Source organism: Streptomyces sp. NPDC026246 (assembly GCF_055567995.1).
Genome location: NZ_JBVHPJ010000001.1, coordinates 442,160 through 668,066, shown reverse-complemented (window position 1 = coordinate 668,066; position 225,907 = coordinate 442,160). Strand labels below are relative to the sequence as shown.

197 protein-coding genes, 4 tRNA genes, 4 pseudogenes and 1 riboswitch are annotated in these 225,907 nt (G+C 73.2%); of the genes and pseudogenes, 81 read left to right on the top strand and 124 right to left on the bottom strand.

Features of this window, described 5'->3' with window-relative positions; all coding sequences use genetic code 11:
• Nucleotides 1-169: 169 nt before the first annotated feature.
• Nucleotides 170-1,879, bottom strand: a complete 1,710-nt coding sequence (locus tag ACZ4M5_RS02930; RefSeq protein WP_467732393.1) for a LuxR family transcriptional regulator AbsR2 — start codon at nt 1,877-1,879, stop codon at nt 170-172.
• A gap of 422 nt (nt 1,880-2,301) precedes the next feature.
• Here ACZ4M5_RS02930 and ACZ4M5_RS02925 point away from each other — a divergent pair, with 422 nt between their 5' ends.
• Nucleotides 2,302-4,005, top strand: coding sequence for an FAD-dependent monooxygenase (locus tag ACZ4M5_RS02925; RefSeq protein ID WP_467732391.1), 1,704 nt, complete (start codon nt 2,302-2,304; stop codon nt 4,003-4,005).
• 88 nt (nt 4,006-4,093) lie between these two features.
• Here ACZ4M5_RS02925 and ACZ4M5_RS02920 read toward each other — a convergent pair.
• Together ACZ4M5_RS02920 and ACZ4M5_RS02915 are read right to left on the bottom strand one after the other, a co-directional pair.
• A tRNA-Pro gene (locus ACZ4M5_RS02920) sits at nt 4,094-4,167 on the bottom strand.
• Nucleotides 4,168-4,209: 42 nt separating this feature from the next.
• Complete coding sequence (locus ACZ4M5_RS02915; protein WP_467732389.1) at nt 4,210-4,512, bottom strand: hypothetical protein; 303 nt, start codon at nt 4,510-4,512, stop codon at nt 4,210-4,212.
• Nucleotides 4,513-4,770: 258 nt separating this feature from the next.
• On the opposite strand from ACZ4M5_RS02915, the gene ACZ4M5_RS02910 reads away from it, so the two are divergent.
• Nucleotides 4,771-5,115, top strand: coding sequence for a cupin domain-containing protein (locus ACZ4M5_RS02910; RefSeq protein ID WP_467732387.1), 345 nt, complete (start codon nt 4,771-4,773; stop codon nt 5,113-5,115).
• 15 nt (nt 5,116-5,130) lie between these two features.
• Here the strand turns inward: ACZ4M5_RS02910 and ACZ4M5_RS02905 are convergent, their stop codons facing one another.
• Complete coding sequence (locus tag ACZ4M5_RS02905; protein WP_467732385.1) at nt 5,131-6,177, bottom strand: LacI family DNA-binding transcriptional regulator; 1,047 nt, start codon at nt 6,175-6,177, stop codon at nt 5,131-5,133.
• A gap of 111 nt (nt 6,178-6,288) precedes the next feature.
• On the opposite strand from ACZ4M5_RS02905, the gene ACZ4M5_RS02900 reads away from it, so the two are divergent.
• Entirely contained in the window at nt 6,289-7,452 is a 1,164-nt protein-coding gene (locus ACZ4M5_RS02900) for a Gfo/Idh/MocA family protein (RefSeq protein ID WP_467732383.1), read from the top strand.
• A gap of 228 nt (nt 7,453-7,680) precedes the next feature.
• Here ACZ4M5_RS02900 and ACZ4M5_RS02895 read toward each other — a convergent pair whose 3' ends face one another.
• Both ACZ4M5_RS02895 and ACZ4M5_RS02890 read right to left on the bottom strand, forming a co-directional pair.
• Nucleotides 7,681-8,292 (bottom strand): TMEM175 family protein, encoded by a 612-nt coding sequence (locus ACZ4M5_RS02895; protein WP_467732381.1) that lies wholly within the window; start codon nt 8,290-8,292, stop codon nt 7,681-7,683.
• 64 nt (nt 8,293-8,356) lie between these two features.
• Nucleotides 8,357-9,385 carry a LacI family DNA-binding transcriptional regulator gene (locus tag ACZ4M5_RS02890; protein ID WP_467732379.1) on the bottom strand — a complete coding sequence of 343 codons (1,029 nt, stop codon included), beginning with the start codon at nt 9,383-9,385 and terminating at the stop codon, nt 8,357-8,359.
• A gap of 108 nt (nt 9,386-9,493) precedes the next feature.
• Here ACZ4M5_RS02890 and ACZ4M5_RS02885 point away from each other — a divergent pair, with 108 nt between their 5' ends.
• From ACZ4M5_RS02885 to ACZ4M5_RS02875, 3 genes are read left to right on the top strand one after another with little or no spacing between them, the layout of a single operon-like run.
• Entirely contained in the window at nt 9,494-10,651 is a 1,158-nt protein-coding gene (locus tag ACZ4M5_RS02885; RefSeq protein ID WP_467732377.1) for a phytanoyl-CoA dioxygenase family protein, read from the top strand.
• 8 nt (nt 10,652-10,659) lie between these two features.
• Nucleotides 10,660-11,436: an SDR family oxidoreductase gene (locus ACZ4M5_RS02880; RefSeq protein ID WP_467732375.1), complete on the top strand. Its 777-nt coding sequence runs from the start codon at nt 10,660-10,662 to the stop codon at nt 11,434-11,436.
• A 45-nt stretch (nt 11,437-11,481) separates the two neighbouring features.
• Complete coding sequence (locus tag ACZ4M5_RS02875) at nt 11,482-12,486, top strand: Gfo/Idh/MocA family protein (protein WP_467732373.1); 1,005 nt, start codon at nt 11,482-11,484, stop codon at nt 12,484-12,486.
• Nucleotides 12,487-12,585: 99 nt separating this feature from the next.
• Here ACZ4M5_RS02875 and ACZ4M5_RS02870 read toward each other — a convergent pair whose 3' ends face one another.
• From ACZ4M5_RS02870 to ACZ4M5_RS02850, 5 genes are read right to left on the bottom strand one after another with little or no spacing between them, the layout of a single operon-like run.
• Entirely contained in the window at nt 12,586-13,605 is a 1,020-nt protein-coding gene (locus ACZ4M5_RS02870; RefSeq protein WP_467732371.1) for a Gfo/Idh/MocA family protein, read from the bottom strand.
• An 18-nt stretch (nt 13,606-13,623) separates the two neighbouring features.
• On the bottom strand, nt 13,624-14,526 hold the full coding sequence (locus tag ACZ4M5_RS02865; RefSeq protein WP_467732369.1) for a sugar phosphate isomerase/epimerase family protein: 903 nt from the start codon (nt 14,524-14,526) through the stop codon (nt 13,624-13,626).
• A 1-nt stretch (nt 14,527) separates the two neighbouring features.
• Nucleotides 14,528-15,442 carry an ATP-binding cassette domain-containing protein gene (locus ACZ4M5_RS02860; protein ID WP_467732367.1) on the bottom strand — a complete coding sequence of 305 codons (915 nt, stop codon included), beginning with the start codon at nt 15,440-15,442 and terminating at the stop codon, nt 14,528-14,530.
• A 5-nt stretch (nt 15,443-15,447) separates the two neighbouring features.
• Entirely contained in the window at nt 15,448-16,524 is a 1,077-nt protein-coding gene (locus ACZ4M5_RS02855; protein WP_467732365.1) for an ABC transporter permease, read from the bottom strand.
• A complete protein-coding gene (locus ACZ4M5_RS02850; protein WP_467732363.1) occupies nt 16,524-17,543 on the bottom strand; it encodes a sugar ABC transporter substrate-binding protein in 1,020 nt (339 codons plus the stop codon). The genes ACZ4M5_RS02855 and ACZ4M5_RS02850 overlap by 1 nt, the downstream gene beginning before the upstream one ends.
• Before the next feature lie 322 nt (nt 17,544-17,865).
• Between ACZ4M5_RS02850 and iolC the strand changes: the two genes are divergently transcribed.
• From iolC to galE (ACZ4M5_RS02820), 6 genes are all read left to right on the top strand, one after another.
• Nucleotides 17,866-18,843, top strand: a complete 978-nt coding sequence (gene iolC / locus ACZ4M5_RS02845; protein ID WP_467732361.1) for a 5-dehydro-2-deoxygluconokinase — start codon at nt 17,866-17,868, stop codon at nt 18,841-18,843.
• A gap of 13 nt (nt 18,844-18,856) precedes the next feature.
• A complete protein-coding gene (locus ACZ4M5_RS02840; protein WP_467732359.1) occupies nt 18,857-19,735 on the top strand; it encodes a Cgl0159 family (beta/alpha)8-fold protein in 879 nt (292 codons plus the stop codon).
• Between the two features lie 55 nt (nt 19,736-19,790).
• Complete coding sequence (gene iolB, locus ACZ4M5_RS02835) at nt 19,791-20,684, top strand: 5-deoxy-glucuronate isomerase (protein WP_467732357.1); 894 nt, start codon at nt 19,791-19,793, stop codon at nt 20,682-20,684.
• Nucleotides 20,681-22,552 (top strand): 3D-(3,5/4)-trihydroxycyclohexane-1,2-dione acylhydrolase (decyclizing), encoded by a 1,872-nt coding sequence (iolD, locus tag ACZ4M5_RS02830; protein WP_467732355.1) that lies wholly within the window; start codon nt 20,681-20,683, stop codon nt 22,550-22,552. Before iolB ends, iolD begins: the two co-directional genes overlap by 4 nt.
• Nucleotides 22,553-22,649: 97 nt before the next feature.
• Entirely contained in the window at nt 22,650-23,435 is a 786-nt protein-coding gene (locus ACZ4M5_RS02825; protein ID WP_467732353.1) for a GntR family transcriptional regulator, read from the top strand.
• A gap of 82 nt (nt 23,436-23,517) precedes the next feature.
• Complete coding sequence (gene galE / locus ACZ4M5_RS02820; protein ID WP_467732351.1) at nt 23,518-24,618, top strand: UDP-glucose 4-epimerase GalE; 1,101 nt, start codon at nt 23,518-23,520, stop codon at nt 24,616-24,618.
• A gap of 46 nt (nt 24,619-24,664) precedes the next feature.
• Here galE (ACZ4M5_RS02820) and ACZ4M5_RS02815 read toward each other — a convergent pair whose 3' ends face one another.
• Nucleotides 24,665-26,479, bottom strand: coding sequence for a glycoside hydrolase family 15 protein (locus ACZ4M5_RS02815; protein ID WP_467732349.1), 1,815 nt, complete (start codon nt 26,477-26,479; stop codon nt 24,665-24,667).
• Nucleotides 26,480-26,682: 203 nt separating this feature from the next.
• Between ACZ4M5_RS02815 and ACZ4M5_RS02810 the strand changes: the two genes are divergently transcribed.
• Genes ACZ4M5_RS02810 through ACZ4M5_RS02790 form a run of 5 tightly spaced genes read left to right on the top strand, consistent with a single transcriptional unit; the run spans nt 26,683 to nt 31,923 of the window.
• The gene (locus ACZ4M5_RS02810; protein WP_467732347.1) at nt 26,683-27,504 is read left to right on the top strand and encodes a glycosyltransferase family 2 protein; all 822 of its coding nucleotides are present in this window, start codon (nt 26,683-26,685) and stop codon (nt 27,502-27,504) included.
• The gene (locus tag ACZ4M5_RS02805; protein WP_467732345.1) at nt 27,501-28,754 is read left to right on the top strand and encodes a glycosyltransferase family 2 protein; all 1,254 of its coding nucleotides are present in this window, start codon (nt 27,501-27,503) and stop codon (nt 28,752-28,754) included. The genes ACZ4M5_RS02810 and ACZ4M5_RS02805 overlap by 4 nt, the downstream gene beginning before the upstream one ends.
• Before the next feature lie 10 nt (nt 28,755-28,764).
• Nucleotides 28,765-30,114: a lipopolysaccharide biosynthesis protein gene (locus ACZ4M5_RS02800; RefSeq protein WP_467732343.1), complete on the top strand. Its 1,350-nt coding sequence runs from the start codon at nt 28,765-28,767 to the stop codon at nt 30,112-30,114.
• Between the two features lie 16 nt (nt 30,115-30,130).
• Nucleotides 30,131-31,102: a glycosyltransferase family 2 protein gene (locus tag ACZ4M5_RS02795; protein WP_467732341.1), complete on the top strand. Its 972-nt coding sequence runs from the start codon at nt 30,131-30,133 to the stop codon at nt 31,100-31,102.
• On the top strand, nt 31,099-31,923 hold the full coding sequence (locus ACZ4M5_RS02790) for a polysaccharide deacetylase family protein (RefSeq protein ID WP_467732339.1): 825 nt from the start codon (nt 31,099-31,101) through the stop codon (nt 31,921-31,923). The genes ACZ4M5_RS02795 and ACZ4M5_RS02790 overlap by 4 nt, the downstream gene beginning before the upstream one ends.
• A 7-nt stretch (nt 31,924-31,930) precedes the next feature.
• Here the strand turns inward: ACZ4M5_RS02790 and ACZ4M5_RS02785 are convergent, their stop codons facing one another.
• The 3 genes from ACZ4M5_RS02785 to ACZ4M5_RS02775 are packed head-to-tail and all read right to left on the bottom strand — an operon-like array spanning nt 31,931 to nt 35,051.
• Entirely contained in the window at nt 31,931-32,755 is an 825-nt protein-coding gene (locus tag ACZ4M5_RS02785) for a glycoside hydrolase family 16 protein (RefSeq protein ID WP_467732337.1), read from the bottom strand.
• A 5-nt stretch (nt 32,756-32,760) separates the two neighbouring features.
• Nucleotides 32,761-33,228, bottom strand: coding sequence for a hypothetical protein (locus tag ACZ4M5_RS02780; protein ID WP_467732335.1), 468 nt, complete (start codon nt 33,226-33,228; stop codon nt 32,761-32,763).
• Nucleotides 33,225-35,051, bottom strand: a complete 1,827-nt coding sequence (locus ACZ4M5_RS02775; protein ID WP_467732333.1) for a glycosyltransferase — start codon at nt 35,049-35,051, stop codon at nt 33,225-33,227. The genes ACZ4M5_RS02780 and ACZ4M5_RS02775 overlap by 4 nt, the downstream gene beginning before the upstream one ends.
• A 180-nt stretch (nt 35,052-35,231) precedes the next feature.
• Between ACZ4M5_RS02775 and ACZ4M5_RS02770 the strand changes: the two genes are divergently transcribed.
• The gene (locus ACZ4M5_RS02770; RefSeq protein WP_467732331.1) at nt 35,232-36,116 is read left to right on the top strand and encodes an alkaline phosphatase family protein; all 885 of its coding nucleotides are present in this window, start codon (nt 35,232-35,234) and stop codon (nt 36,114-36,116) included.
• A gap of 9 nt (nt 36,117-36,125) precedes the next feature.
• Here the strand turns inward: ACZ4M5_RS02770 and ACZ4M5_RS02765 are convergent, their stop codons facing one another.
• Together ACZ4M5_RS02765 and ACZ4M5_RS02760 are read right to left on the bottom strand one after the other, a co-directional pair.
• Complete coding sequence (locus ACZ4M5_RS02765; protein WP_467732329.1) at nt 36,126-37,208, bottom strand: GNAT family N-acetyltransferase; 1,083 nt, start codon at nt 37,206-37,208, stop codon at nt 36,126-36,128.
• Nucleotides 37,205-38,290, bottom strand: coding sequence for an aminoglycoside phosphotransferase family protein (locus ACZ4M5_RS02760; RefSeq protein WP_467732327.1), 1,086 nt, complete (start codon nt 38,288-38,290; stop codon nt 37,205-37,207). The genes ACZ4M5_RS02765 and ACZ4M5_RS02760 overlap by 4 nt, the downstream gene beginning before the upstream one ends.
• A 165-nt stretch (nt 38,291-38,455) precedes the next feature.
• Here ACZ4M5_RS02760 and ACZ4M5_RS02755 point away from each other — a divergent pair, with 165 nt between their 5' ends.
• Complete coding sequence (locus ACZ4M5_RS02755) at nt 38,456-39,244, top strand: TetR/AcrR family transcriptional regulator (protein ID WP_467732325.1); 789 nt, start codon at nt 38,456-38,458, stop codon at nt 39,242-39,244.
• Here the strand turns inward: ACZ4M5_RS02755 and ACZ4M5_RS02750 are convergent.
• Together ACZ4M5_RS02750 and ACZ4M5_RS02745 are read right to left on the bottom strand one after the other, a co-directional pair.
• Nucleotides 39,198-40,034: a DUF427 domain-containing protein gene (locus tag ACZ4M5_RS02750; protein ID WP_467732323.1), complete on the bottom strand. Its 837-nt coding sequence runs from the start codon at nt 40,032-40,034 to the stop codon at nt 39,198-39,200. The genes ACZ4M5_RS02755 and ACZ4M5_RS02750 overlap by 47 nt on opposite strands.
• A 274-nt stretch (nt 40,035-40,308) precedes the next feature.
• A tRNA-Pro gene (locus tag ACZ4M5_RS02745) sits at nt 40,309-40,382 on the bottom strand.
• 98 nt (nt 40,383-40,480) lie between these two features.
• On the opposite strand from ACZ4M5_RS02745, the gene ACZ4M5_RS02740 reads away from it, so the two are divergent.
• A complete protein-coding gene (locus tag ACZ4M5_RS02740; protein WP_467732321.1) occupies nt 40,481-41,020 on the top strand; it encodes a DUF309 domain-containing protein in 540 nt (179 codons plus the stop codon).
• A gap of 58 nt (nt 41,021-41,078) precedes the next feature.
• On the opposite strand, the gene ACZ4M5_RS02735 is transcribed toward ACZ4M5_RS02740, so the two are convergent.
• Nucleotides 41,079-41,852 carry a sulfite exporter TauE/SafE family protein gene (locus tag ACZ4M5_RS02735; protein ID WP_467732319.1) on the bottom strand — a complete coding sequence of 258 codons (774 nt, stop codon included), beginning with the start codon at nt 41,850-41,852 and terminating at the stop codon, nt 41,079-41,081.
• Nucleotides 41,853-41,974: 122 nt separating this feature from the next.
• Nucleotides 41,975-43,162: a thiolase family protein gene (locus ACZ4M5_RS02730; protein ID WP_467732317.1), complete on the bottom strand. Its 1,188-nt coding sequence runs from the start codon at nt 43,160-43,162 to the stop codon at nt 41,975-41,977.
• Between the two features lie 340 nt (nt 43,163-43,502).
• Here ACZ4M5_RS02730 and ACZ4M5_RS02725 point away from each other — a divergent pair, with 340 nt between their 5' ends.
• The 6 genes from ACZ4M5_RS02725 to ACZ4M5_RS02700 all read left to right on the top strand — a co-directional run bounded on the left by ACZ4M5_RS02725 (nt 43,503) and on the right by ACZ4M5_RS02700 (nt 47,662).
• Nucleotides 43,503-43,985 carry a Dps family protein gene (locus ACZ4M5_RS02725; protein WP_467732315.1) on the top strand — a complete coding sequence of 161 codons (483 nt, stop codon included), beginning with the start codon at nt 43,503-43,505 and terminating at the stop codon, nt 43,983-43,985.
• A 51-nt stretch (nt 43,986-44,036) separates the two neighbouring features.
• Complete coding sequence (locus ACZ4M5_RS02720; RefSeq protein ID WP_467732313.1) at nt 44,037-44,378, top strand: DUF3140 domain-containing protein; 342 nt, start codon at nt 44,037-44,039, stop codon at nt 44,376-44,378.
• A 3-nt stretch (nt 44,379-44,381) separates the two neighbouring features.
• Nucleotides 44,382-45,023 (top strand): HhH-GDP family DNA glycosylase, encoded by a 642-nt coding sequence (locus tag ACZ4M5_RS02715; protein ID WP_467732311.1) that lies wholly within the window; start codon nt 44,382-44,384, stop codon nt 45,021-45,023.
• Between the two features lie 211 nt (nt 45,024-45,234).
• Nucleotides 45,235-46,062: a hypothetical protein gene (locus tag ACZ4M5_RS02710; RefSeq protein WP_467732309.1), complete on the top strand. Its 828-nt coding sequence runs from the start codon at nt 45,235-45,237 to the stop codon at nt 46,060-46,062.
• A gap of 116 nt (nt 46,063-46,178) precedes the next feature.
• On the top strand, nt 46,179-46,991 hold the full coding sequence (locus ACZ4M5_RS02705) for an SAM-dependent methyltransferase (protein ID WP_467732307.1): 813 nt from the start codon (nt 46,179-46,181) through the stop codon (nt 46,989-46,991).
• A gap of 143 nt (nt 46,992-47,134) precedes the next feature.
• Nucleotides 47,135-47,662, top strand: coding sequence for an NUDIX hydrolase family protein (locus tag ACZ4M5_RS02700; protein ID WP_467732841.1), 528 nt, complete (start codon nt 47,135-47,137; stop codon nt 47,660-47,662).
• Between the two features lie 89 nt (nt 47,663-47,751).
• Here the strand turns inward: ACZ4M5_RS02700 and ACZ4M5_RS02695 are convergent.
• A tRNA-Pro gene (locus tag ACZ4M5_RS02695) sits at nt 47,752-47,825 on the bottom strand.
• 169 nt (nt 47,826-47,994) lie between these two features.
• Between ACZ4M5_RS02695 and ACZ4M5_RS02690 the strand changes: the two are divergent.
• A pseudogene (locus ACZ4M5_RS02690) lies at nt 47,995-48,108 on the top strand (transketolase); the annotation flags it as partial.
• An 11-nt stretch (nt 48,109-48,119) separates the two neighbouring features.
• On the opposite strand, the gene ACZ4M5_RS02685 reads toward ACZ4M5_RS02690, so the two are convergent.
• From ACZ4M5_RS02685 to ACZ4M5_RS02630, 12 genes are all read right to left on the bottom strand, one after another.
• Entirely contained in the window at nt 48,120-48,479 is a 360-nt protein-coding gene (locus ACZ4M5_RS02685) for an MmcQ/YjbR family DNA-binding protein (RefSeq protein WP_369194818.1), read from the bottom strand.
• 30 nt (nt 48,480-48,509) lie between these two features.
• Entirely contained in the window at nt 48,510-49,037 is a 528-nt protein-coding gene (locus ACZ4M5_RS02680; RefSeq protein ID WP_467732305.1) for a GNAT family N-acetyltransferase, read from the bottom strand.
• Nucleotides 49,034-49,609: a helix-turn-helix domain-containing protein gene (locus tag ACZ4M5_RS02675; RefSeq protein WP_467732303.1), complete on the bottom strand. Its 576-nt coding sequence runs from the start codon at nt 49,607-49,609 to the stop codon at nt 49,034-49,036. The genes ACZ4M5_RS02680 and ACZ4M5_RS02675 overlap by 4 nt, the downstream gene beginning before the upstream one ends.
• 46 nt (nt 49,610-49,655) lie before the next feature.
• Nucleotides 49,656-50,573: a LysR family transcriptional regulator gene (locus ACZ4M5_RS02670; RefSeq protein WP_467732301.1), complete on the bottom strand. Its 918-nt coding sequence runs from the start codon at nt 50,571-50,573 to the stop codon at nt 49,656-49,658.
• Between the two features lie 18 nt (nt 50,574-50,591).
• Entirely contained in the window at nt 50,592-51,797 is a 1,206-nt protein-coding gene (locus tag ACZ4M5_RS02665) for a glycine C-acetyltransferase (protein WP_467732299.1), read from the bottom strand.
• A 36-nt stretch (nt 51,798-51,833) separates the two neighbouring features.
• Nucleotides 51,834-52,862 (bottom strand): L-threonine 3-dehydrogenase, encoded by a 1,029-nt coding sequence (tdh, locus tag ACZ4M5_RS02660; protein ID WP_467732297.1) that lies wholly within the window; start codon nt 52,860-52,862, stop codon nt 51,834-51,836.
• A gap of 177 nt (nt 52,863-53,039) precedes the next feature.
• Complete coding sequence (locus ACZ4M5_RS02655) at nt 53,040-53,612, bottom strand: GAF domain-containing protein (protein WP_467732295.1); 573 nt, start codon at nt 53,610-53,612, stop codon at nt 53,040-53,042.
• 60 nt (nt 53,613-53,672) lie between these two features.
• A complete protein-coding gene (locus ACZ4M5_RS02650) occupies nt 53,673-54,302 on the bottom strand; it encodes a GTP-binding protein (protein WP_398107805.1) in 630 nt (209 codons plus the stop codon).
• On the bottom strand, nt 54,280-54,651 hold the full coding sequence (locus ACZ4M5_RS02645; protein ID WP_333935161.1) for a DUF742 domain-containing protein: 372 nt from the start codon (nt 54,649-54,651) through the stop codon (nt 54,280-54,282). Before ACZ4M5_RS02645 ends, ACZ4M5_RS02650 begins: the two co-directional genes overlap by 23 nt.
• A 2-nt stretch (nt 54,652-54,653) precedes the next feature.
• On the bottom strand, nt 54,654-55,088 hold the full coding sequence (locus tag ACZ4M5_RS02640) for a roadblock/LC7 domain-containing protein (protein WP_086564018.1): 435 nt from the start codon (nt 55,086-55,088) through the stop codon (nt 54,654-54,656).
• 68 nt (nt 55,089-55,156) lie between these two features.
• Nucleotides 55,157-57,373, bottom strand: a complete 2,217-nt coding sequence (locus tag ACZ4M5_RS02635) for a sensor histidine kinase (protein WP_467732292.1) — start codon at nt 57,371-57,373, stop codon at nt 55,157-55,159.
• 641 nt (nt 57,374-58,014) lie between these two features.
• Nucleotides 58,015-59,283, bottom strand: a complete 1,269-nt coding sequence (locus ACZ4M5_RS02630; protein ID WP_467732290.1) for an MBL fold metallo-hydrolase — start codon at nt 59,281-59,283, stop codon at nt 58,015-58,017.
• Between the two features lie 128 nt (nt 59,284-59,411).
• Here ACZ4M5_RS02630 and ACZ4M5_RS02625 point away from each other — a divergent pair, with 128 nt between their 5' ends.
• Both ACZ4M5_RS02625 and ACZ4M5_RS02620 read left to right on the top strand, forming a co-directional pair.
• Entirely contained in the window at nt 59,412-60,590 is a 1,179-nt protein-coding gene (locus ACZ4M5_RS02625; RefSeq protein WP_467732288.1) for a glutamate dehydrogenase, read from the top strand.
• 61 nt (nt 60,591-60,651) lie between these two features.
• Nucleotides 60,652-61,293: a TetR/AcrR family transcriptional regulator gene (locus ACZ4M5_RS02620; RefSeq protein ID WP_467732286.1), complete on the top strand. Its 642-nt coding sequence runs from the start codon at nt 60,652-60,654 to the stop codon at nt 61,291-61,293.
• A gap of 26 nt (nt 61,294-61,319) precedes the next feature.
• On the opposite strand, the gene ACZ4M5_RS02615 is transcribed toward ACZ4M5_RS02620, so the two are convergent.
• Nucleotides 61,320-62,105, bottom strand: a complete 786-nt coding sequence (locus ACZ4M5_RS02615) for an SGNH/GDSL hydrolase family protein (RefSeq protein ID WP_467732838.1) — start codon at nt 62,103-62,105, stop codon at nt 61,320-61,322.
• A 244-nt stretch (nt 62,106-62,349) separates the two neighbouring features.
• Nucleotides 62,350-63,282 carry a M23 family metallopeptidase gene (locus ACZ4M5_RS02610; protein ID WP_467732284.1) on the bottom strand — a complete coding sequence of 311 codons (933 nt, stop codon included), beginning with the start codon at nt 63,280-63,282 and terminating at the stop codon, nt 62,350-62,352.
• Nucleotides 63,283-63,286: 4 nt separating this feature from the next.
• Nucleotides 63,287-63,441, bottom strand: a riboswitch (cyclic di-AMP (ydaO/yuaA leader).
• 480 nt (nt 63,442-63,921) lie between these two features.
• Here ACZ4M5_RS02610 and ACZ4M5_RS02605 point away from each other — a divergent pair.
• The gene (locus ACZ4M5_RS02605) at nt 63,922-64,719 is read left to right on the top strand and encodes a tyrosine-protein phosphatase (protein ID WP_467732282.1); all 798 of its coding nucleotides are present in this window, start codon (nt 63,922-63,924) and stop codon (nt 64,717-64,719) included.
• Between the two features lie 31 nt (nt 64,720-64,750).
• Here ACZ4M5_RS02605 and ACZ4M5_RS02600 read toward each other — a convergent pair whose 3' ends face one another.
• From ACZ4M5_RS02600 to ACZ4M5_RS02505, 20 genes are all read right to left on the bottom strand, one after another.
• Complete coding sequence (locus ACZ4M5_RS02600) at nt 64,751-64,870, bottom strand: DUF6126 family protein (RefSeq protein WP_467732280.1); 120 nt, start codon at nt 64,868-64,870, stop codon at nt 64,751-64,753.
• Entirely contained in the window at nt 64,867-65,514 is a 648-nt protein-coding gene (locus ACZ4M5_RS02595) for a helix-turn-helix domain-containing protein (RefSeq protein WP_467732278.1), read from the bottom strand. The genes ACZ4M5_RS02600 and ACZ4M5_RS02595 overlap by 4 nt, the downstream gene beginning before the upstream one ends.
• A gap of 62 nt (nt 65,515-65,576) precedes the next feature.
• Nucleotides 65,577-66,992, bottom strand: a complete 1,416-nt coding sequence (locus ACZ4M5_RS02590; RefSeq protein WP_467732276.1) for an aspartate aminotransferase family protein — start codon at nt 66,990-66,992, stop codon at nt 65,577-65,579.
• Nucleotides 66,989-68,884, bottom strand: coding sequence for a 1-deoxy-D-xylulose-5-phosphate synthase (dxs, locus tag ACZ4M5_RS02585; protein WP_467732274.1), 1,896 nt, complete (start codon nt 68,882-68,884; stop codon nt 66,989-66,991). Before dxs ends, ACZ4M5_RS02590 begins: the two co-directional genes overlap by 4 nt.
• 28 nt (nt 68,885-68,912) lie before the next feature.
• The gene (gene ispG / locus ACZ4M5_RS02580; RefSeq protein WP_467732272.1) at nt 68,913-70,070 is read right to left on the bottom strand and encodes a flavodoxin-dependent (E)-4-hydroxy-3-methylbut-2-enyl-diphosphate synthase; all 1,158 of its coding nucleotides are present in this window, start codon (nt 70,068-70,070) and stop codon (nt 68,913-68,915) included.
• 4 nt (nt 70,071-70,074) lie between these two features.
• Entirely contained in the window at nt 70,075-71,097 is a 1,023-nt protein-coding gene (hpnH, locus tag ACZ4M5_RS02575; protein WP_467732270.1) for an adenosyl-hopene transferase HpnH, read from the bottom strand.
• Nucleotides 71,098-71,102: 5 nt separating this feature from the next.
• Entirely contained in the window at nt 71,103-71,744 is a 642-nt protein-coding gene (locus ACZ4M5_RS02570; protein WP_467732268.1) for a phosphorylase family protein, read from the bottom strand.
• A complete protein-coding gene (gene shc / locus ACZ4M5_RS02565; RefSeq protein ID WP_467732266.1) occupies nt 71,744-73,789 on the bottom strand; it encodes a squalene--hopene cyclase in 2,046 nt (681 codons plus the stop codon). Before shc ends, ACZ4M5_RS02570 begins: the two co-directional genes overlap by 1 nt.
• A gap of 122 nt (nt 73,790-73,911) precedes the next feature.
• The gene (locus ACZ4M5_RS02560; RefSeq protein ID WP_467732265.1) at nt 73,912-74,979 is read right to left on the bottom strand and encodes a polyprenyl synthetase family protein; all 1,068 of its coding nucleotides are present in this window, start codon (nt 74,977-74,979) and stop codon (nt 73,912-73,914) included.
• A gap of 65 nt (nt 74,980-75,044) precedes the next feature.
• Nucleotides 75,045-76,457, bottom strand: a complete 1,413-nt coding sequence (hpnE, locus tag ACZ4M5_RS02555; protein ID WP_467732264.1) for a hydroxysqualene dehydroxylase HpnE — start codon at nt 76,455-76,457, stop codon at nt 75,045-75,047.
• Nucleotides 76,454-76,588: a DUF6380 family protein gene (locus tag ACZ4M5_RS02550; RefSeq protein WP_467732262.1), complete on the bottom strand. Its 135-nt coding sequence runs from the start codon at nt 76,586-76,588 to the stop codon at nt 76,454-76,456. The genes hpnE and ACZ4M5_RS02550 overlap by 4 nt, the downstream gene beginning before the upstream one ends.
• Entirely contained in the window at nt 76,585-77,535 is a 951-nt protein-coding gene (hpnD, locus tag ACZ4M5_RS02545) for a presqualene diphosphate synthase HpnD (RefSeq protein ID WP_467732260.1), read from the bottom strand. Before hpnD ends, ACZ4M5_RS02550 begins: the two co-directional genes overlap by 4 nt.
• On the bottom strand, nt 77,532-78,434 hold the full coding sequence (hpnC, locus tag ACZ4M5_RS02540; protein ID WP_467732258.1) for a squalene synthase HpnC: 903 nt from the start codon (nt 78,432-78,434) through the stop codon (nt 77,532-77,534). The genes hpnD and hpnC overlap by 4 nt, the downstream gene beginning before the upstream one ends.
• Nucleotides 78,435-78,793: 359 nt before the next feature.
• Entirely contained in the window at nt 78,794-79,579 is a 786-nt protein-coding gene (locus ACZ4M5_RS02535) for an ABC transporter ATP-binding protein (protein ID WP_467732256.1), read from the bottom strand.
• Nucleotides 79,572-80,501, bottom strand: a complete 930-nt coding sequence (locus ACZ4M5_RS02530) for an ABC transporter permease (protein WP_467732254.1) — start codon at nt 80,499-80,501, stop codon at nt 79,572-79,574. The genes ACZ4M5_RS02535 and ACZ4M5_RS02530 overlap by 8 nt, the downstream gene beginning before the upstream one ends.
• Before the next feature lie 96 nt (nt 80,502-80,597).
• Nucleotides 80,598-81,470, bottom strand: a complete 873-nt coding sequence (locus ACZ4M5_RS02525; protein WP_467732252.1) for a glycosyltransferase family 2 protein — start codon at nt 81,468-81,470, stop codon at nt 80,598-80,600.
• A 5-nt stretch (nt 81,471-81,475) separates the two neighbouring features.
• A complete protein-coding gene (locus ACZ4M5_RS02520) occupies nt 81,476-82,255 on the bottom strand; it encodes a CDP-alcohol phosphatidyltransferase family protein (protein ID WP_467732250.1) in 780 nt (259 codons plus the stop codon).
• Nucleotides 82,233-83,294 carry an iron-containing alcohol dehydrogenase family protein gene (locus ACZ4M5_RS02515; protein WP_451876980.1) on the bottom strand — a complete coding sequence of 354 codons (1,062 nt, stop codon included), beginning with the start codon at nt 83,292-83,294 and terminating at the stop codon, nt 82,233-82,235. Before ACZ4M5_RS02515 ends, ACZ4M5_RS02520 begins: the two co-directional genes overlap by 23 nt.
• Nucleotides 83,282-84,034, bottom strand: a complete 753-nt coding sequence (locus ACZ4M5_RS02510; RefSeq protein WP_467732247.1) for a phosphocholine cytidylyltransferase family protein — start codon at nt 84,032-84,034, stop codon at nt 83,282-83,284. Before ACZ4M5_RS02510 ends, ACZ4M5_RS02515 begins: the two co-directional genes overlap by 13 nt.
• On the bottom strand, nt 84,031-85,854 hold the full coding sequence (locus tag ACZ4M5_RS02505) for a DUF5941 domain-containing protein (protein WP_467732245.1): 1,824 nt from the start codon (nt 85,852-85,854) through the stop codon (nt 84,031-84,033). The genes ACZ4M5_RS02510 and ACZ4M5_RS02505 overlap by 4 nt, the downstream gene beginning before the upstream one ends.
• 277 nt (nt 85,855-86,131) lie before the next feature.
• Here ACZ4M5_RS02505 and galE (ACZ4M5_RS02500) point away from each other — a divergent pair, with 277 nt between their 5' ends.
• The 3 genes from galE (ACZ4M5_RS02500) to idi all read left to right on the top strand — a co-directional run bounded on the left by galE (ACZ4M5_RS02500) (nt 86,132) and on the right by idi (nt 89,125).
• On the top strand, nt 86,132-87,103 hold the full coding sequence (gene galE / locus ACZ4M5_RS02500) for a UDP-glucose 4-epimerase GalE (RefSeq protein ID WP_467732243.1): 972 nt from the start codon (nt 86,132-86,134) through the stop codon (nt 87,101-87,103).
• 178 nt (nt 87,104-87,281) lie between these two features.
• Nucleotides 87,282-88,217, top strand: a complete 936-nt coding sequence (locus ACZ4M5_RS02495) for a cation diffusion facilitator family transporter (RefSeq protein ID WP_467732241.1) — start codon at nt 87,282-87,284, stop codon at nt 88,215-88,217.
• Between the two features lie 314 nt (nt 88,218-88,531).
• Entirely contained in the window at nt 88,532-89,125 is a 594-nt protein-coding gene (idi, locus tag ACZ4M5_RS02490; protein WP_467732239.1) for an isopentenyl-diphosphate Delta-isomerase, read from the top strand.
• Nucleotides 89,126-89,141: 16 nt separating this feature from the next.
• Here idi and ACZ4M5_RS02485 read toward each other — a convergent pair whose 3' ends face one another.
• On the bottom strand, nt 89,142-89,648 hold the full coding sequence (locus tag ACZ4M5_RS02485) for an ATP-binding protein (RefSeq protein ID WP_467732836.1): 507 nt from the start codon (nt 89,646-89,648) through the stop codon (nt 89,142-89,144).
• A 218-nt stretch (nt 89,649-89,866) separates the two neighbouring features.
• Between ACZ4M5_RS02485 and ACZ4M5_RS02480 the strand changes: the two genes are divergently transcribed.
• Nucleotides 89,867-90,622 (top strand): enoyl-CoA hydratase/isomerase family protein, encoded by a 756-nt coding sequence (locus tag ACZ4M5_RS02480; RefSeq protein WP_467732237.1) that lies wholly within the window; start codon nt 89,867-89,869, stop codon nt 90,620-90,622.
• Here the strand turns inward: ACZ4M5_RS02480 and ACZ4M5_RS02475 are convergent.
• Nucleotides 90,609-91,244, bottom strand: a complete 636-nt coding sequence (locus ACZ4M5_RS02475; RefSeq protein ID WP_467732235.1) for a DJ-1/PfpI family protein — start codon at nt 91,242-91,244, stop codon at nt 90,609-90,611. The genes ACZ4M5_RS02480 and ACZ4M5_RS02475 overlap by 14 nt on opposite strands.
• A 51-nt stretch (nt 91,245-91,295) precedes the next feature.
• The gene (locus tag ACZ4M5_RS02470; RefSeq protein WP_467732233.1) at nt 91,296-92,255 is read right to left on the bottom strand and encodes a GlxA family transcriptional regulator; all 960 of its coding nucleotides are present in this window, start codon (nt 92,253-92,255) and stop codon (nt 91,296-91,298) included.
• A gap of 113 nt (nt 92,256-92,368) precedes the next feature.
• On the opposite strand from ACZ4M5_RS02470, the gene ACZ4M5_RS02465 reads away from it, so the two are divergent.
• From ACZ4M5_RS02465 to ACZ4M5_RS02450, 4 genes are all read left to right on the top strand, one after another.
• Nucleotides 92,369-93,238, top strand: a complete 870-nt coding sequence (locus ACZ4M5_RS02465) for an SCO6745 family protein (RefSeq protein ID WP_467732231.1) — start codon at nt 92,369-92,371, stop codon at nt 93,236-93,238.
• Nucleotides 93,239-93,408: 170 nt separating this feature from the next.
• Nucleotides 93,409-93,534, top strand: coding sequence for an LPFR motif small protein (locus ACZ4M5_RS02460; RefSeq protein WP_267889763.1), 126 nt, complete (start codon nt 93,409-93,411; stop codon nt 93,532-93,534).
• Nucleotides 93,535-93,634: 100 nt separating this feature from the next.
• A complete protein-coding gene (locus tag ACZ4M5_RS02455; RefSeq protein WP_467732229.1) occupies nt 93,635-96,073 on the top strand; it encodes a Tex family protein in 2,439 nt (812 codons plus the stop codon).
• 98 nt (nt 96,074-96,171) lie between these two features.
• On the top strand, nt 96,172-96,729 hold the full coding sequence (locus ACZ4M5_RS02450) for a putative glycolipid-binding domain-containing protein (RefSeq protein ID WP_467732227.1): 558 nt from the start codon (nt 96,172-96,174) through the stop codon (nt 96,727-96,729).
• On the opposite strand, the gene ACZ4M5_RS02445 is transcribed toward ACZ4M5_RS02450, so the two are convergent.
• On the bottom strand, nt 96,726-98,366 hold the full coding sequence (locus tag ACZ4M5_RS02445) for an ABC-F family ATP-binding cassette domain-containing protein (protein ID WP_467732225.1): 1,641 nt from the start codon (nt 98,364-98,366) through the stop codon (nt 96,726-96,728). The two genes, ACZ4M5_RS02450 and ACZ4M5_RS02445, sit on opposite strands and share 4 nt — an antisense overlap.
• A 233-nt stretch (nt 98,367-98,599) precedes the next feature.
• On the opposite strand from ACZ4M5_RS02445, the gene ACZ4M5_RS02440 reads away from it, so the two are divergent.
• Together ACZ4M5_RS02440 and ACZ4M5_RS02435 are read left to right on the top strand one after the other, a co-directional pair.
• Complete coding sequence (locus ACZ4M5_RS02440) at nt 98,600-98,740, top strand: hypothetical protein (RefSeq protein ID WP_467732223.1); 141 nt, start codon at nt 98,600-98,602, stop codon at nt 98,738-98,740.
• Between the two features lie 59 nt (nt 98,741-98,799).
• Complete coding sequence (locus ACZ4M5_RS02435; RefSeq protein WP_467732221.1) at nt 98,800-99,750, top strand: NAD(P)/FAD-dependent oxidoreductase; 951 nt, start codon at nt 98,800-98,802, stop codon at nt 99,748-99,750.
• A gap of 75 nt (nt 99,751-99,825) precedes the next feature.
• Here the strand turns inward: ACZ4M5_RS02435 and ACZ4M5_RS02430 are convergent, their stop codons facing one another.
• The 3 genes from ACZ4M5_RS02430 to ACZ4M5_RS02420 all read right to left on the bottom strand — a co-directional run bounded on the left by ACZ4M5_RS02430 (nt 99,826) and on the right by ACZ4M5_RS02420 (nt 104,872).
• Nucleotides 99,826-101,550 (bottom strand): BCCT family transporter, encoded by a 1,725-nt coding sequence (locus ACZ4M5_RS02430; protein ID WP_467732219.1) that lies wholly within the window; start codon nt 101,548-101,550, stop codon nt 99,826-99,828.
• Nucleotides 101,551-101,633: 83 nt separating this feature from the next.
• A complete protein-coding gene (locus tag ACZ4M5_RS02425) occupies nt 101,634-102,920 on the bottom strand; it encodes a M14 family metallopeptidase (RefSeq protein WP_467732217.1) in 1,287 nt (428 codons plus the stop codon).
• Nucleotides 102,917-104,872, bottom strand: a complete 1,956-nt coding sequence (locus tag ACZ4M5_RS02420; protein ID WP_467732215.1) for a Xaa-Pro dipeptidyl-peptidase — start codon at nt 104,870-104,872, stop codon at nt 102,917-102,919. Before ACZ4M5_RS02420 ends, ACZ4M5_RS02425 begins: the two co-directional genes overlap by 4 nt.
• A 202-nt stretch (nt 104,873-105,074) precedes the next feature.
• On the opposite strand from ACZ4M5_RS02420, the gene ACZ4M5_RS02415 reads away from it, so the two are divergent.
• Both ACZ4M5_RS02415 and ACZ4M5_RS02410 read left to right on the top strand, forming a co-directional pair.
• Nucleotides 105,075-106,583 (top strand): M1 family metallopeptidase, encoded by a 1,509-nt coding sequence (locus ACZ4M5_RS02415; RefSeq protein ID WP_467732213.1) that lies wholly within the window; start codon nt 105,075-105,077, stop codon nt 106,581-106,583.
• A gap of 177 nt (nt 106,584-106,760) precedes the next feature.
• Nucleotides 106,761-107,648, top strand: a complete 888-nt coding sequence (locus ACZ4M5_RS02410; RefSeq protein WP_467732211.1) for an arginase family protein — start codon at nt 106,761-106,763, stop codon at nt 107,646-107,648.
• Between the two features lie 70 nt (nt 107,649-107,718).
• Here ACZ4M5_RS02410 and ACZ4M5_RS02405 read toward each other — a convergent pair whose 3' ends face one another.
• The gene (locus tag ACZ4M5_RS02405; RefSeq protein ID WP_467732210.1) at nt 107,719-109,185 is read right to left on the bottom strand and encodes an amino acid permease; all 1,467 of its coding nucleotides are present in this window, start codon (nt 109,183-109,185) and stop codon (nt 107,719-107,721) included.
• Nucleotides 109,186-109,409: 224 nt separating this feature from the next.
• On the opposite strand from ACZ4M5_RS02405, the gene ACZ4M5_RS02400 reads away from it, so the two are divergent.
• Complete coding sequence (locus ACZ4M5_RS02400) at nt 109,410-110,126, top strand: MerR family transcriptional regulator (protein WP_467732208.1); 717 nt, start codon at nt 109,410-109,412, stop codon at nt 110,124-110,126.
• Here the strand turns inward: ACZ4M5_RS02400 and ACZ4M5_RS02395 are convergent.
• From ACZ4M5_RS02395 to ACZ4M5_RS02380, 4 genes are all read right to left on the bottom strand, one after another.
• The gene (locus tag ACZ4M5_RS02395) at nt 110,112-112,298 is read right to left on the bottom strand and encodes a 3-hydroxyacyl-CoA dehydrogenase NAD-binding domain-containing protein (protein WP_467732206.1); all 2,187 of its coding nucleotides are present in this window, start codon (nt 112,296-112,298) and stop codon (nt 110,112-110,114) included. The two genes, ACZ4M5_RS02400 and ACZ4M5_RS02395, sit on opposite strands and share 15 nt — an antisense overlap.
• A gap of 34 nt (nt 112,299-112,332) precedes the next feature.
• On the bottom strand, nt 112,333-113,547 hold the full coding sequence (locus ACZ4M5_RS02390; RefSeq protein WP_467732204.1) for an acetyl-CoA C-acetyltransferase: 1,215 nt from the start codon (nt 113,545-113,547) through the stop codon (nt 112,333-112,335).
• Nucleotides 113,548-113,558: 11 nt separating this feature from the next.
• Nucleotides 113,559-114,704 (bottom strand): CaiB/BaiF CoA transferase family protein, encoded by a 1,146-nt coding sequence (locus ACZ4M5_RS02385; RefSeq protein ID WP_467732202.1) that lies wholly within the window; start codon nt 114,702-114,704, stop codon nt 113,559-113,561.
• Between the two features lie 108 nt (nt 114,705-114,812).
• Entirely contained in the window at nt 114,813-115,193 is a 381-nt protein-coding gene (locus ACZ4M5_RS02380; RefSeq protein WP_467732200.1) for an MmcQ/YjbR family DNA-binding protein, read from the bottom strand.
• 91 nt (nt 115,194-115,284) lie between these two features.
• On the opposite strand from ACZ4M5_RS02380, the gene ACZ4M5_RS02375 reads away from it, so the two are divergent.
• Entirely contained in the window at nt 115,285-116,457 is a 1,173-nt protein-coding gene (locus tag ACZ4M5_RS02375) for a saccharopine dehydrogenase family protein (RefSeq protein WP_467732198.1), read from the top strand.
• Nucleotides 116,458-116,470: 13 nt separating this feature from the next.
• Here the strand turns inward: ACZ4M5_RS02375 and mmpA are convergent, their stop codons facing one another.
• Nucleotides 116,471-116,617, bottom strand: coding sequence for a morphogenic membrane protein MmpA (mmpA, locus tag ACZ4M5_RS02370; RefSeq protein WP_467732196.1), 147 nt, complete (start codon nt 116,615-116,617; stop codon nt 116,471-116,473).
• 174 nt (nt 116,618-116,791) lie between these two features.
• Between mmpA and ACZ4M5_RS02365 the strand changes: the two genes are divergently transcribed.
• Complete coding sequence (locus ACZ4M5_RS02365) at nt 116,792-116,986, top strand: hypothetical protein (protein ID WP_398107854.1); 195 nt, start codon at nt 116,792-116,794, stop codon at nt 116,984-116,986.
• Here ACZ4M5_RS02365 and ACZ4M5_RS02360 read toward each other — a convergent pair.
• The 3 genes from ACZ4M5_RS02360 to ACZ4M5_RS02350 all read right to left on the bottom strand — a co-directional run bounded on the left by ACZ4M5_RS02360 (nt 116,974) and on the right by ACZ4M5_RS02350 (nt 119,239).
• Complete coding sequence (locus ACZ4M5_RS02360; protein ID WP_467732193.1) at nt 116,974-117,666, bottom strand: endonuclease V; 693 nt, start codon at nt 117,664-117,666, stop codon at nt 116,974-116,976. The two genes, ACZ4M5_RS02365 and ACZ4M5_RS02360, sit on opposite strands and share 13 nt — an antisense overlap.
• Before the next feature lie 75 nt (nt 117,667-117,741).
• Nucleotides 117,742-118,065 (bottom strand): plasmid stabilization protein, encoded by a 324-nt coding sequence (locus tag ACZ4M5_RS02355; protein ID WP_333935029.1) that lies wholly within the window; start codon nt 118,063-118,065, stop codon nt 117,742-117,744.
• Nucleotides 118,066-118,135: 70 nt separating this feature from the next.
• Nucleotides 118,136-119,239: a WD40/YVTN/BNR-like repeat-containing protein gene (locus tag ACZ4M5_RS02350; protein ID WP_467732191.1), complete on the bottom strand. Its 1,104-nt coding sequence runs from the start codon at nt 119,237-119,239 to the stop codon at nt 118,136-118,138.
• 255 nt (nt 119,240-119,494) lie between these two features.
• Between ACZ4M5_RS02350 and ssgD the strand changes: the two genes are divergently transcribed.
• Nucleotides 119,495-119,911, top strand: a complete 417-nt coding sequence (gene ssgD, locus ACZ4M5_RS02345; protein WP_467732189.1) for a spore wall synthesis regulator SsgD — start codon at nt 119,495-119,497, stop codon at nt 119,909-119,911.
• 387 nt (nt 119,912-120,298) lie between these two features.
• On the opposite strand, the gene ACZ4M5_RS02340 is transcribed toward ssgD, so the two are convergent.
• Nucleotides 120,299-120,955: a GOLPH3/VPS74 family protein gene (locus ACZ4M5_RS02340; protein ID WP_467732187.1), complete on the bottom strand. Its 657-nt coding sequence runs from the start codon at nt 120,953-120,955 to the stop codon at nt 120,299-120,301.
• A gap of 312 nt (nt 120,956-121,267) precedes the next feature.
• Here ACZ4M5_RS02340 and ACZ4M5_RS02335 point away from each other — a divergent pair, with 312 nt between their 5' ends.
• From ACZ4M5_RS02335 to ACZ4M5_RS02315, 5 genes are all read left to right on the top strand, one after another.
• Nucleotides 121,268-122,890 carry an ABC-F family ATP-binding cassette domain-containing protein gene (locus ACZ4M5_RS02335; RefSeq protein ID WP_467732185.1) on the top strand — a complete coding sequence of 541 codons (1,623 nt, stop codon included), beginning with the start codon at nt 121,268-121,270 and terminating at the stop codon, nt 122,888-122,890.
• A 10-nt stretch (nt 122,891-122,900) separates the two neighbouring features.
• Nucleotides 122,901-125,174 carry an ATP-binding cassette domain-containing protein gene (locus ACZ4M5_RS02330; protein ID WP_467732183.1) on the top strand — a complete coding sequence of 758 codons (2,274 nt, stop codon included), beginning with the start codon at nt 122,901-122,903 and terminating at the stop codon, nt 125,172-125,174.
• A 132-nt stretch (nt 125,175-125,306) separates the two neighbouring features.
• Entirely contained in the window at nt 125,307-127,679 is a 2,373-nt protein-coding gene (locus tag ACZ4M5_RS02325; RefSeq protein WP_467732181.1) for an Orn/Lys/Arg family decarboxylase, read from the top strand.
• A gap of 143 nt (nt 127,680-127,822) precedes the next feature.
• On the top strand, nt 127,823-128,599 hold the full coding sequence (gene ddaH / locus ACZ4M5_RS02320; protein ID WP_467732179.1) for a dimethylargininase: 777 nt from the start codon (nt 127,823-127,825) through the stop codon (nt 128,597-128,599).
• 196 nt (nt 128,600-128,795) lie between these two features.
• Nucleotides 128,796-129,773 carry an acyl-ACP desaturase gene (locus ACZ4M5_RS02315; RefSeq protein ID WP_467732177.1) on the top strand — a complete coding sequence of 326 codons (978 nt, stop codon included), beginning with the start codon at nt 128,796-128,798 and terminating at the stop codon, nt 129,771-129,773.
• A 115-nt stretch (nt 129,774-129,888) separates the two neighbouring features.
• Here the strand turns inward: ACZ4M5_RS02315 and ACZ4M5_RS02310 are convergent, their stop codons facing one another.
• Nucleotides 129,889-130,134, bottom strand: coding sequence for a WhiB family transcriptional regulator (locus ACZ4M5_RS02310; RefSeq protein WP_467732175.1), 246 nt, complete (start codon nt 130,132-130,134; stop codon nt 129,889-129,891).
• 252 nt (nt 130,135-130,386) lie between these two features.
• On the opposite strand from ACZ4M5_RS02310, the gene ACZ4M5_RS02305 reads away from it, so the two are divergent.
• Nucleotides 130,387-131,172, top strand: a complete 786-nt coding sequence (locus ACZ4M5_RS02305) for a VOC family protein (protein WP_467732173.1) — start codon at nt 130,387-130,389, stop codon at nt 131,170-131,172.
• A gap of 10 nt (nt 131,173-131,182) precedes the next feature.
• On the opposite strand, the gene ACZ4M5_RS02300 is transcribed toward ACZ4M5_RS02305, so the two are convergent.
• Complete coding sequence (locus ACZ4M5_RS02300) at nt 131,183-132,217, bottom strand: LacI family DNA-binding transcriptional regulator (protein ID WP_467732171.1); 1,035 nt, start codon at nt 132,215-132,217, stop codon at nt 131,183-131,185.
• Between the two features lie 316 nt (nt 132,218-132,533).
• Nucleotides 132,534-133,544 carry a multicopper oxidase domain-containing protein gene (locus ACZ4M5_RS02295; protein ID WP_369194888.1) on the bottom strand — a complete coding sequence of 337 codons (1,011 nt, stop codon included), beginning with the start codon at nt 133,542-133,544 and terminating at the stop codon, nt 132,534-132,536.
• A gap of 189 nt (nt 133,545-133,733) precedes the next feature.
• Here ACZ4M5_RS02295 and ACZ4M5_RS02290 point away from each other — a divergent pair, with 189 nt between their 5' ends.
• Entirely contained in the window at nt 133,734-136,214 is a 2,481-nt protein-coding gene (locus tag ACZ4M5_RS02290) for a ThuA domain-containing protein (RefSeq protein WP_467732169.1), read from the top strand.
• Nucleotides 136,211-138,403: an OmpL47-type beta-barrel domain-containing protein gene (locus ACZ4M5_RS02285; protein WP_467732167.1), complete on the top strand. Its 2,193-nt coding sequence runs from the start codon at nt 136,211-136,213 to the stop codon at nt 138,401-138,403. Before ACZ4M5_RS02290 ends, ACZ4M5_RS02285 begins: the two co-directional genes overlap by 4 nt.
• Here the strand turns inward: ACZ4M5_RS02285 and ligD are convergent.
• Nucleotides 138,390-139,421: a non-homologous end-joining DNA ligase gene (gene ligD / locus ACZ4M5_RS02280; RefSeq protein WP_467732165.1), complete on the bottom strand. Its 1,032-nt coding sequence runs from the start codon at nt 139,419-139,421 to the stop codon at nt 138,390-138,392. The genes ACZ4M5_RS02285 and ligD overlap by 14 nt on opposite strands.
• Nucleotides 139,422-139,495: 74 nt before the next feature.
• Here ligD and ACZ4M5_RS02275 point away from each other — a divergent pair, with 74 nt between their 5' ends.
• Complete coding sequence (locus ACZ4M5_RS02275; protein WP_467732163.1) at nt 139,496-140,560, top strand: ATP-dependent DNA ligase; 1,065 nt, start codon at nt 139,496-139,498, stop codon at nt 140,558-140,560.
• A 22-nt stretch (nt 140,561-140,582) separates the two neighbouring features.
• On the opposite strand, the gene ACZ4M5_RS02270 is transcribed toward ACZ4M5_RS02275, so the two are convergent.
• Nucleotides 140,583-141,773 (bottom strand): zinc-dependent alcohol dehydrogenase, encoded by a 1,191-nt coding sequence (locus tag ACZ4M5_RS02270; RefSeq protein ID WP_467732161.1) that lies wholly within the window; start codon nt 141,771-141,773, stop codon nt 140,583-140,585.
• Between the two features lie 176 nt (nt 141,774-141,949).
• Between ACZ4M5_RS02270 and ACZ4M5_RS02265 the strand changes: the two genes are divergently transcribed.
• The gene (locus ACZ4M5_RS02265) at nt 141,950-142,942 is read left to right on the top strand and encodes a DUF3048 domain-containing protein (RefSeq protein ID WP_467732159.1); all 993 of its coding nucleotides are present in this window, start codon (nt 141,950-141,952) and stop codon (nt 142,940-142,942) included.
• Nucleotides 142,943-142,972: 30 nt separating this feature from the next.
• Here the strand turns inward: ACZ4M5_RS02265 and ACZ4M5_RS02260 are convergent, their stop codons facing one another.
• Nucleotides 142,973-145,651, bottom strand: coding sequence for an ATP-binding protein (locus tag ACZ4M5_RS02260; protein ID WP_467732157.1), 2,679 nt, complete (start codon nt 145,649-145,651; stop codon nt 142,973-142,975).
• Nucleotides 145,652-145,831: 180 nt separating this feature from the next.
• Between ACZ4M5_RS02260 and ACZ4M5_RS02255 the strand changes: the two genes are divergently transcribed.
• From ACZ4M5_RS02255 to ACZ4M5_RS02240, 4 genes and pseudogenes are all read left to right on the top strand, one after another.
• A complete protein-coding gene (locus ACZ4M5_RS02255) occupies nt 145,832-147,133 on the top strand; it encodes an MFS transporter (protein WP_467732155.1) in 1,302 nt (433 codons plus the stop codon).
• A gap of 70 nt (nt 147,134-147,203) precedes the next feature.
• A complete protein-coding gene (locus ACZ4M5_RS02250; RefSeq protein ID WP_467732153.1) occupies nt 147,204-148,358 on the top strand; it encodes an anhydro-N-acetylmuramic acid kinase in 1,155 nt (384 codons plus the stop codon).
• Between the two features lie 53 nt (nt 148,359-148,411).
• Nucleotides 148,412-148,495 (top strand): annotated as a pseudogene (locus tag ACZ4M5_RS02245) (DUF2510 domain-containing protein); the annotation flags it as partial.
• A gap of 525 nt (nt 148,496-149,020) precedes the next feature.
• Nucleotides 149,021-150,028: a hypothetical protein gene (locus ACZ4M5_RS02240; RefSeq protein WP_467732834.1), complete on the top strand. Its 1,008-nt coding sequence runs from the start codon at nt 149,021-149,023 to the stop codon at nt 150,026-150,028.
• A gap of 156 nt (nt 150,029-150,184) precedes the next feature.
• Here ACZ4M5_RS02240 and ACZ4M5_RS02235 read toward each other — a convergent pair whose 3' ends face one another.
• Nucleotides 150,185-150,793, bottom strand: coding sequence for a TetR/AcrR family transcriptional regulator (locus ACZ4M5_RS02235; protein WP_467732151.1), 609 nt, complete (start codon nt 150,791-150,793; stop codon nt 150,185-150,187).
• A gap of 166 nt (nt 150,794-150,959) precedes the next feature.
• Here ACZ4M5_RS02235 and ACZ4M5_RS02230 point away from each other — a divergent pair, with 166 nt between their 5' ends.
• Both ACZ4M5_RS02230 and ACZ4M5_RS02225 read left to right on the top strand, forming a co-directional pair.
• A complete protein-coding gene (locus ACZ4M5_RS02230; RefSeq protein ID WP_467732149.1) occupies nt 150,960-151,817 on the top strand; it encodes a phosphatase PAP2 family protein in 858 nt (285 codons plus the stop codon).
• Nucleotides 151,814-152,791 (top strand): hypothetical protein, encoded by a 978-nt coding sequence (locus ACZ4M5_RS02225; RefSeq protein ID WP_467732147.1) that lies wholly within the window; start codon nt 151,814-151,816, stop codon nt 152,789-152,791. The genes ACZ4M5_RS02230 and ACZ4M5_RS02225 overlap by 4 nt, the downstream gene beginning before the upstream one ends.
• Here ACZ4M5_RS02225 and ACZ4M5_RS02220 read toward each other — a convergent pair.
• Nucleotides 152,781-154,832: a phosphocholine-specific phospholipase C gene (locus ACZ4M5_RS02220; protein WP_467732145.1), complete on the bottom strand. Its 2,052-nt coding sequence runs from the start codon at nt 154,830-154,832 to the stop codon at nt 152,781-152,783. The genes ACZ4M5_RS02225 and ACZ4M5_RS02220 overlap by 11 nt on opposite strands.
• A gap of 169 nt (nt 154,833-155,001) precedes the next feature.
• Here ACZ4M5_RS02220 and ACZ4M5_RS02215 point away from each other — a divergent pair, with 169 nt between their 5' ends.
• A complete protein-coding gene (locus ACZ4M5_RS02215; RefSeq protein WP_467732143.1) occupies nt 155,002-156,285 on the top strand; it encodes an MFS transporter in 1,284 nt (427 codons plus the stop codon).
• Between the two features lie 80 nt (nt 156,286-156,365).
• On the opposite strand, the gene ACZ4M5_RS02210 is transcribed toward ACZ4M5_RS02215, so the two are convergent.
• From ACZ4M5_RS02210 to ACZ4M5_RS02150, 13 genes are all read right to left on the bottom strand, one after another.
• Nucleotides 156,366-158,510 carry a discoidin domain-containing protein gene (locus tag ACZ4M5_RS02210; protein WP_467732142.1) on the bottom strand — a complete coding sequence of 715 codons (2,145 nt, stop codon included), beginning with the start codon at nt 158,508-158,510 and terminating at the stop codon, nt 156,366-156,368.
• A gap of 78 nt (nt 158,511-158,588) precedes the next feature.
• Nucleotides 158,589-160,181 (bottom strand): glycoside hydrolase family 13 protein, encoded by a 1,593-nt coding sequence (locus tag ACZ4M5_RS02205; protein ID WP_467732140.1) that lies wholly within the window; start codon nt 160,179-160,181, stop codon nt 158,589-158,591.
• Between the two features lie 36 nt (nt 160,182-160,217).
• On the bottom strand, nt 160,218-161,081 hold the full coding sequence (locus ACZ4M5_RS02200) for a carbohydrate ABC transporter permease (protein ID WP_467732138.1): 864 nt from the start codon (nt 161,079-161,081) through the stop codon (nt 160,218-160,220).
• Nucleotides 161,078-162,028: a carbohydrate ABC transporter permease gene (locus ACZ4M5_RS02195; RefSeq protein ID WP_467732136.1), complete on the bottom strand. Its 951-nt coding sequence runs from the start codon at nt 162,026-162,028 to the stop codon at nt 161,078-161,080. The genes ACZ4M5_RS02200 and ACZ4M5_RS02195 overlap by 4 nt, the downstream gene beginning before the upstream one ends.
• Nucleotides 162,029-162,030: 2 nt before the next feature.
• Nucleotides 162,031-163,374 carry an ABC transporter substrate-binding protein gene (locus ACZ4M5_RS02190; RefSeq protein WP_467732134.1) on the bottom strand — a complete coding sequence of 448 codons (1,344 nt, stop codon included), beginning with the start codon at nt 163,372-163,374 and terminating at the stop codon, nt 162,031-162,033.
• Nucleotides 163,375-163,507: 133 nt separating this feature from the next.
• A complete protein-coding gene (locus tag ACZ4M5_RS02185) occupies nt 163,508-164,503 on the bottom strand; it encodes a LacI family DNA-binding transcriptional regulator (RefSeq protein WP_467732132.1) in 996 nt (331 codons plus the stop codon).
• A 57-nt stretch (nt 164,504-164,560) separates the two neighbouring features.
• On the bottom strand, nt 164,561-165,232 hold the full coding sequence (locus ACZ4M5_RS02180) for a GntR family transcriptional regulator (protein WP_467732130.1): 672 nt from the start codon (nt 165,230-165,232) through the stop codon (nt 164,561-164,563).
• A 41-nt stretch (nt 165,233-165,273) separates the two neighbouring features.
• A complete protein-coding gene (locus ACZ4M5_RS02175; protein WP_467732128.1) occupies nt 165,274-166,275 on the bottom strand; it encodes a proline racemase family protein in 1,002 nt (333 codons plus the stop codon).
• Nucleotides 166,276-166,279: 4 nt separating this feature from the next.
• A complete protein-coding gene (locus ACZ4M5_RS02170) occupies nt 166,280-167,170 on the bottom strand; it encodes a dihydrodipicolinate synthase family protein (protein WP_467732126.1) in 891 nt (296 codons plus the stop codon).
• Nucleotides 167,167-168,531, bottom strand: coding sequence for an FAD-dependent oxidoreductase (locus ACZ4M5_RS02165; protein ID WP_467732124.1), 1,365 nt, complete (start codon nt 168,529-168,531; stop codon nt 167,167-167,169). The genes ACZ4M5_RS02170 and ACZ4M5_RS02165 overlap by 4 nt, the downstream gene beginning before the upstream one ends.
• Nucleotides 168,532-168,857: 326 nt before the next feature.
• Entirely contained in the window at nt 168,858-169,172 is a 315-nt protein-coding gene (locus ACZ4M5_RS02160; protein ID WP_467732122.1) for a (2Fe-2S)-binding protein, read from the bottom strand.
• Nucleotides 169,169-170,323 carry an NAD(P)/FAD-dependent oxidoreductase gene (locus tag ACZ4M5_RS02155; RefSeq protein ID WP_467732120.1) on the bottom strand — a complete coding sequence of 385 codons (1,155 nt, stop codon included), beginning with the start codon at nt 170,321-170,323 and terminating at the stop codon, nt 169,169-169,171. The genes ACZ4M5_RS02160 and ACZ4M5_RS02155 overlap by 4 nt, the downstream gene beginning before the upstream one ends.
• 97 nt (nt 170,324-170,420) lie before the next feature.
• Entirely contained in the window at nt 170,421-171,080 is a 660-nt protein-coding gene (locus tag ACZ4M5_RS02150) for an MmyB family transcriptional regulator (protein WP_467732118.1), read from the bottom strand.
• 238 nt (nt 171,081-171,318) lie between these two features.
• On the opposite strand from ACZ4M5_RS02150, the gene ACZ4M5_RS02145 reads away from it, so the two are divergent.
• From ACZ4M5_RS02145 to ACZ4M5_RS02135, 3 genes are all read left to right on the top strand, one after another.
• Nucleotides 171,319-171,978, top strand: a complete 660-nt coding sequence (locus ACZ4M5_RS02145) for a helix-turn-helix domain-containing protein (protein WP_467732116.1) — start codon at nt 171,319-171,321, stop codon at nt 171,976-171,978.
• 32 nt (nt 171,979-172,010) lie between these two features.
• On the top strand, nt 172,011-172,541 hold the full coding sequence (locus ACZ4M5_RS02140) for a toxin-antitoxin system, toxin component (RefSeq protein ID WP_467732832.1): 531 nt from the start codon (nt 172,011-172,013) through the stop codon (nt 172,539-172,541).
• 176 nt (nt 172,542-172,717) lie between these two features.
• Nucleotides 172,718-172,942, top strand: coding sequence for a hypothetical protein (locus ACZ4M5_RS02135; protein ID WP_398107895.1), 225 nt, complete (start codon nt 172,718-172,720; stop codon nt 172,940-172,942).
• Between the two features lie 100 nt (nt 172,943-173,042).
• Here the strand turns inward: ACZ4M5_RS02135 and ACZ4M5_RS02130 are convergent, their stop codons facing one another.
• Nucleotides 173,043-173,702: a 4'-phosphopantetheinyl transferase family protein gene (locus ACZ4M5_RS02130; protein WP_467732113.1), complete on the bottom strand. Its 660-nt coding sequence runs from the start codon at nt 173,700-173,702 to the stop codon at nt 173,043-173,045.
• 412 nt (nt 173,703-174,114) lie between these two features.
• Here ACZ4M5_RS02130 and ACZ4M5_RS02125 point away from each other — a divergent pair, with 412 nt between their 5' ends.
• Nucleotides 174,115-175,284 carry an ATP-grasp domain-containing protein gene (locus ACZ4M5_RS02125; RefSeq protein WP_467732111.1) on the top strand — a complete coding sequence of 390 codons (1,170 nt, stop codon included), beginning with the start codon at nt 174,115-174,117 and terminating at the stop codon, nt 175,282-175,284.
• Here the strand turns inward: ACZ4M5_RS02125 and ACZ4M5_RS02120 are convergent.
• The 7 genes and pseudogenes from ACZ4M5_RS02120 to ACZ4M5_RS02090 all read right to left on the bottom strand — a co-directional run bounded on the left by ACZ4M5_RS02120 (nt 175,236) and on the right by ACZ4M5_RS02090 (nt 181,715).
• On the bottom strand, nt 175,236-175,754 hold the full coding sequence (locus tag ACZ4M5_RS02120; RefSeq protein WP_467732109.1) for a cupin domain-containing protein: 519 nt from the start codon (nt 175,752-175,754) through the stop codon (nt 175,236-175,238). The genes ACZ4M5_RS02125 and ACZ4M5_RS02120 overlap by 49 nt on opposite strands.
• A 145-nt stretch (nt 175,755-175,899) precedes the next feature.
• The gene (locus ACZ4M5_RS02115; protein WP_467732107.1) at nt 175,900-177,240 is read right to left on the bottom strand and encodes a 6-phospho-beta-glucosidase; all 1,341 of its coding nucleotides are present in this window, start codon (nt 177,238-177,240) and stop codon (nt 175,900-175,902) included.
• Nucleotides 177,241-177,434: 194 nt separating this feature from the next.
• A pseudogene (locus tag ACZ4M5_RS02110) lies at nt 177,435-177,647 on the bottom strand (ArsR family transcriptional regulator); the annotation flags it as partial.
• Nucleotides 177,648-177,740: 93 nt separating this feature from the next.
• Nucleotides 177,741-178,595, bottom strand: coding sequence for an oxygenase MpaB family protein (locus tag ACZ4M5_RS02105; protein WP_467732105.1), 855 nt, complete (start codon nt 178,593-178,595; stop codon nt 177,741-177,743).
• A 73-nt stretch (nt 178,596-178,668) separates the two neighbouring features.
• Entirely contained in the window at nt 178,669-179,550 is an 882-nt protein-coding gene (locus ACZ4M5_RS02100; protein ID WP_467732103.1) for an SDR family oxidoreductase, read from the bottom strand.
• Between the two features lie 37 nt (nt 179,551-179,587).
• Nucleotides 179,588-181,207, bottom strand: a complete 1,620-nt coding sequence (locus ACZ4M5_RS02095; RefSeq protein WP_467732101.1) for a phytoene desaturase family protein — start codon at nt 181,205-181,207, stop codon at nt 179,588-179,590.
• Complete coding sequence (locus ACZ4M5_RS02090) at nt 181,200-181,715, bottom strand: SRPBCC family protein (protein WP_467732099.1); 516 nt, start codon at nt 181,713-181,715, stop codon at nt 181,200-181,202. Before ACZ4M5_RS02090 ends, ACZ4M5_RS02095 begins: the two co-directional genes overlap by 8 nt.
• Nucleotides 181,716-182,027: 312 nt before the next feature.
• Here ACZ4M5_RS02090 and ACZ4M5_RS02085 point away from each other — a divergent pair, with 312 nt between their 5' ends.
• Nucleotides 182,028-183,422 carry a glycoside hydrolase family 16 protein gene (locus ACZ4M5_RS02085; protein WP_467732097.1) on the top strand — a complete coding sequence of 465 codons (1,395 nt, stop codon included), beginning with the start codon at nt 182,028-182,030 and terminating at the stop codon, nt 183,420-183,422.
• Between the two features lie 50 nt (nt 183,423-183,472).
• Here the strand turns inward: ACZ4M5_RS02085 and ACZ4M5_RS02080 are convergent, their stop codons facing one another.
• Entirely contained in the window at nt 183,473-184,354 is an 882-nt protein-coding gene (locus ACZ4M5_RS02080; protein WP_467732095.1) for a helix-turn-helix domain-containing protein, read from the bottom strand.
• 156 nt (nt 184,355-184,510) lie between these two features.
• Here ACZ4M5_RS02080 and tkt point away from each other — a divergent pair, with 156 nt between their 5' ends.
• The 8 genes from tkt to ACZ4M5_RS02040 all read left to right on the top strand — a co-directional run bounded on the left by tkt (nt 184,511) and on the right by ACZ4M5_RS02040 (nt 194,819).
• Nucleotides 184,511-186,586: a transketolase gene (gene tkt / locus ACZ4M5_RS02075; RefSeq protein WP_467732093.1), complete on the top strand. Its 2,076-nt coding sequence runs from the start codon at nt 184,511-184,513 to the stop codon at nt 186,584-186,586.
• 19 nt (nt 186,587-186,605) lie between these two features.
• Nucleotides 186,606-187,751 (top strand): transaldolase, encoded by a 1,146-nt coding sequence (tal, locus tag ACZ4M5_RS02070; RefSeq protein WP_467732091.1) that lies wholly within the window; start codon nt 186,606-186,608, stop codon nt 187,749-187,751.
• Nucleotides 187,748-189,421, top strand: coding sequence for a glucose-6-phosphate dehydrogenase (zwf, locus tag ACZ4M5_RS02065; RefSeq protein ID WP_467732089.1), 1,674 nt, complete (start codon nt 187,748-187,750; stop codon nt 189,419-189,421). Before tal ends, zwf begins: the two co-directional genes overlap by 4 nt.
• Nucleotides 189,418-190,353, top strand: a complete 936-nt coding sequence (gene opcA, locus ACZ4M5_RS02060; protein WP_398107910.1) for a glucose-6-phosphate dehydrogenase assembly protein OpcA — start codon at nt 189,418-189,420, stop codon at nt 190,351-190,353. The genes zwf and opcA overlap by 4 nt, the downstream gene beginning before the upstream one ends.
• Nucleotides 190,346-192,007: a glucose-6-phosphate isomerase gene (gene pgi, locus ACZ4M5_RS02055; protein WP_467732086.1), complete on the top strand. Its 1,662-nt coding sequence runs from the start codon at nt 190,346-190,348 to the stop codon at nt 192,005-192,007. The genes opcA and pgi overlap by 8 nt, the downstream gene beginning before the upstream one ends.
• Before the next feature lies 1 nt (nt 192,008).
• On the top strand, nt 192,009-192,893 hold the full coding sequence (gene gnd, locus ACZ4M5_RS02050) for a phosphogluconate dehydrogenase (NAD(+)-dependent, decarboxylating) (protein ID WP_467732084.1): 885 nt from the start codon (nt 192,009-192,011) through the stop codon (nt 192,891-192,893).
• Between the two features lie 2 nt (nt 192,894-192,895).
• Nucleotides 192,896-193,483, top strand: a complete 588-nt coding sequence (locus ACZ4M5_RS02045; protein ID WP_467732082.1) for a histidine phosphatase family protein — start codon at nt 192,896-192,898, stop codon at nt 193,481-193,483.
• A 106-nt stretch (nt 193,484-193,589) separates the two neighbouring features.
• Nucleotides 193,590-194,819 (top strand): serine hydrolase domain-containing protein, encoded by a 1,230-nt coding sequence (locus ACZ4M5_RS02040; RefSeq protein WP_467732080.1) that lies wholly within the window; start codon nt 193,590-193,592, stop codon nt 194,817-194,819.
• A gap of 62 nt (nt 194,820-194,881) precedes the next feature.
• Here the strand turns inward: ACZ4M5_RS02040 and ACZ4M5_RS02035 are convergent, their stop codons facing one another.
• Together ACZ4M5_RS02035 and ribA are read right to left on the bottom strand one after the other, a co-directional pair.
• Nucleotides 194,882-195,931, bottom strand: coding sequence for a saccharopine dehydrogenase (locus ACZ4M5_RS02035; RefSeq protein WP_467732078.1), 1,050 nt, complete (start codon nt 195,929-195,931; stop codon nt 194,882-194,884).
• Between the two features lie 148 nt (nt 195,932-196,079).
• Entirely contained in the window at nt 196,080-196,739 is a 660-nt protein-coding gene (gene ribA / locus ACZ4M5_RS02030) for a GTP cyclohydrolase II (RefSeq protein ID WP_451879528.1), read from the bottom strand.
• Nucleotides 196,740-196,780: 41 nt separating this feature from the next.
• Between ribA and ACZ4M5_RS02025 the strand changes: the two genes are divergently transcribed.
• Nucleotides 196,781-197,509 carry a creatininase family protein gene (locus tag ACZ4M5_RS02025; RefSeq protein WP_467732075.1) on the top strand — a complete coding sequence of 243 codons (729 nt, stop codon included), beginning with the start codon at nt 196,781-196,783 and terminating at the stop codon, nt 197,507-197,509.
• Nucleotides 197,510-197,673: 164 nt separating this feature from the next.
• Here ACZ4M5_RS02025 and ACZ4M5_RS02020 read toward each other — a convergent pair.
• The 5 genes and pseudogenes from ACZ4M5_RS02020 to ACZ4M5_RS02000 all read right to left on the bottom strand — a co-directional run.
• Nucleotides 197,674-198,627: pseudogene (locus ACZ4M5_RS02020) on the bottom strand (lysylphosphatidylglycerol synthase transmembrane domain-containing protein); the annotation flags it as partial.
• Nucleotides 198,624-199,700: a class I SAM-dependent methyltransferase gene (locus tag ACZ4M5_RS02015; protein ID WP_467732073.1), complete on the bottom strand. Its 1,077-nt coding sequence runs from the start codon at nt 199,698-199,700 to the stop codon at nt 198,624-198,626. The pseudogene ACZ4M5_RS02020 and the gene ACZ4M5_RS02015, both read right to left, overlap by 4 nt.
• Nucleotides 199,697-200,902 carry a glycosyltransferase family 4 protein gene (locus ACZ4M5_RS02010; protein ID WP_467732071.1) on the bottom strand — a complete coding sequence of 402 codons (1,206 nt, stop codon included), beginning with the start codon at nt 200,900-200,902 and terminating at the stop codon, nt 199,697-199,699. Before ACZ4M5_RS02010 ends, ACZ4M5_RS02015 begins: the two co-directional genes overlap by 4 nt.
• Nucleotides 200,899-201,297: a 6-carboxytetrahydropterin synthase gene (locus ACZ4M5_RS02005; protein WP_086842069.1), complete on the bottom strand. Its 399-nt coding sequence runs from the start codon at nt 201,295-201,297 to the stop codon at nt 200,899-200,901. The genes ACZ4M5_RS02010 and ACZ4M5_RS02005 overlap by 4 nt, the downstream gene beginning before the upstream one ends.
• Nucleotides 201,298-201,502: 205 nt before the next feature.
• Entirely contained in the window at nt 201,503-202,483 is a 981-nt protein-coding gene (locus tag ACZ4M5_RS02000; RefSeq protein ID WP_467732069.1) for a zinc-dependent alcohol dehydrogenase, read from the bottom strand.
• 108 nt (nt 202,484-202,591) lie between these two features.
• Between ACZ4M5_RS02000 and ACZ4M5_RS01995 the strand changes: the two genes are divergently transcribed.
• Entirely contained in the window at nt 202,592-203,368 is a 777-nt protein-coding gene (locus ACZ4M5_RS01995) for a CDP-alcohol phosphatidyltransferase family protein (protein WP_467732067.1), read from the top strand.
• Between the two features lie 97 nt (nt 203,369-203,465).
• Entirely contained in the window at nt 203,466-204,425 is a 960-nt protein-coding gene (locus ACZ4M5_RS01990) for an ATP-binding protein (RefSeq protein WP_467732065.1), read from the top strand.
• A gap of 8 nt (nt 204,426-204,433) precedes the next feature.
• Here the strand turns inward: ACZ4M5_RS01990 and ACZ4M5_RS01985 are convergent, their stop codons facing one another.
• The 6 genes from ACZ4M5_RS01985 to ACZ4M5_RS01960 all read right to left on the bottom strand — a co-directional run bounded on the left by ACZ4M5_RS01985 (nt 204,434) and on the right by ACZ4M5_RS01960 (nt 211,659).
• The gene (locus ACZ4M5_RS01985; RefSeq protein WP_467732063.1) at nt 204,434-204,976 is read right to left on the bottom strand and encodes a hypothetical protein; all 543 of its coding nucleotides are present in this window, start codon (nt 204,974-204,976) and stop codon (nt 204,434-204,436) included.
• A gap of 133 nt (nt 204,977-205,109) precedes the next feature.
• Nucleotides 205,110-206,987 (bottom strand): discoidin domain-containing protein, encoded by a 1,878-nt coding sequence (locus tag ACZ4M5_RS01980; protein ID WP_467732061.1) that lies wholly within the window; start codon nt 206,985-206,987, stop codon nt 205,110-205,112.
• A 124-nt stretch (nt 206,988-207,111) separates the two neighbouring features.
• Nucleotides 207,112-208,470: a GH1 family beta-glucosidase gene (locus ACZ4M5_RS01975; RefSeq protein WP_467732059.1), complete on the bottom strand. Its 1,359-nt coding sequence runs from the start codon at nt 208,468-208,470 to the stop codon at nt 207,112-207,114.
• Between the two features lie 29 nt (nt 208,471-208,499).
• A complete protein-coding gene (locus ACZ4M5_RS01970; protein ID WP_467732830.1) occupies nt 208,500-209,339 on the bottom strand; it encodes a carbohydrate ABC transporter permease in 840 nt (279 codons plus the stop codon).
• Between the two features lie 8 nt (nt 209,340-209,347).
• Entirely contained in the window at nt 209,348-210,337 is a 990-nt protein-coding gene (locus tag ACZ4M5_RS01965) for a carbohydrate ABC transporter permease (RefSeq protein WP_467732057.1), read from the bottom strand.
• Nucleotides 210,338-210,342: 5 nt separating this feature from the next.
• Nucleotides 210,343-211,659 carry an ABC transporter substrate-binding protein gene (locus ACZ4M5_RS01960; RefSeq protein ID WP_467732055.1) on the bottom strand — a complete coding sequence of 439 codons (1,317 nt, stop codon included), beginning with the start codon at nt 211,657-211,659 and terminating at the stop codon, nt 210,343-210,345.
• A gap of 256 nt (nt 211,660-211,915) precedes the next feature.
• On the opposite strand from ACZ4M5_RS01960, the gene ACZ4M5_RS01955 reads away from it, so the two are divergent.
• Nucleotides 211,916-213,718 carry a coagulation factor 5/8 type domain-containing protein gene (locus ACZ4M5_RS01955; protein ID WP_467732053.1) on the top strand — a complete coding sequence of 601 codons (1,803 nt, stop codon included), beginning with the start codon at nt 211,916-211,918 and terminating at the stop codon, nt 213,716-213,718.
• Nucleotides 213,719-213,764: 46 nt separating this feature from the next.
• On the opposite strand, the gene fusA is transcribed toward ACZ4M5_RS01955, so the two are convergent.
• The 5 genes from fusA to ACZ4M5_RS01930 form a co-directional block, all read right to left on the bottom strand.
• Nucleotides 213,765-215,804, bottom strand: a complete 2,040-nt coding sequence (fusA, locus tag ACZ4M5_RS01950; RefSeq protein WP_467732051.1) for an elongation factor G — start codon at nt 215,802-215,804, stop codon at nt 213,765-213,767.
• Between the two features lie 395 nt (nt 215,805-216,199).
• A complete protein-coding gene (locus tag ACZ4M5_RS01945) occupies nt 216,200-217,480 on the bottom strand; it encodes a patatin-like phospholipase family protein (RefSeq protein ID WP_467732049.1) in 1,281 nt (426 codons plus the stop codon).
• A complete protein-coding gene (locus ACZ4M5_RS01940; RefSeq protein WP_467732047.1) occupies nt 217,477-218,541 on the bottom strand; it encodes a ComEC/Rec2 family competence protein in 1,065 nt (354 codons plus the stop codon). The genes ACZ4M5_RS01945 and ACZ4M5_RS01940 overlap by 4 nt, the downstream gene beginning before the upstream one ends.
• Nucleotides 218,542-218,569: 28 nt before the next feature.
• Complete coding sequence (locus ACZ4M5_RS01935; RefSeq protein ID WP_467732045.1) at nt 218,570-220,396, bottom strand: S8 family serine peptidase; 1,827 nt, start codon at nt 220,394-220,396, stop codon at nt 218,570-218,572.
• Nucleotides 220,397-220,574: 178 nt separating this feature from the next.
• Nucleotides 220,575-220,659: transfer RNA gene (locus ACZ4M5_RS01930), tRNA-Leu, on the bottom strand.
• A 141-nt stretch (nt 220,660-220,800) separates the two neighbouring features.
• Between ACZ4M5_RS01930 and ACZ4M5_RS01925 the strand changes: the two genes are divergently transcribed.
• Nucleotides 220,801-222,132: a DUF2254 domain-containing protein gene (locus ACZ4M5_RS01925; RefSeq protein ID WP_467732043.1), complete on the top strand. Its 1,332-nt coding sequence runs from the start codon at nt 220,801-220,803 to the stop codon at nt 222,130-222,132.
• A gap of 48 nt (nt 222,133-222,180) precedes the next feature.
• Here the strand turns inward: ACZ4M5_RS01925 and ACZ4M5_RS01920 are convergent, their stop codons facing one another.
• The 3 genes from ACZ4M5_RS01920 to sucC all read right to left on the bottom strand — a co-directional run bounded on the left by ACZ4M5_RS01920 (nt 222,181) and on the right by sucC (nt 225,877).
• Entirely contained in the window at nt 222,181-223,722 is a 1,542-nt protein-coding gene (locus ACZ4M5_RS01920) for an aldehyde dehydrogenase family protein (protein ID WP_467732041.1), read from the bottom strand.
• 83 nt (nt 223,723-223,805) lie between these two features.
• Nucleotides 223,806-224,732: a succinate--CoA ligase subunit alpha gene (gene sucD / locus ACZ4M5_RS01915; RefSeq protein ID WP_467732039.1), complete on the bottom strand. Its 927-nt coding sequence runs from the start codon at nt 224,730-224,732 to the stop codon at nt 223,806-223,808.
• 14 nt (nt 224,733-224,746) lie between these two features.
• Complete coding sequence (gene sucC / locus ACZ4M5_RS01910) at nt 224,747-225,877, bottom strand: ADP-forming succinate--CoA ligase subunit beta (protein WP_467732037.1); 1,131 nt, start codon at nt 225,875-225,877, stop codon at nt 224,747-224,749.
• Nucleotides 225,878-225,907 lie beyond the last annotated feature (30 nt).

The following is a 225,907-nucleotide window of genomic DNA, read 5'->3' as shown; positions in this document are numbered from 1 at the left end:
ACAGCACGGCGAGCACCGACGCAACCCGAGCCCACGCAGCCGAGCCAGGGCCGATCCGGGCCGTATCAGGCCCCGGCCGAACTCCCGGTCTTCGGGCGGCCCGACCCGTCCCCTGCGCGGGTCAGACCGCCGGTCGGTGGGCGGCCGGCCGGGGCCCGGGGTGGCGGCGTCAGGCCGGTTGCGCCTTCAGGGGTTCCGCCAGGCGCGGCAGGGCCGTGCGGTCGCCGGCGCCGAGGCGGCTGTAGGCGCCGTACAGGTGGTTGCCGACGGTGCGGATCGACAGGGTGAGGCGTTCGGCGATCTGCCGGTTGCTCAGTCCCGCCGCGGCGAGGGTGACGATCTGCCGTTGCCGGGCGGTGAGTTCGCCTAGGACCAGTCCGGACAGCGCGGGTGTCCGGGCGTCCTGGCAGCGCCGGGCAAGGGCGACGGCCCGGGTCCGGGCGTGCCGGGCGGCGCGCGGTTCGCGGTGCACCGCCACCGCCTGGGCGTACGCCTCGGCGGCGAACAGCGTGAAGCCCCGCTCCGCCAGTTCCTCCGCCGCCGCGTCCAGCGCGGGGCCGTCGGCGCGGGCGAGCGCGTCGGCGTGCCGGGCGAACACCCCTCTCAGCCGCCCGGCCGCCTCCCCCGGAGTGCCGAGCCGGACGGCGTCGTAGGGCTCCCGGGGCGTGGCGTGGAGGGACCCGAGCCCGGTGGCACGGGCGAGTTCGTCCCGGCAGGCCGCATGCCCCGGGTCGGCCCGCAGCCCCTCCCCGGCCCAGGCGGCCGCGGTCCTCGACTCCCCCCGCAGCCGGGCGAACCGGGCCCGTAGGGCGGCGTACGCCCCCGTCAGGGGCCGGCCCTCGGCGACCAGGAAGTCACCCACGGGGGTGGACATCGCCGTGACGTCGGCCCCGTCGATCCGGCGGGCCAGTGCGGACGCCTCGGCGTCGAGGGCGGCGGCGTACGCCTCCGGGCCGGGTGACAGCCTGCGCGCCCGCAGTCTGCCCGCCGCGGCCCTCAGGACGGGGGCGTGGAGGGGGTGGGTGAAGCGGACGCCGCCCCGCGGCCCGACCTCGATCACCCCCTCGGCCTCGAGCACTTCGAGGGCGGCGAGGTCGAGGCCGTCCACGGTGGGTGCCAGGGGCTCGGCGAAGGCGAGGCGGTCGAGGGTCTCGCGTTCGCGCGGGCAGTCGCGGCCGAGGACGGGGGCGGCGTACGCCCGGACGGCCGCGGTCAGCGGGAGGGGCCCCCGCCACGCGCGCTCACCGCTGTCCGGGTCGGCGGCGAGCAAGTGCGCAACGGCTTGCAGCAGTTCGCGCAGCAACCGCAGGTCGCCCCGGCTGAGCCGCAGCAGCCGGCCGGCGGTCAGCGGGTCGAGAGGTCCGGCGCCCGCCGTGAGGAGCCGCGCGGTCTCCTCCTCGGGCAGTGGCTCCAGCGTCAGCCGCGGCAGGAGTTCCCCGGTCCACAGCCGGCTGATCGCCCCGGGTGTCGCGGAGCCGTCCGGGACGGCCACCAGCAGGCGGGTGCGGCCGTGCACGGCGAGCTGGTGGACGAGGGCGGCCGAGGCGTCGTCGAGCAGATGCGCGTCGTCGACGACCACGGTGCCCGCCCCGGACAGCAGGTGGACCGCGCGGGGCAGAGTGACCGCTTCGGGCAGCACATGGGCGAAGGCGGCGAAGGGCATCGCCCGGCTCTCGGGTGTACCGGCCGCCCGTACGCAGCGGCCACCGCGGACCGCCTCGGCGAGCAGCCGTGTCCTTCCGCAGCCCGCCGGGCCGGTCACCACGGTCCCGCGCCGGTCGCCGGTCAGGGACCGCCGTACCAGGTCCAGTTCGTCCTCCCGCCCGGTGAACGGCCAGGGCGGCACCGGCGTCGTCATGTCCCTCTCATAGGTCGTCACATCCTCATGAGCACGACTGCTCACGTTTGATACAGGGCGAGTTGAGCAGACCCCGACTCATGCGCCCGGGGAGGGCGGCGGGCAGGATGGGGCACCGTCGGCGTCGCCGGCGTGGTGGTGCTCCTCGGGGAGCGGGGCGACGGGGGACCCCGCTGCCTCGCCGTCGCACCGTCGGCGTCCGCCCGCCTTCGCCCGGGTTCCGGGGGGCGGCGGTCACGTGCGATCAGGGCGCGCGACACCGCCGCGCGGGCACCCGAGCCACAGGTCCGGCGCCGGGGGAACGGCCGGGTACGTCATCCATGGGGGTGGGTGACGTACCCGGCCGCGCCGTGCCCGGGGTCCGGGCGTCCGACTCGCAGGCCGTCCCCGGGCGGTGGACGATGGAGGCAAAGCCGCAGGGGGGCTCTCGGCGGGAGACCTCCGTGGTGGACACAGACGTGCTGATCGTGGGCGCCGGACCGGTCGGGCTGACGGCTGCCGGGGAGTTGCGGCGGCAGGGCGTGACCTGCCGCCTCGTCGACCGGCTGCCGGCCCGGCTGCCGTACGCGAAGGCGGTGGGGGTGCAGCCGCGCACCCTGGAGATGTGGGACCGGATGGGCCTGGTGCGCGCCGTGCTGGAGGCCGCCGTGCCGTTGCGGGGGCAGGTGGCGTACTCCGACGGCGTGGAGCAGGGCCGCCTCGACCTGCGGCTTCCGCCCGAGGTCCCCTACGCCTTCGCGGCGCTGCCGCAGTACGAGACGGAACGGATCCTGGAGGAGCACCTGGCCCGCTTCGGCACGGGGATCGAGCGGGAGACGGAGCTGGTGGACTTCACGCAGGACGCGGACGGGGTGGTCAGCCGCCTGGTCACCGCGTCGGGCGAGGAGCAGGCGGTGCGCTCGCGCTTCCTGGTCGGCTGCGACGGGGCGCACAGCACGGTCCGCAAGAAGCTGGGCCTCGCCTTCGAAGGGGGCAGGTTCCCCGAGGAGTACATGCTCGCCGACGTGGAGGTCGACTGGAGCCTGCCGCAGGGCTACAGCGTGCGGGCCTCCCACCACGACGGCGAGGGCCGCGTCGACGACCTGCTGGTCTGCATCCCGCTGCCCGGGGACCGCCGCTACCGCATGACGATGCTGGTGCCGCCCGAGCTGTCCGCCGCCCCCGAGGGCGGGGCGCCGGACGCGGTGGCGCACGGGCTGGAGAGCGGACGCGCGCCGGGGCTCGGACACGTCCAGGCGGTGCTCGACCGGATGTCGCCCGAGCCCACGACGGCGTCGGCGCTGCGCTGGTCGTCGGTCTTCCGCATCAGCCACCGTCTGGTCGACCGGTACGCCGACGGCCGGGTCCTCGTCGCCGGGGACGCCGCGCACATCCACCCCCCGACCGGGGCCCAGGGCATGAACACCGGCATCCAGGACGCCTGCAACCTGGCGTGGAAGCTGGCCCTCGCACTGGACGGCGGGACCTCTCCACGGCTCCTGACCAGCTATCACGCCGAGCGCCACCCCGTCGGGGAGGAGGTGGTGGGGCGCACCGTGCGCAACGCGGCCCAGGACGGTGTCCGGGCCGCACCCGGCGACCTCACGACGGTCCTGCTGCGGGAGGCCCAGTTGCTGGTCGCCTACCCGGACAGTCCCCTGGTCGCGCCGGACGGGGCCGCCGCGGACCGTGCCGGGGTGCCGGGGCCGCTGCCCGGGGAGCGGGTTCCCGACTGCCGCGGGCTGACCGCGCGCCTGGCCGTGACACCGCTGCGCCTGTACGACCTGCTGCGCGAGCGCGGGCACGTCCTCGTCCTCCACGCCGACCGTGCCGAGGCGCTCCCCGGGTGCGGCGAGGCGGCCGCCGGGGTCCACCGGCTGACCGGCGGCAGGGTGCCGGCCTTCGTCGTCGCCGGGCGCGGCGTGGACGGCCCGGAGGTGGCCCGAGGGCAGCTCGACGGATACGGGGCCGGGGAAGGCGGGGGCGGCCGGGCCCTGCCGGTCTTCCGGGACGACGACGGCGACTTCGCCCGGCAGTACGGCGGGGACGCCGCGGCCTTCCTGGTGCGCCCGGACGGCTACCTCGCGGCCCGGCAGTCCCCGCCCGCCGCGCCGGGTGCGGGGTCGGCGGCTCTGGCGGACGCCCTGGAGCGGGTGTTCGGCGGGTGAGGCGGTGGCACCTGCCGCAGCGGCGCCGGAACGCGCCGGAGGCCGGCCCGGATCGCTCCGGCCGGCCTCCGACCTGCTGCCTCTTACGTCGGGACGACAGGATTTGAACCTGCGACCCCTTGACCCCCAGTCAAGTGCGCTACCAAGCTGCGCCACGTCCCGATGCGCACCACCCGGATGAACGGGTGATCGCGCAGGTCAACCCTACCGCATACGGAGCGGCGCCCCGGTGTCGCGGCAGCGGGGGCCGGGCGGACGCAGCGGGTCGGGGACGGGCATGTGGGCGCCGGAACCGAAGAGTTCGTCCCGGGGGGCGGGCCTGCGGCCCATGCGGGCCCCGGTCCAGCCCGCCAGGCCGGCCGTGGAGACCACGACGGCGACGACGGCCCACCAGGGCAGACCCGTGTTGGTCGCGTGCCCGGCACAGGCCGCGACGGCCAGGAGTGCCGTGACGGCGCCTCCCGCCGGCCCGGCGCGCCGGGCGGACCGGTGCCGTGTCTCGTCCACGTCCTGCTCCCCCGTTCTCCCGTGCGTGTACGCCCCGTTCGACGGGCGCGGTCACACCCGGACCGCATCGCTCCGCACGGGCATATGCCGCAAACAATACGCCAAATGGCGGGAACTCCCGACCAGCGCATAGGGGTTGAGACGGACATCGCCCCCCGGCGCTCCGCAGCCGGACAGGACGGAGTGTCCGCCCCGCACCGCGGACACCCCACACTGTGTCCAGACCGCCGCCCGCTCCGCCGCGGCTAGGGTCGCCGCATGACGCACAGCTTCGCACTGCACATCCCCGACGCCGAGCTCGTACCCGAGCCCCTCGCGCCCGAGCAGATCCTGGCCGGGGAACCCGAGGTGACCGGGAAGGTGGTCTGGGAGTCGGAGGACGGCCGGCAGGTGCGGGGCATCTGGCAGATCACGCCCGGCGTGGTCACCGACACCGAGGCCGACGAAGTGTTCGTCGTGGTCGGCGGGTCGGCGACGATCGAGGTGGAGGGCGGGCCCACGCTCACGGTCGGCCCCGGCGACATGGCCGTGCTGCGCGAGGGCGACCGTACGACGTGGACGGTGCACGAGACCCTGCGCAAGGCGTACGCGATCAACCTGTGAGCGGGCGGGACGCCGTCAGCGGGCGGGCGGTGCGGCCGTCGTTCCCCTGATCTCCAGGGCGGGCGTGACCAGTTGCTCGCGACCCGGGGCCGCGGGGTCGTCGAAGCGGTCCAGCAGGCAGCGGGCCGCACGGCGGCCGACCTCGTGGCCGGCGTGGTCGACCGTGGTCAGCCACACGTGCCGCAGCCTGGCGATGCTGGTGTTGTCGTAGCCCACGACGGACAGGTCGCGCGGGACGCGGAGCCCCAGTTCCTCGGCCGCCGAGAGCACGCCGACGGCGGTGATGTCGTTCACGGCCAGGACGGCCGTCGGCCGGTCGGGGCGGCTGAGCAGCCGGACGGTGGTGCGGTAGCCGCCCTCCTCGGTCATGTCGCCCGGTTCCACCAGCGCCAGGTCCGCGAGGCCGTGCCGGCGCATGGTCGCCTCGAAGCTCCGGCTGCGCAGCCCGCCCACCGCGCCGTACCCCGCGAGGTGCGCGATGCGGCGGTGGCCGAGGCCGATCAGGTGCTCGGTGGCCAGCCGGGCGCCCTGCTCGTCGTCGCCCGCCACGACGTCGGCGCCCGGCGGCGCCGGCTCGCGGGAGCCGGCCAGGACGACCGGGATGCGCCCGGCCGCCTCCTCGAGCGCTGCCGCGTGGGGCAGGGTCCCGACCACGACCAGTCCGTCGACCCGCAGGTCCAGCAGCGGGTCGGCCGGGTCCTGGCCGGTACGGCGGTTGAGTCGGGCGTCGGCGAGCAGCATGCGCAGGCCGTTCGCGTGCAGCAGGGGGTTCAGGCCGTCCAGGAGGTCGACGAACCAAGGGTTGCGCAGGTCGTTCAGCAGGACGCCGACGATGGGGGTCCCCCCTGCTCTAGCGGAGCCGAGAGCTTGGGGGAGCGTGCGCTGTTCGCTCAGGCTGCGGGCGGCCGCGTTGGGCCGGTAGCCCAGCTCGCGTGCGGCCCGCAGGACGGCTTCCCGCTTCTCGGGGCGGACCTGGTGGGAGCCGCGCAGCACCAGGGAGACCAGGGACTTGGAGACACCGGCCCGCTCGGCCACGTCCCGGATCGTCGGCGGTCTCGTCATGCCGTGGACCGTTCCACGCGGGCCGAGCACTTGTCAAAGGGTTGACACGGTGCTCAGAGCCCGCCCAGGGTGACTTGGACAGGTTCTAGAACGGTCCAAAGAAGGGCTCTCATGGTGGACACGCTCGGCGTCGCCGTCATCGGATTCGGCTGGATGGGGCGGGTGCACACCCAGGCGTACGCGCGGGTGCGCCACCACTATCCGCAGCTGCCCCTCGCCCCGGAGCTGGTGACCGTCGCCGAGGAGGTGCCCGGGCGGGCGGAGGAGGCGGCCGCGCAGTTCGGCTTCGCCTCGACGACCCGTGACTGGCGTGAGGTGGCCGCCGACCCGCGGGTGCGGGCGGTGAGCATCACCGCGCCGAACTTCCTGCACCGCGAGATCGGCATCGCCATGGCCGAGGCGGGCAAGCACATCTGGATCGAGAAGCCGGTGGGCCTGACCGCCGGGGACGCCCGCGCGGTGGCGGACGCGGTCACCGCGGCGGGTGTGCAGGGCACGGTGGGCTTCAACTACCGCAACGCGCCCGCCGTCGAGGCGGCCCGCGAGCTGATCGCCTCGGGGGAACTGGGCACGGTCACCCATGTCCGCGTCCGGCTGTTCAGCGACTACGCCGCCCACCCCGAGGGGGCGCTGACCTGGCGCTACGAGCGGCAGCGCGGCGGCAGCGGGGTGCTGGGCGACCTGGCCTCGCACGGCGTCGACCTGGCCCGGTTCCTGCTCGGCGACATCGCGTCCCTCACCGCCGACACGGCGATCTTCCTGCCCGAGCGGGCCCGTCCCACCGCCGCGACGGCGGGCCACGGCCGTGCCGCGGGCGGGGAGCCGGGACCGGTCGAGAACGAGGACTACGTCAGCTGCCTGCTGCGCTTCACCTCCGGGGCGCGCGGCGTGCTGGAGGCCTGCCGGGTCTCGGTCGGCGAGCAGAACAACTACGGCTTCGAGGTGCACGGCACGAAGGGCGCGGTCTTCTGGGACTTCCGGCGCATGAACGAGCTGGGTGTCAGCCGGGGCACGACGTACCAGGACCAGTCCGTCACCACGGTGTACGCGGGTCCCGCGCACGGGGAGTTCGCCGCGTTCCAGCCCGGCGCGGCGAACGCCATGGGCTACGACGACCTGAAGGTCGTCGAGGCGTACCGCTTCCTGCGGTCGGTCGCCGAGGGCACTCCGTACGGGGCGACACTGCGGGACGCCGTGCACAGTGCGGCGGCCCTGGACGCGATGGCCCGGTCGGCGGGCAGCGGCGTGTGGGAGGACGTGTCCGGGCCGCGGTGAGCACCGCCGCCGAAGGTGAGCGGGCATGCCCCCGGGCTGGGTCCGCGGGCGCGCGGGCGTACCCGCGGGCTCGCTCGGCGGCCGCGCGACCGCGCACGGCCCGGGGCCGTGCGATCCGGCGCACCCGAGGACCCGCAGCCCGGCTCGCTCCCCGGCCCCCTGCCCGGCAGGGCCCGGCGCCACCTGGGGTCACGCAGCCCGATGCGCACCGGGGCACGTCACGCGGCCTCAGCCCGGCGTGTGGAGTCTGCGGCCCAGGTAGACCTTCACCGGTACGAGGAGCAGCCACACCCACATGATCCGTGGGCCGACCGCCAGGGCGAGCGGGACGGTGGCGGAGAAGACCACCACCGACGTGGCGCTGTCGAGGAGGTAGAGCGGGGTGGCCGCCTCGGAGAGGCGGCCGTGGCGCAGCCGGGGGCGTCTGGCCAGGACGGCGGCGACGGCGAGGTGGGCCGCGGCGAGCGCGGCGACCGCGCCGGAGTAGATCGCCACCGACACGGGCTGAGCTCCGTACTCGGCGAGCAGTCGGGTCGGGAAGGGGACCAGCGCCGCGACCCCGAGGCCCGCCATGGAGATGCCGATGACCTGCCCGTCGATCTCCCGGACGTCCTGGAAGATGCGGCGGTGGTCGCGCCAGAAGCTCCCCAGCACCGCGACGCTGAGCGCGTAGGCCCCGAGGTCGGGCAGCAGGTCGCGCAGGGCGGCGCGGTAGGCGGCCGGATCGAGTTCCCGGGGCACGGAGAGGTCCAGCACGAGCAGGGTGATGGCGATGGCGAACACGCCGTCGACCAGGGTCACCAGCCGCTCGGGGCCGCCCTCCGGGCGCGAGGTCCACATGGTGCCCGACGGTAGGGCGCGCGCCGCGTGCTCAACCGGACCCACGCCCGGGCCGGCGAGCGGATCACACGGTCGCCTGCGCGGGCATGTTGTACGGCGTCACCACCTGGATCGGCGACGGCAGCGTGGGGCCCGCGGGCGGCAGGGCGCCGTGCGCGCGCATGACGGTGTGGCAGGCCTCGCGCACGTCCTGGCGCAGGTCGTGGTGGAGCACGGCGGACAGGCGGTGCTCGCGCAGCAGGCGGGTGTTGTCGTGGTCGAGGTCGTGCGCGACGAACACGGCGCACTCGCGCCCCAGGTCGTCGAAGGCCCGCAGGGTGGCGATGTTGCCGCCGCCGATGGAGTACACCGCGCGGATGTCCGGGTCGCGTTCCAGCGCGGCGCGCACCAGGTCGTACTGGGTGGCGTCCAGGCCCTGCCCCTCGGCGATCTCGACCAGCGTGCGTTCCGGGTGGCGGGCGCGCATGACGCTGCGGAAGCCCATCTCCCGCTCCTCCTCGTTGCGGAAGGAGCCGCTGCTGAGGCTGGTGAGGACGTTGCCCGGCCGCTGGCCCAGCCACTGGCCGGTCAGGTAGGCGGCGGTCGCGCCCGCCGCCCGGTCGTCGATGCCGACGAAGGCGCGGCGGGCGCTGGCGGGCAGGTCGGTCACCAGCGTCACCACGGGGATGCCGGCGGCTTCGAGGCGGCCGACCGCGGCGGTGACCTCGGGAACGTCCGGGGCCTTCAGGACGACGCCCTGCGAGCCGCGCCGGGCGATGCGGTCGAGGATCCGCACCAGGTCCGCCGCGCCGGTCTCGCGGAAGTGGAAGCGCGAGCGCAGCACCGCCGGGTGCAGGGACGGCAGTTCGGCCTCCAGTGCGGCGCGGACCGCCGTGGTGAAGCGTTCGGGCGCCTGCATGACGATGTCGACCATGAACGTCCGGCCGACGAGCCGGACCTGGGTGCGCTGCCGGTCGAGGTCGGCGATGGCCTGGTGGACCTCCCGCGCGGTGCTCTCGCGCACGCCTCCCCTGCCGTTCAGGACCCGGTCGACGGTGGCCTCGCTCAGTCCCGCCTGACGTGCGATCTCGCGGATCGGGAAGGGGTGGCCCATGCGCCGGCTCCTTGAGGGGTTTTTGATGGCTCGCTGCTGGTTGTTCGAGGGGTTTGTACTGACAAGAATGGCAGGGCTGCGTCGCTCCGTGACCCCGAAGGGACGACGATGTCCTTCACTTCCGTCCATCACCGCACCTGGCTGTCCGAACAGGACTGCGACCTCGACGCGTTCCGCGACCTGGTCGAGCAGGCCACGGATCCCACCCACCACCCGCACGCCTCCACCGTGGAGCGGGGCGTGCCCGTGTACGACTGCGCGCTGCTCGAGGGCGACCGCGTGGTGCAGGCCGAGCTGGTGCGGGCCCTCGCCGACGGCCCCGGCATCGTCGTCTTCCGCGGGGCCTTTCCCGATCCGGGGGTCGTGGACCGGGCCACCGCCGTCTTCGAGGCGCTGATCGCCGAGCAGCGCGCCTCGGGCGCGGCGGCCGGTGACCACTTCGCCGCCCCGGGCGCCAACGACCGCGTGTGGAACGCGCTGGAGAAGACGGCCCTCCACGACGCGGAGGTGTTCGCCGACTACTACGCCAACGACGTCCTCGCCCTGGTGGCCACCGCCTGGCTGGGTCCCGGCTACCAGGTCACCTCCCAGCTGAACGTGGTCAACCCGGGCGGGGCCGCGCAGAGCGCCCACCGCGACTACCACCTGGGCTTCCTGACGAACGAGGCCGCCGCCGCCTACCCGGCGCACGTGCACCGCCTCTCCCCCGTGCTGACCCTCCAGGGCGCGGTCGCGCACTGCGACATGCCGGTGGAGTCCGGGCCGACGATGTACCTGCCGCACTCGCAGAAATACGAGCCGGGCTACCTCGCCTGGCGGCGCCCGGAGTTCCGGGCCTACTTCGAGGCGCACCAGGTGCAGTTGCCGCTGGCCAAGGGGGACGCGGTGTTCTTCAACCCGGCCCTCTTCCACGCCGCCGGCACCAACCGCTCCACCGGCATCCGGCGCATGGCGAACCTGCTGCAGGTGTCGTCGGCGTTCGGGCGGGCCATGGAGACGGTGGACCGGGAGGCCGTCGTCGACGCGGTGTACCCGGTGCTGCTCAGGCGTCAGGCCGAGGGCGCCGACCGGGCGTGGCTGGACCACGTCATCGCGGCGAGCGCCGAGGGCTACCCCTTCCCCACCAACCTCGACAGCGACCCGCCGCTGGACGGACTGGCCCCGCCCTCGCAGGCGGACCTGGTGCGGCGGGCGCTCGGACAGCGGTGGGAACCGGATGTGCTGCGGGCGGAGCTGCGGGCCGCCGCGCGGCGGCGAGAGAGCTGAGGAACTGCATGGGACTTCTCGACGACAAGGTCGTCCTGGTCAACGGCGGCAGCCAGGGGGTCGGCGCGGCGATCACGCGGGCCGCGGTCCGTGAGGGGGCGGTCGTCGTCGTCACGGGCCGGCGCACCGAGCCGGGCGAGGCGCTGGTCGCGGAACTGACCGCCGCGGGCGGCAAGGCCCGTTTCGTGCGGGCCGACCTCGCCGACGCCGAGCAGGCCAGGGGCGCCGTCGCCGAGACCGTCGGCGCCCACGGGCGGATCGACTGCCTGGTCAACTCCGCGGGGCTGACGTCCCGGGGCACGCTGCTGGACACCACGCCGGAGCTGTTCGACCAGCACATCGCGATCAATCTGAAGGCGCCGTTCTTCGCCATGCAGGCGGCGGTCGCCGACATGGTGGCGCGCGGGGCGCCCGGCACGGTCGTCAACATCATCACGTCGTCGGCCCACGGCGGCCAGCCGTTCCTCGCCCCGTACGTCGCCGCGAAGGCCGGCCTGATCGGCCTGACCCGCAACGCCGCACACGCACACCGCTGGGACCGGATCCGGATCAACGGGCTGAACATCGGCTGGACGGCGACCGAGGGCGAGGACGCCACGCAGCGGGCCTTCCACGGGGCCGGGGACGACTGGCGCGAGGAAGCCGCCGCGAGGCTGCCCATGGGCAAGCTGGGCCAACCGGACGAGATCGCCGACTTCGTCGTCCTGCTGCTGTCCGACCGGTCCGGGGTGGTCACCGGGTCGGTGATCGACTGGGACCAGAACGTCCTCGGCGGACTCGACTGAACACCCCCCGCACGCCCCACTCACCCTCTCCAGGAGCACCACCCCATGCGTATCGGAATCCTCGGCCTCGGCCGCATCGGCGCCTTCCACGCCCAGACCCTCTCCGGACTCGACGCCGTCGACTCCCTCGTCGTGACCGACCCGTTCGCGGGTGCGGCCAAGGCCGCCGCGGAGCGGTTCGGGGCCGAGGTCGTGGACTCGCCGGAGGCCCTGCTGGCCGCCGGGGTGGACGGCATCGTCGTCGCGGCCGCCACGGACGCCCACCCGGCGCTGATCCTGGCCGGGGTGGAGGCCGGCGTGCCGGTGTTCTGCGAGAAGCCCGTGGCCCGCACCATGAGCGAGGGCGTCGAGGTGCTCAGGGCCCTGCGGGGTTCGGACGTGCCGGTCCAGATCGGCTACAACCGCCGCTTCGACGCCGGGTTCGTCAACGCCCGCGCCGCCGTGCTGGGCGGTGAACTCGGCACGCTGCACACGGTCCGCTCGACCACGCTCGACCCGGCGCCCCCGCCGGCCGCGTACATCGCCGCGTCGGGCGGCATCTTCCGCGACTGCTCCGTGCACGACTTCGACATCATCCGCTGGGTGACCGGCCGCGAGGTGAGCGAGGTCTACGCGGTGGGCGGCAACCGCGGTGCGGACTACATCAAGGAAGCCGGTGACGCCGACACCACCGGCGCGATCCTCACCCTGGACGACGGCACCCTCGCGGTCGTGTCCAACTCCCGGCACAACGCCCGTGGTTACGACGTCCGCATGGAGATCCACGGCTTCGCGGACTCCATCGCGGTCGGGCTGGAGGACAAACTGCCGCTGCGCTCGGTCGAGCCGGGCGTGAGCTTCCCGGCGGGCACCCCGCACGACTTCTTCATGGACCGCTTCACCGACGCCTACCGCGCCGAACTGACCGCTTTCACCGAGGTCGTGGCCGGGAACCGACCCTCGCCCTGCACGATCGAGGACGCCCTGGAGGCGGGCTGGATCGCCGACGCGTGCACCCTGTCGCTGCACGAGCACCGGCCGGTGACGATCGAGGAGGTGCGGCAGGCCTGAGCGGCCGCCGCGCGTGCGGCCCGCGCGGGAGCGCGCGGCAGACCCGCGGGGGGAAGGGCCCGGTACCGGTACCGGGCCCTTCCCCCCGCGGGCGGCTCCTCAGGTGTACAGCGCGGGTCGGTCCACCAGCGCGACCTCCACCCGCCCGCCGTCCCGCAGCGCCCGTACGCCCGCCTCGCACACCGCCGCCGCGGCGTAGCCGTCCCAGACGCTCGGGCCCGTCACCTCGCCGCGGCGGGTGGCGTCGACCCACGTCTGGATCTCGCGGTCGTAGGCGTCCTCGAAGCGCTCGGTCCAGTCCTGGGCGATGGTGCCGCCCCAGCGGCCGGCCATGCTGGTGACCAGGGCGTGCCCGTCGCCGATGCGGGCGGTGCCGCGCTCGCAGACCAGCTCGGCCTGGACCTGGTAGCCGAAGCCGCAGTTGACGAAGATCTCGACGTCGCTGAGGGCGCCGCCGTCGGTCTCGAAGACGACGAACTGGGGGTCCTGCAGGCCGTCCGGGGCGCCGGCCGAAGGGGTGGGGCGCAGCACGGTGACGGCGGTGATCTCGTGGCCGAGCAGCCAGCGGGTCGCGTCGGCCTCGTGGGCGACGGAGTCGGTGACGAGCATGGAGCTGGTGAAGGAGGGCGGGCTGGCGACGTTGCGGTGCCGGTTGTGCAGCATCAGCGCGCGGCCCAGCTGTCCCGTGGCGAGCAGGCTCTTCAGCCTGGCGTACTCGGGGTCGTAGCGGCGCATGAAGCCGACCTGGACCCGGCGGTGGCCGAGGCGCTGTTCGGCTTCGAGGACGCGCAGGGCGGAGGCCGCGTCAGGGGTGAGGGGCTTCTCGCACAGCACGGGCAGGTCGCGTGCGAACGCCGCGAGCAGCGCGGCCTCGTGGGCCGGGCCCGGGGAGGCGATCAGGACGGCGTCGACGCCGTCCGCCTCCATCGCGGAAACCGGGTCGGTGTGGACGGAGCAGCCGCCGACGCGGGCGGCGACGGCCTTCGCCCGTTCCGCGTCGACGTCCGCGACGGCGGCCACCCGTGCTCCGCTGGTGACCTCGTGGATGCGGCGGGCGTGGTCGGCGCCCATCCGCCCGGTCCCGATGACCGCGACTCCGAGAGGGGCACGCTCGGTCATGGCCGTCCTTTCGGGTCGTCAGGCGCCGCAGGACCTCAGGAACCTGCGGGTGCGCACGGCGATCGGCAGCGGCTTGTCCGGCTCGCAGGGGTACATGTCCTGCTCGACGATGGCGAACAGGTCGACGCCGAGCTTCTGCGCCGCGGTGAGCACGGGACCCAGCTCCGGCACACCGGCGGGCGGTTCGCACATCACACCGCGTGCGACGGCCGGCCCGAAGGGGACCTCGTTCTTGACGACGTCGGCGAGGATCTCGGGGTCGACCTGCTTCAGGTGCAGGTAGCCGATGCGCTCGCCGTAGGTCTCGATCAGCTTGACGCTGTCGCCCCCGCAGTAGGCGTAGTGCCCGGTGTCCAGGCAGAGGTTGACGTGCCGGGAGTCGGTCGAGTCGAGGAAGCGCTCGACGTGCTCCTCGGTGTCGATGTGGGTGTCGGCGTGCGGGTGCACCACGATGTCCAGGCCGTAGGTGTCCTTGACCTCCCGGCCGAGGCGCTCCATGCCGGTGGTGAGGTGGCGCCACTGCTCGGTCGTCAGCTCCGGGGGCTCCAGGATCTCGGCGGTCTTGTCGTCGCGCCAGAAGGACGGGATGACGACCAGGTGCCCGGCGTCCATGGCCTGGGTGAGGGCGGCGACCCGGCTGACCTGCTCCCAGGTGGAGTCCCACTCGGAGGGGCCGCGGTGCAGTCCGCAGAAGATCGTGCCGGCCGAGACCTTCAGGCCGCGGCGGGTCACCTCGTCGGTGAGCCGGGCCGGGTCGGTGGGCAGGTAGCCGTAGGGGCCCAGTTCGATCCAGGAGTAGCCGGCCTCGGCGACCTCGTCGAGGAACCGTTCCCAGGGCACCTGCCGGGGGTCGTCGGGGAACCAGACGCCCCAGGAGTCGGGGGCGGAACCGACCCGGATGCGGTCGAGCGCGTGGGCCATGTCAGGACTTTCCTTCCGACGACGACGCGGCTGCGGGAGCACCGATCTCCCCCTCCTCGGGGAGCCCCTGGACGTCGACGCCGCGAACCTGCGCCAACTCGTGCTTCAGGGAGGCGAGTTCGGCGCCGCCGGCCATGTGGTTGGTGAGCTCTTCGAGGCTGACCTCGCTGCGGTCCGCGGACATCTCCAGGGTGCCCAGGCGCAGCACGCTGAAGTGGTCGCCGACCATGTAGGCGTGGTGGGGGTTGTGGGTGATGAAGATGACGCCGAGGCCCTTCTCCCGGGCGGCGGCGATGTACTTCAGCACCACTCCGGACTGCTTGACGCCGAGGGCCGCGGTCGGCTCGTCCAGGATGAGGACGCGGGCGCCGAAGTAGACGGCGCGGGCGATGGCGACGCACTGGCGCTGGCCGCCGGAGAGCGTGCCGATGGGCTGCTCCAGGTCGTCCAGGACGATGCCCATGTTGCGCAGTTCCTCGTCGGCGGTCTTCTTCATCTTGTCGATGTCGAGGCGCCGCACGGGCCAGGGGCCCTTGGTCAGCTCGGAGCCGAGGAAGAAGTTGCGCCACACCGGCATCAGCGGGACGACCGCGAGGTCCTGGTAGACGGTGGCGATGCCCCGGTCGAGGGCTTCGCGCGGGGTGGAGAAGCGTACCGGCTCGCCGTCGACGAGGAACTCGCCCTCGGTGTGCTGGTGCAGACCCGAAATGATCTTGATGAGGGTGGACTTGCCGGCGCCGTTGTCGCCGAGGACGCAGGTCACCTTGCCGGGGTGGACGGCGAGGTCGACGCCGTGCAGGGCGCGGACGTTGCCGTAGGACTTGCCCGCGTCGCGCAGTTCGACGAGGGGGCGGTCTCCGGCCGGCGGCTCGTCCTCGAGGACGGCGCCGTGGGCGCCGGGTGTATTGCTGGTCATCGCGGTCACCTCCGGGTCGCCGTGCGCTGGACCCACAGATTGATGAGGACGGCGCCGAGGAGCATGACGCCGAGGAAGGCCTTGAACCAGTCCGGGTTCCAGCCGGCGTAGACGATGCCCTGCTGCACCATGCCGAACATGAAGGCGCCGAAGACCGGGCCGATCGCGGAGCCGTAGCCGCCGGTGAGCAGGCAGCCGCCGATGACGGCCGCGGCGATGTAGATGAGCTCCTGGCCCACGCCCTCGCCGGACTGGACGGTGTTGAAGGAGAACAGCTGGTGCATGCCGACGAACCAGGCGCCGAAGCCGACCAGCATGAACAGGGAGATCTTGGTGAAGGTCACGGGCACGCCGACGGCCCGCGCGGAGTCCTTGTTGCCGCCGACGGCGAAGATCCAGTTGCCGTACTTGGTGCGCAGCAGCACCCAGGTGGCCAGGGCGGCGAAGACCAGCCACCACACCACCGTGATCTTGACGTTGACCCCGCCGACCTCGAAGCTCGAGGCGAAGATCTTCTGCGCCTGCGCGAAGCCGTCCATGTCGCTGATGTCGTCGGTGGCGACGTTGCCGGTGACCAGCTTGGTCACCGCGAGGTTCACGCCCTGCAGGATCAGGAACGTGCCGAGGGTGACCAGGAAGCTGGGCAGGCCGGTCCTGACCAGCATCCAGCCGTTGAAGGCGCCGATGCCGAGGGACACCAGGAGGGCGACGATCACGCCGACCCAGACGTTCAGGGTCAGCTGGTAGCTGAGCATCGACGCGGTCAGCGCCGAGGTGACCACGGCGACGCCGGCGGACAGGTCGAACTCGCCGCCGATCATCAGCAGGGCCACGGGCAGCGCCATGATCCCGATGGTCGACGACTGGTACAGGATGTTCGCCATGGAACTGCCGTCGCGCACCGGCGGCGCGGCGAACAGGAAGAACACGAGGACGGCGACGGCGCCGAGGAAGACCCCGACCTCGGGGCGGGCGAGCAGCCGCAGGGCGAGGGGCCGCTGCCGCGTCCGCCCGTCCGACTGCCGGGGGCCGGGGGCCGGCGGTGTGTCCACCGCCGGCGTGGCCTGCTGGGTCATGCTCATCACCGGGTGCCCTTCGCGGCGAACTCCCCGATCCGGTCGACGTTGGACTTGTCGACGAAGGCCGGGCCGGTCAGCACGGGCTGCTCGCCGCCGCCGCTGTAGTTGCCGTTGTTCTTGTAGAGCCACAGGCCGTCGACGGCCAGGTAGCCCTGGAGGTAGGGCTGCTGGTCGACGGCGAACTTGATGTCGTCGGCCTTGATGGCCTTGATCAGGTCCTTGTTCAGGTCGAAGGTGGCGATCTCGGCCTTGCTGCCGGCGTCGTCGACGGACTGGACGGCCGTCAGGGCGAAGGGGGCGCCGAGGGTGACGACGTAGTCGATCGACGGGTCCTGCTTCAGCTTGGCGGTGATCGTCGACTTCACGGACGGCATGTCGGTGCCGTTGACGTTCTGGGTGTCGAGCTTGCCGTCGAAGGTCTTCTCCACGCCGTTGCAGCGCTGGGTCAGGCCGACGTTGCCCTGCTCCTGCACCACGCACAGCGCGTGCTTGGCGCCGACCTCGTTGAGCTTCTTGCCGAAGGCCTCACCGGCGACGGACTCGTCCTGGCCGAAGAACTCCAGCAGGTCGAGGTCCTTCCAGTCGCTGAGGCCGCTGTTGAGGCCCACCACGGGTATGCCGGCCTTCTCGGCCTTGCCTATGACGCCCTTGAGCGCGTCCGGCTTGGCGAGGGTGACGGCGATCCCGTCGACCTTCTGGTCGATCGCGTTCTGCACCAGGTTGGCCTGGTTGCCCGCGTTCGGGTCGGCGGAATAGACGAGCTTGATGTTGTCCTTGGCGGCGGCGGCCTCGGCGCCCTTGCGGACGGTGTCCCAGAAGGTGTCGCCGGGTGCCTGGTGGGTGACCAGGGCGACGGTCATGCGGGGCGTGTTCGCCTTGCCGGCGGAGGCGTTCGCGCCGCCTTCCTCGGACTTCTTGCCCCCGGAACTGCTGGAGCAGCCGGCGAGGGTCAGGGCCGCCGCGGCGGCGACGGCGACGACGGGCGCGAGCCTGCGAGAGCGGGGGTGAGAAGAGCGGTCCATCTTTCCTGGCACCTCACTGTGCTACTGCGGGGGAAAGGGAGGGATCACGAAGGGATCCGTGGTCCCGGAGCCTTACGGAGTCCGGATCATGATGCCGCAAACCGACTGTTGCGATGGCACGGGATACAAGTCCCTGCCGCGCCCGCTGTCAATACTTTGTTAAGACATCATTTCACGAGCAGGTCCGAATGTAAGAACAAAGTATTGACAGCACCGCCTTCCGCGACCTACACCTGGGAGGCGGCAGGTCCCGCGGATCCCCGCCCCCACCGTGTCAGGGGCCCCTCGGGGCCGCATCCCCAGCTTCCCGAGGAGGTCGCCCATGACCGGGCCAGCCCAGTATTTCGATGTGATCACGATGGGCCGCATCGGGGTCGACCTCTATCCCCTGCAGACGGGCGTGCCCCTGCCCGACGTGGAGACCTTCGGGAAGTTCCTGGGAGGTTCCGCGGCGAACGTGGCGGTGGCCGCCGCTCGCCTGGGCCGCCGCACCGCCCTGATCAGCCGGACCGGCGACGACCCCTTCGGCGCCTACCTGCACAAGGAGCTGACGGGCTTCGGCGTCGACGACCGCTGGGTCACCCCGGTCGCCGCGTACCCGACGCCCGTCACGTTCTGCGAGATCTTCCCGCCGGACGACTTCCCGCTGTACTTCTACCGCCGCCCCAAGGCGCCCGACCTGGAGATCCACACCGGCGAACTGGACCTCTCCGCGATCCGCGGGGCCCGGATCTTCTGGATCACCGGCACCGGCCTGAGCGAGGAGCCGAGCCGCTCCGCCACGCTCGCCGCCCTGGAGGCACGCGACCGGGCCGGCGTCACGGTCTTCGACCTCGACTGGCGTCCGATGTTCTGGCGCGACCCCGAGGAGGCACGCCCGTACTACCGCGAGGCCCTGCGCAACGCCACGGTCGCCGTCGGCAACCTCGACGAGTGCGAGATCGCCACCGGGGTGCGCGAGCCGCACGCCTGCGCCGACGCCCTGCTGGAGGCGGGCGTGGAGCTGGCCGTGGTCAAGCAGGGGCCGAAGGGCGTGCTGGCCGTGCACCGCGACGGCAGCCGGGCCGAGGTGCCGCCGGTGCCGGTCGAGGTGGTCAACGGCCTGGGGGCGGGCGACGCCTTCGGCGGAGCCCTCTGCCACGGTCTGCTCGCCGGCTGGGACCTGGAGCGGACCATGCGCCACGCCAACGCCGCCGGCGCCCTCGTCGCCTCCCGCCTCGCCTGCTCCTCCGCGATGCCCACCGCGTCCGAGGTCGAGGACCTCCTCGCCGGCGTGCCGTCGCCGGGCACGAGCCACTGAAACGGAGCCTTCCTTGAACATCGGCATTCCCGAGCTGACCACGATCCGGGCCCGCCATCCCGAGGCGGTCGCCGAGGCCGCGGCCCGCCGGACGCGGCGTCCGCTGCTCGGCGACAGCGGCCGGTTGATGATCGTGGCCGCCGACCACCCGGCGCGCGGCGCGCTCGCGGTCGGCGACCGCCGCCTGGCCATGGCCCACCGCGCGGACCTGCTGGAGCGGCTGTGCACCGCGCTGTCGCGGCCCGGCGTCGACGGGGTGCTCGCCACCGCCGACATCCTGGACGACCTGCTCCTGCTCGGCGTGCTGGAGAACAAGGTCGTCATGGGCTCGATGAACCGCGGCGGTCTGGCCGGGGCCTCCTTCGAGATGGACGACCGCTTCACCGGCCACCGGGCCGAGGACATCGACCGCCTCCGCTTCGACGCGGGCAAGCTCCTGCTGCGCATCGACTACGACGACCCGGGCTCGCTGACCACCCTGGAGTCCTCCGCCCGGGCGGTCGACGCCATGGCCGCCCGGCGGCTGCCGCTGTTCGTCGAGCCGTTCATCTCCCGCAGGGTCGACGGCAGGGTCCGCAACGACCTGTCCGCCGAGGCCGTCACCAGGTCGATCGCCATCGCCTCGGGCCTGGGCGGCACCTCCGCCTACACCTGGCTGAAGCTGCCCGTCACCGACGACCCCGACGACATGGGGGCGGTGCTGGAGGCCTCCACCCTGCCGGTCGTGCTGCTGGGGGGCGAGGTCGGCGGCGACCAGGAGGGCGCCTACGAACGCTGGCGCAAGGCCCTGCGGCTGCCGACCGTCCAGGGGATGGTCGTCGGACGCTCGCTGCTCTACCCGGCCGGAGGCAGTGTGGAAGAGGCGGTGGACACCGCCGTCGGCCTGCTGTGAGCCCGTCCGTGAACCGGTTCGTGAGTCGATTCCGCCGTGATCCGAAAGGCACACGATGACGTATCACCTTCCCGCGGGCAAGGCCCGGGGCGGCCCCTACACCGTCGACGTCACGCCCGGGTCGGCCGGCTGGGGATTCTCCAGTCTGCGGGTCCTGGAGCTGCCGCCGGGCGGCACGCACACCTTCGACACGGGCGACAGCGAGTGGATCGTCGTCCCGCTCTCCGGCGGCTGCACGGTCGCCGCGGCGGACGACTTCGGCCAGGACACCTTCGACCTCACCGGCCGCCCCGACGTCTTCAGCGGCGTCACCGACTTCGCCTACCTCCCGCGCGAAGCCCGGGCCACCGTGACCTCCGCCGCCGGCGGCCGGTTCGCGCTGACCGGGGCGCGCTGCACGCGCCGGCTGCCCGCCCGCTACGGCCCCGCCTCCGAGGTCCCCGTGGAGCTGCGCGGCACCGGCACCTGCTCCCGGCAGGTCAACAACTTCGGCGCGGCCGGGGTCTTCGAGTGCGACAAGCTCATCGCGGTCGAGGTGATCACCCCCGGCGGCAACTGGTCGTCGTTCCCGCCGCACAAGCACGACGAGCACCGGCCGGGCGAGGAGTCGGTGCTGGAGGAGATCTACTACTTCGAGTTCGCCGGCCACGACGGCGTCCCCGGCCTCGGCTACCAGCGCGTCTCCCCCTCCGGCCCCGGCCGGGACACCGACGTGCTGGCCGAGGTCCGCGACGGTGACGTGGTCCTCATCCCGGACGGCTGGCACGGCCCGTCGATGGCCACCCCCGGCCACCACATGTACTACCTCAACGTCATGGCGGGCCCGGAGGCCGAGCGCGCCTGGCTGATCTGCGACCACCCCGACCACGCCTGGATCCGCGGCACCTGGCCGGACCAGCCGGTCGACCCCCGCCTCCCCCTCTACACCGCCCCGGAGACGAGCCGATGAGCGCCCGCACCTGCCGACTGACCACCGCCCAGGCCCTGGTGCGGTTCCTGTCCGCCCAGTACACCGAGCGCGACGGGGTGCGCCGCCGGCTGATCGCCGGGACCTGGGGCATCTTCGGCCACGGCAACGTCGCCGGGATCGGCCAGGCGCTGGTCGAGTACGCCGATGTGATGCCCTACCACCAGGGCCGCAACGAGCAGTCCATGGTGCACGCGGCGGTCGGCCACGCCCGCCAGCTCAACCGCCTGTCCGCCCAGGCGGTGACCACCTCCATCGGCCCGGGCGCCACCAACCTGGTCACCGGGGCGGCGCTCGCGACGATCAACCGGCTGCCCGTGCTGCTCCTGCCCGGGGACTACTTCGCCTCGCACGCGGCCGACCCGCTGCTGCAGCAACTGGAGCACCCGGTCGAGGCCGACGTGTCGGTCAACGACACCCTGCGCCCGGTGTCGCGGTACTTCGACCGCATCACCCGCCCCGAGGCGCTGATCCCCTCGGCGCTGCAGGCGATGCGCGTGCTGGCCGACCCGGCCGAGACCGGCGCCGTCACCCTCGCCCTGCCGCAGGACGTGCAGGCGGAGGCGTACGACTGGCCGGAGGAGTTCTTCGCCGAGCGCGTCTGGTACGTGCGACGGCCCGCGCCGGACCCGGTGGAGCTGGCCGCCGCCGCCGAGGCGGTCCGGGCGGCGCGGCGGCCGCTGCTCGTGGCGGGCGGCGGGGTCCACCACAGCGAGGCCGAGGGCGCCCTGAAGGCGTTCGCGGAGGCCACCGGCATCCCCGTGGCGTCGACGCAGGCCGGCAAGGGCTCCCTGCGCCACGACCACCCCGCCGACCTCGGCGGCATCGGCCACACCGGCACGGCCGTCAGCGACGACCTCGCCCGCGCCGCCGACCTCGTCATCGGCGTCGGCACCCGCTACACGGACTTCACCACCGCCTCCGGCACGCTCTTCCAGAACCCGGACGTGCGGTTCGTCAACGTGAACATCACCGGGTTCGACGCCCACAAGCTGGCGGCGCGCACCCTGGTCTGCGACGCCCGCGCCGGTTTGGAGAAGCTGACCGAGGCACTGGCCGGGCACCGCGTTCCCGAGGCGTACGAGGCCGAGTACCGCGCCGGCAAGGAGCGCTGGGAGGAGGTCGTCGAGTCCGCCTTCCGGGCGGCCGACGACAGCGCGGTGCCGACCCAGACGCAGGTGCTGGGGGCGCTGGACGCCGTCGTGGGCGACGAGGACGTGGTCGTCAACGCCGCCGGTTCGCTCCCCGGCGACCTGCACAAGCTGTGGCGCGCGCGCAGCCCGCGCCAGTACCACCTGGAGTACGGCTACTCCTGCATGGGCTACGAGATCCCGGCCGCCATCGGCGTCCAGCAGGCCGCCCCGGGGACGCCGGTGTGGGCGCTGGTCGGCGACGGCACCTACCTGATGATGCCGACGGAGATCGTCACGGCCGTCCAGGAGGGCCTGCCGCTCACCGTCGTCCTGCTGCAGAACCACGGCTACGCCTCCATCGGCGGCCTGTCGGAGGAGACCGGCGGTGAGCGCTTCGGCACCGCCTACCGGTTCCGGGCCGCCGACGGCACCTTCACCGGTGCCCCGCTGCCCGTCGACCTCGCGGCCAACGCCGCGAGCCTCGGCATGGACGTGCTGCGCGCCAAGACCGTTCGGGAGCTGCGCGAGGCCCTGGCCGCGGCCCGCGCCGCGGACCGGCCGACGTGCGTGTACGTGGAGACGGATCCCGCCCCCACCGCTCCGCCGGCCGAGGCCTGGTGGGACGTGCCCGTCGCGGAGACCGCCTCCCGGCCGGCCGCGGTCGAGGCCCGTGGACGGTACGACCGGGGGGCCGCCGGACGCCGCCGCCACCTCTGACGTCACCGCCGCCACCTCTGACGTCGCCGCCGCGACCTCCGAGTCGCCGCCACCACGCGCCGGCTGCTCGACCCGACCCTTGGAAGGGGCATCGTCCATGGCGAAGACCGGTGACCGGACCCGCACCGCAGCCGCCCCCGCCCTCGCCTCGCTGGCCTTCGCCCCGGACCGGGTCAGTCCCGTGCCGCTGTACCACCAGCTCGCACAGCAGCTGGAGCGGGCGATCGGGCAGGGGCTCCTCGCCCCGGGGGACCTCCTGGGCAACGAGGTGGACCTGTCGGTCCGCCTCGGCTTGTCCCGCCCCACCGTCCGCCAGGCCATCCAGTCCCTGGTCGACAAGGGCCTGCTGGTCCGCCGGCGCGGAGTGGGCACGCAGGTGGTGCACAGCAAGGTCAGGCGCCCGCTGGAACTGAGCAGCCTGTACGACGACCTGGAGGCGGCCGGGCAGGGTCCGGCCACCCGGGTCGTGCGCCACGAGGCGGTCCCGGCGGCCTGCGACGTGGCGGCCGCCCTCGGTGTGCCCGAGGGCAGCGAGGTCGTCCTGCTGGAGCGGCTGCGCAGCACCCACGGCACGCCGGTGGCCCTGATGCGCAACCACCTCCCGTCCGGACTGCTCGACCTGGACGGCGGGCGCCTGGAGTCGACGGGCCTGTACCGGATGATGCGCGCGGCGGGCATCACCCTGCACAGCGCCCGCCAGCGGGTGGGCGCCCGTGCGGCCACGGCGCGGGAGGCGGCGCGCCTGGACGAGGCGGAGGGCGCGGCGTTGCTCACCATGCAGCGCACCGCCTTCGACGACTCCGGCCGCGCGGTCGAGTACGGCACGCACCTGTACCGCGCCTCGCGGTACTCGTTCGACTTCCAGTTGCTGGTGAGGCCTTGACCCGCCCCCCACCCCGGGTGCAAAGTCGTACATATACACCGTAAACATACGGTGCCGACGCACCTGACGCGGGAGTCCTGGCATGGTCCGCAGGAACCAGTTGCCGACCACCCGGCAAGCCGGCTCCTCCTGGGCGCCCTCGACCGTCCTGGTCACCGGCGGGGCGGGGTTCATCGGCAGCCACACCTGCGTGGAGCTGCTCGACCACGGCTACGAGGTGATCGTGGTCGACGACTACTCCAACAGCACACCGCAGGTCCTCACACGGGTCGAACGGATCGCCGGCCGGTTCGTCGGCGCCGTCTACGAACTGGACATCCGTGATCGGCACGCCCTCTCGGCCGTCTTCGACCGACACTCCGTGGACGCCGTCGTGCACTTCGCCGCGCACAAGGCGGGGGGCCTGTCGACACGGATGCCCGCCGCGTACTACGACACCAACGTCGGCGGCACGACCGCCCTGCTGCACACCATGCAGGAGCACGGCGTGCACCGGCTGGTGTTCCCCTCCTCCTGCTGGATCTACGGCGACGCCGGGAGCGGTCCGCTCGACGAGGCGACCCCGGTCCGGCCCGGGACCCCCTACGCGACCTCGAAGTGGATGTGCGAGCAGATCCTCGGCGACGTCTGCCGGAGCCATCCCGAGTTCACGGTGCTCTGCCTGCGCTACCCCGTGCCGGCCGGGGCCCATCCGAGCGGGCTCCTCGGGGAGGACCCGCGCGGCGCACCCGAGAACCTGCTGCCCCGCCTCGCCCAGGTGGCCGTCGGCCGGAGCGAGCTGCTCAGCGTCTTCGGCGACGACTACCCGACCCCCGACGGCACCGGCGTACGGGACTACCTGCACGTCATGGACGCCGTCGAGGCACACCGGGTCGCACTGGACCACCTGGCCGACGTGCCGGGCATGCGGGTGTACAACCTCGGCGTGGGAACGGGCCGTTCGGTCCTCGACGTGGTCGGGGCGTTCTCCCACGCCTGCGGCCGGCCCCTCCCGTACGCCGTCGCCCCGCGCCGCCCCGGGGACGTCGCCGAGCTGGTCGTGGACGCGTCGGCCGTGACCCGCGCCTGGGGCTGGCGCCCCACCCGGGACCTGGCCGACGTGTGCCGGGACGCCTGGCGTTTCCAGCGGCTCAATCCGCACGGGTACACCGGCACCGCGCGGGCGACGGACAGCGGTCGGTAGGACCGCCGCCGCGGGCGGGTGCCCGGGCGGCGAGGATCCGCCCGCCTCACCGCCCGGGCGTCCCGGGGCCGCGCCCGCCCCACGCCGTGGCCGGCGAGAGCGCGAAGGCCGTCTCCACCAGGGCGATGTGACTGAACGCCTTGGGGGCGTTGCCCAGCTGGCGGCCGCCGCGGGGGTCCCACTGCTCGGCCAGCAGGCCGACGTCGTTGCGGACGGCCAGGACTCTTTCGAAGACCTCGCGGGCCCGCCGGCGCTGCCCGGTGGCCGCGAGGGCCTCGGCGTACCAGAGCGTGCAGGAGACGAACGCGCCCTCGGCGTCCGCCTGGTGCCGCGGCGGGCCGCCGTACGTCCCGTTCCTCCGGAGGAACCCTTCGTGGCCCAGCCCGCTCGCGGCGCGCACGGTGGCGCGGACCCGTTCGTCGTCGTCCGGCAGGAACCCGACCCGGGGCAGGAGCAGCGCCGAGGCGTCCAGGCCGGGCGCGCCGTAGACCTGCACGAAGGACCGCCGGGCGGGGTCCCACCCCTGACGGCAGACCTGGCGGTGGATCTCGTCGCGCATGACGCGCCACTGCTCGCAGGGGCCGTCGTGACCGAGGAGCCGGGCCATGCGCACGGCACGGTCGGCCGCGACCCACGCCATGACCTTGGAGTGGACGAACTGCCGTCTCGGGCCGTCCACCTGCCACATCCCCTGGTCCGGTTCCCTCCAGTGCCGCAGCAGGAAGCCCATGAGCGACTCGACCAGGTCCCACACATGGGCGGGCAGGGCGATGCCCGCCCGCAGGGACAGCCACAGCGTGTCCATGACCTCGCCGTACACGTCCAGCTGGAAGCAGTCCACGGCCGAGGTGCCGAACCGCACAGGCCGGGATCCCTCGTAGCCGGGCAGCCAGGGCGCCTCGGTCTGCGGGAGCAGCCGCTGACCCTTGACGCCGTAGACGGACTGCAGGTCGGCGGGGTCTCCGGCGACGGCCCGCATCAGCCAGTCGAGCCAGGCCGTGGCCTCGTCGTGGTATCCGCTGCGCAGCAGGCAGGACAGGGTGCGGGTGGAGTCGCGCAGCCAGCAGAACCGGTAGTCCCAGTTGTACGTGCCGCCGATGGACCCGGGCAGGGAGGTGGTGGGCGCGGCGACGATGGCGCCGGTGGGGGCGTAGGTGAGGGCCTTGAGGGTGATGAGGGAGCGCACGACGGCCTCCCGCCAGGGCCCCCGATAGCGGCACCGGCCGGCCCAGCTCCGCCAGAAGCCGGTGGTCTCCTTCACGGCGGTCTCCGCCGGGACGGACAGCGGTGAGGGCGGTCCGGGCCGGTGCGAGGGCGTCCAGCCCAGGGTGAGGGCCAGCCGGCGTCCGGCCGTGACGGTGAACTCCCAGACCGTGGCGTCCTCGTCGCCCCGGTCGTGGACGGGTCCCTCGGCCCCGAGCCAGACGGCGTCCGGGCCCGCGACCGCGACGGTGCAGTGGCCCGCGTCCCGCACCCACGGCACGACGCGCCCCTGATGGAAGCGGAGCCGCAGCTCGCTGCGCAGATCCACGGTGCCGGTGAGGCCCTCGACCACGCGGACCAGGCACGGGACGTCGGCGCGGGGCGGCATGAGGTCGGTGACGCGGACGGTCCCGGTGGAGGTCTCCCAGACGGAGTCCAGGACCAGGGTGTCGGGCCGGTAGGAGCGGCGCGCGCAGGTGCCGCCGGAGACCGGGGCGAGGCGCCAGCGTCCGTTGTCCGGGGTGCCCAGCAGGGCGGCGAGGCAGGCCGGGGAATCGAAGCGGGGCAGGCAGAGCCAGTCGACCGACCCGTCGCGGCCGACCATGGCGGCCGTCTCCAGATCGCTGATGAGGGCGTAATCCTCGATGCGTGCGTTCATGATCGGGACCACGCCGTCGTGTACTTCGCCGCCTTCGAGCCTACTCCGCACCGGGCGCTCCGGCACGGGTGTGCGCGAGGAGGGCGCCGATCGGCGCGGGCACCCTCTTGACCTGCGGGACAATTCGGGCAAGATGTACGTATACGGCGTAAATATATGGCGTCCGCACCGCAGGGACGCTTCACCGGGGAGACACCGGCATCATGAACCACTCGCAGCACCTGACCGAGCACCCCACCTGGACGTCCCAGGCCACCGGCAACGGCAGCGCGCGGCCGGACCGTGCGGCCCACCCGCTGCGCCGGTCCGGGGACCGTCCCCCGCCCCGTGCCACCGTGAGCCTGGTCGTCCCCGCCCGCAACGAGGCGCGCAACATCCCCTGGGTCTTCGAGCAGATACCGGACTGCGTCGACGAGGTCATCCTGGTCGACGGCGACTCCGCCGACGCCACGGTGCACATGGCGACCCGGTGCCTGCCGACCGTCCGCCACGTCGAGCAGAGCGGTCCGGGCAAGGGCAACGCCCTGCGCACCGGCTTCCTCGCCGCGACCGGCGACCACATCGTCATGATGGACGCGGACGGCAGCATGCTGCCCGGGGAGATCCCGCACTACCTGCACTTCCTCGACAACGGCTTCGACTTCGTCAAGGGCTCGCGGTTCATCGCGGGCGGCGGCTCCCTGGACATCACGCGCATCCGGCGCCTGGGCAACCAGGTCCTGCTCGCCGCCGTCAACCGCCTCTACGACGCGAAGCTGACGGACCTGTGCTACGGCTTCTGCGCCTTCCGCCGGGACTTCCTCGACGACCTCGACCTGCACTCCTCGGGCTTCGAGATCGAGACGGAGATGATCGCCCACGCCCTGCGCTCGGGCCTGCGCATCGCCGAGGTCCCGAGCCTCGAACTCCCCCGCCGCAGCGGACGCTCCAACCTGCACGCCGTCTCGGACGGCCGGCGGGTCCTGCGCACCCTGCTGTCGGAGCGGCCCGGGGCCCGCAACGCAGCGCGCGGGAACCCGGCGTGACCGTCACCGGGCCCGCGGCTCCGGACATCCGCCTCCCGGCGAGCACTCCGGCCCAGGTCGTCGACGTCGACCTGGAGCGGCCGCACGAGTTCCGCCCGCCCGGACGGCCCGGGCTGATCCGCCCGGCACCCCCGGTGCTCGCCCTGGTGCGGCTGCGCGGCCGGCCGCTGGGCATGGTCCACGCCACCGGGGAGCGGGAGGACACCGCCGAGGAGCTGTGGCACTCGCTGGCCGACACCGCCCGGCGGCGCTTCGTGCCGCCCGAGACCGATCCCCCCGCCCCGAGCACGTCCGCCCCGCCGTACGTCAGTGTCGTCGTCGCGACGCACGACCGGCCCGGCATGCTCCGGGACTGCCTCGACTCCCTGCTCCGGCAGGACTACCCCTGCTTCGAGGTGATCGTCGTGGACAACGCCCCGGCGGACGACGCGGCCGAGCGCCTGGTCCGCGGACCCTATGCGGGCCGAGTCCGCTACCTGCGGGAACCCGTGCCGGGTCTGGCCCACGCGCACAACCGTGGCCTGGCCGGCGCCCACGGCGAGATCGCCGCCTTCACCGACGACGACACCCTGGCCGACCCGGGCTGGCTGGCCGCGCTCACCGGCGCCTTCGCCGCCGATGACCGGATCGCCTGCGTCACCGGGCTCATCGTCCCGGCCGAGCTGGACACCGCGGCCCAGGTGGCCCTGGAGCGCCACGGCGGCTTCGCGAAGGGCTGGACACCCCGCACCTGGTCGCTGCGCCACCCCCCGGACGATCCCCTGTTCCCCTTCACCGCGGGGCGCTTCGGCTCCGGCACCGACATGGCCTTCCGCGTCACCGCGCTGCGCGCGCTGGGCGGCTTCGACCCGGCGACCGGCACCGGCACCCCGGCCCGCGGCGGCGACGACCTGCTCGCCTTCTTCCGGATCCTCACCGCCGGCCACACCCTGGCCTACCGGCCGGACGCCATCGTCTGGCACCGCCACCGGCGCACCCACGACGCCCTGGACGCCCAGGCGTTCGGCTACGGTGCCGGGCTCGGTGCCTACCTCACCGGCGCCCTGGCCGACGAGCCCCGCATGATCCCGGCCCTGTTGCGCAGGCTCCCCCGGGGCGTGCGGTACGCCCTGGCCCAGGCACGCCACAAGGCCCGGGCGGACACCGCGCGTTCGCGCCGGCTCGCGCTGCTGGAGCTGCGGGGGCTGCTCTACGGGCCGGTCGGCTACCTGCGCAGCCGCCACCGCAACCGCGCCCACCGACCGCTCTGAGGAGACAGCCGTGTACGCGTCCCAGCAGACGGCCGACCCGCCCGGGACCGCCGGCGCGGCGGGCCGGGCGCGGTCGCTGACCGCCGTGGTGCGCACCGGCGTCGCCCGCGTCCTGCCCAGCGAACCGCTCGTGCGCAACGGCCACCTGCTCGCCGTCGGTTCGCTGGTGAACGCCGGAGTCGGCGCGGTCTTCTGGCTGTTCGCCACACACTGGTACGACGACGAGGTCGTGGGCGTGAGCTACTCCGCCCTGTCCGCCTCCCTGCTCCTGGCCAACATCGGCCAGCTCAACCTCAACGACTTCCTGATCCGGTTCCTGCCCTGCTCCGGCCGGCAGACCCGCAGACTGCTGCTCACCTGCTACGCGGTGACCGCCTCCTGGAGCGCCGTGGTCTGCCTCGTCTTCGTCCTCCTGGTGCCCGCCCTCGCGCCCGACCTGGCCTTCCTGCGCGACCCCCTGGTCGCCCTGTGGTTCGTGGCCGCGACCGCCGCGTACACCGTCTTCGTGCTGCAGGACGGCGCGCTGACGGCGATGCGCCGCCCCGGCTGGGTGGTCGCGGAGAACATGGTCTTCGCCGTCACCAAGATCGCCCTGCTGGCCGGCGGAGCCGTCCTCGCCTTCACGAGCGGCATCCTGATGTCGTGGGCGGGAGGACTGCTGGTCTCGCTGATCGTGGCCAACTACCTCCTGCTGCGGCGGGCCGTACCGCGCCACGAACGCGAGAACCCCCAGGCCGTGCGCCCGCCGCGGCTGCTCAGCTACGCGGCCGCCGACTACACGGGCTCCCTGTTCCGCATGGCCGCCTACACCCTGGTGCCGCTGATGGTGCTCAACGCGCTCGGAGCCGAGCAGAGCGCCTACTTCTCGCTCGCCTGGATCATCGGCTACGTCCTGTTCCTGGTGGTCCGCAACATGGGCAGCTCCCTGGTCGTGGAGGTGGTGCGCCGCCCGGAGCGGCTCGCGGAGCACGGACTGCGCGTGCTGCGCCACTCCGGGACGCTGCTGGCCGCCGGGGTGGCCGTCATCGTCGCCGGAGCCCCGTGGATCCTGCGGCTGTTCGGCCCCGGCTACGCCGAGCACGGCACCACCCTGCTGCGCCTGCTGGCCCTGTCCGCGCTGCCCAACCTGGTCTTCAGCGTGGCCGTGGACGTCCTGCGCGCCCGGCGCCGGATGCGGCTGGTGGTGGGGCTGCAGGTCGCCCTGTGCGTGCTGGTGCTGGGACTGGTGCGGCTGCTGCTGCCGGTGTTCGGCGTGACGGGGGCCGGCCTCGCCTGGCTGGCGGCCGAGTGCCTGATCGCGGCGCCGCTGCTGGTCCTGCGGTCCCGCTGGCTGGTCACCGCCTCCGCGAGCACGCCCTGACCCCCGGGAGGACCCCATGGACACCGCACCGACCCTGTCGGTCGTCGTGTGCGCGTACACACTCGACCGCTGGGAGGACCTCCGGGCCGCCATCGCCTCGGTCCATGCCCAGCGCCGCCCCCCGGAGGACGTCGTCCTGGTCGTGGACCACTGCCCGAGGCTCCAGCGGCTGGCCGGGCGCATGCTGCACGGCGTCCGCGTGTTGCCCAACGAGCAGCGCAAGGGCCTGTCCGGTGCCCGCAACACCGGCGTGGCGGCGGCCGTCGGGGACGTGGTGGCGTTCCTCGACGACGACGCGACGGCCCATCCCGCCTGGGCCGAGCGCCTCCTGGCCGCCTACCGCGATCCGCGGGTCGCCGGCGTGGGCGGGCTCGTCGTCCCCTGGTGGGAGACGGACCGGCCGCCCTGGTTCCCGCCGGAGTTCGACTGGGTGGTGGGCTGCTCGTACCGCGGGCTGCCCGAGGACCGGGCACCGGTCCGCAACTTCATCGGGGCCAACATGTCCTTCCGCAGGGACGAACTCCTCGCGGCCGGCGGTTTCCGCACGGACCTGGGGCGGGTGGGCACCCGGCCCCTGGGCTGCGAGGAGACCGAGCTGTGCCTGCGCGTGACCGCCCGCCGTCCGGAGGCCGTACTGCTGCACGACCCCTCGGCGGCCGTCCGCCACCGTGTCCCCGCGGCTCGGGCCACGTGGTCCTACTTCCGGTCGCGCTGCTACGCCGAGGGCCTGTCCAAGGCGCTGGTGGCCCGGTACGGCACCGGTTCCGCCGCCCTGTCCAGCGAGCGCGCGTACCTGGCCCGGACCCTTCCGCGCGCCGTGCGCGAAGCCGTGCGGCCGGGCCGGCCCCCGGCGGCGCGCACGGTCCTGGCCCTGGCCCTCGGCACCGGCGCCACCGTCCTCGGGTACGCCGTGGGTACCGTGCGCGCCCGGCTCCCGGCCGGCCGCACCGCGGCCCCTCCCGTGCCCGTGCGCCGGAGCCCCGCATGAGGTTCCGGCCCGTCCCCGTCCTGCTGTACCACTCGGTGTGCACCGATCCGCCCGCCTGGATCGCCCCGTTCACCGTGACCCCCCGCGTCTTCGCCGAACAGCTCGACCTGCTGGCGGACCACGGCCGGGAGGTCGTCCCGCTGCGGCGGCTGCTCGACGCGGTGGGGGGCGGCCCGCCCCTGCCGCCCCGGCCGGCGGTGCTGACCTTCGACGACGGGTTCGCCGACTTCCACACCACCGTGGCGCCCCTGCTCACGGCCCGCGGCCTGCCGGCGACGCTCTACGTCACCACCGGCGCCCTCGGCGGCCCCTCGCGGCCCGCGGGGCACGGCAGTCTGCTCCCGCCGGCGCCGATGCTGACCTGGCCGCAACTGCGCGAGCTGGACGGGCACTTCGAGATCGGCGGCCACACCGTCACCCACCCGCAGCTGGACACCCTGCCCCGGAGCGCGGCGCGGCGGGAGATCGCCGGGTGCAGGGCCCGGCTGGAGGACGGGCTCGGCCACCGCGTGGACGCCTTCGCCTACCCCCACGGCTACTCCAGCCGCCCGGTCCGCCGGCTGGTGGGCGAGGCGGGCTGGACCTCGGCGGCGGCGGTCCGCGACGGGTTCAGCTCCCGCGCGGACGAACCGCTGCGCCTGGCGCGGCTCATGGTGCGCGCCGACACCCCGCGGGACCGGTTCCTGGACTGGGTGCGCGGTGCGGGCGCTCCGGTCGCGCCGTTCCCCGAGGGGACCCGCACCCGGATGTGGCGCGGCTACCGCAGGCTGCGGGCGGGCCTCGGCCGCCCCCACCCGTCCCTGCCGTCGACGACGGGCTGACGGTCCGTCACCGCTGCCAGACGCGCACCCAGTCCACCGTCATGCGGGCGGAGTCCACCGACCGTGGAGGCGGTCCGGGCACGCCGACGGCGAGGTTGATCAGGACCTCCATGGGCACGTGCGGGATGCGCTCGGGCTCCGTCACCCGGAACCTGCGCACGCCGTCGACGTACCAGCTCACCTCGTCCGGGGTCCACAGCATGGCGAAGACGTGGTGCTTTTCCGGGAACGCGACGGGTCCGTACCCCGCCCGTGCCCGCTGGTCGCCGTCCGGGCCGCGCCAGTGCACGTACATCATGACCCGGTCGGTGCGCTCCAGGAACTCCATGATGTCCAGTTCCGGCGGGGTGAACCTGGACGCCGGCATCATCCAGAACGCGGGGAACATGCCGGCCTCGGCGGGGATGCGGATGGACGCCTCGAAGTACCCGTAGGTGAAGACGTGCCGGGGTTCGGCGTACCAGTCGTCGCGGCCGGTCGAGATCATGCCCGAGCGCCAGGGGTAGGTCCGGTCGTCGCTGCCGCGGGTGGAGCGCCGCTCGGCGTTCAGGCTGAGCTGCCCGTCGCCGACGGAGACCTGTCCGGGCAGGTACCACTGCTCCTCGTCGTTGCCGCTGTTGGTGCACCCGTCCCGGTTCCAGTCGTAACAGGTCGCCCAGCGGTCCGTGTCGAGGGCCGAGCCGTCGAACTCGTCACGGAACGTCAGTTTCCAGTCGCCCGGCACCGGCGCGGGCCTGGGGGGCTGCTCCCGGTCGGCGGCTCCGCAGCCGACGGTGAGCACGAGAGCCGCCGCCAGGGCGGCCAGGGCGGTGCGCAGCCGTCGCGCCGGCATGAGGGCTACCGCCCCTTCCCGGCCGGTACGGCGTCACCGGCGCGGCCGTCCGGCGGGTCGTCGCCGGGTCCGGCCTCCCGCTCCGCCCTGCGGCGCCGGCCCGGGGCGGGCAGCAGGGCCAGGAGGGTGGTGACGGCCGCCAGGGTGCTCAGGACCGCCGTCGTGCCGTAGGCCTCGCCGAGGTAGAACGGCACCACCACGAAGACGTCCAGGCACAGGCTGAGCACCACCGGCAGGAACGCGCTCTCGACGGCGAACGGCCGTCCCCCGGCGGGCCAGGGCGAGGGTCCGCACCAGCGCGTGGCCGCGACCCCGGGGCACAGGAACAGGAAGGCGCACACGACGATCAGGCGCAGGACGCTCGCGTCCGGCAGGAGGTGCGCTGCGGCCAGGGCGATCCAGCCGGACAGGGCCAGCCCGATACGCAACGCCCGTGTCCGGCGCGGGGAGGAGCCGGTGAGGAGCGTGGTCATGACGACTCCGCGCGGTCGGGATTCTGGTAGCGGTAGACCACCGCGTCCTTGTTGCGGAACACCGGCACGAAGCCCCAGGTGCCGGCCATGGCCGTGTCCATCCGCCGCATGGTGTCGGCGGGCAGGGTGCCGTTGAGGTAGCACTCCGCGGCCTGGGCGCGGCTGAGCACGATGTAGGCCGGTTCGCGCTCGGTGGCACCGTCGATGAACGGCTCCAGCCCCTCGATCGGATCCCGCACCAGCCGCCGGCGGACCGCGAGGTCCTGTTCGTTGAGCTGGACGCGCGGGTGCTGGTCGTAGTTCATCTCCAGTCCGGGCACGTCGGAGGTGAGCGAGACGATGAGGGATCCCGGGGGCGTGGTGGCCGTGACGAAGCGGGTGGCGGCCACCTCGTCCTTCGTGAAGTAGTTGGCCGACTCCTTGCCGTAGTAGCCGAAGAGCAGCCCGCCGAGCATCGCCAGCAGCACCGGGACGACGGCGAACACGCGCAGCCGCGGACGTCGTCGTGGCTCGAAGAGCAGCGCCGAGATGAGCAGGACGGCGGCCGGCAGTGCGAACAGATAGGCCCGGAAGATCATCTCGCCGCCGTAGGCGTTCGCGACGAGGACCGGCAGGGGAGCCAGGACGAGCAGCGGCAACCCGGTGCGGCGGGTCCAGCGGCGCCGGAGGAAGGCGATCGCCGCCAGCAGGAACACCGCGGCGGACAGACCCCGGTCGATCCAGGAGACCTGCACCTGCCCGGGCGCGGCGGTGCCGAGGGCGGCGAGCCCGGAGACCACGTTGGAGTCCGGTTCCAGCAGCGCGCCCACGAACTCCCCGAGGTTGGCCGAGACGAAGGGCCGGGCCACGGTGGCGTCCCAGACGAGGGTGAGCAGCACCCCGGCGCCCAGGACGGGCAGCAGCACGCGTCTGTTGCGCCGGGGCAGCGACAGGGCGACCAGCGCGCTGATCATCATGAGCGGGGTCAGCGGGTGCGAGCAGACGATCACCGCCATGATCAGCACGACGGCCAGGAACCTGCCGGGGGGCCAGGCCCTGGCCGTGCTGCCCGGGGGGCGCTCCGCCGAGGCCCGCAACTGGCTCATCAGCAGGGCGACGAGCGTGACGAAGAGCAGGAAGGCGAAAGCCTGGGGGGCGAAGTAGTCCTGCCCCACCCAGGAGCAGGAGTAGTAGATCCAGACGGCCCCCCAGATCAGCCTCCGGTCGGTGGTGACGGACCGGTAGATCAGGAGCAGCGGCGCGATCAGCAGGGCGTTGGTCACGGGCGGCGCCCAGACCGCGTAGCCGAGTGCCGACTCCAGGCCGGTGGCCTGCAGCACCAGGGCGTTGAGGTGGAAGAAGCCGGGCCACTGGTCGTACACGTCCAGCTTCTCCGCACCGGGGACGCTGCCGCCGTTGCGGATCATGGCGTCGACGACCGCGACGTGCTTCCACGCCCAGCCGTAGCGCAGGGTCGGGTAGAGCAGGGCCGGTGTGGCGTGCAGGATCGCGATCAGCGCGAGGACGTGGGCGAGGAACCAGCCGCCGTGGGTCCGGCGGTCCGACAGGGCCGCGCAGAAGCCGAGGACGAGCAGTGCGAGGGCGACCCAGAAGAGCACGGGCAGTACCTGCAGCAGGCCCAGGTCGGTCATGGCGCCGAGGTTCACGTGGCGCAGCGACAGCAGCCACAGGACGAGGGCGACGGGCAGGGCGGCCCGCGCCGCCCACTGAAATGCCGCGGGCCGCCGCGCGGGCGGTCCGGCCGCCGTGTCGTGGGGCCGCCGCGTCTCCGGGACGGCACGCGGCGCCCACTGACCGGCCGTCAGCGGCGAACGCTTGCCCATGGAGATGCCTCCCGCACAGCGGGTGCGACGACCGGGCCGGGGAAGCGCCCGCGCGGCGCTTCCTTCATCGGCACACACCAGCGATCCATGCCGACCGATACGCGGCATAAATGCTAAAAATTACGTTACTGCCCTTCAGTGCGAGTGGCAGCGCGAACGGGCGAGCGTCGAAGGAGCACCGTGACACCACGAGTGAGGCCCCCGTCCCGGCCCCTGCACCGCCTGCGCAGACACCTCGCGGCCGTCGCGGCCGCGGCCCTCCTCGTGCCGGCGGCGGGCTGCGGGTCCTCGGGCGGGGACGACGGTGTCCCGCGGCCGGACCACGTCGTGGTGGTAGTGGAGGAGAACCGCGGCTACGAGGACGTCATCGGCTCCCCCGAGGCCCCGTTCATCAACGAACTGGCCCGCAAGGGCGCCAATCTCACCGAGTTCTTCGCCATCACCCACCCCAGCCAGCCCAACTACCTGGCCCTGTTCTCCGGCTCCACCCAGGGCGTGGACGACGACTGCCCGAACGACTTCTCGTCCCGCAACCTCGCCTCCCGGCTGCTGCAGGCCGACCTCACCTTCGCCGGCTACGCCGAGAGCCTGCCCAGGACCGGCTTCCGGGGGTGCACCAGCGGCCCCTACGTCCGCCGGCACGCGCCGTGGGTCAACTTCACGAACCTGCCCGCCTCGGTCAACCGCCCCTGGACCGATTTCCCCGAGGACTACTCGAAACTGCCGGACGTCTCGTTCGTCGTGCCGAACCTGGACAACGACATGCACGACGGCGGGGTCGAGCGCGCCGACGCCTGGCTGCGCGAGAACCTCGGGGACTACGCGGAGTGGGCCATGACCAACAACAGTCTGCTGGTGGTCACCTGGGACGAGGACGAGGGCGGCGAGGACGAGGACAACCACATCCCGACCGTCGTCGTCGGCGAACGGGTCGAGCCCGGCGACCACGACCAGCCCAACAACCTGTACGGACTGCTGCGCACTCTCCTGGACGCCTTCGGCCTCGATGCGCTCGGCCACAGCGCGGAGGCCGAGCCGCTGGACATCTGGAAGGGCGACGGCTGAACGGGGCCGTCAGGCGTCCTGGAAACGGATCGCCCGCTTGACGGCGGTACGCAGCGCCCGCTCCGCCGCGGACACCGGCAGCCGCTCCCGCCAGTAGCGGGGGGAGGGCCGGCTCACCGCGCCGAACCCGGCCTTGAAGTGCTCCAGCGAGGAACCCGGGGCCGACTCCCCCAGGTCGAAGACCCGGCACCCCTGCGCACACGCGTCCTCGACGGCCAGGCGGTACAGCAGCGGGGTGGCCCGGACCGGGTGCGCCACGTCCCGGTCCATGGCCGCCCGCCAGAACTTGGCGTGCGGGCCGTGCCGCAGCACCACCAGGGCGGCGGCGGGCTCACCGCGGTCCCAGGCCGCCCACAGGGAGCACGCCGTGCCGAAGCGGGCGGCGACGGCGGCCAGCCGCTCCTCCGGGAACTCCCGTCGCCTGCGCCAGCGGGCCAGCGCCCGGGGCTCGTGCTGCTGCACGGCCCAGCGCTCGATGGACCGGTCGTACAGCTCCTGGAAGACCGGCACGAGCCGGCCGGACCGGTCCACCTCCACGTCGAGGTGCGCCTTCTCGGCGCGTTTGACGTCCCGCCGGACCCGCTGGTGGAAGCGGTCACGCCAGACCGTGCCGAACCCGCCGTCGAGGTCGATCGCCTGGGTGGTGTGGGGTTCGAGCCGGAAGAGGCCGCGGGCGGCCCTACCCCACAGCTCGGCGCCCTGCGGGCGCAGCCGGACACCGACCCGCAGGGCGGGGCGGCGGGCCAGGTCCTCGCACAGCACCCGTACGTCGTCGGGCCCCACGCCCGCCGAGGCCACCGGCCCGCCGATCCCCCAGCCGGCCGGCCAGGACTCCTCCGCGTCCAGCCGGCCCGGCCGCCTGCCCCGGCTGACGAGCGGCAGCACGACCCGGCCCCCGCCGGGGAACGTGTAGAGGCGGCTGGCGTCCCGGTGGGGTCCGGTCGCGCACAGGCAGTCGAGCCAGGTCGGCGTCTGGGTGACGGCGAGGTCCGGGTCCCGCCCGGCCAGGTCCCACCAGACCTCCCGGGGCGCCGGGGTCGTCACCTGCGCGGGGCCGGCCGGGGTGGCGACGGGCAGCTCGGACGGGTTCACGGCGTCCTCCCGGAGGGCCGCGGACGCGACGCCGCGAACCGGCCCGGCGCTGCGCCGCCGGGTGCCGGCACTTCGGCGAGGACGGCCACGACGTTGTCGGCGACCCAGCGGTGGCTGCGCCCGTACCGCTGGGACTTGTCCAGGTTCCCGGCCACGTGCCACAGCCACGTCAGCAGCGCGACGGCCGTCTGCGTCCGGGGTTCCGGCGGCAGCGCCCGCACCCCGGCGAGCAGCCGCCGGTCCGCGGGCCTGAGGCAGGCGCGCCGCAGGACGTCGGCGACGACCGCGCCGAACTCCCGGCCGGCGAGCTGGTGCCGCAGGGTCAGCACGAACGTGTGGCAGTCCAGCAGGGCCGGGCCGTCCGGGACGGCTCCCGCCCAGTCGATCACCCCGGACGGCGTCCCGTGGTCCGGCCGGAGCAGCAGGTTGCCGGGATGGAAGTCCCCGTGGGTCCACCCCACCAGCAGGCGGCGGCCGCGCAGTTCCCGCTCCAGCAGGTCGCGCACGGCCTCCAGGGCCCGCGCGCCCTCGCCGCTGCGGCACCAGCGCACCTCCCGGGCCAGGACGTCGAGGCGTGGTTCGACCCACGTGGCGGCCCGCCGTGTGACGTCCTCCGTGCGTCCGGTGGCCTGGTGCAGTGCGCTGATCGCCGCGAGGGCGGACTCGGCGACCCGGCGGGCCTGCCGCGGTGCGTGCCTCAGATACGCGTCGGCGCCGGTCCCGGGCAGGCAGGACTCCACGACCAGGGGCAGCGGACCGTCCGGACGCTGTTCCTCCACGACCGGGAGCAGCCGCCGCCACGGCCCCAGGCGCTCGTCCTCGGCCAGGCACCGCACGACCTCGCACTCGTGGGCCAGTGACGCGGACGCGCGTGCGCTGCGGGGGTGTTTCACCACGGCCGTCCGGTCCGGGCCGTCGAGCCGGAAGACGAGGAGGTCGGAGAAGGTCCGCCGGGGAAGGCGCGGGTCGCCGGCGCCCAGCGAGTCCGCCAGCCTGCGGGCCGTCAGGGCATCGGCGGGCCGCGTCACCACGGGGGCGGGGCGCAGGGGCAGCAGCCCCCGCAGTCCCTCGGTCAGCGTCACCCGGCACTCCCTTCCGCCAGATGCCCGCGCATGCCCCATGCCGCTTGTTCTCATCATCGGCGCAGCTCGGTCGAGGTGCGACTCGGCCGCGATCGTGTATGTGTACGTCGTAGGAGTCGTCCCTCGTCCGCGCGGGACGTGGCGTCCGCACACCGAGGAGGCAGCATGGCGAACGGCCGTGGGTCACGGGAGGCCCGGCGCGCCAGCGACCGTGGCCGCTACGGCCGGCTCAACCGGGAGCGTGTGCTGGCCAGCGCCCTGGAGCTGGTCGACCGCGAGGGCCTGTCCGCGCTCAGCATGCGGCGCCTGGGCACCGAGCTCGGCGTGGAGGCCATGGCCCTGTACCGGTACGCCCCCAGCAAGGACTCCCTGCTCGACGGCCTGGTCGAGGCGCTCTACCTGGAGCTGGAGGAACAGCTCGCCGCGGACGGGGGCGCGGACGAGGACTGGCGGGCCGGTCTGCACCGCATCGCCCGCGCGACCTACGACGTGTGCCTCACCCACCCGCAGGCGGTCCCACTGCTGTCCACACGCCTGCTGGCCGTGCCGCTGGTGCGGCGGCCCCCCGCGGTGCTGCGGGACCACGAGCGCGTGCTGGCGCTGCTGCGCGGCGCAGGGTTCGGGCAGGAGGCCGCGGCTGGCCTGTTCCGCGCCTTCACCGCCTGGCTGCTGGGCTACGTCTCCGTGGAACTGCGCCCCGTGGTGGACAACCCCGACGAGACCGAACCGGCGTTCCGGCTCGGTCTGCACCGGCTGTCGCCCCGGGAACTGCCCACCTTGCGGGAGACCGCGGCGGCGCTCGCCGAGCCCGGCGGGCCCGAGGGGCTCGCCGCAGGTCTCGACGCCCTGCTCGACGGCCTCAAGGACGGTCTGGAGGACGGCCCTGACGACGGCCTCAGGGACGGCCTCAGGGACGGCCTCGAGGACGGTTCGCCTCCCGCAGCATCCGGCTGAACGGCGTCGTGGGCCGCTCCAGTGGCTCGCCGTCCAGCACGATGTCCACGACCTCGTTGAAGAAGGCCATCCGCCCGCGGACCACCGCCACCGCGGGCAGCGGCTCGGCGTAGCTCCAGAGCACGTTCGGCGGTACGTCGCCCGCGCCGCGCCAGGACCAGTAGGAGGCGGTGCCCTTGTAGGGGCAGCCGGTGCTGTGGTCCGTGGGTGCGAAGAGGTCGAGCCGGACGTCCTCGGGCGGCAGGTAGTAGCGGGTGGGCAGGGACGTCTCGAAGAGCAGGACCGGCGCGCGGCTGTCGGCGACGGTCCGCCCGTCCACCTCGACGCGCACGTGCCGGCTGCTCGGCAGGGCGTCGACGCGTTTGTGCGGGTCACGCGGGTGGACGAAGATCTCCTCGTCCTCCTCGTACCAGTGGTCGAGGCCGGTGTCGGTGCGCCGGAACCACTCGAAGGCGATGTGCCCGGACAGGTCGCGGGCGGGGAACGTCCAGGCCGCGCTCGCACGCACCCCGCCGCCGGCGTGCAGGTCGTAGAAGACGTGGGAGCCGGTGTGGCTCCCCGTGGGCGGGTGCCGGGCCGGGTGCAGGAGGTCGGTGCGGACGTCCTCGCGCGGAAACGCGTACTGCGGCACGGGCAGGTGGGGCTCCCAGACGAGCACCGGGCGCCGGCTGTCGACGACGGTGATGTCGCCCACGCGTCCGCGCACCCAGCGCTCGCTGGGCTCCCACAGCAGGCCCTCGGGGGTGGTCCTCATCGAGCGGGCGGCGGGGTGGGCCGGGTGCAGGGTCATGGCCGGTGCTCCTTCCGGAGGTCCGGGCCCGGATTCCCCGCTGCTCTCCCGGAGCACGGGCCCGCCTGTCTCCACGGTCCCATGCCGCGTCCCCGCTTTCACGGTGCACCGCTTCCCCGCCTTCACGGTGCACCGCGTCCGGCGGACGCCCGCTGCTCCGGGCACGCTCGAGTCGAGGGCGTGTGCGCCCCCGCGCGGGGCCGGCCTCGGGTCCGGCACCGGGCGCACGGAAAAGGCCCTCGCGGACATCCGCCCGCGAGGGCCTTCCACACCGTCGGGACGACAGGATTTGAACCTGCGACCCCTTGACCCCCAGTCAAGTGCGCTACCAAGCTGCGCCACGTCCCGGTGCGCGCCACCCGCCGAGACCGGCGTGATCGCGCGGACAGCACTTTACCCCACACCCCTGGCCGCGCCGAAAACGGGCCGCGCGGGACAATCGCCCTATGGGCAGCACAGGAGAGACGCACTCGGGCCTGACCGACGGCGCACGGGACCGCGACAGCGAGGGGCGGGCCCGCAACGCCCGGCCCCGGGACGGTCTCGGGCGGCCCCTGCCGTACGGCAGCGAGGGGGTGCCCCGGCAGCCCGAGGGCGTGGTCCGCACGCCCGAGGAGACCCTCCGCGAGGCGCAGCGGCTGCTCGACGAGGGCAAGCCGTTCCACGCGCACGAGGTCTTCGAGGACGCCTGGAAGGCGGGGCCCGAAGAGGAGCGCGAGCTGTGGCGGGGGCTGGCCCAGCTGGCCGTGGGGCTCACGCACGCCGCACGAGGCAACCTCACGGGCGGGGCCCGGCTGCTGCGCCGCGGGGCGGGCGCGGCCGGGGCGTGGGTGTCCGGCTCGGGACGGCCACGGCCGCACGGCATCGACGTCGAGGGGGTCGCCGCGTGGGCGCGGGAGCTGGCCGGCGAGGTGGAGCGCGAGGGCCGTTCCGTGGACGCGGCGGCCCGCGCGCCGCGGCTGCGGGGAGCGGACGGGGGTCGCTGACCCGCGGGGCGGGTCCGGTCCCGCCGTGCGGCGGCGGGCGGCGGGGCCGCCCGCGGCGTCAGCGCAGCAGCAGCTGCAGGCCGCCCACCACCGTCGCCGCGATGACCAGTTTCTCGAACAGCCGCTGGTCGATCCGGTGCACCGCCCACGTGCCCAGCAGCGCGCCCGGCACGACGAACAGCACGAGTGCCAGGTCCAGGAGCAGGGAGCGGCCGTCGATCAGGCCGAGGCCGGCGCTGAAGGGCAGCTTGGAGACGTTGACGATGAGGAAGAAGAACGCGGAGGTGCCGAGGAAGCCGAGCTTGCGGAAGCCGGCGGACAGCAGGTACAGCGACATCACCGGGCCGCCCGCGTTGGCGACCATGGTGGTGAAGCCGCCCATGACCCCGTAGGAGCGGGCCTTCAGGCGACCGGCCCGGGTGGTGACCGGCTCCGGCTCCGCCCCGGCCTCGGCGGTGCGCCGGCGCCAGAGGGTCACGGCCGCCATCAGCAGCAGGATCGCGCCGATGGAGGTCCGTACCACCGCGTCGTCCGCCCACACCAGGAAGACGGTGCCGACGATGACACCCGCCGCGACCGCGGGGAACAGCCGCCACAGCGTGGGCCAGTGCGCGTGCCGCCGGTAGGTGGCGACGGCGAGGAGGTCCCCGGCGATCAGGACCGGCAGCAGCACCCCGGTGGAGGCGCGGGCGGGCAGCACGGCGGCGAAGATCGCGAGGCTGACCGTGTTGGCCCCGCTGACGGCGGTCTTGGAGAAACCGACGAGCAGGGCCGCGAAGGCGAGGGCGGCGAACTCCCAGCCGGTGAGGTGCCAGAGCGTCATGGTGTTCATGCGAACACCGATGCTATGTGCACGGAGTCGAGGGGGTCAGAGCCGTCTCGTCTGACGAACCCGCCGGCCGGGCCGTCGCGGCGCGACCAGCGGCACGGCCAGTGGCGCGACCAACGGCGCGGTCAGTGGCGCTCGACCAGGACCGCGCTGCCCTGCCCCACGCCGACGCACATCGTCGCCAGCCCCCGCTCCGCGCCGGTGCGCCGCATCCGGTGCAGCAGGGTCGTCAGGATGCGGGCGCCCGAGCAGCCCAGGGGGTGGCCGAGGGCGATCGCGCCGCCGCTGGGGTTGACCAGCCCCGGGTCGATGCCGAGCTGGTCGACGCAGGCCAGGGCCTGGGCGGCGAAGGCCTCGTTGAACTCGGCCTCCTGCAGGTCGCCGATGTCCCAGCCCGCGCGGGCGAGCACCTTGCGGGTGGCGGGGACCGGCCCGATGCCCATCACGTCGGGGTGGACCCCGGCGGAGGCGCCGGCGACGTAGCGGCCCAGGGACTCCAGGCCCAGATCGTTCAGGGCCTCCTCGCTGACCAGGAGGAGGCCGGCGGCGCCGTCGTTCATGGGCGAGGCGTTGCCCGCGGTGACCGTGCCGCCCTCGCGGAAGACCGGCTTCAGCCGGGCCAGCTTCTCCGGAGAGGTGTCCTCGCGCACGCTCTCGTCGGCGTCGACGACCACCCCGTCGGGCCGTTCCACGGGGAGCAGTTCGTCGTCGAAGTGGCCGTTCTTGCGGGCCAGGGCGGCCAGCCGGTGGCTGCGCAGGGCGAAGTCGTCCTGGCGTTCACGGGTGATGCCGTACCGGGTGGCGACCTCCTCGGCCGTCTCACCCATGGCGAGCAGGCCGTGCAGGTCGCGCATCGCGGGGTTGACCAGGCGCCAGCCGAGGCGGGTGTCGGCGGTCTCCATGCGGTGCGGCAGGGCCTCGTCGGGGCGGGGCAGCACGAAGGGGGCGCGGCTCATCGACTCGGAGCCGCCCGCCACGACGATGTCGGCCTCGCCGGCGGCGATGGTGCGGGCGGCCGTGGTCACGGCCTCCAGACCGGAGGCGCACAGGCGGTTGACGGTGGCGCCGGGCACCGACTCGGGCAGGCCGGCGAGCAGGACGGCCATGCGGGCGACGTTGCGGTTGTCCTCGCCGGCCTGGTTGGCCGCGCCCCAGTAGACGTCGTCGATCCGGGCCGGGTCCAGCGCGGGGACGTCGGCGACCAGGGCCCGCACGACGCTCGCGGCGAGGTCGTCGGGCCGGACCGCGGACAGGGAGCCGCGCAGCTTGCCGATGGGGGTGCGGCGGGCGGCCGCGAAGTGGACGGGACGCACGGGAGGACTCCTCACACCGCCGGTTAATTAGCACCGCTAGTTTCGGACTATAGCTCCTCGGTGACCCCCTGTGAAGGATTCGGGGGTGAAGGGGCGTCGACGCGGCGGTATTCGCAGGCCGCTCTCCCGGTACCCGGCCTTCCGTATCCGAGTTTGCACCGGTGTGCCCGGGGCACCCGCGCGTCCGTGGAGTGGTTGCCGAGCGCCGCCTGCGCGGACGAGGACCCCGAGTCGTTCTTCCCCGTGGGCACCGCCGGACCCGCCCTCCAGAGGCGGGACGCACTGCTCCGGACGACGAGCACGAGCCCGACGCGAACGACGTGAGAAGGAGAAGCACCCCATGAGCGCTGTCAGGAGCACCCTGCCCGACGAGGCCCGACGGGTCTCCTGCGAAGCCCTCCAGGACACCCTGGTGGATCTGCTCGGTCTGTCACTGACCGGGAAGCAGGCGCACTGGAACATCGTCGGACCGCGGTTCCGGTCCGTCCACCTCCAGCTCGACGAACTGGTCGCGGCCACGCGGAACTTCGCCGACACGGTGGCCGAACGCTCCGCCGCCCTCGGCGTGCCGCCGGACGGCCGCCCGGAGACGGTCGCGAAGGCGTTCACGCTGCCCGCCCCGCAGGAGGGCTGGGTGCGCGACGCGGACGCCGTGCAGGTCATGGTCGACGCGCTGCAGGACGCCGTCACCCGGCTGCGCGAGCGCATCGACACGACCGAGAAGGCGGACCCGGTCACCCAGGACCTGCTCATCGCCGTCACCGCGGAACTGGAGAAGCAGCGCTGGATGTTCGTCGCGGAGAACGTCCCGGGCGAGAGCTGAGCCCGCCCGGGCGCGCACAGGGCACCGACGCAGGCACGGAAGGGGCAGACGATGACCGACGCCCTCGAACTCGACGCGCTGTGGGAGGACTTCCACCGCGCGGTCAACATGACCTCGCAGGAACTCGCCGCCTGGCTGCGGGTCCGGGACGCCGGCGAGGACACCGAACCGCTGCCCGACCAGGCGGGCACCGGCACCGGGCAGCACGTCCTGGCGATCCTGCAGAAGCGGCGCACGGACCTGACCGAGGACGACCTGCGCGTCATGTGGAAGGTCGTCGACACGGTCGACGAGCAGACCGATCCGGAGAACGAGCCCGAGCCCGAGGCCACGGACGGCGACACCCGCCGCCACCGGCTGATGACGCTCGGCCACGACCCGTTGAAGGTGTGAGCCGTGGAGCGGCAGGAGCGCGTCCTGCGCAGGCTGCTCGACGCCCACGGCCGGACCTACGCCGACGAGGCGGGGATCCGGCTGCGGGACACGCCCCAGCCGCTGTACCGGCTGCTGGTGCTGTCCCACCTGCTCAGCGCCCGCATCCGCGCGTCGGTCGCGTCGGCCACCGCCCGTGCCCTGCACGAGGCGGGGCTGCGCGACCCGCGGCGGATGGCCGCGGCCTCCTGGCAGCAGCGCGTGGACGCGCTCGGCCGGGGCGGCTACCGGCGCTACGACGAGCGCACCGCCACCCAACTCGGCGACGCCGCCCGGCTGTTGACCGACCGATGGGGCGGGGACCTGCGGAAGCTGCGCCGGGAGGCGGACGGCGAGGTCGCCGAACTGCGCCGCCTGCTGCAGGAGTTCCCCGGCATGGGACCGGCCGGGGCGGACATCTTCCTGCGTGAGGCACAGGGCGTCTGGCCGGAACTCGCCCCCTTCCTGGACGCCAAGGCACTCCAGGGTGCCGAACGGCTGGGCCTGCCGCGGGAGTCCGAGCGCCTCGTCGCCCTGGCCGGGAACACCGGCCCGGACGTCCTGGCCGCCGCGCTGGTCCGCGCGGCGGTCGGCAAGGACGTGGCCGCGGACGCCCTCGGCGACTGACCGTCCGCCCCCGCCTCGAAGCACTCCCCCCGAAGCACCCCCTCGAAGCACCCCTTGCGCACGGGCAGTTCCCGGTCCGCTCCCGACGCGGGCGGCCGCCGCGGCGAGGGCCCGGCCGTCCCGCTCACCCGAACGGTCCGGCGCCGGTGGTGGGCCGCCGGTGCCGGTGGTGCGCTGGGGACACGCGCCACGTCCCCAGGAGGCACTTCCCATGACCCGTCGATCGTCCCGGCTCGTCCGCACCCTCGCCACCACCCTGACGGCAGGCACACTGCTGGGCACCGCCGCCTGCTCGGACGGCGGGGAGACGGACGGCGGCACACGTGTCACGGGGGTCCGGGCGTCGCAGGTCGCCGGGGAGCGGCAGACCCCCTCCCCCTCCCCCAGCGCCACGCTCAGCACCGAGGGCGCCCGGACCGCGCTGATCACCGAGGCGGACATCGAGGACGACTGGACCCAGGTCAAGGACACCGAGGCGGAGAACTGGCACGACAACCTGCTCATCGGCAAGGTCGACGTCAACGACTTCATCAGCGGCGAGAACCAGGCAGCCGACTGCCAGCGCCTGATGGACTCCCTCTTCGACGACGACCTGCTCGGCCGGCCCTCGGGCGCCTCCGCCCTGCGCGGCTTCACACAGGGCGACTCCCGCCTGCTGTACCAGGTCGCCTCCTACGACCGCACCGACCCGCAGGACTCCCTGACGTGGATGTCGACCCTGCCGGACAAGTGCGACCAGTTCACCGTCACCGACGGCGGCGACAAGCGCACCGTCCAGGTCGTCGAGACCTCCCTGCCCGACGTCGGCGACGCCCGGGAGGGCCTGCGCGTGACCGTGCAGGGCGACAGCGGGGGCGAGCCCGCCACCCTCACCCTGGACGTCGCCGCCGTACGCGTGGGCGACGACGCGATCACCGTCACCGCGGGCGGTCTCGACGGGGACGAGAACGACTCCACCAAGCAGGCCGTCGAGCAGGGCACCCAGCGCCTCGAGGACGTCCTGGCCGGCAAGTCTCCCGCCGCGAGCCCCACGGACTAGCCCCGCGCCGGCCCCTCCCTCCCTCCGTCGTGCCGATTCGCGGGACACCGTGATCATCGGAGCGGCACAATGGCGGCCATGACCGATCGGTCGTTCGTGCGAGGAGAGGACGAGTCGTGAGTGATGGCCACACCCCTTCGGGAGGATCGGCGCGGCTGAACACCGGTGTGGCGCACAACGCGCGCGTGTGGAACTACTGGATCGGCGGCAAGGACAACTACGAGGTCGACCAGCAGGTCGGCGAGCACGTCGCCGGCATGTTCCCGATCATCCGGGACATCGCCCGGGCGGACCGGGACTTCCTGGGCCGCGCCGTGTCGTTCCTGGCCGGTGAGGGCGGGGTACGGCAGTACCTCGACATCGGCACGGGCCTGCCGACCGCGGACAACACCCATGAGATCGCCCAGCGGATCGCGCCGGACTCCCGCATCGTCTACGTCGACAACGACCCGATCGTGCTGGTGCACGCCCGGACGCTGCTCACCGGCACGCAGGAGGGCGTCACCGCGTACATCGACGCCGATGTGCACGACCCGCAGGCCATCGTCGAACGGGCGGCGGACACCCTCGACTTCACGCGACCCGTCGCCGTGATGATGCTGGGGATCCTCAACTTCGTCCTGGACGTCGACAAGGCCCGCGAGATCGTGCGCCGCGTGATGGCCGCCGTGCCCTCCGGCAGTTTCCTGGTCCTGACCCACCCGACGTTCGACGACGAGCTCGGCGGCGCCGGCCAGATCCCGGCGATGACGTTCTGGAACGAGAACGCCACCCCGCCGATCACCGCGCGCAGCGGCTCGGACATCGCCGCGTTCTTCGAGGGCCTGGAACTGCTGGAGCCGGGACTGGTGTCGTGCGGCCAGTGGCGGGCCGACCCCGGCACGGCCGTCCTGGTGCCGCAGTACGGCGCGGTGGCCGTGAAACCCTGACGCCCGTGGCGGGCCGCCACGCGGCCGGCGGATCCGCCGACAGCCGAAGGACGATTGAACGGGCGTGTGGACGGTCACAGTTCTCTGGGAGCTGCTACCCAGGAAGTCCGAACGGCTGAAAGTATGATCAAGCGATGTCTGACATGACCGAAACCACGCCCGGCTGGCTGTCCTCCGACGAGCTGGAGATGGCGCGCGCCCGCATGCCGATCCTGTACGTCGAGGCCGTGCCCGTGCGTGTCGACGACAGCGGCGAAGTGACCAGTGTCGGCCTGCTGCTGCGCATAGGGCCCGACGGAACGGTCAGCCGGACGCTGGTGTCCGGGCGCGTGCTGCACCACGAGCGAGTCCGCGACGCGCTGCTGCGGCACCTGGAGAAGGACCTCGGTCCGGTCGCCCTGCCCCGCGTTCCGGCCTCGCTCCAGCCGTTCACGGTCGCGGAGTACTTCCCGACGCACGGCGTCACGCCGTACCACGACCCGCGTCAGCACGCGGTGTCCCTCGCGTACATCGTGCCGGTGACGGGCGACTGCCGGCCCCGGCAGGACGCGCTGGACCTGGTGTGGTTCAGCCCGCAGGAGGCCCTGTCGCCGGCGGTGCAGAGCGAGATGCCGGGCGGCCACGGGGTGCTGCTGAAGCAGGCGCTGTCCCACGCGGGCTGCGTGATCTGACCTCGCGTGCGGCCGCCGCGGTCTTCCGGCGGCCCCCGCACGACGACCAGCGGGTCAGCCGATGCCGGCTGACCCGCTGGTCGATTCTGTCGGGACGACAGGATTTGAACCTGCGACCCCTTGACCCCCAGTCAAGTGCGCTACCAAGCTGCGCCACGTCCCGTTGCCCGTCTGACCTGGGGTTTCCCCCGGCCGAACGCGCAGGGAAACCATACCGCACTCGCGCCGGTGATCGCGCACCCGTTTTCGACGCCCCCCGTCGCTTGACCTCGACTTTGCTTGAGGTTGCCCGCTCGAGGACATGACGGACGCGACACGGGCCGATGGCGTGCCTCGACGTCACCGTCCTGTACGCGACCACCGTCCGCCCCTTCGACGCGGCCGCCCAGCGCCGGGCCACGGAGGCGGCCGGGACGGACGTGGTCCTGGTGGAGCCCTGCCTGGCGCCCCCGGGCGGTCATCCTCCCGCCGGGAGACCGAGCCGGGGGTGGGCCTCCAGCAGCCGGGTGGGGGCGGCCTGGCGCCAGGAGTCGGCCAGGATGTCCCGCAGTTCCTCCTCACCCTCCAGCGCGTCGAGCCGGGCGCGCACCCAGGCGAACTGGGACTCGTGGTCGGCGATCCAGAACTTGTCCGGCTCGGCGAGCACCAGCTCGTCCCGCTCCTCCTTGGGGCAGCGCACGGCGATCGAGGTCTCCTCCTCGGGCAGGGTGGCGAACATCTTGCCCGCGACCCGGAACGTGGGCATGTTCCAGGCGACCTTCTCCGTCGTGTCCGGCAGGGACAGGGCGATCCGTCGTACGTCTTCGGCATCCGGCATGGCAGGCACCGTAGCGGCTCGCACTGACAATCAGCTGGTGGGAGCTGGGGGCGTGAGCCGCTTGTAGTAGATCGTCGTCGGCCGCAGCACGCCCTCGGGGTCCGCCGCGTAGTCGGGGACGGTGCCGGCCGGGGTCCAGCCCGCGGAGCGGTACAGGTGCTCGGCGGGGCTGCCGGTCTCGGTGTCCAGGTGCAGGAGCGTGACTCCGGCGGCGACGGCCGCGGTCTCAGCGGTGGCCAGGAGCCCGCGCCCCAGCCCTTGTCCGCGCGCCTCGCGGTGCACCATCAGCTTCACGAGTTCGGCCCGGTGGCGGCTGTTGGGCTTGGCGGCGAAGGCGAGGCTCACGGTGCCGAGCACCCGGCCGCCGTCCTGCGCCGCCCAGACGGCGAGCCGGCCCGACGCCACGTCGGCGGCCCGCTCGCCCCACCAGGCGAGGGCCTCGGCGTGGCCGAGCGGGGCGAGGAACCCGATCGACGCTCCGCCGCGCACGGTGTCCGCCAGCAGGTCCGCCAGCCCTCCGGCGTGCCGGCGCACCCCGGCCGCGTCCAGACGCCTCACGGCCGCACCACCGCCAGCAGGTAGCGCACCCCGCCGGGGGCGCCGCACCGGAACCTGGTCGGCCCCCACACCCGCATCCGCAGGCAGTCACCGGTGGCCAGGTGGTGCTCGGTGCCCTCCGCGGTGACGTCCAGGGTGCCGTCCAGGACCCAGATGTGCTGCTCCAGCCCCGCCACGGGCGGACGGTCGTAGGCGAGGTCGGCGCCGGCGGCGAGACGGCCCTCGACGAGTTCGCCGCGCAGTGCCGCGTGCGGGGGCGAGACGGACCGCCGGACGAAGCCGGAGGCCCGGTCCTGCCAGAGAGGCTGGGACCCGGCCCGGACCACGGGTGCGGGTTCGGCCTCGACCTCGCTGAGCAGCTGCGACATGGTCCGCCCGTAGACGGCGCACAGCCGGTTGAGCAGGGCGGCCGTGGGGCTGGTCTCGGCGCGCTCGGCCCGGGACAGGGTGGAGCGGCTCACGCCGCTGCGCTCGGCCAGTTCACCCAGGGACCAGCCGTGTGCGGCCCTCAGCTCGGCCAGACGCGCGCCCAGCCGCACATCCACGGGGTCCGCTTCGCCGTCGCTTCTCATATCCGGGACGCTATCCCTGAAGTGAGACAACCGGGTTACGGAGTTCTCACACCGGCAGCGGCTGCGCCTGGGCCGCCGCGCTCAGCGCGTCCAGCACCGGGCGGATCAGCGGGTGCTCCTCGGCTCCGCGGCGTACGGCGGCGAAGACCCGGCGGGTCGGGGCGGTGCCGTCGACGGGACGGACGACCACCCCGGTGAGGTCCATGCCGCGCAGCGCCGAGCGCGGCACGAGAGCCACCCCCACGTCGGCCGAGGCGAGCGCGACGACCGCGCGGAAGTCGTCCGAGGAGTGCTCCATACGAGGCTGGAATCCGGCGTTCTCGCAGGCCAGAACCACCACGTCATGGCAGGGGTTGCCCGGGTAGGGGCCGATCCAGGGGTCCTTGCCCAGGTCGGCGAGAGGCACCTCCGCCGCCCCGGCGAGCCGGTGGCTGACCGGCACGACCGCGTCGAAGGGCTCCGCGTACAGCGGTACGTGCGTCAGGCGCGGGTCGTCGGCGGGCGGGGCGCCCCGGTACTCGACGGCCACGGCCACGTCCACCTGCCGGTCCAGCACCATGGGCAGGCTGGCGTCGCCCTCCGCGTCCTGGACGCGGATGCGGATGCCCGGCGCCGACTCCGCGAGCCGGGCCACCGCGGGCGCCACGACCAGGGCGATGCCGGTGGCGAAGGCGGCGACGGTGACCGTCCCCGCCTCGCCCGAGCCGTAGGCGGCGAGTTCGGCCTCGGCCCGCTCCAGCTGGGCGAGGACCACGTTGGTGTGGCTGAGCAGGATCTCGCCGGCCGGGGTGAGCCGTACGCCCTTGGCGCCGCGTTCGACCAGCCGGTGGCCGGTCTCCTGCTCCAGCGCGGCGAGCTGCTGGGACACGGCCGAGGGCGTGAGGTACAACGCGGCGGCAGCCGCCGTCACGGTGCGGTGGTCGGCCACCGCACGGAGGATGTGGAGCCGCCGCGCCTCGATCATGCGACCGATTCTCTCAGGTCACCGGCTGTTTTCGGCCTCCAGCTTCGCCCGGGCCGCCACGAAGGCGTCCACGGCGCGGTTCACGTCGTCGGTGGAGTGCGCCGCCGACAGCTGGACGCGGATCCGGGCCTGGCCCTGCGGCACGACCGGGTACGAGAAGCCGATCACGTACACGCCGCGCTCCAGCAGCAGTTCCGCCATGCGTCCGGCGACCGCCGCGTCGCCGATCATCACCGGTGCGATGGCGTGGTCGCCGGGCAGGACGTCGAAGCCCTCCTCGGTCATCCGGCCGCGGAAGAGGGCCGTGTTCTCCGCCAGCCGGACGCGCAGGTCGTCCGCGGACTCCAGCAGGTCCAGCACCTTCAGGGAGGCGGCCGCGATCACCGGGGCGAGGGTGTTGGAGAACAGGTACGGCCGCGAGCGCTGGCGCAGCAGGGCGACGATCTCGGCGCGGGCGGCGACATAGCCGCCGGAGGCGCCGCCGAGGGCCTTGCCGAGGGTGCCGGTGATGATGTCGACGCGGTCCATGACGCCGTGCAGCTCGGGCGTGCCGCGGCCGCCGGGGCCGACGAAGCCGACCGCGTGGGAGTCGTCGACCATGACCATCGCGTCGTAGCGGTCGGCCAGGTCGCAGATCTCGCGCAGCGGGGCGACGTAGCCGTCCATGGAGAAGACGCCGTCGGTGACGATCAGGCGGCGGCGCGCGTCGGAGGCCTCTTTCAGGCGGGCCTCCAGTTCGGCCAGGTCGCGGTTGGCGTAGCGCAGGCGACGGGCCTTGGACAGCCGGATGCCGTCGATGATCGACGCGTGGTTCAGCGCGTCGGAGATGACCGCGTCCTCCGGGCCGAGCAGCGTCTCGAAGACACCGCCGTTGGCGTCGAAGCAGGAGGAGTACAGGATCGTGTCCTCCTGGCCGAGGAACGCCGACAGCCTCGCCTCCAGCTCCTTGTGGACCTCCTGCGTGCCGCAGATGAAGCGGACGGAGGCCATGCCGTAGCCCCAGCGGTCCAGGGCCTCGTGGGCGGCGGCGACGACCTCGGGGTGGTCGGCCAGACCGAGGTAGTTGTTGGCGCAGAAGTTGAGGACCTCGCCGGGACGGCCGCCCGCGGTGACGTGCACGGTGGCGGACTGCGGGGTGCCGATGACGCGCTCGGGCTTGTGCAGTCCGGCGGCACGGATCTCGTCGAGGGTGGCGCGCAGGTCGTCGCGCACGGAGTCGAACATCGGGGAAGCTCCTAAGGTGCTCGCGGAGGAGGGGGGTTACGCGGTCCAGTCGAGGATGACCTTGCCGCCGCGGCCGCTCGCCGCGTCCTCGAACGCCGCTTCGTAGTCGCGGTGGCTGTAGCGGCCGGTGATGACGGGCGCGAGGTCCAGGCCGGCTTCGAGCAGGACGGACATGGCGTACCAGGTCTCGAACATCTCGCGGCCGTAGATGCCCTTGATGGTGATCATCGAGGTGACGACGCGGGCCCAGTCGACGGGGAACTCCTGGGCGGGCAGGCCCAGCATCGCGATCCGGCCGCCGTGCGTCATGTTGGCGATCATGTCGCGCATCGCCTCGGGGCGGCCGGACATCTCCAGGCCGATGTCGAAGCCCTCGCGCAGGCCGAGCGTGCGCTGCCCGTCGGCGATGGTGGCCCCGGAGACGTTGAGCGCGAGGCTGACGCCGATCTTGCGGGCGAGTTCCAGCCGCTCCTCGCTGACGTCGGTGATCACGACGTTGCGGGCGCCGGCGTGCCTGGCCACGGCGGCGGCCATCAGGCCGATCGGGCCCGCGCCGGTGACCAGGACGTCCTCGCCGACGAGCGGGAAGGACAGCGCGGTGTGCACGGCGTTGCCGAAGGGGTCGAAGATGGCGGCCACGTCGAGGTCGACGGGCACCCGGTGCACCCAGACGTTCCCGGCGGGCAGGGCCACGTACTCGGCGAACGCGCCGTCCCGGCCGACGCCCAGTCCCACGGTGGCCCGGCACAGGTGGCGGCGGCCCGCCAGGCAGTTGCGGCACTTGCCGCACACCAGGTGGCCCTCGCCGCTGACCCGGTCGCCGACGGAGACGTCGGTGACGTCGCGGCCGGTCTCGACGACCTCGCCGACGAACTCGTGCCCGACCACGAGCGGGGTGCTGATGGCCTGCTGGGCCCAGCCGTCCCAGGCACGGATGTGCAGGTCGGTGCCGCAGATACCGGTGCGCAGCACCTTGATCAGGACGTCCCCGGGGCCGATGACCGGCTCGGGTACGTCCGCCAGCCACAGGCCGGGCTCCGCCTTCTGTTTGACCAGCGCCTTCACCGCTACGGCTCCAGGGGGTGAGTCCCGGCTCCGGGCATGCCGAAGGAACCCCTGGGCCGGGAGAGGAGTGGGATCGCACAGCAATCTGCCGTACGACGGCGCACCCGGTCCATCGAGGATTTCTTAAGCGCCGCCGCAGCTTTGCTTCACGCCGCGGGGCGGCGGGTGCCGGCGGGCTCAGTGGGGCGGCAGCCCCTCGCGGCGCTCCAGCTCGGCGGAGAGCAGCGCGGCGTGTTCCTTGATCGCCGTCAGGCCGGGTCTGCCCCACGGCCGCGGCCGGACGTCGGCGACGCTGACGGTGCCCAGCACCACGCCGGAGCCGTCCAGGAGCGGCGCCCCGAGGTAGGAGCGGATGCCGAACTCGTCGACCACCGGGTTGCCGGCGAAGCGCGGGTAGTCGCGGACGTCCTCCAGGGCCAGCGCTTTGCGGCGGGCCACCACATGGGGGCAGAAGCCGTGGTCACGGGGCAGCACACGGCCCAGGCGCGGACCGGTGCCGTCGCTCCGCACGGCCGGCGGGACGGCCGGGACGTACAGGCCCGCGTAGAACTGCCCGTGCTCGCCGGGGAAGTTGACCATGGCGTACGGCGCCCCCGTGGCGTCGGCGAGGCGCTGGGCGAACGCGTCGAGGGCGGGTTCGGGGTGGTCCCCCAGGCCCATCCCGCGCAGTCGGCGAGCGCGGGCGGGGGCCTCCTTGTCCTCGGGTGTGAGCAGGAGACGACCGGCCGGGCGCGGCGGGTCGTAGGTCATGGGCGTGCTCCGGGGCTGTGGGCAGGCGTCATAGAGGCACTCCGTGGCAGTGTCGGACGGTCACATGTGGGCGCTGTACCCCGTGGTGGGGGCGGGTGTGTGGGCGATGAGGTGGCGCACCAGGGTCAGCAGGGTCTGCACCCCGGAGCTGGAGATCCGGGCGTCGCAGCGGACGACCGGGATGTCCGCGGGCAGGTCGAGGGCGCCCCGGACCTCCTCGGGGTCGTAGCGGTGGGCGCCGTCGAACTCGTTGACGGCGACGATGAAGCCGAGCCCGCGCTGTTCGAAGAAGTCGACGGCGGCGAAGCACTCCTGGAGGCGGCGGGTGTCGGCGAGGATCACCGCGCCGAGCGCGCCCTCGCACAACTCGTCCCACATGAACCAGAAGCGCTCCTGGCCCGGGGTGCCGAACAGGTACAGCACGTGCTCCGCGTCGAGCGTGATGCGGCCGAAGTCCATCGCCACGGTCGTCTCGAGCTTGTTCTCGATGCCGTCGAGGTTGTCGGTGGTGGCGCTGACGGTGGTGAGCAGCTCCTCGGTGCTGAGCGGCGCGATCTCGCTGACCGCGCCGACGAAGGTGGTCTTGCCCACGCCGAACCCGCCCGCCACCAGGATCTTCAGCGCGGTGGGGAAGGGGTCGGCGCCGTGGCCGGGTCCGCCGGCGTAGTCAGAGCTGTCGTCGTAGTCCATCGAGCACTGCCTCCAGAAGAGCCCGGTCCGTCGGGTTGTGGTGGAACGCGGGGGGCTTGGTCGTCAACGCCCCGCAGTCGACGAGGTCGGCCAGCAGCACCTTGGTGACGGCCACCGGCAGTTTCAGGTGGGCGGCCACCTCGGCGACCGCGACGGGCACCCGGCAGCGTTCCAGCGCCTGGGTGTGCTCGGGGCCGAGGTAGCCGAGGGGGGTCGCCCCGGTGGCCATCACCTGGGACACGAGGTCGAGCGCGACGGTGGGACGGGTCCGGCCGTTGCTGACCGTGAACGGGCGCACCAGGCGCCCGGCCGCGTCGTCGAGCCAGGGCCCGTCACCGGCCGCCGTCACGCTCAAGGCCTCATCGCCGGGGATTCGACGGACTGCTGCCGGGGCGCGGTCACCAGGTAGGGGCGGACGCTCTTGACCAGCATGGCCATCTCGTAGCCGAGCACGGCCGCGTCGGCCTCGCGGCCGGCGAGCACGGCGAGGCAGGTGCCGGAGCCGGCGGTGGTCACGAACAGCAGGGTCGAGGCCAGTTCGACGACGACCTGCCGGACGTCGCCGCCGTCGCCGAAGCGGACCCCGGCGCTGCGGCCCAGCGAGTACAGGCCGGAGGCCAGGGCCGCCATGTGGTCGGCGCTGTCCGGGTCCAGGCCGTGGACGGATTTCACGAGCCCGTCGCAGGACAGCAGCACCGCGGCGCTCGTGTGCGGTACGCGCTGCACGAGGCCGCTCATCAGCCAGTCGAGGTCGGATACATGGGCGGTCGGCGCGTCGCTCGCCATGGTGGATCGACTCCTTGGGGTGCGAAGGTCTGCGGGAGCGCTGGGGGTGGGGGTGGGAAGGGGGGTGGTCATCCGGCGGGGGCGCTCCCGTCCTGCCGGTCGGTGGTCGTGCGGGTCGTGCGGTCGGGCCGCGGCCCGGGGGCCGGGGCGGCCGGGGACACCTCGCTGGGGAGCGGCTGGGGACGCACCGGCCGCAGAGGACTGAGCCCTCTGAGCGCGGAGTCCCCGGGTGCCGAGTCCCTGTGCGTCGCAGCCATGTGCGCCGGGTCCATGTCGGCCGGGGCTGTATGCGGCGGGTCCATGTGCGCCGGGGCTGTGTGGGGCGGGGCTGTATGCGGCGGGTCCATGTGCGCCGGGGCGCTGTGGGCCGGGGCCGTGTGCGCGGACTCCATGTGGGCCGGCGCCGTGTCCCCCCACATCATGTCCCCTGCCTCCAGGCTCTGTTGGGACTCGGCGAGGCTGATGCCGCGCTGGAACGCGGCCATCAGGCCCGGGTCGTGGCCCACGAGGCACTCGGGGTCCTGCCGCGGCACCGGACCGTCGCGCAACTGCGGTGCGATGTGCTCCTGGGCGCGGCGGCGCGGCAGTTGGGGCTTGCCCATGGTGCCGCGCACGGCGCCGCCGCGGGGGACGGGGGGTGCGGACCCGTGCGCGGCCAGCACGGGCCGGGCCTCCGGGCTGATACCGGGTGCCGCCTCGGCCGGGGTGGGCCGCTCGCGGCGGGCGCCCCGTACGGGCAGGGGTGCAGGGGTGCCTGCGGGCGAACCGGCCGACCGGCCGCCTCTGTCGGGGGCGGCGTCGGCACCGCTGGCCGCCCCGGCACCAGCGCCGGCACCTGTCTGGACCGGAGAGGATGCCACGGGCCGGCCGTCCGCCCCGTGCCCCTCCCGCTGCCCGCTGTCCCCGCTTCGCCCGCTCCGGCCGACCTGCCTGAACTGCCCGGCCTGCCCTGCCTGCCCGGCCTGCCCGGCCTGTGGCAGCTGCGGGAGCGGGGAGGGCTGCCCGCCCGTCGCCACCGCGCCCGTCACCGCCCCGCCCTGCGGCTCCGCACCGACCGCCGGCGCCCCGGCCGCCGCCCCGAGCAGCGCCTGCGGTACCACGAGCACGGCCTGGACGCCGCCGTAGATGTTGGACTGCAGGCGGACGGTGATGCCGTGCCGCCGGGCGAGTTGCGAGACCACGAACAGGCCGATGCGTCCGTCCGCGAGGAGGCGTGCGACGTTCACCTGGTCCGGGTCGGCGAGCAGCGCGTTCATCCGCGTCTGCTCCTCGACGGGCATGCCGAGGCCGCGGTCCTCGACCTCGACGGCGAGCCCGGAGGTGACGAGGTTGGCACGGAGCAGGACCTGCGTGTGGGGGGCGGAGAAGACCGTGGCGTTCTCGACGAGTTCGGCCAGCAGGTGGATGACGTCGGCGACGGCGTGCCCGCGCAACTGTCCGTCGATCGGCGGGACGAGTTTGACGCGGGAGTACTGCTCGACCTCGGCGATGGCCGACCGCAGCACCTCGGTCATGTCGACCGGGTTGCTCCACTGCCGCCGCGAGACGGCCCCGCCGAGCACCGCGAGGTTCTCGGCGTGACGGCGGATGCGGGTGGCGAGGTGATCGACGTGGAAGAGCCCCTTGAGCAGGTCGGGGTCCTCCATCTCGTTCTCCAGCTCGTCGAGGATGGAGATCTCGCGGTGGACCAGCGACTGCAGCCGCCGGGCGAGGTTCACGAACACCTCGAGCTTCTGCTCGCTGCCCGCCTGGCTGGAGAGCTGCGAGGCTTGGACGACCGCGGTGACCGCGCTGTCGTGGGCCCGGGTCAGATCGGCGGTGAGGAGGTCGAGGTCGTCGGCGTCCTCGCCGGGGCCGCCGCCGTGGCTGCGCGCCCCGGCCTGCGGCGGTCCGTCCCCGCGGCGCAGTGAGTCCACCAGGGCCCGCAGGTCGGCCTCGCGACGTGCGGTGGCGCGGCGCAGGACACCGACGCGGTCGTGCACGGACCGGGCGGCGCGGCCGGCGGCCACCGCGGCCACCACGATGCCGACGAAGGTCACCGACAGCGCGCCGGCGAGCACGGCCCACAGGGTGAGCCCGGGGCGCGCGCCGGTGGAGCGGACGGTGAAGAGGACGGCCGCGCAGCCGCTGAGGGCGACGGCGACCGGCGGCAGTACGGCGATGCGCAGCAACTGGGACCGTATGTGGGTCTCGGGCAGCGCGGGTGCGGGGCGGGAGGCCGGCCGCCCGTGCCGCCCACCCTCACGGCGGTCTGCGCGTGCGGCCGGTGGCCGGTGGTGTGACATCGGTGTCCTCGTGCTGGTCCGTCGGGCGTCAGTGCCAAGGGCGCTCGCGGTGGTCCGTCGGGCGTCGGTGTCAGGGGCGCTCGCGCTGGTGCGCCGGGATTCGGTACCAGGGGCGCTCGCGCTGGTGCGCCGGGGTTCGCGTGGCCGCTGCCGCGCCGGGGCGCTCGGGGTGGTGCGTTCGGCTTCGCGTGACCGCTGTCGTGCGCCGCGGGTGTCGGCGGCATCGCTCCGCGGCCGTCCGGCGGCGTCCCGGTCCGGGGTCGCGCGGGGCCCCGAGCCGGAGCCCGCGGCGGCGCCGGCGTCGGTGGTGCGCGGGCAGCGGGGGTCCCCGCCGCGTCGACTCCCTCGTCCGCCTTGCGCCTGCACGTGCCGGCCCCCGCTCCTTGATCCGTCCGTTTCCCGACGGCCACTGACAGTAGTCGTCAGCGCATCATGTGCGGTGGGCAGTTGACAAACTCATACGGAGAGCGTCCCGCTCTGGTATGAGGGCTCGTACGACAGACCGATAACCCCCTCAGGAAGTTGGTCAGGAAGGGCAGCCGTTCGATCAGAGCTGGTCAGGGCCGGTCACGCGAAGACGGCGAGGGCTGGGGAGCCATCCGCTCCCCGGCCCTCGCCGTCCGCCGTGCGCAGGTCCCGGCTCAGCCCGCCGGGAGCGACTCGGCGTCCTCGGAGCCCGCGCTCGCCTTCCGGTCACCGTCACTCACCGTATCGGCCTGGGCCATGGCTGCCCGGTCGGACACCGTCTTGATCGTGGTGTCGGTGACGGCCTCGACGGCCGCCGGACGGCGGCCCGACGGAGCGAGCGCCACCCCGCGCCACCACGGCTCCGAGGGGACGGACTCGGCCGTGGGCTCGAACGGCTCACCCGGGTGGGGCAGGGCGATCCGGGCCCCCACGGCGCGGGCGGCCCGCAGCGTCCCCTCACCCGGCTCCGCCCACGGGTGCGTGGCCAGGTTGAAGGTCGCCCAGTGGATCGGCAGCATCAGGCCGTGGTCCGGCCCGCCCTGGAGGTCGAGGTGGGCGCGCATGCCCTCCTCGGGGGTCATGTGGATGTCGGGCCAGAAGTCGGAGTAGGCACCGATCTGGATCATGGTGGCGTCGAACGGGCCGTGCGCGGCACCGATCTCCTTGAAGCCGTCGAAGTAGCCGGTGTCCCCGCTGTGGTAGATCCGGTGCTTCTCGCCCTGCACGACCCAGGAGGCCCACAGGGTGTGCTGGGTGTTGCGCAGTCCGCGGCCGCAGAAGTGCCGGGCCGGGGTGGCGGTCAGGGTGAGTCCGCCCACCTCGGTCGACTCGTGCCAGTCCAGCTCGCGCAGCCGGCCGGCCGCCACACCCCAGTGCTCCAGGTGGGCGCCGACCCCGAGCGGGACCGCGAACAGCGTGTCCGTGCCGGCCAGCGCCTTGATGGTGGGCATGTCGAGGTGGTCGTAGTGGTCGTGCGAGATGACCACCACGTCGACCGGGCCCAGCGCGGCGAGCGGCAGCGGGACGGGGTGCAGCCGCTTGGGTCCGGCGAAGGGGAACGGAGAACAGCGCTCGCCCCACACCGGGTCGAACAGGACCCGCCGGCCGTCGATCTCCGCGAGAACACTGGAGTGCCCCGCCCAGGTCAGCCGCAGGCCGGTGGCCGGGGGCCGGGCGATGTCCGCGAGTGTGGTGGAGTGCACGGGCACGGCGCCCTGCGGGGTGCGCCGCGGCCGGGTCTCCTTGTCGAAGAAGACCTTCGCGAACTCCAGGGTGGAGCCCGAGGGCCGGGTCCGCGCGGGGCCGCCGGGGTTCTGGAAGACCCCGTCCGCGTAATGGGGCGATCGGCGGATGCGCGCCATGCGCTCGCCGCTCGGGTCCGCGCCGAACGCCCCGGGGCGCAGCGCGCGGAGCCCGGAGCTCAGGGTACGGAAACCGGCCACGGTACCTCCAGGTGGAGTCGGTCAGGCTTTCCATTATGGTCGGCCCCTCCGGCCCCACCCGTGCACAGGTGCCCCGCGAGGGAGGATACTGACCGGTGATTCAGTAGCCCGGCGGCGAAGGAGCCCGTATGGCCAGCCCTTGGATGTCCCTCACCTGGACCGATCACCTCACCGGCCGGCAGGGCTTCCTGGTCGTCGACCGGCTGGTGCGCGGTGTCGCCAGCGGCGGCCTGCGGATGCGGCCCGGCTGCACCCTGGACGAGGTGACGGGTCTGGCCCGCGGGATGACGCTGAAGGAGGCCCTGCACTACGACCCGGCGGGCCGCTACGTCCCGCTCGGCGGCGCCAAGGGCGGCATCGACTGCGACCCGCGGGACCCGGAGGCGTACCCGCTCCTGGTGCGGTACCTGCGGGCGATGCGCCCGTACATCGAGAGCTTCTGGACGACGGGCGAGGACCTCGGGCTCGGTCAGGACGTGGTGGACCGGGCCGCCGCCGAGGCGGGGCTGGTCTCCTCGATCCAGGCGGTGTACCCGCTGCTGGACGACGAGGCGGAGGCACGGCGCCGGCTGGCGGACGCCTTCGCCCTCGAGGTGGACGGCATCGGGCTCGACGAGCTGGTGGGCGGCTGTGGTGTGGCGGAGGCGGCGCTGACCGCACTGGACCGGGCCGCGGTGCCGTACGTGGGGACCCGGGTGGCGCTGCAGGGGCTGGGCACCATGGGCGGGGCCACGGCCCGGTTCCTCTCCCGCGCGGGTCTGTCGGTCGTGGCCGTCGCCGACCTGAAGGGCACGATCGCCAACCCGGCGGGGCTGGACGTCGAGGCGCTCCTGGCCGCCCGCGACGCCCATGGCACGGTCGACCGCGCGGTGTTGCGCCCCGGCGACCTCGAACTGCCCGGCGACGCCTGGCTGTCGGCCGACGCGGAGGTGCTGGTGCCGGCGGCCGTGTCGTACGCGATCGACGCGGAGAACCAGGCACGGGTTACCGCCCGCTGGGTCGTGGAGGCGGCCAACATGCCCGTCATGGCGGAGGCGGAGCCCCTGCTGGCCGCGCGTGGCGTGACCGTGCTGCCGGACGTCGTGGTCAACTCCGGGACGAACGCCTGGTGGTGGTGGACGCTTTTCGGGGACGTCGGCGCCGACGCCGAGGAGGCGTTCGCGCACACCCGCCGTGCGATGCGCGACCTGGTGGAGCGGACGCTGAGGCGTGCGCAGGCCGACGGGACCACGCCCCGGTCCGCCGCACACGCGCTCGCGGCGGACCGGCTGCCGGAGCTGGCGCGCCGGTTCGGCTGGTACCGCTGACGGTGCGGGACCGGCCGGATCCGTACGCCGGGGGCCGTGCACGCGTGGATAGGGTGACGGTGTGACGAGAGTCCGGTTGAGCGTCGCGGAGCGGCGCGGGGAGCTGTTGCGGGCCGCCATCGAGCAGATCGAGGCGCGGGGCGTGGCGGCGGTCAGGATCGCCGACGTGGCCTCGGCCCTCGGGGTGAGCAACGCGCTGGTGCTCTACCACTTCTCCTCGAAGGAGCAGCTGGTGGCCGCCGCGTTCCGGCACGCGGCCGAGGCCGACCTCGCGCACCTGCGCAGGCTGCTCGGCCGCCGGTCTCCGGCTCTGCGCCGGCTGCGGTCGGCCGTGCGGTGGTACGCGCCGACCGGCCAGGCCAAGGGCTGGCGCCTGTGGATCGAGGGCTGGGCGGCCGCGTTGCGCGAGCCGGCGTTGCGGGAGGTCACCGAGGAACTCGACCGGCAGTGGAAGGCCGCCCTGGCCGAGGTCATCGCGGAGGGCGTGGCGGCCGGCGAGTTCCCCTGCCGCGACCCCCAGGGGGCCGCCTTCCGCCTCACCGCTCTCCTCGACGGCCTCGCCGTCCAGCTGACGTCGTACCCCGGGTCGGTCCCCCGGGCCCGCGCCCAGCAGTGGGCGGACGAGGCCCTGGCCCGCGAACTGGGCCTGGAGCCGGCCGCGTCGGCCGCGTCAGCCGCGTCAGCCGCGTCAGCCGCACGTTAGCGGTCCGGCCCGTCCGGGGGCGGGCCTCACGCCACGGGAGCGATCCGCATCCGGATGTCGTCCGGGGACAGGGCTCCCTTGGCCGTCACGTGGTCGCCGGAGGACTGGCCGCGCAGCCGGCGCCCGATCCACGGCACGAGGAACTCGCGCGCCCACTGGACGTTGTCGCGCCGTACGTCGAACGCCCCGCGCGGCGGCAGCGGCGGCCAGACCTGCTCGGGGTCGGCGGGCACGTCGAGCCCCATCACCTGGCCCGCGCGGAGCGCCACGCGTGTGTGGCCCTCGGGAGACAGGTGCAGCCGGTCGGCGTCCCAGGCCCGGCGGTCCTGGACACTGCGCAGGGACCACAGGTCGAGCACCGGGCAGCCGTACCGGTCGGCGATGGCCCGGACGTGTCCGTTGTAGGTGGCGATCTTGCCACGCAGGTGCTTGAGCACGGGCACGCCCCGGGTGTCGAACCCGGTCGTCACCAGCACCGTGCCGGCCGCGGCGGTGAGTCGCAGCAGCGCCCGCTCGAAGCGCTCGGCCACCTCGTCGGGGTCGGTGCCGGGCCGGATGATGTCGTTGCCCCCGGCGCAGAACGAGACGAGGTCCGGGGCCAGTTCGACGGCCCGCGGCACCTGGTCCGCCACGATCTGGTCGAGGAGCTTTCCGCGCACGGCGAGGTTGGCGTACCGGAAGTCGCCCTCGGGCCGCAGGTCGGCGAGCAGGACGGCGAACCGGTCGGCCCAGCCGACGAACGCCCCGTCGGGGCCGGGGTCGCCGACGCCCTCGGTGAAGCTGTCCCCCAGCGCCACGTACGACCCGATCACTGCTTTGCTGTCACTCTTCGAATCGTCTGCCACAACCGTTCATGATTCACCCTCGAATGTGACCTACGCGACCGTAGGCAGGGCTTGACGGGCGGTGAGAAAGGCCACTCCCAAAGGCTTGGTCAACTCCGGAATAGGCATGTGGAAGCGGGCGTTGGGGCGTACTCACCACACACCGAAGGCCGGACCCCGGGAACGGGGTCCGGCCTTCGGCGGCGTGTCAGGCAGGCGGGGGTGCGGTCGGTCAGCCGACGGAGACGCCGTGCGAGCGCAGGTAGGCGACCGGGTCCACGTCCGAGCCGTAGTCGGGCGTGGTGCGGATCTCGAAGTGCAGGTGCGGTCCGGTGACGTTGCCGGTCGCGCCCGACAGGCCTATCTGCTGCCCGGCGGTCACGGTCTGGCCGGCCGAGACGGACAGCTGCGACAGGTGGGCGTACTGGGCGTAGTTGCCGTCGCTGAGCTTGATGACGACCTGGTTGCCGTACGCGCCGCCCCAGCCGGCGGAGACGACCGTGCCCGCGCCGACGGCCTTCAGGGAGGTGCCGGTCGGGACGACGAAGTCGACACCGGTGTGGTAGCCGCTGGACCACATGCTGCCGGACATGCGGTAGGGCGTGCCGACGGATGCTCCGTCCACCGGCAGCGAGAAGCCACTGGCGTTGCTCTGGGCGGCGGGCGCGGCGGCGGCCGGCTTCGCGGCGGTGCCGGCCTTGGCGGAGGTGTCCGCGGAGGACTCGGCGGCGGACTTCTTCGCGGGCTTCTCCGCGGAGGCCCTGGGCGCGGGCTGCGACGGCGCCTGGCTCGCGGCGGCCTTCTTGCCGATCGAGAGCTTCAGGCCCGGGTGGATCAGCGACGGGTCGTCGCCGACGGCGTCACGGTTGTCCGCGTACAGCTTCTTCCAGCCACCGCTGACGTGCTGGTCGTCGGCGATCCTCGCGAGGTAGTCGCCGGCCTTCACGGTGTACGTGCGGGCGCCGGCGGTCTTCTCGGCGGCCTTCTTCTCCGCGGCCGGAGCGGACTGGACCGCCTTGTCCGGAGCCGTCTGCGGGGTGGCGGCGTGGGCGCCGGCGGCTCCCATCAGCGGCAGCGCGAGAGCCGCGCCGCCGGTGCCGGCGACGGCGATGGAACGGGTGAAACGCTGGGTCTTGGGACGGCGGTGCTTACCCTTCGCGGGCATGGCGAATTCCTCTCCGTCGCCTGCGAGGTGAGCTGTCGGGTGCGGGCTGGAGATGCCCGGCCGCGCCGTGGCGCGACTCAACCCCAAGCCGTTCCGGGAACCGGAACAGGCGTCGTACCTGTGGGTCCCCCGCTCCTGCCGTGCGTCGGGTCAGTGGGTGCGGGCACCGGGCGGCGGCAGGATTAGGCGTCCGTCCGGATCGGTGTGGAACGTAAGCGACCGGGACGCGAACGGACAAGCTTGTGGTTGCGCGTGACGGTGTTTTCACAGAGGCACACGGGTTCTCCACCGTCACCGAGCGTGGATCCACGATCTTTCGCCTTTCCCAATGTCCCGGATAATCGCCTGAATTACGTGCACATGGCGACAACGCATCGTCACGGATATGACGATGGTCACGCCCCCTCTCCCCATCTCCGCGCCGACCGGGGCAGGTTGTGGCGAAGCGACCTAAGCGCCTCATTCGGACAGAACGGCTACTTCCCCCCAACGCGGACGAGAGACGCCTTCCCTGCCGGACATCGCCGCGGACGGTCGGTGACGCCTGTGGACAACTCATTGCCCCAGGCAGGCATGTCGTATCGTCGGGTGGTGCCCGCCGGCGAGTCGCGGCGGCGGCACCGATGGGGAGGAGCCCTCGTGACACAGCAGGTCCCGTCGACCGAGCCCGAGCTGACCGGAGTGCGCAACTTCCGCGATGTCGGCGGACTGCCGACCGTGGACGGACGGCGGGTGCGCCGGGGCGTGCTGTTCCGCAGCGGCCACCTCGCGCACGCGACCGGGGAGGACGCCGCCTTCCTGGCCGGCCTGGGCCTGCACACGATCTTCGACTTCCGCAACGCGGCCGACCAGAAGCTGGAGGGGCCGGACGTCACGCTGCCGGGCGTGCGCAACGTGAACCTGCCCCTGAGCGACCCGGCCGACGGCGCCGAGTTCTGGAAGATGGTCCGCGACGGCGATCTGGACCAGCTGCGCGAGATCCTCGCCGACGGCAAGGGCGCGGCCCGGATGATCGCCTCGTACCGCTCGATCATCACGGACCGCACCGGCGAGCACTCCCGGGTGCTGCACGCGCTGGCGCAGGACAGCGTCCCGGCGCTGATGCACTGCGCGGCCGGCAAGGACCGCGCGGGGCTGTCGGTGGCGGTGACGCTGCTGGCGGTGGGGGTCGAGCGGGAGGCGATCGTCGACGACTACCTGAAGTCGAACGCCAAGCACCGCCGCTACAAGGTCCACCGCAGCAGCTCGCACGCCTCGGCCTACTCCCCCGAGGTCATGGAGCTGCTCAGCCCCCTGTTCGACGCACGCGCCGAATACCTGACGGCCGCCTTCGACACGATCGAGGAGACCTGGGGCGGGACCGACGCCTATCTGGAGCAGGGCCTGGGGCTCACCCCCGAGACCCGGGAGCGGCTGCGCGAGCGGCTCCTGGACTGAGGCCGTCCCGGACCGAGACCCCGGCCCGGATCTACTTCGCCCCGACCTCGAACAGCAGGTAGACGAACGCGGCGAAGACGTGTCCGAGGATCAGGTAGACCAGCAGGCGCACCCACAGGGCCCGGGGGAACTTCTCCTCCAAGTCGCTCATGTCTTGTCTCCAGGGTTGGGGCCCAGGCACAGGGCGGCCGTGGGGCTCTGCAGCAGGGTGTGCACGAAGAGCAGGTCGACGCCGTCGTGGTCCTCGGCGGCGATGCGGTGCGGGGTCAGCGAGTCGAAGTGGGCGCTGTCGCCGGGCGCCAGCCGGTGCAGGGTGTCGGCCAGGCGCAGCCGCAGCCGGCCCCGCAGCACGTGCAGCCACTCCTCCCCGGGGTGGACGCGCACGATGTCGCCCTGGGAGCCGAAGGGGACGTGGACGCGCAATGCCTGCATCCCGCGGCCGGGGGCGCCGGCCTGCCAGTAGGTCCAGCCGCCCGCCCCGGTGGGTTCCATGGCGGCGGCGCGGATGACGGAGTCCCGTTCGGCGACCGTCTCGCCGAGCAGTTCGGACACCGTCGTACCGTAGATGCGGGCGAGGGCCAGCAGCATCGGCAGGGAGGGCTGGCGCCGGCCGGTCTCCAGCCGGGACAGGTGCGCGGGCGACAGCCCGGCGGCGCGGGCCGCGGCCTCCAGCGTCAGGGAGGCCTGCCGCCGCAGCGCCCGCAGTTGGGGGGCGACCGCGGCCGGCAGTGCGCCGGGGGCCTGGTCGGCCGGCGAGTCGGCCCCGGGGGGCCGCTCGCTCTCGGAGGAGCTCATGCCTCCATTCAGCCGGAGCTTTGCCTGTGCGGCAAATTTCTTGCCTCCTAGGCAAAAGCGATTCAGCGGTTGGCGACCGCCTGCTTGACGAGCGTCTTGCCGAAGTCCCACACCAGTCCGCCGTCGTGGGCGTCGTCCATCACGGCCGTGAACGCCTCGACGAACCGGTCCACCTCCCGCTCCCCGATGATCAGCGGCGGGATCAGCTTGATCACCTCCATGTGGTCGCCGGAGACCTGGGTGAGGATCCGGTGCTTCTGCAGCAGCGGCACCACGACCATCTGCGCGAACAGCCCCTTGCGGGCCGCCTGCAGCATGGTCCAGCGGCTGCGCAGCTTCAGCGACTTGGGACGGCCGAACTCGATGCCGATCATCAGCCCCCGGCCCCGCACCTCCGCGAGCATCTCGTAGCGGTCGGTCAGCGCCGCGAGCCGGGACCTGAGCCGCTCACCCGTGGCCCGGACGTTCGCGACGATCTGCTCGTTCTCCATCACCGCCAGCACCGCCAGGCCGGCCGCCATCGCCTGGGCGTTGGACCCGAAGCTCGCCGAGTGGACCAGCACCCGGTCCATGGACGAGTAGACCTTCTTGAAGATCCAGTCCCTGCCGAGCGTGGCGCCGACGGGGACGTAGCCGCCGGACAGCGCCTTCGCCACGCACACCAGGTCCGGCTCCACGCCGTCCTCGTGCTGGTAGCCGTAGAAGTCGCCGGTACGGCCGAGGCCCGTCTGCACCTCGTCGGCGATCAGCAGCGCCTTGTGCCGGTGCAGCAGATCCTGGGCGGCCCGCAGCCAGCCGGGCGGGCCCTCCAGCACGCCCTTGCCCTGGATCGGCTCGACGATCAGGGCCGCGACGTCGCCCTTCCTCAGCTCCCGCTCCAGCGCGTCGAGGTCGCCGAGCGGTACGGCCGTGTCGGGCAGCAGCGGGGCGAAACCGTCGCGGAAGGCGGACTCGCCGTTGACGGACAGGGAGCCGGTGGTCAGGCCGTGGAAGGCGTGCGCGCAGTACAGGACCCTGGGCCTGCCGGTGACGAACCGGGCGAACTTCAGCGCCCCCTCGACCGCCTCCGTGCCGCTGTTGCCGAAGAACACCCGGTCCAGGTGCGGACTGTGCGCCAGCAGCTTCTCCGCCAGCAGGCCGGGCAGCGGCTGGCAGTCGAAGCGGGTGAGATCGGCGAGCTGCGCGTCCAGGACGTCGTGCACGGCCTTGCGCACCACGGGGTGGTGGCGGCCGAGCCCCATCACCCCGAACCCGGCGAGCATGTCCAGGTAGTCGTTGCCGTCCGCGTCGTAGAAGTAGGCGCCCTCGGCGCGCTCGTAGACCTTGTCGAAGCCGATGGTGTGCAGCGTGCGCGGGAGCTGGTGGTTGAGGTACCGGGTGTGCAGCTCGTAGCGCTCGGCCCCGCGCTCGGCCAGCAGGGCGCTGAGGTCGAACTCCCCGGCCTGCGACGACTCCGACGCGGATTCGGCGGTGGTCATTCCTGTGACTCCTTGGACTGCTCTTCCTTGACGGTCAGACTCGCGCTGATCCGTCCGGCGATCTCGACGGGGGTCAGGCCGATGTCGGCCAGCACCTCGCCGCGCTTGGCGTGCGCGAGGAACTGCTCGGGGATGCCGAAGCGGCGGACGGGCACGTCCACCTCCGCGTCCCCGAGGGCCAGCGCCACGGCCGAGCCCACGCCGGCCGCCCGGCTGTTGTCCTCGACGACGGCGACCAGGTCGTGCTCGGCGGCCAGGGCCGGCAGCGCGGGGTCGACGGGCTTCACCCAGCGGGGGTCCACGACGGTGCAGCCGATGCCGCGGGCCTCGAGCAGCTCGGCGGCCCGCAGGCAGACGGGCGCCATCACGCCGACCGCCACCAGCAGCACCCGCGGGTCCGGCGCCCGGTGCAGGACGTCGGTTCCCCCCACCCGGTCGATCGCCGGGATGCGCGGCCCCACCGACTCCTTCGGGAAGCGGACCAGGGTCGGCGCGTCGTCCACGGCGACCGCCTCGCGCAGCTGGGCACGCAACTGGTCGGCGTCCCGGGGCGCGGCGATGCGCAGTCCGGGCACGACCTGCAGGACGGACATGTCCCACATGCCGTTGTGCGAGGCCCCGTCGACGCCGGTGACCCCGGCCCGGTCCAGGACGAAGGTCACCCCGCAGCGGTGCAGGGCCACGTCCATCAGCAGCTGGTCGAACGCGCGGTTGAGGAACGTCGCGTAGACGGCGACGACCGGGTGCAGTCCCCCCGTCGCCAGGCCCGCCGCGGAGACGGCCGCGTGCTGCTCCGCGATGCCGACGTCCCACACCCGCTCCGGGAACCGCTCGGCGAACGCGCCGAGGCCGACCGGGTGCAGCATGGCGGCGGTGATCGCCACGACGTCCTGCCGTTCCTCGCCGATCCGCACGATCTCCTCGCCGAACACGGACGTCCAGGAGGGGCCGCCCGCCGGCGACAGCGGGGCGCAGGTGAGCGGGTCCATGACGCCGACGGTGTGGAAGTGGTCCTCCTCGTGGGCGAGGGCGGGCTCGTAGCCCCGGCCCTTCTCCGTGAGGCAGTGCACCAGCACCGGCCCGTGGAAGCGCTTGGCCCGCCGCAGCGCGGACTCCACGGCCCCGAGGTCGTGGCCGTCGATCGGGCCGACGTACTTCAGGCCCAGGTCCTCGAACAGGCCCTGCGGCGCGAAGGCGTCCTTGAAGCCCTTCTTCGCGCCGTGCAGGGCCTCGTAGAGGGTGCCGCCGACCAGGGGCGTGCCCTGGAGCACGTCCTTGCCCCAGGCCAGGACCCGCTCGTAGCCGTCGGTGGTGCGCAGCGTGGCGAGGTGGTCGGCGAGACCGCCTATGGTCGGGGCGTAGGAGCGCTCGTTGTCGTTGACCACGATGATCAGCGGCCGGTTCCGGGCGGCCGCGATGTTGTTGAGGGCCTCCCAGGCCATGCCGCCGGTGAGCGCCCCGTCGCCGATGACCGCGACGACGTGGCCCTTCTCCCCCTGCACCTCGCGTGCCTTGGCCAGCCCGTCGGCCCAGCCGAGGGCGGTGGAGGCGTGGCTGTTCTCGATGACGTCGTGCTCGGACTCCTCCCGCGAGGGGTAGCCGGACAGGCCGCCCTTGCCGCGCAGCTTGGAGAAGTCCTGCCGGCCGGTGACCAGCTTGTGCACGTACGCCTGGTGGCCGGTGTCCCACAGGATGCGGTCGGCCGGCGACTCGAAGACCCGGTGCAGGGCCAGGGTCAGCTCCACCACGCCCAGGTTGGGGCCCAGGTGGCCCCCGGTCCTGGCGACGGCGTGCACCAGGAACTCCCGGATCTCCTCAGCCGTTTCGCTCAGCTCCGCCTCGGACAGCGCCTTCAGGTCGCGTGGTCCCCGGATGCTCTCCAGGATCGTCACTCTCGGGCCCCCTTCGGTTCCGTGCTGCTCAGCTCACGGTGACGGCAGGCTCCCCCGGCCCCACGCCGTCCTGCTCCAGTTGCTCGGCGAGTCTCATCGCCTCGTCGATCAGCGTCTCGACGATCCTCGACTCGGGTACGGTCCGGACGACCTGCCCCTTGACGAAGATCTGCCCCTTTCCGTTGCCGGAGGCCACGCCGAGGTCGGCTTCCCGGGCCTCGCCGGGTCCGTTGACCACGCACCCCATGACGGCGACGCGCAGCGGCACCTCCATGCCCTCCAGCCCGGCCGTGACCTCCTCGGCCAGCTTGTACACGTCGACCTGGGCGCGTCCGCAGGAGGGGCAGGAGACGATCTCCAGCCGGCGTTCCCGCAGTCCGAGGGACTGCAGGATCTGGATGCCGACCTTGACCTCCTCGGCGGGCGGCGCGGACAGCGACACCCGGATGGTGTCGCCGATGCCCCGGGACAGCAGCGCCCCGAAGGCCACGGCCGACTTGATCGTGCCCTGGAACGCCGGTCCCGCCTCGGTGACGCCCAGGTGGAGCGGATAGTCACAGCTCTCGGCGAGCTGCCGGTACGCCTCGATCATCACGACCGGGTCGTTGTGCTTGACGGAGATCTTCAGGTCGCGGAAGCCGTGCTCCTCGAACAGGGACGCCTCCCACAGTGCGCTCTCCACGAGCGCCTCGGGGGTCGCCCTGCCGTGCTTCTGCAGCAGCCGCCGGTCCAGCGATCCGGCGTTGACGCCGATCCGGACGGGCGTGCCGTGGTCCCGGGCGGCCTGGGCGATCTCCTTGACGCGGTCGTCGAACTGCTTGATGTTGCCGGGGTTGACGCGTACGGCCGCGCAGCCGGCCTCGATGGCCGCGAAGACGTACTTGGGCTGGAAGTGGATGTCCGCGATCACCGGGATCTGCGACTTGCGGGCGATGACCGCCAGGGCGTCCGCGTCGTCCTGCGTGGGGCAGGCGACCCGGACGATCTGGCAGCCGGAGGCGGTGAGCTCGGCGATCTGCTGCAGTGTGGCGCCGACGTCCGAGGTGCGGGTCGTCGTCATCGACTGCACCGACACCGGGGCGCCGCCGCCCACGGCCACCGGGCCGACATGCACGGTGCGCGAGGCGCGGCGGGGCGCGACCGGGCGCTCCGGCACCCCGGGCATGCCCAGCGGCACGGCGGTCACGTCCTCACTCCCGGTTCCCGGAGACCGTCTCGCGCATGGCGCGCAGCGACTCCTTGAGCGAGCCCATGGTGGCCAGGACGGCGGTGGGCTCGTAGCCGCAGTGCGCCATGCAGTTGGCGCAGCGCGGGTCCTTGCCGCGGCCGTACTTGTCCCAGTCGGTGTCCTCGACGAGCTCGCGGTACGTCGGCACGTACCCGTCGCTCATCAGGTAGCAGGGGCGCTGCCAGCCGAAGAGCGAGTAGTTCGGGATCGCCCACGCCGTGCAGGGGAAGTCGACCTTGCCCTCCAGGAAGTCCAGGAAGAGCGGGGAGTGGTTGAGCCGCCAGCGCCGCCGGTTGCCACCCGAGAAGGCCTTCTTGAACAGCTCGCGGGTCTGCTCGACGCCGAGGAAGTGCTCCTGGTCGGGGGCCTTCTCGTAGGCGTACGCGGGCGAGATCATCATCTCGTCGACCTCGAGGTCGTCGTTGAGGAAGTTCAGCACCTCGATGATGGTCTGCGGGGTGTCGGTGTTGAAGAACGTCGAGTTGGTGGTGACCCGGAAGCCGCGCCGCTTGGCCTCCTTGATCGCCTCCACGGCCTCGTCGAAGACACCTTCCTTCGCCACGGACTCGTCATGCCGCTCGCGCAGCCCGTCGATGTGCACCGCGAAGGCGAAGTAGGGCGACGGCGTGAACTTGTCCATCTTCTTGCGCAGCAGCATGGCGTTGGTGCACAGGAACACGTACTTGCGTTTGGCCACCAGCTGGCGCACGATCTCGTCGATCTGCGGGTGCATCAGCGGCTCGCCGCCGGCGATGGACACCATGGGGGCACCGGACTCCATGACGGCGCCCACGGCCTGGGCGACCGGCATCCGCTGCTTCAGCACCCCGGCAGGGTGCTGGATCTTGCCGCATCCCTCGCACTTGAGGTTGCAGGCGAACAGCGGCTCCAGCTCCACGATCAGCGGGAACTTGTCCCTGCGGCGCAGCTTCTGTTCAGCCAAGTACGTAGCGACCTTGATGGACTGTCGGAGCGGCATGGCCATCTGGCTCACCTCCAGGGGAGCAGCAAGGAACGGTGCCATTCGAAGAAAGCGGGGAGGACCGAACGAAGAACACGGAAAGCTGATATTCCACCGCGCACCGTGCCGATCCGGACGAGTTCATGTTCTGGAGCGTCCACGACCACCCGGACGGCCGCAACCGGGCGCTCGCCCCCGCGCACGGCGCTCAGGAGCGTGGCGGCGGACTCCATGTCGGCGGCGACGGCTCCGGTGGCGCGCAGGGCGGCGCGCTCGGGGCCGCGCACCACGTGGTCGGACCCGGTGAGCGGGCCGGTGTGCACGGTCCGTCCCGGTACGGCCCGGATCAGGGCCTTCACCAGCAGGTCGGTCCCGACGCAGGCGGTGGTGGCGCGCGGGTCGCGAGTCTCCTCGGCGACGACGAGGTCGCCGGGGTGCATCCCGGGCGCAAGCCCGGCGCAGAAGCCGGTGGCGAGGACGGCGGCGCCGCTCAGGGCCGGATCGGCGAGCATCCGTGTGACGGCCCGCTCGGCCGCCGCCGGCCCCATCCCGGTCCGCAGCACGGTGACCGGCCCGCCGGCCCCGCCGCGGCCGCCCGCGCGCAGGGCGAACTGCTCGATGCCGAGCGCGCAGGCGATCAGCAGCGGGGCCGGGCCGGTCCGCGTGCTCATCAGTCGGCCTCGGCCCCGGCGAGCCGGTAGTCGCCGGCCTCCCCCGCCGAGCCGCTCAACCGGAGCCGGTCCGCGAAGGGCTCTCCGTGCAGGTACCGGCCGAGTGCGGTGAGCGGGAAGACCTGCCGGTAGAGGTGGTAGTTGATCGAGAAGTCCCACGGGAAGCCCGTCCCCGTGAAGTGCGGCTCGTCCCAGGAGCCGTCCTCCCGCTGGGTGGCGGCGAGCCACTCGACGCCGCGTTCCACGGCGCGGGAGCCGCGCTCCCCCGCCGCCAGCAGCGCCATCAGCGCCCAGGCGGTCTGGGAGGCGGTCGAGTCGCCCCGGCCGCTCCACCGCACGGGGTCCCGGTAGGAGCGCAGGTCCTCGCCCCAGCCGCCGTCGTCGTTCTGCACCGACTCCAGCCATCCCACGGCGCGCCGGATCGCCGGGTGCGCGGCGGGCAGACCCGCGGCGACCAGGGCGGGGACGACCGACCCGGTGCCGTAGACGTAGTTGACGCCCCAGCGCCCGAACCACGACCCGTCGGGCTCCTGTTCGGCCAGCAGCCACTCCACGCCGCGCCGGGTGCGCGGGTCGTGGGCCAGCCCTTCGACGGCGAGCATCTCCACGACGTGCGCGGTGACGTCGGCGGAGGGCGGGTCGATGACCTCGCCGAAGTCGCAGAACGGCAGCCGGTTGGGGAACGGGCTGGTGTTGTCCGCGTCGAAGGCGCCCCACGCGCCGTTCCTCGACTGCATGCCGAGTGTCCAGCGCACCCCGCGCCCGACGGCCCGGTCCAGTCGCCGGGTGTCGTGGTGGGCGATCCGGCGCAGGGCGAGGATCACCTCGGCGGTGTCGTCGATGTCGGGGTAGTTGTCGTTGTGGAACTCGAACGCCCAGCCGCCGGGCGGAAGGTGGGGCCGGCGCACGGACCAGTCACCGGGCCGGACGACCTCCTCGCCCAGCATCCAGTCGGCCGCCTTCACCAACTGCGGGTGGTCCGGGGGCAGTCCGGCGTCCACGAGGGCGATGGCGGCCAGGCAGGTGTCCCACACCGGCGACTGGCACGCCTCGATCATCCGGGCCCCGTCCTCGCGCCACACGGCGAACCGGTCCAGCGAGGCCAGTCCCTCCCGCATCACCGGGTGCTCCAGGTCGTAGCCGAGCAGGTGCAGGGCGATGATCGAGTACACGGCCGGGGGCTGGATGCCGCCCCAGCAGCCGTCGTTCTCCTGCCGTTCGACGATCCAGCGGGCGGCGCTGTTCATGGCCGCCCGGCGCAGACTCCTGGGCACGACCTTGCGCAGGGCATGCAGGCCCTTGTCCATGCGCTGGAAGGCCCCGTCCCAACTCAGCGGCGGGGCGAGGGGCTTGCGCGGGTTCGGGTGCTCCGGGTCGGTGTGCAGTTCGTCGAGCGGGAAGGGCGCGGGGCGCACCGGCCGCTTCGCGGAGACGACCGTCAGCGGGACGATGGTCTGCCGGGCCCAGCAGCCGAAGTCGTAGATGTTGAGCGGCATCCACTTCGGGAAGAAGACGAGCTCCGGCGGGAGTTCGGGCAGGTCCTCCCACTTCCACCAGCCGAACAGGGCCAGCCAGATCCGGGTGAAGACCCGCGCCGCGGCGATGCCGCCCTGTGCGCGGATCCAGGCGGAGGCCCGGGCCATGTGCGGGGCGTCGGGCGCGTCACCGGCCAGGCGCAGGGCGACGTACGCCTCGACGGTGGCGGACAGGTCGCTCGGTCCGCCGTAGAAGGTGGCCCACGTGCCGTCCTCGTTCTGCTCGCCCCGGATGAAGAGGGCCGCGGCCTGCGTGGTCTCGTCGTCGCGGATGCCGAGGAACTGACGCAGCAGCAGGTCCTCGGCATCCATCGTGACGTTGGTCTCGAGGTCGCCCTTCCACCAGCCCTGCGGGTCCTGGCGGGAGAGCAGGAAGTCGGCGGCCCGCCGGGCGGCGCGCGCGGCGGCCTGCGGTACCCCGGCCGCCCCGGGGGTGTGCGTGTCGGTGTCGCTGGCCGCGGCGGCGCGGGGCGGCAGGGCCCCGAAGCTTCCGTCGGTCGTCGCTGTCATGGCTTCCCCTTCGTGCAGTCCTGCAAGGTGTGCATCTGCTGTGGGTCCGCCGTCGGCCGGTGTCCGAGTGCTGCTCGCGGCACCGGCCGGCGACTACGCGAGGGTTATTCGGCCGATAGTGATCATCTCTTCCGTACGACGACGAAGTCCGCGAGCGCCGTGAACTGCTCCCGCACCGGGTCGGGCATGTCGACGGCGTCGAGGGCCTCGATGGCGATGGTGTGCTGACGGCGTGCCTCACCGGCGGTCCACTCGCGGCCGCCGGCCTCCTCGATCAGGGCGGCGCGGGCCGCGAACTCCTCCTCGGAGAAGTTCTCGAAGTCGCTGGCCTTGGCGTCGGCGGCGAGCAGTTCGCCGAGCCGCTCGGAGGCGGGGCCGCCCGCCGCGAGCGCGGCCACCACGGGCAGCGACTTCTTGCGCTGGCGCAGGTCGCTCCAGGTCTGCTTGCCCGTGGCGTCCGGGTCGCCCCAGATGCCGAGGAGGTCGTCGACGGCCTGGAAGGCGAGGCCGAGGTGGTAGCCGTACTTCTCCAGCGTGTCGGCGGTGCGGTCGTCTGCGCCGCCGAGGACCGCGCCGATGGAGCTGGCGCAGGCGAGCAGGGCACCGGTCTTGTTGCCCTCCATCTCCAGGCACTCCTCGACGCTGACCCGGTCGCGGTGCTCGTAGGAGATGTCCTGGGCCTGGCCGTCGATCAGGGCGCGGGTGGCCGTGGTCAGACGGCGGGTGGCGCGGCCGGCGTCGACGGTGCCGAGTTCGAGGAGCACCTCGTTGGCCAGGGCGAACAGGGCGTCGCCGACCAGGATGGCCTGGGCGGGGCCGTGCACCTTCCAGACCGTGTCGCGGTGGCGGCGCTGCTCGTCGCCGTCCATGAGGTCGTCGTGCAGGAGGGAGAAGTTGTGGACGAGCTCCACGGCGACGGCGCCGGGGACGCCCGTCTCGGGGGCCGCGGACATCACCTCGGCGGACAGCACGGCGAGGGCGGGGCGCACCGCCTTGCCGCCGTCGCCGTCGGCGGGCCTGCCCTGGGCGTCGATCCAGCCGAAGTGGTAGGCGGCAACCGTGTCCATGGGAGGGGCCAGTCGGTCGACGGCCGCCCGCAGTACCGGAGTGGCCAGGGTCCGGCCGCGCTCCAGCAGCGCGGTCACGTCCACCGCCTCGGCGGTCCTCGAGGCCGGGGGCACAGTGGGCACAGTCTCTCCTCTTGTTGCGGTGCCGGAGGTACGGGGGCCGCCTGCCGCGTCGTGCCGAGCGAGCATCACGCCGCCTCCTCGAACGCGAAGAGGTGCTGCGGACGGGGCCGGCCCAGGGCGCCCAGCACGGCGTCCGCCGCGCTCACGCCGCTGCGGACCGCACTCTCCATGGTCGCGGGCCACCCGGTGGCGGTCCACGCTCCGGCCAGGTACAGGCCGGGTGCCTTGGTGCGGGCACCGGGCCTGAGGCGCCCGACGCCGGGGGTGGGGGCGAACGTCGCGGTCCGCTCCCGGGTGACGAAGAAGTCCCTCACGTGCGCGCCCCGGGCCCGCGGCAGCAGCCGCTCCAGCTCGGGCAGGTACCGCTCGCGCAGCACCGCCACGGGGGCGTCGATCTCGTCCTGCGCCGCCGACTGGGACACGGCCAGGTACTGGCCCTCGCGCAGCCCGGACGCCTCGGTGCGGTCGAACACCCACTGCACGGGGCTGCCCAGGGCGGTGAAGAAGGGCCGGGCGAGGACCGTGCGGTCGTACACCACGTGGACGTTGAGGATCGGCGCGGTGCCGATCCGCAGCAGCCGCTCGGGGGCGTCCAGGGCGCCGTCGGGGAGCAGGCCGTGCGCCTCGCGCTGCGGTACGGCGAGCACCACCGCGTCGGCGTGGAGCGTCTCGCCGGGGACCTCGACGTGCCAGCGGCCGTCCGGCTGCGCGCGGACGGAGGTGACGCGTGTGCGGAGCTCGGTGCGCACGCCCGCGCGGTCGAGGGCCTTGCGGGCCAGCCCGTCGTGGAGGTCGCCGAGCGGGACGCTCGCCCAGCCGATGTCGGCCGCGCCCGGGTCGGACAGCAGGCCGGTCCTGAACACCATGGCGGCGAGCGCCAGGGAGGAGTCCGCGGCGACGGCGTTGAGGGTGGCGACCCCGACCAGGTCCCACAGGGCCTCGACGGCGCGGGCGGACTGGCCGTGCGCGGCCAGCCAGCTGCCGAAGTCCTGGTCGTCCAGCGCCGGGTCGGCCGGGTCGAGGTTCTTCAGGGCGAGTGCGGCGCGGCCGACCCTGGCGCGTTCGGCGAGCGACAGGTGCGGATAGGTGGCGAGGCTGCGGCCCAGGTGCAGCGGCACGGGCAGCGCGTCGCGCCGCAGTCTGCCCAGACGCCGGCCCGCGGGGCGTTCGGCGTCGAGGACCGGTACGTCGAGCCGGTGCTGCAGCGGGGCCAGGGCCGCGCCCTCGATGCGGTCGAGGAACCACCGGTAGGCGGTGCAGCAGCGCAGGTAGACGTGCTGTCCGTTGTCGACGGTCAGCTCGCCGCGCCGGAAGGAGAACGCCAGACCACCCAGCCGGGGCCGGCCCTCCAGCAGGGTGACGCGCACCCCGGCGTCGGCGAGGGCGAGCGCGGTCGTGACACCGGCGAGCCCGCCGCCCACCACGACGGTGTGCCGTCCGTCGGCGGCCGGTCCCCGGGACCGCGTGCCGTGGGTCATCGCACCCCCTCCCCCGCGCGGCGGCCGTGCCGCGCGATGCCCGCGCGGGAGGCCGTCGGTGTCAGGGACGCGGCCCCGGGCCGGAGGGTTGCCCGCCGTTTCCCTTCCGTGGCGGCTCCTTCGTCGCTCACACCCGCCTCCTGACGGCGCGTCGCGTGACGTGCCGGGCGTCGAGACCCGACAGGCCGCGCACGGCCACGTACGCCTTCTCCCGGCCGGGCAGCGACACCCGGCCGCGCAGCACCGCCTCCGGGTCCCGCTCGATGCGGTCCAGCAGGCGGCGGTAGATGCCGGCCATGGCGGCGACGCAGGCGCCGCTGCGCCGGTCGAGCATGGGCAGCAGCCGGTAGCCCTCGGCGAACAGGGCACGGGCCCGGCGCACCTCGAAGTGCACGAGCCCCGCGAAGTCGGAGCCCTCGGGCGGGCGGGGGCCGCTGAAGCCGGCGGAGCAGCCGAACTTGGCGAGGTCGTCGGCGGGCAGGTAGGTGCGCCCGCCCTCGGCGTCCTCGCGGATGTCGCGGAGGATGTTGGTGAGCTGGAGCGCGAGGCCGAGCGTGTCGGCATACTCCGGCGCGCGGTCGACGCCGCGCGCCCCCGGTTCGGTGCCGAACACCCCGAGCGAGAGCCGCCCGATGGCCCCCGCCACGCAGCGGCAGTAGACCTTCAGGTCGTCCCAGGTCTCGTACGTCTCGCCCCGGACGTCCATCTGGACGCCGTCGATGAGCTCGTCCAGGCCGCCCAGCGGGATCGGGAAGTGCGAGGCGGCGTGCGTGAGGGCCACAGCGACCGGGTCGGTGTCGTCCTCGCCGACCCCGCCCTCGCGGATCCGGGTGAGCAGCGCCCGCGTCTCCTCCAGCCGGGCCACCTTGACCTCGCCCGTGAGGGGGCCGTCGCCGATGTCGTCGACGCGTCGCGAGAACGCGTAGAGCGCCGACATGGCACGGCGCTGGGGCGTAGCCAGCAGGCGGATGCCGTAGGCGAAGTTGCGGGCCTGCCGCCCGGTGACGGCCTCGCAGTAGCTGTAGGCGGCGAGTACCGGTGCGGACGTATGTGGTTCGGATTCCACGGTCCGGATCACCCCTCTCCTCGCAGGGTCACGCCCACCTCACGCAGCACCTGGAGCTTGCCGGGCTTGGGCGGGCCGGGAAGTACGTCGAAATCGGCGGCGGCGACCGCCCTCAGTGCCGCCCTTCCCCCCGCCACGAAGCCCGCGAGCAGCAGCCGCAGCCTGCCGTGGACGCTGCCCACCAGGGGCGCGCCCTCGTCCAGCAGGTCGCGGGCACGCTGCGCCTCGTACGCCACCAGCGCGCGGACGGACGCCCCGGCGCTCGCGGCGGCGAGGTCCTCCTCCTGGACGTGGAAGCGCTTCAGGTCGGCGGCGGGCAGGTACACGCGGTCGCGGGCGAGGTCCTCGGCCACGTCCTGGAGGTGCTCGACGATCTGCAGGGCGGTGCAGATCATGTCGGAGCGGCGGATCCGCTCGGGCGTCGAGGTGCCGGTGACGGCGAGGACGAGACGGCCGACCGGGTTGGCGGACAGCTCGCAGTAGGCGAGCAGGTCGTCGTAGGTCTCGTAGCGGCCGACCAGCTGGTCCTGGCGGTTGGCGGCGATCAGGCCGAGGAACGGCTCGGGGGTCAGCGCGCACCGCCGCACGGTCGGCTGCAGCCGGCGCAGCAGGGGGTGGCGGGGGGTGGAGTCGAAGACCCTGCGCAGGTCGGTCTCGAAGGCGTCGAGCAGGACCAGCCGGTCGTCGGCGTCCTGCGGGGACACGCCGAGCAGCCGGGCGTCGGCACCGCCGGGGGCGAGGTCGCCGTCCCCGATGTCGTCGACGAGACGGGCGAAGCCGTAGACGGCCATGAGGTCGGTGCGCCAGGCCCGGGGCAGGAAGAAGGGGGCCACGGGGAAGTTCTCACCCGCGGCCTTGTCGAGGGTGGCGCGCTCCGGGTCGAGGGTGCGCGCCGTGCCGGTTCCCGTCACCGCCGGCTGCCCGGTGCGGGGACGGCACGTGCTGCGTGGAGCTGGGGAGTTTCCGTAGCCATCGCCGTCACATCTCCCGTTCTACACTGCCGACCCAATACACACTATTTCGGACACGCCGCCCGGCCGTCCGCACGGGCGTCCGACGGGCGGTGTCGCGCATTATTGCCCTGATTGCCGTGTTTCGGGACCGGTACAGCTTACGTTGTACAACACGACACGGTTCGTCAGGGTGGCCCGCACCCCGGGAGAACGCACCGATCGGCCCCAAGATTCCTGTCTTGGCCCGGAGTTGACGCTTCTTTTGCAGACGCGGGGCCCCGCCGGAGCAGTTCCGGAGGGGCCCTGGCCGGATCGCGCTACTTGCCCGTGAACTTCTCGTACTCCTTGAGCACCTCGTCGGTCGGGCCGTCCATGCGCAGCTCGCCGCGTTCCAGCCACAGGACGCGGTCGCAGGTGTCGCGGATGGACTTGTTGTTGTGGCTGACCAGGAACACCGTGCCGGCTTCCTTGCGCAGCTCCCGGATGCGGTTCTCGGAGCGCTTCTGGAACTTGCGGTCGCCGGTGGCGAGCGCCTCGTCGATCATCAGGACATCGTGGTCCTTGGCCGCGGCGATGGAGAAGCGGAGGCGGGCGGCCATGCCCGAGGAGTAGGTGCGCATCGGCAGGGTGATGAAGTCGCCCTTCTCGTTGATGCCGGAGAAGTCGACGATGTCCTGGTAGCGCTCCTTGATCTCCTCGCGGGACATCCCCATGGCGAGCCCGCCCAATATGACGTTGCGTTCGCCGGTGAGGTCGTTCATCAGGGCCGCGTTGACGCCGAGCAGCGAGGGCTGGCCGTCGGTGTACACCTTGCCCCGCTCGGCGGGGAGCAGGCCGGCGATCGCTCGCAGCAGGGTCGACTTGCCGGAGCCGTTGGAACCGATCAGGCCGATGGCCTCGCCGCGGTAGGCGACGAAGGAGACGCCGCGCACGGCGTGCACCTTGCGCACGCCCCGCTCCGTGTCGTCGGAGCCCCGCTTGAGGATGCGGCTGAGGGCGGCGGTGGCGCTGCCCTTGCCGGACTTGGCGCCGTTGACGCGGTAGACGATGTGCAGATCGTCCGCGATGACGGTGGGGACGCGCGCGTCCTGCTGCTCAGCCACGGCCGTACCTCTCCTCCGCCTTCCAGAAGTACACGAAGCCGCCGACGGCGAACAGCACGGCCCAGCCGCCCGCGACCGCCCACACGTGGTCGGGCAGGTACTGCGCGCCGTAGTCGTCGATCAGGGCGAAGCGCACCAGGTCCATGTAGATCGCGGCCGGGTTCCACTGCAGGAGGTTGGCGATCCAGGACGGCTTGTCCGCCAGGAAGATCGGGATGGAGAACATCACGCCGGACGCGTACATCCAGGTCCGCATCACGAACGGCATGAGCTGCGCCAGGTCCGGGGTCTTGGCGCCCGCCCTGGCCATGATCAGCGCCAGACCGGTGTTGAAGCAGAACTGCAGGAGCAGCGCCGGCACGATGAGCAGCCAGGACAGGTCCGGGTAGTGGCCGAAGCCGATCACGATGGCGAACAGCACGATCATCGAGAACAGCAGCTGCTGGAGCTGCTGCAGCGCGAAGGAGACCGGCAGGGACGCCCGCGGGAAGTGCAGGGCGCGGACCAGTCCCAGGTTGCCGGAGATGGCGCGCACGCCCGCCATGACCGAGCTCTGCGTGAAGGTGAAGACGAACACGCCCGTGACGAGGAACGGGACGTAGACCTCGCGGGGCAGACCGCGGTCGGCCTCCAGCAGCAGGCCGAAGATGAAGAAGTACACGGCCGCGTTCAGCAGCGGCGTGGCCACCTGCCACAGCTGGCCGAGCTTGGCCTGGCTGTACTGGGCGGTCAGCTTCGCCCGGGAGAAGGCGAGGATGAAGTGCCGCCGGTCCCAGAGCTGAGCCACGTACTCCAGGAGCGAGGGCCGGGCGCCGCTCACGCTCAGCCCGTACTTGGCGGCGAGCTCCTTCGCCGTGAGGCCCTCGTCGGGCGCCGCGGGCGCGCTGACCGCGACCGTGGCGTCGTGCGTTGTCTCACTCACTGGTGGAAACTTTCGTCTTCGGGAGAGGCGGCCTGTGGGCCTGCTCGAGCCGGGGCCAGGGTACGGCCCTGCCGGGTGGTCCCGGACCCGAGCCTGTCAGATGACGGGGGGCCGGCCCAGCCGGGTCAGCCGCCACACCGTACGCCACTTCATGGGACGGCGGGGGCCGCACGGGGTGGTCCAGCCCTCGCGGAAGCCGCCGAACCAGGCCCGCAGGGCCGGGCCGGAGGGACGGCGCAGCAGGGTGAGCAGCAGCCACACGCCCAGGTACACCGGGACGAGGAGGGCGGGCAGGTTGCGGCGGGCCAGCCAGACGCGGTTGCGGGCGACCATGCGGTGGTACACGGCGTGCCGCGAGGGCGCGGTCGTCGGGTGGTACAGCACCATGTCGGACCGGTAGTCGATCATCCAGCCGGCGTCCAGGGCCCGCCAGGCCAGGTCGGTCTCCTCGTGGGCGTAGAAGAACTCGTCCGGGAGGCCGCCGACGTCGGCGAGGACGCGGGTGCGGACGGCGTTGGCGCCGCCGAGGAATGTGGTGACCCGGGAGGAGCGCATCGGGTCGGAGGCCCGCAGCCGGGGCACGTGCCGGCGCTGGGTGACGCCGGTGTCCGGGTCGGCGATGCGGAAGCTGACGATGCCGAGCTTCGGGTCCGCCTCGAACGCCTTGCGGCACAGCTCGGCGGTGTCGTGGTGGGCGAGCAGCCCGTCGTCGTCGAGGAAGAGCAGGATGTCGACGTCGCGGCCGGCCGGGCCGAAGGCCTCGATGCCGACGTTGCGGCCGCCGGGGATGCCGAGGTTCTCGGGCAGTTCGATGGTGCGGACGCCCTCGGGGACGTCCGGGACGGGCGAGCCGTTGCCGACGACGACGACCTCGACCGGGTCGCCGTCCTGCTTGGCGACGGAGTCGAGCAGGGCGCGCAGTTCGTCGGGGCGGTTGCCCATGGTGATGATGACGGCCCCGACCTTCATGGCGCTCACCTCAGCCTGCTGGAGGCGAGGATGGACACCAGGTGCAGCAGCGTCTGCACCAGGGCGATGCCGGCCAGCACCGCGACGCCGAGCCGGGTGAAGAACAGGTCGCCGCGGATCTGGTCGACGATCGCCAGCACCAGGATCAGCAGCGACGCCTCGATGCCGAGGATCAGCCGGTGGAACTTCAGGGCGGCGGCGGCCCGGCGGGCCAGCGCCATGCCGGAGGAGCGCATCTCGGCGGCGGCCTCCTGCACCGGCGGCTTGCCGACCTGGTGCCGGGCGACGCCGACGAGGTCGGTCTCGGCCTTGATGAGGATGGCGCCGAGGGCGGCGAGGGTGCCGAGGAAGGCCCACAGCCAGTCGATGCGGCCGCTGCCCCACAGGTCGGCGGCGCGCAGCCCGAAGCCGGTGAGCACCGCGGCGTCGGTGAGGTAGGCGCCGACCCGGTCGAGGTAGACGCCGCCGAGGGAGTACTGCTTCCTCCAGCGGGCGATCTCGCCGTCGACGCAGTCCAGCAGCAGGTACAGCTGGACGCACACCACGCCGAGGACGGCGCCCGGGATCCCCGGCACGAGCAGTGCCGGGGCCGCGAGCACACCGAAGACGGTCATCAGGTAGGTGAGCTGGTTGGGCGTGACCCTGGTGTTCACCAGGTAGCGGTCGACCCGCAGGGACACCTCGCGCATGTAGAGGCGTCCCATCCAGTGCTCACCGCTGCGCCGGTCCTTCACCCCCGCGGGGTGAACGACGGGGCGGAGTTCAGCTACCGATGGCCTTGACATAGTCGGCGTAGACGTCCTTGATCTGTTCGGTGTTCAGGTCGAGGTGTTCGAGGATGGTGTAGCGGCCGGGCCGGGTCTCGGGGGCGAACTCGACGGCCTTGACGAACTCGTCCGTCGTGAAGCCGATCTCGTCCGGCAGCACGGGCAGCCCGTGCCGGCGCAGCACCTCGGCCATGTACGCCGACTCCTCGTGCGCTCCCCGCAGCCACATCGCGAAGGCCGCACCGAGACCGCACTGCTCACCGTGGGCGGCGGCCCGCTGGGGGAAGAGCAGGTCGAAGGCGTGGTTGATCTCGTGGCACGAGCCGGAGGCCGGCCGCGAGTCGCCGGAGATCGACATGGCGACGCCGGTGAGGACGAGCGCTTCGGCGAGCACCTGGAGGAAGCCGTTGTCGCCGACCCCGGCCGGGTGCCGGAGGACCGCCTCGCCCGCCTGGCGGGCCATGGCGGCGGCGAGTCCGTCGATCTTCTCGCCCTTGACGCGGTTGGCCAGCTCCCAGTCGGCGATCGCGTTGACGTTGGAGATCGCGTCACCGATGCCGGCGCGCACGAAGCGGACCGGCGCCTCACGGATGACGTCCAGGTCGATGACGACCGCGATCGGGTTCGGCACGCCGTAGGAGCCGCGGCCCGCGTCGTTGTCGAGGGTGGCGACCGGCGAGCACAGACCGTCGTGCGCCAGGTTCGTGGGCACGGCGACCAGGGGCAGGCCGACGCGTGCCGCGGCGAACTTGGCACAGTCGATGATCTTGCCGCCGCCGAGGCCGACCACGGCGTCGTAGCGGCCGCTCTTCATGTCGCCGGCCAGCCGGACGGCGTCGTCGAGGGTGCCGCCGCCGACCTCGTACCAGGTGGCACCGGGCATGCTCGGCGCGATGCGCTCGCGCAGCCGGGCGCCGGAACCGCCGCTGACGGCGACGGCGAGGCGGCCCGAGTGCGAGATGCGCTCGTCGGCGAGGACGCCCGCCAGGTCGTCGAGGGCACCCGGGCGGATGTCCACGACGAGCGGGGAGGGGATCAGCCGGGTCAGTACTGGCACGCGATCTCCCGTCCGCGGGCGAGGTCGTCGTGGTTGTCGATCTCGACCCACTTGACGTCGCCGATCGGCGCCACGTCGATGCGGAAGCCGCGGTTCACGAGCTCCTGGTAGCCGTGCTCGTAGAACTGCTGCGGGTCGGCCTCCCAGACGGTCTTCAGCGCGTCGGCGAGCTCGGCGGCCGCGTCGCCCTCGATGAGGGTGACGCCGATGTACTCGCCGGTGGCCTCGGCGGGGTCCATCAGCTTGGTGATCTTCGTCATGCCCTTCTCGGGGTCGACGACGACCTTCATCTCCTCGTCGGCCAGGTCCTTGACCGTGTCCAGGGCGAGGATGATCTTCTTGCCCTCGCCGCGGGCGGCGAGCAGCGTCTTCTCGACGGAGACCGGGTGGACGGTGTCGCCGTTGGCGAGGATCACGCCGTCCTTGAGGGCGTCACGGCCGCACCACAGGGAGTAGGCGTTGTTCCACTCCTCGGCCTTGTCGTTGTCGATGAGGGTGAGCTTGAGGCCGTACTTCGCCTCCAGCGCCTCCTTGCGCGCGTACACGGCCTCCTTGCGGTAGCCGACGATGACGGCGACCTCGGTCAGGCCGATCTCGGCGAAGTTGCCGAGGGTGAGGTCGAGAACCGTGGGCTCGTCCTCTTCGCCCGCCAGCCCCACCGGCACCAGCGCCTTGGGGAGTCTGTCGGTGTAGGGGCGCAGACGCCGTCCGGCGCCGGCGGCCAGCACGAGGCCGATCATGCGGGTTCTCCTTCATCGTGTACGGCGGGTGCGCCGACCTGGTGGGCGGCGACCCAGAAGCGGATGCTCTCGACGAGCACCACAAGGGCCACGGCCACGGCGAGAGCCGTGAGCGCGACGGTGAACTGTGGGGCGGTGAGCACAGCGGCGAGGACGGTGACGACCAGCGTCCGTCCCTCGTGCCCACCGATGGAACGCACCAGCCAGGCGGGGGGCGCCCCGGCGCTGCCGCGGATGCGGTACACCGTGTCGTAGTGATGGTAGGCGACCGCCGCCACCAGCCCGAAAGCCGCAGGAAGGGCCCCGTTCACGTCCGCCTTCGCGGCGAGGGCGAGGACGGTTCCGTACTCGGCGGCCCGCAGCAGCGGCGGGACGAGCCAGTCGAGGGCGCCCTTGAGGGGCAGGGCGACGCCCGCGGCGGAGGTGACGGCGTACAGGACCGCGGCGGCCACGGGCAGCGCGCTGCCGTACGGCTCCAGGGCCGCCGCGAGCACCAGCAGGACCGCGCCCGGCAGGGCGACGAGGAACCGGGCACCGAGCCGCGGCTTGGCGGGCAGCCTGCGCAGCACCCGCGCGAGGGATTCGGCGAGGGGCCCGCTGTCGGCGAGGTCGGCCAGGGCCCGGGCCGCACGGTCGCTGCGCTGCCCGCGGCGGGCCAGGGAGCGCAGGACCCGGCCCGCGGTGGTGTACGCCGCCGCGACGGCGCAGCCGACGAGCAGCGCGTAGAAGGTGATGCGGGGGGTCGCCACGGCCGTGAGCACCGCGATCATCGCCCAGCGCTCACCGATGGGCAGGACGATCATGCGGCGCACCCAGACCGTCCAGCCGACGCTGTCGAGCTTGTCGGACAGGGCGGCGGTGGGGCTGGTGTTGGCGGTGGCATCCGTGCCTACGACGTGCGCCTCGTTGAAGGAGAAGTCCACGACGTGCCGGCACGTCTGCAGGACCATGGCGCCCAGGGCCAGGGCCCAGACGTCGTCACCGCCGCGGGCGGCGCCGAGGGCGAGGCCGGCGTAGTAGGCGTACTCCTTGGCCCGGTCGAAGGTGGCGTCGAGCCAGGCGCCGAGGGTGGAGTACTGCAGGGAGTAGCGGGCGAGCTGGCCGTCGGTGCAGTCCAGCACGAACGAGGCGAGGAGCAGGACGCCGGCGGCGACGAAGCCGCCACGGGTGCCGGTGGCCGCGCAGGCCGCCGCTATGAGCGCGGTGAGCAGGGAGGCGGTGGTGACCTGGTTGGGGGTCAGACCGCGCCGGGCGCACCAGCGGGCGAGGTAGCGGGAGTACGGGCTGATGCAGAAGGTGGTGAAGAAGCCGTCGCGGGCCTTGACGGCCGACTTCAGGCGTACGGCCTCGTCGTCGACGTCGGCGACGGCCTGCCGGGCCTCGTTGCGGGCCTGCGGGTCGGCCGGGACGGCGGCGACGAGGGTGCCCAGCTCGGGGCGGTGGACCTCGGTGCCGTCGGCGTCCAGCGCGGCCAGGACGCGGTCGGCGAGGCTGTCGACCAGGGTGGTGCCGCCGCCGGCGGAGTTCTCGCGGGCCATCGCCCGGGTCAGGGCCTGGCGTCCGGCGGGCCGGGCGGTGACGGCTCCCGGGATGGCGGCCAGCGGGAAGCGGGGGTCGGTCAGGCCGAGCCGCAGTGCGTGCACGTGACCCACGAACCGGGCGTCGACCAGGGCGACCCGCTCGTCGCCCGGGACCTCGGCGAGGAGCGTCTCGGCCTCGACGGCGTCACCGGCGGCCCGGACGTCGAAGCCGAGGGACCGCAGGTCGCCCTCGATCGACGATCCGGGGACCGGCTGCCCGGTGAGGATGGCGGTCGACAACCGAATTCACTCCCTGGGACCGGCGCTCCGCACCGGTGCTGTACATGATGGGGGCGGCCGCGCCGGTGACTCCCGGGGCGGCATGTCGGCAGAGGCTATCGGATGGCCGGAAGGCCGTGTTCACCGCCCGTTGGGCGGCCCGATCGACGCAGTTCGCCCGAGCTCCTGCCGCGATCATCTTGGTGGATCCGGGGCCCGCCCCACAAACCGCGCCCCGCAGACCGGACATCGGGGACATTGCGCGAGGGCCGGGCGGGGCGGCATAGGGTGGACGACCATGACTTGGCTGATCACCGGCGGGGCCGGCTACATCGGGGCCCATGTGGCCAGGGCCATGACGGAGGCCGGGGAGCGCGTCGTCGCCCTGGACGACCTGTCCGCCGGGGTGCCCGCGCGACTGCCGTCCGGCGTCCCGCTCGTGCGGGGGTCCTCGCTCGACGGGGAGCTGCTGGAGCGGGTCCTCGCCGAGCACGCCGTGACGGGTGTGGTGCACCTCGCGGCGCGCAAGCAGGTCGCCGAGTCGGTGGCGCAGCCCACCCGGTACTACCGGGAGAACGTGGGCGGCCTGGCGACCCTGCTGGACGCGGTGGCCGCGGCGGGGATCGGGCGGTTCGTGTTCTCCTCGTCGGCGGCCGTCTACGGCGACCCGGGCGTGGACCTCATCACGGAGGACACCCCCTGCGCGCCGGTGAACCCCTACGGCGAGACCAAGCTCGCCGGGGAGTGGCTGGTGCGGGCGGCGGGCCGGGCGCACGGGATCTCCACGGTGTGCCTGCGGTACTTCAACGTGGCGGGCGCCGCGGCACCCGAGCTGGCCGACACGGGGGTGTTCAACATCGTCCCGATGGTCTTCGACCGGCTGACTCGCGACGAGGCCCCGAGGATCTTCGGCGACGACTACCCGACCCCGGACGGCACCTGCGTACGGGACTACATCCACGTCGCCGACCTCGCCGAGGCCCACCTCGCGGCGGCCCGGCGGCTCGCCGAGGGCGGCGCCACGGGTGACCTGACGGTCAACATCGGCCGCGGGGAAGGCGTCTCGGTCCGCGAGCTGATCACGGTCATCGGCGAGGTCACCGGCGACCGGCGGCCCCCGGTGGTCGAGGGGCGGCGCCCCGGGGACGCCCCTCGGGCGGTCGCCTCGGCGGCCCGGGCGGCCGGAGAACTGGGCTGGACGGCGCGCCGCGGGGTGCGCGAGATGGCCGCGTCGGCATGGGAGGGCTGGCGGCTGCACCACGGCTCCTGACCGCTGCGGCGCTCGGCGGGTGCGGCGCCCGACCGGTGCATCCGCTCTGACCTGCGGATCGTTTCCGCAGGTCAGAGCAGATGACAACGGTGTTCAGTGCCGCGTTGCCCATACCCCCTCCCCGTAGTTGACTGGGGTGCCCGGGCACGATCGGGCGGACACAGGAGGATGACTCTTCATGGGGGCTGGGCACGATCACGGGCACGCGCACGGCGCGGCCGGCGGCACGGCGACCTCGGCGTACCGCGGCAGGCTGCGGATCGCGCTGGCGATCACGCTCGGCATCGTCGTGGTCCAGATCGTCGGTGGTGTCATGGCCGACTCACTGGCCCTGGTGGCGGACTCGGCGCACATGGCGACGGACGCGCTGGGCCTGGCCATGGCCCTGCTCGCCATCCACTTCGCGAGCCGCCCGCCGAGCGACCGGGCCACGTTCGGTTACGCCCGCGCCGAGATCCTGGCGGCCCTGGCCAACTGCCTGCTGCTGCTCGGGGCCGGCGGGTACGTCGTGTACGAGTCGGTGCAGCGGTTCATCACCCCGGCGGGCACCGAGGGCCGGATCGCTCTGATGTTCGGTGCGATCGGCCTCGTCGCGAACCTGGTCTCGCTGTCGCTGCTGATGCGCGGGCAGAAGGAGAGCCTGAACGTGCGGGGGGCGTTCCTGGAGGTGGCGGCGGACGCCCTGGGGTCGGTCACGGTCATCCTGTCGTCCCTGGTGATCATGTTCACCGGCTGGCAGCCCGCCGACCCGATCGCCTCGCTGGTCATCGCACTGATGATCGTGCCCCGCACGTGGAAGCTGCTGCGCGAGACGCTCGACGTGCTGCTGGAGGCGGCGCCCAAGGGTGTGGACATGGCCGAGGTACGGGCCCACATCCTGGCGACGGACGGGGTCGAGGACGTCCACGACCTGCACGCGTGGACGATCACCTCCGGCATGCCGGTGCTGTCGGCGCACGTGGTGGTCAGCACCGAGACGCTGAACGCGATAGGGCACGAGAAGATGCTCCACGAACTGCAGGGCTGCCTCGGCGACCACTTCGACGTGGAGCACTGCACCTTCCAGCTGGAGCCGAGCGGGCACGCCGAGCACGAGGCGCGCCTGTGCCACTGATTCCCCGGTCCGCCGGGGCGGCTGCGGCCGGAGGGGCGGCGGTGGCCGGAGGGGCGCATCGCGCTCCGCGCGCGCCGGGCGACGCAGCCCTGCGGCGCGCGCAGGCGCCCTGACTCCCGGAGCACCCGCCGGGGACGATTTTCGGCCCGTCGGGCCGGGCACGATGCCCTTCCGGGTCCCTTTCCCGGTGTCCCGGGCGGCGCCGTCCGCGCTCCGTGTCGCCCGCCCGGGACATGCGGGCGGGCAGCGAAGTGCCGGGAGTGCCGGATTCGTACGGCAGACTTGGGGCGCGAAGACCGATGTGAAGGATGGGTATGCCGATCACACCTGCCACCGCGACGCACAGCCCGTCGAACGGCACCGCAGACGCGATTTTGCTGGAACTCGTCGACGAGGACGGCGTGACGATCGGCACCGCGGAGAAGCTCGCGGCCCACCAGCCGCCCGGGCAGCTGCACCGCGCGTTCTCGGTGTTCCTCTTCGACGAGTACGGCCGGCTGCTGCTGCAGCAGCGGGCGCTGGGCAAGTACCACTCCCCCGGTGTGTGGTCCAACACGTGCTGCGGCCACCCCTACCCCGGCGAGGCGCCCTTCGCGGCGGCGGCGCGGCGCACGTTCGAGGAGCTCGGCGCGTCCCCCTCGCTGCTGGCCGAGGCGGGCACGGTCCGCTACAACCACCCGGACCCGGAGTCGGGGCTGGTGGAGCAGGAGTACAACCACCTCTTCGTCGGCATGGTGCAGGCCGTGCTGCGGCCCGACCCGGAGGAGGTGGCCTCGACGGTCTTCGTGACCCCGCCGGAGCTGGCCGAGCGGCACGCCAAGGACCCGTTCTCGGCCTGGTTCATGACCGTACTGGACGCGGCCCGGCCCGCGGTCCGGGAGCTGACGGGCACCTCCGCCGGCTGGTGACGCGGTCCCGGCGGCCCTAGGGCAGCCGGGCGGGTTCGAGCGGCAGGGCGGCCCAGATCACCTTGCCGCCGCTCGCGGTGTACTCGACCTCGCAGACACCGCCGGCCTCGCGGGTGATCTCGCGCACCAGGAGGAGCCCGCGCCCGCCGGTGCGGCCGTGGTCGGTCTCCAGGGCCGTGGGCCGGTAGGGGTGGTTGTCCTCCACGGACAGGCGCAGCCACTGAGCCCCGACGGCCACCTCGACGGCGATCGTCGGCGACAGCACCGCCGCGTGCTTGACGGCGTTCGTCACCAGCTCGGAGACGATCAGCAGCAGCCCTTGGGCCAGGTCGTCCGAGACCGGTACGCCCTGGCGCAGCAGCAGGTCCCGCACGGCGTGCCGGGCCTGCGGGACGGAGGCCTCGACCGCGGGCGCGGTGAACCTCCAGACCCCTTCGTACGGCAGCGGATCCGCGGGCGCCGGACCGAGGGGCGCCGCGCCGCCCTCGGGGCGCCGGCCGGAACCGCGCCCGTCGTCGTCCATCGTCCGGTCGCCACCCTCGCGCTCGATTGTCGCCACACGTCGAGTGTTGGGAACGATGCGCTCCCCACCTCGGAGCTGAACAGAAGTCAGCAACTATCGAGCACTTCTGACCGTTGGCGTATGACACGGTCAGTTGTGGGACTGGTCCTGCCCTTGTTGTGCCACCTCGGCGAACTATTCAGGTTGTACGGGTTTGGCATGCGGATAGCATCCGGCGCATGGAGCCCCAGCTGGACCACGCCGTGACCGATGCGGTCGCGACGGTCGTCATCCGCCATCCCGAGAAGCGCAACGCCATGACCGCCGCGATGTGGCGGGCCCTGCCACCGCTGCTGCACGACCTCGCGGGCGATCCGGCCGTACGGGCGCTGGTACTGACCGGCGAGGGCCGGACGTTCTGCGCCGGTGCCGACATATCGACACTGCGGGGTTCGCCGGAGGAGGCGCAGGGGCTGGCCGTGCTCGCCGAGGAGGCGCTGGCCGCCTTCCCCAAACCGACCCTGGCGGTGATCCGGGGGTACTGCGTGGGCGGCGGCGCACAGCTCGCGGCGGCGTGCGACCTGCGCTTCGCCGAGGAGGGCGCGCTGTTCGGGGTGACTCCCGCGAAGCTCGGCATCGTCTACCCGGCTTCCTCGACCCGGCGGCTGGCCTCCCTGGTGGGACCGGCCACCGCCAAGTACCTGCTGTTCTCCGGGGAGCTGATCGACGCGGGGCGGGCGCTGCGCACGGGGCTGGTCGACGAGGTGCTGCCCGAGGACGAACTCGGCAAGCGCGCCGCGGAGTTCACCCGCGTCCTGGTGTCCCGTTCACAGCTGACGCAGGCGGCGGCCAAGGAGTTCGCGGACGGGCGTACGGACCGGGACGGCCACTGGGCCCGGCAGGCGCGCGACAGCGGCGACGCCGCCGAGGGCGTCGCCGCGTTCCTGGAGCGCAGACAGCCGCGGTTCGGCTGGGACGTGCCTACGTCAGGATGACGCCGGAGTGGGCGCGGACCAGGTCGACCAGGTGGGCCGGGGCCTTCTCGGGTGATCCGGCGTCGTAGGGCGGCTGCGGGTCGTACTCGGTGGCCAGCTGGACGATGCGGGCGTGGTCGTCGCCGGCGATCCGGCCCAGGAGCGTCAGGCCCATGTCGATGCCGGCGGAGACGCCGGCCGCGGTGACGTACTTGCCGTCGGTGACGACCCGTTCGCCCGTGGGCTCGGCGCCGTGCCGGCGCAGCTCGTCCAGGGCCAGCCAGTGGGAGGTCGCGCGGCGGCCCCGCAGGAGCCCGGCGGCGGCCAGCAGCAGGGAGCCGGTGCACACGGACGTCGTCCAGGTGCTGGTGGCGTCCGCGGTGCGCAGCCAGCCGGCCAGGGGCCCGTCCGCGGCCAGGGGCAGCGGGCCGGGACCGCCGGGGACGACGACGATGTCGGGGTGCGGCACGTCGGCCAGGGCCCGGTCGGCGACGAGGGCGAGGCTGCCGCAGTCGTTGCGCACGGGGCCGGCCTCCTCGGCCACGAACACCGTCTCCGCGTCGGGCAGGCGGCCGAGGGTCTCGTACGGGCCCACCGCGTCGAGGGCGGTGAAGCCCTCGTAGAGGGCGATGGCGATCAGCATGGGGGTCCCTTCGGTCGGCGGCAGGACGGGTGGGGGCGGGTCGGCCCGTGGTCAGGGCGCGGTCGCCGGGCGGAAGCGGCGGCGGTACTCGGCCGGGGAGGTCCCCAGGGCCTTGAGGAAGGCGCGGCGCATCGCCTCCGGGGTGCCGTAGCCGCTGGCGCGGGAGATCTCCTCGACCCCGTCGGCGGTGTCCTCCAGCAGGCGGCGGGCGTGTTCGAGGCGGACGCGGTCCACGTAGCGGCCCGGCGTCGTGCCGGTCTCGGCGCGGAACGCGCGGGCGAAGTGGCGGGGCGACAGCCGGGCGCGGGCGGCGAGGGTCTCGACCGAGAGATCCGCCCCGGGGCGTTCGGCGATGTGGCGCTGGACCTCGCGCAGCGGCTCGCGGTGGGCCGTCTGCGCTGCCAGCTGCGCGCTGAACTGGGCCTGGTTGCCCGGCCTGCGCAGGAAGACCACCAGGTGGCGGGCGATGGTCAGGGCGGTCTCCCGCCCCAGGTCCTCCTCGACGAGGGCGAGGGCGAGGTCGATCCCGGCGGTGACGCCCGCCGAGGTGGCGACGTTCCCGTCGCGGACGTAGACGGGGTCGGGGTCGATCCGGACGGCGGGATGCCGGCGGGCGATCCGGTCGCAGTACGCCCAGTGCGTGGTGATCCGTCGGCCGTCCAGCAGTCCCGCCTCGGCCAGCACGGCGGCCCCGGTGCACACGGACACCAGCCGGGCGGCGCGCGGCCCGTGCTCGCGCACCCAGTCGACCAGCCGCGGTTCGGGCCGCAGGCTGCCCGTGCCCCCCGGGACGAGCAGGACGTCCGGATCGGCCGCGTCGGCCAGGGACCCGTCGGGCACGAGGGTCAGACCGCTGGTGCTGCGCACCGGCGCCCCGTCCAGGGACGCCGTGCGGATCCGGTAGGTGCCCGGGCGGAGCAGTTCCGCGCCCGCGAAGACCTCCACGGGGCCGGTGACGTCGAGACTCTGCAGGCCGTCGAAGAGGACGACGAGAACCGTGCGCTGGGTCATGCCCCCGATTCTTCGCGGGGCGGGACAGGGCCGCAATGCCGGGTTCCCCACCTTTCCTGCCATGCGGCGCACGGCCGTGGAGGCCATACCAAGCGGTTGGTAACCTGCCGGGCATGACGACTGCCGCCCTGGAGCCGCGCGCCGGCCGACGCTGCCACACCATGCTCAACTCCCTGCACGCGACGCACTACTTCTCGCCCGACCTGGGCCGGGAACTGGGCGCCGTCGGCATCACCGATCCGCGCGCGGTGAACTTCGCCGTGCGAGCCGCCGCCCTCGGCCCGGTCGGCGCCGGACCGGTGACGGCCGCCTTCTACAACTACAAGTACGCCCTGGTGGCCCGGCACGTCCCGGCCGTCTGGGAGACGGCCGCACCGTCCCGGGTGCTGGCGGCACGCACGCGTGCGGTCGACGCGACGCTGCGCCGGCTGCTCGGCGAGGAGGTCCTGACCTCGGCGGAGATGGCCGAGGCGGCACGCCTCGCGCTGCGCGCCGCCGAGGCCTGCTCGCGCGAGGCGCGGCCGCTGTACGCCGCCCACGCCGACCTGCCCGTCCCCGAGGAGCCGCACCTCGCCTACTGGCACGCGGCGACCCTGCTGCGCGAGCACCGGGGCGACGGCCACCTGGCCGTCCTGATGTCCGCGGGGCTGGACGGCCTGGAGGCGATCGTGACGCACACGGCGACGGGCAAGGGCATGGCACCGAAGTGGGTGTTCGGCACCCGGGGATGGACGCAGGAGGAGTGGGACGCGGCGACGGACCGGCTGCGGGAGCGGGGCCTGCTGGGGACCTCCGGCGAACTGAGCGAGCGGGGTGCCGCCCTGCGCACGGAGATCGAGCAGGAGACGGACCGTCTGGACCGTGCCCCGTACGAGCACCTGGGCGCCGAGGGCGTGGCCCGGCTGACGGAACTGGGCGGGGCGTTCGCGCACGCGGCGCTGACGGCGGGGGCCTTCCCGGCGGATCTGATCGGCAAGGCCTGACCGGCACCCGAGCGGCCCGTCACAGCGGCCCGCTCGGGCTTTTCCGAAGCGCGTGTCCGCTCGTGACGCATGGTGAGCCGTTGGCGAGGTACCTGTTCTGCACCGGCCGGTTGCGGCCGGAGCGAGCAAGACCGAGGAAGCACCAGGAAGAACGAGGAGAGGGGCATTTCGTGTTCCGTGCCATCGCAGACGTGCTGCGCCAGATCGGCGGCGCCATCGCCACCGTCGTGACGCTTCCCTTCCGGGCCCTGGCCCGGCTGTTCGGCGGGGCCTCGTCCTCCACCCGCAGGGCCTGACCCCGGCCCCCGGCCCGCCGGGGGCCGCCCTGATCCCCTGCTGTCGGTGTCACCTGCCACAATTGCCGCGCAACCTCAGCGGAGAAGGCGGTACGGGATCGTGACGACACCCGGGTCCAACGGGTCCATCGAAGGCAGGATCGCCGAGGAGCTCGGCGTACGGGAGCGGCAGGTCAGGGCTGCCGTGGAACTGCTCGACAGCGGTTCGACGGTGCCCTTCATCGCCCGCTACCGCAAGGAAGCGACCGAGATGCTCGACGACGCGCAGCTGCGCACGGTCGAGGAGCGGCTGCGCTACCTGCGGGAGCTGGAGGAGCGGCGGACGGCGATCCTGGAATCGGTGCGCGAGCAGGGCAAGCTCACCGAGGACCTGGAGACGCGGATCCGGGGCGCCGAGACCAAGGCCCGCCTGGAGGACATCTACCTGCCGTTCAAGCCCAAGCGGCGCACGAAGGCCCAGATCGCCCGCGAGGCCGGTCTGGAGCCGCTGGCACAGGGGCTGCTCGGTGATCCCGGCGTCGACCCCCTCGTCGCGGCCGCGGCCTTCGTCGACGCGGACAAGGGTGTCGCCGACCCGCAGGCCGCCCTCGACGGCGCCCGGGCGATCCTGACCGAGCGGTTCTCCGAGGACGCCGACCTGATCGGCGAACTGCGCGAGCGCATGTGGACCCGCGGGCGGCTCGCCGCCAAGGTGCGCGACGGCAAGGAGGAGGCCGGCGCGAAGTTCGCCGACTACTTCGACTTCTCCGAGCCGTTCACCGAGCTGCCCTCCCACCGCGTCCTCGCCCTGCTGCGCGGCGAGAAGGAGGAGGTCCTCGACCTCGTCCTCGAACCCGAGGAGCCGACCGACGGCCCGTCCTCGTACGAGGGCATCATCGCGCACCGGTTCGCGATCGCCGACCGGGGCCGTCCCGCCGACACGTGGCTGAAGGACACGGTCCGCTGGGCGTGGCGCACCCGCGTCCTGGTCCACCTCGGCATCGATGTGAGGCTGCGGCTGCGCACGGCCGCCGAGGACGAGGCGGTGCGGGTCTTCGCCGCGAACCTGCGCGACCTGCTGCTCGCCGCCCCGGCGGGCACGCGCGCGACGCTCGGCCTGGACCCCGGTTTCCGCACGGGCGTCAAGGTCGCCGTGGTCGACGCGACGGGCAAGGTCGTCGCCACGGACGTCATCCACCCGCACGTCCCCGCCAACCGCTGGGACGAGGCCCTCGCCAAGCTGGCCCGGCTGGCGAAGGAGCACGCGGTGGAACTGGTCGCGATCGGCAACGGCACGGCCTCCCGCGAGACCGACAAGCTCGCCGGCGAACTGATCGCCAAGCACCCGGAGCTGAACCTCACCAAGGTCATGGTGTCCGAGGCCGGCGCGTCGGTGTACTCGGCGTCCGCGTTCGCCTCGCAGGAGCTGCCCGACATGGACGTGTCGCTGCGCGGCGCCGTGTCGATCGCCCGCCGCCTCCAGGACCCGCTGGCCGAACTGGTGAAGATCGACCCGAAGTCCATCGGGGTCGGGCAGTACCAGCACGACCTGTCCGAGGTGAAGCTCTCGCGCTCGCTGGACGCGGTCGTGGAGGACTGTGTGAACGGCGTGGGGGTGGACGTCAACACCGCGTCGGCCCCGCTGCTGGCCCGGGTCTCCGGCATCACCTCCGGGCTCGCCGAGAACATCGTGGCGCACCGGGACGCCAACGGGCCGTTCACGTCCCGCCGCGAGCTGAAGAAGGTGGCCCGGCTCGGCCCCAAGGCGTACGAGCAGTGCGCGGGCTTCCTGCGCATCCGCGGGGGCGACGACCCGCTGGACGCCTCCAGCGTGCACCCCGAGGCCTATCCGGTCGTCCGGCGGATGGTGAAGACGGCCGGGCAGGAGGTCGCCGCGCTCATCGGCAACACCTCCGTACTGCGCTCGCTGCGGCCCCAGGACTTCGTGGACGAGTCCTTCGGCCTGCCGACCGTCACCGACATCCTCAAGGAGCTCGAGAAGCCGGGCCGCGACCCGCGACCGGCGTTCAGGACGGCCGCCTTCAAGGAGGGCGTCGAGAAGATCTCCGACCTGACGCCCGGGATGATCCTGGAGGGTGTGGTGACGAACGTCGCCGCCTTCGGCGCGTTCGTCGACGTCGGCGTCCACCAGGACGGCCTGGTGCACGTCTCCGCGATGTCGAGGACGTTCGTGAAGGATCCGCGGGACGTGGTGAAGCCCGGGGACATCGTGAAGGTGAAGGTGCAGGACGTCGACATCCCGCGCAAGCGCATCTCGCTGACGCTGCGTCTGGACGACGAGGCGGCACCGCAGGGCGGCGGCTCCGGCGAGCGTGAGCGCCGCCAGCGGGGCGGGCGGCCGCCTCAGCAGCGGCAGGGCGGTGGCGGTGGCCGCGGGGGCCAGAGCGGCGGTCGCGACGGCCAGAGCGGCGGTCGGAGCGCTGGCCGCGGGGGCCAGGGCGGCGGCGGGTCGCGTCAGGCGCCCGCGCCGGCGAACGGTGCCATGGCCGATGCCCTGCGCCGGGCCGGTCTGGTCGATCCGAAGAACGGTCGCCGCTGACGGCCCGGCCGGGGTGCCCGTGTCCTGGGGAACTGCGGGTCCGTCGTGACCGGTCGCGCGGTTCCCCGCCCCCGAGCGGGCGGACCTAGACTGGCGTCATGTCCGCTGCGCGCGTCCTCACCTGGGAAGTGTTCGCGAGCCGTGGGGTCGAGACCGCCTGGATCCAGGTGCGGGACGGCGTGCTGCGGGCGCGCGGGCGGGCCGTCGGCGTCGAACCGGAGCCCTACTGGGTGACGTACGACCTGGACACCGCCGACGGGTTCGTCACCCGTCGGCTGCGGGTGACGGTCGACTCCGCGGGCGGCAGCCGCACGCTCGACCTGCGGCACGACGGCGCGGGCGCCTGGACCGCGGACGGCGAACGGCTCCCGGGCGTCGACGGCGCCCTCGACTGCGATCTGGCCCGGTGCCCCCTGACCAACACCATGCCGGTGCTGCGTCACGGCCTGCACCGGGGGCCGGGCGAGCTGGAGTTCCTGATGGCCTGGGTGTCCGTGCCGGACCTGGCGGTGCACCCGTCACGCCAGACGTACACCCATCTGCGGACCGGCCGGGTCGGCTTCGCCTCGGGTGACGTCCGCAGCGACCTGCGGGTCGACAGTGAGGGGTTCGTCGTGGACTACCCCTCCCTGGCCCGGCGCCTGGCGACCGTCTAGCGCTCGGTCACCTTGCCGTGGGCCACCTCCAGGCGGCGGGTGACCCGGACCGCGTCCAGCATGCGGCGGTCGTGCGTGACCAGCAGCAGCGTGCCCTCGTACGCGTCGAGTGCGGACTCCAGCTGCTCGATGGCCGGCAGGTCGAGGTGGTTGGTCGGCTCGTCGAGGACCAGGAGGTTCACGCCCCGGCCCTGGAGCAGCGCCAGCGCGGCCCTGGTGCGCTCGCCCGGGGACAGCGTCACCGCCGGGCGCAGGACGTGGTCGGTCTTGAGGCCGAACTTGGCCAGGAGGGTGCGGACCTCGACCGGTTCGGTGTCCGGGACGGCTGCCCGGAACGTGTCGAGCAGGGTCGTGGGGCCGTGGAACAGCTTGCGGGCCTGGTCGACCTCGCCGAGCAGCACGCCCGAGCCGAGCGCGGCGTGGCCGGTGTCCAGGGGGACGCGGCCGAGGAGGGCGGCGAGCAGGGTGGACTTGCCGGAGCCGTTGGCACCCGTGACCGCCACCCGGTCCGCCCAGTCGATCTGGAGGGAGACCGGCCCGAGGACGAAGTCGCCGCGGCGCACCTCGGCGTCGCGCAGCGTCGCGACGACGGCGCCCGAGCGCGGGGCCGAGGCGATCTCCATGTGCAGCTCCCACTCCTTGCGCGGCTCGTCGACGACGTCGAGGCGCTCGATCATGCGCTGGGTCTGCCGGGCCTTCGCGGCCTGCTTCTCGCTGGCCTCGCTGCGGAACTTGCGGCCGATCTTGTCGTTGTCGCCGCCCGCCTTACGGCGGGCGTTCCTGACGCCCTTGTCCATCCAGGAGCGCTGTATCTGCGCGCGGTCCTGCAGGGCGGCCTTCTTGTCGGCGTACTCCTCGTAGTCGTCGCGGGCGTGCCGGCGGGCCACCTCCCGCTCCTCCAGATAGGCCTCGTAGCCGCCGCCGTAGAGGTTGATCTGCCGCTGGGCGAGGTCGAGTTCGAGGACCTTGGTCACGGTGCGGGTGAGGAACTCGCGGTCGTGGCTGACGACGACCGTGCCGGCGCGCAGGCCGGCGACGAAGCGTTCGAGGCGCTCCAGGCCGTCCAGATCGAGGTCGTTGGTCGGCTCGTCGAGCAGGAAGACGTCGTAGCGGGACAGCAGCAGGGAGGCGAGGGAGGCACGGGCCGCCTGGCCGCCGGACAGGGACGTCATCGGCTGCTCCAGGTCCACGGCGAGGCCCAGCGAACCGGCGACCTCCTCGGCGCGTTCGTCGAGGTCGGCGCCGCCCAGGCCGAGCCAGCGCTCCAGGCTGGTGGCGTAGGCGTCGTCGGCTCCCGGCGTGCCGTCGACCAGTGCCTGGGTCGCCTCGTCCATGATCCGCTGCGCCTCGGTGACGCCCGTGCGGCGGGCCAGGAACGCGCGGACGGTCTCGCCGGGGCGGCGGTCCGGCTCCTGTGGGAGGTGCCCGACGGTGGCGGCCGGCGGGGACAGGCGCAGTTCGCCCTGTTCGGGGGCGGTGAGGCCGGCGAGCATCCGCAGCAGGGTGGACTTGCCCGCGCCGTTGGCGCCGACCAGGCCGATCACGTCACCCGGCGCGACGACGAGGTCCAGCCCGGTGAACAGGGCGCGGTCGGCGTGCCCGGCGGCGAGGTTCTTGGCGACGAGGGTGGCAGTCATCAGAGCGCCGATCCTAGTGGGCCGCTCACGGGGTGGCGGCCGCGGCCAGCATGCCGCTGGCGGTACGGGCCACCGGGAGGGACCGGCCCCCGACCGCTTTCGGGTCGAGGGCGATGCGGTGCGCGCCCGGCTGGAGGACGTCGTCGAGGACGTCGCGGGTGTGGGTGCGGGAGAGCCGGTCGGCGCGGTACGCGGTGAGGGACCCGGCAGGGGGAGGTCACCTCGATCTCCGCGTGGCCTGCGCCGGTGGTCAGGGCCGCGAGGCGGCGCCGCCCGGCCGGGCTGCGGTCCAGGGCCTGCTGATCAGTGAGTCGGTCACCAAGGCCCTGCGGCACGCCACCGGCCCCATCGCGTACTCGGCACCCATGCGGTGAGTCTTCCCGCACCCAGGGGGACATGAGCACGGCTCCGCCCATTCCGCTACGGTCCCGGTATGGGGAGCGGGACGAGTGACGCGATCGTGGTGGTCGGGGGCGGCGTCGTCGGGCTGACGACGGCCGTGGTGCTCGCCGAGCGGGGGCACCGGGTGCGGGTGTGGACGCGGGACGCCGTGCAGGCCACCACCTCCGCCGTCGCGGGTGCGCTGTGGTGGCCGTACCGCATCGAGCCGATGGCGCTCGCGCGGACGTGGGCCCTGCGGTCGCTGGAGGTGTACGAGGAGCTGGCGGCGGGGTCCGGGGCGTCCGGCGTACGCATGGTCGACGGTGTACTCGGTGACACCCGGTTCGACGAGGTCGACGGGTGGCTGGCGGGCCGGGTGCCCGGGTTGCGGGCGGCCACGGCCGAGGAGTACGCCGGGACGGGTGTGCGGGCGCGGCTGCCGCTGATCGACATGCCGGCCCATCTGCCCTGGCTGCGCGACCGGTTGGGCGCGGCGGGCGGAGTGGTGGAGGCGCGTGCGGTGTCGTCCCTCGGGGAGGTGGACGCGCCCGTGGTGGTCAACTGCACGGGGCTGGCCGCGCGCGAGCTGGTGCCGGACCCCGCCGTACGGCCCGTGCGCGGGCAGCTGGTCGTGGTGGAGAACCCCGGGATCGACACGTGGCTGGTCTCCAGCGACGCGGCCGGGGAGCACGCGTACCTGTTCCCGCAGCCCGGCGGGCTCGTCCTCGGCGGTACCAGCGAGGAGGGCGCCTGGTCGCTGGAGCCCGACCCCGCTGTGGCCGAGGCGATCGTGCGGCGCTGCGCCGCGCTGCGGCCGGAGGTCGCCGGGGCGCGGGTGCTGGAGCACCGGGTGGGACTGCGCCCCGTGCGCGACGCGGTCCGGCTGGACCGTGAGCGACTGCCGGACGGCCGCGTGCTGGTGCACAACTACGGGCACGGCGGCGCGGGCGTCACGGTGGCCTGGGGCTGTGCGCAGGAGGCGGCCCGGCTGGCCTCGGTCTGAGGCGGCGCGGGCCCTTCCGTGCGGCGAGGGCGGCCCGGGCCGTCGTGGCCGGACCGCCCTCGTGCGGTGGGGGGGTCAGTGCTTGCCGACCGGGTCTCCCTCCACGTCCGGGCCGCGGCCCGGGCCGACGCGGAGCTCGAACTCGCCGTCGTACTTGGTGTGGCCCTCGATCACGGCTTGTTCGACGGCCTCGGAGCCCATCCGCTCGCGGACGATCACCGGGTCGCGGCGCAGATCGCGCATGAGGGCGACACACATGAAGATCATCACGACGACGAACGGCGCCGCCGCGAGGATCGTGAGGTTCTGCAGACCCGTCAGGGCGTCGCCCTGCCCGCTGCCGACCAGCAGCATGATGGCGGCCACCGCGCCGGTGACCACGCCCCAGAACACGACCACGAAACGGCCGGGTTCGAGGGCGCCCTTCTGCGACAGGGTGCCCATGACGATCGACGCCGCGTCGGCACCCGAGACGAAGAAGATGCCGACGAGGATCATCACCAGCAGGCTCGTGACCGTCGCGATCGGGAACTGCTGCAGCACGTCGAAGAGCTGGCCCTCCGGGGTCGTCTCCTTGCCGAGCTGCCCCTCCTCCTGCATCTTCATCGCCGAGCCGCCGAAGATCGCGAACCAGATCAGGCTGACCGTGCTGGGCACGAGGATGACGCCGCCGACGAACTGCCGGATGGTCCGGCCCCGGCTGATCCGGGCGATGAACATGCCGACGAAGGGCGTCCAGGAGATCCACCACGCCCAGTAGAAGACGGTCCAGCTGCCGAGCCAGTCGGCGACGCCCTCGCCGCCGCTGGCCTCCGTGCGCCCGGCCAGCTGGGGCAGGTCGCCGAGGTAGGCGAAGACGGACGTGGGCAGCAGGTCGAGCACGATGATGGTCGGGCCCGCGACGAACACGAACAGGGCGAGCACCAGCGCCAGCACCATGTTGATGTTGGACAGCCACTGGATGCCCTTCTCCACACCGGAGATGGCGGACGCGACGAAGGCCAGGGTCAGCACGGCGATGATCGTGACGAGCAGCCCGGTGCTCACCTCGTCCATCCAGTTCAGCTCCTGGACGCCGGAGCCGATCTGGAGCGCGCCGAGGCCCAGGGACGCGGCGGAGCCGAAGACGGTCGCGATGATGGCGAGGACGTCGATGGCCCGGCCGATGCCGCCGTTGGCGTTCTTCCGGCCGATGAGCGGGGTGAACACGGCGCTGATGGTCTGCCGGCGCCGCCTGCGGAAGGTGCTGTAGGCGATGGCGAGACCGACCACCGCGTAGATGGCCCACGGGTGCAGCGTCCAGTGGAACAGCGTGGTGGCCATGGCCGTTTCCATGCGGTCACCGGAGTCGGCCGGGTCGGTGCCGGGCGGGGCGGTGTTGTAATGCGACAGCGGTTCGCTCACGCCGTAGAACATCAGGCCGATGCCCATGCCGGCGCTGAACATCATCGCGACCCAGGAGACCGTGCGGAACTCGGGCTCCTCGCCCTCCGCGCCCAGGTGGATCCGGCCGTAGCGGCTGATCGCGAGCCAGAGGGCGAAGACGACGAAGCCGGAGGCGGCGAGCATGAACGCCCAGCCCCCGTTGTGCATCAGCCCGCCGAGCAGGGTGGTGGAGACGTCTTCGAGCGAGTCGGTCGCGGTGGCGCCCCACACCACGAAGGCCAGGGTGAGCACCGCCGTGACGCCGAAGACGATGCGGTCGGTCTGCGGCCGGTCCTGACCGGGCAGCCCCGCTTCCGACCCCGGTAGCGCGGTTCCCTCCGGGGAACCCTTGTCGCTTGGTCGTTCTTGCGTCACAGGCGGCACCTTTCATCGGGACAGCGGCGAGGTGTTGCTTCTCCGTAGACGCTGCTACCACGACTGGCGCATTTTCACCCCTGTCAACATGCGGTTTCGGTTGATCCTCCGATCAGGTGGTACTCGGCCCGGTCGTCGAGCAGCAGCGGGACGAGGGCCCGCAGCGGCTGGCGCAGCGGGACGAGGACGCCCTCACGGTCCTTGCGCACGCGCACGCCGTGCAGGGCGAGTTCGTCCCCGACCTCGGCGTACTGGGCGGCGGTCAGGCGGTAGCCGCAGGGCGGGTCCTGGATGACGTCGGCCGGTTCGGGGGCCTCGTTGTCGGCGCCGCCCACGTAGACCGGGCCGGTGTCCGCCAGGCCGGCGAGCCGGGCCTTCGCCGTGGTGAGCGCGATCCGGGCCCGGCGCTGGTCGGTGTAGGCGAACAACCCGTCCAGCGCGTTCCGTTGCGAGCTCACACGGCGGCGGTTGTTGAGGGCCTCGTCGGCCTTCTCGGCGTCGGTGAGCGGGTCGACACGGCTCTCGATCAGCAGGCCCACCGCGTGTTTCACGCCGGACATGTTGCGAAGGATCCGCTCCTGTCCGTCCCCGGCGACCTGCCGCACGGGGTCGCCGGTGGCGGGGTCGGTCCAGATGCCGTAGGTGCCGATGGAGTGGCCGCCCCGCCGGGCGGCGGGGCGCACGTACGCCTCGGACAGGGTCCGCGCCTCGTCGTGGACGTCCTCGTCGGTGTTGAGGTTGCGCGGCCACAGGTCGAACAGGTCCTTGTCGTAGTACGGGGGTGTGGCGCCGTACTCGTGCAGGTCGTAGACGATGTCGGGGCGCCGGTCGCGGATGACGGCGGCCAGCGCGCGGCCCTCGGCGGTGCGCAGGGCGAGGTGGTCGCGGTTGATGTCGACGCCGTCGCCGTTGCCCCGGGTGTCGGCCGCGCGGCCGTCGGGGTTGGCGGTGGGCACGACCAGGACCGTGGTGCGGTCCAGGAACCGCCGGGTGCGGCTGTCGCGGGCGAGGGCGAGATCGCGGACGGTGGTCAGGCAGGCCTCGCGGCCGGCCGGTTCGTCGCCGTGCTGGCTGCACACGAGGAGCACCGAGGTGGGGCTCGCCGCCCTGCCGACGCGGACCAGCTGGAGCGGGCGGCCCTGCGCGGTGGTGCCGAAGCGGGTCACCGAGACGCGGCCGCTGGACCGGTCGACGGCGCGCAGGAAATCCTGCTCCTCGGGCTGGGTGGTCCAGCGCGCGCCGTCGGTCCGCTCGAAGCCGGTGCGCGGCACGGCGTCCGCGGACGCCTGGGCCGGTGGGGCGACCAGGGACGCCGCGAGCGCCGCGGTGGTGGCGATCAGTGCTCCGACGGCGGCGGTGCGGCGGCTCATCGGCCTCCCTCCGGGACGCGGTGGATGGTGCGCGGTTCCCGCACGCCGTCCAGGAGGCCCGCGTCGGGGCTCGCGGACGTGGTGCCCGAGGTGGCCCGGGCGAACGCGGCGGCTCCGCCGGCGAACGGGACGTGCGCCGAGGTGCGGGACAGGTCGAGGGTGAGCGTGGGCCGGTCGGCGGGAGGGTCGATCAGGCCCTGGTCGGTGCCGGCGACGATCAGCGCGAGGCGGTGGCCCTTGCGCACGACGTGGTCGGTGGCCGCCAGGTCGAGGGTGATCGTGTACCGCCGGCCCGGCGTGAGGGGCGAGCCCTTCCAGGCGGAGGCGTGGTTGCCGAGGTCGGCCCAGCCGCGGCTGACGACGGTGTAGTCGACGTCGGCGGTCTTCGCCCTCGTCTCCTTGAAGCAGGAGCTGTCGCCCGCGGTGCTCGCTCCCCAGCAGCTGCGCTCCGGGAGCGTGGTGATGCCCTCACCGGCGTCGGCGTAGTCGCGGACGGTGGCGGGGCCGACGTCCACGAGCACGGCCGACAGGTGCGCCGTCGGCGTGGAGGGCGTCGCGGTGACGGTGACCTTCGAGGAGCCGGCCAGGCGCAGGTCCCGGGTGAGCGGCCCGGTGGTGAACCCGGCCTTCTCCGGTGTCGGGTCGTCGAGGTGGGCGGCCCAGTCGGTCTCGTTCAGCCGCGGGTCGTCGGTGAACGTCTCGGTGCCGTGGCCGCGGCGCGGTCCGAGGGTGCCGACGCCTTCGCGGGTGCCCTCGCCGGGACGCAGGGTGACGGCGCGGGTGCCGCTCGGCGGCCAGGTCCGGGAGGTCTCCCAGGCGCCGGGGGCGCGCTCGACGTCGGCCATGGGCTCGCGGTCGACGCCGTTGTCGTAACCCATGAGCGCGTGGTCGAACCAGCGGTGCAGGGTCTCGACCCAGGCACCGCGCCGGAAGTCGAAGGGGTCGACGTGGCCGGTCTGGGAGAGCCAGATCTTGCGCTCGACGCCGTTCTTCGCCAGGGCGTCCCACCACTGGCCGACGTGCTTCATGCGGACGTTGAGGTCCTGCATGCCGTGGACGAGGAAGACGCTGGCCTTCACCTTGCGGGCGGCCCGCACGTAGTCGCGCTCGGTCCACAGGGGAGTCCGGTCGCCGGTGCGCGGGGCGCCGTCGATCAGCTTCTGCTGGACAGGACCGCACTTGGCGCGGGCCGCGGGGCTGTTGACGTAGTCCGACAGCCACTCGGGGCCGGAGTCGTAGAGCGGGGCGCCCTGCTGGAAGTAGTAGTCGTACCAGGAGGAGATGGCACTGATGGGGACGATGGTCTCCAGGCCCTCGACGCCGGTGGCGGCGACGCCGTTGGCGATGGTGCCGTCCCAGCTCTTGCCGATCATCCCGGTGCGGCCGTTGGACCAGCCCGCCGTGGCGCGGGTGGTGCCGGTGCGGGTGGTGTAGGCCCTGGCACGGCCGTTGAGCCAGTCGACCACGGCCTTGGCGGACCGCACGTCGGAGCGGCCGCCGACGTCGACGCAGCCGTCCGAGCGGTTGGTTCCGGCCAGGTCCACGCCGACGACGGCGTAGCCGCGGGGCACGAAGTAGTTGTCGTAGTAGAGCGGCATCTGCACGACGTCGCCGTTCGCGTCGTACGTCTTCTTCTGGCTCTCGTTGCCGCGCCCGCAGCAGGAGTAGTACGGACTGGCGTCCATGATGACGGGGACCTTGCGGCCCTGGCGGGCGGGTTCGCGCGGGCGGACGATGTCGACGGCGACCCGGTCGGCCTTCCCGTCGCGGTCGCCGTCGAGTCCGGTGTCCACCCAGACGGCCTCGCGGACGGCGTCGGCGTAGGAGTGGACCGGCCGGCTCTCGCGGGGGGCGGCGGACGCGGCGGCCGGGGTGAGCAGGGTGGCCATCAGGGCGGCCGTGGCCACCGTCGCGAGCGGTCTCCAGGTCGTGAAGCGCGTGCGTTTCGGCATGCGGCGGACGCTACATCGGTGAACTCCGGTTCTGAAGAGGGCAGCTGACGGGCCGGCGTGTCCGGGCGGGGCCCGCGGGGGTGGTGTCGCGTGTCGGCCGAATGGCGATCGTGTGACAGCAGGAGCCATGGACATGACGAGCGGCGCAGGGGGTGAATAGGTTCGTCACAGACTTTCGGGACCCTACGACTTGGAGCCTCGCGTGCACCGCAGAATCATCGCGCCGGGAGCCCTGGCAGCGGCCGTCACCCTGCTGGCGATCCCGGCATCGGCCGCCTCCCTCTCCCCCGGCGCACCGGGTGTCGGCGACCCCTACTACCCGGCCTACGGCAACGGCGGCTACGACGTCTCGCACTACGACCTGAGGCTGAAGTACCAGCCGGCCACCGACGAGCTGGAGGGCACGGCGACCCTCGTCGCCCGCACCACGCAGGACCTGTCCCGCTTCAACCTGGACTTCCTGCTCGACGTCACCGAGGTGCGCGTCAACGGCGCCACGGCCGCGTACCGCACCTCCGGCGAGCAGGAGCTGGAGGTCACGCCGAGGAAGCCGCTGGCGAAGGGCGCGCCCGTCACGGTCGTCGTGCGCTACCGGGGGGTGCCCTCCTCGAAGAAGGCGTTCGGGTTCACCAGCTGGCACCGCACCCCGGACGGGGGTGTCGCCGCCAACGAGCCCGAGGCGGCGGCGTGGTGGTTCCCCGCCAACGACCACCCGCTCGACAAGGCCACCTACGACGTGTCCGTGCTCGTCCCGGACGGCACCCAGGCCATCTCCAACGGCAGGCTGCAGTCGACGAGTTCACGGCTCGGCTGGACCCGCTGGAACTGGCGCTCGAACAAGCCGCAGGCCACCTACCTCGCCACCCTGGCGGTCGGGAAGTTCGACATCACCACCGGCACGAGCGAGAGCGGCATCCCGGTCCTCAACGCCTACAGCGAGGACCTCGGGGACAACGCGGGTGCGGCCCGGGCGAGCGTCGAGCGGACCGGGGAGATCGCGGACTGGCTGGCCGGGTACTTCGGGCCGTACCCCTACGACGCGCTCGGCGGGTACGTGCCGAACACGAACACCGGGTACGCGCTGGAGACGCAGACGCGGCCGTTCTACAGCCCGCGGCAGTTCGCCGGCGGGTCGAACGTGTCCGTCGTGGTGCACGAGCTGGCTCACCAGTGGTACGGCGACTCCGTGTCGCTCAAGGGCTGGAAGGACATCTGGATCAACGAGGGCTTCGCGCGGTACGCGCAGTGGCTGTGGTCGGAGCACGAGGGTGAGGGCACGGCACAGGAACTCGCCGACCACGTCTACGCCTCGCACCCCGCCGACGACCCGTTCTGGACGGTCCGGCCCGGCGACCCGGGCCCGGACCACCAGTTCGACATCGCGGTCTACGACCGGGGGGCACTGGCCGTCCAGGCCCTGCGCAACGAGGTCGGCGACGAGGCCTTCTTCGCGATCCTCAAGGGCTGGCCGCTCACGCACGCCCACGGCAACGCGTCAGTGGCCGACTTCCGGCGCTACGCCGAGGAGGTCTCCGGCAAGCCGCTGGCCGCGCTGTTCGACACGTGGCTGTTCCAGCCGTCAAAGCCGGGGGCGCCCGCGGCCCGGGCCGCGGCGGTGGCGAAGGGGCAGGCGGCCGTGAAGCAGCCGAGGTCCTGGAAGAAGATCGCCGCGACGAACGGCGTCCACGGGCGGTCGGAGCACCGGCACTGACGCGCCCCGCCGGGCGTCCCGGTCTACGGTGGGGCCATGCGCACCCGGTGCGGGTGGCCGGGGCGGGTGGACGCACCCGGCGTCACCGGCCCGGCGGCGCGTGGGCCCGCCGGTGACGTGGTGGCCGGGCGGTGAGTGGGACCGGCCGGGCAGGGGCCGGCCGGTGGAGGAGGCGCCGTGCGGGACGTGGCGATCATCGAGGCGCCGTCCGTGCTCGGGCTGCGGCCGACCGGCGTGGAGGAGCTGCCCGGGGCGCTGCTCGAAGCGGGGCTGGCCGAGGGGCTGGGCGCGCTGCGGGCGGGGCGGGTGGAGCCGCCGCCGTACGACCCGGAGCGGGATGCGGCGACCGGTCTGCTGAACGGGGACGGTGTCGCCGCCTACTCCGGTGCGCTGGCCGACGCCGTGGGGGCCCTCCTGGACGCGGGCCGGTTCCCCGTGGTGCTCGGCGGCGACTGCAGCGTGCTGCTGGGCGCCCTGCTGGCGCTGCGCCGCCGGGACCGGCACGGCCTGCTCTTCCTGGACGGGCACAGCGACTTCTACCAGCCCGCGGCGGAGCCGGCCGGCGAGGTGGCGTCCATGGAACTCGCCCTCGCCACCGGCCGGGGACCGCGCGTCCTGGCCGACCTGGAGGGCAGGGGGCCACTGGTCCGGGACGAGGACGTGGTCGCCCTGGGGTTCCGGGACGCGGAGGAGTCCGCGGCGTACGGGATGCAGCCGCTGCCGGACGCGCTGCACGCGATGGACCTGGACACCGTGCGCGCCCTGGGCGCGGGTGAGGCGGCCCGGCGCGCGGTGGGGCTGCTGACCGGCGGCGGCGCGGACGCGGGGTACTGGGTCCACCTCGACGTCGACGTCCTGGACGACGCGGTGATGCCCGCCGTCGACTACCGGCAGCCGGACGGCCTGTCCTGGCAGGACCTGGAGACCGTGCTCCGCACGGCGTTCTCGGGCGGCGGCGCGGCGGGCCTGACCGTCACCATCCTCAACCCCCGCCTGGACCCCACCGGCACGATCACCCGCGACCTGACCGCCTGCCTGCTGCGGTCCTTCGACGCGCAGGGCTGACGGCGGGGGGTCGCACGGCGACTCGGGCAGGGCGGCGCCCAGGCGAGAGGTCGAACGGCCTCGGTCCCGGCTACTTCGTCAGCCGCGACAGTTCCTGGTCCGTCGTCCGGGACACGCGGCGGCGGATGCCGAACCAGCCCGCGACCAGCATGATCGCGATGACCGGGACGAGCAGGAGGGTCTTGCGGCCGACCTCCGGGTCGTTCCCCATCATGCCGAGGCAGGCCAGCAGGAAGGCGATCGTGGCGATCTCCGTGACGGGGCTGCCGAACAGGCGGAAGGTGGGGCGGCTGATCAGGCCCGCCTTGGCACGGCGGACGAAGACCAGGTGACAGACCATGATGATCACCCAGGTGCTGATGATGCCGAGGGAGGCGACGTTCAGCACGATCTCGAAGGCCTGGGCCGGGACGAGGAAGTTCAGGCCGACGCCCAGCACGCACACCCCGCAGGTGAGCAGGATGCCGCCGTAGGGGACCTGGCTGCGGTTCATGCGGGCGGTGAACTTCGGGGCGGAGCCCGCCATCGCCATGGAGCGCAGGATGCGGCCCGTGGAGTACAGGCCCGAGTTCAGGGAGGACATGGCGGCCGTCAGGACCACCAGGTTCATCACGTCACCCGCGGCAGGGACGCCGATCTTCGACAGCACCGTGACGAAGGGGCTCTGGTCGGCCGAGTAGACCGAGCCGGGCAGCAGCAGGGCCAGCAGGACGACCGAGCCGACGTAGAAGAGACCGACCCGCCACATGATCGAGTTCACCGCGCGCGGGACGACCTTCTCCGGCTCCGCGGTCTCGCCCGCCGCGACGCCGACCAGCTCCAGCGCGGCGTACGCGAAGATCACGCCCTGCATCACGAGGACGACGGGCATCATGCCGTGCGGGAACACGCCGCCGTTGTCGGTGATCACGCTCAGGCCCGGGGTCTGGCCGCCGACCTCCCGCTGGGTGGCGAGCAGGAAGATGCCGATGAGCATGAAGCCGACGAGCGTCGCGACCTTGATGATCGCGAACCAGAACTCCATCTCACCGAAGATCTTCACCGAGATCAGGTTCACGGCCAGTACGACGGCGAGGGCGATCAGCGCGAGCACCCACTGCGGGATGTCGGTGAACAGGCTCCAGTAGTGCGTGTACAGCGCGATGGCGGTGATGTCGGCGATGCCGGTGGTCGACCAGTTGAGGAAGTACATCCAGCCGGCGACGTACGCGCCCTTCTCACCGAGGAACTCGCGCGCGTACGACACGAAGGAGCCCGAGGAGGGGCGGTACAGGACGAGCTCGCCGAGCGCCCGGACCACGAAGAAGGCGAAGACGCCGCAGACCAGGTAGGCGATCGCCAGCGCGGGGCCGGCGTTGTGCAGACGGCCGCCGGCGCCGAGGAAGAGGCCGGTGCCGATGGCGCCGCCGATGGCGATCATGTTGACGTGGCGGGCCTTGAGGTCCTTGCTGTAGCCGGCGTCGCCCGCGTCCGCGGGCACCTGGGCCGCATCGGTACGCGGCGTGGCCGCAGCCGTGTTCACGGCGTCCTTGCTCACGGGTGGTTCCACTCTCTGGATCGCCCCGGACGTCGTGGGCCCGGGGTCCGTACAGTGCGTTGGCCCGCACCACCCTTGTGACGCGGCACAGACCAAGGCAGCACCTTCCCACACGCCCCGGCTCGCACACGGTGACCGGGGTCACCAAGCGTGACTTCTCACAAGGTCCGCACACGGTGCCGGTGAGGTTTCACAGCATTGGTGAGACAGCGATACTGCTGCACATGACGACCGACACCGAGGAGCCGACCCTCACGATCGACGAGCTGGCCGCCCGGGCCGGTGTCACCGTGCGCACGGTCCGCTTCTACGGGACGAAGGGCCTGCTGCCGCCGCCGGTGCTCGGCCCCCGGCGCGTCGGGCACTACGGGCGGGAGCACCTGGCCCGGCTGGCGCTGATCGAGGAGCTGCAGCACCAGGGCATGACCCTGTCCGGCATCGAACGGTATCTGCACCGGCTGCCGCCAGGCCTGAGCGCGCACGACCTCGCCGTCCACCGGGCGGTGGTGGCCTCCTGGTCACCGGAGACCGTCGAGACGGTCACCCGGGAGGAGCTGGCGCGGCGGGCGGGGCGGCCGCTGGACGACGAGGACGTCGAGCGGCTCGTCGCCATGGGCGTGATCCGGCCGGCGGACGGCGGCTACGAGGCCGATCTGGGGCTGCTGCGGCTGGGCGTGGGCCTGCTGGACGTGCCCCTGTCGCAGCAGGCCATCTCCGCGGCGCGCACGGTGCTGCTGGAGCACGCGCGCGCCGCGGCCCGGGAGCTGTCCGGGCTCTTCCGCGGTGAGGTGGCGGAGCGGGACGCACAGGACGTGCGGTCCCTGTCCGCGCACATGCACCCCCTGGTGGTGCAGGCGCTGCTCACCGCGTTCCAGCGGTCGCTGAAGGAAGAGCTGGGCGAGTGGCTGACCGGCGCGTCCGACGGGTCAGCCGCGGGCTGAGTCGCCGAACCGCTCCCCCTTCTCGGCCTTCTCCACCAGCAGCGCGGGCGGCGTGAACCGGTCGCCGTAGCGCTCGGCGAGTTCCCGCGCGCGGGCCACGAAGCCGGGCAGGCCCCCCTGGTAGCCGTTGATGTACTGCAGCACGCCGCCGGTCCAGCCCGGGAAGCCGATGCCGAGGATCGAGCCGATGTTGGCGTCGGCGACGGAGGTCAGCACGCCCTCCTCCAGCAGCCGGACGGTGTCCAGCGCCTCGGAGAACAGCATCCGCTCCTGCATGTCCTCGAACGGGACGGTGTGCCCGGGCCGGGTGAAGTGCTCGCGCAGCCCCGGCCAGAGCCCGGCCCGCCTGCCGTCCTCGTCGTAGTCGTAGAAGCCGGCGCCGCCGCTGCGGCCCGTGCGGCCGAACTCGTCGACCATGCGGTCGATGACGGTCTCGGCGGGGTGGGGCGTCCAGGTGCCGCCCGCCTCCTCGACCGCGCGGCGGGACTCGGCGCGGATCTTGCGCGGCAGGGTCAGTGTCAGCTCGTCCATCAGCGACAGCACCTTGGCCGGGTAGCCGGCCTGGGCCGCGGCCTGCTCGACCGAGGCCGGCTCGACGCCCTCGCCGACCATGGCGACGCCCTCGTTGATGAAGTGGCCGATGACGCGGGAGGTGAAGAAGCCGCGCGAGTCGTTGACCACGATCGGCGTCTTGTTGATCTGCCGGACCAGGTCGAAGGCGCGGGCCAGCGCCTCCTCACCCGTGCGCTCGCCCTTGATGATCTCGACGAGCGGCATCTTGTCGACCGGCGAGAAGAAGTGCAGTCCGATGAAGTCGGCCTGGCGCTCGACGCCCTCCGCCAGCGCGGTGATGGGCAGGGTGGAGGTGTTGGAGCACAGCAGCGCGTCGGGGGCGACGACGTTCTGTACCTCCTGGAAGACCTTGTGCTTGAGGGAGGTGTCCTCGAAGACGGCCTCGATCACGGCGTCGCAGCCGGCCAGGTCCTGCACTTCGGCGGTGGGCGTGATGCGGGCCAGCAGCGCGTCGGCCTTCTCCCGGGTCGTGCGGCCCTTGGCGACGGCCTTGGCGCACAGCTTCTCGGAGTAGCCCTTGCCCTTGAGAGCCGACTCCAGGGACACGTCCTTGAGGACGACCTCGATGCCGGCGCGGGCGCAGGAGTAGGCGATGCCGGCGCCCATCATCCCGGCGCCGAGGACGGCGACCTTGCGGACCGTGCGGGGTTCGACGCCCTGGGGGCGGTTGGCGCCGGAGTTGACGGCCTGGAGGTCGAAGAAGAACGCCTGGATCATGTTCTTCGAGGTCTGGCCGGCGGCCAGTTCGACGAAGTAGCGGGCCTCGATGACCTGCGCGGTCTCGAAGTCGACCTGGGCGCCTTCGACGGCCGCGGCGAGGATGTTGCGCGGGGCCGGGTAGGGGGCGCCGCCCGTCTGCTTGCGCAGGGTGGCCGGGAAGGCGGGCAGGTTCGCGGCGAACTTGGGGTGGGCCGGGGTGCCGCCCGGGATGCGGTAGCCCGGCTTGTCCCAGGGCTGCTGGGACTCGGGGTGGGCGTCGATGAAGGCGCGGGCCTTGGCGAGCAGGTCCTCGTGGCTGTCGGCCACCTCGTCGACGAGGCCGTTCTCCCGGGCGCGACGCGGGGTGTACTGCTGGCCCTGGAGGAGGACCTTCAGCAGGGCGTCGGCGATGCCGAGCAGGCGGACGGTGCGGACGACGCCGCCGCCCCCGGGCAGCAGGCCGAGGGTGACCTCGGGGCAGCCGATCTTCGAGCCGGGCGCGTCCAGGGCGACGCGGTGGTGGCAGGCGAGGGCGATCTCGTAACCGCCGCCGAGGGCCGCGCCGTTGAGGGCGGCGACGACGGGCTTGCCGAGGGTCTCGATGCGGCGCAGGTTGCGCTTGATGGCCATGCCGCCGTCGAAGAGCTGCTGCGCGGTCTCCGGCGTGACGCGGATGAGGTCGCGCAGGTCGCCGCCGGCGAAGAAGGTCTTCTTGGCGGAGGTGATGATGACGCCCCGGATGGAGTCCTTCTCGGCCTCCAGGCGGTCGGTGACGGCGGCGAGGGAGTCGCGGAACGCCTGGTTCATGGTGTTCGCGGACTGGTTCGGGTCGTCGAGGACCAGGGTGACGAGGCCGGTGCGGTCCTGTTCCCAGCGGATGGTGGTGGGCTCAGTGCTCATGTGGAGGTGCTCCGTGTGATCCGTCGGGAGGGGGTCAGATGCGCTCGACGATGGTGGCGACGCCCATGCCGCCGCCGACGCACAGCGTGGCGAGGCCGTAGCGCTTGTCCTGGCGCTCGAGTTCGTCGACGAGGGTGCCGAGGATCATGGCTCCGGTGGCGCCGAGCGGGTGGCCCAGGGCGATCGCGCCGCCGTTCACGTTGACCTTGTCCAGGGACAGGCCCATGTCCTTGACGAAGCGCAGCACGACCGCCGCGAACGCCTCGTTGATCTCGACGAGGTCGATGTCGTCGATGGTCAGCCCGGCCTTGGCGAGGGCCTTGCGGGTGGCGGGGGCGGGACCGGTGAGCATGATGGTGGGCTCGGAGCCGGAGACGGCGGCGGAGATGATCCGGGCGCGGGGCGTGAGGCCGTAGCGCTCGCCGACCTCCCTGGAGCCGATCGCGACGAGCGAGGCGCCGTCCACGATGCCCGAGGAGTTGCCCGCGTGGTGGACGTGGTCGATCTTCTCCACCCAGTGGTACTGCTGGAGGGCCACGGCGTCGAAGCCGCCGAGCTCGCCGATGTCCGCGAAGGACGGCTTCAGCTTGGCGAGGGAGTCGGCGGTGGTGCCGGGGCGCGGGAACTCGTCGTGGTCGAGGACGACGAGCCCGTTGCGGTCCTTCACCGGGACGACGGACCTGTCGAAACGGCCGTCCTTCATGGCGGTGGCGGCCCGCTCCTGGGACAGCGCCGCGTACTCGTCGACGTCCCGGCGGGAGAAGCCCTCGATGGTGGCGATGAGGTCGGCGCCGATGCCCTGCGGCACGAAGTTGACCTGCAGGTTGGTCATCGGGTCGTTGAACCAGGCGCCGCCGTCGGAGGCCATCGGCACGCGGGACATCGACTCGACGCCGCCGGCGAGGACGAGGTCCTCCCAGCCGGAACGGACCTTCGCGGCGGCCAGGTTGACGGCTTCCAGGCCCGAGGCACAGAAGCGGTTCTCCTGGACGCCCGCGACGGTGTCGGGCAGCCCGGCGGCGATGGCGGCGATGCGCGCGATGTCGGAGCCCTGGTCGCCGACCGGGCCGACGACGCCGAGGACGACGTCGTCCACGGCGGCCGGGTCGAGGTCCGGGAAGCGGGCGAGGATCTCGTGGATGAGCCCGACGACCAGGTCGATGGGCTTGGTGCCGTGCAGGGCGCCGCTGGCCTTGCCGCGCCCGCGCGGGGTGCGGATCGCGTCGTAGACGTACGCTTCGGTGCTCACGAGGAGGCCTTTCACTGAGGGTTTCGGGACGCTGGGAGCAGCCCGGGCACGTCCCACTCCCGGGCGACGTCCGCGGTGTCGGCGCCCGGGCGGGCCGGGGCGCTGCGGACGGTGGTCGGGGTCGCGGAGAAGCGGGGGGCCGGGGCGGGCTGGGTGATTCCGCCGTGGTCGGTGAAGGTGCCGCGGGCGGCCAGGTGCGGGTGGAGGGGTGCCTCGCGCAGCGACAGCACGGGCGCCACGCACGCGTCGGTGCCGTCGAAGAGGGCCGTCCACTCGTCCCGGGTGCGGGCCTTGAAGCGGGCGGCGACCTCCTCGCGCAGTGCGTCCCAGCGGGTGACGTCCGCGTGGGCGCCGTCCTGGTCCCCGATGCCGAGCAGGGCCAGGAACTCCGTGTAGAACTGCGGCTCCAGGGCACCGACGGCCATGTACCGGCCGTCGGCCGTCTCGTAGGTGCCGTAGTAGGGGCAGCCGCCGTCCAGGAGGTTGGCGCCGCGGCGGTCCTGCCAGGCCCCGGCGGCGAGCATGCCGTGGATCATCGTGGCGAGGTGGGCGGCGCCGTCGACGACGGCCGCGTCGACGACCTGCCCGGTCCCGGTCGCCCGCGCGTGGTGGAGGGCGGCGAGGACGCCGACGACGAGGTAGAGGGAACCGCCCGCGTAGTCGCCGAGCAGGTTGGCGGGGGCCGGAGGCGGCGCGCCGGGGTCACCGATCATGCCGAGGGCGCCGGTGGGGGCGAGGTAGGCGATGTCGTGCCCGGCCCGCCGCGCGAGCGGTCCGTCCTGACCCCAGCCGGTCATCCGCCCGTAGACGAGGCGAGGGTTGCGGGCGTGGCAGGGTTCGGGGCCGACCCCCAGGCGCTCGGCGACGCCGGGGCGGTAGCCCTCGATCAGGACGTCGGCGCGGGCGGCGAGGTCGAGCACCCGTCCGGCGCCCTCCGGTGACTTCAGGTCGACGACCACCGAGCGCTTGTTGCGGTTGGTGACGTCGTACGCCGGGTCGATGCCGAGGCCCGGGCCGCCGGGCCGGTCCACGCGCACCACGTCGGCGCCGAGGTCGGCCAGGAGCATGGCGGCGAACGGGCCGGGCCCGATGCCGGCCAGCTCGACGACCCGCACACCGGTGAGCGGACCGTGCCCGGGCGTTTCTGCCGTGGTCATCCAGCCCCCAGTGCTGTGACACAACCGATGTAACACCAGTGATGCTAAGAACGTGTTCCACTCGGCACAAGCCTGAGCGAGCAAGCGCTTGGCAATCTGCCGTACGCGTCAGCCGGCGTCCAGTTCCGCGGTGAGCCGCTTGGGCGCGATCACCCGGTAGCTCTCCTCGACCCAGTCGCACAGCAGCTCCGCCGCCGGGGCGCCCTGCTCCTCCAGGGGGACGCTCACCCAGCCCGCCCTGCCCAGTCCGTACCCGGCGGGTTCGGCGCCCGGACAGGCCAGGGCGTGGGCGTGGGCCGTGTCGTCGGTGAGCTTCAGCGTCACTCCCAGGGGGTGACTGCCGTCGCCGACGCCGAGGAAGACGAACACCTTCCCGCCGACCTTGGCGACGGACTCGCCCCACGGGAACTCCTCGACGGCGCCCGGCAGCCCCAGCGCGAACGCGCGCACCTTCTCCCGCTTCTTCAGGGCATTTCTGGGCACGGCCATCGCGTTCCTCCGGGCTCGTCGTCGGGCTCCGCACCCCTCACGCTAGCCTCGGCCACCGACAGCGGCACGGGCTGCACGACCGAGGGGTGTCATGAGCAGGCAAAGCAGGACGGACCGTCCGTACGACATCGTGCTCTTCGGAGCGACGAGTTTCGCCGGCGCGCTCACCGCCGAACACCTCGCCGCGCACGCGCCCGAGGGCCTGCGCTGGGCGATCGCGGGCCGCAGCGCCGAGAAGCTGGAGCGGCTGGGCGAGCGGCTGCCCGCCGGGGTAGGTGTGGTTCGGGCGGACGCCTCCGACCCGGCCTCGCTGCGCGCACTGGCCCGCGACGCGCGCGTGGTGGCCACGACGGTCGGCCCGTACATCGCCTATGGGGAGGAGCTCGTGGCCGCCTGCGCGGACGCGGGGACGGACTATCTGGACCTGTGCGGCGAGCCGGAGTTCGTGGACCTGATGTACGTCCGGCACGACGCACGCGCGCGGGAGACCGGGGCCCGGCTGGTGCACGCCGCCGGGTTCGACTCGGTCCCGCACGACCTCGGCGTGTACTTCACCGTGCAGCAGCTCCCCGAGGACGTGCCCCTGAGCGTCGAGGGGTTCGTGACGGCGGACGCGGCGTTCTCGGGCGGGACCTTCGCCTCGGCCCTCAACCAGATCGCACGGCAGCGGCAGATGGCGGCGGCCGTGCGGGACCGGCGGCGGCACGAGCCGCGGCTGGTGGGACGGCGGGCGTCGGCGCCGCTCGGCGCGCCGCGCTTCGCCGGGGAGGTCGGCGCCTGGGCGCTGCCGATGCCGACCATCGACCCGCAGATCGTGCGGCGCTCGGCGGCGGTCCTCGACCGCTACGGGCCGGACTTCCGCTACCGCCAGTACGCCGCCGTCCGGCACCTGCCCGTGGCGGTGGGCGGGGTGGCGGCGCTGGGCGCGCTCGTCGCGGCGGCCCAGGTGCCGCCCGCGCGGCGCTGGTTGTCGGACCGGCTCAAGCCCGGCGACGGGCCCGACGCGCAGAAGCGGGCCAGGAGCTGGTTCTCGGTCCGGTTCGTGGGCGAGGGCGGCGGCCGGCGCGTCTACACGGAGGTCTCGGGCGGCGACCCCGGCTACGACGAGACGGCGAAGATGCTCGCCGAGTCGGCGCTGTGCCTGGCCTTCGACGACCTCCCGGAGACGGCGGGCCAGGTCACCACGGCGGTGGCGATGGGCGACGCCCTCATCGGCCGGTTGCGCGCGGCGGGCATCCGCTTCCGCGTGGCGGCGACCCGGTGACGGGACGCGCGGCTCACAGCGGCCACGCGGCGAGGGTGTAGATCATCCCGCCGATCCAGGCGAGCCCCGCCACCACGGCGAGGACGAGTCCGGCGACGACGGCCCGCTCGACGGGCTGGGCCGGGGCGGCGACGGGGTCGGGTGCACGATGTGTCGGCATGCGTCCAGCCTCCCGGCGACGGGCGGGGCGCACATCCGTACGGGTACTCAGCGCCCGTACTCAGCCCGCCCGCCGCCGGCCCGGATCCTCCACCACGGTTTGAGACTTCCGGCGCCCCGAGCCCGGCACGGCACACAGAAGTCCCCACGCGGCTTCAATGGAACGATGGAAGGCATGAGATTCCTTCTGGAAGTCACCATGGACGACGCGGCGTTGGCGAAGGACCCGGCGGGCGAGCTCGGCCGGATCCTGAGGTACTGGGGCGGCAATCTGCGCCACTACGCCCTCGCACCCGGGGACGGGGCGGCCGTGTACGACTCGGAGTACCGCGAGGTCGGTCACTGGCGGGTGACCGGTCAGGCGGAGTAGGTCTCCTTCAGCACCTTGCGGCACAGGGCGTCCGCCCGGCGCGTGGTCTCCGGGAGCCGGTAGCGCGGGGTCAGCGCGAGGGTGTGGGCGCAGGCGTTCTCCGGCGAGACCCGGTGGCCCACCGAGACGAAGACCGGCTTCACGCCGTCCCGGGTGCGCAGGGCGCGGCCGACCTCCTCGGCACCGTCGAGCAGCGCCGAGGAACTGCCGCGCGCGGCGCCCGGCTCGTCGTAGGTGAAGACGAAGGGATTCTTGGCCACGCCGATCGTGGGCAGGCCGGTGAGGACGCCGAGGTGGCCGGCCAGACCGAAGCGGCGCGGGTGCGCGAGGCCGTACCCGTCGCAGACGACCAATCCGGGCGGGCACGGCAGGGCGTCGAGGGCGGCGAGGACCGCGGGGATCTCCCGGAAGGCGAGCAGCCCGGGCACGTAGGGGAAGGAGACCCGGCCCACCGCCGTGGCCTCGGCGACGACGTCGAGCCCGGACGCGTCCAGGACGACCGCCGCCGCCACGACCACGTCCCGCTCGTCGTCGTAGGCGACGTCGACGCCCGTCACATGACCGGTCCCGGGGGGTGGTCCCGCCTCGTCGAGGATCACCCGCCCGCGCAGTTCGTCCTGCACGGCGCGGGCCTGCTCCTCGGTGGCGGGCCAGTCCTCGGGGATGCGTACGGTCGTCATGGTGAGGGGAAGCCTACGGGCCGCGCGAAGGCCGGCAGGACGCGGGAGTCCTGCCGGCCTCACGAGGGGCGGGCGTCACTTGCCGAGGGCGCGCTGCAACTGGCTCTTGTTCATACTGGAACGGCCTTCCACGCCCTTGCGCTTGGCCTCCTGGTAGAGCTGGTCATAGGTGGGGCCCTGGGAGCCCTGCCCCGAACGCTGGCCGCCGCGCTTGCCGGAGGACATGTCCTTGGTCGAGGTGCGGCTGGCCGTCTTCGACTCGCCGGACCGGGCGCGCTCCTTGTTGACCGTCCGCGCGGCGATCTCCTCGGCGCGGCCGGTGCTCTCGCCCCGGTCCTTCGCGCTCTCCTTGATGTGCTCGTACTGGCGTTCCCTCTTGGGGCTCGAACCGCGTGGCATGCCCGCTCACTTCCTTCCTCGATCAGTGAACGGGTACCCACACTGCCAAGGTTCAGCGCACCCCGCTCGCTCAGTGCTCCAGGCGGGCAACGCGCCCCTTCTCGCCCGCCGCCCAGCACCCCGCGCCGGGTGCGCAGTCGACGGTGTCGAAGGAGCCGGTGCCGACGGTCCGCCAGGTGCGGCCCGCGTCGGTGGTGACGTCGGTGCCGGTGGGGCCGACGGCCAGGGCGGTGGTCCGGCTGTGCGGGAGCCACGCGACGCCGGAACGGTAGGCGGCGGGCGGTGCGCCGGCGGCCCGCCAGGTGCGGCCGCCGTCCGCCGTGCGCGCGGCGGATCGCGGCGAGGGCTGGTCGGGGCGGTAGTCGCCGCCGACGGCGAGACCGTGGGTCCGGTCGCGGAACGCGAGGGCGAAGACGCCGCGCGCGGGATCACCCGCCGGGACGGGCGAGGTGGTGGCCGTCCAGGTGCGGCCCCGGTCGGCGGAGTGCAGCACGCGCGCGTGCGCGGCCCCGCCGGTGGCGAGCCACACGTCCCGCGGCCCGGACGTCACCAGGCACTGGCCGCTCGCGGCGAACCCGGCCTCGCCCTCCTGCGCGGCCGGCATGCCCCGGTCCGGCAGCACCTGCCAGGTCCGGCCGCCGTCGCCGGTCGACAGGATGCGGAACCTGCCGTCCACCGGGTCGCTCATGGCGAGGCCGTGCCGGTGGTCGAAGAAGGCCAGGCAGTCGTAGAAGGCCCTCGGGTCGGTGTTGCGGAAGGACTCCGTCCAGGTCGTTCCGCCGTCGTCGGTGCGGTAGACGCGGGACGCCTCGCCCTCCCCGATGGCCAGGACGACCGCGCGGCGCGCGTCGAACGCCTCCACGTCCCGGAACTGCAACTCCCCCGCCCCGGGCGGCGACACGTCCCGCCAGCTCTTCCCGCCGTCGGTGGTGCGCAGGACGGTCCCGGCGGTCCCGGCGACCCAGGCGGTGTTCCGGCCGGCCACGGCCAGGCCCCGGAACCGCACGTCGGGGCTGCCGGTGTCCTTCAGTTCCCAGTGCGGTGTCCCGCGCCCCGCCGGGTGCGCCTGCGCCGGTGCGGCGGTCAGCACGGCCAGTGCCGCCGCGCAGGCCGCGATCGCGGCGGCCGTGCGCCGTGCCGGTCCCCTGCGTGACGTGTGTCGCGTGTTCCCCATGCGCCTCATGGCGGGCGAAGCTAGCCCACCGCCCGGACGCCGTCCAGACGGCCTCGCGCACTCGTTCCCCCGGCCGCGCGGGTGCAACAAGTGCCCTGCGGGGCACACGAGGAGAGCCACGTCGGCGCGTGCAGGAACGCGGTGACGGAGGTCACTCACATCCCGGGTGCACGGATTGGCTCATTCCCACGTCTCTTCCAGTGCCCGGCCTCATACGCCCGGAAGTCCGTCCAGCCGTCCAGAGGGAGCAAGGCGTTGTCCATCGTCATCGAGCAGCCCGTGGAGGCCCGCCTCGTCGCCGCCGCGCCGCGTATGCCGAGCATCCCCGCGACGCTGCACTACGACCGGCGCGACCCGTTCGCCGTCCGCATGACCTTCCCGGCCCCGGCCACGCTGGAGGGCGTCGACGTCTGCTGGACCTTCTCCCGTGAACTGCTCGCCGCGGGCCTGCACGACTGCGAGGGCCACGGTGACGTGCGGGTGCGTCCCTACGGGTACGACCGCACCGTCCTGGAGTTCCACGCGCCCGAGGGCACCGCCGTGGTGCACGTCCGCTCCAGCGAGATCCGCCGGTTCCTGGAGGCGACGAGCGAGCTGGTGCCGGCCGGCCTGGAGCACCTCGACCTCGACCTCGACCACGGCCTGGCCGAGCTGATGCGGGACGCCTGCTGAGCGCCGCCACCCCGGCTCCGGCGGGCCGTCGGCCCCGGCGAGGCCGAGCCCGGCCGTGAGCGGCCATGAGCGGCCGTGAGCGGCGGCAAGTGGCGGAGAGCGGCCCCCGGCAGTGTGCCCGGGCCGGCCGCGACGTACAGCGGACCGTCCGCACCGGCTGCGACGTACAGCGGACCGTCCGCACCGGTCGCGCCTTGGCGGCACGGAAGACGGCGGCCCGCTCCCTCGTGGGATCTCCTCCCACGGGTCGATCCGTGCCGTCGACGGCGACGTGCGGGACGCGCAGGGCCGGCCTCCCGACCCACCGGGTGAGCGGGGTGGCCGGCGGGAATCGGCCAGGTGGTGACGGTGATTCCGGCTCCCCGCGTCGGCGTCCACCGCCGCGCGTCAGAGCGACGCCGGTGCCCTGACCGCCTCGGCCACCGCCGCGCGCACCGCGCGCACGATCCGGTGGAGCCCGGGTGCGGCCTCACCGGCCCGTCCGGTCAGCTCCTCGACCCGCCGCCCCGCCGCGGCCCCCTCCTCCCCGAACAGGCCCGCGGCGGCGGCCAGGGCGGCCACGGCGGCGTCCCGCTCGGAGAGCGCGGCGACCGGCAGCGGCCCGCGCAGCACCTGGCGGACCTCCTCGCGCAGCGCCTCCACGGCCGCGGGGCGGCCCAGGGCGTACTCCACCGACGGGAACACGCCGAGGATCCGCTTCTTCTCCGCCCGCAGGTACCCCCCGGCCACCAGCTGCTCCCGTACGGCGTCCAGGGTCACCCGGGACCGCAGCGTCACCCAGGTCCGCCAGGGGTGCGGGCGCGACTCGTGGACGAGTTCGAGCAGCCCGTCGAGGACCGCGTCGCCCGCGGCCGCGTCCGGGTCGGCCGGCACGGCGATGCCGTCCTCGTCCCGGAGCAGGCCGTGCCGGGCCAGCTCGACCAGCGCGCCGGCCCGCACCAGCCCGGGCAGCCGGACCGTGGCCCCGGACGGCGGCCGTGCGGTGTCCCAGCCCAGCAGGCAGAGCCGGGCCGGCAGCGGGAGCGGGCCGTCGGACGCGGGCACGGTGCCTCCTGAGGGTCGGGCAGCGGTCACTCGGCGCGGCACGGGGGCGGTCCGATAATGCGTTGACAGCCCCCGCGGCCACTCCTACGGTTGAAGCGGTCCTGTTGCCGTCGATTGGAGAAGGACGTTGCTCGTCTGAGGTCCTGAGACACCGCGTCACCCCCTCGGGGTGTGCGCCGCGTGCGACCTCGGCGTCCGAGCCGTCCTCCGGTACAGGGCTTTTCCCATGCCCGTGGAGCCCCCTTCCGGGTCGCAGGTGTCTCGACACGCGTTTGCCCCTGTCTGCTTCGAGCAACCGCGAGTGAGGCCGCCATGTCTTCATCCGTCACCGTCACGTCCCTGTCCTTCGCCTGGCCCGACGGCACCCCCGTCTTCGAGGGCCTGGACGCCGCTTTCGGCCCCGGCCGCACCGGTCTGGTCGGCGTCAACGGCTCGGGGAAGTCGACCCTGCTGAAACTGATCGCCGGCGACCTCCCGCCGGCCGACGGCACCGTCCGGGTCGCCGGGGAGGTCGGCCACCTCCCGCAGCACGTCACGCTCGACACCGGCCTGCGGGTCGACGAGGTGCTCGGCATCGCCGGCCGGCGTGCCGCGCTGCACGCCATCGAGGCCGGTGACGTGTCGGCGGAGCACTTCGAGGCGGTCGGCGACGACTGGGACGTCGAGGAGCGCGCCCTCGCCGCACTCGGCGAACTCGGCCTCGGCGACGTCGGGCTCGACCGCACCGTCGGCGAGGTGTCCGGCGGCGAGTCGGTGCTGCTGCGGCTGGCCGCGCTGCTGCTGCGCCGGCCCGACGTCCTGCTGCTGGACGAACCGACGAACAACCTCGACCTGTACGCGCGCCGACGGCTGTACGCGGCCGTCCGGGCCTGGCCGGGCGTCCTGATCGTGGTCAGCCACGACCGTGAACTGCTCGATCTCGTCGACCAGATCGCCGATCTGCGCTCGGGTGAGATCACCTGGTACGGCGGCACCTACTCCGACTACGAGGCGGCACTGGAGGTCGAACAGGAGGCGGCCGAGCGCATGGTGCGCGCCGCCGAGGCCGATCTGCGCAAGCAGAAGCGCGAACTGGCCGACGCCCAGGTCAAACTGGCCCGCCGCAAGCGGTACGGGCAGAAGATGTGGGACAACAAGCGCGAGCCGAAGATCATCATGGGAGCGCGCAAGCGCGCGGCGCAGGAGTCCGCGGGCAAGCACCGGATCATGCACGAGGAGAAGCTCGCCGAGGCCAGGGACCGGCTCGACGAGGCCGTGGAGGCCGTACGGGACGACGACGAGATCCGCGTCGAACTGCCGTACACGGCCGTCCCGCCGGGGCGCACGGTCCTCACCCTGCGGGATCTGCGGCTGCGCCACGGCGCCCGGGTCAAGGGACTCGACCTGCGCGGTCCGGAGCGGGTCGCGCTGGTCGGGCGCAACGGCGCGGGAAAGACGACTTTGCTGCGCACCATCGGCGGGGAGCTCGCCCCGGAGGCGGGCGAGGTCGCGGCGCACGTCCCGCTGCGGTTCCTGCCGCAGCGGCTCGACGTCCTGGACGGGGAGCTGACGGTCGCCGAGAACGTGGCCCGATTCGCACCGGACGCCACGAACAACCGGGTGCGGGCCCGACTGGCCCGCTTCCTGTTCCGCGGCGCCCGGGCCGACCAGAAGGCGGCGACGCTGTCCGGCGGGGAACGCTTCCGGGCGGCCCTGGCCGCGCTGATGCTGGCGGAGCCGGCCCCTCAGCTGCTCATGCTGGACGAGCCGACCAACAACCTCGACATGGCGAGCGTGCGGCAGCTGACCTCGGCCCTGGAGTCGTACGAGGGGGCGCTGCTCGTGGCCAGTCACGACCTGCCGTTCCTCGAGTCCGTCGGGATCACGCGCTGGCTGATGATGGAGGAGGGAGAACTGCGCGAAATCACGCCAGAAGCTGTCGGGTATACCGCCTAGCGTCGGCGGCATGCCCGATGTCATCACCCTCACCGCAGCCCGGGAGAACAACCTCAAGGACGTCACCCTCCGCATCCCGAAAGGCCGGCTGACCGTGTTCACCGGCGTTTCGGGATCGGGGAAGTCGTCCCTGGTCTTCGACACGATCGCGGTGGAGTCGCAGCGTCAGCTCAACGAGACCTACCCGTGGTTCGTCCGCAACCGGCTGCCGAAGTTCGAACGGCCGCACGCGGACGAACTGGCGGACCTCACCCCCGCGATCGTCGTCGACCAGCGGCCCGTGGGTGGCCACTCGCGGTCGACGGTCGGCACCATGACGGACGTCTACTCGGTGATCCGGGTGCTGTTCTCCCGGCACGGCACCCCCAGCGCCGGGCCCGCCACCGCGTACTCGTTCAACGACCCGTCCGGCATGTGCCCCGAGTGCGACGGCCTCGGCCGGACCGTGCGGCCCGACTGGGACCGCATCCTGGACCCCGCCCGCTCCCTGGCCGGCGGGGCGGTCCGCTTCCCGCCGTTCGCCGCCGGGACCTGGCAGGGCCAGGCGTACACCCACAGCACCGACCTCGACCCGGACAAGCCGGTCGGGCGCTTCACCGACGCCGAGCGCGCGTTCCTGATGCGGGGGCGGCCCGGCAGCAAGGTCACCGTCAGCGGCAGCGGCGGGACCTGGACCACCGACTACGAAGGGCTGGCGGACCGCTTCGAGCGGCTGTACCTGAAGCGGGACCTGTCCGCCATGAGCCAGAAGACGCGCGACCTGGTCCGGCAGTTCCTGGTGGAGGGCGTCTGCCCGCAGTGCCGGGGAGCCCGGCTGAACGCGGCGGCGCTCGCCACCCGCGTCGGCGGCCGGTCCATCGCCGACTGCGCCCGGATGCAGGTCACGGACCTGATCACCGTACTGAAGGAGATCGACGACCCGGTGGCCCGGCCGATCGCGTCGGCGGCCGTGGCCGCGCTGGAGCGGATCGAGGCGATCGGCCTCGGCTACCTCAGCCTGGACCGGGAGACGGCGACGCTCAGCGGCGGGGAGGGGCAGCGGCTGAAGACGGTGCGGCACCTCGGCTCCAGCCTGACCGGGATGACGTACATCTTCGACGAGCCCAGCGTCGGACTGCACCCGCGGGACGTCGGGCGGCTGGGCGAACTGCTGCTGCGCCTGCGCGACAAGGGCAACACCGTGCTCGTGGTGGAGCACGACCCGGACGTCATCGCGCTCGCCGACCACGTGGTCGACATGGGGCCGGGGGCCGGCACGGACGGCGGCACGGTGGTGTTCGAGGGCACCCCGGACCGGCTCGCCGCCTCCGGCACGCTCACCGGGCGCTGCCTGCGCAGCCGTACGGCGGTCAAGGACGCGGTACGCCGCCCCACCGGCGAACTGTGGGTGAAGGGCGCGGGCCGGCACAACCTGCGGAACGTGACCGTGCGGTTCCCGGCCGGGGTGCTCACCGCCGTGACCGGGGTGGCCGGGTCGGGCAAGAGCACGCTGGTCGGCGAGTTCACCGCCGCGCACGACGCCGTGGTCGTCGACCAGTCCGCCATCGGCATCTCGGGCCGGTCCACCCCGGCGACATACCTGGGGATCATGGACGGTGTCCGCAGGATCTTCGCCCGTGGAACGGGAGCGGACCCGGGTCTGTTCAGCTTCAACTCGGCCGGGGCGTGCGGCACCTGCGAGGGCCGGGGTGTCATCCACACCGACCTCGCGTTCATGGACCCGGTGACGACGACCTGCCAGGACTGCGAGGGACGGCGCTTCAAGGAGGAGGTGCTCGCGCTGACCGTGCGGGGCCGCTCGATCGCCGACGTGCTGGAGATGACCGCCGGGCAGGCCCTCGGCTTCTTCGACGACGCGGGCGTGAGGCGCCGGCTGCGGGCCCTGCGGGACGTCGGGCTCACGTATCTGACGCTGGGTCAGCCCCTGTCCACGCTGTCCGGCGGCGAACGGCAGCGCATCAAGCTGGCCACACGGCTGCACCGGACGGGCGCGGTGTACGTGCTCGACGAGCCGACGACCGGCCTGCACATGGCGGACGTCGCCGGCCTGGTCGCCCTGCTGGAGCGGCTGGTCGACGCGGGCAACACGGTGGTCGTGGTCGAGCACAACCTGGACGTCGTCGCCCGGGCCGACTGGGTGGTGGACCTCGGCCCGGACGGCGGCCGCGACGGCGGCGAGGTCGTCTTCGAGGGAACCCCGCGCGACCTGCTCGACGCGCCGGGGTCGTTCACGGCGGAGTACCTGCGCCGCGCGGTCCGGACGGGCGCGGTGGCGCCGGACTGAGAACCGGCCGTCAAGAGGCAGCCCACGCGGTGCCCCGTCGGGGTGGTTTGGGCGGCTACCGGCCGATCAGGAACGCGGCTGCGCGAACACTGGTCGGGAGGTGGCACGGGCCACCGACGACAGGGGGACGGCATGGACGGCGGCACGGTACTGGTGGCGGTGGCGGAGCACCCGCAGGACGGGGGCGCCGCCGCCGGGCAGCTGGCGCGCATCGCCGAGGCGATCCGGGACCGCGGCGCGCAGGTGCGCTGGGTGACGAGCGCCGCCGACGCCGAGGCGGTGCTCAGGACGGAGGCCCGGCTGGCCGCCGCGCTGGTCGCCTGGGACCTCGCGCCCGGCACCGGGGAGGAGCCGGGCGGGGCGACGGTACTGCGCGGCATCGGGCGCCGCTTCCGGGACCTGCCGGTGTTCCTGGTCATGGCGGACGAGGAGCTGCGCGAGCTGCCGCTGTGGGTCTCGCAGTCGGTCGTGGGCTACGTGTGGCCCCTGGAGGACACCCCGTCGTTCATCGCCGGGCGGATCACCACCGCGGCGCGGGCCTACCAGGACGCCCTGCTCCCCCCGTTCTTCAAAGCGCTGCGCCGCTTCGACGACGCGCACGAGTACTCCTGGCACACCCCCGCCCACTCCGGCGGCGTCGCCTTCCTCAAGTCGCCCGTAGGACGGGCGTTCCACGACTACTTCGGGGAACGGCTGCTGCGCAGCGACCTGTCGATCTCCGTGGAGGAACTGGGCTCGCTGTTCGAGCACACCGGGCCGATCGGCGAGGCGGAGCGCAACGCCGCGCGGGTCTTCGGCTCGGACCGCACCTACTTCGTGCTGCACGGCGACTCCACCTGCAACCGGATGGTCGGGCACTTCAGCGTCACCCGCGACGAGATCGCCCAGGTGGACCGAAACTGCCACAAGTCGGTCCTGCACGGCCTGGTCGTCTCCGGGGCCCGGCCGGTGTACCTCGTGCCGACCCGCAACGGCTACGGCCTGGCGGGCCCGCTGCCCCCGGCCGAGATCGAGGCGGCGGCCGAGCGGATCGCGGCGAACCCGCTCACGGCGGACGCGGTGTCCGCGCGCGCCCAGTACGCGGTGTTCACCAACTCCACCTACGACGGGCTGTGCTACGACGCCGGCGCCGCGGGCCGGGCCTTCGCGGCCGGCACACCCCGGCTGCACTTCGACGAGGCGTGGTTCGCCTACGCCCGCTTCCACCCGCTCTACGCGGGGCGCTACGGCATGTCCGTCGACGAGGACAGCTTCCCCGGGCCCGACCGGCCCACGATCTTCGCCACCCAGTCGACGCACAAACTGCTGGCGGCGCTGTCCCAGGCCGCGATGGTGCACGTCAGGCCCGGCCCGCGGGCGCCGGTGGAGCACGACCGGTTCAACGAGGCGCTGATGATGCACGGCACCACCTCGCCGCTGTACCCGATGATCGCCTCCCTGGACGTCGCCACGGCGATGATGGACGGACCGCAGGGGCAGTGGCTGGTCGACGAGGCCGTCACGGAGGCGGTCCGCTTCCGCCAGGAGATGGTGCGCATCGGGCGCCGCATCGCGGCCGCGGGCGACCGGCCGGCGTGGTTCTTCGGGGTCTGGCAGCCCGGCGAGGTGACCGACCCGGCCACCGGGGCGCGCCTGCCCTTCGACGAGGCACCGGCCGAGCTGCTGCGGACCGAGCCGTCCTGCTGGCACCTGGAACCGGGGGCGGACTGGCACGGCTTCCCGGGGCTGACCGACGGGTACTGCATGCTCGACCCGATCAAGGTGACCCTGACCTGCCCGGGCATCGGCGCCACCGGCGAGCTGGCGGGGCAGGGCATTCCGGCCCGGGTGCTCACCGCGTATCTGGCCACGCGGGGCATCGTGGTGGAGAAGACCGACAGCTACACCACCCTGGTGCTGTTCTCCATGGGCATCACCAAGGGCAAGTGGGGCACGCTGCTCGACGCCCTGATGGACTTCAAGGACCTCTACGACGGGGACGTCCCGCTCGACCGGGTGCTCCCCGCCCTCGTCGCCGAGCACCCGCGCCGCTACGCCGGGCTGACGCTGCGGGACCTGTGCCAGGAGATGCACGAGCAGCTGCGCGCCTCCCGCCTGGTCGAGCTCCTCGACACGGCCTTCCAGCAGTTGCCGGAGCCGGTCGCCCCACCGCAGCAGTGCTACCAGCGGCTGATCCGCGGCGGCACGGAGCGGCTGCGCCTGGCCGACACGCCGGGCCGGGTCGCCGCGGCGATGGTGACCGTCACCCCGCCCGGCATCCCCGTCCTCATGCCCGGCGAGAGCGTCGGCACGGCCGACGGACCGCTCCTGCGGTACCTGAGCGCCCTGGAGTCCTTCGACCGGCGCTTCCCCGGCTTCGGCAGCGAGACGCACGGCGTGACGCGGGACCCCGACACCGGCGACTACCTCATCGAGTGCCTGCGCGCCCCCGAGCCCGCCGCGACCGGCGCCACCTCGGCTCCGGCCCAGCGGCGGGACGCCCAGGACGCCGAGCCGGTGGGCTGACGGCGGACAGGGCGGCGGGGCCGGGGCTGTCCTCCCCGCCCTCCGCCCTGCATGATGGTCGGCCGACGCACGTCGGGTTCCGGCCGATCCAGGGAACTCCCTCGGTGCGGTCCACACGTCCCATCCGATACGGAGTCGTCCTCGTGCCCAGCAAGAAGGCCCTCGTCCGCCGTCCCGGCCCGCGTCTCGCCGAAGGGCTGGTGACGCACATCGAGCGGGAACCCGTCGACGCCGACCTCGCGGTGCAGCAGTGGGAGGCGTACGTGGCGGCCCTGCGCACGCACGGCTGGGAGACCGTCGAGGTCGAGCCGGCCGACGACTGCCCGGACGCGGTGTTCGTCGAGGACACGGTGGTCATGTACCGCAACGTCGCCCTGATCACCCGCCCGGGCGCGGAGTCGCGGCGGGACGAGACCGCCGGTGTCGAGGAGGCCGTGGCCGGTCTGGGCTGCTCGGTGAACTGGGTCTGGGACCCGGGCACGCTGGAGGGCGGCGACGTCCTGAAGATCGGCGACACGGTGTACGTCGGCCGGGGCGGCCGCACCAACGCCGCCGGGGTCCAGCAGCTGCGCGCCGCGTTCGAGCCGCTCGGCGCGCGGGTCGTGTCCGTGCCGGTGAGCAAGGTGCTGCACCTGAAGACCGCGGTCACGGCGCTGCCCGACGGCACGGTGATCGGGCACATCCCCAAGATGGACGCGCCCTCCCTGTTCGGCCGCTTCCTGCCCGTGCCGGAGGAGGCCGGGGCCCACGTGGTGCTGCTCGGCGGGGACAAGCTGCTGATGGCGGCCAGCGCGCCGAAGACCGCGGAGCTGTTCGCCGACCTCGGGTACGAACCGGTCGTCGTGGACATCAGCGAGTTCGAGAAGCTGGAAGGCTGTGTGACCTGCCTCTCGGTGCGGCTGCGGGAGCTGTACGTCTGATCCGGTGACGCGCCGTCCGCCGGGCCGCCGACCTGCGCATCCGGAAGCCGGGCACACACCTGGGCGACACCGCTGATCAGCGACCTTTACGAGGGTCTTAACCTACGGCTTCGTAACCTACGGCGACGTAGCCTACGATGCCGTAGGTTTCCGCTCACCGCTCGTCCGCACGTTCGCACGTCCCCCTGGAGAGTCCATGACGATCACCGCTCCCCATCTCGGCAGCCCCGCCGGCGCCTGGTCCGACGCTCAGCTGCTGTACGCCTTGGAGGAAGTGGTCGAGACAGAACTCAACCGGCATCTGAAGATCGCCAAGGACTGGATGCCGCACGAGTACGTCCCCTGGAGCGACGGACGCAACTTCCCCGGTCTCTTCGAGGACGGCCAGGCCTGGGAGAAGGAGCAGTCGAAGGTCACCGAGATCGGCCGTATCGCGCTGGTCGTCAACCTGCTGACCGAGGACAACCTGCCCAGCTATCACCACGAGATCGCCAGCCTGTTCGGCCGGGACGGCGCCTGGGGCACCTGGGTGCACCGCTGGACCGCCGAGGAGGGCCGGCACGGCATCGTGATGCGCGACTACCTGCTCACCTCGCGCGCCGTGGACCCGGACAAGCTGGAGCAGTTCCGCATGTCCCACATGAGCGAGGGCTTCGAGTCGGACAACCGCCACTCGATGCTGCACTCGATCGCCTACGTCGCCTTCCAGGAGCTGGCCACCCGCATCTCGCACCGCAACACCGGACACCAGTCCGGCGACCCGGTCTGCGACCGCATGCTGGCCCGGATCGCGACCGACGAGAACCTGCACATGGTCTTCTACCGCAATCTGCTCAAGGCGGCCTTCGAGCTGGCGCCCGATCTGACGATGCAGGCCGTACGGGACGTGGTGGTCGACTTCCGCATGCCCGGACACGGCATCCCCGGCTTCGAGCGGGCCGCCGCGCAGATGGCGATCGGCGAGGTCTACAACCTGCGCATCCACCACGACGACGTGCTGCAGCCCGTGCTGCGCTTCCTGAAGATCATGGAGATCGACGGACTGGGCCCGGAGGGCCGCAAGGCGCAGGAGGAGCTCGGTCTGTACATGCGCGGCCTCGACTCCGAGGCGGCCAAGTTCGACGAGAAGCTGGCCGCGCGCAAGGCCCGTATGGCCGCCCGCGCCGGCGCCTGACGACGCACCGCGCACCGTCCCGGCAGGGCCCGGCCGCCACGAGCGGCCGGGCCCCGCCCGCGTGCGGGGCTCACGCAGCACGCCGGGCACGCGCCGCACAGAGGGTGCCGCGCGGTCACCGCGCCACGCGCCGCAGCTCCAGGCGCTCCTTCTCCGACAGGCCGCCCCAGACACCGAAGCGCTCGTCGTGGGCCATCGCGTACTCCAGGCAGGCCGTGCGGATCGGGCACATGCCGCAGATCCGCTTCGCCTCGCGCACCGAGCTTCCCGGTTCGGGGAAGAAGAAGTCCGCCCCCGTCTGCGCGCACAGCGCCTCCTGCTGCCAGGCGAGTTCGGGCGTGGTCATCGTGTCGATGTGCATGGCCCGAGCCTCGCGGCAGGCGAAAAACGTTCGATCAACGCGGGATCAACACCTCGTTCACGGGCCCCGGGCCGCCTCGATGCTGCCCGCGCGGACGCCCGCGTGCACGGCGGCACGCGGAGCGGCGCGTCACCCGGGCGGACGAGGCCGGCGCCCGGCGCGCGGATCGGCGGCGTTCCGGCGGCGCCGGGCCGCGGGCGGTGCCAGACTCGGCAGTGCAGGCGAACGGGCCCCTGTGCGAGGAGGGCGAGGATGCTCACCACCCGTTATGTCACCGGCTCTCCCAACTGGATCGATCTCGGCGTGCCGGACATCGAGGGCGCGGCGGCCTTCTACGGCGATCTGTTCGGCTGGCGGTTCCAGCCGGGCGGGCCGGAGGTCGGCGGGTACGGGCTCTTCCGGCTCGGCGGGCGGACGGCCGCCGGGGGGATGCAGACCACCGCGGAGCAGGGACCGCCCTCCTGGACGGTGTACTTCCAGGCGCCGGACGCGGACGCCACGGCCCGGGCGGCCGAGCAGAAGCGCGGCGGGGTCCTGGTGCAGCCCATGGACGTCCAGGACCTGGGCCGCATGGCGATCCTGACCGATCAGGCCGGGGTGTCCTTCGGGCTGTGGCAGCCGGGCCGCAACGAGGGCCTGGAGGCGGTCCAGGAGCCCGGCTCGCTGTGCTGGGTCGAGCTGTACACCGCCGACGTCCCCGCCACGGCCGCCTTCTACCACGCGGTCCTCGGTCTGGAGACCAGCGGTGTCGACTTCCCGAGCGGCACCTACACCACGTTCAGCCCGGCCGGGGAGGGCGAGGAGGCCATGTTCGGCGGCGTGGTCCCGCTGTCCGAGGACCCGACGGAGGAGCAGGCGTACTGGCTGCCGTACTTCGAGGTGACGGACCCGGACGCGGTCGTCGCGCGGACCGGGGAACGGGGCGGCACGGTCCGCGTCCCGGCCACCGACGTGCCCGGTGTCGGCCGTCTGGCCAAGCTGGCCGACCCGTACGGCGCCCGTTTCGCTGTGGTCCGCAGCGAGCGGCCGGAGGGCTGACGAACCGGCGCTAGGCCGACCCGCGCCGCACCAGCGTCGTGGGGAGCACCACGCCGGACGGCGGGCCGGCGTCCTCGCGGGGGGCGTCCCGGTCCAGGTCGCGCAGCAGCAGGCGGGCCATCAGCCGGCCCATCTCCTCGATGTCCTGGCGGACCGTGGTGAGGGGCGGATCGGTCTGCTCCGCGATGGGCTGCATGTCGTCGAAGCCGATGACGGCCACGTCGTCGGGGACGCGGCGGCCGGACTCGCGCAGGACGCGCAGCGCGCCGGAGGCGGTGAGGTCGTTCGCGGCGAACACCGCGTCCACGTCGGGGCAGCGGGCGAGGAGTTCGCGCATGGCGCGCTCACCACCGGCGTAGGTGAAGTCGGCCTCGGCGATCAGCCGCGGGTCGGCGTCCCCCATGACGTCGCGGTAGCCGTCGAGGCGGTCGGCCGCCGAGGTCTGGTCGAGGGCCCCGGTGATGTGCGCGATACGGCTGCGGCCGAGGCCCGCCAGGTGGCGGACGGCGTCGCGGGCGCCGCCCCGGTTGTCGCTGTCGACGTAGACCACGTCCCGCCGGTCGCCGCCCCAGCCGGGCCGTCCGCCGAAGACGGTGGGCACGCCCGCCCGCTGGATCAGCTCCGGCAGCGGGTCGTCGAGGTGGAGCGAGAAGACGAGTGCGCCGTCGACGTGTCCACCGGCGAGGTACCGGCCGACCCGGGCGTGGTCGTCGCGGCCCTCGGTGAGCAGCAGCACGAGCTGGTTGTCGTGGGCGGTGAGTTCCTTGCTGATGCCGCGCAGCTGCAGCGCGAAGAACGGGTCGGCGAAGACCCGTGTCTCCGGTTCGGCGACGACCACCGCCACCGCGTCGTGCCGCCGGGTCACCAGGGAGCGGGCGGCCTGGTTGGGCACGTAGCCGAGTTCCTCCACGGCCTTGCGGACCCGTTCGACGAGGACGTCCCGCACCCCGTCCCCGCCGTTGACCACGCGTGAGACGGTGGCCCGCGAGACCCCGGCCCGGGCGGCCACGGCCTCCAGAGTGGGACGCGGCGCTGTGTCGGTCACTTCGGGGCTCCCTCTCTGCGGCTGCGGATCAGGATAGCCCCGGGCGCGATGCGCGGTGAGAGCGCTCTCCCCAGCCCGGACGCCCCTGCCCCGCCCGCACGCCCCCGCCGCCCGCCCGCGCGCCCACACGCCGAAGGCACCCGTGCGCGCGGTCCGGGTCCGTGTGCGCGACCTCGAGATCACGCCCGTGCCCGGTGCCGACCGGCCGGGGCCGCCACGCCCGCCCGCGGCCTGGCCGGTCATGCCCGCAACCCTCCGCACCTCCGCCCGGGCAACGCCCACCGCCCCGGGAAGCCCGTGCCGCGCTCCCGCGCCCTCAGTGCTCGTGCTCGCCTCCAGCGGCGGCGCCGTGCTCGTGCCCGTCTCCGTCGTCGGGCTCCGGGCCGTGGTCGTGCGGGTCGTAACCGGGGATCGTGCCGTCCGGCTTCTTCACCAGGAACAGGCCCACCATCCCCATGTCGGAGTGGCTCTGCACATGGCAGTGGTACATCCAGGCACCGGCGCCGACCCCCTCCCCCGCGATCACCTGGAAGCCGAAGGAGTCGGCCGGGCCGGTGATCTTGTTGTCGATCACCTGGCTGGGGTCCTCCGGGCCGGTCAGCATGCCGGTGCGGTTGTCCGCCCAGCGGTGACCGTGCATGTGGAACGTGTGGTAGAACTCGCCGTGCGTGATCACCACGAACTCGACGCGATCACCCACCGTGGCCTCGAAGTTCGGTCCGGAGTGCGGCGCCTTGTTGTTGATGCGCATGTCGTTGAAGACGACGGTGTGCGTCCGGTCGGGCAGGACGTCGCCCTTGCGGCGGACGATGACCGGGCCGTACAGGCCCTTCTGCAGCCCTTGCGTACCGTGCTCCGTGCCCACGACGTGGTCGTGGTAGTGCCAGTAGCCCGCGCTGCCCGAGCGCCAGGTGCCGTCCTTGCGGCGGCCGGGGGCGTGGGTGCGCCAGGTGTAGGTGCGCGTGCCGCCCGGCTCGACGTGACTGCGGTTCAGCTTGGTGCCGTCGCTGGTGATCTCGTAGTCGAGGCCGTGGACGTGCAGGCTCACCGCGACGTCCATGGTGTTCTCGAACTCGATGTGGAGCGTGTCGCCCTCGTTGAGCTCGATCAGCGGCCCCGGGATGCTCGCCTTGCCCTTCTCCAGGCCGTAGCCCATCTGACCGTCCGCCAGCTTCTCGGCGTACAGCTTGATGCGCCTCACCTCACCCCCGGCGGGGGCCGTCTTCGCCGGCTTGTCGGCACTGAGGGCCTCCGGCGCCACGGACAACGATGTCGCGACGGCCGCGCCGCCCAGCAGGACCCGCCGGTTGAAGCTGCGTCTGTCCATGCGGAACTCCCCACACTGGTAAGGCATTTACGGAGGCGTACCTGAGATGAACCGGTGAGACGGTACCGGCCGCGCCGTCGTTTATCCACACTCAAGACAAAGTTGGTTCCATCCTGGTCATAGGTATTGGCGGGGCGGGCAAAGGGGTCTAGCTTCCTTGGCGGTGTTGCTGTGACCGAGGAGGTGCCCATGCACTTGCGAGGGGCGAGCAAGAGAAGACGCGTCTGGGCGGCCTCGGTGGCCGCCGCCGCCGTGACCGCCGGACTTCTGTCCGGACCCGCGGCGAACGCGCGCCCGTTCCCCGAACCACCGTTGACAACGATGTCGATCAAGTCGCCTCCGGGCGGCGCGAACGTACGAGTGCTGATCTTCCACGGTTCCGCCGCGGCCGGGGAGGAGTCCCCGGTGGTGAACGCCGGGATCGAGGCCATCGAGGACATCGGGCTGTCGGGACCGGCGGACCGCCGCTTCGCGGTGCAAGCCACCGACGACGCCTCGGTGTTCACCAACGGCAAGAAGCTGGGCCGCTTCAACGCGGTCGTCTTCCTGACCGGCGGGGGCGACGTCCTTGACGCGGAGCAGGAGGCGGGCCTGGAGGCCTACATGGAGGCCGGCGGCGGGTTCGTCGGCATCCACGACGCGGCACGCGCGGAGCCGTACTCGGACTGGTTCACCGGTCTGGTCGGGGCACGGCCGGCCGCGTCGAGCCCGGCGTCGGTGCAGCGGGCGACCGTGGAGGTCGGCGACCGCCGCCACCCGGCCACCCAGGAGCTCCCGGTGCAGTGGAAGCGTCCCGACAAGTGGCTCAACTGGGCCAAGAACCCCTCGGGTGAGGTCCACACGGTGGCCCGGGTACGGGAGTCGACGTACCAGCCGGGCACCGGCGCCAACGGCTGGGACCACCCGGTCAGCTGGTGCCGGGACTACGACGGCGGGCGCTCCTTCTACACCGGCATGGGCGGCACGGTGTCGTCCTACGACGAGGCGGACTTCCGCGCCCATCTGCGCGGTGCGCTGATGTGGACCACCCGGCTGGAGCAGGCCGACTGCAAGGCGACCATCAACGCCAACTACGCGGCCGAGCGCCTCACCAAGCCCAACCAGCCCGGGCAGAACGACCAGATCGGTGAGCCGCACGGACTGGTCACCGCCCCCGACGGCCGGGTCTTCTACATCGGCCGGGGCGGAGCGGACTCCTCGCAGCCGGTGGTCACCGACTGGAACGACCCCGCCATCGGCAAGGGCAAGGGCGAGATCCACGTCTGGGACCCGAAGACCGGGCGGGTCACGCTGGCCGGCGCGCTCGACGTCTTCGGCAACAAGGGCGGCGGCGACGAACTGGTCAAGGTCGAGGAGGGGCTGCTCGGCATCGAACTGGATCCGAGGTTCGAGCAGAACGGCTGGGTGTACCTGCACTACACGCCGCACTCGCGCATCGACCGTGACAGGCGGATGGCCGAGCGCCGCGTCTCCCGGTTCACGCTCGACCAGGCCACGAACAAACTGGACCTGTCCAGCGAGAAGGTGCTGCTGAAGTGGCCGGTGCAGATCCACAGTTGCTGCCATGCGGGCGGCGGGATGGCCTGGGACTCCAAGGGCAACCTGTACATCGCCACCGGTGACAACAACTCCAGTGGCTTCAGCGGCGGTTACTCGGGCAACAACCCGGAGCCCAACTACAAGGGCGTGTCCTTCGCGGACGCGCGCCGCACCGCGGGCAACACCAACAACCTCAACGGCAAGATCCTGCGCATCCACCCGGAGCCGGACGGCACCTACACGCTGCCCGAGGGCAACCTCTTCACGGGCGAGGAGACCGACGAGGGCGGCGGCAAGACCCGCGGCGAGATCTACGTGATGGGCGTGCGCAATCCGGCGCGCATCTCCGTCGACAAGTCGACGGACGTGCTGTACGCGGGCTGGGTCGGCCCGGACGCGAGCGCGCCCTCGACGACCTGGGGCCCGGCCAAGTACGACACGTTCGCCGTCATCACCAAGGCGAGCAACCGCGGCTGGCCGTACTGCATGGGCAACAAGCAGCCCTACCGGGACCGCAATCTGCCGGACCCGTCCAAGCCGCTGGGCTGGTACGACTGCGATCACCCGAAGAACGAGTCGCCGAACAACGACGGCCTGGTCAACCTGCCGCCGGTGACGGGCAACAACATCTGGTACTCGCCCTCGGGGGGCGCCCCGGACTTCCCGCGGGACGCGAACGGCGTGCCCTCGTACAAGGCGGCGGAGGCCACCTACAAGCTGCCCTGGCTCAAGGGCGGCGGGCAGGCGGCCATGAACGGGCCGGTCTACCGGTACGGCAAGGTCGCGGCGGACAGTGCCGTGAAGTGGCCCGCGTACTGGGACGGCAAGTGGTTCGTCGGCGACTTCTACGACGCCGACCAGCCGCGCAACGCGGTGGTCATGGACCCGAAGACGCAGGGTGACGGCGGTCTGCCGGTGCACTCGGAGTCGCTGAAGAAGATCGTGCCGATCGGCAACGACGGCATCAAGAACCTGATGGACTGGAAGTTCGGTCCGGACGGCGCGCTCTACGTCCTCGACTACGGGCGCGGCTTCTTCACCTCGGACTCCAAGTCGGCCCTGTGGCGGGTCACCTACAAGGGCGGCGGACCGACCCCGGCCGCCGGTCGGCTGGCGAGGGGGACCGAATGATGCACGCACGGAGAGTCTGGGCCGCGCTGCTGGCAGCCCTGCTGATGATGCTCGGCGTGCAGGCGCTGCCCGCCGCCGGGCAGCCCGCGAAGGAGGCCGCCGAGCAGGTCCTGACCTGGACCGCCGGCGACGCCATCGACAAGTACGCCTCGGCGCCCACGACCGCGGTCGCCGGGGCCGCGACGATCGTCTTCGAGAACAGCGCGGCGACCGGGAACACCACGGGCATGCCGCACACGCTGACGTTCGTGACCAGCGACCCCGAGTTCAACAGCGACGTACAACTCAACATCCTGGCCAACCCCAACGACGCCGAGGGCGGCAAGCACACCGCCCAGGTCACGCTCACGCCCGGCCGGTACTTCTACCACTGCACGATCCCCGGCCACGGCCAGATGCAGGGCATCCTGACGGTGACCGAGGGCACCGGCGAGGACACCACCGCGCCCGAGGCGTCGGCGCACGTGAGCGGCACGCAGAACGCGCAGGGCGAGTACGTCGGTTCGGCGAGCGTGGCCCTGCACGCCACCGACGAGGGCGGCTCCGGCCTGGACCGGATCGAGTACGCGATCGGCGAGACGGGTGCCTGGCAGCCGTACACCGCGCCGGTCGTCGTCGACCAGGTCGGCAGCCACACGGTCCGCTACCGCGCGTTCGACAAGGCGGGGAACGTCTCCGCCGAGAAGAGCGCCGGGTTCACGGTGGTGGCGCCGCAGTCGGACGACACCACCGCGCCGGAGACCTCGGCGACCGTCAGTGGTGAGCGCGACGCGAACGGTGCCTACATCGACATGGCGACGGTCACCGTCTCGGCGTCCGACACCGGCTCCGGGGTGAACACCATCGAGTACGCGGTGGGTTCGGGGGCCTGGCAGGCGTACACCGCGCCCGTCATGGTGCACCAGGTCGGCACGCACACCGTCCGCTACCGCGCCACCGACAAGGCGGGCAACGTGGCGGCGGAGAAGAGCGTGCGGTTCACCGTGGTCGCGGCGCCGCCGCAGGACACCACCGCGCCGGTGACGGGTGTGAGCGTGGAGGGCACGAAGAACTCCGCGGGCGCGTACGTCAACAGCGCCCGGGTGACCGTCACGGCGACCGACGAGCACGGCTCGGGCGTCGAGCGGATCGAGTACTCGCTCGACGGCGGTCCCTACCTCGCGTACTCGGCGCCGGTGGTGGTGGACCGGGCCGGCGCGCACACCGTGGCGTACCGCGCCACGGACAAGGCCGGCAACACCGCGGCGGCCCGCACGGTGTCCTTCACCGTCGTCTCCGGGCAGGTCCCGGCGCCCGACTGCCCCGAGTACGACGAGCGGCTGACGGTGATCGTCGGCACGGTCGACTCGGGGGTGCGCAACCGGGTCACCGACAACCGGTGCCGGATCGGTGAACTGATCGAGGACGAGAAGGAGTGGACGTCCCAGGCGCTGTTCCTCAAGCACGTGGACTCCGTCCTGGACGCGCTGTTGAAGGAAGGCGTCATCGACCAGCGGGAGTCCAGGGCGATCCGCAAGGCCGCCCGCCAGTCGGGCATCGGCAAGCCGGGGCAGACCGAGGGCTACCGGGCGCTGTTCGACGGCACGGCGGAGTCCCTCGCCAAGTGGCAGCAGGTGGGCGGCGGTTCGTTCGCGCTGAAGCCGGACGGAGCGATCACCTCCAGCACCACGACGCCCGGGATGGGCATGCTGTGGTTCCCGCAGCGCAAGTACGGCGACTTCTCGCTGAAGCTCCAGTGGCGTGACGACGCACCCGGCACCGGCAACGCCAACGCCGGGGTGTTCGTGCGCTTCCCGTGGGTCCACGACCACCCGGAGGAGTCCCGGCCCGAGTGGGTCGCCATCAAGTACGGGCACGAGGTGCAGGTGTTCGACCGGCCCGACGGCGACATGTACAAGACGGGCTCGCTCTACGGGTTCGACCGCGTGGGCCTGGCCGGCGCGGGCGTGACGCAGAAGGGCACCTGGAACGACTACGAGATCCGGGTGGAGGGCCAGCACTACTCGGTCTTCCGCAACGGCGTGCTGATCAACGAGTTCGACAACACCGGCGGCCAGGAGTTCACTCCACCGCGCTCGGACGACCCGGGCACGGACGGGCGGCGCTTCGCCTCCGGTTACATCGGGCTCCAGGTGCACGGCACGACGGACGTGGTCTCGTACCGCGACATCCGGATCAAGGAGCTGTAGGCCCTCCAGAGGTCTTCCTGGCCCTGCTCGGCTGTACCCGTCTGGGCTCCCCCGGCATCTTCGGATACTCGGGCGGGTACGGCAGGTCGCCCAGTCCGTGGTCGTGCTCGTCGCGGCGGGCGAGGTCGAGCAGGGCCTCCAGCGAGTAGCGGTGGTCGTCCATGTCCGCGTGCACGTCGCCGAGTTCGGCGAAGCGCGCGGGCATGGTCGCGAGGTCGAAGTCCTGCGGGTGCGCCACCCCGACCTCCTCCCAGCGCAGGGGCGCCGAGACGGGGGCGTGCGGGCGGGGGCGCACGGAGTAGGCGGAGGCGATCGTGCGGTCGCGGGCCGTCTGGTTGTAGTCGATGAAGATCCGCTTCCCCCGCTCCTCCTTCCACCACTTGATGGTGACCTGCTCCGGCATGCGGCGTTCCATCTCCCGGCCGACGGCGATGGCCGCGCGGCGGACCTGGGTGAAGGTCCAGCGTGGTTCGATGGGCACGAAGACGTGCAGGCCACGGCCGCCGGAGGTCTTCGGGAAGCCGCGCAGGCCGCCGAACTCCTCCAGCACCGCCCGCAGTTCGTGGGCGGCCCGGGCGGCGTCGTCGTAATCGGTGCCCGGCTGCGGGTCGAGGTCGATGCGGAGCTCGTCCGGGTGGTCGACGTCGTCGCGGCGGACCGGCCAGGGGTGGAAGGTGAGGGTGCCGAACTGGGCGGCCCAGACCACGGCTCCCGGCTCGGTGGGGCACATCTCGTCGGCGCTGCGGCCGCTGGGGAAGGTGATGTGCGCGGTCGGGATCCAGTCGGGCATGTTCTTCGGCGCCCGCTTCTGGAAGAAGTTCTCCCCGCTCACGCCCTCGGGGTAGCGCTCCAGGGTGGTCGGCCGGTCGCGCAGGGCGCGCAGGATGCCGGGGCCGACGGCGATGTAGTAGCGGGCGAGGTCGAGCTTGGTGAAGCCGCGCTCGGGGAAGAAGATCTTGTCCGGGCTGGACAGCCGTACGGTCCGGCCGTCGACCTCCAGTTCCACCGCGTCACCCATGCGAGCCACGGTAGGCGTACCCCGCATACCTCGCACATCGGGCGTCACCCGGCATGCGGGCGCAGAATCGACGCATGGATCTGCCGGTGATGCCCCCCGTCCTGCCGATGCTCGCCAAGTCGGTCGCGTCGATTCCCGCGGGCATGCAGTACGAGGCGAAGTGGGACGGTTTCCGGGCGATCGTGTTCCGCGACGGGGACGAGGTCGAGCTCGGCAGCCGTACCGGCAAGACGCTGACCAGGTACTTCCCCGAGCTCGTGACGGCGGTGCGGGAGCGGCTGCCGCGGCGGTGCGTGGTGGACGGGGAGATCGTCATCGCGCGGGAGGGGCATCTGGACTTCGACGCGCTGACCGAGCGGATCCATCCGGCGGACTCGCGGGTGCGCACGCTCGCGGAGCGGACGCCGGCGTCCCTCGTGGTGTTCGACGTGCTGGCCCTCGGGGACGAGTCGCTGCTCCAGGCTCCGCTGACGGAGCGGCGGGAGCGCCTGGAAGGGGAGCTGTCGGGCGTGGCGCCCCCCGTGCACCTGGCCCCGGCGACCACCGACATCGAGGTGGCGCGGCAGTGGTTCGAGCAGTACGAGGGGGCGGGCCTCGACGGTGTGATCGCCAAGCCCCTGACCGTGCGCTACCGGCCGGACGAACGCGCCATGTTCAAGATCAAGCACGAGCGGACGGCGGACGTGGTGGTCGCCGGGTACCGCCTGCACAAAAGCGGCCCGGTGGTGGGCTCTCTGCTGCTCGGCCTGTACGACGACCGGGGGACGCTCCAGCACGTGGGCGTGTCCGCGGCGTTCACGATGAAGCGGCGGGCGGAGCTGGTCGAGGAGCTGGAGCCGCTGCGCCTGGACGACGTCTCGGGGCATCCGTGGGCGGCCTGGTCCGAGGAGTCCGCGCACGAGACGGCCCGGCTGCCGGGGGCGCCGAGCCGCTGGTCGGGCCGCAAGGACCTGACGTGGGTGCCGCTGGCGCCCGAGCGGGTGGCCGAGGTGGCGTACGACCACATGGAGAACGGGCAGCGCTTCCGGCACACCGCCCGCTTCCGCCGCTGGCGCCCGGACCGGACCCCCGAGAGCTGCACGTACGCGCAGCTGGAGGAGCCGGTCCGCTACGACCTCGCGGAGATCCTGGGCACGTGAGGGTGCCGGGCGGCCCGGGCGCTCAGGGCTGCATCAGCACCTTGACCGCGCCGTCCTGCTTGCGCTGGAACATCTCGTAGGCGCGCGGCGCGTCCGACAGCGGCACGCGGTGCGTGGCGAAGTCGTCGACGCCGAGCGGGTCCTCGTCGGTGAGGTACGGGATGATGTCGTCGGCCCAGCGGCGGACGTTGGCCTGGCCCATCCGCAGCTGGATCTGCTTGTCGAACATGGTCAGCAGCGGCAGCGGGTCCGCCATGCCGCCGTAGACGCCGGACAGCGAGATGGTGCCGCCGCGGCGCACCAGCTCGATGGCGGTGTGGAGGGCGGCGAGCCGGTCGACGCTGAAGCGCTCGGCCATCGGGCCGCTCAGCTTGCGCGGCATCACGGCGGCCGCGTTCTGCACCAGCTTGGCGACGGCGCTGCCGTGGGCCTCGGTGCCGACCGCGTCGATGACGGCGTCGGGGCCGCGGCCGTCGGTCTGGTCGCGGATAGCGGCGACCAGTTCCTCCTCGCTGTCGAAGGACCTGAGGTCGAACGTCTCCACGCCCCGGGCGCGCGCCCGGCTCAGCCGCTCGGGCACCAGGTCGACACCGAAGACCCGGTCGGCGCCCTGCACCCGGGCGACGCGGCAGGCCATGTCGCCGATCGGCCCGAGGCCGAGCACGGCGACGCTGCCGCCCTTGGGGACGGCCGCGTAGGCGACCGCCTGCCAGGCGGTGGGCAGTACGTCGGACAGGTAGACGAACCGGTCGTCGGCCGGACCCTCGGGCACCTTGATGGGGCCGAACTGCGCCTGCGGAACGCGCAGGTACTCGGCCTGGGCGCCCGGCACCGCGCCGTACAGGCGGGTGTAGCCGAACAGGGGAGCGCCCATGCCCTCGCCCTTGACCTGGGTGGTCTCGCACTGGGTGGGCAGTCCGGTCAGGCACATCCAGCAGGTGCCGCAGGCGATCTGGAACGGGACCACCACGCGGTCACCGACCTGGAGGTCCGGGACGCCCGCGCCCACCTCCTCGACGATGCCCATCGGCTCGTGGCCGAGGATGTCCCCCGGGGTCATGAACGGTGTCAGCACCTCGTAGAGGTGCAGATCGGATCCGCACAGTCCCGAGGAGGTGATCCGGATGATCGCGTCCGTGGGTTCCTCGATCTTGGGGTCGGGCACCTCGTCCACCCGCACGTCCCGCTTGCCCTGCCAGGTCACTGCCTTCATCGCCTCGGGTCCCTCCGTCGGTCGGTCGGCGCGGCCCGGGTACCCCTGCCGCCCGGGCCGAATCTTGGGCCGATCGGCGGATACCGGCCCGACACCGACTTGCCAGATTCGTTCCACGGTGGGCGGCGATGTTCAGATAAGCGCACAATCTAGACACATCGATGACATGAGGCGCGATGACGACGGTGGGCAGAGGACGGGGCGTGCGCGGTCGGCGCACCGCGACGACGGCGGCGCTCCTGGCCGCCCTGGCGACGGCCGCCCTGGCGGGCTGCACGGGCGGGAACGGCCCGGGCGATGACGGCCGGGGAACGGACCGCGGGAACCATCGGACGGCCTCCCCCGGAGCCACCGGCCCGTCCGTACTGGCCGTGAAGATCGACAACGCCCCCGCGGCCCGCCCGCACACGGGTGTCGACGCGGCGGACGTCGTGTACGCCGAGCAGGTCGAGGGCGGCCTCAGCAGGCTGATGGCGGTCTACGCCACCCGGCTGCCGAAGGTGGTCGGGCCGGTGCGCAGCGCACGCGAGTCGGACCTGGAGCTGCTGCGGCAGTTCGACCGCCCGACGCTCGCCTTCTCCGGCGCCCAGACCAAGCTGCTGCCGCTGATCGACGGCGCTCCGCTGCGGGCCGAGACCCCGTCCGACGCCGCCGCGGCCTACTTCCGCGCAGACGACCGGCCCGCCCCGCACAACCTCTACCTGCGGCCCGGGCGGCTGGTGCCCGAGGCCCCGGGCCGGGCGGCGCTGACCACCGGCTTCCACTACGGCCCCGCGCCCTCCGGTGGCACGGCGACGGACACGCGGACGGTGCGCTACCCGGCGGCCCGCTTCACCTTCACCTGGTCGGAGTCGCGCGAGCGCTGGCTGGTCGGCATGGACGGCGGCCCGGCGGCCACCGCCGACGGCAGGCCGCCGGCCCCGGCGACGGTCGTCGTGCAGTACGTGAAGGTGCGCGAGTCCGCCTTCCGGGACTTCCTCGGCAACAACACGCCGTACACCGAGACGGTGGGCGCGGGCAAGGCGGAGGTGCTGCGCGACGGCCGGTCCTGGGACGCGCGCTGGCGACGCCCGGACGCGGCCGACGGCACGGCGTTCACCACCCCGGACGGCACCCCGGTGAACTTCGCCGAGGGCCAGGTGTGGGTGGTGTACGCCGAGGCGTCCTGACGTGCCCGTGCGTATCCGGGCGACGGCGAACTACTCGATGCCACCGTCGAGTTCGGCCCGCGCCCGGGCCGCCAGCCCGTCGGCCCCGCAGGAGACCGCCAGGTCCAGGCCCCGGCGCAGGTCGCTCGCTGAGCGGGCGGCGATGCCGTACTCGATGCGCGCCGCCGCGTGCTCGTACTGGCAGGGCGAGGCCTCCAGGTAGGCGACCGCCTGCGCGTGGAGCCGGACAGCGCGCTGGCCGGTCTCCAGCGCGGCGGCACAGCGCAGGGCCTCCCCTATGGCGGTGTCCGTGCCGAAGCGCTCCGCCTGCCGGCGGACCTCGACGGCGAGCCGGGCGGCACGGGCGGGGTCCTCGGTGCTGAGGGCGCGGGCCAGGTCCGTGGCCCACGGGACGAGCACGGGGTTGTGGTGGCCCCGTGCTGCCGCCGCCTTCTCCGCGGCCTCCAGCTCGTTGATGCCGTCCTTGGTGCGTCCGACGGCCAGCAGCAGCCGGCCGCGTACCGAACGCGGGTCGGGCAGCACGATGGTGGAGGGGTACGGCGGGGCGAAGCCGTACCGCTCGGCGACGTCCCAGGCCTGGTCGACGTGGTCACGGGCGAGGAGGGTGTCGACCAGGTTGCAGGTCGCGGACCAGTACAGGGGCAGTCCGCGGCCGACGCGCTCGGCCAGGCGCAGCGACTCGCGCAGGGACGCCTCCGCCTCGCGCAGACGGCCCCGCCTGCGGTGGCCCAGCCCGACGTAGGCGTGGGCGAGCGCCAGGTGGCCGCCGCTCCACCCGGCCGTCTCATAGGCGCGCAGGGCCTCGTTGTAGAGGGCCTCGGCCCGGTCGAGACGGTCGGTGAACGCGTACGCGTTGGCCAGCATCAGCAGCAGTTCGATGCCCCACTCGGTGTCGGTCCAGCCGAGGCCGGGCGCCAGCCGGCCGTTGACGAGGGCGCGGTCGCACAGTTCGGCGACCTCCTCGGCGTTCTCGCCGTGCATCAGGGCGTCGAAGCCGCGCAGGATGAGCAGGGCGCGTTCGGAGTTGTCCCGGCCGGTGCAGGTGCCCGCGAGATCGGCGAGCCGCTGCGAGCGGCCGGGCGAGGTGGCCTCGCCCGCGTGCAGGCCCTCCCACATGAAGTGCACGGCCTGCAGCCGCATCCGGGCGGGCCCGGGCTGCAACCGGGCGGCCTCCGCCTCCACCGTGCGGACGGCCTCCTCCAGCTGGTCGTTGTGCAGGAGCGCCTGGGACAGCCGGAAGACGGCGTCCACGCGCTGGTCGCCGTCGAGGCCGGGCATGCCGAGCGCGCTGCGCAGATGGCCGATGGTGCGGGCGGGCGCGGTGAGGAAGGTGGCCTGGGCCAGTTCGTACAGCACGTGCGGGTGCGACTCGGGCCGGGGCGGTTCCTCCAGGGCCCGCTCCAGGCAGCGGCGGGCCGCGTCGGGCGCGCCGACCGCCAGGTGCTCGCGGGCCGCCTCGCGCAGTTGCCCGACGAGTTCCTCGTCGTCGTCCGGGTGCACCTCCATCAGGTGGCGGGCGGCGGCCGCTGCGCCGTGGCCCTCGTCGGTGACGATGCGGGCCGCTATGCCGTGCATCGCGGTGCGCAGGGCGTCGGGGATGGAGTTGTAGACGGCCGTCGCGATGAGCGGGTGGACGAACTCCAGGTCGCCGTCGGCGACGTGGCCCGTGCTCGGGTCCGGCTCGGTGAGGATGCGGGCGGTGCGCAGCAGTTCGGCGCAGCGGCGGGCGTCCTGCGGCCGCAGGGTGGCGAGCTTGGCGACCAGGTCGATGGAGATGCCGGTGCCGAGGATGGCGGCCGCCCAGGCGAACCGCGTGGCGTCGATGCCCAGTTCCTCCAGGCGGGCGACGAGGCCGCCACCGCGGGCGGAGCGGTTCAGTTCGCGCAGTTCCCCGGCGCGGGCCTCCACCGGTTCGACTTCGCTGTCCTGGACCCGGGCGAGCAGTTCCACGGTCTCGTAGGGGTTGCCCGCGGTGACGGCCCACACCTCGCGGCAGAACGCCGCGTCGGCGTGCCGGCCGAGGGTGGCGCGGGTGAGCCCGGCCGTCGCGTCCGGGGTGAGGGCGCTCAGGGTCGCCACGGGGCCGTCGGCGGCCGCGGCGACGGTCTCGAGGTGCCGGGCGCTCACGTCGGGGACGTCGTCCGGCCGGCGGGTGACGACGACCAGGACGGACGTCTCGTCGAGGCGTTCCGCGAGCCCGGCGAGCCAGTGCAGGGTCTCCTGGTCGGCCCAGTGGGCGTCGTCGATCAGCAGCACGAGGGGCCAGTCGCGGCGGGCGAGCCGGCGCACCGCGGCGACCAGACCGTCGCACACGCCCTGCGGGTCGGCCTGCCGGGCGCCGGGCTCCGCGATGCCCAGGGCGGGTCCGGCGATGTCGTACCAGTCGCCCAGGTACTCGCGGGCCTCCTCCGGCAGCATCGACACCAGGGCCGGCTGGAGCAACTGCCGCACCACGTTGAAGGGGACCGACCTGAGGGTCTCACCGCCGCGAGCCGACCAGACCGTACAGCCCCGTGCCTCGGCGACGCGGCGGGTTTCGGCCAGCAGGGCCGTCTTGCCGAGTCCCGCCTCGCCGCGGAAGACCAGCAGTCCGCCGGACGAGGAACGGTCGGTGCAGAGTTTGTCGACCGCCTGTGCGATGGCGGCGACTTCCTCGTCGCGCTCCCACAGGGAAGCCGAGGCGGCGGCCGTGGGCCGTACCTCCGTCATCCCGCTACCTCCCCAAGTCGCCCGAACGACGTACAGACGTCGAGCCTAGCCGTCCGCTTGCCTCGGTGGAGGGTGGTCGCGGCACCTGTTGCCGTGACGGGTGACACCGGGTGCAGCCGGGCGACGCACCCGGCCCGCCACCAGCCACCTTCGGGTCAACAGGGCGTAAAAACAAGGGAGGTGACGTTCATTCACGGCGAACGGCACACACGGGACGGACGGCGGGCGCTGCTCGCCGGGTCCGTGGGCAACCTCATCGAGTGGTACGAGTTCGGCGTCTACGGCTACTTCGCGACGATCATCGCAGCGCGGTTCTTCACACCGGAGGGCGGCAGCGCGGCCGAGGCCCTCGTGAAGACGTACGCCTCGTTCGCCCTCGCGTTCTTCTTCCGTCCGGTCGGGGCGGCGCTTTTCGGCCGTCTGGGCGACCGGCTCGGCCGGCGCCCGGTGCTGATCCTGGCGATCACGCTGATGACGGTGGCGACGACACTGATCGGGGCCCTGCCGACGCACGCCCAGGCGGGTGCCGTGGCGCCCTGGCTGCTCACGTTCCTGCGGGTGCTCCAAGGGCTCTCGGCGGGCGGGGAGTTCGGCGGCGCGGTGTCGGTGCTGACGGAGTCGGCCCCGCCGGGGCGCCGGGGGCTGTACGGGTCGTGGCAGTCGTTCACGGTGGCGCTGGGGCTGCTGGCCGGGGCGGGCGCCGCGGCGCTGCTCGCCACCCTGCTGACACCGGGGCAGTTGGGTGCGTGGGGCTGGCGGCTGCCGTTCCTGCTCACGCTGCCGCTGGGCCTCGGGGCGCTGTGGCTGCGCCTGCGGCTGGACGAGACCGCGGAGTTCGAGGCGGAGCGGACCCGAGAGGCACCCGCCCGGCGCGAGGTGGCGCGGGCCGTCGTACTGGGGGCGGGCCGGATCATGGGCTGGGCCGCGGCGGGCTACACCTTCCTCGTGGTGCTGCCCACGTACCTGCAGAGCTCGCTGGGCGCGACCTTCCGGCAGGCGCTGGTCGCCACGGTCCTGGCCAATGTCGGTTTCGCGGCGGCGATCGTGCCGGCGGGGCTGCTCAGCGACCGGCTCGGGCGGCGGGCGGTGATGCTGACGGGGGCGGTCCTCGTCGTGGTCCTCGCCGTGCCGCTGCTGGATCTGCTGCAGGACCCGGGCGTCCCGGCCGCGGTGCAGGGGGCGGCGGTGCTCGGCGCCGGCGCGGTGGTCGGGCTGCTGGCGGGACCGGGGCCGGCGATGCTGTCGGAGATGTTCCCGGCCCGGGTGCGCTGCACAGGCCTCGGTCTGGCCTACGCCCTGTCCAACGCGGTGTTCTCCGGGTGCGCGGGGCTCGTCATCACGGAGACGGTCGAGCGGACGGGGAACCTGGACGTCCCGGCGTACTACGCGGCGGGCGCGTGCGCGGTGAGCGTCGCCGCGCTCGTGTCGCTGCCGGGAAGGGGCGTGCGTGGGGGCAAGGTAGTTCCGGAGGAAGCGAGTTGACCCTGGGCGGGCCGCGTCCGGCGCCTCGGACCGGGTCGGCCGGATGCGGTGACGGGACAGGGGTGAGGTCATGCGGGTGATCGGTCTGATGTCCGGTACGTCCTACGACGCGATCGACGCGGCGGCCGCGGATCTCCGGCTGACCGGCGACAGCCTCGTGCTCAGACCGCTCGGTCTGGTGCGGGAGCCGTACGACGGGGAGCTGCGCGCGTCCCTGACCGCGGCGCTGCCGCCGGGCACCACCAGCCTGGCCGACGTGTGCCGCCTGGACACCGGGATCGGCCGGGCCTTCGCCGCGGCCGCCGTCCGGGCCGACCGGGAACTCTGCGGCGGCGGGGCCGAGTTGGTCGCCTCGCACGGGCAGACCGTCTACCACTGGGTCTCCGGGGGCCGGGCGCACGGGACGCTGCAGCTCGGACAGCCTGCCTGGATCGCCGAGGCCACGGGGCTGCCCGTGGTGGCGGACTTCCGGCCGCGCGACGTCGCCGCCGGCGGGCAGGGCGCCCCTCTGGTCAGTCTGGTCGACCTGCTGTGGCTGCGCGGCCGCCCGGGCCGGCCGGTCGCGCTGAACATCGGCGGGATCGCCAACCTCACCGCGCCCGACGGCACCGCGTTCGACACGGGCCCGGGCTGCGCCCTGATCGACGCGGCGGCCCAGGGGTTCAGCGGCGGGACCCTCCTCTACGACACGGACGGGGCCCTGGCCGCCCGCGGCCGGGTGCACGAGCCGCTCCTGGCACGGCTGCTCCGGGAGCCGTACTACGCGCTGCCGGCGCCGAAGACGACGGGCAGGGAGCTCTTCCACCTGGGGCATCTGCGGGACGCGCTGGCCGGGTTCGGGACGCTGCCGGCCGAGGACGTGGTGGCCACGCTGACCCGGCTCACGGCCCGGACGGTGGCGGACGCGGTGCGGCGGGTGGGTGCGACGGAGGTGATCGCGTCGGGCGGCGGGACGCGCAACCCGGTGCTGATGGCGGTGCTGGCGGAACTGCTGCCGGGCGTGCCGGTGCGGGTCTCGGACGAACTCGGGCTCGCCTCCGACGCGAAGGAGGCGTACGCCTTCGCGGTGCTCGGGTTCCTGACGCTGCACGGCCTGCCGGGCACGGACCCGGCGAGCACCGGGGCCCGGCATCCGAGTGTGCTGGGTTCGCTGACGCCGGGCCGCGACGGACTGCGGCTCCCGCCCCCGGTCGCGCGGGGGCCGGTCCGGCTCCTGCTGGAATAACTGCTTCCGACTCCTCTCATGCCTCTTTCACCGACGCCTCATACGGTGGGGGCATGACGCGCGAGACTCCTTCCGGGTGGTACCCCGATCCCGGACAGACAAGTGACGGGCCCGCCACGGAACGCTGGTGGGACGGCAGGGCCTGGACCGACCGCATCCGCCCGCGACAGCAGCCCGCGTCCTGGGGTCCCCCGGCCGGGCCGGACCAGTCCCCGGCGGCGCAGGACAGCCCGACGCGGGCCGACGCGCCTCGCGCGGAGGGCAGCGCTCCCGTGGGGAACGAACCCGACTCCGGGAGCCGGGCCGCGTCCGGGGGCGAGAGGTTCCAGGACAAGGATCGCCCCCAGGAAGAGGATCGACCCCAGGACGAAGGTCCCTCCGGGAACGGTGTCACCTCGGGCGGGGTGGCCGCCTCCGGGCACGAGGCCGTCTCCGAGGACCAGGGCGCTTCGGGAAGCACGGCCGCGGCGCGGCCGGCCGGGGCCGGGGCGCCGGAGGTCGCCACCTCCGACCGGACGGACGGCGGCGCCGCCGCGTCCGCCGCCTCACCGGCGGACCCAGTCGGCACCGGGCAGACGGGCCCGGGCACGTCGGGTGAAGCACCCGGCCCGTCCCCCGCCTCCGGCGAGCCGGCCGGCACCGCGCAGCTTCCCCACGCGGGTCTGGCGGCCGGAGCCCCGTATCCGCCTGCCGCCGGGGCCCCGTACCCACCGGGAGCCGGACACCCGTCCGCGAGCCCGGCCCCGCCGGGAACCGGCCACCCCGCCGCAGCGCCGTACCCACCCGGAGCCGGACACCCGTCCGCAGCTTCGTTCCCGCCCGGAGGCCCGTATCCGCCGGGAGGCGCGTACCCGCCCGGCGCCGCGTACCCGCCCGGCGCCGGATATCCGGTGGCGCCGGGGTATCCCGCCCACCCGGGCGGTGTTCCGCCCCGCAAGGGCCGCGGGCTGCGGATCGGGGCGGCCGTCGCCGCGGCCGTCGTGGTGCTCGCCGGTATCGGCGTGGGCACCTATGCGCTGACCGCCGACGACGGCTCGGGCGGCCCGTCGGTCACCTCGCGGGGACCGGGCGGCAACCCGGGCGAGGAGGGCGGCCCCGGCGGCAAGAGCCCGCAGCCCCGCCAGTCCGAGCCGCCGAAGATCAGGAGCGGCTCCGTGACCGACCGGGTCAGCGGGATCAGCCTGCCGATACCCGAGGGCTGGTACGGGCAGCAGGGGAACGCGGGCGCGCAGGTGACGTCCGAGGACTCCTACAAGTGCCCCGGCGACACGTCCTCGACCTGCACGAAGGGCGGCGCCTACTCGGCCCCGGCCGTGGCCCTCGGCACCAAGGGCGCCACACCCGAGGAGATAGCGAAGGCGGACATCGAGGCGAACGCCGAGGAGTCCTACGGCGGCAAGTCCTACGGCGGGATCACCCAGCACGACGTGCTGGCCTCCCGGGCCGTGACCGTGGCCGGGCAGAAGGGCTACCTGGTCCGCTGGAAGGCCGTCACCAGCAAGGGCGCCGACGGCATCGTCGAGTCGCTGGCGTTCCCCTCCCCCGCGAACGCCAAGCTGATGGTCGTCGTGCGGTTCGGCGTCGACGCCGACCAGAAGGAGAAGGTCCTCGACGACATCACCGAGGGCATCAAGGTCTCGACCGGCAGCGGCAACGGCCAGGACGTGTGACCGTCCCGCCCCGCCGGCGTGGAGCCACGGCCGGGTGGGGCGCCCCTGCCGCTCACAGGGGCACCCCACCCGGCCGCGGGGTGCGCGCCGCCCCGTCCCCACGGGTCGGCGCGATCGGGTCACCGTCCGGTCATCCGGCGGACGGCGGCCCGGGTCTCAGGTGAGGCCGAGCGCGGGCAGCACCGCGGCCTCCACGAAGCGCACCAGGTAGTCCGGGTCGGCGGGCCGGCCCTCCAGCACGGGCCGCAGGCGCAGCACGCCGAGCATCTGCGCCGGGATGTACTCCAGCGCCGGGTGGTCGGCGGGCACCTCCCCCCGTTCGACCCCGCGCCGGATGATCTCCTTCAGCGCGGCGATCTCCGGTTCCACGACCGCCTCACGCAGGGCCCGCTGCAGCTCCGGGTCCTGGGTGGCGGCGTGGGTGAGGGCGTGCAGCAGCTTGGTGTCCCGCCCCGACAGGTCGCCCGTGATGCGGGCCGCCTCCCGCAGGTCGTCGGCGAGGGAGCCGGTGTCGACGCAGCGCGTCCGCCGGTACGAGCGCAGCGCCGCCGCCACGAACTGCGGCTTGGTCTTCCACTGACGGTAGAGCGTGGACTTGCTGCACCGGGTGCTGGCGGCGATCCCCTCCATGGTGAGGGAGTCGTATCCGCACTCTCGGAGCTGTTCCAGCACGGCGTCGAAGAACTCCTGCTCACGCTCCGGCGTGATCTTGGAGCGGCGCGAGGTACCGGCCGGCTCGGGCCCGTCCGCAGCCTGCGACGTCATGGTCGGTGCTCCTCGCTTCCGTCGGGAGGCCGGACATTCCCGGCCGGTGGTGTGTCGTTCGTCTATCGATACGCCAGTGTACCGGTACGCCGACGTATCGGTACACTGGCGTATCGGTACGCTACCGTACCGATAACAGCACCACCGTCACCGAAGGGGCCGGGGGATGAATGCCCGCACCGAGCCTGCGCCGGCGAAGCCCGACGCGATAGCGCGGCCACCGCTTCTCAGGGAGTTCCTGCTCGTCGCGGGTCTCTTCGTCGTCTACAAGCTGGGCCGTCAACTGGCCACGGGCCACACCGGTGAGGCCTTCCGCAACGCGCACGACGTGTGGGACGCCGAGCGCGCGCTCCACCTGCCCGGCGAGGGGGCGGTGCAGTCCCTGCTGCTGCACGGCGACGGCGTGGTGCACCTGGCGAACACCTACTACGCGGCCGTCCACTTCCCCGCCACCGCCGCGTTCCTGCTCTGGCTGTACCTGCGCCGCCCCGCCCACTACCTGCGGGCCCGGCGGGTACTGGCCGCGCTCACGGCCGCCGCCCTGGTGCTGCACCTGCTGTTCCCGCTGGCCCCGCCGCGCATGCTCGCCGCGACCGGCCTGGTGGACACCGCGCGCGAGTTCGGCCCCTCGGTCTACGGCGATCCCGGGGCGGACTCCCTGTCGAACCAGTTCGCGGCGATGCCCTCGCTGCACTTCGGCTGGGCCCTGATGGTGGCGGTCGGCCTGATCGCGGCGACCCGGTCCCGGTGGCGATGGCTGTGGCTGCTGCATCCGGCGCTGACCCTGCTGGTGATCGTCGGCACCGCCAACCACTACTGGCTGGACGCCCTGTTCGCCGCCGCGCTGCTGGGGATCGCCCTCGCGGTGGTGCCCACCGGGACCGCGTCGGTGCGGACCCTCCTGCCGTTCCGCTTCCCGCACCGCGCCGCGGGCACGGCGGGCCGAGCGCCGGACCGCTCCGTCGCCGGCCGGCCGGCCGTCCCCTCGCAGGAGGAGCAGACGCTGGTGGGGGCGGGCCGGTGAACGCGATCCTCGTCGCCGTCGCCCTGTCGCTGGTCTCCGCCGTCGCGTACGCGGCCGCGGCCGTCGCCCAGGAACGGCTCGCCTCCCACTCCTCCGGCTCGGGTGCGCTGCGGCTGCTCGGCCGCGGCGCCTGGTGGTGCGCGGTCGGGCTGAACGCCGCCGCCGCGCTGCTGCACGTCGTGGCGCTGAAGTACGGGCCGCTGACGGTGGTGCAGCCGCTCGGCGCGCTCACGCTGGTCGCGGCGGTGCCCCTCGGGGCGCGGCTGGCGGGCCGGCGGGTGAGCGGGGCCGAGTGGCGGGGCACCGCGCTGACGCTGCTGGGCCTCGCAGCGCTCCTGGTCACGGCGTCCGGCCCGGCCCCGGACGATGTGCTGAGCGTGCCCGAGGCGCTCGCGGTGGCGGGCGCCACCGCCGCCCTCATCGGGATGCTGTCCCGGCCGGGGGCCCGGCCCGGTCTGCGGCACGCGACCGCGTCCGGCCTGGCCTCGGGGGTCGCCTCCGCGCTGACGCAGACCGTGACGGTGGCCGCGACGGACCGGTCCGGACCGGTGCTGAGCGTGCAGGTCGTCGGCGTGGCGCTGCTGGTGGCGGTGTTCGCGGCCGGGGGGCTGCTGCTGTCGCAGACGGCCTACCAGGGCGGCCTGGGCGGGCCGTTGGCCGTGGTGACCCTGGCCAATCCGCTGGCCGCCGCGGTGATCGGGCTGTCGCTGCTGGGCGAGCGCCTCCAGGGCGGCCCGGCCGGTGTGCTGCTGGCGCTGGGCGGCGCGGGACTGGCCGCCTGGGGCGTGGTGCTGCTCAGCCGGGCGGCGCCCGCGGCCCAGCCGCAACCGCAGCCGCAGCCGCAGCCGCAGCCGCGCGGCGACGACCACCCGGTGGCCGCCGTGCTGGCCCTGGAGCCCGGTTCGGCCGCGGCCGAACCGGGCTGGATGCCCCGGCCGCACGATCCGGGGCACCTCACGGGCGTCAGCCCGTGAGGATGGCCGGGTCGCTCACGCCCGGCGTGCCGTTCTCGACGTGACCGGCGAAGCGCCGCAGGAAGGCCGCGTCGCCCTCGACGGTGACGGTCAGGTCGTACCAGCGGTGGGCGGCGGCTGTCTCGACGCGCCGGCGCACCGTGGCGCCCGGGCGGACGGTGACGGCCGTGGGCCGGCCGCCGTAGCCGCTCGCCACCTTCAGCCGGGCCGTGCCGGAGCCCTTGTTGGTGAAGGTCAGCTCGACGTCGTCCCCGATGTGGCGCGCGGTGACCTCGCAGCCGGCCGCCCGTCCTGAGCCCTTGAAGACCCGCACGAAGCCGTTCGGCCCGTGCACCGTCAGGTCGTAGGAGCCCGCCGAGTACGCCGGGTTCCACGTGTCCGAGAGGGTCTTGCCCGCCTCGGTGGTGTACGTCCAGGGGCCGTCGGCGCGGTTGCCGGAGGTGACGTGGAAGGCGCCGCCCGCCTTCGCTCCGGTGGCGAAGGTCAGGGTGAGCCTGCCCGAGCCGGTGTCGAGGGAGGCGTCCACGTGCGGCGCGTACCGCAGGGGCCGGGTGCGGCGCAGGCCGCGCTCCTGGCGGGGCATGCGCGGGTCGGCGGGCGGGGTGGGCCGGTAGTCGGGGTGCCGCTCGCGGTCCTGCGGCTCGTAGGCGTCGGTGCCGGGCAGGGCGGCGGGGCGGACGTCCCTGCGCGAGAAGTCGAACGCCGCGGTGAGGTCGCCGCAGACGGCCCGCCGCCAGGGCGAGATGTTGGTCTCGCGCACCCCGAAGCGGCGTTCCATGAACCGCAGGATCGACGTGTGGTCGAGGGTCTCGGAGCAGACGTAGCCGCCCTTGCTCCACGGGGAGACGACCAGCATCGGCACCCGCGGGCCGAGGCCGTAGGGGCCGGCCGTCCTGCGGCTGTCGCCGGGGAAGAGGTCGAGGGAGACGTCGACGGTGGACAGGCCGCGGGAGGCGTCCTTCGGCGGCAGTGGCGGCACCACGTGGTCGAAGAAGCCGTCGTTCTCGTCGTAGGTGATGAACAGGGCGGTCTTCGACCACACCTCCGGGTTGGAGGTGAGGGCGTCCAGGACCTGGGCGATGTACCAGGCGCCGTAGTTCGACGGCCAGTTGGAGTGCTCGGAGAAGGCCTCCGGGGCGGCGATCCAGGAGATCTGCGGGAGCCTGCCGGCCTTGACGTCGGCGCGCAGCAGGTCGAAGTAGCCGTCGCCGGCCTTGGCGTTCGTGCCGGTGCGGGCCTTGTCGTACCAGGGGTCGCCGGGCTTGGCGTCGCGGTACCTGGTGAAGTAGAGCAGCGAGTTGTCGCCGTAGTTGCCGCGGTACGCGTCCTCGATCCAGCCCCAGGAGCCCTGGGCGTCCAGGCCGTCGCCGATGTCCTGGTAGACCTTCCAGGAGATGCCCGCCCGCTCCAGGCGCTCGGGGTAGGTCGTCCAGCCGTAGCCGAGTTCGGCGTTGTCCAGGACCGGGCCGCCGCCGGTCCCGTCGTTGCCGGTGTAGCCGGACCACATGTAGTAGCGGTTGGGGTCGGTGGAGCCGATGAACGAGCAGTGGTAGGCGTCGCACACGGTGAACGCGTCGGCGAGGGCGTAGTGGAACGGGATGTCCTCGCGGGTCAGGTAGGCCATGGTGGTGGTGCCCTTGGCGGGGACCCAGCGGTCGTACTTGCCGCCGTTGTAGGCCTGGTGGCCGTCGGGCCAGGAGTGCGGCAGACCTTCGAGGAACTGCATGCCGAGGTCGTCGGCCTCCGGGCGGAACGGCAGGATCTCCTCGCCGTCCTTCCGCTGGTGCCAGACCGGCCTGCCGTCGTCCAGGGTGACAGGCCGCGGGTCGCCGAAGCCGCGGACGCCTCGCAGGGTGCCGAAGTAGTGGTCGAAGGACCGGTTCTCCTGCATGAGGACGACGATGTGCTCGACGTCCTCGATCGATCCGGTGCGGTGGTTCGCCGGGAGGGCGGCGGCGCGCTGGATGCTCGCGGACAACGCGCTGAAGGCCGTGGTGGCCCCCGCGAGTTGGAGGAAGCGGCGCCGGTTGACGTCGGGCATGAAGGACAGACCTCTCATCCTGAGGTGCGGGAGGGCCGGCAGGTGACGGAAGCTGCGCGGAAGGAGTGTTTCAGGGACACCGAACGCCGAGGAAGGGGCCGGTGACGCTCGTGTGAAAGTCGCCGGTACGCCGGGTGAGCCGTCGCTCTTCGGGGGGAGGGTGAGGGGCGTGACGCAGACGCAGACGGCTCCCCCGCCGACGAAACGGCCCGTTCGCCAGCTCCTCGCCGCCTCCGTGGGCAACGCGGTGGAGTGGTACGACTGGTACGCCTACACGTTCCTGGCCACCTACATCGCCGGCCAGGTCTTCCCGAAGGGCGCGGACAGCTCGCTGGTGCCGCTGCTGTCCACGTTCGCGGTGTTCGCGGTGGGGTTCTTCATGCGGCCCGTCGGCGGGCTGCTGATGGGCGCGGTCGCGGACCGGCACGGACGGCGGGCCGCGCTGACCGTCACCATCCTGCTCATGGGCGGCAGCAGCCTGCTGGTGGGCCTCACTCCGACGTACGCGTCGGTGGGCCTGCTCGCGCCGGTGGTCCTCGTCCTCGCCCGGCTGCTGCAGGGGCTGTCGGTGGGCGGGGAGTTCGCGGCCTCGACGACGTTCCTGGTCGAGTCGGCGGCCCCGGGCCGGCGCGGGCTGTTCTCCAGCTTCCAGTACGTCTCGACGACGGTGGGCCAGCTCGTCGCCTCCGGCGTCGCGACGCTGCTGGTGGACACGCTGAGCGAGGAGCGGATGAACGGCTGGGGCTGGCGGGTCCCCTTCGTGCTGGGCGCCGTACTGAGTCTGGTCGGCTTCTGGATCCGGCGCGGCGCGCAGGAGACCCGCAGCGCCGAGCAGGAGAAGGCGCCCCGCCCGGGCCTGTTCGAGGCGCTGCGCCGGCATCCGCGCGAGTCCCTCCTCATCGCCGGCATCACGGCGGGCGGCACCCTCGCGTACTACACGTGGACGTCGTACCTGCCGACGTACGCCGAACTCAACGCGGGCGTGGAGAAGGCGGACGCGCTGCTCGCCGGCACCCTCTCGCTGGCGTTCTTCGCGCTGCTGCAGCCGCTCGGCGGGCTGCTGTCGGACCGCCTCGGCCGCCGTCCGCTGCTCCTCTTCTTCGGCCTGGGCTTCGCCCTGCTCGTGGTGCCGTTGCTGCACACGTTGCGCGACTCCTTCGCCGTGCTGCTGCTCGTGCAGTGCTCGGGCATGGTGCTGCTGACCGGCTTCACCTCGATCAGCGCGGCCGTCAACGCGGAGATCTTCCCGCCCCGCGTCCGCGCGGCGGGCATCGGCTTCCCCTACTCGCTGACGGTGGCCGTCTTCGGCGGCACGGCTCCCTACCTGGGCACGCTGTTCAAGGAACTGGGCCACGCCGGCCTGTTCCCCTGGTACGTCGCCGCGCTCTGCCTGGGGTCGTCGCTGGTGTACCTGCGGCTGCCGGAGACGGCTCACGCTCCGCTGCGGCGCTGAGGTCCGTTCCCGGGAGCGCGCGTGCCCCGCGCCCCGCCGCCTCGCGTGTGCGGGCGGCGGGGCGCGGGGGTGCCGGGAGGTCAGGACAGGTACGCCTCCACCTCGCTGAACTGGGCGGCCGGCCAGCCGGTGTTGGCCGTCACCTGGAGCCGCAGGTGCCGCAGGTTCGTACCGGCGGGCAGGGCCACCGTGACGGCGTTGCCGGTGGCCGGGTCGAAGCGGTGGTCCTTCGCGGCCACCACCGTCGACCAGGCCGAACCGTCCGTGCTGCCGAGCACGGACACGGTCTGCGTACGGGCCTGCCAGGCGGCCTGCGGGGGCAGCTTGAGCACCAGGCGCCGGACCGCCTGCGCCGAGCCGAGGTCGACGGTCAGGGACTGCGGGAAGGCGCGGTTGGCCGACTCCCAGTAGCTGTTCGCGTCACCGTCGACCGCCTTGCCGGGCGTGTAGACGTCCTGGGAGCCGGTGGCCGTGGCCGGGCGGCCCTTGGCGAGGTTGCGGTCCGGGTCCGGGTCGGGGTTGCCCTGGCCGGGCTGCGGCCAGCTGGAGCAGTCCGACCAGGTGCTGCTCCAGCCGGAGTTGCCGCCGCCGTCGGTGAGGGTGAAGGTGCCCGAGCCGTTCGGGTAAGGGCAGTTGTAGACGCCCGCGGCGCCGACGCCGGAGGCCGTGACGTTGCGGAAGGTGGCGGCACCCTGGGTCTCGGCCTGGACGACGACCGTGCCCGTGTTGCGCACGGTCGCCCCGTCGACGGTGACGTTCTTCGCCGCGAGGCCGCGTCCGCTGCCGGAGACGAACTCGAAGGCGCTGTACGGGCTGTCGATGATGGTCGTGTCGGTGACGCGCACCTGCGCCTCGATGGCGCTGTCGTAGGAGTCGACGCGCAGGGCGCCCATGGGGTGGTTCCAGTTGGGATTCATCGCGCCGGTGCGCACGAGGGTGTTGCCGTCGACCGTGATGGTCCCGGCGAGCGGGTGGAAGGGGTCGAGGAACTTCTGGTTGGAGATGGCGATGCCGCTGCCGAGCGCGTTGGTGTCGGAGACGAGGTTGCCGCGCACGGTGATGTCGGTGCCGCCGTAGATCGCGATGCCGTTGGCGAGGTTCGGCTGGGTGATGGTGTTGTTCTCGAAGCTGCTGTCGACGTCCGGCGCGTTCAGCGACCACATGGCGAGCGCGTCGTCGCCCTGGTTGCGCAGGAAGTTCTGGCGGACGCGCACGCCGCGGGCGCTGCCGTTGAGGTTGAGTCCGTCGGCGGTCATGTCGAGGAAGCGGTTGTTCTCGACGACGAGGTTGTCGTTGTTGCCCATCAGCCACAGCCCGACCTTCAGGTGCTGCAGCCACATGCCGGAGACGGAACTGTTCGGCCCGAGTGAGCCGTTGACGAAGTTGTCCGGGGTGGCGTCGACGCGCTCGGTGACCTCGCCGATCACCGCGAAGTCCTTGATGTGGACGTTCCCGGCGGAACCGGACTGGTCGATGAAGCGGGAGGTGCGCACCACGGAGTGCCAGTGCCCGGCGCCCCGGAGGGTGACGTCCTGCACGCCGCCCAGGGACTGGGTCAGCCGGTACTCCCCCGGCGGGATCCACACCACCCCGCCCCGGGCCGCCGCGATGGCGTCCCGGAAGGCCTGGGTGGAGTCGCCCCGGCCGCTGGGGTCGGCGCCCTTGGAGGTGACGGAGACCGAGCCCGCGGGCTGGGACGCGGCCCCGGCGGCCTGCTCGAAGTCGGCCACGTCCACGGTCACCTGGACGTCCGTGGCCTGGAAGGCGACCTTGTCGCCGGCCTGGACGTTCTCCCCGAGCAGCATCCGGGCGTTGTCGTAGAAGTGGTGCGTCTTCGCACCGGGGATCCAGGGCGTGTCGACGTACGAGTACTTCGAGGTCACCGGGAGGGTCCGGGCGAGCTTGCGGCCGTTGACGTACACGTCGAGCGAGCCGGACTGGCCGTCGGGGACGCTGTAGGCGACGTTCACCGCGTCGGCCGCGCGGGGCACCGTGAACTCGACGCGCTGCCCGGGCGCGAGGCGCACGGCCCGGCGTCCGGAGGCCTCGGAGGCGAGGGTGCCCTGGGTGTGGTCGGGGCCGATCCGGGAGCCGGTGCCGGCCGCCGACTCCGCCTCGACCGACGTGAACGGCAGGGTGGCGCCCGCCGCGGCCTGTGCGGGGGTGGGGGCGAGGGCGACCAGGGTCCCGGCGGCGAGCACCACGGCCGTCGCCAGGGCTGGCATGCTCCTGACAGTTCTCTGAGTGTGCATGTGCTGATCCCTTCGGGGGTGGGGGTACGGGGACAGCGCGGTGCCGCGGTCTCAGGCGCGCAGCCAGACCGCGGTGTCCTCGGGCAGCCGCCCCTCGGCGTCCAGCGGGCCGCTGGCGAGGAGGAGCCGGGTGCGGGCGGGCAGGGGGACGGGGATGCCGGCGAGGTTCACCAGGCACCGGGCGTCCGCCCGGGCGAAGGCGAGCACGCCGTCGGGGGCCGGAAGCCAGGTGAGGGGGCCGTCGCCGAAGGCCGGGCGCAGCCGGATCGCCTCCCGGTACAGATGGAGCATCGACTGCGGGTCGCGGGCCTGCCGGTCGGCGGCGTAAGCGGCCCAGCCGTCGGGCTGCGGCAGCCACGGCTCGCCGCCGAACCCGGCGTGGGGTGCCCCGGCCGTCCAGGGCAGCGGCACGCGGCAGCCGTCCCGGCCGGGGTCGGTGCCGCCGGAGCGGAAGTGCATCGGGTCCTGGATGCGGTCCGGGGGGATCTCGGCCTCGGGCAAGCCCAGTTCCTCGCCCTGGTAGACGTAGACCGCGCCGGGCAGGGCCAGTGACAGCAGGGCGGCGGCGCGTGCCCTGCGGGTGCCCAGGTCCGGGTCGGAGGGGATGCCGAAGGCCTTGGTGGCGAAGTCGAAGCCGGTGTCCTGGCGGCCGTAGCGCGTGACGGTGCGGGTCACGTCGTGGTTGCACAGCACCCAGGTGGCGGGCGCGCCCACCGGGGCGTGCTCGGCCAGGGTCTCGTCGATGGAGCGGCGCAGCCGTCGCGCGTCCCAGGGGCAGGTCATGAAGGAGAAGTTGAAGGCGGTGTGCAGTTCGTCGGGGCGGAGATAGCGTGCGAAGCGCTCGGTGTCCGGCAGCCAGACCTCGCCGACGAACACGGCGCCGTACTCGTCGGCGACGGCCCGCCAGGAGCGGTAGACGTCGTGCAGTTCGTCGCGGTCGACATAGGGGTGCGGGTCGCGGCCCGGGGTGAAGTCGGGCAGCCGGGGGTCCTTGACCAGCAGCGCGGCGGAGTCGATGCGCACCCCGGCGACGCCGCGCTCCATCCAGAACCGCAGGATGTCCTCGTGCTCCTGGCGGACCGCCGGGTGGGCCCAGTTCAGGTCGGGCTGCTCGGGGGCGAACAGGTGGAGGTACCAGGAGCCGTCGGCGACTCGGGTCCAGGCGGGGCCGCCGAACTCCGAACGCCAGTCGTTGGGCGGCAGCTCGCCCTCCGCGCCCCGGCCCGGGCGGAAGTGGAACAGCTCCCGCTCGGGGCCGCCGGCGAGGGCGGCGCGGAACCAGGGGTGCTGGTCGGAGACGTGGTTGGGGACGATGTCGACGATGGTGCGGATGCCCAGGTGCAGCGCTTCGGCGATGAGCTTCTCGGCCTCGGCGAGGGTGCCGAACGCCGGGTCGATCACCCGGTAGTCGGCGACGTCGTAGCCGCCGTCCTTCATCGGGGACAGGTACCAGGGCGTGAACCACAGGGCGTCGACGCCGAGTTCGGCGAGGTGGGGCAGCCGGGCGCGCACACCCGCGAGGTCGCCGGTGCCGTCGCCGTCGCCGTCGGCGAAGCTGCGGACGTACACCTGGTAGATGACGGCGGAGCGCCACCAGTCGGCGGGCGAGGAGGAGGACGGGGAGGCGGGGGTGGGCTGTCCCACGGTCGGTGCCTTTCGTCGTAAGGGGGGGCGGCGGTGTCAGCCCTTGGTGCTGCCCGCGCTGATCCCGGCGATGATGTGCCGCTGGAAGACCAGGAACAGCGCCACCATGGGGATGCTGGCGATCACCATGGCGGCGATGAGCACGGTCAGCTGGATGTTCTGCGACAGCTGGACGAGGGCCACGCTGATCGGCTGCTTGCCGGTGTCGGAGAAGACCATCAGGGGCCAGAGGAAGTCCTGCCACACGGCGACCAGCGCGAAGATCGACACGACGCCGAGCACCGGACGCGACATGGGCAGGACGACCGACCACAGGGTGCGCAGCCTGCCCGCCCCGTCGATCTCGGCCGCCTCCAGGACGTCCGTCGGCAGCTGGTCGAAGAACCGCTTGAGCAGGTACAGGTTGAACGCGTTGGCGACGGCCGGGAGCCAGATGGCCAGGGGGTCGTTGAGCAGGCCGAGGTCGGCGACGGTCAGGTACTTCGGCACGACCAGGGCCTGGGCCGGGACCATCAGGGTGGCGAGGATGCCGCCGAGGATCAGGGAGCCGAAGGCGGGCCGCAATCTGGACAGCGCGTAGGCGGCGGCCGTGCAGAACACCAGCTGGAACGCCCAGGCGCCGGCCGCCTGCACCACGGTGTTCCACAGGTGGGTGGGAAGCTGCATCAACTCCCAGGCGTCGGTGTAGGCGCTGGTGCTCCAGCTCTCCGGGACCAGGGTCGGCGGGGTGCGCGCCACCTCGTCCGGCGACTTCATCGCCCCGCTGACCATCCAGTAGACGGGGAACAGGAAGGCGAGCGCGAAGAGCAGGACGACGCCGGTGAAGACGGTCCAGTAGGCGGCCTTGCCTCGCGGGCGGGCGAGGACGGCCGGGGAGACGAGGGTGCGGGGGCTGCTCATGCGGTCTCCTCCCCGGAGCGTGTGAGGCGGAGGTACAGGGCGGAGAACGCGCCGAGCAGGACGAGGAGCATCACGCTCAGCGCGCAGGCGCCGCCGAAGTCGTTGTAGAGGAAGGCGTACTTGTAGATCAGGTAGAGCACCGTGACGGTGGAGTTCTCGGGTCCGCCTCCGGTGATCACGAACGGCTCGGTGAACACCTGCATGGTCGCGATGATCTGCAACAGCATCAGCATGAGGATCACGAAACGGGTCTGTGGGATCGTCACGTGCCGCACGCGCTGGAGCAGGTTCGCGCCGTCCAGTTCGGCCGCCTCGTACAGCTCGCCGGGGATGGACTGGAGCGCGGCGAGGTAGATGAGGACGGTGCCGCCCATGGTGGCCCAGGTGGCCACGATGACGAGGGAGACGAGAGCGGTGTCGGCGCCGTTGGACCAGTTGGAGGTGGGCAGGTGCAGGAACCGCAGCGCCTCGTTGGCGAGGCCCGCGCCCGGGTCGTAGAACCACTTCCACAGCAGGGCGCTGACCACCGGCGGGATCATCACCGGCAGGTAGACCACGACCCGGAAGAACGCCTTGGCGTGCCGGAGTTCGTTGAGGACGAGGGCGAGGACGAACGGGACCGCGAAGCCGAGCAGCAGGGCGAGCACGGTGAAGGTGAGGGTGTTGCGCCAGGCGGCGCCGAACTCCGGATCGTCCAGGACCCGGGTGAAGTTGGCGGTGCCGACCCACTCGGGGTCCGAACCGGGCGTGTACTTCTGGAAGGCGATCACGACGGCGCGGATCGCCGGGTACCAGGAGAACAGCGCGAAGCAGACGAGGCCACCGAGCAGGAAGCCGTAGGCGCGCACGTGGTCGCCGGGGCGGCGCCGCCTCCGGTTCCCGGCCGGGGGCGGCTCCTTCACCGGGCGGACGCGCGGGGCCGCCGCCCGTTCAGCCGTCTCGGTCACCGTCAGCTCCGGGCCAGGATGCCGTCGATCTTGTCGGAGGCGTCCTTCAGCAACTGGTCGATGTCCGCGTCCTCCTTGGTGAGGACGGCGGAGACGACACCGTCGAGGACGGAGTAGAGCTGCTGCGCGTGCGGCGGCTCGATCCTCATCTCCAGCTTCTCGTTGCCGTCGAGGAAGGGCTGGTAGTTCTCCACCGGCACGTTGGCGTTGGCCTTCTTGACCTGCTGGTCCCTGGCGTCGGCCGCGCCGGTGAAGAGGCGGGGCTCGGGCAGGCCGACCGGCGCGTCCTGCTTCTTGGCGCGGGCGTAGTCGCCGAGGAAACCGTCGCCGGGGGTGAGGAACATGTGGTCGAGCCACTTCAGGCCGGCGCGGATCTGTTCGGGGGTGGCCTTCTTGCTGAACATGTAACCGTCGCCGCCGATCAGCGTGCCCTTGCCGCCGGGCATGGGGGCGAGGGCGATGTCCTCGTAGTCGGCGCCCTTCTCCTTGACCAGGATCGGGATGTTGTCGGGGGCGGCGAGGTACATGCCGAGCTTGCCCGAACCCATCATCTGCTGCACGTCGTTGATGACGAGGAGCTGCTTGCTGCCCATCGACTCGTCCGTCCAGCGCATGTCGTGCAGGGTCTGCAGGACGGCGCGGCCCTCGGGGCTGTCGACGGTCGCCTGCTCGCCGTCGGCGTCGACGACTTCGCCGCCCTGGGAGTACAGCTCGGCGGTGAAGTGCCAGCCGCCCTGGTTCTGGGCGCTGTAGTCGGCGTAGCCGACGGTCCCGCCGCCCAGGCCGGCGATCTTCTTCGCTGCGCTGCGGACCTCCGGCCAGGTCGCCGGGGGCCGCTCGGGGTCGAGGCCGGCCTTCTCGAAGAGGGCCTTGTTGTAGATCAGGCCCATCGAGTAGCCGGTGCGCGGGACGCCGTAGACCTTGCCGTCGACGGTGTAGATGTCGCGCAGCTGCTTCTGGAGGGTGCCGTAGCTCTTCAGCTCCTTGACGTACGGCGTGAGATCGGCGGCCTGGCCGATGTCGACGACGTGCCGGGCGTCGGTGAAGTAGGTGTAGAAGACGTCCTCCATCTGCCCGCCCGCCAGTTTCGCGTCGAACGTCTTGGGGTCCTGGCAGGGGAACGCGTCGTGCGGGACGACGTCGACGTCCGGGTTCTGCTTCTCGAAGGCGGCGACGTCCTCCTCGAAGAACGCGCGGTCGACCTTGGCGCTCTTGGGCGGCATGCAGTTGACCGTGATGCGGGTCTTGCCACTGGCGGAGTCGCCGTCACCGCCGGCGCAGGCGGTGAGCGCGAGTGCGCTGACGCCGATCACGGCGACGGTACGGCGGATCCCGGTGCTTGTCATCGGTGGACCCCTTAGGGCAGGAACGGGCGGACGCCTCAGGACAGGAGCGGGGGCGCCGCACACTCAAGCACCGGCGACATCTGTGTGCAAGATGTCGCGCAGAATCTGTAATTGTTCGACAGACGCGTGGATCTCAGGTGCGCGGCGCCTGGGCCGTCGATCCGCGCACCACCAGTTCGGGCTCGAACAGCAGCTCCTCGGCGGCCACCGAGCCGCCGCTGATCTGGGCGTTCAGCAGCTCCACGACGGCCTTGCCCATGGCCTCGATGGGCTGGCGGACCGTGGTGAGCGGGGGCTCGGTGCAGTTCATCAGCGCGGAGTCGTCGTAGCCCACGACGGAGATCCGCGAGGGCACGTCGAGTCCCTTGCGGCGGGCGGCCCGCACGACGCCGAGGGCGAGCGGGTCGCTGGCGCAGATGAAGCCGGTGACGCCCCGGTCGATGAGCCGGGCCGCCGCCGCGTGTCCGCCCTCGATGGAGAACATGGCGCGCGCGACGAACTCGTCGGGCACGTGCCCCACGGCCCGTACGGCGGCCAGTTTGCGTGCCGACGGGACGTGGTCGGCGGGGCCCAGCACCAGCCCGATGCGCTCGTGCCCGAGGGAGGACAGGTGCCGCCAGGCCTGTTCGACCGCCACCGCGTCGTCGCAGGACACGCCGGGGAAGCCCAGGTGCTCGATGGCGGCGTTGACCAGCACGACGGGGATGTGCCGCTCGGCGAGCTGCCGGTAGTGGTCGTGCGGGGCGTCGGCCTGGGCGTACAGCCCGCCGGCGAAGACGACGCCGGAGACCTGCTGCTGGAGCAGCAGCGCCACGTAGTCCGCCTCGGAGACACCGCCGCGGGTCTGTGTGCACAGCACCGGGGTCAGGCCGAGCTGGGCCAGGGCCCCGCCGATGACCTCGGCGAACGCCGGGAAGATCGGGTTCTGCAGCTCGGGCAGGACCAGGCCGACCAGACGGGCCCGCTCACCGCGTAGCTGCGTGGGGCGCTCGTAGCCCAGGACGTCCAGGGCGGAGAGCACCGCCTGCCGGGTCGACTCGGAGACCCCGGGTTTGCCGTTGAGCACCCGGCTGACGGTGGCCTCGCTGACCCCGACCTTCTTCGCCACCTCGGCAAGTCGTCGCGTCATGTGCGCAAGACTAGCGCAAGAAACGCAAGCTGCTTGCGTAACTGCGCAAGGCGAGGATCAGGGCGCGGCCCACATGCCTCTGACGTGCCCGAGATGCCGGGTCATCACCGCCCGTACGGCCTCCTCGTCCCGCGCCAGCAGGGCGTCCAGGATCTCCAGGTGCTCCTCGGCGGACGCACGCAGCCGTCCCTGCTCCACCAGCGCCGTCAGTCCGTAGAGCCGCGAGCGGCGCCGGAGATCGCGCACCACGTCGACGAGGTGGCCGTTGCCGGCGAGGGCCAGCAGGCCGAGGTGGAAGCGCAGGTCGGCCTCGACGTAGGCGATGAGGTCGCCGTCGGCCGCGGAGCTGACGATCTCCTCGGCCACCGGGCGCAGCGCCCGCAGGGCGACCGGGTCGGCCGTCGCCGCGAGCCCCGCCGTCGTGGGGATCTCGATGAGCCGCCGGACGTGCGTGTACTCGTCGAGCTGCCGCTCGGAGACGGCGGTGACCCGGAAGCCCTTGTTGGGCACGGTGTCGACCAGTCCCTCCTTGGCGAGGTCGAGCATGGCCTCGCGCACCGGGGTCGCCGAGACGCCGAAGCGGGCGGCGAGGCCGGGGGCCGAATACACCTCCCCGGGACGCAGTTCACCGGCGATCAGGGCGGCCCGCAGCGCGTCCGCGACCCGCTCCCGGTGACTGGGCTTCCTGCTGCCGAGCACGGGCAGGGCGGGGTTGTGCTGCGGGGCCATGTCGGTCGTGGTTCCTCTCGGGTGTGCGGGGTGTTCCCGGCCTACAGGACGAAACCCGCGGGGAACGGGTCGTCGGGGTCGAGCAGGTACTGGGCGGTGCCGGTGATCCATGCCCGTCCCGTGAAGCTGGGCAGGACGGCCGGCCGGCCGGCGACCTCGGTCGTGCCGAGCAGTCTGCCGGTGAAACGGGTGCCGATGAAGGACTCGTTCACGAACTCGGTGTGCAGCGGGAGTTCACCGCGCGCGTGCAACTGCGCCATCCGGGCGCTGGTGCCGGTGCCGCAGGGCGAGCGGTCGAACCAGCCCGGGTGGATGGCCATGGCGTGCCGGGAGTGGCGGGCGGTCGAGCCGGGGGCCGCCAGGTACACGTGGTGCAGTCCGCGGATCGAGGGGTCCTCCGGGTGGACGGGCGGGTCCTCGGCGTTGACGGCGGCCATCAGCGACAGGCCCGCGGCGAGGATCTCCTCCTTGCGGGAGCGGTCGAAGGGCAGCCCGAACTGCTCCAGGGGCAGGATCGCGTAGAAGTTGCCGCCGAACGCCAGGTCGTAGGTCACCGTGCGGCCCTCGGGCAGGACGGCCGTGCGGTCGAGGCCGACGGCGAAGGAGGGCACGTTGCGCAGGGTGACCGCCTTGGCGGCCCCGTCCTCGACGGCCACCTCGGCCAGCACCGGGCCCGCCGGGGTGTCCAGGCGGATGGTGGTGACGGGTTCGACGGCCTCGACCATGCCGGTCTCGACGAGCACGGTGGCCACGCCGATGGTGCCGTGCCCGCACATCGGCAGATAGCCGGAGACCTCGATGTAGAGGACGCCCCAGTCGCAGTCGGGGCGGGTGGGCGGCTGGAGGATCGCGCCGCTCATGGCGGAGTGGCCGCGCGGCTCGTTCATCAGCAACTGCTTGACGTCGTCGCGGTGTTCGCGGAACCACAGCCGCCGCTCGTTCATCGTGGCACCCGGGACGGTGCCGATGCCGCCGGTGATCACCCGGGTCGGCATGCCCTCGGTGTGCGAGTCGACGGCGTGCAGGACGAGTCTGCTGCGCATGGCCCTACGCCCATCCGGCCGCGACGGCCTTCTCGGTGGCGGCCCGTACGGCGGCCTCCTGCTCGGGCGGCAGCGCCACGCGAGGCGGCCGGCAGGGGCCGCCGTGGCGGCCGACGACGTCCATGGACAACTTGATGGCCTGCACGAACTCCACCCGGGAGTCCCACCGCAGCAGCGGGTGCAGCTGCCGGTACAGCGGCAGCGCGGTCCGCAGGTCGCCGGCCACCGCCGCCCGGTACAGCTCGACCGAGACCCGGGGCAGGGCGTTCGGGTAGCCCGCGACCCAGCCCTTGGCACCCGCGACGGCCAGCTCCAGCAGGACGTCGTCGGCCCCGGCCAGCAGGTCGAGGTCCGGGGCCAGTTCGGCGATCCGGTAGGCCCTGCGGACATCGCCGGAGAACTCCTTGACGGCCCGGATGTGTCCCTCGCCGTGCAGCCGGGCGAGCAGTTCCGGCACGAGGTCGACCTTGGTGTCGACGGGGTTGTTGTACGCCACGACCGGCAGGCCGGCCTTCGCGACCTCCGCGTAGTGGGCGAGGACGGACCACTCGTCGGCGCGGTAGGCGTTCGGCGGCAGCAGCATCACCGACCGGCAGCCCGCCTCGGCCGCGTGCTCGGCCCAGCGCCGGGACTCCGCGGATCCGTAGGCGGCGACGCCCGGCATCACGCGCTCCCCGCCGACCGCCGCGACGGCCGTCTCGACGACCCGGGCGCGCTCCTCGGGCGTGAGCACCTGGTACTCGCCGAGGGAGCCGTTGGGCACGACGCCGTCGCAGCCGTTGTCCACCAGCCAGGCGCAGTGCTCGGCGTAGCGGTCGAAGTCCACGGAGAGGTCGGGGTTCAGAGGGAGCGCGGTGGCGACGAGGACGCCCCGCCAGGGGCGGTGTTCGGTCATGACTGTCCCTTCTCGGTGTGTTGCCGTGCGAGGACGCCGAGCGGCACGGGCCGGGCGAACGGCCGTCCGGGCGGGGTGGGCGGGCGGCCGGCGAGGGCGGCGACCGCCGTGTGGCACATGCGGCCCTGGCACCAGCCCATCCCCGCCCGGGTGAGCAGCTTCACGGTCCGCTCGTCGTCCGCCCCGAGGTCCAGGGCGCCGCGGACGTCGCCGGCGGTGACCTCCTCGCAGCGGCAGACCACCGTGTCGCCGGTGAGCTGCTCGGCCCAGTGCGCGGGCGGGGCCCAGGCGGTGTCGAGGACGGTGGCGGAACTCCTCTGCCGGGCCCGGGATCTGACGGCGGCGGGTGCGGGGGCGTGGCCGGCGCCGCGCAGACGGGCCGCGGCGGAGCTGCCGGCGATGTGCCCCTCGGCCAGGGCGAGGGCGGCGCCCCCGATGCCGGTGGTCTCCCCGGCCGCCCACACGCCGGGCACGTCGGTGCGCTGCTCGGCGTCGACGGCCACGCCGAGTCCGTCCAGGCGGCAGCCCAGGGCCCCGGCGAGGTCGGTGTGCGGGACCATGCCGTGGCCGACGGCCAGGGTGTCGCAGTCCAGTCGCCGTTCGGTGCCGGGCCGGACGCGGTCGTCGGGTCCGAGGGCGGCGATCGTGACGCCGGTCAGCCGGTCCTCGCCGTGGGCGCGGACGACGGTGTGGCGGGTGAGGACCGGCACACGGTGGCGCAGCAACCGGGCCGCGTACCCGGCGCCTTCGGAGGCCTTGGCGGCCAGGGCCCGGGCGTGGCGGGCGAGCCGCCGGGGGCCGGTGGACTCGACGAGGGCGGCGACCTCGACCCCGGCCGCGGCGAGGCCGGTGGCCACGGGCAGCAGCAGCGGCCCGGTCCCGGCGACGACGGCCCGGCGGCCCGGCACCGCCAGCCCGCCCTTGAGCATGGCCTGCGCTCCCCCGGCGGTGACGACGCCGGGCAGGGTCCAGCCGGGGAAGGGCAGGACCGTCTCGTGACCGCCGGTGGCCAGCAGCAGGGCCCGCGCGTGCACCTCGGCCGGCTCCTCCTGCCCGGGGCCGCACAGGGCGTGCACGGTGAAGCCGCCGGAGACCGGTTCCACGCACCAGACGTGATGCTCCGTCAGGACGTCCACGGCAGCGGCGGCGAGGCCGTCGCGCAGCCGCTGCCACGTCCGCCGGCGGTGGTGCAGCGCCTCGGGCCGGGTGGCGCCGAGGCCGGCCGCGGGCTGCCGGTAGAACTGCCCGCCCGGCCCGGGCGCGGCGTCGACGAGCGCCACCCGCACCCCGCGCGCGGAGGCGGCCAGGGCGGCCGCGAGACCGGCGGGTCCGGCCCCGATCACGGCAAGGTCAGTACGCACGACACGCCTCCCGGTGGGCGGTTCGGTGCCGGGGGGCGGTTCGGCCCCAGAGGGTGGTTCGGCTCCGGTGAGCGGTTCGATCCCGGTGGGCGGTTCGAACCCGGTGAGCGGTTCGGTCCAAGGGGGCGGTTCGGCTCCGGTGAACAGTTCGATCCCGGTAGGCGGTTCGAACCCGGTGAGCGGCTCGATCCCGGTGAGCGGCTCGGCCCCGGTGAGCGGCTCGGTCCCAGGGGGCGGTTCGGTCCCAGTGAGCGGCTCGAACCCTATGAGCGGCTCGATCCCGGTGGGCAGCGAGATCGGTGTGCGGGGCGCCGAACGGCGCGGGCTCAGTCCTCACGGCGCTCCTCCCCGTGACCGGACCCGACTTGGGTGACGATCGTGTCGCCGGGGTGCACCGGCACCAGGCAGGCGCGCTGGCCGGGCCGGTCGTTGACGGTCACCAGGCAGTCGAAGCAGACGCCGATCCCGCAGAACACCCCGCGCGGGCGGCCCTCGCGCCGGGTGGTCCGCCAGGAGGTCACGCCGGCCGTCCACAGCACGGCGGCGACCGTCTGCCCGGGCAGGGCCTGCACGGGGCGGCCGTCGAAGGTGACGGTGAAGGCGGGGCCGGGTCGGGCGCCCGCCAGCTCCAGGGGGTTCACGGGGCCTCCTGCGGGAAGCGGTCGGGCCGGAACGGCCCGAGGTCCAGGTCGGGCGGCTCACCGGTGAGCGCCCGGGCGATCAGCCGCCCGGTGCCGGTGGCGAGCCCGATGCCCGCGCCCTCGTGCCCGCAGGCGTGGAAGAGACCGGGCAGCCGGGGGTCGGGGCCGATCGCGGGCAGGTGGTCGGGCAGATACGGCCGGAAACCGGCGTAGGCGCGCAGGGCGCGGACGCGGGCGAGGAACGGGAAGAGCGCGGTGGCCCCGGCCGCGAGGGCCCGGACGGCCGGGAGTGACAACGTCCTGTCGAAACCGACCCGTTCGCGGCTGGCGCCGATGAGGACCGGCCCCGCGGGCGTGCCCTCCACCACCGGGGAGGTCTGCAGCGACGCCGAATCGCTGGCCACGTCGGCGACGTAGTCCGCGGCGTACACCTTGTGCCGGATCCGGGGCGGCAGCGGCTCGGTGACCAGGACGAAACCCCGCCGGGGCAGGACGGGCAGGCGGACTCCGGCGCGGGCCGCCACCTCGGCGCCCCAGGTGCCCGCCGCGTTGACGACCGCGGGAGCGTGCAGCTCGCCCCGGTCGGTCCGCACGCCGCGCACCGCACCACCGGATCCGCGCAGCACCTCGGTCACCTCCCGGCCGGTGAGCAGCCGGGCTCCGGAGGCGCGCAGGAGGTGCGCGGCCGCGAGGGCGGGCATCACCTGGGCGTCCTGCGGGTAGTGCATGCCGCCCGCGAGGCCGGGGGCCAGGTCGGGTTCCAGGTCGCGGAGCCCGGTCGCGGGCACCGGCACCGCCGCGACCCCGGCCGCCCGCTGCCCGGCGGCGAGCTTCTCCAGCCCGGCCAGGGCCGTGTCCCCGCCGGCCACGACCAGACCGCCCTTCGGTTCGTACTCGACGGCCCTGCCCAGCCCTTCCTCGGCCAGTTCGGCCCACAGGCGGGCGGACAGCAGGGCCAGTTCGAGTTCGGGGCCGGGTTCCTTGTCGGAGACGAGGAGGTTGCCCTCCCCCGCGCCGGTCGTCCCGCCGGCGACCGGGCCGCGGTCCACGACGACCGGACGCAGGCCGGCCCGGGCGGCGTACAAGGCGCAGGCGGCGCCGACCACTCCGGCACCGATCACCACGACATCGCAGGTCAGCGGCTTGCTCACGCCAGTACTATGTCACACACCACTCTGTCTGAGAAGGGGTCCGGCACGGGGAGGATCCGCGAAGAGGCCGGCTCCGGATGCTCCCGGCCGCGCGAGGTCAGCCGGTGGCCGGGACGACCCGGAGGTGGGAGGCGGCACGGCGGGGGCGGCGGTCCCGGGACGGGGTGCGACGCGCGTCACGCAGCACGAACGTGAGCCGGGTGCAGCCCAGTTCCTCCAGCGTGCGGGAGGTCTCGGCGACGATCCGGCACTCGACGGCGCCCCGCCGCGGGTCCGGGTGCAGCAGCGGCCGTACGGCGCCGTCCTGCTCGACGGCGTCCTCACCGACCGAGCGGATCCAGTGCGGCAGGCCGTGCCGGTAGGCGGCCTCCATGATCGGGTCCTGGGCGATGTCCCGGCGGACGGCCTGGAGCCCGTGATCGGGTCCGTGCGTCTCCACGGTCCGGGCGAAGTGCGCGAGCATCGGCAGACACCAGCTGGACTCGTGGTCGCCGAGGACCGCGGGCGCGTCGGGGTGGAAGAGCACGAACCGCAGGAAGTTGTCGCCCGGCATGGCCGTCGGGTGCGGTCCGACGGCGGCGAAGAGTGACCGGAAGGCGCTGTTGGCCAGCACCACGTCCCAGCGGTGGTCGACGACGAGCGACGGGGAGGCGACTGTCTCCAGCAGCCCGGCGTAGTCCTCCAGGTAGGCCTGGATCTCGGGAGTCTCGGCGACGGGCCGCGGTGCCGGCCGCTGCCCTCCTGCGTGATATGCCATCGGGAGGTCACCCCTCTTGCCTGTGCGGCCCTGACGCGGCGCCCCGATCCTGCTGCCCGCAGCCGAGGCGTGTCAACTATCGTGGCATTTCGCGGCTGTTGACGGCTGAAATTGGCCACAGTTGTGGCGAGACCTGGATGTGAGTTCGAGGCACCGGCTACGCTCCGGTCAGTTCACGCCGGGGTAGGTCACGGCATCTATATGTGAGAAGCCTGTGAGAGACGTAGGAGATCTGTCGGTGACGGGTGGCTTCGTCGAAGGTCCGGGCGCCACGCAGGCTGTTGTGCTGCCGGCCGTCGTCTCCCGTGTCACCGCGCTCGCCGACCGGCTCGGCGTGCCGCACGCCGAGGTCTTCGACACCGGCCGGCTGTCCGCGGCCTCCGGGGTGCCGGAGTCCGTGGTCAAGGCCCTGCTCGGCGGCCGGCCCGCCGGTGAGCCGGATGTGCAGGCCCGGTTCCTGCAGCGTCTGGACCTGCTGCGCCGCACCCGGCTCAAGCCCAACGGCCGCAGATACACCCAGCAGGAGATCGCCGACGGCGCGGGGATGTCCCGGCAGCAGGCCGGCGCTCTCATCAACGGCGACCGGCGGCCGACCATGGAGCACTGCGACGCACTGCAGCGGTTCTTCCGGGTGCACGCCGGGTTCCTGACCGCCGAGGACCCCGAGGCCCTGGTGAGCGCGTTGCAGCACACCGAGCAGGAGTTGCTGCAGAAGCTCGCCGACCGGGAGCGTCAGGCTGCCGCGGCGGTCGACGACCCGCTGGAGCGGCTGCTGCAGGACCACGGCGTGCGCGGCATCGCCTGGCGTGCCGCGCAGCTGCCCACCGACCAGCACCGCGACAAGGTCGCGGAGTGGCTGGACATGCTCCTGGAGAGCGTCAAGCGGCCCGAGTCGTGACCGTGGGGAGAACTGTGGGCATCGGTAGGGAAATGCGCCGCCTGTGCGGCGAACTGGTCGCGGAGCTGACCCTCCCCGCGCCGGCGCGTCCGGAGGAGCTGTACGCCGCGCTGTGCGACGGCATGAGCAGACGCCGCGGCCGCCCCGTGCGCTTCCGCACGGCCGCCTTCCCACCCGGCACCGCGAGCGGGCTCTGGCTCGACATGGCCGAGCAGGACCTGGTGGTGATCGAGGAACGCACGGCCCCCGAGCACCAGTTGGTGATCCTGGGGCACGAGCTGTGGCACATGAAGGCGGGGCACTGCTCCCACCACGTCGAGGGTGCGGCGGTCGCCGCCCGGCTGCTCGACGACCGCGCCGATCTGCAGGCGACCGTGCTGAAGGTCGCCGCGCGCACCCGCTTCGACCTCGACGACGAGCGCGAGGCGGAGAGCTTCGGACTGCTGCTCGCCAGCAAGTGCCGGGCCTGGCTGGCCGGTTCCGCCTCCCGCGCCCCGGTGCAGCGCGACCACCTGGCCGGGCGTATCGAGGCGTCCCTGGGGTACCGCGGCCCGCAGGGCTGACGGCCCCCCGCGGGTGTGGCACGGGGCGGTCGCGTCTGCGCCGAGCGGGCGAACCGGAGGGCGGCGGGACCGGATTGTCAGTGGTGGGCGGCAAGCTGGGGGTGCGCACCGCTGTGCGGGGCGTCGTGCCCTGGCGGGCGCGGGACCGATGACGCCGACACGGGGAGAGCCGACCGATGCCGACCGCCGTACTGACCGACCGTGAACGCACCGCCGTCCAGGCGTACCTGCGTCTGCTGCACACCGTCCGGGCGGCCTTCGACCGGGACGGCGGCCCGCCCGTCGTGCCGCCCGCGGTGCTCGCCGAGGCGGAACAGGCCCTTCGGGAGGCGGGCCTGACCGGCAACGAGGAGGCGTTCTTCCGCCTCCTCGAGAGCTGGTGCCCGGAACCGGGGCCCTGAGCCGGCGAGTCCCGGGGAGCCGCACCGCAGGTGCTCGGGTTCGTGAAGCGGTCCCCGGGAGCCGCACCGGCAGGTGCTCGGGTTCGTGATGCGGTCCCGCTCAGGCGTGCGGGACCGCCACGGCCGTGGCGATCAGGCCCCGCCCCGTCGTCCAGCGGCCTTCGAAGTGGTCGAGGCGGCGGCCGCCCACCCGGGGGCCGGGGACGAGGAGCGCCGCGCGGAAGCTGCCGTCCTCGGCGAGTTCGACGTCCGCCTCCGTGAAGTCGAGCCACTCCCGGGTGAGGGGGAACCACGCCTTGTAGACGGACTCCTTCGCGCTGAACAGCAACCGGTCCCAGTGCACGTCGGGGCGCCGGTCGGCGAGTCGCCGCAGCCGCTCCGCCTCGGCCGGCAGGGACACGGTCGACAACACCTCCTCGAACAGCGGCTCGTGGACCTCGGCGTCGATGCCCAGGGAGGCCAGGTCGCAGGCGCGGACCAGTGCCGCGGCGCAGTAGTCGTCGCAGTGGGTCATGCTGCCGACCAGCCCGGCCGGCCAGCCCGGGGCGCCCCGCTCCCCCGGGAGGACCGGCTGCGGCGGCACTCCGAGCTTCTCCATGGCACGCCGGGCGCAGGAGCGCACGACGGCGAACTCCCGCTGCCGCTTGGCGACCGCCCGTGTCAGGACCGCCGCCTCCTCGGGGAAGAGCTCGGCGGCCGCGACGTCCCGGCCGTACGCTTCCACCGTCACCACGGCGGGGGGCAGCAGTTCCTCGATCACCGTTCCTCGCTCACTCGGGGCGCCGCGGCACATCCGTCCGGCGCCGGGGCGGCGGACGGCGGTTGACGGCGATCACGGGCGGCGGGCAGCCGGCCCGCGGACAGGCCGCCGGCGGACGGCGACCGCCCCGCGCCCTCGACCGTCGACGTCACCTTCGCCCCCCTGAATGCCCCTGCGCACGCCTGCTCAAGAGATCACATCACGGGCCGCGGCGACAAGGCCGGCCGGGTGCCCGGCGGGCGGCGCGAACGTTCACACGGGCGTTGCACGACGGGGCTCGCGGAAGCCGTATGATCGCCCCGACACCACCGCCGTGAACTTCCCTGTGAACAGGGCGGTTTGGTGACCCTCCCTCCTCCTGCCCGGGCACGGGCCGCCGAGCCCTGCCCGCGAACCATGAAAGGCGGCCCGGATGGTCTCTCGCGTACGCGTCTGGCTCAACCGCACGTACGCGGAGAACGTGTTCTTCATGGATCAGCTGCGGAGGAATCCCGGCGACCGGGCCGTCGAGATCCACGCCACGCACGGCGACCCGGACTCCCCCGTGCTGGCCGCCGCCGACACCGCGGAGCTGGAACCCGAGAACCTGTCCCCGGCCGGGTACGTCGAGTACGCGCTGGACCAGTGCGCCCGGCGCGGCATCGACGTGTTCGTGCCCCGGCTCCACCAGGCGGCGATCGTGGCGCACCGCGCCGAGTTCACGGCGGTCGGCACCGCGCTGCTGGCGCCGCCGCCCGAGGCGGTGGCCCTCTTCGAGGACAAGGTGGTCGCCTACGAGGCGGTCCAGTCGATCGGCGTGCCCGTACCGCCCTGGTGGAGGGCCCGGACCGCGGACGAACTCCTCGCCGCGGTCGGGGAGCTGGAGGCGGCCGGGCACCGGGCCTGCTTCAAGCCGGCCTCCGGGGCGGGCGGGGTGGGCTTCCGTGTGATCACCCGCAGCCCCTTCTCGCTGGCGCAGCTCGACGGGTTCCCCAGTCCGTACGTGCCGCTCGACCTGGTGCTGGAGGCGCTGCGCGGGGCCGAGGAGCCGGTCGACTGGCTGGTGATGCCCCGCCTGGAGCAGCCCGAGGTGTCGGTGGACTGCCTGACCGGCCCGGACAACCGGGTCCGGCTGGCCGTCGGCCGCACCAAGAACGGCCGGCGCCGCGGCTTCACCCTGCACGAGCAGTGGCTGGAGCCGGCCCGGCGGATCGCCGAGGGCTTCGGTCTGCACCACCTGTCCAACATCCAGTTCCGCATGTTCGGCGAGCGGCCGGTGCTGATGGACGTCAACACCCGCCCGGCGGGCGGGCTGCACCAGCTGTCCCTGTGCGGGCTCAACGTGCCGTGGGCGGCGGTGCGGCTGGCCCTCGGCGAGGACCCGGGCGAGATGGACCCGCCGTTCCTGGGGCAGGATTACACGGTGGTGTCGGGGTTGCGCCCGCTGCGGCCGGTGTCCGTCCCGCAGCAGCGGCAGGCGGCCTCCGAGCCCCTCCCGGCGGTACCCGCCCCGGCGGGGCCGGTCGACGCGGGCGCAGCGGCAGCGGCGCCCCTTCAGGACCTCGCCGCGAGCGCCTCGCGCCAGACGGGGCTGTCCACGTAGTGGTTGTCGAAGCGCTCCGAGGAGGCCGCGATCTCCTCGGGGCCGGCTTCGCCGCGCATCACCCGGCCCAGCAGCCGCAGGTAGTCGAACCGGCCCGCGCCCGGGGTGAAGACGAACAGCACGTCGGCCGTCTCTCCGGGCGCGGCGGCGAAGGCGTGCGGGGTGTGCGGCGGCACCAGCAGGAAGTCACCGGCCCGCAGCACGGTGATCTCCTCGCCGACCAGGACCTGGAGCGCGCCGTCGAGCACGAAGAACAGCTCGGCCGCCTCGGTGTGCAGATGGGCGGGCGCGCCGGCCGCGCCCTCGGCGAAGGTCGACCGGTAGCTGGTGAGCCGGCCGCCGGTGTCCCCGGAGTCGGCGAGGAGGGTCATCACACTGCTGGGGTCACGGGTCTGCTCGGCCTCGGCGGCGCGGGTGAGGACCGGCGGGAAGTCAGGGGTGGGGGACGTCTGCTGCTGATGCGTCGTCATGGTGACGAGCCTAGACAGCCGGGTGACCCGGGGCAGGGGGCATTCCGCCGCCGGTTTCGTGGGTCAATCCGGTGTGATCGGCGGCGGCCCGCCTCCCGGTTCGGCTCCGGGTCCCGGTCATCGTCCAGCGGCTTCTCACCGGCGTTCACCTGAGGTACGCGAGCCCCGGGTGGACCTCGGTGTAGCCCTCGACCAGCTTGCGGGCGACGTTCACGGAGTCGACGAGGGGGTGCAGCGCGAAGGCCTTCACGGCCGTCGCGCGGGATCCCGTCCGGGCGGCTGCCAGCACCTCGCGCTCGACGGCCTTGACCGCGCAGACCAGCCCGGTGGCGTGGCCGGGCAGCGGGTCGACGGCGACGGGGTGGGCGCCGTTGGCGTCGACGAGGCAGGGCACCTCGATGACGGCCTCGTCGTCGAGCACCGACAGGGTGTGCCGGTTGCGGACGTTGAGGATCAGGGTGGTGCGCTCGTCGCGGGCGATGGCCCGCATCAGGGCGAGGGCGACCTTCTCGTAGCCGCCGGACAGGTCGTCCTCGTCGCGCTCGCCCGCGCCGGCGCTCTCGCGGTTCTCGGCCATGTAGGTCGCCTCGCGCTCGGCGCGGGTGTCGTCCCATGCCTTCAGGGCGGAGGTCCCCGGGTCCGCGACCTGGGCGTAGAAGCGGGCCTGCTGGTCGCGCAGGAAGGCGCCGCGGGTCTTCTCCGCCTGCCGGTAGGCGCTCACGGCCTCGCGGTTGAAGTAGTAGTAGTGCAGGTACTCGTTGGGGACGGCGCCCAGGGAGCGCAGCCAGTCGGCGCCGAAGAGCTTGCCCTCCTCGAAGGAGCCGAGCAGTCCCGGGTCCGCGAGCAGGCGCGGCAGTTCGTCCCGGCCGGCCACGCGCAGGCCGCGCACCCAGCCGAGGTGGTTGAGGCCGACGTAGTCGATGAACGCCTCGCCCGGGTTGCGCACGCCCAGTACGCGGGCGATGCGGCGGCCGAGGCCGACCGGGGAGTCGCAGATCCCGATGACGCGGTCGCCCAGGTGGCGGGACATGGCCTCGGTGACCAGTCCGGCCGGGTTGGTGAAGTTGATGACCCAGGCGCCGGGGGCGAGCCGGGCCACGCGCGCCGCGATGTCCTCGGCGACCGGCACCGTGCGCAGTCCGTAGGCGATGCCGCCCGCGCCGACCGTCTCCTGGCCGAGGACGCCCTCGGCCAGGGCCACGCGCTCGTCGTCCGCCCGGCCCTCCAGGCCGCCGACGCGGATCGCCGAGAACACGAAGTCGGCGCCGCGCAGCGCCTCGTCGAGATCGGTGGTGGCGCTCACCTCGGGGGCGTCGGGGACACCCGCCGCCTGTTCGGCGAGGACGCGCGTCACCGCCGAGAGCCGTCCGGCGTCCAGATCGTGCAGGACCACACGGGTGACGCGGCCCTCGGCGTGGTCGGTCAGCAGAGCCCCGTACACCAGCGGCACACGGAAGCCTCCGCCGCCCAGAATCGTCAGTCTCACCGGGTTCCTCCGCCTCCGTACGCCGCGCGCGGCGCGCCGGGGACCCCGGGCACGCGCCGCCTTCTTCGACTTGTTCGCCCGCGGGCCCACTCCGGCCCGCCGTCCCGGGGTCCGGGCCCTGGCGGTGCACCGCGCCCGGCGGGCGTCCGGCCGCGCGTCCGGTCCGCTGCCGGACGGGCGTTCACGTCCGCGCGGACCACGACCCGGTCGGTGTGCACCTGCCGGGCCGGGCGGTGGGCGGTCGTGCCGATGCCGAGCAGGACCGATGGGCCGTCGGTGATCGGCGCGGCGGCGCTGTCGGCTGTCGCGTCCCTCTCGGAGACGCGCACCTCGACGTCCGTCACGGCCGCGGGGCCACCCGAGCGCAGGGCGCGCAGGATGCATCGGTGTCGCCGTTCAGCCAGCACGCCGTGCACCTTACTCGTCACCTCCGCCCACCCTCGTGCTCGTCTCTGGGCACGATCGCCCGGGTCGAACCCCTCGCACCCGGTGAGGCGGGCTCACCTCTCCTGGGGCGGTGGGGTCATGGCCCAGCGGATGGTCCGGGTCAGGGCGACGCCGGCGGGCCGTACGGCGAGGTCCTCGACGACCGGGACCCGGGGCAGCCACAGCAGGGAACGGGCCCAGGGGGGCAGCGCGGTGACGGCGTTGACGACGAGCCCGCCGTAGAAGGGCCGAACGGGCAACGGCAGGGGCGGCCGGAACAGCAGGAAGCGGGCGGCGGCCCGCGCCTCGGGCGTGGCCCGCAGCTCGGGCCGGTAGGCGGCCAGCCGCCCGGCCAGTTCGCGGCGGTCGCGCGGCGGATCGACCGCGCCCAGGGCCTCGGCGACCCGCGCGGTGTCGGCGATGTAGGCGTCCTGGCCGGCGGCGTCCAGGGGCCGGGCACCGTAGCGCGTGTGGGCGCGCAGGAAGCTGTACGCCTCGGCGGCGTGCACCCAGCCGAGCAGGTGCGGGTCGGCCGCGTGGTACGGCTCGCCGTCGGCCGTGGTCCCGCGGATCCGCTCGTGGATGGCGCGCACCTGGTCGACGGCCCGTTGCGCGTCGTCGGCGGTGCCGTAGGTCGTCACCGCCAGGAAGGTGCTGGTGCGCTGCAGCCGCCCCCACGGGTCGCCGCGGTAGCCGGAGTGCCCGGCGACGGCCGCCATCGCCAGCGGGTGCAGGGACTGCAGGAGCAGCGCGGTCAGCCCGCCGATGAACATGGAGGCGTCGCCGTGGACCGTGCGGATCGGCCGGTCGGGGCCGAACCAGCGCGGTCCCGGTGTGTCGTGGATGCGGGCGCGGGTCTGCGGTCCGCCCGGGCCGGCGACGCGCCGGAACAGGGCCCGGCCCAGCTGCTCACGGACCTCGGTCAGCACGGTCGGCCTCCCTTCTCCCGCTCTCCAGTGTCCGGCAGGGGCCCGCCCGTCCGGGAGGGGCGGGCCGCCGCTGTCAGGAGCGGTGGTCCGCCGCCCGGCGGTCGGCCTCGCCCCCGGCCCCGAGCGGCCCGGTGGAGCGGAGCGGCTCCCGGGCCTCCAGCCGGGGCAGCGTGCGGCGCGTCACCCGAAGCACCACCGGCGGCAGGGCCGGGCGCACCGGCTGCGTCAGCCGCAGCCAGGCCGGCGCGTAGACGGCCGTGCGGCGGCGCTCCATGGCCCGCACCACCCGGGCGGCCACCACGTCCGCCGGGTACACGCGGCGGGCCGGCGCGGGCATGTGACCGCGCAGTTCCCGCAGGACGTCGTACCGGTCGAAGTCGCGGATCATCTCGGTGTCGGTCCAGTTGATGTAGGCGATGCCCACGGCGACGCCCCGGTGCGCCACCTCCGCCCGCAGGGAGTGCGCGAAGGCCTCGACGCCCGCTTTCGAGGCGCAGTAGGCGCTCATCAGCGGGGCGGCGCCGATCGAGGCCAGGGAGGCCACCTGAAGGTGGTAGCCGGCCGTCTCCAGCAGGTCCGGCAGGAACACGCGGGCCGTGTGCGCGCTGCCGGTGAGGTTGACCTCGATCACGCGGCGCCAGGAAGCCGGGTCGGAGGCGAGGAACGCACCGCCCTCGGCGATTCCCGCGTTGGCGACCACGGCCGAGGGGCGGCCGAGGGCGGACCGTACGGTGTCCGCGGCGGTGTGCAGGGCGTCCAGGTCGGTGACGTCCGCCGCGACGGCCAGGGACGGCCCCGGCAGGGACGCGGCGACGGCCTCGAGGGCGTCCTTCTCGTGTCCGAGGAGCGCCACCCGGGCGCCGCGCCGGGAGGTCTCGAGCGCCAGCGCGGCGCCCACCCCGCGGGCGGCCCCGGTGATGACGACCGTGCGTCCGGCCAGTGGGCTGCTGTGCATGAGGGCCTTCCTTCCCGGCCGCGTCGCCGCGGCCGGATCAGCGCCGGCTTCCGGTGCGATCGCGGCGGGTCAGGATCCGCTGCACGCCCGCCAGCCCCGGCGCGCGGTGGCGGCGCAGCGCGGCCCGGGCGGCGTTGGCGCCGGGCGCGCCGTGCACTCCGCCGCCCGGGTGGGCCCCGGAGGAGGCGAGGTACAGGCCCGGCACGGGGGTCTCCGGGCGGCCGGTGCCCGGCAGGGGGCGGAAGAAGAGCTGCTGGTGCATGGCGGTCGTGCCGCCGTTGATGGCGCCGCCGGCCAGGTTGGCGTCGAGCGCCTGGAGGGTGGGCGGCGCCAGGATGCGGCGGCCGCGCACGAGCGCGCGGAAGCCGGGTGCGAAGCGCTCCACCTGGCGCTCCACGCGGTCCGCCATGAGCTCCTGCTCCTTGGCGTCCCAGCTGCCGGTGATGCCCTCGTCGGCGGCGTCGGCGCGGACGTCGTGCGGGAGGTGGGTGTAGGCCCAGGCCGATTCGGTGCCGCGCGGGGAACGGGAGGCGTCGGAGGTGGTCATCTGCCCGAAGATCAGGAACGGGCGGTCCGGGACCTGCCGCATGGCGATCTGCGCGGCGAAACGGGTCAGCTCGTCCACCCCGTCGGCGAGGTGCACGGTCCCGGCCCGGGACGCCTGCCCGGCCTGCCAGGGCACGGGGCCGTCCAGGGCCCAGTCGACCTTGAAGGTGGCGAAGTCCCACTGGAAGTTCCGCAGGTCCCGCAGCAGTTGGGCGGGCAGGTGCTCGGCTTCGACGAGCTCGCCGAACAGGGCGGGGGCCGACACGTCCGCCAGCACGGCGTGCCGGGCCCGCACGGCGTCACCGCCCGCCGTCCGCACGCCCAGCGCCCGCCCGCCGCCGATGACGACCCGCTCGACGCGCTGTCCGCACCGCACCCGCCCGCCCCGGCTCTCCAGGCGCCGCACGAGGGCCGCGGTCAGCGCGCCGGAGCCGCCGGCGGGGACGGGGAAGCCGTAGGTCTGCCCGAGCATGGCCATCAGCCAGCCGAAACCGCCGCTGCCCGCCGACTCGGGGGCGAGGTCGGCGTGCAGCGCGTTGCCGGCGAGGAGCAGCCGGCCTCCCTCGCCGCGGAACTCCTCCTCGCCGAGCCGGCGCACCGGCAGCACCAGGGAGCGGGCCATGCGCAGCCCGCCCGCCGCGCGCAGCCGCACCCCCAGGCGCGCCACGGCGCGCACCGGCGGGAACGGGGTGAACAGGGCGTCCACGATGTCGCCGCGCAGGCTCTCCCAGACGTCGTGCAGCCGCTGCCAGGCCTCGCCGTCGCCCGGCGCGAAGGCTTCCAGGGACGCGGCGGTGGTCCCGGGGTCGCGGTCCAGCAACGCGCAGCGTCCGTCGGAGAGCGGATGCGCGACCACGCTGGGCGCGTGGCTCCACCGCAGGCCGTGCTCCTCCAGGCGCAGCCCCGCCACGATGGGCGAGGCCGCGGCGAGCGGGTAGAAGGAGCTGAACATGTCATTGACGTAGTCGGCGTGCACGCCCCGGTCGTGGCGGACCGCGCCGCCGGGTTCGGGCTGCTCCTCCAGGACCTCGACGCTCCACCCGGCGTCCGCCAGGACGTTGGCCGCGACCAGGCCGTTGGGGCCCGCGCCGATCACCACGGCATCAGGCACGGCCGGCTCCGCCCGCCCCGTCGGCCGCGGTGACCTGGCCGAGCGGGCGCCGGGTCTCGTACGCGTCGTCCTTCTCGTCCGTGCCCTCGCACAGCCGGGCCAGCCGGGCCAGCATGGCGCGGTGGCGGAGCTGGATCAGGGCCTCGAAGCCCACGTTGTGCAGCCGGCCGCCGGCGCCGCGCAGGGGGTGTTCGTCGACGATGACCAGGCAGTTCTCGCCCCACGGCCGCAGCTCGATGGCGATGCGCGCGGTGCCGAGGGCACCTGCCTTGGCCTCCAGCTCCAGCCGGCTGCCCTCCTCGCAGACGCGGACCACCGTCTCGTTGTCCAGTTGCACCGGTCCGAGCCGGACCTGGTAGGCGATGGCCGCGTCCTCGTGCGGCCACTTCCCGCGCACGGGGTGGGACTCGGAGGTGCCCACCACCCATTCCGCGTAACGGTTGCCGTCGGCGAGGACCTCCCACACCGCGCTCGGCGGGACTCGGATCAGGTGATGGCGTACGGCCACGGGAACCTCCTGCTGCCTGGACCGGTCGGTCAGTCGTCCCTCACGGGTTCCCCGGCGAGCCCGGTTCAACAGCGTCGGCTTCCTCCCCTCAGCCGGATGGAGGAGGGTCCGTCGAGCGTCCCCTGCGGTTCGTTTCCCAACTCCGCCCACCTTCGCGCCCCTTCGCCCCGTCCAGCCGAACACCGGTTCCGTGTTTTCGTGGCTTCACCTCTTGACGACCCGCGCACCAAGGAGCACATTGGCGGCACTTTGAGAGCGCTCTCAGCCCTCCTCCCCAAGCGCTCTCCCCCCTCCCGTACCGAGAGGCCCCACATGAGCGAAACCTCCGGCACCTCCCCCGGACCCCGGCGCCTGCGGCGGGCGCTCGTCGCCGTCACCGGCGCCCTCGGCCTCGCGGCGGCCGCCGCCGGTGTCGGCGCGCCCTCCGCGAGCGCCTCCGCCCCACCTCCCCCGTCCGGCTGGACACAGGTGTTCGCGGACGACTTCAACGGCCCCGCCGGCAGCGGCGTCAACACCTCCGACTGGCAGTACGCCACCGGCAAGGGCTACCCGGGCGGCCCCGCCAACTGGGGCACCGGCGAGATCGAGACGATGACGAGCAGCACCGACAACGTCTCCCTCGACGGCAACGGCAACCTGCGCATCACGCCCCGCCGGGACGCCTCCGGCAACTGGACCTCAGGCCGCGTCGAGACCCGGCGCACCGACTTCCAGCCCCCCGCCGGCGGCAAACTCCGCGTCGAATCACGCATCCAGGTGCCCAACGTCACCGGAGCCGCCGCCAAGGGCTACTGGCCGGCGTTCTGGATGCTGGGCGCGCCCTACCGCGGCAACTACTGGAACTGGCCGGCCGTGGGCGAGCTGGACATCATGGAGAACACCCAGGGCATGAACACGTTGTTCGCCACGATGCACTGCGGCACCTCACCCGGCGGCCCCTGCAACGAGACCAGTGGGATCGGCGGTTCCACCACGTGCCCGGGCACGACCTGTCAGGCCGGCTTCCACACCTACCGGATGGAGTGGGACCGCTCGACGAGCGTGGAGGAGATCCGCTTCTACCTGGACGGCGCCAACTTCCACACGGTGCGCGCCAACCAGGTCGACGCGACGACCTGGCGCAACGCCACGGACCACGGCTACTTCATCATCCTCAACGTGGCGATGGGCGGCGGTTTCCCCGACGCGTTCGGCGGCGGCCCCGACGGCGGCACGCAGCCCGGGCACGCCATGGTCGTCGACTACGTCCAGGTGCTGTCGTCCGGCGGGGGCACCACGCCCCCGCCGACCGGCGACCGCGACGCCTACGGCACCATCCAGGCCGAGTCGTTCGACGGCCAGTCCGGCGTCATCACCGAGACCACCTCGGACGCCGGCGGCGGCCGGAACATCGGCGCGATCGCCAACGGGGACTGGGTGCAGTTCAAGGGTGTGAACTTCGGCTCCACCGCGGCCCGGCAGTTCAGCGCCCGGGTCGCGAACGGCGCGGCGAGCGGCGTCAGCGGGCTGGTCGAGGTGCGGCTGGACAGCCGCGGCAACGCGCCCATCGGGAGTTTCGCGGTGGGCAACACGGGCGGCTGGCAGTCGTGGCGGACGATCCCCGCGAACATCAGCGGCGTGACGGGCACGCACGACGTGTATCTGACCTTCGCCAGCGGTCAGCTCGCGGACTTCGTGAACGTCAACTGGTTCACCTTCGCTCGCTGACCGGATCCGGCCGGGGGCTCCACGCACGCGTGGGGCCCCTTCGCGTTCCCTCAGCGCAGTTCCGCGCGGAAGGCCGCCGGGGTGCGGTCGGTGTGCTGGTGGAAGAACTTGGAGAAGTTCGCCGCGTCGGGGAAGCCGACCGCCGCGCCGATCCGGCCGATGGGCAGATCGGAGTGGGCGAGGAGCCGCTTGGCCTCCAGGACGACGCGTTTGTCGATGAACGACTTGGGGGTCTCGCCGGTGGCGGCCCGGACCGCGCGCACCAGGGTGCGCCGGGAGTAACCGAGCGCGTCGGCGTAGGCGCTGACGCTGTGGTTGGAGGCGAAGCCCCGCTCGACGGCGTCCCGGAACAGGGTGAACGTGGAGTCGGAGCGCTGCCGCAGCGCCTCGGCCGAACTCGCCGCGAGGTGCGCGAGCCGCAGCAGGAACGCCGTCAGGCTGTGGCGCAGCACGGCGGTGTGCAGGCTGAGCGGCAGCGTGGTGGTGTCCTCGTACTCGCGCCGCAGCTGGTCCAGCGCGGCCCGCAGACCGGCGAGTTGCGCCGGGTCGGGGTGCAGCAGCGGCGGGAGGTCGTAGCGGTACAGGCCCGTGGCCTCGACGGTGGAGCGCGGCAGGAAGCCGGGTTGCATGGTCAGCACCGTTCCGCGGTACTCACTGCCGGGCGAGAAGCGGTGGACCTGCCCGGGGCGGATCCACAGCAGGTCCCCGGCGCCGGCCTCGTACTCGGTGAAGTCGACCATGTGCCGGACCGGGCCCGCGCCGAACAGCAGGACGACGTGGAAGTCGATGCGGTGCACGCGGTCCAGCGGAACGCCCGTCGCCCACGCGTCGCCCATCGGCGCGACCTGCACGCCGACACCGCCGACGCTCAGCTCGACCGGGAAGGGGAACGTCGCGATCCCGTCGCCGCCTTGGGGGGTTCTGTCTGCCATGTCCGCCTCGTGCCGCCCGTCCGCACGACGTGCCGCCGTCCGGTGTCCCACTTTCACCACAGGCTGGCACACCGTGACCTTCCTTCGAAAAAGTCAGACTTTTAGTTTTGAACACGTCAGAGCAGAACCTTCGCTCCCATCGAGGATCTCTTGAAGATGAGCACGCAGACAGCGGACAGCTTCGAATGGACCGAACTCGACCGGCGTGCCGTCGACACCGCCCGTCTGCTGGCGGCGGATGCGGTGCAACGGGTCGGCAACGGCCACCCGGGCACCGCGATGAGCCTGGCTCCGGCCGCCTACACGATCTTTCACAAGGTGATGCGGCACGACCCGGCCGACCCCGAGTGGGCGGGCCGTGACCGCTTCGTCCTCTCCCCCGGCCACACCTCGCTGACCCTGTACACGCAGCTGTACCTCGCGGGCTACGAGCTGGCGCTGGACGACCTCAAGGCGTTCCGCACCCAGGGCTCCAGGACCCCCGGCCACCCCGAGTACGGACACACCGCGGGTGTGGAGACCACCACCGGCCCGCTCGGCCAGGGCGTCGCGAACGCCGTCGGCATGGCGATGGCCGCCCGCTACGAGCGCGGCCTGTTCGACCCGGACGCGCCCGATGGGGAGTCGCCCTTCGACCACACCGTCTGGGCGATCGTCTCCGACGGCGACCTCCAGGAGGGCGTGTCCGCGGAGGCCTCCTCCCTCGCCGGCCACCAGAGGCTCGGCAACCTGGTCTTCCTCTACGACGACAACCACATCTCCATCGAGGGCGACACCGCGACCGCCTTCTCCGAGGACGTGCTGAAGCGCTACGAGGCCTACGGCTGGCACGTGCAGCGCGTCGCACCGCGCGAGGACGGCGACATCGACGTCCCCGCGCTGTACGCAGCCCTGAGGGCGGCGCAGGCGGAGACCGGGCGCCCCTCGATCATCGCGATGCGCACCGTCATCGCCTGGCCCGCCCCGAACGCCCGCAACACCGAGGCCTCCCACGGCTCGGCCCTCGGCGAGGACGAGGTCGCCGCCACCAAGCGACTCCTCGGGTTCGACCCGGAGCGTTCCTTCGAGGTCGCCGACGAGGTGCTGGCCCACACCCGCGGGGCGCTGGACCGGGGCGCGGAGGCGCACGCCGACTGGGACAAGCGGCTCGCCGCCTGGCGCGGTGACAACCCGGAGCGGGCCGCCACGTTCGACCGTGTGAGCAAGGGCGAGCTGCCCGAGGGCTGGGAGGACGCCCTGCCGGTGTTCGAGCCCGGCAAGGCGGTCGCGACGCGTGCCGCGTCCGGCAAGGTGCTGCAGGCGCTCGGCCCGGTCGTCCCCGAGCTGTGGGGCGGCTCGGCCGACCTGGCCGGCTCCAACAACACCACCATCGACAAGACCAGCTCCTTCCTCCCGGCGGGCAACCCGCTGCCGGAGGCGGACCCGTACGGCCGCACCGTCCACTTCGGCATCCGCGAGTTCTCCATGGCCGCGACGATGAACGGCATCGCGCTGCACGGCAACACCCGCATCTACGGCGGCACCTTCCTGGTGTTCTCCGACTACATGCGCAACGCCGTACGCATGTCGGCGCTGATGCAGCTGCCGGTGACGTACGTGTGGACGCACGACTCCATCGGCCTGGGCGAGGACGGCCCGACGCACCAGCCGGTCGAGCACCTCGCGTCGCTGCGCGCGATCCCCGGCCTGAACCTCGTGCGCCCGGCCGACGCCAACGAGACCGCTCTCGCCTGGGCCGAGATCCTGCGCCGCCACACCACCGCCCCCGCGCCGCACGGTCTGGCCCTGACCCGGCAGGGCGTGCCGACCTACGAGCCGGACCCCGACGTGGCGCGCGGCGGCTACGTGCGGTTCGAGGCGGAGGGCGGCACGCCCCAGGTGATCCTCATCGCCACCGGCTCGGAGGTGCAGCTCGCCGTCGAGGCGCGCGAGCAGCTCCAGGCGGCCGGCGTGCCCACGCGGGTGGTGTCGATGCCGTCCGTGGAGTGGTTCGAGGAGCAGCCGCGCGCCTACCGGGAGAGCGTCCTGCCGCCGTCGGTGACGGCCCGCGTCGCCGTGGAGGCCGGGATCGGCCTGACCTGGCACCGGTTCGTGGGCGACGCCGGCCGCATCGTCTCGCTGGAGCACTTCGGCGCCTCCGCCGACGCGAAGACCCTGTTCGCCGAGTACGGCTTCACGCCCGAGAACGTCGTGGCCGCCGCGCGCGAGTCCCTCGCCGCCGCCCGTGGCTGATCCGGCCGCACGAAAGAAGATGATCACTGTGAACGAAGCGACCGCATCCGCGGGAGCCCTGCAGCGCCTGTCCGACACGGGCGTGTCGATCTGGCTCGACGACCTGTCGCGCCCGCGGATCGAGTCCGGCGACCTCGCCGGCCTGGTGGCGCGGCGGAACGTCGTCGGCGTCACCACCAATCCCTCGATCTTCCAGGCCGCCATCGGCTCCGGCGCGGGCTACGAGGAGCAGCTCGCCGACCTGGCGGTGCGGGGCGTGGGCGTGGACGAGGCCGTCCGGATGCTGACGACCGCCGACGTCCGGGCCGCCGCCGACGTCCTGCGGCCGGTGTACGACGCCACCGGCGGACGGGACGGCCGCGTCTCCCTGGAGGTCGACCCCCGGCTGGCCCACGACACGGCCGCCACCGTCGCCGAGGCCCGGCAGCTGGCCTGGCTGGTGGACCGCCCCAACGTGATGATCAAGATCCCGGCGACGAAGGCCGGCCTGCCCGCGATCACAGAAGTGACCGGAGCGGGTATCAGTGTCAACGTGACGCTGATCTTCTCCCTGGAGCGCCACCGCGAGGTCATGGACGCCTACCTCGCGGGGCTGGAGCGGGCGCGGGCGGCCGGGATCGACCTGTCGGCCGTCCACTCGGTCGCGTCTTTCTTCGTCTCGCGCGTCGACGCCGAGATCGACAAGCGGCTGACGCTGCTGGGCACGGACGAGGCCCTCGCCCTGCGGGGCAGGGCGGCTCTGGCCAACGCCCGGCTCGCCTACGAGGCGTACGAACAGGCTTTCGACGGGGAGCGCTGGGAAGTCCTGGAGCGCGCCGGAGCCAACCGGCAGCGCCCCCTTTGGGCCTCCACCGGTGTGAAGGACCCCGCCTACAAGGACACCCTGTACGTGGACGGGCTGGTCGCCCCCGGCACGGTGAACACCATGCCGGAGGCCACGCTGAACGCCGTCGCCGACCACGGCGACGTCCGGGGCGACACCGTCACCGGCGGTTACGACCGGGCCCGCGCGGACCTGGCGGCCGTCGAACGGCTCGGCATCGCATACGACGAGGTGGTGCGGCAACTGGAGGACGAGGGAGTGGCCAAGTTCGAGGTGGCCTGGCAGGAGCTGCTGGACGCGGTCACCAAGTCCTTGAACGACGAGGGAGTTGACGCCGGATGAGCGAGGACATCCACCGGACGGCCGAGCAGGAGACCAAGGGGACCAAGGAGGAGAAGGAGGCCCTGGCCGCCCAGGAGGCCGCGGGGGTCGAGCGCACGGGAGCGAGCGGCGAGGAACGGGCCGCCCCGCCGGCCCGGCGCGCCGACGCCCCCTTCGACAACCCCCTGCGCGACGCGCAGGACCGCCGGCTGCCCCGGATCGCGGGCCCCTCGGGGCTGGTCATCTTCGGTGTCACGGGCGACCTGTCCCGCAAGAAGCTGATGCCGGCCGTGTACGACCTGGCCAACCGCGGCCTGCTGCCGCCGGGCTTCTCCCTGGTGGGCTTCGCCCGCCGGGACTGGGAGGACCAGGACTTCGCGCAGGTGGTGCACGACGCGGTGAAGGAGCACGCGCGCACCCCCTTCCGCGAGGAGGTCTGGCAGCAGCTCGCCGAGGGCATGCGGTTCGTCCCGGGCGACTTCGACGACGACTCGGCGTTCGAGCAGCTGCGCTCCGCCGTGGAGGAGCTGGACGCCTCCCGGGGCACCAGCGGCAACTACGCGTTCTACCTCTCGGTGCCGCCGAAGTTCTTCCCCAAGGTCGTCGAGCAGCTGAAGAAGCACAAGCTGGCCGACGCGCCGGAGGGATCCTGGCGCCGCGCGGTCATCGAGAAGCCGTTCGGCCACGACCTGGAGTCGGCCCAGGAGCTCAACCGCGTCGTGCACGAGGTGTTCGACCCGGAGCAGGTCTTCCGGATCGACCACTACCTGGGCAAGGAGACCGTCCAGAACCTGCTGGCGCTGCGCTTCGCCAACACGATGTTCGAGCCGATCTGGAACCGGTCCTTCGTGGACCACGTGCAGATCACCATGGCCGAGGACATCGGCATCGGCGGCCGGGCGGGTTACTACGACGGCATCGGCGCCGCCCGTGACGTCATCCAGAACCACCTGCTCCAGCTGATGGCGCTCACCGCGATGGAGGAGCCGGCCGCGTTCGACGCCCCCTCACTGCTCACGGAGAAGCTGAAGGTCCTCAAGGCCGTGCGGCTGCCGCAGGACCTGGGGGCGAACACCGTGCGCGGGCAGTACGCGGGCGCCTGGCAGGGCGGTGCGAAGGTGCGCGGCTACCTGGAGGAGGACGGCATCGACCCCGCCTCCACGACCGACACCTACGCGGCGATCAAGCTCCAGGTGGACAACCGCCGCTGGGCCGGGGTGCCGTTCTATCTGCGTACGGGCAAGCGGCTCGGCCGCCGGGTGACGGAGATCGCGGTCGTCTTCCAGCGGGCCCCGCACTCCCCGTTCGACTCGACGGCCACCGAGGAGCTCGGCTCCAACGCCATCGTCATCCGCGTCCAGCCGGACGAGGGCATGACGGTCCGCTTCGGCTCGAAGGTGCCGGGCACCTCCATGGAGATCCGGGACGTGACCATGGACTTCGCCTACGGCGAGTCGTTCACCGAATCGAGCCCCGAGGCGTACGAACGGCTGATCCTGGACGTCCTCCTGGGCGACGCCAACCTGTTCCCCCGTCACCAGGAAGTGGAAGAGTCCTGGAAGATCCTCGACCCGATCGAGCAGTACTGGGCCACGCACGGCCGGCCCGCGCAGTACGCCTCGGGCAGCTGGGGACCCGAGGAAGCCGACGAGATGCTCGCACGAGACGGACGGAGCTGGCGCAGGCCATGAAGATCGACCTGACCGACACCACGGCAAGCAAGATCAACAAGGCGCTGGTGCAGGGCCGCCGCGCCATCGGCACGCCCGCCGTGGGCATGGTCCTGACGATGGTGATCGTCACGGACGAGGAGAACGCCTACGACGCGATCAAGGCGGCCGAGGAGGCCTCGCACGAGCACCCCTCGCGCACGCTGGTCGTCATCAAGCGGCACGCCCGCACCCCGCGCGACCGCCAGTCCTCCCGGCTGGACGCCGAGGTCCGGGTGGGCGCCGACGCCGGCACCGGCGAGACGGTGATCCTGCGGACCTACGGCGAGGTGTCCGAGCACGCCGACTCCGTCGTCCTGCCGCTGCTGCTGCCGGACGCGCCCGTGGTCGTGTGGTGGCCCATGGACGCCCCCGAGGTGCCCTCCAAGGACCCGCTCGGGGCGCTGGCCCAGCGGCGCATCACCGACCTGTACGCCGTCGGCAACCCGCTGGAGGTCCTGGAGAGCCGGGTCCGGGCCTACGCGCCCGGCGACACCGACCTCGCCTGGACCCGGCTGACGCCCTGGCGGTCGATGCTCGCCGCGGCGCTCGACCAGGCCCGGGAGAAGGTGACCTCGGCGGCCGTGGAGGCCGAGGCCGAGAACCCGGCCGCCGAACTGCTGGCCCGCTGGCTGGAGGCCCGGCTGCACGTCCGGGTCGACCGCGTGGTCACCGCCGGACCGGTCGTCACGGCCGTCCGCCTGGGTACCGGGAACGGCGAGATCGTCATCGACCGCCCCGAAGGACCGCTGGCCACACTGACGCTGCCCGGCCAGCCGTCCCGGACCCTCGCCCTGAAGGTCCGTGCCACCTCCGAACTCATCGCCGAGGAGCTGCGGCGCCTCGACGCGGACGAGATGTACGCCATCGCCCTGAACGGCGAGGCAACCGAGGAGACCCCTGCCCATGTCTGACTCCCCCGCCGGCACCCCCCGGCTCACCGCGCGGCCCGAGTGGACCGCCCTGGCGGAGCACCGCGCCGACGCCCTGCCGCAGCCGAGCCTGCGCGAGCTGTTCGCGGCGGACCCGGGGCGCGCCGAGCGCTACGTCGTGCGCGTCGGTGATCTGCGCATCGACTACTCCAAGCACCTGATCACCGACGAGACGCTCACCCTGCTGCGGGAACTGGCCGTGGCGACGGACGTGTTCGGGTTGCGGGACGCCATGTTCCGCGGTGAGCGGATCAACACCACGGAGAACCGGGCCGTGCTGCACACGGCGTTGCGCGCTGCGCGGGACGCGGTGATCGAGGTCGACGGCGAGAACGTGGTGCCGGGTGTGCACGCCGTGCTCGACAAGATGGCCGCCTTCGCCGAGCGGGTGCGCTCGGGGGAGTGGACCGGGCACACCGGCCGGCGGATCCGCAACGTCGTCAACATCGGCATCGGCGGCTCCGATCTCGGCCCCGCGATGGCCTACGAGGCGCTGCGCGCTTTCACCGACCGTGAGTTGACGGTGCGTTTCGTGTCGAACGTGGACGGCTCCGACTTGCACGAGGCCGTGCGCGACCTGGATCCGGCGGAGACGTTGTTCATCGTGGCGTCGAAGACGTTCACCACGATCGAGACGATCACCAACGCGACCTCGGCCCGTTCCTGGCTGCTGGCCGGGCTGGGCGACGACAAGGCGGTGGCCCGGCACTTCGTCGCCCTGTCCACCAACGGCGAGAAGGTCGCCGGCTTCGGTATCGACCCGGACAACATGTTCGAGTTCTGGGACTGGGTGGGCGGCCGCTACTCCTACGACTCCGCGATCGGCCTGTCGTTGATGATCGCGATCGGCCCGGACCGGTTCCGGGAGATGCTCGACGGTTTCCGCATCGTCGACGAGCATTTCCGCAACGCCCCGGCCGAGGCCAACGCCCCGCTGATCATGGGCCTGCTGGGCGTCTGGTACGGCAACTTCCACGACGCCCAGTCGCACGCCGTGCTGCCCTACAGCCACTACCTGTCGAAGTTCACCGCCTACCTGCAGCAGCTCGACATGGAGTCCAACGGCAAGTCGGTGGACCGTGAGGGCAACCCGGTGCAGTGGCAGACGGGCCCGGTGGTGTGGGGCACACCCGGCACCAACGGCCAGCACGCCTACTACCAGTTGATCCACCAGGGCACCAAGCTCGTCCCGGCCGACTTCATCGGCTTCGCCCGGCCGGTCGCCGAGCTGAGCGGCGAGCTGAAGGCCCAGCACGACCTGCTGATGGCCAACTTCTTCGCGCAGACGCAGGCGCTCGCCTTCGGCAAGACGCCCGAGGAGGTACGCGCGGAGGGCGTGCCCGAGGAGCAGGTGCCGCACAAGACGTTCAAGGGCGACCACCCCACCACCACGATCCTGGCCACCGAGCTGACCCCGTCCGTACTGGGCCAGCTGGTCGCGCTCTACGAGCACAAGGTGTTCGTGCAGGGCGCGGTGTGGAACATCGACTCCTTCGACCAGTGGGGCGTCGAGCTCGGCAAGGTCCTCGCCAAGCGCGTCGAGCCCGCCCTGACCGAGGGCGCGGACGTCCCCGGTCTCGACCCGTCCACGGCCGCACTGGTGGCCGCCTACCGCAATCTTCGGGAAGTGAACTGACATGCAGATCGGTCTTGTGGGTCTCGGCAAGATGGGCGGCAACATGCGCGATCGCCTGCGCAACGCCGGCCACACGGTCGTCGGCTACGACACCGACCCCGAGAAGTCCGACGTCGCCGGCCTGGCCGAACTGGTCAACGCGCTGGAGGCGCCCCGGACCGTCTGGGTCATGGTTCCGGCCGGCGGTGCCACCCAGCACGTCATCGACCAGCTGGCGGGCCTGCTCAAGCCGTACGACACGGTGGTCGACGGCGGCAACTCCCGCTGGACGGACGACGAGAGGCACGCCGAGGAGCTGGGCAAGCGCGGCATCGGCTTCGTCGACGCGGGTGTCTCGGGCGGCGTGTGGGGCCTGAAGAACGGCTACGCGCTGATGGTCGGCGGCGAGAAGGAGACCGTCGACCGGCTGCAGCCGATCTTCGACGCACTCAAGCCGGAGGGCCCCTACGGCTACGTCCACGCCGGCCGGGTGGGCGCCGGGCACTTCGCCAAGATGGTCCACAACGGCATCGAGTACGCCATGATGCAGGCCTACGCCGAGGGCTGGGAGCTGCTGGAGGCCGTGGACTCGGTGGACAACGTCCGCGAGGTGTTCCGTTCCTGGCAGGACGGCACCGTCATCCGCTCCTGGCTGCTGGACCTCGCGGTCAACGCGCTCGACGAGGACGAGCACCTGGAGAACCTGCGCGGCTACGCCCAGGACTCCGGCGAGGGCCGCTGGACCGTGGAGGCGGCGATCGACAACTCCGTTCCGCTGCCCGCCATCACGGCCTCGCTGTACTCCCGGTTCGCCTCGCGGCAGGACGACTCGCCGCAGATGAAGATGATCGCGGCGCTGCGCAACCAGTTCGGCGGGCACGCCGTCGAGTCCGCGAAGAAGGCGTAGGCGTGGGCGATCTGCTGCTGGTCCGCCACGGCGAGACGGAATGGAGCCGGAGCGGACAGCACACCAGCTTCACCGACCTGCCTCTCACCCCGCGCGGTGAGAAGCAGGCGGCGTCGCTGGCGCCGCTCCTGAGGGACCGCTCCTTCACCCTGGTCCTCACCAGCCCCCTCGGTCGCGCCGTGCGCACGGCCGAGCTGGCGGGGGTGACCGGGGCGGAGCGGGACGCGGACCTGCACGAGTGGTACTACGGCGCCTACGAGGGCGTCACCACCAAGGAGATCCACCGCACCCGCCCCGACTGGGACCTGTGGACCGACGGCGGTCCGCCCGGGCCCGACGGCGAGCCCGGCGAGTCCCCGCAGGAGGTCGGCGCCCGCGCCGACCGGGTGCTGTCCCGGGTGACGGACGCGTTGCCGGGCGGCGATGTGCTGCTGGTGGCGCACGGCCACTTCCTGCGCGTGCTGACCGCCCGCAGGCTGGGCCTGTCCCCGGCGGAGGGCCGGCTGTTCCGGCTGGAGACGGGCACGGTGTGCCGGCTGTCGACGGAGCACGGCCGTCCGGTCGTCGCGGAGTGGAACACCCGGCCGTGACACCCCCTCGCCGGAGGCGGAATCACCGCCTCCGGCCAGGTGGGTGGAGCCCGCCCGGGCTGGGTATGCCGGTTCTCACCTCGACGGACGCGACGGAGGAAGAGCGATGGCACAGCTACGGCAAGAGGTCGGACCGGAGTCGGTGGGGCTGGATCCGCGGGCGCTGGACCGCCTGGACGAGCACCTCGCCCGCTTCGTGGACGCGGGACGTCTGGCGGGCTTCCTCGTGTCCGTCGCCCGCGGCGGGCGCGTCGCCCACCTGACCACCCACGGCCTGCGCGACATCGCGGCCGATCTCCCCGTCGAGCCGGACACGCTGTGGCGCGTCTACTCGATGACCAAGCCGGTCACCGCGGTCGCCGTGCTGCTGCTCGTGGAGGAGGGCCGGCTCTCCCTGGACGACCCGGTCGCCGCCCACCTGCCGGCCTTCGCGAATCCCCGGGTGTACGTCGGCGGCTCCGGCCCCGACGTCACGACCCGTCCGGCCGACGGCCCGATACGCGTCCGGCATCTGCTGACCCACACGGCGGGCCTGACCTTCGGCTTCTACCACACCCACCCGGTCGACGCCCTGTACCGCGCGGCCGGTCTGGAGTCGTCGGTGCCGCCGGGCGCCGACCTGGCCGAGACGATCGAGGTGTACGCGAGCCTGCCGCTGCAGTTCGAGCCCGGCACCCAGTGGAACTACTCGGTGGCCAGCAACGTCCTGGGCCGGGTCGTCGAGGTGGTGTCCGGGCAGCCGCTCGACGCGTTCTGCGCCGAGCGGATCTTCGGCCCCCTCGGCATGACCGACGCCGGTTTCCACGTCACGGACGAGCAGGCGCCCCGGCTGTGCGAGATGTACGGGGAGAAGGAGGGCGGCGGTATCGAACCGGCCCCCGGACTGCCGCTGCGCGGCCGGCCCCGCTTCCTCTCCGGCAGCGGCGGCATGGTGTGCACGGCCCACGACTACCACCGCTTCATGGAAATGCTGCGCCGCCGGGGCGAGTTGGACGGTGTGCGCCTCCTGGCCCCGCGGACGGTGGACCTGATGACCCGCAACCACCTGCCCGGCGACGCCGACCTGCGCGCCTTCGGCAGCCGTCCCGCCCACGACGAACCGGGCAACGACGGCATGGGCTTCGGCTTCAACTGCTCCGTGGTCATCGACCCCTCCCGCACCCGGGTGCCGTCCGGGCCCGGCGCCTACGGCTGGAGCGGTGTGGCCACGACGACCTTCTGGGTGGACCCCGGCCGCGACCTGACGGTGCAGTTCATGTCGCAGGTACGCCCCAGGACGTCGCACACGGTCTTCCAGGACCTCAAGAGGCTCGTCCACGAGGCCCTGTCGGACTGACCCACGGACGGCCACCCGTCCGCCCGGCCGACCGTCCGCCCGCACGTGAACCCGAACTCCTGTCACTCCCCCCGGTCGAGGCCGTGCGCGCGCACGGCCTCGCGGAAGCGGTCCAGGCAGCGCCCCCAGGGCCCGGACACACCGAAGTCGAGCAGGTGGGGCAGGAGAGCCGCGGAGAAGTCGGTGCTGGACTCCAGCGGCAGCAGGGAGGGCAGGTTGTCGATGGCGATGAGGTCCAGCGGCGGGGTGCCGCGCAGCCGGCGTACGGGCGCGTCCCAGTCGGTGGTCTCGTCGTAGACCGGCAGGACGTTGAGCGGTGAGCCGACGTCGCAGGTCACGTCGCACAACGTGCGCAGACGCCGGCCGGGTTCGTCGAGGTCCTGCTCGCGGACGAAGGGCGGGACGGGGGTGGTGGCGAGCACCGCGTTCACCATCACGTCGTGCCGGAGCAGGGCCGGGCGGTCCAGGTCCCGGGTCTCGGCCAGGTCCCAGCAGGTGGGGTCGGCGCCGGCCGCCGCGAAGGCCAGGCGGGCACCGCGTCCGCTGCGCCCCAGCGCACCGACGACCAGTCCGGTGAACTCCTCGTCACCGGAAGCGGGTTCCAGCCTCTCGTCGAGTTCCTTCTTCGTCGTGGGCGTCAGCGGCGCCCGCAGCCGCCCGCGATGCTGCAGGACGGCCAGGGCGGCCCCCAGGTACCCGGCCCAGAAGCCGAAGGCCGCCAGGCGCCGCCCGGTGTCGTCGACCAGGTATTCCAGGTCGTACAGCGCCCCTCCCCCGGCGGTGAAGCGGCGCAGCAGTGGGGCCGCCTGGGGCTGGCCCTTGAAGGCGTGGCCGAAGAAGATGTGCCGGTGGGTCAGCTCGGCCGGCTCTTCGGACAGTTCCTTCAGTCCGAGCACGACGGCGTCCGGGGGCGCCGTCACCCAGGAGCCGGCGGGTGCTACACGGCAGCCGGCCGCCGCGTAGTCCTCGATCGGGAAGACGCGCTGCGGGGACTCCTCGACGGTCAGTTCCACCCCGTTCCCGACGAGCCGCCGGGCGTCGTCGGGAACGATCGGTGTGCGTCGCTCGGTCGTGCGGGCCTCGTGGCGCAGCCACAGGTGAAGCTCGGTCATACCGGGTGGGCCTCCGGACGTGAGGTGCCGGCCGCGCGAGGCCGGCGCTCAAGGGGCGGACGTCCACGAAGCGTACGCGGCCGCGCCGCCGGTACGTGCCGATCGAACCGGGTCGCCCCGCCTACCCGGGGCCTTGCCGTCCGGCCGGTCAGGAGGAGCTGACCACCGCGTCCAGGTGGGGCAGGTGGTGGTCCAGCCGTTCCCGCTTGGTGCGCAGGTAGGTGATGTTGCTCTCGCACGGCGGGATCAGCAGCGGCACCTGCTCGGCGACCGCGATGCCGTGGTCGACCAGTGCCTCCCGCTTGCGCGGGTTGTTGGACATCAGCCGGACCGAGCGCACGCCCAGGTCGTCGAGGATGCGGGCGGCCACCCCGTAGTCGCGGGCGTCGACCGGCAGACCGAGGGCCAGATTGGCCTCCACCGTGTCCAGGCCCTCCGCCTGCAGGGCCATGGCGCGGAGCTTGGCGAGCAGGCCGATGCCCCGGCCCTCGTGCCCTCTGAGGTAGACCACGACACCGGCGCCCTCCGCGGCGACCGCGCGCAGGGCGGCGTCCAGCTGGTCACCGCACTCGCAGTGCTGCGAGCCGAACGCGTCACCGGTCAGGCATTCCGAATGCAGACGGACCAGGACGCCGTCCGTGCCTATCTCGCCGTGGACGAGGGCCACCTGTTCGTCCCCGCGGTCGTGGTCGAGATAGCCGACGGCCTGGAATTTCCCGTAGACGGTGGGCAGAGGGGCATTCACGACGCGTTCCACGCCGGTCCGCTGCGGGGACTTCTTGCCGAGTACGCCCATTTTTTCTGTCATGATTCTCGAGTTCCTAAGCAGAGACGAAAGGCCGTGACGTGATGAGTGATCTGGTGCCGGCGGACACCACGGAAGACGTACGGATGCGGGGGGCCGGTGTCTCACGGCAGGTCGCGGTGCTTCCCGTGGGGAGCTTCGAGCAGCACGGTCCGTACCTTCCGCTGGCGACCGACACGCTCGTCGCCTGTGCCGTCGCGCGGGAGATAGCCGGCGCGTACCCGGTGCACCTCCTTCCTCCGGTGACGATCTCCTGCTCGCACGAGCACGCGGCCTGGCCGGGGACGGTGAGCATCTCCGCGGTGACCCTCCACGCGGTGGTGCGGGACATCGCGGCCTCGCTGCGCCGCTCCGGGGTGGACGCCCTGGTGGTGGTCAACGGGCACGGCGGCAACTACGTGCTGGGCAACGTCGTCCAGGAGGCCTCCGCCCGCGGGGAGCGGATGGCCCTCTTCCCGGCCCCGGAGGACTGGGAGGCGGCGCGGCAGCGGGCGGGCGTGGTCACCTCGCTGCTGACCGACATGCACGCGGGGGAAATCGAGACGTCCGTCCTGCTGCACGCTCATCCCGAAATGCTCCGACCCGGTTACGAGACTTCCGATTTCGTCGCTGACGACCGTCGTCATCTACTCACCCTCGGCATGTCCGGCTATACCGATTCCGGTGTCATCGGGCGTCCTTCACTGGGTTCGGCGGAAAAGGGGAAAGAACTCCTGGCGAGCCTGGCGGAATCCTTCGGGACGTATTTCTCGATGATGACCTCCGACGCGTAGCCGGCCGCCGGTACGTGACCGGGTACCGGGCCGGCCGGTACGTGACCGGGTACCGGGCCGGCCGGTGCGTGACCGGGTACCGGGGCCGCCTCGGCGGACCGGGACCCGGCGCGCAGTCCCGCGTACCAGCGGGCCACGAGCACGACGACGCCGGGCAGGCTCGCCACGAGGCTCAGCACCCCGTAGACCACCGCGACGGCGAGTCCCCGGCCGGCGCCCAGACCGGCGGCGCCGAACGCCCAGGCGGTGACGCCCTCCCGCGGGCCCCAGCCCCCGACGTTCAGCGGCAGGCCCATCGCCAGCAGGGCGAGGACGGCCAGGGGCAGCAGGACGGCTACGGAGGCGGCGGTCCCGGCGACGCGGGCGGCGAGGACGAACATGGCGACGTAACCCGCCAGCACCACCACGGAGGAGACAACCACCGCGGGCCCGTTGCGCCGGGACAGCAGTCCCTCCCGGGCTCCGGCGAGCGTCGCCCACAGCCTTCCGCCCCGGCGCGGAGACGACGCGCGGTTCGTCCGCAGGGCGAGCACGACGGCGAGCGCGCCGAGTGCGGCCAGGCCCGCGAGCGGGGCGGCGTGCCGGGCCTTGTCCAGGACCGGGGACGGCATGGTCAGCAGCACCACGGCCCCGAGGACGACCAGGGCGGCCTGCCCGGCCGTCCGTTCCAGCACGACCGCTTTCACGCCCCGCCGTACGTCGCCTTCGCTCTGCCCGTGCCGCACGGCCCGGTGCACGTCGCCGAGGATGCCGCCGGGCAGGGCGGCGTTCAGGAACAGCGCACGGTAGTAGTCGGCCACGGCCGCCCCGAACGGCAGCCGGATCCTCAGGCCCCGGGCCACGGCCATCCACCGCCAGGCACTGCACACGGTGGTGACGAGCCCGATGCCGAGCGCGAGCATCACGGCGCCGGCGTCGATCCGCCGCAGCCCGTCCAGGAAGACCCCGGTTCCCAGGCGCCAGAACAGCACGCCGAGGATGGCGACGCCCGCGGCGGTCCCCAGGTGCGTACGGACCTGGGGCGAGGCCAGACGCGCCAGGGCGGCACGGCGGGTCCGCGACACCGTCGCCGCCCCGCCCGACGGCACCGCGCGCACGCCCGGGGCCTGTGCGGTCATGACGCTCCGCCCACCGCAGGGCACAGGGCCAGGAGGTCGGTGTGGTGGACGGTGACCCGCAACTCGCCCGCGGCGCACGCTTCCAGCCGGTCGGCCAGATAGTCGTCGGCCTGCGCCTTCAGTCCGGGCCGTTCCTCGACGGCTGCGCCGACCCAGCCCCGCAGCCACTGCTCGGTCAGCGCGGCCTGCTCCGGCCCGAGCCGCCAGGGACTCGGATGCAGCCGTACGGTCGCGCCGTGCTCGGAGAACGCCTCTGCCGCCACCGTCACCGCGTCGGGGCCGAGCAGACCGTCCCGGCGCTGGTGGTCGTTGAACGCCTGGGCGATCTCCTCGTCCAGCGGGTGGGACGGCGTCAGCTCCACGCGACCGGCGACGGACAGGGTCAGCAGTGCGGGGCACCCCGCTCCGGCACACGCGGCGGCGAGCGTCCCGACCTCCTCGCGCGTGAGGACGTCGAGCAGAGCGGACGCGGTGACCAAGGACGCCCCCTGGAGGGCGTCCGGGGTGAGGCGGGCGACGTCGCCGCGCCGCGTCTCCACCGAGACCCGGCTGCCGTCGGCGGCCGAGCGCGGGGAGCCCACGGCGGCGAAGTGCAGCAGGTAGGGGTCGCGGTCGTGCAGGATCCAGTGCTGCGCGCCGTCGAGGCGGGGCGCGAGCCAGCGGCCCATCGAACCGGTGCCGCAGCCCAGGTCGTGGACGACGACCCCACCCGGCCGGCCGGGCATGTCGGCGAGCCGGATCCGCAGCGGGTCGAGCAGATCGTGCGCCCGTGCCGCGGCGTCGGCCGGTTCGCGCAACTGCAGCCACTCCGGCGCGTAGCGCGGCGGGTCGTCGGGGTCGGCCTCGCGCAGCTTCAGCGTGGGCCGCGAGCCCGGCTTGCCGCTGGGGCCCGCGCCGGGGATGACCCCGCCGGGGGACGTCCGCGGGGCGGCGGGCACGGAACCGTGACCGGCCTCCGCCCGCGCGGCACGTTCGCTGCCCGCACCCTCGTCGTCCATCACCTCGACCGCCTCCCTGGGTCCCGGCTGCGCCGGTATCGTCCCGCTGTTCCGGGTCGTCGCCGGGTTCGTCATGCGGCCCTCCGGGGCTCGGTCGGCAGCCGGTGCAGCACCGTCGCCAGGCTCTGTGCGGTGGCCGCCCAGCCGCCGAGGGCGGCGCGGCGGCTGCGGGCCGCGGCCTTGAGCCGGCGCCGTACGTCCGCCTCGCCGAACCAGCCGCGCAGTTCGGCGGCGATCGCGACGGGGTTCTCCGGCGGCACCAGGATGCCGGGCACCCCGCCGTCGGGAGCGCGCCCGACCGCCTCCGGCAGCCCGCCCACGTCCGTCGCCAGCACGGGGATGCCCCGGGCCAGCGCCTCGGTCACGGCCATGCCGTACGTCTCCGCGTAGGAGGTGAGGACCATCAGGTCGGCGGTGGCGTAACTCGCGTCGAGCGCGGCACCGGTCTTCGGCCCGGCCAGCTCCAGCCGGTCCTCGAGCCCGTGCCGGGCGATCAGGGACCGCAGGTGCGCGACGTACTCCGGGTCCTGGTTCAGTCCGCCGACGCACACGCAGCTCCACGGCAGGTCGGCCACCGCGGCCAGGGCCTCCACCAGCCGGTGCTGGCCCTTGCGCGGGGTCACGGCGGCCACGCACAGCAGCCGGGAGACCCCGTCGGTGCCGGGCGCGAGCGGCGCGATGTCGGCACCGGGGGCCGCGACGTGCACCCGCTCGGGGGGCAGTCCGTGGTGCGCGACGAGCCGGCGGACGGCCCAGTCGCTGGTGGCGACCACCGCGGGCACCGCCCGCAGCACGGTCCGCTCCCGGGCGTCCAGTTCCGCGGCCACGGCCGGGTCGAGGCCGGTCTCGTCGCCGAGCGGCAGGTGGACGAGGACGGCCATGCGCAGCCGCTCCGTCTCCGGCACGACGATCTCCGGCACCCCGCAGGCCACGAGCCCGTCGAGCAGGACGACGGCCCCGTCGGGCAACGCGGCCAGCGTGCGGGCCAGTTCCGTACGGGCCTCGGCCGCGGGCCGGGGCCACTCACCGGCGACCGCGTGCTTGGTCACCTGCCAGCCGAATCCGGGCAGATCGAGGCAGACCCGGCGGTCGTAGGCGTTGCCGCCGCTGGGCGCCGCGGGGTCGTCGACGCCGCCCGGCAGCACGAAGTGCACGGTGCGCAGGGACATGGGGATGATCTCGGCGTTCTTCAGGGGGGCGTGCTGCACGGGAACATAATTCAGCCGCGCGGGCGCCGGCCCGCTCTGCCCGGGCCGTTCGACGGTCGTGTCGGTCACAGCGCACGCTCGTAACTCGCCCAGGCGATGTGCGACTCGTGCAGGGTGACCGTGAGGCCGGCGATGCCCTTGGCGCCCTCGCCCAGGGCCCCCTTGTGGATGCGCTCGGCGAGCCGGTCGGCGATGACCTTGGCGAGGAACTCCGTGGAGGTGTTGACCCCGGCGAAGTCCGGCTCGTTGTCGAGATTGCGGTAGTTCAGCTCGCTGACCACCGCTCCCAGTTCCTGGGTGGCGAGCCCGATGTCGACGACGATGTTGTCCTCGTCCAGCTGTTCGCGCCGGAACGTGGCATCGACGAGGAACGTGGCCCCGTGCAGGCGCTGCGCCGGTCCGAAGACCTCGCCGTGGAAGCTGTGGGCGATCATGATGTGATCGCGGACGGTGATGCTGAACAACGGACGACCCTCCAGGTGCGGCGCGTCTGCTCCCCTGCTGATGGCTGCCGGGGATGCCGAGTAGTACGGCTCCTTCCCTTCCCCCGTTCAGCCTCCGCTACGTCTTTTCTCAAGGTCAGGCACCGGTGTGCCCGTGACGCCCCGCCCGGCGGGACGGACGGGCGGGCGCCGGACCTGCCGGGCCCGCTCGTCCTGCGGTTGTACTTCAGTCACCCGTGCCGTAACGGATGCGGTGGCACAGCGCCGGGATCTCGCCCGAGGCCAGCTTCGGCAGGACGTCCGGCAGGTCCTCGAAGGCCGACTCCCCGGTGATCAAGGCGTCCAGGGCCGGGTCGGCGAGCAGGTCGAGGGCGAGGGCGAGACGGTCGGCGTAGGTGCGGCCGGGCCGGGCCGGCGAGACGGTGCCGACCTGGCTGGAGCGGATGGCCAGACGCCGCGAGTGGAAGCCCTCGCCGAGCGGCAGGCTCACGGTCCGGTCGCCGTACCAGCTCAGCTCGATGACGGTGCCCTCGGCGGCGAGGAGTTCCAGGGAGCGGGCCAGGCCCTGCTCGGTGGCGCTGGCGTGCACCACCAGGTCGCAGTCGCCGAGGGCGTCCTGCGGGGCCGCGAAGCCGACGCCCAGCGCCTCGGCGGTGCCCGCGCGGGACGGATCGGCGTCGACGAGCTGGACACGCACGCCGGGGAACCGCCCGAGCAGGGCGGCGACCGAGCAGCCGACCATGCCGCCGCCGACCACCGCGATCCGGTCGCCGAGCAGGGGCGCCGCGTCCCACAGGGCGTTCACCGCGGTCTCCACCGTGCCGGCGAGCACGGCCCGTTCGGCGGGCACCCCGTCGGGCACGGGCGTCACGGCGCTCGCCGGCACGACGTACCGGCTCTGGTGCGGGAAGAGGCAGAACACCGTCCGGCCGGCGAGCGACGCGGGGCCCTCCTCCACCACGCCGACGCTGAGGTAGCCGTACTTGACCGGCCCCGGGAAGTCGCCCTCCTGGAACGGCGCCCGCATGGCCGTGTGCTGTCCGGCGGGCACGCCGCCGCGGAAGACGAGCGTCTCCGTGCCGCGGCTGACCCCGGAGTACAGCGCGCGGACCAGCACCTCGTCAGGGCCAGGCGCGGGCACCTCGACGTCCCGGACGACACCTCGCCCGGGGGCGTCGATCCAGAACGCGCGTCCCGTCTGCTTCATCGAAGTCCTCCTGAACGATCGGCAACCGGCTTGCGTACCGAGGGGTGCACGGGCCGCGCACAAGGTAGCGGCCTTGATCGACTCTGTCACACGGCCGGAGGGTGTTCGGTGGCCCTGAACAACACGTACGACGCGAGGCTCGTCCAGCAGGAGACCGCCCTGGGGGCGGGTGTGCAGGTGCTGCTGCTGGCCCTGATCGGCACGGCGATCGGGATGGGCCCGGCGGGCTGGCTGAGCGGCCTCGCGTTCGCGGTCGCCACCTGGGCGGTGCTCTCCCGGGCCCTGCACCGGTCCGGTCTGCGCAGCTTCGGCGCGGCGAACCGGGTCACCCTCGGCCGGGCCACCCTCGTCGGCGGTGTGACCGCCCTGGTGGCGGACTCCTTCCAGAGTTCGCCGCCCGTGTCGCTGTTCGTCGGCCTGACCGCGGTGGCGCTGATCCTGGACGGTGTCGATGGCAAGGTGGCCCGCCGCACCGGCACCTCGACCCCGCTGGGCGCGCGCTTCGACATGGAGGTGGACGCCTTCCTCATCCTGGTGCTGAGCGTGTACGTGTCGACGCAGCTCGGCCCCTGGGTCCTGCTGATCGGCGGCATGCGGTACGTCTTCGTCGCCGCTGCCCGTGTCTGGCCCTGGCTGACGGCGGCGCTCCCGCCGAGCACCGCGCGCAAGACGGTCGCCGCGCTGCAGGGGGTGCTCCTGCTGCTGGCGGGCGCCGGACTGCTGCCGTACGCCGCGAACTTCGCGGTGGCCGCGCTGGCTCTGGCCCTGCTCGTCTGGTCGTTCGGGCGGGACGTGCTGTGGCTGTACCGCCGGCAGCGCACCACGACCTCGCGGCCCGGGCAGTCGCCGGTAGCGCGCCCGGTACCGGAGCTGGTCGCGGGCTGAGGGCCGGCTCCCGAACGGCCCAAGCGATTTGACAGCATCGTCGCTCACTCCCTAAACCTGTCGACATGACATCCATTTTCAAAAAGGTGGAACGGTCGTGAGGGTCGCGTTCGTCGGCAAGGGCGGCAGCGGCAAGACCACGCTGTCGGCGCTCTTCTCCCGCCACCTGGCGCGCTCCGGTGCCCCGGTCCTCGCCATCGACGGCGACATCAACCAGCACCTGGCCGAGGCCCTCGGCGGCGAGGAGGTGGCCGCCCCTCCCCTCGGCGCGCACCTGACCGAGATCAAGGACCATCTGCGCGGCAGCAACCCGCGCGTCCCGTCCGCCGAGGCGATGATCAAGACGACCCCGCCGGGCCGCGGCTCCCGTCTGCTGCGCCCGCTCGGCGACGACGACCTGCACGCCCGCCATGTGGGCCGGGCCGGTGGCGTCCCCCTCATGGTCACGGGCGAGTTCGACGACTCGGACCTCGGCGTGGCCTGCTACCACTCCAAGCTCGGCGGGGTGGAGCTGTACCTGAGCCACCTGGTGGACGGCCCCGGCGAGTACGTCGTGGTGGACATGACCGCCGGCGCCGACGCCTTCGCCTCCGGCCTGTTCACCCGCTTCGACCTCACGTTCCTGGTGGCCGAACCGACCCGGAAGGGCGTGTCGGTCTACCGCCAGTACCGCGACCACGCCGAGCAGTTCGGCATCCGCATCGCCGTCGTCGGCAACAAGGTGACCTGCGAGGACGACCTCCTCTTCCTCAAGCAGCAGGTCGGGGACGACCTGCTGACGCACTTCGTGCAGTCCCCCTGGGTCCGCGCGGCGGAACAGGGCCGCACGGAGCCGGGCCTCGACGCCCTGGCCTCCCTGGAACCGCACAACCTCCACGCCCTGCGCGTGCTGCGCGAGACCGTCGACGCCGAGGTCCGCGACTGGGACCGGCTGCACCGCCACGCGGTGGAGTCCCACCTGCGCAACGTCCGCGCATGGGCGGACGCCCGCACAGGAGAGGACCTGGCAGCGCAGGTCGACCCGGAGTACGTCCCGGGCCCGGCGGCCTTGGACTGAGACCCGCGCTACTCGATCCCGGTGGCGTCGAGGAGCCGGACCACGTCCTTGCGCCGGTAACCGAGCAGCCGGGCGCGGCCGGCGGCCATGAGCACCAGATGCGCGACGATCTCGGCCGCATGTCCGTCCTTGTGGCCCGAGTCGAACCACTCCTGGGGTTTGTCGACGCCCAGGCTGTTCATCACCAGCCCGTGCTCGCGGCGCACCTCCGCGACGGTACCGGCGACCGCGTCCACGAGCGTCTTGCCCGGCCGCTCACACTCCAGGGCGAACCACCCCCGGTCCACGGCGACGCACCCCTCGGGCGGACTCGCCCGCAGCCCCGCATACCGCTCGTCGCCGCACGGCGGGTCCCGGAACTCCTCGTGCACCAGGGTGAACCGGTGGAACCCGGAGGGCACCGGAGGCGGTGGCGGGCTGTACTCCCACCCCGCGTCCTCGTACAACTGCCGCTTCACCTCTTCGGCGTCGGCCAGCGTCACGGTGAACCCGTTCGCCTCGTTGCGCCCGGTCGTCGTGCCGTCCGGGTTCCGGTGGAAGTGCAGGCCCATGATGTGCTCCCGTCGCTGTGCTGGTGAGGGGACGGCAAGTCCCGTCACCAGCACGAACGGCTCACGGGGCGGACGGGTGCCCGCCCCGCGACGCATCACCCGAACGTGTGGTCGCCCCGGTGGGCGGCGGGCATCAGCCCTTCTGCTCCACCCGAACCCAGTCCACCTCCGCCCGCACTCCCCCACCGGCGATCCGGTCCACGCTCGACTGCGGCAGGCCCCAGTACGGGGTCGTGACCTTGTTCCAGCCGGCCGGGTACGCGCCGCCCAGGGCCAGGTTGAGGATGACGTACTGGTTGTGGTCGAAGACCCACTGGCCGCGGGTGGACTCCAGCTTGTTGCGGGTCGTCTCCTGGACCAGGCGGTCGTCGACGAGGAAGCGCATCGTCGTCGGGGTCCATTCGACCGCGTACGTGTGCCACTGGTCCGCCCGGCCGCCGCCGGGATACGTCTGGCGGGCGCCGATGTTGCCGTCGGCCGAGTAGCCGGGGCCGTGCAGGGCGGTGCTGGTCCAGTCCGCGTAGCCGATGTTCTCCATGATGTCGGTCTCGCCGGAGGACGGCCAGCCGACCGAGGGGTCGTCGACGTCACTGCCCAGGAGCCAGAACGCCGGCCAGAAGCCGTCGCCGACGGGGAGTTTCATGCGGGCGCTGACCTTGCCGTAGGTGAAGTCGAAGCGGGTGTGGGTGTCGATGCGGCCGGAGGTGAAGTCGTAGGTGGCGCCGCCCGCCCGGGTGCAGCCCTTGCAGTACTTGGCCGACAGCACCAGCGCGCCGTTCTCGGTGCGGATGGTGTCCGGCGAGTCGACGTACGCCTGCGCCTCGCCGTTGACCGAGCCCATCTCCGTGCCGGTGCGCACCACCCGCCACTTGGAGCGGTCGAGTCCGGAGGTGGTGAAGTCGTCGAAGAACGTGGTGCGGTAGCTGCCCGGCCGCTCGGCGGGCAGCGGCGGGTAGGCGGCCGTCGCGCTGCCGCCGGTGCCCCAGACCTCGAACTCGTAGAGGGAGTAGCCGAACTGGGCGGTGGCGGGGGCGGGGTTGAAGAAGGAGCGGCGTTCCTTGCCGAGCATGCGGACGTAGCGGCCCGTGACGGGTTGCGGAAGGCGGATCGAGTCGTGCAGGCCGACCGCCTCCGCCGGTGACTTCACGTTCGCGCGGCGCGTGGCGACCTCGGCGGACGAGGGGCGGTACACCGTGCGCCAGGTGCGGTTGTCGTCGGACACCTGGACTTCGTAGTCGACGGCGTAGGCCGCCTCCCAGTAGAGGTCGACCGTGTCGATCGTGGAGGTGGCGCCCAGGTCGACGGAGACCCAGCGGTCCGCGTTCCAGTCGCTCGACCAGCGGCTGATGTCGGCCTTGAGGTCGGCGGGCCGGCCGCCGTCCGTGACGTACGCCGGGGAGTTGCCCGCGTGCTGGTGGTAGTTGGCGTACGCCGGGTGGTGGAGGGCGAGGTTGGTGCGGGTGGTGGAGGCGGGGGCCGGTTCGCCGCCGTAGATCTTCATGGACCACAGCGAGTAGCCGTAGGGGGTGGCGCGTTCGACGCCGCGGAGGCGGACGTAGCGGGCGGTGACCTCCTGGGGGTGGGTGTGGGCGGTGACCGAGCCGCCGGTGCCGGCCGTCTCGGTGAAGAAGGGCGTCCAGTCGGTGCCGTTCCTGGAGGACTCCAGGACGTAGCGCTTGCCGTAGGCCGCCTCCCAGTCCAGGACGACGCGGTCGACCCGGATCGTGGAGCCCAGGTCGACGCGGATCCAGGCGTTGTCGGCGAAGTCGCTGGACCAGCGGGTGGAGCCGTTGCCGTCGAAGGCGCGGCCCGGGGCGGTGTCGGGGTTCTCGCTGCCGGAGGCCGTGACGGCGGCCGGGTTCACGGCGTACGCGGCGGCAGCGCGGTCCGTGTCCCAGGCGGCGGCCGCGGCGGGTGCCGGCGGGGCGGGGGCCGCGAAGGCCGGGCCCGCGGAGAGCAGGGCCAGTGCGGCGAGGGCGGTCAGGAGGGTGCGGGGCGTACGGGACGGCATGGCTTGCTCCTCCGGTGGGGGGACGTGCCTACAGGGTGTACTGACGTGCACCTGACAGTCGCGGGAGGTGAAGCCGGGGTGGGCGTGGACTCCCGCGTTCCTCGCCCACCCCGGCGTTCGTGGTTCAGGCCGCCTTGCGCGCCTGATGGCGGTGGGACCGGACCACGTCGGCGTACCGGTGGCCCGTGCCCTTGATCGTGCGGCGCTGCGTCGCGTAGTCGACGTGGACCAGGCCGAAGCGCTTCTCGTAGCCGTAGGCCCACTCGAAGTTGTCCAGCAGGGACCAGGCGAAGTACCCGGCCAGCGGGGCGCCCTTGCGGGCGGCCGAGGCGCAGGCGGCCAGGTGGCCCAGCAGGTAGTCCTGCCGTTCGGGGTCGTCGACGGTGCCGTCGGGGCGGACGACGTCGGGGAAGGCGGAGCCGTTCTCCGTGACGTACAGCCGGCGTGCCCCGTAGTCCTCGGTGAGGCGCAGCAGCAGCGTCTCGATGCCGCTCGCGTCGATCTCCCAGTCCATGCCGGTGCGCGGGACCCCCTCGCGGCGCACGGCACGGGCGTACGGCGCCGGGCCCTCGGGGTCGTCGGCGACGGTCTGCGGGAAGTAGTAGTTCAGGCCCAGCCAGTCCAGCGGCGCCGCGATGGCCGCCGAGTCGCCCGGCTGCTCCGGGAGTTCGACGCCGTAGACCTCGCGCATGTCGTCCGGGAAGCCGCGGCCGTGCACCGGGTCGAGCCACCAGCGGTTGGTGTGGCCGTCCATGCGGCGGGCGGCGGCGAGGTCCTCGGGGCGGTCGGAGGCGGCGTGGATGGTGGAGAGGTTGTTGACGATGCCGACCTGGGCGTCCGGAACCGCCGCCCGGATCGCCCGGGCCGCGAGGCCGTGCCCCAGCAGCAGGTGGTAGGAGGCGCGGACGGCGGCGGTCAGGTCCGTCCAGCCGGGGGCCATCTTGCCTTCGAGGTGGCCGATCCACGCCGAGCACAAGGGCTCGTTGAGGGTGGCCCAGTGGCTGACGCGGTCGCCGAGCCGCTCGGCGACGACCGAGGCGTACTCCGCGAACGCGTGGGCCGTGTCACGCTCCGGCCAGCCTCCGCGGTCCTGGAGCGCCTGCGGCAGGTCCCAGTGGTACAGGGTGACGGACGGGGTGATGCCGGCCTCCAGCAGCCCGTCGATCAACTCGTCGTAGAAGGCCAGGCCCTTGGCGTTGACGGGGCCGTCGCCGCCGGGGACGACGCGGGGCCAGGCGACCGAGAGGCGGTAGGCGTTCACGCCGAGCCGGCGCATCAGGCCGATGTCCTCGCGCCAGCGGTGGTAGTGGTCGCAGGCGACGTCGCCGTGGTCGCCCCCGGCGGTCTTGCCCGGGGTGTGCGAGAACGTGTCCCAGATCGACGGCGAGCGGCCGTCCTCCGCCACGGCTCCCTCGATCTGGTACGCCGAGGTGGCCGTGCCCCACAAGAAGTCGTGCGGGAGTGCGGCGAGGTCGATGGTCACGGAAGTCCCTTCGAGAACGGGCGAGTCGGTCACTTGACGGCCCCTGCCGTCAGGCCGGCCACGAGGTAGCGCTGGAGCAGCAGGAAACCCGCGACCACGGGCACGCTGACGACCAGCGAGGCGGCCATGATCTGGTTCCAGTACACGTCGTTGAGAGTGGAGTAGCCCTGGAGGCCGACCGCCAGGGTGCGGGTGGTGTCGTTGGTCATCACCGAGGCGAACAGGACCTCGCCCCACGCGGTCATGAAGGCGTAGACGGCGACGGCGACGATGCCGGGGACCGCGGCCGGCACGACCACCCGGAACAGGGCGCCGAGCGGCCCGCACCCGTCGACCAGGGCCGCCTCGTCCAGGTCGCGCGGGACCGAGTCGAAGTAGCCGATCAGCATCCAGATCGAGAACGGCAGCGAGAAGGTGAGGTAGGTGAGGATGAGGCCGCCGCGGGAGCCGAACAGGGCGATGCCGGTGGCGTTGCCGATGTTGACGTAGATGAGGAACAGGGGCAGCAGGAAGAGGATGCCCGGGAACATCTGCGTCGACAGGACGGTGACGGTGAAGACGCGTTTGCCGCGGAAGTCGTAGCGGCTGACGGCGTACGCCGAGAACACCGCGATGACCACGGAGCAGACCGTCGCCGCGCCCGCCACCACCAGGGAGTTGACGAAGTAGCGGGCGAGCGGGACCGTCGACCAGATGTCGATGTAGGGGCGGATCGTCAGCTCGCTCGGCAGCCAGCGGAACTCGCCGGTGACGTCGGCGAGGGGCTTGAGCGAGCTGGAGACCATGACGTAGACGGGCACGAGCACGAAGCCCGTCAGCAGGGTGAGGAAGATGCGCCGGGACCACTGGAAGGACCGCGGCGGGGCCAGGGGGGAGCTCATGGGGCGGCCCTCCGTCCGCGCGAGGTCAGGGCCAGGTACCCGCCCGTCACCACCAGCAGGAACAGCAGCAGCAGGACGGACATGGCGGAGCCCGTGCCGAAGTTCCAGGTGACGAACGAGGCCTGGTAGATGTGCACCGAGATGAGGTCGGCGGCCGCCGGGGCGGTCCGGCCGAACAGCACGTACGGGGTGTTGAAGTCGTTGAACGTCCACAGGAACAGCACCAGGACCAGGACCTGGTTGACGGGCCGCAGCGACGGCAGGGTGATCCGGCGGATCTGCTGCCAGACGCCGGCGCCGTCCAGGGCGGCCGCCTCGTACAGCTCGCGCGGGATGTTCTGCAGTCCGGCCATGACGATGAGGAAGGCGAACGGCCAGCCCTTCCACACCGACACGACCAGCAGCGCGATGAAGCTGTTGTCGCCGATGAGCCAGAACGACGGCTTGTCGGTGAGGCCCAGCTGGTCGTGCAGGACGTGGTTCACCAGGCCGTTGTCGTGCTGGAACATGAAGACCCAGGTGATGACGGCCGCGTAGACGGGCAGCGCGTACGGGATGAGGAACAGGGCCCTGAGCAGGCCGCGGCCCCGGAAGGTGTCCTGCATGCAGACGGCCGCCGCGGTGCCGATGAACCAGCACAGGCCCACCGACAGCAGGGTGAAGGCGACGGTGACGAGGAAGGAGTGCAGCAGCGCCTCGCCGACGGGGGCGTCGAAGTCCACCGACACCTTGTAGTTGTCGAGGGCCGCCCAGGGAGCCGCGCTCCAGTCGCGGATGTAGAACTGGGTGAGCTCCTTGAAGCTCATGACGATGCCGATCACCATCGGCACCAGGTGGACGAGCAGTTCGAGCAGCAGCGCGGGCAGGAGCAGCAGGTAGGGCAGGCCGACGCGGTGGATCCGTCCGGGGCGGCGGCGCGGGCCGCGCGCCGCTCCGGACGGGCTCTTGCGGACCGGCGGCGTGCCGGCTTCAACCGTGGTGGTCATGTGCGTCAGGCCGCCGGCATCTGCTGCTGGGCCTTCTCCAGCGCCGCCTTGACGGAGGCGGTGGTGACCGCGCGTCCGGCGGCCGCGTCGGCGAACAGGTCCTTGATGGCGGTGCCGACGGCCGTCTCGAACTGCGACTCGTCGGCGACCTGCGGCAGCGCGGCCGCGCTCTTGGCGAGGGTGTCCTTGAGGACGGCGGTGGCGGGCGTGCCGAACGCGCTGTCGGACTGGGCGGACTTCACCGGCGGTATGGAGCTGTAGGCCTTGTTGAGGATCTTCTGCTCGTCGTCGCTGGTCATGAACTTCACGAACTTGGTGGCGCCGTCGAGGTTGTCGGTGTTCTTGAAGACGGCCAGGTTGATGCCCGCGACCATCGAGTTGACCTGCTTGCCGGTTCCGGGCGTGCCGGACTGCACGGGCACGGGAGCGATGCCGTAGTCGTCCTCGCTCATGCCCTGCGAGGTGAGGTTGGCGGAGGCGGACTGCCACAGCAGCATCGCGGTCTTGCCCTTGGCGAAGTCGCTCACCGACTGGTTCTGCGCGTACTCGGCGTTGCCGGGCGCGATGACCTTGTCCTTGGCCATCAGGTCGACGTACTGCTTCACGGCGGTGACCACACCGTCGTCGGTGAAGTCGGCCTTGCCGTCGGGGGTGAAGAAGTCGGCGCCGTGCTGCTTGGCGAAGACGAACGCGTGGTGGATGTTCTCGGACGGGTTCGACCCTTCCGCCCCCAGGCCCCACTTGCCGTCCTTGGAGACCTTCTTGCCGTCGGCGACCAGCTCGTCCCAGGTGGCCGGCGGCTTGGAGATGCCCGCCTCGGCGAACATCTTCTTGTTGTAGTAGAGCGCGTACGACATCGAGTACAGCGGGACCGCGGCCGGGTCCTTGCCCTCGGCGCCGGTCGAGCCGAGGGCCGAGTCGACGAACCGGTCCCGGCCGCCGATCTTGTCGAAGTTCTTGGCGTCCCAGGGCAGCAGGGCACCGGTGGCCTGGAGCGAGGCGCTCCAGGTGTTGCCGATGTTCAGCACGTCGGGGCCCTGGCCGGAGGTGGTGGCGGTGAGGATCCGGTTCAGGAGGTCGGACCAGGGGACGACCTCCAGCTTGACCTTGATCCCGGTCTGCTTCTCGAACTTGTCGAGCTCGGGCTGGAGGACCTTCTTGTCGATCTCGATGCTTGCGCCCTGGTTGGAGGCCCAGTAGGTCAGGGTCTTGGGTGAGTCGTTCGACCCGCCGCCCGTCGCGGAGCCGCCTCCGCAGGCCGTGGCCGCGAGGGCGAGTGACAAGGTGACGGCGCCTGCCGCCGCGGCTCGGATGCTGCGCATGGCTGCTCGTGTCCCTTCCGGGAAGTACGGGGGGACGTGTCCCCCGGCCGCCTCCCCGACCCGCGGGTGAGGCGTCATGGCTTAATTTAGAACGTGAGTTAATCCCTGGAAGCCAGTTCCGTCAAGGGTTTGGGCACAGTCTTCGAACTCTGGTCGCAGCCCTTGACGCATCTGTTGCGGGGATGAACCATTCAGCGGCGAGAGAGCGCTCCCCAGACCCCACTCCGTTCACTTCCTGAACCAGGAGAGCCGCCCCATGCCTGCTGACTCCCCGTCCTCCCGTCCGTCCCTGCCCGGCCGCCGCTCGGTGCTCGGTGCCGCCGCTGCCGCGTCCGCCCTCGCGGCGCTGCCCGGCACGGCGGCGGCCGCCCCGGCCGACCGCCGGCGGCCCGCCCGCGGGAAGCCGCGCGCCCTTCCCGGCGGCGGCGACCTCGGCCCGAACGTGCTGGTCTTCGACCCGTCCACACCGGACATCCAGGGCAGGCTGGACGAGGTCTTCCGCCGCCAGGAGTCGGCCCAGTTCGGCACCGGCCGCTACCAGTTCCTGTTCAAGCCCGGCACCTACCACGGCCTCAACGCGCAGATCGGCTTCTACACGTCGATCTCCGGCCTCGGCCTCTCCCCCGACGACACCACCATCAACGGCGACATCACCGTGGATGCCGGCTGGTTCAACGGCAACGCCACCCAGAACTTCTGGCGTTCGGCGGAGAACCTGGCCGTCGTGCCCGTCAACGGCACCAACCGCTGGGCGGTGTCCCAGGCGGCGCCCTTCCGCCGGATGCACGTGCGCGGCAACCTCAACCTGGCCCCCAGCGGCTACGGCTGGTCCAGCGGCGGCTACATCGCCGACAGCCGGATCGACGGCCAGGTGCAGCCGTACTCGCAGCAGCAGTGGTACACCCGGGACAGCTCGATCGGCGGCTGGCTCAACGGTGTGTGGAACATGGTGTTCTCCGGCGTCGAGGGCGCCCCCGCGCAGGGCTTCCCGAACCCGCCGTACACGACGCTGGCCACGACGCCGGTCTCCCGCGAGAAGCCGTTCCTCTACCTCAGCGGCAGCGAGTACCGGGTCTTCCTGCCCGAGAAGCGGACCGACGCCCGCGGCGTCACCTGGGGCGGCGGCACCCCCAGGGGGACCTCGCTGCCCCTGTCGCGGTTCTACGTCGCCAAGCCGGGCGTGTCCGCGGCCACCCTCAACCAGGCCCTGGCCCAGGGACTCCACCTGCTGCTGACGCCGGGCGTCTACCACCTGAACGAGACGATCCGGGTGGACCGTGCCGGCACCGTGGTGCTGGGCCTCGGATACGCGACGCTCATCCCCGACAACGGCGTCACCGCGCTGCGGGTCGCCGACGTCGACGGCGTGCGGCTGGCCGGGTTCCTCGTCGACGCCGGGCCGGTCAACTCCGCGACGCTGCTGGAGATCGGCCCGCGCGGCGCCTCCCGGGACCACTCGGCGAACCCCACCACCGTGCAGGACGTGTTCGTGCGCATCGGCGGCGCGGGCCCCGGCAAGGCCACCACCAGCATGGTCGTCAACAGCCGCCACACCATCGTCGACCACACCTGGGTCTGGCGCGCCGACCACGGCGAGGGCGTCGGCTGGGAGACCAACCGCGCGGACTACGGCGTGGTCGTCAACGGCCACGACGTCCTGGCCACCGGCCTGTTCGTGGAGCACTTCAACAAGTACGACGTGCAGTGGTTCGGCGAGCGCGGCCGCACGATCTTCTACCAGAACGAGAAGGCGTACGACGCGCCGAACCAGGCCGCGATCCAGAACGGCTCCGTCAAGGGGTACGCGGCCTACCGGGTCGGGGACGCCGTGACCACCCATGAGGGCTGGGGTCTGGGCAGCTACTGCTACTACAACGTCGACCCGACGATCGTCCAGCACCACGGGTTCGCGGCGCCGAACCGGCCCGGGGTGCGCTTCCACGACCTCCTCGTGGTCTCCCTGGGCGGCAACGGGCAGTACGAGCGCGTCATCAACGACACGGGCTCGCCGACGTCGGGCACGTCCACCGTGCCGTCGACGGTGGTGTCCTACCCGTGACGAGACGGCCCCTCCCTCCCCGTGAGCGGAGGGAGGGGCCGCGGCGCTAGCGCGCCGGTGTCACGGCCGGAGCCGGGGCGTAGCCGGTGGGCCGGACGGTGAAGGTGCCGCGGCCCTGGGTGCGGCCGCGCAACCGGGTGGCGTAGCCGAACAGTTCGGCGAGCGGCACGGTGGCGGTGACGACCACCGCGCCCGCCCGGGTGGCCGACCCGGTCACCCGGCCGCGCCGGGCGGCGAGGTCGCCGAGCACCCCGCCGACCGCTTCCGCAGGCACGGTCACCGTCACCTCGACGACCGGCTCCAGCAGGACCATGGCGCAGGAGCGCAGCGCCTCGCGCAGTCCCAGCCGGCCGGCCGTGCGGAACGCCGTGTCCGAGGAGTCCTTCACGTGGGTCGCCCCGTCGGTCAGCGTCACGCGCAGCCCGGTCACCGGGTGCCCGCCGAGCGGCCCCTCGGCGAGCGCGTCCCGGCAGCCGGCCTCGACCGCCCGGACGTACTCCTGCGGCACGCGCCCGCCGGTCACGGTGGACCGGAACACGAAGTCGCCGTCGCAGGCCTCCACGTCGAGGACGACGTGGGCGAACTGGCCCGCCCCACCGTCCTGTTTGACGTGCCTGAACACCACGCCCGACACGCCTCGGCCGACGGTCTCGCGGTGACTGACCCGCGGACGGCCGACGTTGACCTCCAGCGCCGCTTCGCGCCGCAGCCTCTCCACCGCCACCTCCAGGTGCAGTTCCCCCATGCCGGACAGCACGGTCTGCCCGGTCTCCGGGTCGGTCCGCACCGCCAGCGAGGGGTCCTCCTCCGCCAGCCGGGCCAGTCCCGCCGCCAGCCGTCCGGTGTCACCGGCCCTGCGGGGCTCGACGGCGACCGACACCACCGGCTCGGGCACACCGGGCGGTTCCAGCACGAGCGGCGCGTCCGGCGCGCACAGCGTCGAGCCGGCGCGGGCGGACCTCAGCCCTACGACGGCCACGATGTCACCGGCGACCGCGCGGTCCAGGGGTGCGTGCCGGTCGGCCCGGACACGCAGGATCCGCCCGATCCGCTCGGCACGGCCCGCGGTCGCGTCCCACAGGGTGTCCCCCTTCCCGACGGTCCCCGAGTAGACCCGCAGGTAGGTGAGCCGTCCGGTCGGGGTGGCGTGCACCTTGAACGCGAGCGCGGCCACGGGCGCCACCGGGTCGGCGGGCCGTCGCTGCTCCTCACCGGCGTGCGTGCCCGTGACGGGCGGCACGTCCAGCGGGGAGGGCAGATACGCCCCCACGGCGTCGAGCAGCGGTTCCACACCGCGGTTGCGATAGGCCGATCCGCACAGCACGACCACGCCGTCGCCGTCCCGGGTCAGGTCCCGCAGCGCCGAGCGCAGGGTGCCCTCGGTGAGCGCCCCCGTCGCGCAGAACTCCTCCAGCGCGCCCGGGTGGAGCTCCGCCACGGCCTCCTCCAGCACCCGGCGGCGCGCAGCGGCCTCCTGCCGCATGCTCTCCGGCACGGGCTGCTCGTCGACCGTGTCACCGTCGCGCCACAGCAGTGCGCGCATGCGAACGAGGTCGACGACGCCGGTGAAGGCCTCCTGCACGCCCACGGGCAGCTGCACGAGCAGCGGAGCCGGATGCAGTCGCTCCCGGATCGACGTGACGGCCGCGTCGAGGTCGGCGCCCGCACGGTCCATCTTGTTCACGAACGCGATCCGCGGGACGCCGTGCCGGTCGGCCTGCCGCCACACCGACTCGCTCTGCGGCTCCACGCCGGCCACCGCGTCGAACACCGCCACCGCCCCGTCGAGCACGCGCAGCGCACGCTCCACCTCGTCGGCGAAGTCGACGTGGCCGGGGGTGTCGATGAGGTTGATCCGGTACCCGTCCCACACGCAGCTCACGGCCGCGGCGAAGATGGTGATGCCCCGGTCCCGCTCCTGCGGGTCGAAGTCCGTGACGGTGGTGCCGTCGTGGACCTCGCCGCGCTTGTGCGTGGTCCCGGTGGCGAACAGGATCCGTTCGGTGACGGTGGTCTTGCCGGCGTCGACGTGGGCGAGGATGCCGAGGTTGCGGACGGCGGCGAGCGGGTTGCGGTGGTTGCGCACGGCCCAGGGCCTTTCGGTGCGAATCGGGAGGACGGCAGCGCGATTCGCCGGGTGAGCGGGCCGGCATCGACCTGACGTGACGTCAGGTCGAGGCCGGCCCTGGGTTCGTCCCGGTCAGCCGGTGCCGCCGCGCAGCGGGCACCGGGACGACCGGGACACGAGCATCACCTCGTGGCGCGGCAGGGAGACGGTGGCGGTGTGGTCACGCACGGCCGTCCCCCTTCGTTCGTCGCGTCGGTGCACCGGGCCGGGTCGTGGACGGCGCGGGTACGTGCGTGAGTGTAGGGAGGGACGCGGGCCGGGAGCGAGGGATTATCTCCCGGGGGGGGCCGGCCGCTGACGGAGGGCGGTGTCCTCGCGCTCGGCGGTGTCCGCGTCGCGCCACGGCCCCGGACTCACGGCTGCGGAGGGCTGAGAGCCGTCAGGTCGTCCGGGAGCAGCTCCGGATGGAAGGTGGCCAGGGCGGCGCCGCCGAGCCACCAGCCGCGGTGCACCAGGGCCCGGCACAGACCGGTGTCGAGGCGGTCGAAGACGGTCGGGACGAGGGCGAGGTGCCGCCCCTCGAAGGCGGGTCGTTCGGGGAAGGCCGCGCGCCAGCGGCTCAGGGCCGCGGAGCGGTCCGCGGGGAAGTGGGTGGAGAGCTGGACCAGGATCCCCCGCCGCGCACCGTGCGGGACGGCTTCGTCCGGGCCCACCGTCCGGGCACGCTCGAACCGCTCGACGACGGCCCGGGTCCGCAGTGTGGTGCTCTGCCGGTACAGCAGCGAGTTGGCACGGGCCAGGTCGCGGACCACGGGGACACGGCCGTAGACGCCGGGGCGCAGCAGTCCGCCGGCGTTGAGGACGCACAGGAAGGTGTGGCGGTAGCGGTCCCCGTCGACGGCTTCCAGGCCGGTGTTGTCGTACGTGCCTCCGTCGAGCAGGGCGGGTGGGTGGGTGGCGCACGGGAAGGGGCGGGGGTCCAGGACGACGGGCGGGAACGCGCCGGGCACGGCGGCGGAGGCCGACACGGCCCGGCTCAGCCGCAGTCCGGTGCCTGCGGTGGGTGCCAGGCCGATGGTGTAGTCGCCGTACACGTCGCGTTCGAAGGTGAAGCGGGCGCCGGTGGTCTGGTTGGCGGCGTTGACGATCCAGCGCACCTGCGCGTCCAGCCGCTCCAGTTCCGTCCCTCCCAGGAACCACTCGTCCAGGCGCCGGGCCAGCAGGTCCGTGCGGGTCGTGGGACCGAGGGTGCGCCACAGGCCGCCGACCAGTGCGTGCTTCAGGGAGTGGTGGGAGACGCGGTCCACGACCGGTGCGATGAGGACCTCGTCGACGGCGCGCGCGGTGAACCCCGCCTCGCGCAGGGCCGGCCAGGCGGTGGCCAGGCAGCCGTTGGCGACCGAACCGCCGGACACGGACGAGGAGTACCGCAGCCGGGGCAGCAGCCCGGCGTCGGCGAGCAGCCGGACGAAGCCCAGCGCGGCGAGGGTGGCGCGGAACCCGCCGCCGGACAGGGCGAGGGCGACCGGCCGTGTCGTGGCGGGCGGCTCGGCGGGGCGCAGGCTGTCGCCGCAGGGGCGCGCCGTCAGGCCGGTGCCGACGGCAGGTGAGTCCACGGTCCACTGCGGATCGGCGGCGGGCAGGGCGCCGGCCGGGTCCGCGGGCGGGGCCGGGGCGTGCCGGAAGGTCGTCATGGCCGGTCCCCGATCGTGATGAGGAGGGCCTGCGCGGCGGGGTCCCGGACGTCGACGCCGAAGGAGCGGCCCTCGCCCAGCCGCGCCAACTCCTCCTCGGCGAAGGGGATGTGGTTGGTCAGGTGGATGTCGTACTCCTCGTCCGGGTCCCGGGAGCCGACGAGCATGCGCAGGGTCTCCTCGTCGGGGTGGTGGTGACGGACGCCGTCGGCGGAGATCACGTAGTGGTCGGCCCGCACCTGCTCGAAGAAGTCCGTGTCCACGTTGCGGCCGCTGCCGTGGTGCGGGAGCTTCAGCAGGTCGACGTGGAGGGGCTCGGCGCCGTCGAGCAGGCCGAGTTCGCGCAGCCCGGCCAGGACGCGGTCGCCGCGGGCGTCACCGGTGAGCAGGGCGGTGCGGCCCTCGTGGCGCAGCAGCAGCACGATGCTGGACAGGTTGGGCACCGAGCCGTCGGTGTACCCGGCCGTGATGACCCCGGGGTCCTCGCGCGCCTTCGCCTCGCGCCAGCGTTCTTCCAGCTCCCGCACGGCCTGCTCGTCGGGGGCGACGACCGTGACGTCCAGGTCGGCGAGTTCGGCCTCCGCGCCCTCGGTGAGCGGGCCGCCGAAGGGGACGTTGCCCTCCAGCCGCAGCGGGCCCGCCGCGTCGCGGATGTCGCGGCCCTGCAGGTAACTGGCCCCGACGGCGGCGTCGGCGGCGGCGCGTTCCATCAACGGCCGTACGGAGGCGCTCAGTCCGGGGGCGCGCCGGTCGACGAGTTCCTCCACGGAGTTGAACCACAGCGCGTCCACCGCGTACGGCGGGGCCTCCCCGTCCTGCTGGGCCTGCCGCATGTCCCGGAAGAGCCGTACCAGCCCGCCGGCGTGGTCGTCGTCGACGTGGGAGAGGCAGACCACGTCGACGTGCGGCGGGTCGCCGAGCTGCCGCAGCCGGCCGCGCAGGGTGGCCCGGTAGACACCGCCGGGACCGCCGTCGACGAGCATGACCCGCTCACCGGAGGGGCCCCAGTGGACGAGGAAGCAGTCGCCGTGCCGGGCGTCGAGGAAATCGAAGGTGAGCATGTCGGCTCCTGACGGGTGGGGCGGTGCGTCACACGGACTGGATGGCGCGCAGCACGTCGACCAGTCCGTGGCCCTGGAAGTGGCGTTCGCGGGCGAGGTCGGTCGCCGTGGCGCACAGGATGTCCTTGACGCGTTCGGGGCGGCCGAGCAGTTCCCGGTGGCGGGCCAGCAGCATGGCCGCGGCGCCGCTGACGTGGGCCGCGGCCTGGCTGGTGCCGTGCATGGCGGCGATGCCCTCGCCGGGGATGGGCCCGTCGATGTCCTCTCCCGGGGCGACCAGGTCGGGCTTGGGCCGGCCGTCGCCGGTGGGGCCCCGGCTGGAGAAGTAACTGACGCCGTGGCGGTGGGGGTTGCTGCGGTGGGTGGAGCCGACGGTGATGACGGACTCCGCGTTGCCGGGGTCGGAGATGCTGATGTTGCGGTAGTCGGCGCCGAGGGTGCGCGCGGTGCCGGCGAAGCCGGAGTTGCCCGCGGCGGTGACGACCACGACGCCCGACCGCGTCAGGCGGTCGCACTCGACGCACACGGGCGTCCACCCCGTGGAGTGGCCGGCGACGTCGTGCGGCACCGACAGGCTGATGTTGACCCCGGCGACGATGAACCGCCCGGCCTGCTCGTTGAGGTGCCGGATCGCCTGCAGCGCGGTGACGATGGAGAACTCGTCGCCCGCACCCGCGTCGTCCAGGACCCGGAAGTCGTAGAGCCGGATGCGCGGGCAGATGCCCCGGAACTCCAGCTCCGGCCACCAGCCGCCGATGATCCCGGCGATGTGGGTGCCGTGCTGGTCGCCGGGCGGTGGCCGGGGCGGCTGCCCGGGGGACGGCGTGGTGTCGAGGGACGGCAACGCGGCCGCCCAGTTGACGAGTCCGCCCACCAGGACGTCGGCGCCGAGTGTGCGCCGCACGTCGGTGAAGTCGAAGGCGCGGGCGATGCGGGACTCGAGTTGCTCGGGCACCGGGCCGGTGGTGTCCCAGTCGTGGAAGGCGGGGTGGCGCGGGTCGATGCCGCTGTCGACCACCGCCCAGCCGATGGAGGCGGTGTCGACGGAGAAGACCTGTTCGGCGGCGTCGGCCTTGATGGTGCGGCGCGACCGGACGACCGCGACCGTGGCCGGCCGGTTCGTCGTCACGGAGACGACCGGGTACTTCTGCCGCCGGTCGGAGCCCCGGCCGCCGGGAGCGTGGGGCCTGCGCACGGGCGTGTCGTCGATGACGACGGCGTCCAGCATGTCGACGAGCACCGCGGTGACGGCCGCGTGCCCGCCGAGGTCCGGCCGGGAGCCGTCGACGACACGGTGCAACAGCCGCAGCAGCCAGGTGACGTGCCGTCCGCGCTCCTGCCGGCGCTCCATGCTGTCGTGGATCTCGCTGGTGGCCGGGGTCCTGACGTGTCCGGCGAGGGCTGCCTCGATGCCCTCCGTGCCGCTGTTCAGGGCCAGTTCACGGGCGACGCGCACGGCTCCGGCGAGGCTGGTCAGGGGCAGCATGTCGCTGACGAGTTCCTTCAGGGTGAGCTGCGCCGCGACGAAGCTGCCGGCGGCGATGGGACGGCACGTCCGGGTCAGCGCGCGGCTCTGGAGACGGTCCAGCACCTGCTCCACGCCGAACTCCTCACGGATCGCGAGGATCAGGTCCCGCCGCGGCTGCTCGGCCCCGGAGGTGCCGTCCACCGTCCCGAAGGCGTCCTGGCCCGTGCCGGAGGCCTCGTCACCCGTACCGGAGGCGTCGTCGCCCCGGCCGGCCGGCGGCTGGGAGAAGGCCAGCCACACGTCGAAGTGGACCGGGCAGTAGGTGGCCCACAGAACGGGTACGGGGCCTTCCCCGTAGAACACCGCTGAGAGGTCGGCTCGGTCCATGAGGATTCCCGGTGTGCCGGTGTGCGGCCCTGCGCGAGGGGCTGGAGGACGGTGACGACCGTCGAGGGCCTGATTCCATCGTCGGTCCGGATCATGGCCGCTGCAACCGCGTCGGGGACACGGACGCACGACAGCCCGGGCGGGCCGGGATGATTCCCGGCCCGCCCGGGCTGGTCTGTGTCCGAGGGGGGACTTGAACCCCCACGCCCGATAAAGGGCACTAGCACCTCAAGCTAGCGCGTCTGCCATTCCGCCACCCGGACGAGGTGTCCGCCGCCTTGCAGGGGTGCTCCCCGCGGCGACACGGACAACCATACCAAGCTTTCGGAGCGCCTTTCACCTGCGTTTCCGTCCGCCGGGCGGGGGTCCGGGACCTCGCGGCCCGATGCCTCTAGGGTCGCACCATGAGTGACTGGATGGTGACGCAGAGCCCCTCCCGCGGGCGCCGCCCCCGAGCCCTGTCACCGCTCCGGGAGCATCTGCGGGACACGTTCTGGTTCGCCCCGACCGCGGCCATGGTGTGCGTCTTCGTCGTCTGGGCCGGGGCGCAGCTGCTCGACACCGCCCTCGTCGAGGCGCTGCGGGAGGACCGCGACTACGACACCCTCGACGAGCTGCTGCGCTTCGCGGACGACGCGAAGACCGTGGTGAACGCGGTCAGCTCCGCGATGATGACCTTCATCGGCGTGGTCTTCAGCATCTCGCTGGTGGCGGTGCAGATGGCGAGCGGGCAGTTCACCCCGCGGGTGGTGCGGCTGTTCGTCCGGAGCCGGATCACCAAGGCGACCTTCGCCGTGTTCCTGGCGACCTTCGTGCTGACCCTGCTGGTCCTGACGTCCTTCGACAGCGTCGACGATCCCCGTGCCGTGACGTCGGTGCCCCTGCTGCAGTCGGTCCTCACGCTGTGCATGGTCGCGCTGAGCCTGCTCCTGTTCGTCCTGTACGTGAACAGCACGCTGCGACTGATGCGGATCAGCCATGTGATCGCCCGGATCGCCACGGAGTCCTTCCGGGTGGTGGCCTCGATGCCGGTGCCGGTGGAGGACGGTGACCCGGCCGGGCTCGGCCCCGAGACCGCGTGGGTGCCGCACGAGGGCCGGGCCGGGGTGGTGCGCGACGTCCACATCGCGCGGCTGGTGCGCGTGGCGCGCAAGCACGGGGTGGTGCTGCGGCTCATCCCGCGCATCGGGGACTTCGTGGTGCCCGGCATGCCGGTGCTGGCGGTCCACGGCGGGCCGGTCCCGCCGCGCAGGGCGCTGCGCGGGGTGGTCTCCGTGGGCGTGGAGCGGACCTACCACCAGGATCTCGGCTTCGGCCTGCGGCAACTGGCGGACATCGCGCTGCGCGCCCTGTCGCCCGCGATCAACGATCCGACCACCGCGGTGCAGGCCCTGGACCGGGTCGTGCAGTTGCTGGCCGCGCTGAGCCGGCGGCCGCTGGACGCCGCCCGCCACCGGGACCGCGGTGGCGCGGTGCGGCTGGTGCAGCCCCTGCCGGGGTGGACCGAGCTGGTGGACCTGGGGTTCAGTGAGGTGCGGGGCTGTGCGACGGGAAGTCCGCAGGTGTGCCGCCGGCTGCTGGCCGGCTGGGACGACCTGCTCCTGCTCGCGCCGCCGGAGCGCCGCGAGCCGCTGCTGCGCCACCGTGAACTGTTGCGGCAGGCCGTCGACCTGGCCGCTCCCGCTCCGGCGGACCGCGCGTTCGCCCTGCACCCGGACCGGCAGGGGATCGGCTGACCGGGGCCCGGGGCAGGTGCGCCCCGGGCCCCGGCCCGAAGGGCCGCGTCACGGAAGCAGCTGGTACTCCGGGAAGTTCCCGGGCAGCCGCTCCCCCGCCGGGCCCCGCGTCACCGCGCGGACCAGCAGCTCCCCGCCGACGAACGCGCCGCGCCAGGAGGCGCCGAGTCCACCGAAGAGTTCGTCCCGGTCACCCCGGGAGCGGGGCGTGCCGTGGCCGACCTTGAACGCCCGGATGTGCGGGGCGAGACGGTCGTAGGTCGCCCGGTCGTCGGTGGACAGCGTGGCGACGAGCGCGCCGTTGGAGGCGTTCATCGCGGCCAGCAGCTCCGCCTCGGTGTCGACCAGGACGACGGTGTCGACCGGGCCGAACGGCTCCGCGTGGTGCAGCGGCGAGGACGGCGGCGGGTCGAGCAGCGTGACGGGCTGGACGTAAGCGGAGGTGTCCTGGCCGGCCAGGAAGCGGGCGGCGGCCGGGTCGCCTCGGTGCAGCGGCACGGCGCCGCGCTCGACCGCCTCGGCGACCTGGTCGCGCAGTTCCTTGGCCTTGGCCGCGTGGATCAGCGGCCCGAGGTCCAGCTCCGGCAGCGGGTCGTCCGGCCGTTCGACGGCGAGCGGGTGCCCCACCCGCAGGGTGCGCACCGCCGGGAGGTACGCCGCCAGGAACGCGTCGAACAGGTCCCGCTGGACGACGAAGCGCGGGTAGGCCGTGCAGCGCTGTTTGCCGTAGTCGAAGAGCTTGGGGACGAGGGCGGTGAGGGTGTCGAAGCCCGAGTAGTTCCAGATGCCCCAGGTGTTGAGCCCCTCCTGTTCCAGTACGTGGCGTTTGCCGAGGTCGGCGACGGCGGTGGCGACGGCGGCGCCGGTGTCGCGTCCGCCGACGAAGGAGACGCAGCCGATCTCGGGGGCCCGGACGAGCGCCTCCGACAGTTCGCTGCCGCTGCCGCTGAGCAGGGTCACGGGCAGTCCCTCGCGGGCGGCCAGCGCCGCGGCCAGGGTCAGGCAGGCGACCCCGCCGTCGGTGGGCGTCTTCGCGACGACCGCGTTGCCCGCCAGCGCCTGCACCAGCAGGGCGTGGACGAGCACGCTCATCGGGTAGTTCCAGCTGGCGATGTTGGAGACCGGTCCGTCCAGCGGCGCCCGGCCGTCCAGCATCGGCTCGATGCCGTCGACGTACCAGCGCACTCCGTCGATGGCGCGGTCGACGTCCGCCTGGGCGAGCCGCCAGGGTTTGCCGATCTCCCACACCAGCAGCAGTGCGAGCAGCCGCCGGTGTTCGGTGAGGGCGTCGAGGGTGGCCGTGACGCGGGCGCGGCGTTCGGGCAGGGGGACGTGCCGCCAGGCGCGGTGCTGGTCGAGCGCGGCGCGCACGGCCCGGTGCGCGGTGCCGCCGTCGAGCCGCGGCGGGCCCGCGACCGGACTGCCGTCGACGGGGCTGACGGCGGGCAGGACGCGGCCGTCGGGCTGCCAGCCGGCGTTCCAGAGGTTGAGGACGCGGTCGTCCCGGAAGGCTTCGGGGGCGACGGCCAGACAGCGCTGCCACGCGTCGGACCAGGCCGTGCCCGGCTTGAGGATGAGGGTGGGGGTCATGCGAGGGCTCCGCTCTCGGTGCACGGTCGGTGCGGAAGGGGAGGTCGTGGGCGACCCGCGACGAGTACGGTTCGGCTTGCGTCTCAGGCGGCTCGCCGCCTGTCCTCGAGCAGCGTGAGCACGAGCTTCGCGGTCTCGGTCGGGGTGCGGCCCACCCGTACTCCGGCCGCCTCCAGGGCCTCCTTCTTCGCCTGCGCCGTGCCGGAGGAGCCGGAGACGATGGCTCCGGCGTGGCCCATGGTCCGGCCCTCGGGTGCGGTGAATCCGGCGATGTAGCCGACGACGGGTTTGGTGACGTGCTCGCGGATGTAGGCCGCCGCCCGTTCCTCGGCGTCGCCGCCGATCTCGCCGATGAGGACGACCAGATCGGTGTCGGGGTCGTCCTGGAACGCCGCGAGGCAGTCGATGTGCGTGGTGCCGACGACGGGGTCGCCGCCGATGCCGACGCAGGTCGAGAAGCCGATGTCGCGCAGCTCGTGCATGAGTTGGTACGTCAGCGTGCCCGACTTGGAGACCAGCCCGATGCGGCCCGGCCTGGCGATGTCGGCCGGGATGATGCCGGCGTTGGACTGGCCCGGGCTGATGAGACCCGGGCAGTTGGGGCCGACGACGCGTGTGCCGCTGCGGCCGGCGTACGTGGTGAAGGCGACGGTGTCGTGCACCGGGATGCCCTCGGTGATGACGACCGCGAGGCCGATGCCGGCGTCGGCGGCCTCGACGACGGCCGCCTTGGCGAAGGCGGGCGGGACGAAGACGACGGTGACGTCCGCGCCGGTCGCGTGCATCCCCTCGGCTACGGAGCCGAAGACGGGGACGGCGACCGAGGCGCCTCCCGTGCCGCTCGGCCCCTCGGGGACGGCGAACTCGACGGTGCGGCCCGCCTTGCGGGGGTTGACGCCGCCGACGACGTTCGTGCCGGCCGCCAGCATCCGCCGGGTGTGCTTCATGCCCTCTGCGCCGGTCATGCCCTGGACGAGGACCTTGCTCTCCTTGGACAGGTAGATGGCCATGGCGTTCCCTCTTCTCAGGCCGTGACGGCGAGTCGGGCGGCACGGGCGGCGGCGCCGTCCATGGTGGTGACCTGCTCGACCAGCGGGTGCGCGCACCGGTCGAGAACGGCGCGGCCCCGGGCGGCGTTGTTGCCGTCGAGCCGTACGACGAGCGGTTTGGTCAGCCGGACGGTGTCCAGTGCCCGGACGATGCCGTCGGCGACCGCGTCGCAGGCGGTGATCCCGCCGAAGACGTTGACGAGGATGGAGCTGACGGCCGGATCGGAGAGGACGACCGACAGTCCGTCCGCCATGACCTGGGCGCTCGCTCCGCCGCCGATGTCGAGGAAGTTCGCCGGGCGGGCGCCGCAGCCCGCCACCACGTCCAGGGTCGACATCACGAGGCCGGCGCCGTTGCCGATGATGCCGACCTCGCCGTCCAGCTTGACGTAGTTGAGGCCCCTGGCGGCGGCCTCGGCCTCCGGACCGTCGCCGTGCCCGATGTCGTCCGCGCCCCAACGGGCCTGTCGGAAACGGGCGTTGTCGTCGAGGGTGATCTTGCCGTCGAGGGCGAGGATCTGTCCCTGCCGGGTGCGCACGAGCGGGTTGACCTCGACGAGGACGGCGTCCTCGCGGACCAGTACCTGCCAGAGGCGGACGAGGACGTCGGCGGTCTGCGGCGGCAGTCCGGCCGCTTCCGCGATCCGGCCCGCCGTGGCGGAGGTGACCCCGGTGGCCGGGTCGACGGGGATGCGGGACACGGCCTCGGGCCGGGTGGCGGCCACCTCCTCGATGTCCATGCCCCCCTCGGCGGAGGCGATCGCGAGGAACCGGCCGGCCGCGCGGTCCAGCACGTAGGAGACGTAGAACTCGGCCTCGATGTCCACGGGCTGGGCGAGCATGACGGTGCCGACCTGGTGGCCCTTGATGTCCATGCCGAGGATCTGACGGGCCGTGAGCTCCGCCGCGGCCGGGTCGGCGGCGAGCTTCACCCCGCCGGCCTTGCCGCGCCCGCCGGTCTTCACCTGGGCCTTCACCACGACCCGGCCGCCGAGCCGGCGTGCGATCTCGCGGGCCTCCCTGGGCGAGTCGGTGACCTCGGCCCGCGGCACCACGATGCCGTGTTCCTCGAAGAGTTCCCTTGCCTGGTGTTCGTACAGGTCCATTCCGGCTCCTGACTCGAAAGTGCCGCACGC

Coding starts and splice junctions, on each gene's coding strand:
- ACZ4M5_RS01935 (WP_467732045.1), bottom strand. CDS start 220,396: ATGGACCGAGCCGACCTCTCAGCGGTGTTCTACGGGGAAGGCCCCGTA.
- ACZ4M5_RS02870 (WP_467732371.1), bottom strand. CDS start 13,605: ATGACCGAGCGTGCCCCTCTCGGAGTCGCGGTCATCGGGACCGGGCGG.
- ACZ4M5_RS02025 (WP_467732075.1), top strand. CDS start 196,781: ATGAGTGATCTGGTGCCGGCGGACACCACGGAAGACGTACGGATGCGG.
- ACZ4M5_RS02635 (WP_467732292.1), bottom strand. CDS start 57,373: ATGTCACACCACCGGCCACCGGCCGCACGCGCAGACCGCCGTGAGGGT.
- ACZ4M5_RS02385 (WP_467732202.1), bottom strand. CDS start 114,704: ATGACCACGGCAGAAACGCCCGGGCACGGTCCGCTCACCGGTGTGCGG.
- opcA (WP_398107910.1), top strand. CDS start 189,418: ATGAAGATCGACCTGACCGACACCACGGCAAGCAAGATCAACAAGGCG.
- ACZ4M5_RS02175 (WP_467732128.1), bottom strand. CDS start 166,275: ATGCGCAGCAGACTCGTCCTGCACGCCGTCGACTCGCACACCGAGGGC.
- ACZ4M5_RS02120 (WP_467732109.1), bottom strand. CDS start 175,754: ATGACGACGCATCAGCAGCAGACGTCCCCCACCCCTGACTTCCCGCCG.
- ACZ4M5_RS02170 (WP_467732126.1), bottom strand. CDS start 167,170: ATGACCGAACACCGCCCCTGGCGGGGCGTCCTCGTCGCCACCGCGCTC.
- ACZ4M5_RS02855 (WP_467732365.1), bottom strand. CDS start 16,524: ATGAGCATGACCCAGCAGGCCACGCCGGCGGTGGACACACCGCCGGCC.
- ACZ4M5_RS02365 (WP_398107854.1), top strand. CDS start 116,792: ATGAGATTCCTTCTGGAAGTCACCATGGACGACGCGGCGTTGGCGAAG.
- galE (WP_467732351.1), top strand. CDS start 23,518: ATGGTCCGCAGGAACCAGTTGCCGACCACCCGGCAAGCCGGCTCCTCC.
- ACZ4M5_RS02890 (WP_467732379.1), bottom strand. CDS start 9,385: ATGGGCCACCCCTTCCCGATCCGCGAGATCGCACGTCAGGCGGGACTG.
- ACZ4M5_RS01945 (WP_467732049.1), bottom strand. CDS start 217,480: ATGACGACCTTCCGGCACGCCCCGGCCCCGCCCGCGGACCCGGCCGGC.
- tal (WP_467732091.1), top strand. CDS start 186,606: ATGATCACTGTGAACGAAGCGACCGCATCCGCGGGAGCCCTGCAGCGC.
- ACZ4M5_RS02665 (WP_467732299.1), bottom strand. CDS start 51,797: ATGTTCGACTCCGTGCGCGACGACCTGCGCGCCACCCTCGACGAGATC.
- pgi (WP_467732086.1), top strand. CDS start 190,346: ATGTCTGACTCCCCCGCCGGCACCCCCCGGCTCACCGCGCGGCCCGAG.
- ACZ4M5_RS02885 (WP_467732377.1), top strand. CDS start 9,494: ATGTCCTTCACTTCCGTCCATCACCGCACCTGGCTGTCCGAACAGGAC.
- ACZ4M5_RS02780 (WP_467732335.1), bottom strand. CDS start 33,228: ATGACCACGCTCCTCACCGGCTCCTCCCCGCGCCGGACACGGGCGTTG.
- ribA (WP_451879528.1), bottom strand. CDS start 196,739: ATGACAGAAAAAATGGGCGTACTCGGCAAGAAGTCCCCGCAGCGGACC.
- ACZ4M5_RS02685 (WP_369194818.1), bottom strand. CDS start 48,479: ATGCCGGATGCCGAAGACGTACGACGGATCGCCCTGTCCCTGCCGGAC.
- ACZ4M5_RS02290 (WP_467732169.1), top strand. CDS start 133,734: ATGCACTTGCGAGGGGCGAGCAAGAGAAGACGCGTCTGGGCGGCCTCG.
- ACZ4M5_RS02625 (WP_467732288.1), top strand. CDS start 59,412: ATGGCCAGCCCTTGGATGTCCCTCACCTGGACCGATCACCTCACCGGC.
- ACZ4M5_RS02570 (WP_467732268.1), bottom strand. CDS start 71,744: ATGAGCACGCGGACCGGCCCGGCCCCGCTGCTGATCGCCTGCGCGCTC.
- ACZ4M5_RS02310 (WP_467732175.1), bottom strand. CDS start 130,134: ATGCACATCGACACGATGACCACGCCCGAACTCGCCTGGCAGCAGGAG.
- ACZ4M5_RS01965 (WP_467732057.1), bottom strand. CDS start 210,337: ATGACCACCACGGTTGAAGCCGGCACGCCGCCGGTCCGCAAGAGCCCG.
- ACZ4M5_RS02235 (WP_467732151.1), bottom strand. CDS start 150,793: ATGACGTCGCAGGCTGCGGACGGGCCCGAGCCGGCCGGTACCTCGCGC.
- ACZ4M5_RS02230 (WP_467732149.1), top strand. CDS start 150,960: ATGAATGCCCGCACCGAGCCTGCGCCGGCGAAGCCCGACGCGATAGCG.
- ACZ4M5_RS02220 (WP_467732145.1), bottom strand. CDS start 154,832: ATGCCCGACGTCAACCGGCGCCGCTTCCTCCAACTCGCGGGGGCCACC.
- ACZ4M5_RS02670 (WP_467732301.1), bottom strand. CDS start 50,573: ATGATCGAGGCGCGGCGGCTCCACATCCTCCGTGCGGTGGCCGACCAC.
- ACZ4M5_RS02100 (WP_467732103.1), bottom strand. CDS start 179,550: ATGCACAGCAGCCCACTGGCCGGACGCACGGTCGTCATCACCGGGGCC.
- ACZ4M5_RS02875 (WP_467732373.1), top strand. CDS start 11,482: ATGCGTATCGGAATCCTCGGCCTCGGCCGCATCGGCGCCTTCCACGCC.
- ACZ4M5_RS02600 (WP_467732280.1), bottom strand. CDS start 64,870: ATGAGCGACTTGGAGGAGAAGTTCCCCCGGGCCCTGTGGGTGCGCCTG.
- ACZ4M5_RS02315 (WP_467732177.1), top strand. CDS start 128,796: ATGACGATCACCGCTCCCCATCTCGGCAGCCCCGCCGGCGCCTGGTCC.
- idi (WP_467732239.1), top strand. CDS start 88,532: ATGCCGATCACACCTGCCACCGCGACGCACAGCCCGTCGAACGGCACC.
- ACZ4M5_RS02595 (WP_467732278.1), bottom strand. CDS start 65,514: ATGAGCTCCTCCGAGAGCGAGCGGCCCCCCGGGGCCGACTCGCCGGCC.
- ACZ4M5_RS02015 (WP_467732073.1), bottom strand. CDS start 199,700: ATGACGAACCCGGCGACGACCCGGAACAGCGGGACGATACCGGCGCAG.
- ACZ4M5_RS02140 (WP_467732832.1), top strand. CDS start 172,011: ATGCGCCGCCTGTGCGGCGAACTGGTCGCGGAGCTGACCCTCCCCGCG.
- sucC (WP_467732037.1), bottom strand. CDS start 225,877: ATGGACCTGTACGAACACCAGGCAAGGGAACTCTTCGAGGAACACGGC.
- ACZ4M5_RS02640 (WP_086564018.1), bottom strand. CDS start 55,088: ATGGCGAGCGACGCGCCGACCGCCCATGTATCCGACCTCGACTGGCTG.
- ACZ4M5_RS02735 (WP_467732319.1), bottom strand. CDS start 41,852: ATGAACACCATGACGCTCTGGCACCTCACCGGCTGGGAGTTCGCCGCC.
- ACZ4M5_RS02295 (WP_369194888.1), bottom strand. CDS start 133,544: ATGGACAGACGCAGCTTCAACCGGCGGGTCCTGCTGGGCGGCGCGGCC.
- ACZ4M5_RS02185 (WP_467732132.1), bottom strand. CDS start 164,503: ATGACGCGACGACTTGCCGAGGTGGCGAAGAAGGTCGGGGTCAGCGAG.
- ACZ4M5_RS02330 (WP_467732183.1), top strand. CDS start 122,901: ATGCCCGATGTCATCACCCTCACCGCAGCCCGGGAGAACAACCTCAAG.
- ACZ4M5_RS02150 (WP_467732118.1), bottom strand. CDS start 171,080: ATGGCATATCACGCAGGAGGGCAGCGGCCGGCACCGCGGCCCGTCGCC.
- ACZ4M5_RS02825 (WP_467732353.1), top strand. CDS start 22,650: ATGGCGAAGACCGGTGACCGGACCCGCACCGCAGCCGCCCCCGCCCTC.
- ACZ4M5_RS02450 (WP_467732227.1), top strand. CDS start 96,172: ATGTCCGCTGCGCGCGTCCTCACCTGGGAAGTGTTCGCGAGCCGTGGG.
- ACZ4M5_RS02380 (WP_467732200.1), bottom strand. CDS start 115,193: ATGGCCGTGCCCAGAAATGCCCTGAAGAAGCGGGAGAAGGTGCGCGCG.
- ACZ4M5_RS02200 (WP_467732138.1), bottom strand. CDS start 161,081: ATGAGCAGCCCCCGCACCCTCGTCTCCCCGGCCGTCCTCGCCCGCCCG.
- shc (WP_467732266.1), bottom strand. CDS start 73,789: ATGACAGCGACGACCGACGGAAGCTTCGGGGCCCTGCCGCCCCGCGCC.
- ACZ4M5_RS02720 (WP_467732313.1), top strand. CDS start 44,037: ATGACCGACGCCCTCGAACTCGACGCGCTGTGGGAGGACTTCCACCGC.
- ACZ4M5_RS02710 (WP_467732309.1), top strand. CDS start 45,235: ATGACCCGTCGATCGTCCCGGCTCGTCCGCACCCTCGCCACCACCCTG.
- ACZ4M5_RS01960 (WP_467732055.1), bottom strand. CDS start 211,659: ATGCGCAGCATCCGAGCCGCGGCGGCAGGCGCCGTCACCTTGTCACTC.
- ACZ4M5_RS02335 (WP_467732185.1), top strand. CDS start 121,268: ATGTCTTCATCCGTCACCGTCACGTCCCTGTCCTTCGCCTGGCCCGAC.
- ACZ4M5_RS02525 (WP_467732252.1), bottom strand. CDS start 81,470: ATGAAGGTCGGGGCCGTCATCATCACCATGGGCAACCGCCCCGACGAA.
- ACZ4M5_RS02795 (WP_467732341.1), top strand. CDS start 30,131: ATGGACACCGCACCGACCCTGTCGGTCGTCGTGTGCGCGTACACACTC.
- ACZ4M5_RS02355 (WP_333935029.1), bottom strand. CDS start 118,065: ATGCCACGCGGTTCGAGCCCCAAGAGGGAACGCCAGTACGAGCACATC.
- ACZ4M5_RS02000 (WP_467732069.1), bottom strand. CDS start 202,483: ATGAAGCAGACGGGACGCGCGTTCTGGATCGACGCCCCCGGGCGAGGT.
- ACZ4M5_RS02080 (WP_467732095.1), bottom strand. CDS start 184,354: ATGGCAGACAGAACCCCCCAAGGCGGCGACGGGATCGCGACGTTCCCC.
- hpnH (WP_467732270.1), bottom strand. CDS start 71,097: ATGGCCATGCCGCTCCGACAGTCCATCAAGGTCGCTACGTACTTGGCT.
- ACZ4M5_RS02125 (WP_467732111.1), top strand. CDS start 174,115: ATGGTCTCTCGCGTACGCGTCTGGCTCAACCGCACGTACGCGGAGAAC.
- ACZ4M5_RS02675 (WP_467732303.1), bottom strand. CDS start 49,609: ATGAGAAGCGACGGCGAAGCGGACCCCGTGGATGTGCGGCTGGGCGCG.
- ACZ4M5_RS01925 (WP_467732043.1), top strand. CDS start 220,801: ATGAGTGACTGGATGGTGACGCAGAGCCCCTCCCGCGGGCGCCGCCCC.
- ACZ4M5_RS02445 (WP_467732225.1), bottom strand. CDS start 98,366: ATGACTGCCACCCTCGTCGCCAAGAACCTCGCCGCCGGGCACGCCGAC.
- ACZ4M5_RS02475 (WP_467732235.1), bottom strand. CDS start 91,244: ATGCTGATCGCCATCGCCCTCTACGAGGGCTTCACCGCCCTCGACGCG.
- ACZ4M5_RS02265 (WP_467732159.1), top strand. CDS start 141,950: ATGACGACGGTGGGCAGAGGACGGGGCGTGCGCGGTCGGCGCACCGCG.
- ACZ4M5_RS02085 (WP_467732097.1), top strand. CDS start 182,028: ATGAGCGAAACCTCCGGCACCTCCCCCGGACCCCGGCGCCTGCGGCGG.
- ACZ4M5_RS01920 (WP_467732041.1), bottom strand. CDS start 223,722: ATGACCCCCACCCTCATCCTCAAGCCGGGCACGGCCTGGTCCGACGCG.
- ACZ4M5_RS02285 (WP_467732167.1), top strand. CDS start 136,211: ATGATGCACGCACGGAGAGTCTGGGCCGCGCTGCTGGCAGCCCTGCTG.
- ACZ4M5_RS02270 (WP_467732161.1), bottom strand. CDS start 141,773: ATGAAGGCAGTGACCTGGCAGGGCAAGCGGGACGTGCGGGTGGACGAG.
- ACZ4M5_RS02510 (WP_467732247.1), bottom strand. CDS start 84,034: ATGATCGGCCTCGTGCTGGCCGCCGGCGCCGGACGGCGTCTGCGCCCC.
- ACZ4M5_RS02375 (WP_467732198.1), top strand. CDS start 115,285: ATGAGCAGGCAAAGCAGGACGGACCGTCCGTACGACATCGTGCTCTTC.
- ACZ4M5_RS02880 (WP_467732375.1), top strand. CDS start 10,660: ATGGGACTTCTCGACGACAAGGTCGTCCTGGTCAACGGCGGCAGCCAG.
- ACZ4M5_RS02905 (WP_467732385.1), bottom strand. CDS start 6,177: ATGACGAGACCGCCGACGATCCGGGACGTGGCCGAGCGGGCCGGTGTC.
- ACZ4M5_RS01980 (WP_467732061.1), bottom strand. CDS start 206,987: ATGCCGTCCCGTACGCCCCGCACCCTCCTGACCGCCCTCGCCGCACTG.
- ACZ4M5_RS02260 (WP_467732157.1), bottom strand. CDS start 145,651: ATGACGGAGGTACGGCCCACGGCCGCCGCCTCGGCTTCCCTGTGGGAG.
- ACZ4M5_RS01985 (WP_467732063.1), bottom strand. CDS start 204,976: ATGGGCCTGCACTTCCACCGGAACCCGGACGGCACGACGACCGGGCGC.
- sucD (WP_467732039.1), bottom strand. CDS start 224,732: ATGGCCATCTACCTGTCCAAGGAGAGCAAGGTCCTCGTCCAGGGCATG.
- ACZ4M5_RS02360 (WP_467732193.1), bottom strand. CDS start 117,666: ATGACGACCGTACGCATCCCCGAGGACTGGCCCGCCACCGAGGAGCAG.
- ACZ4M5_RS02470 (WP_467732233.1), bottom strand. CDS start 92,255: ATGACCCAGCGCACGGTTCTCGTCGTCCTCTTCGACGGCCTGCAGAGT.
- iolC (WP_467732361.1), top strand. CDS start 17,866: ATGACCGGGCCAGCCCAGTATTTCGATGTGATCACGATGGGCCGCATC.
- ACZ4M5_RS02305 (WP_467732173.1), top strand. CDS start 130,387: ATGCTCACCACCCGTTATGTCACCGGCTCTCCCAACTGGATCGATCTC.
- ACZ4M5_RS02655 (WP_467732295.1), bottom strand. CDS start 53,612: ATGACCTACGACCCGCCGCGCCCGGCCGGTCGTCTCCTGCTCACACCC.
- ACZ4M5_RS02210 (WP_467732142.1), bottom strand. CDS start 158,510: ATGCCAGCCCTGGCGACGGCCGTGGTGCTCGCCGCCGGGACCCTGGTC.
- ACZ4M5_RS02815 (WP_467732349.1), bottom strand. CDS start 26,479: ATGAACGCACGCATCGAGGATTACGCCCTCATCAGCGATCTGGAGACG.
- ACZ4M5_RS02785 (WP_467732337.1), bottom strand. CDS start 32,755: ATGCCGGCGCGACGGCTGCGCACCGCCCTGGCCGCCCTGGCGGCGGCT.
- ACZ4M5_RS02485 (WP_467732836.1), bottom strand. CDS start 89,648: ATGGACGACGACGGGCGCGGTTCCGGCCGGCGCCCCGAGGGCGGCGCG.
- ACZ4M5_RS02275 (WP_467732163.1), top strand. CDS start 139,496: ATGGATCTGCCGGTGATGCCCCCCGTCCTGCCGATGCTCGCCAAGTCG.
- zwf (WP_467732089.1), top strand. CDS start 187,748: ATGAGCGAGGACATCCACCGGACGGCCGAGCAGGAGACCAAGGGGACC.
- ACZ4M5_RS02590 (WP_467732276.1), bottom strand. CDS start 66,992: ATGACCACCGCCGAATCCGCGTCGGAGTCGTCGCAGGCCGGGGAGTTC.
- ACZ4M5_RS02850 (WP_467732363.1), bottom strand. CDS start 17,543: ATGGACCGCTCTTCTCACCCCCGCTCTCGCAGGCTCGCGCCCGTCGTC.
- ACZ4M5_RS02650 (WP_398107805.1), bottom strand. CDS start 54,302: ATGGACTACGACGACAGCTCTGACTACGCCGGCGGACCCGGCCACGGC.
- ACZ4M5_RS02700 (WP_467732841.1), top strand. CDS start 47,135: ATGACCGAAACCACGCCCGGCTGGCTGTCCTCCGACGAGCTGGAGATG.
- ACZ4M5_RS02250 (WP_467732153.1), top strand. CDS start 147,204: ATGCGGGTGATCGGTCTGATGTCCGGTACGTCCTACGACGCGATCGAC.
- ACZ4M5_RS02910 (WP_467732387.1), top strand. CDS start 4,771: ATGACGCACAGCTTCGCACTGCACATCCCCGACGCCGAGCTCGTACCC.
- ACZ4M5_RS02400 (WP_467732208.1), top strand. CDS start 109,410: ATGACGACCGACACCGAGGAGCCGACCCTCACGATCGACGAGCTGGCC.
- ACZ4M5_RS02465 (WP_467732231.1), top strand. CDS start 92,369: ATGACGACTGCCGCCCTGGAGCCGCGCGCCGGCCGACGCTGCCACACC.
- ACZ4M5_RS02495 (WP_467732241.1), top strand. CDS start 87,282: ATGGGGGCTGGGCACGATCACGGGCACGCGCACGGCGCGGCCGGCGGC.
- ACZ4M5_RS02135 (WP_398107895.1), top strand. CDS start 172,718: ATGCCGACCGCCGTACTGACCGACCGTGAACGCACCGCCGTCCAGGCG.
- ACZ4M5_RS02190 (WP_467732134.1), bottom strand. CDS start 163,374: ATGACAAGCACCGGGATCCGCCGTACCGTCGCCGTGATCGGCGTCAGC.
- iolB (WP_467732357.1), top strand. CDS start 19,791: ATGACGTATCACCTTCCCGCGGGCAAGGCCCGGGGCGGCCCCTACACC.
- ACZ4M5_RS01955 (WP_467732053.1), top strand. CDS start 211,916: ATGCCTGCTGACTCCCCGTCCTCCCGTCCGTCCCTGCCCGGCCGCCGC.
- ACZ4M5_RS02790 (WP_467732339.1), top strand. CDS start 31,099: ATGAGGTTCCGGCCCGTCCCCGTCCTGCTGTACCACTCGGTGTGCACC.
- ACZ4M5_RS02865 (WP_467732369.1), bottom strand. CDS start 14,526: ATGGCCCACGCGCTCGACCGCATCCGGGTCGGTTCCGCCCCCGACTCC.
- ACZ4M5_RS02750 (WP_467732323.1), bottom strand. CDS start 40,034: ATGACCCTGCACCCGGCCCACCCCGCCGCCCGCTCGATGAGGACCACC.
- ACZ4M5_RS02900 (WP_467732383.1), top strand. CDS start 6,289: ATGGTGGACACGCTCGGCGTCGCCGTCATCGGATTCGGCTGGATGGGG.
- tkt (WP_467732093.1), top strand. CDS start 184,511: ATGAGCACGCAGACAGCGGACAGCTTCGAATGGACCGAACTCGACCGG.
- ACZ4M5_RS02775 (WP_467732333.1), bottom strand. CDS start 35,051: ATGGGCAAGCGTTCGCCGCTGACGGCCGGTCAGTGGGCGCCGCGTGCC.
- ACZ4M5_RS02810 (WP_467732347.1), top strand. CDS start 26,683: ATGAACCACTCGCAGCACCTGACCGAGCACCCCACCTGGACGTCCCAG.
- ACZ4M5_RS02520 (WP_467732250.1), bottom strand. CDS start 82,255: ATGTCAAGGCCATCGGTAGCTGAACTCCGCCCCGTCGTTCACCCCGCG.
- galE (WP_467732243.1), top strand. CDS start 86,132: ATGACTTGGCTGATCACCGGCGGGGCCGGCTACATCGGGGCCCATGTG.
- hpnE (WP_467732264.1), bottom strand. CDS start 76,457: ATGACCCACGGCACGCGGTCCCGGGGACCGGCCGCCGACGGACGGCAC.
- ACZ4M5_RS02860 (WP_467732367.1), bottom strand. CDS start 15,442: ATGACCAGCAATACACCCGGCGCCCACGGCGCCGTCCTCGAGGACGAG.
- ACZ4M5_RS02480 (WP_467732237.1), top strand. CDS start 89,867: ATGGAGCCCCAGCTGGACCACGCCGTGACCGATGCGGTCGCGACGGTC.
- ACZ4M5_RS02395 (WP_467732206.1), bottom strand. CDS start 112,298: ATGAGCACTGAGCCCACCACCATCCGCTGGGAACAGGACCGCACCGGC.
- ACZ4M5_RS02725 (WP_467732315.1), top strand. CDS start 43,503: ATGAGCGCTGTCAGGAGCACCCTGCCCGACGAGGCCCGACGGGTCTCC.
- ACZ4M5_RS02755 (WP_467732325.1), top strand. CDS start 38,456: ATGGCGAACGGCCGTGGGTCACGGGAGGCCCGGCGCGCCAGCGACCGT.
- ACZ4M5_RS02740 (WP_467732321.1), top strand. CDS start 40,481: ATGGGCAGCACAGGAGAGACGCACTCGGGCCTGACCGACGGCGCACGG.
- ACZ4M5_RS02040 (WP_467732080.1), top strand. CDS start 193,590: ATGGCACAGCTACGGCAAGAGGTCGGACCGGAGTCGGTGGGGCTGGAT.
- mmpA (WP_467732196.1), bottom strand. CDS start 116,617: ATGCCGACACATCGTGCACCCGACCCCGTCGCCGCCCCGGCCCAGCCC.
- ACZ4M5_RS02895 (WP_467732381.1), bottom strand. CDS start 8,292: ATGTGGACCTCGCGCCCGGAGGGCGGCCCCGAGCGGCTGGTGACCCTG.
- iolD (WP_467732355.1), top strand. CDS start 20,681: ATGAGCGCCCGCACCTGCCGACTGACCACCGCCCAGGCCCTGGTGCGG.
- gnd (WP_467732084.1), top strand. CDS start 192,009: ATGCAGATCGGTCTTGTGGGTCTCGGCAAGATGGGCGGCAACATGCGC.
- ACZ4M5_RS02035 (WP_467732078.1), bottom strand. CDS start 195,931: ATGACCGAGCTTCACCTGTGGCTGCGCCACGAGGCCCGCACGACCGAG.
- ACZ4M5_RS02420 (WP_467732215.1), bottom strand. CDS start 104,872: ATGCCGAAACGCACGCGCTTCACGACCTGGAGACCGCTCGCGACGGTG.
- ACZ4M5_RS02610 (WP_467732284.1), bottom strand. CDS start 63,282: ATGCCCGCGAAGGGTAAGCACCGCCGTCCCAAGACCCAGCGTTTCACC.
- ACZ4M5_RS02435 (WP_467732221.1), top strand. CDS start 98,800: ATGGGGAGCGGGACGAGTGACGCGATCGTGGTGGTCGGGGGCGGCGTC.
- ACZ4M5_RS02180 (WP_467732130.1), bottom strand. CDS start 165,232: ATGGCCCCGCAGCACAACCCCGCCCTGCCCGTGCTCGGCAGCAGGAAG.
- ligD (WP_467732165.1), bottom strand. CDS start 139,421: ATGGGTGACGCGGTGGAACTGGAGGTCGACGGCCGGACCGTACGGCTG.
- ACZ4M5_RS02325 (WP_467732181.1), top strand. CDS start 125,307: ATGGACGGCGGCACGGTACTGGTGGCGGTGGCGGAGCACCCGCAGGAC.
- ACZ4M5_RS02350 (WP_467732191.1), bottom strand. CDS start 119,239: ATGGGGAACACGCGACACACGTCACGCAGGGGACCGGCACGGCGCACG.
- ACZ4M5_RS01940 (WP_467732047.1), bottom strand. CDS start 218,541: ATGCTCACCTTCGATTTCCTCGACGCCCGGCACGGCGACTGCTTCCTC.
- ACZ4M5_RS02425 (WP_467732217.1), bottom strand. CDS start 102,920: ATGAGCCGCCGCACCGCCGCCGTCGGAGCACTGATCGCCACCACCGCG.